General features: G+C 74.9%; 209 protein-coding genes, 1 tRNA gene, 1 pseudogene and 1 riboswitch (2 of these 212 running past the window's edge). Of the genes and pseudogenes, 103 read left to right on the top strand and 108 right to left on the bottom strand.

Features of this window, described 5'->3' with window-relative positions; all coding sequences use genetic code 11:
- Both D7294_RS15455 and D7294_RS15450 read right to left on the bottom strand, forming a co-directional pair.
- Positions 1–863 carry the 5' portion of a PQQ-dependent sugar dehydrogenase gene (locus D7294_RS15455; RefSeq protein ID WP_120679886.1) on the bottom strand. Its footprint begins 343 nt before the window's first position, so 863 of the gene's 1,206 nt are visible here — the first part of the coding sequence; its start codon is at positions 861–863; the stop codon falls past the left edge of the window.
- A gap of 25 nt (positions 864–888) precedes the next feature.
- Positions 889–1,191 carry a hypothetical protein gene (locus D7294_RS15450; protein ID WP_120680023.1) on the bottom strand — a complete coding sequence of 101 codons (303 nt, stop codon included), beginning with the start codon at positions 1,189–1,191 and terminating at the stop codon, positions 889–891.
- 846 nt (positions 1,192–2,037) lie between these two features.
- On the opposite strand from D7294_RS15450, the gene D7294_RS31940 reads away from it, so the two are divergent.
- From D7294_RS31940 to D7294_RS15435, 3 genes are all read left to right on the top strand, one after another.
- A complete protein-coding gene (locus tag D7294_RS31940; protein ID WP_158674632.1) occupies positions 2,038–2,460 on the top strand; it encodes an ATP-binding protein in 423 nt (140 codons plus the stop codon).
- A 243-nt stretch (positions 2,461–2,703) separates the two neighbouring features.
- Positions 2,704–3,690, top strand: coding sequence for a C40 family peptidase (locus D7294_RS15440; protein WP_120679881.1), 987 nt, complete (start codon positions 2,704–2,706; stop codon positions 3,688–3,690).
- 218 nt (positions 3,691–3,908) lie between these two features.
- Positions 3,909–4,640 (top strand): phosphatase PAP2 family protein, encoded by a 732-nt coding sequence (locus tag D7294_RS15435; protein ID WP_120679879.1) that lies wholly within the window; start codon positions 3,909–3,911, stop codon positions 4,638–4,640.
- Between the two features lie 166 nt (positions 4,641–4,806).
- Here D7294_RS15435 and D7294_RS15430 read toward each other — a convergent pair whose 3' ends face one another.
- A complete protein-coding gene (locus D7294_RS15430) occupies positions 4,807–4,989 on the bottom strand; it encodes a hypothetical protein (RefSeq protein ID WP_120679877.1) in 183 nt (60 codons plus the stop codon).
- Between the two features lie 81 nt (positions 4,990–5,070).
- On the opposite strand from D7294_RS15430, the gene D7294_RS15425 reads away from it, so the two are divergent.
- Positions 5,071–5,862, top strand: coding sequence for a hypothetical protein (locus D7294_RS15425; protein ID WP_120679875.1), 792 nt, complete (start codon positions 5,071–5,073; stop codon positions 5,860–5,862).
- Positions 5,863–5,917: 55 nt separating this feature from the next.
- Here the strand turns inward: D7294_RS15425 and D7294_RS15420 are convergent, their stop codons facing one another.
- Complete coding sequence (locus D7294_RS15420) at positions 5,918–6,292, bottom strand: metal-sensitive transcriptional regulator (RefSeq protein WP_241562376.1); 375 nt, start codon at positions 6,290–6,292, stop codon at positions 5,918–5,920.
- Between the two features lie 186 nt (positions 6,293–6,478).
- On the opposite strand from D7294_RS15420, the gene pstS (D7294_RS15415) reads away from it, so the two are divergent.
- From pstS (D7294_RS15415) to pstB (D7294_RS15400), 4 genes are all read left to right on the top strand, one after another.
- Positions 6,479–7,594, top strand: coding sequence for a phosphate ABC transporter substrate-binding protein PstS (gene pstS, locus D7294_RS15415; RefSeq protein ID WP_120679873.1), 1,116 nt, complete (start codon positions 6,479–6,481; stop codon positions 7,592–7,594).
- A gap of 20 nt (positions 7,595–7,614) precedes the next feature.
- Positions 7,615–8,583, top strand: a complete 969-nt coding sequence (gene pstC / locus D7294_RS15410; protein WP_120679871.1) for a phosphate ABC transporter permease subunit PstC — start codon at positions 7,615–7,617, stop codon at positions 8,581–8,583.
- A complete protein-coding gene (pstA, locus tag D7294_RS15405) occupies positions 8,580–9,785 on the top strand; it encodes a phosphate ABC transporter permease PstA (RefSeq protein ID WP_241562375.1) in 1,206 nt (401 codons plus the stop codon). Before pstC (D7294_RS15410) ends, pstA (D7294_RS15405) begins: the two co-directional genes overlap by 4 nt.
- Positions 9,786–9,904: 119 nt before the next feature.
- On the top strand, positions 9,905–10,684 hold the full coding sequence (gene pstB / locus D7294_RS15400) for a phosphate ABC transporter ATP-binding protein PstB (RefSeq protein WP_120679869.1): 780 nt from the start codon (positions 9,905–9,907) through the stop codon (positions 10,682–10,684).
- A gap of 89 nt (positions 10,685–10,773) precedes the next feature.
- On the opposite strand, the gene D7294_RS15395 is transcribed toward pstB (D7294_RS15400), so the two are convergent.
- From D7294_RS15395 to D7294_RS15365, 7 genes are all read right to left on the bottom strand, one after another.
- A complete protein-coding gene (locus D7294_RS15395) occupies positions 10,774–14,046 on the bottom strand; it encodes a S8 family peptidase (protein WP_120679867.1) in 3,273 nt (1,090 codons plus the stop codon).
- Between the two features lie 311 nt (positions 14,047–14,357).
- Complete coding sequence (locus D7294_RS15390; protein ID WP_120679865.1) at positions 14,358–15,356, bottom strand: inorganic phosphate transporter; 999 nt, start codon at positions 15,354–15,356, stop codon at positions 14,358–14,360.
- Positions 15,357–15,363: 7 nt separating this feature from the next.
- A complete protein-coding gene (locus D7294_RS15385) occupies positions 15,364–15,984 on the bottom strand; it encodes a DUF47 domain-containing protein (RefSeq protein WP_120679863.1) in 621 nt (206 codons plus the stop codon).
- Positions 15,985–16,162: 178 nt separating this feature from the next.
- Positions 16,163–16,498 (bottom strand): DUF2516 family protein, encoded by a 336-nt coding sequence (locus D7294_RS15380; protein ID WP_120679861.1) that lies wholly within the window; start codon positions 16,496–16,498, stop codon positions 16,163–16,165.
- Between the two features lie 189 nt (positions 16,499–16,687).
- Positions 16,688–17,224, bottom strand: a complete 537-nt coding sequence (locus D7294_RS15375) for a hypothetical protein (protein WP_120679859.1) — start codon at positions 17,222–17,224, stop codon at positions 16,688–16,690.
- The gene (locus D7294_RS15370; protein WP_120679857.1) at positions 17,224–17,586 is read right to left on the bottom strand and encodes a helix-turn-helix domain-containing protein; all 363 of its coding nucleotides are present in this window, start codon (positions 17,584–17,586) and stop codon (positions 17,224–17,226) included. The genes D7294_RS15375 and D7294_RS15370 overlap by 1 nt, the downstream gene beginning before the upstream one ends.
- Positions 17,587–17,852: 266 nt before the next feature.
- Positions 17,853–18,203 carry a winged helix-turn-helix transcriptional regulator gene (locus tag D7294_RS15365; RefSeq protein ID WP_120679855.1) on the bottom strand — a complete coding sequence of 117 codons (351 nt, stop codon included), beginning with the start codon at positions 18,201–18,203 and terminating at the stop codon, positions 17,853–17,855.
- 136 nt (positions 18,204–18,339) lie between these two features.
- Between D7294_RS15365 and D7294_RS15360 the strand changes: the two genes are divergently transcribed.
- The 4 genes from D7294_RS15360 to D7294_RS15345 all read left to right on the top strand — a co-directional run bounded on the left by D7294_RS15360 (position 18,340) and on the right by D7294_RS15345 (position 22,222).
- On the top strand, positions 18,340–19,227 hold the full coding sequence (locus D7294_RS15360) for an NAD(P)-dependent oxidoreductase (protein WP_120679853.1): 888 nt from the start codon (positions 18,340–18,342) through the stop codon (positions 19,225–19,227).
- Positions 19,228–19,356: 129 nt separating this feature from the next.
- Positions 19,357–19,845, top strand: a complete 489-nt coding sequence (locus tag D7294_RS15355) for a MarR family winged helix-turn-helix transcriptional regulator (protein WP_120679851.1) — start codon at positions 19,357–19,359, stop codon at positions 19,843–19,845.
- 108 nt (positions 19,846–19,953) lie between these two features.
- A complete protein-coding gene (locus D7294_RS15350) occupies positions 19,954–21,504 on the top strand; it encodes an MFS transporter (protein WP_120679849.1) in 1,551 nt (516 codons plus the stop codon).
- A 157-nt stretch (positions 21,505–21,661) separates the two neighbouring features.
- Entirely contained in the window at positions 21,662–22,222 is a 561-nt protein-coding gene (locus D7294_RS15345) for a pyridoxamine 5'-phosphate oxidase family protein (RefSeq protein ID WP_120679847.1), read from the top strand.
- Here the strand turns inward: D7294_RS15345 and D7294_RS15340 are convergent.
- The gene (locus D7294_RS15340; protein ID WP_120679845.1) at positions 22,189–22,905 is read right to left on the bottom strand and encodes a TetR/AcrR family transcriptional regulator; all 717 of its coding nucleotides are present in this window, start codon (positions 22,903–22,905) and stop codon (positions 22,189–22,191) included. The genes D7294_RS15345 and D7294_RS15340 overlap by 34 nt on opposite strands.
- Before the next feature lie 108 nt (positions 22,906–23,013).
- Between D7294_RS15340 and D7294_RS15335 the strand changes: the two genes are divergently transcribed.
- A complete protein-coding gene (locus D7294_RS15335) occupies positions 23,014–24,573 on the top strand; it encodes an MFS transporter (protein ID WP_120679843.1) in 1,560 nt (519 codons plus the stop codon).
- A gap of 47 nt (positions 24,574–24,620) precedes the next feature.
- Here the strand turns inward: D7294_RS15335 and D7294_RS15330 are convergent, their stop codons facing one another.
- Together D7294_RS15330 and D7294_RS15325 are read right to left on the bottom strand one after the other, a co-directional pair.
- The gene (locus tag D7294_RS15330) at positions 24,621–25,481 is read right to left on the bottom strand and encodes an aldo/keto reductase (protein ID WP_120680016.1); all 861 of its coding nucleotides are present in this window, start codon (positions 25,479–25,481) and stop codon (positions 24,621–24,623) included.
- Positions 25,482–25,724: 243 nt separating this feature from the next.
- Positions 25,725–26,321: a TetR/AcrR family transcriptional regulator gene (locus D7294_RS15325; protein WP_120679841.1), complete on the bottom strand. Its 597-nt coding sequence runs from the start codon at positions 26,319–26,321 to the stop codon at positions 25,725–25,727.
- 112 nt (positions 26,322–26,433) lie between these two features.
- Between D7294_RS15325 and D7294_RS15320 the strand changes: the two genes are divergently transcribed.
- The 5 genes from D7294_RS15320 to D7294_RS15300 all read left to right on the top strand — a co-directional run bounded on the left by D7294_RS15320 (position 26,434) and on the right by D7294_RS15300 (position 32,308).
- The gene (locus D7294_RS15320) at positions 26,434–28,020 is read left to right on the top strand and encodes an MDR family MFS transporter (RefSeq protein WP_120679839.1); all 1,587 of its coding nucleotides are present in this window, start codon (positions 26,434–26,436) and stop codon (positions 28,018–28,020) included.
- A 477-nt stretch (positions 28,021–28,497) separates the two neighbouring features.
- The gene (locus D7294_RS15315) at positions 28,498–29,451 is read left to right on the top strand and encodes an NADP-dependent oxidoreductase (protein WP_120680014.1); all 954 of its coding nucleotides are present in this window, start codon (positions 28,498–28,500) and stop codon (positions 29,449–29,451) included.
- Between the two features lie 143 nt (positions 29,452–29,594).
- Positions 29,595–30,275, top strand: coding sequence for a PadR family transcriptional regulator (locus D7294_RS15310; RefSeq protein WP_120679837.1), 681 nt, complete (start codon positions 29,595–29,597; stop codon positions 30,273–30,275).
- A 234-nt stretch (positions 30,276–30,509) separates the two neighbouring features.
- Positions 30,510–31,532, top strand: coding sequence for an ABC transporter ATP-binding protein (locus tag D7294_RS15305; RefSeq protein WP_206619510.1), 1,023 nt, complete (start codon positions 30,510–30,512; stop codon positions 31,530–31,532).
- Entirely contained in the window at positions 31,529–32,308 is a 780-nt protein-coding gene (locus D7294_RS15300; protein ID WP_120679835.1) for an ABC transporter permease, read from the top strand. Before D7294_RS15305 ends, D7294_RS15300 begins: the two co-directional genes overlap by 4 nt.
- Before the next feature lie 72 nt (positions 32,309–32,380).
- On the opposite strand, the gene D7294_RS15295 is transcribed toward D7294_RS15300, so the two are convergent.
- The 6 genes from D7294_RS15295 to D7294_RS15270 form a co-directional block, all read right to left on the bottom strand.
- A complete protein-coding gene (locus D7294_RS15295) occupies positions 32,381–32,809 on the bottom strand; it encodes a hypothetical protein (RefSeq protein WP_120679833.1) in 429 nt (142 codons plus the stop codon).
- Positions 32,806–33,075 carry a hypothetical protein gene (locus tag D7294_RS15290; protein WP_120679831.1) on the bottom strand — a complete coding sequence of 90 codons (270 nt, stop codon included), beginning with the start codon at positions 33,073–33,075 and terminating at the stop codon, positions 32,806–32,808. The genes D7294_RS15295 and D7294_RS15290 overlap by 4 nt, the downstream gene beginning before the upstream one ends.
- 103 nt (positions 33,076–33,178) lie before the next feature.
- Positions 33,179–33,598 (bottom strand): ankyrin repeat domain-containing protein, encoded by a 420-nt coding sequence (locus D7294_RS15285; protein ID WP_120679829.1) that lies wholly within the window; start codon positions 33,596–33,598, stop codon positions 33,179–33,181.
- 150 nt (positions 33,599–33,748) lie between these two features.
- Positions 33,749–34,828, bottom strand: coding sequence for an aminoglycoside phosphotransferase family protein (locus D7294_RS15280; protein ID WP_241562393.1), 1,080 nt, complete (start codon positions 34,826–34,828; stop codon positions 33,749–33,751).
- Between the two features lie 144 nt (positions 34,829–34,972).
- Entirely contained in the window at positions 34,973–35,665 is a 693-nt protein-coding gene (locus D7294_RS15275) for an HAD family hydrolase (protein ID WP_120679825.1), read from the bottom strand.
- Positions 35,666–36,532, bottom strand: coding sequence for a GntR family transcriptional regulator (locus D7294_RS15270; protein WP_120679823.1), 867 nt, complete (start codon positions 36,530–36,532; stop codon positions 35,666–35,668). It abuts the gene before it with no gap.
- A 155-nt stretch (positions 36,533–36,687) separates the two neighbouring features.
- Here D7294_RS15270 and D7294_RS15265 point away from each other — a divergent pair, with 155 nt between their 5' ends.
- Positions 36,688–36,873: a hypothetical protein gene (locus D7294_RS15265; RefSeq protein WP_120679821.1), complete on the top strand. Its 186-nt coding sequence runs from the start codon at positions 36,688–36,690 to the stop codon at positions 36,871–36,873.
- Between the two features lie 17 nt (positions 36,874–36,890).
- On the opposite strand, the gene D7294_RS15260 is transcribed toward D7294_RS15265, so the two are convergent.
- The 3 genes from D7294_RS15260 to D7294_RS15250 form a co-directional block, all read right to left on the bottom strand.
- Positions 36,891–38,135 carry a GNAT family N-acetyltransferase gene (locus D7294_RS15260; protein ID WP_120679819.1) on the bottom strand — a complete coding sequence of 415 codons (1,245 nt, stop codon included), beginning with the start codon at positions 38,133–38,135 and terminating at the stop codon, positions 36,891–36,893.
- A 75-nt stretch (positions 38,136–38,210) separates the two neighbouring features.
- Positions 38,211–39,143: an asparaginase gene (locus D7294_RS15255; protein WP_120679817.1), complete on the bottom strand. Its 933-nt coding sequence runs from the start codon at positions 39,141–39,143 to the stop codon at positions 38,211–38,213.
- A 60-nt stretch (positions 39,144–39,203) separates the two neighbouring features.
- On the bottom strand, positions 39,204–39,728 hold the full coding sequence (locus D7294_RS15250; protein WP_120679815.1) for an RsiG family protein: 525 nt from the start codon (positions 39,726–39,728) through the stop codon (positions 39,204–39,206).
- A 154-nt stretch (positions 39,729–39,882) separates the two neighbouring features.
- Between D7294_RS15250 and dtd the strand changes: the two genes are divergently transcribed.
- Positions 39,883–40,308, top strand: coding sequence for a D-aminoacyl-tRNA deacylase (gene dtd / locus D7294_RS15245; RefSeq protein ID WP_120680010.1), 426 nt, complete (start codon positions 39,883–39,885; stop codon positions 40,306–40,308).
- Between the two features lie 135 nt (positions 40,309–40,443).
- On the opposite strand, the gene ygfZ is transcribed toward dtd, so the two are convergent.
- Together ygfZ and D7294_RS15235 are read right to left on the bottom strand one after the other, a co-directional pair.
- Positions 40,444–41,430, bottom strand: coding sequence for a CAF17-like 4Fe-4S cluster assembly/insertion protein YgfZ (ygfZ, locus tag D7294_RS15240; RefSeq protein WP_120679813.1), 987 nt, complete (start codon positions 41,428–41,430; stop codon positions 40,444–40,446).
- An 81-nt stretch (positions 41,431–41,511) separates the two neighbouring features.
- On the bottom strand, positions 41,512–42,024 hold the full coding sequence (locus D7294_RS15235) for a Fur family transcriptional regulator (protein ID WP_120679811.1): 513 nt from the start codon (positions 42,022–42,024) through the stop codon (positions 41,512–41,514).
- Positions 42,025–42,570: 546 nt separating this feature from the next.
- On the opposite strand from D7294_RS15235, the gene D7294_RS15230 reads away from it, so the two are divergent.
- A complete protein-coding gene (locus D7294_RS15230) occupies positions 42,571–43,329 on the top strand; it encodes an SDR family oxidoreductase (protein WP_120679809.1) in 759 nt (252 codons plus the stop codon).
- Positions 43,330–43,387: 58 nt separating this feature from the next.
- Here D7294_RS15230 and D7294_RS15225 read toward each other — a convergent pair whose 3' ends face one another.
- Positions 43,388–43,960: a heme-binding beta-barrel domain-containing protein gene (locus D7294_RS15225; RefSeq protein WP_120679807.1), complete on the bottom strand. Its 573-nt coding sequence runs from the start codon at positions 43,958–43,960 to the stop codon at positions 43,388–43,390.
- 405 nt (positions 43,961–44,365) lie between these two features.
- Between D7294_RS15225 and D7294_RS15220 the strand changes: the two genes are divergently transcribed.
- Positions 44,366–44,728, top strand: a complete 363-nt coding sequence (locus D7294_RS15220) for a DsrE family protein (protein WP_120679805.1) — start codon at positions 44,366–44,368, stop codon at positions 44,726–44,728.
- A gap of 147 nt (positions 44,729–44,875) precedes the next feature.
- On the opposite strand, the gene D7294_RS15215 is transcribed toward D7294_RS15220, so the two are convergent.
- The 6 genes from D7294_RS15215 to D7294_RS15195 all read right to left on the bottom strand — a co-directional run bounded on the left by D7294_RS15215 (position 44,876) and on the right by D7294_RS15195 (position 48,448).
- Positions 44,876–45,160 carry a DUF1416 domain-containing protein gene (locus D7294_RS15215; RefSeq protein ID WP_120679803.1) on the bottom strand — a complete coding sequence of 95 codons (285 nt, stop codon included), beginning with the start codon at positions 45,158–45,160 and terminating at the stop codon, positions 44,876–44,878.
- Between the two features lie 119 nt (positions 45,161–45,279).
- Positions 45,280–46,119 (bottom strand): sulfurtransferase, encoded by an 840-nt coding sequence (locus tag D7294_RS15210; RefSeq protein ID WP_120679801.1) that lies wholly within the window; start codon positions 46,117–46,119, stop codon positions 45,280–45,282.
- A 118-nt stretch (positions 46,120–46,237) separates the two neighbouring features.
- Complete coding sequence (locus D7294_RS33955; RefSeq protein WP_422070703.1) at positions 46,238–46,339, bottom strand: putative leader peptide; 102 nt, start codon at positions 46,337–46,339, stop codon at positions 46,238–46,240.
- A gap of 137 nt (positions 46,340–46,476) precedes the next feature.
- Complete coding sequence (locus D7294_RS15205; RefSeq protein ID WP_120679800.1) at positions 46,477–47,196, bottom strand: LmeA family phospholipid-binding protein; 720 nt, start codon at positions 47,194–47,196, stop codon at positions 46,477–46,479.
- A 188-nt stretch (positions 47,197–47,384) separates the two neighbouring features.
- A complete protein-coding gene (locus D7294_RS15200; RefSeq protein WP_120679798.1) occupies positions 47,385–48,185 on the bottom strand; it encodes a hypothetical protein in 801 nt (266 codons plus the stop codon).
- A complete protein-coding gene (locus tag D7294_RS15195; protein ID WP_120679796.1) occupies positions 48,182–48,448 on the bottom strand; it encodes a MoaD/ThiS family protein in 267 nt (88 codons plus the stop codon). Before D7294_RS15195 ends, D7294_RS15200 begins: the two co-directional genes overlap by 4 nt.
- 416 nt (positions 48,449–48,864) lie before the next feature.
- Here D7294_RS15195 and D7294_RS15190 point away from each other — a divergent pair, with 416 nt between their 5' ends.
- From D7294_RS15190 to D7294_RS15170, 5 genes are all read left to right on the top strand, one after another.
- On the top strand, positions 48,865–49,626 hold the full coding sequence (locus D7294_RS15190; protein WP_120679794.1) for a response regulator transcription factor: 762 nt from the start codon (positions 48,865–48,867) through the stop codon (positions 49,624–49,626).
- A 95-nt stretch (positions 49,627–49,721) separates the two neighbouring features.
- Entirely contained in the window at positions 49,722–50,738 is a 1,017-nt protein-coding gene (locus tag D7294_RS15185) for a LacI family DNA-binding transcriptional regulator (RefSeq protein ID WP_120679792.1), read from the top strand.
- Positions 50,739–50,813: 75 nt separating this feature from the next.
- Entirely contained in the window at positions 50,814–51,950 is a 1,137-nt protein-coding gene (locus D7294_RS15180; RefSeq protein ID WP_120679790.1) for a S1C family serine protease, read from the top strand.
- A gap of 39 nt (positions 51,951–51,989) precedes the next feature.
- On the top strand, positions 51,990–52,691 hold the full coding sequence (locus D7294_RS15175; protein ID WP_120679788.1) for a response regulator transcription factor: 702 nt from the start codon (positions 51,990–51,992) through the stop codon (positions 52,689–52,691).
- Positions 52,692–52,780: 89 nt separating this feature from the next.
- Complete coding sequence (locus D7294_RS15170) at positions 52,781–54,175, top strand: HAMP domain-containing sensor histidine kinase (RefSeq protein WP_241562391.1); 1,395 nt, start codon at positions 52,781–52,783, stop codon at positions 54,173–54,175.
- A gap of 21 nt (positions 54,176–54,196) precedes the next feature.
- Here the strand turns inward: D7294_RS15170 and D7294_RS15165 are convergent, their stop codons facing one another.
- Entirely contained in the window at positions 54,197–54,796 is a 600-nt protein-coding gene (locus D7294_RS15165) for a TetR/AcrR family transcriptional regulator (RefSeq protein ID WP_120679785.1), read from the bottom strand.
- Between the two features lie 84 nt (positions 54,797–54,880).
- Here D7294_RS15165 and D7294_RS15160 point away from each other — a divergent pair, with 84 nt between their 5' ends.
- The gene (locus D7294_RS15160) at positions 54,881–55,162 is read left to right on the top strand and encodes a hypothetical protein (RefSeq protein ID WP_147450835.1); all 282 of its coding nucleotides are present in this window, start codon (positions 54,881–54,883) and stop codon (positions 55,160–55,162) included.
- Between the two features lie 26 nt (positions 55,163–55,188).
- Here the strand turns inward: D7294_RS15160 and soxR are convergent, their stop codons facing one another.
- Complete coding sequence (soxR, locus tag D7294_RS15155; RefSeq protein WP_120679781.1) at positions 55,189–55,806, bottom strand: redox-sensitive transcriptional activator SoxR; 618 nt, start codon at positions 55,804–55,806, stop codon at positions 55,189–55,191.
- A gap of 83 nt (positions 55,807–55,889) precedes the next feature.
- On the opposite strand from soxR, the gene D7294_RS15150 reads away from it, so the two are divergent.
- Entirely contained in the window at positions 55,890–56,732 is an 843-nt protein-coding gene (locus tag D7294_RS15150; protein WP_120679779.1) for a metallophosphoesterase family protein, read from the top strand.
- Positions 56,729–57,448 (top strand): 4'-phosphopantetheinyl transferase family protein, encoded by a 720-nt coding sequence (locus tag D7294_RS15145; RefSeq protein WP_120679777.1) that lies wholly within the window; start codon positions 56,729–56,731, stop codon positions 57,446–57,448. The genes D7294_RS15150 and D7294_RS15145 overlap by 4 nt, the downstream gene beginning before the upstream one ends.
- A 99-nt stretch (positions 57,449–57,547) precedes the next feature.
- On the opposite strand, the gene D7294_RS15140 is transcribed toward D7294_RS15145, so the two are convergent.
- A complete protein-coding gene (locus D7294_RS15140) occupies positions 57,548–59,386 on the bottom strand; it encodes a bifunctional metallophosphatase/5'-nucleotidase (protein ID WP_241562374.1) in 1,839 nt (612 codons plus the stop codon).
- A gap of 173 nt (positions 59,387–59,559) precedes the next feature.
- On the opposite strand from D7294_RS15140, the gene mshD reads away from it, so the two are divergent.
- From mshD to D7294_RS15120, 3 genes are all read left to right on the top strand, one after another.
- Positions 59,560–60,468 (top strand): mycothiol synthase, encoded by a 909-nt coding sequence (gene mshD / locus D7294_RS15135; protein ID WP_120679774.1) that lies wholly within the window; start codon positions 59,560–59,562, stop codon positions 60,466–60,468.
- A 100-nt stretch (positions 60,469–60,568) separates the two neighbouring features.
- Positions 60,569–63,124, top strand: coding sequence for an RNA degradosome polyphosphate kinase (locus D7294_RS15125; protein WP_422070702.1), 2,556 nt, complete (start codon positions 60,569–60,571; stop codon positions 63,122–63,124).
- Positions 63,108–63,551 carry an NUDIX hydrolase gene (locus D7294_RS15120; protein ID WP_120679772.1) on the top strand — a complete coding sequence of 148 codons (444 nt, stop codon included), beginning with the start codon at positions 63,108–63,110 and terminating at the stop codon, positions 63,549–63,551. Before D7294_RS15125 ends, D7294_RS15120 begins: the two co-directional genes overlap by 17 nt.
- A 118-nt stretch (positions 63,552–63,669) precedes the next feature.
- Here D7294_RS15120 and D7294_RS15115 read toward each other — a convergent pair whose 3' ends face one another.
- Positions 63,670–64,476 (bottom strand): class I SAM-dependent methyltransferase, encoded by an 807-nt coding sequence (locus D7294_RS15115; protein WP_120679771.1) that lies wholly within the window; start codon positions 64,474–64,476, stop codon positions 63,670–63,672.
- Between the two features lie 114 nt (positions 64,477–64,590).
- On the opposite strand from D7294_RS15115, the gene mshA reads away from it, so the two are divergent.
- The 3 genes from mshA to D7294_RS15100 all read left to right on the top strand — a co-directional run bounded on the left by mshA (position 64,591) and on the right by D7294_RS15100 (position 67,357).
- Entirely contained in the window at positions 64,591–65,844 is a 1,254-nt protein-coding gene (mshA, locus tag D7294_RS15110; RefSeq protein WP_120679769.1) for a D-inositol-3-phosphate glycosyltransferase, read from the top strand.
- A gap of 32 nt (positions 65,845–65,876) precedes the next feature.
- On the top strand, positions 65,877–66,506 hold the full coding sequence (locus D7294_RS15105; RefSeq protein ID WP_120680003.1) for a type III secretion system chaperone family protein: 630 nt from the start codon (positions 65,877–65,879) through the stop codon (positions 66,504–66,506).
- Between the two features lie 92 nt (positions 66,507–66,598).
- The gene (locus tag D7294_RS15100) at positions 66,599–67,357 is read left to right on the top strand and encodes a phosphoglyceromutase (protein ID WP_120679767.1); all 759 of its coding nucleotides are present in this window, start codon (positions 66,599–66,601) and stop codon (positions 67,355–67,357) included.
- Between the two features lie 210 nt (positions 67,358–67,567).
- On the opposite strand, the gene D7294_RS15095 is transcribed toward D7294_RS15100, so the two are convergent.
- Both D7294_RS15095 and D7294_RS15090 read right to left on the bottom strand, forming a co-directional pair.
- Positions 67,568–68,200: a DUF4276 family protein gene (locus tag D7294_RS15095; protein ID WP_120679765.1), complete on the bottom strand. Its 633-nt coding sequence runs from the start codon at positions 68,198–68,200 to the stop codon at positions 67,568–67,570.
- Entirely contained in the window at positions 68,197–69,621 is a 1,425-nt protein-coding gene (locus D7294_RS15090; RefSeq protein WP_120679763.1) for an AAA family ATPase, read from the bottom strand. The genes D7294_RS15095 and D7294_RS15090 overlap by 4 nt, the downstream gene beginning before the upstream one ends.
- Positions 69,622–69,761: 140 nt before the next feature.
- Between D7294_RS15090 and D7294_RS15085 the strand changes: the two genes are divergently transcribed.
- On the top strand, positions 69,762–71,201 hold the full coding sequence (locus D7294_RS15085) for a sensor histidine kinase (RefSeq protein WP_120679761.1): 1,440 nt from the start codon (positions 69,762–69,764) through the stop codon (positions 71,199–71,201).
- Between the two features lie 105 nt (positions 71,202–71,306).
- On the opposite strand, the gene D7294_RS31935 is transcribed toward D7294_RS15085, so the two are convergent.
- Together D7294_RS31935 and phoU are read right to left on the bottom strand one after the other, a co-directional pair.
- The gene (locus D7294_RS31935) at positions 71,307–71,462 is read right to left on the bottom strand and encodes a hypothetical protein (protein ID WP_158674630.1); all 156 of its coding nucleotides are present in this window, start codon (positions 71,460–71,462) and stop codon (positions 71,307–71,309) included.
- Positions 71,463–71,737: 275 nt separating this feature from the next.
- Positions 71,738–72,412: a phosphate signaling complex protein PhoU gene (gene phoU, locus D7294_RS15080; protein ID WP_120679759.1), complete on the bottom strand. Its 675-nt coding sequence runs from the start codon at positions 72,410–72,412 to the stop codon at positions 71,738–71,740.
- 188 nt (positions 72,413–72,600) lie between these two features.
- On the opposite strand from phoU, the gene phoR reads away from it, so the two are divergent.
- Both phoR and phoP read left to right on the top strand, forming a co-directional pair.
- Positions 72,601–73,908: a two-component system sensor histidine kinase PhoR gene (gene phoR / locus D7294_RS15075; protein ID WP_120679757.1), complete on the top strand. Its 1,308-nt coding sequence runs from the start codon at positions 72,601–72,603 to the stop codon at positions 73,906–73,908.
- 5 nt (positions 73,909–73,913) lie between these two features.
- Positions 73,914–74,585, top strand: coding sequence for a two-component system response regulator PhoP (gene phoP, locus D7294_RS15070; protein WP_479681729.1), 672 nt, complete (start codon positions 73,914–73,916; stop codon positions 74,583–74,585).
- Positions 74,586–74,736: 151 nt separating this feature from the next.
- Here phoP and D7294_RS15065 read toward each other — a convergent pair whose 3' ends face one another.
- The gene (locus D7294_RS15065; protein WP_194117751.1) at positions 74,737–75,594 is read right to left on the bottom strand and encodes a DUF461 domain-containing protein; all 858 of its coding nucleotides are present in this window, start codon (positions 75,592–75,594) and stop codon (positions 74,737–74,739) included.
- Between the two features lie 656 nt (positions 75,595–76,250).
- On the opposite strand from D7294_RS15065, the gene D7294_RS15055 reads away from it, so the two are divergent.
- The 9 genes from D7294_RS15055 to D7294_RS15015 all read left to right on the top strand — a co-directional run bounded on the left by D7294_RS15055 (position 76,251) and on the right by D7294_RS15015 (position 85,531).
- The gene (locus D7294_RS15055; RefSeq protein WP_120679753.1) at positions 76,251–76,733 is read left to right on the top strand and encodes a CarD family transcriptional regulator; all 483 of its coding nucleotides are present in this window, start codon (positions 76,251–76,253) and stop codon (positions 76,731–76,733) included.
- Between the two features lie 551 nt (positions 76,734–77,284).
- Positions 77,285–78,040 (top strand): 2-C-methyl-D-erythritol 4-phosphate cytidylyltransferase, encoded by a 756-nt coding sequence (gene ispD / locus D7294_RS15050; RefSeq protein WP_174248354.1) that lies wholly within the window; start codon positions 77,285–77,287, stop codon positions 78,038–78,040.
- Positions 78,030–78,572 carry a 2-C-methyl-D-erythritol 2,4-cyclodiphosphate synthase gene (gene ispF / locus D7294_RS15045; protein WP_120679751.1) on the top strand — a complete coding sequence of 181 codons (543 nt, stop codon included), beginning with the start codon at positions 78,030–78,032 and terminating at the stop codon, positions 78,570–78,572. Before ispD ends, ispF begins: the two co-directional genes overlap by 11 nt.
- 63 nt (positions 78,573–78,635) lie before the next feature.
- Positions 78,636–80,030 (top strand): cysteine--tRNA ligase, encoded by a 1,395-nt coding sequence (gene cysS / locus D7294_RS15040; RefSeq protein ID WP_120679749.1) that lies wholly within the window; start codon positions 78,636–78,638, stop codon positions 80,028–80,030.
- 62 nt (positions 80,031–80,092) lie between these two features.
- Entirely contained in the window at positions 80,093–81,040 is a 948-nt protein-coding gene (gene rlmB, locus D7294_RS15035; RefSeq protein WP_120679747.1) for a 23S rRNA (guanosine(2251)-2'-O)-methyltransferase RlmB, read from the top strand.
- 98 nt (positions 81,041–81,138) lie between these two features.
- Complete coding sequence (locus tag D7294_RS15030; protein ID WP_120679745.1) at positions 81,139–82,728, top strand: DoxX family membrane protein; 1,590 nt, start codon at positions 81,139–81,141, stop codon at positions 82,726–82,728.
- Between the two features lie 277 nt (positions 82,729–83,005).
- Entirely contained in the window at positions 83,006–83,653 is a 648-nt protein-coding gene (locus tag D7294_RS15025) for a dihydrofolate reductase family protein (RefSeq protein ID WP_120679743.1), read from the top strand.
- Positions 83,654–83,762: 109 nt separating this feature from the next.
- Entirely contained in the window at positions 83,763–84,377 is a 615-nt protein-coding gene (locus D7294_RS15020; RefSeq protein ID WP_120679741.1) for an RNA polymerase sigma factor, read from the top strand.
- A complete protein-coding gene (locus tag D7294_RS15015) occupies positions 84,374–85,531 on the top strand; it encodes a CU044_5270 family protein (protein WP_120679739.1) in 1,158 nt (385 codons plus the stop codon). Before D7294_RS15020 ends, D7294_RS15015 begins: the two co-directional genes overlap by 4 nt.
- A 70-nt stretch (positions 85,532–85,601) precedes the next feature.
- Here the strand turns inward: D7294_RS15015 and D7294_RS15010 are convergent, their stop codons facing one another.
- The 3 genes from D7294_RS15010 to D7294_RS15000 all read right to left on the bottom strand — a co-directional run bounded on the left by D7294_RS15010 (position 85,602) and on the right by D7294_RS15000 (position 88,269).
- Positions 85,602–86,330, bottom strand: a complete 729-nt coding sequence (locus tag D7294_RS15010) for a nucleotidyltransferase family protein (RefSeq protein WP_120679737.1) — start codon at positions 86,328–86,330, stop codon at positions 85,602–85,604.
- Positions 86,331–86,415: 85 nt separating this feature from the next.
- On the bottom strand, positions 86,416–86,820 hold the full coding sequence (locus D7294_RS15005) for a hypothetical protein (RefSeq protein WP_120679735.1): 405 nt from the start codon (positions 86,818–86,820) through the stop codon (positions 86,416–86,418).
- Between the two features lie 315 nt (positions 86,821–87,135).
- Positions 87,136–88,269, bottom strand: a complete 1,134-nt coding sequence (locus D7294_RS15000; RefSeq protein ID WP_120679733.1) for an ABC transporter ATP-binding protein — start codon at positions 88,267–88,269, stop codon at positions 87,136–87,138.
- Positions 88,270–88,673: 404 nt separating this feature from the next.
- Between D7294_RS15000 and D7294_RS14995 the strand changes: the two genes are divergently transcribed.
- Positions 88,674–88,745: transfer RNA gene (locus tag D7294_RS14995), tRNA-Thr, on the top strand.
- Between the two features lie 144 nt (positions 88,746–88,889).
- Positions 88,890–91,052: an alpha-galactosidase gene (locus D7294_RS14990; RefSeq protein ID WP_120679731.1), complete on the top strand. Its 2,163-nt coding sequence runs from the start codon at positions 88,890–88,892 to the stop codon at positions 91,050–91,052.
- Positions 91,053–91,145: 93 nt separating this feature from the next.
- Here the strand turns inward: D7294_RS14990 and D7294_RS14985 are convergent, their stop codons facing one another.
- Both D7294_RS14985 and D7294_RS14980 read right to left on the bottom strand, forming a co-directional pair.
- A complete protein-coding gene (locus D7294_RS14985) occupies positions 91,146–91,709 on the bottom strand; it encodes a DUF1275 family protein (protein ID WP_158674629.1) in 564 nt (187 codons plus the stop codon).
- A gap of 81 nt (positions 91,710–91,790) precedes the next feature.
- Positions 91,791–92,801: a zinc-binding dehydrogenase gene (locus tag D7294_RS14980; RefSeq protein ID WP_120679727.1), complete on the bottom strand. Its 1,011-nt coding sequence runs from the start codon at positions 92,799–92,801 to the stop codon at positions 91,791–91,793.
- A gap of 208 nt (positions 92,802–93,009) precedes the next feature.
- Here D7294_RS14980 and D7294_RS14975 point away from each other — a divergent pair, with 208 nt between their 5' ends.
- The gene (locus tag D7294_RS14975; RefSeq protein ID WP_120679999.1) at positions 93,010–93,699 is read left to right on the top strand and encodes a pentapeptide repeat-containing protein; all 690 of its coding nucleotides are present in this window, start codon (positions 93,010–93,012) and stop codon (positions 93,697–93,699) included.
- 37 nt (positions 93,700–93,736) lie between these two features.
- Here D7294_RS14975 and D7294_RS14970 read toward each other — a convergent pair whose 3' ends face one another.
- The 4 genes from D7294_RS14970 to D7294_RS14955 form a co-directional block, all read right to left on the bottom strand.
- On the bottom strand, positions 93,737–94,561 hold the full coding sequence (locus tag D7294_RS14970) for an SDR family NAD(P)-dependent oxidoreductase (RefSeq protein WP_120679725.1): 825 nt from the start codon (positions 94,559–94,561) through the stop codon (positions 93,737–93,739).
- Between the two features lie 83 nt (positions 94,562–94,644).
- Positions 94,645–95,472: a trehalose-phosphatase gene (gene otsB / locus D7294_RS14965; RefSeq protein WP_120679997.1), complete on the bottom strand. Its 828-nt coding sequence runs from the start codon at positions 95,470–95,472 to the stop codon at positions 94,645–94,647.
- Between the two features lie 10 nt (positions 95,473–95,482).
- A complete protein-coding gene (locus tag D7294_RS14960) occupies positions 95,483–95,773 on the bottom strand; it encodes a DUF3263 domain-containing protein (RefSeq protein WP_120679723.1) in 291 nt (96 codons plus the stop codon).
- Positions 95,774–95,818: 45 nt separating this feature from the next.
- The gene (locus D7294_RS14955; protein WP_120679721.1) at positions 95,819–97,108 is read right to left on the bottom strand and encodes an ABC transporter substrate-binding protein; all 1,290 of its coding nucleotides are present in this window, start codon (positions 97,106–97,108) and stop codon (positions 95,819–95,821) included.
- A 155-nt stretch (positions 97,109–97,263) separates the two neighbouring features.
- On the opposite strand from D7294_RS14955, the gene D7294_RS14950 reads away from it, so the two are divergent.
- The 4 genes from D7294_RS14950 to D7294_RS14935 are packed head-to-tail and all read left to right on the top strand — an operon-like array spanning position 97,264 to position 101,431.
- Entirely contained in the window at positions 97,264–98,214 is a 951-nt protein-coding gene (locus D7294_RS14950; protein WP_120679719.1) for an SIS domain-containing protein, read from the top strand.
- 42 nt (positions 98,215–98,256) lie between these two features.
- Complete coding sequence (locus D7294_RS14945; RefSeq protein ID WP_338325653.1) at positions 98,257–99,390, top strand: ROK family protein; 1,134 nt, start codon at positions 98,257–98,259, stop codon at positions 99,388–99,390.
- On the top strand, positions 99,387–100,595 hold the full coding sequence (gene nagA, locus D7294_RS14940) for an N-acetylglucosamine-6-phosphate deacetylase (RefSeq protein ID WP_120679717.1): 1,209 nt from the start codon (positions 99,387–99,389) through the stop codon (positions 100,593–100,595). The genes D7294_RS14945 and nagA overlap by 4 nt, the downstream gene beginning before the upstream one ends.
- Complete coding sequence (locus D7294_RS14935; RefSeq protein WP_120679716.1) at positions 100,592–101,431, top strand: class II fructose-bisphosphate aldolase; 840 nt, start codon at positions 100,592–100,594, stop codon at positions 101,429–101,431. Before nagA ends, D7294_RS14935 begins: the two co-directional genes overlap by 4 nt.
- Before the next feature lie 75 nt (positions 101,432–101,506).
- On the opposite strand, the gene D7294_RS31930 is transcribed toward D7294_RS14935, so the two are convergent.
- Both D7294_RS31930 and cdgB read right to left on the bottom strand, forming a co-directional pair.
- Positions 101,507–102,481, bottom strand: a complete 975-nt coding sequence (locus D7294_RS31930; RefSeq protein ID WP_158674628.1) for a carbohydrate-binding protein — start codon at positions 102,479–102,481, stop codon at positions 101,507–101,509.
- Positions 102,482–102,593: 112 nt separating this feature from the next.
- Positions 102,594–104,201: a diguanylate cyclase CdgB gene (cdgB, locus tag D7294_RS14925; protein ID WP_120679714.1), complete on the bottom strand. Its 1,608-nt coding sequence runs from the start codon at positions 104,199–104,201 to the stop codon at positions 102,594–102,596.
- A 309-nt stretch (positions 104,202–104,510) separates the two neighbouring features.
- Between cdgB and D7294_RS14920 the strand changes: the two genes are divergently transcribed.
- Entirely contained in the window at positions 104,511–105,011 is a 501-nt protein-coding gene (locus D7294_RS14920; RefSeq protein ID WP_120679712.1) for a flavin reductase family protein, read from the top strand.
- Positions 105,012–105,153: 142 nt separating this feature from the next.
- Here the strand turns inward: D7294_RS14920 and arfB are convergent, their stop codons facing one another.
- On the bottom strand, positions 105,154–105,642 hold the full coding sequence (gene arfB / locus D7294_RS14915; protein ID WP_422070701.1) for an alternative ribosome rescue aminoacyl-tRNA hydrolase ArfB: 489 nt from the start codon (positions 105,640–105,642) through the stop codon (positions 105,154–105,156).
- A gap of 213 nt (positions 105,643–105,855) precedes the next feature.
- Here arfB and D7294_RS14910 point away from each other — a divergent pair, with 213 nt between their 5' ends.
- Complete coding sequence (locus D7294_RS14910; protein ID WP_120679710.1) at positions 105,856–106,431, top strand: TerD family protein; 576 nt, start codon at positions 105,856–105,858, stop codon at positions 106,429–106,431.
- Positions 106,432–106,511: 80 nt separating this feature from the next.
- On the opposite strand, the gene D7294_RS14905 is transcribed toward D7294_RS14910, so the two are convergent.
- Positions 106,512–107,972, bottom strand: a complete 1,461-nt coding sequence (locus D7294_RS14905) for an alpha,alpha-trehalose-phosphate synthase (UDP-forming) (RefSeq protein ID WP_120679708.1) — start codon at positions 107,970–107,972, stop codon at positions 106,512–106,514.
- A gap of 76 nt (positions 107,973–108,048) precedes the next feature.
- Positions 108,049–109,023, bottom strand: a complete 975-nt coding sequence (locus D7294_RS14900; protein WP_120679706.1) for a glucosyl-3-phosphoglycerate synthase — start codon at positions 109,021–109,023, stop codon at positions 108,049–108,051.
- A 460-nt stretch (positions 109,024–109,483) separates the two neighbouring features.
- Positions 109,484–109,622, top strand: a riboswitch (SAM riboswitch).
- 15 nt (positions 109,623–109,637) lie between these two features.
- On the opposite strand from D7294_RS14900, the gene thrC reads away from it, so the two are divergent.
- The 5 genes from thrC to D7294_RS14870 all read left to right on the top strand — a co-directional run bounded on the left by thrC (position 109,638) and on the right by D7294_RS14870 (position 114,565).
- Positions 109,638–110,924: a threonine synthase gene (thrC, locus tag D7294_RS14895; protein WP_120679705.1), complete on the top strand. Its 1,287-nt coding sequence runs from the start codon at positions 109,638–109,640 to the stop codon at positions 110,922–110,924.
- Positions 110,921–111,196, top strand: coding sequence for a MoaD/ThiS family protein (locus D7294_RS14890; RefSeq protein WP_120679703.1), 276 nt, complete (start codon positions 110,921–110,923; stop codon positions 111,194–111,196). Before thrC ends, D7294_RS14890 begins: the two co-directional genes overlap by 4 nt.
- A 520-nt stretch (positions 111,197–111,716) precedes the next feature.
- On the top strand, positions 111,717–111,920 hold the full coding sequence (locus tag D7294_RS14885; protein ID WP_004986573.1) for a cold-shock protein: 204 nt from the start codon (positions 111,717–111,719) through the stop codon (positions 111,918–111,920).
- Positions 111,921–112,221: 301 nt separating this feature from the next.
- Positions 112,222–113,850 (top strand): chaperonin GroEL, encoded by a 1,629-nt coding sequence (gene groL / locus D7294_RS14875; protein WP_120679699.1) that lies wholly within the window; start codon positions 112,222–112,224, stop codon positions 113,848–113,850.
- Between the two features lie 262 nt (positions 113,851–114,112).
- Positions 114,113–114,565 (top strand): hypothetical protein, encoded by a 453-nt coding sequence (locus D7294_RS14870; RefSeq protein WP_120679697.1) that lies wholly within the window; start codon positions 114,113–114,115, stop codon positions 114,563–114,565.
- Positions 114,566–114,646: 81 nt separating this feature from the next.
- Here the strand turns inward: D7294_RS14870 and murQ are convergent, their stop codons facing one another.
- Together murQ and D7294_RS14860 are read right to left on the bottom strand one after the other, a co-directional pair.
- Positions 114,647–115,555 carry an N-acetylmuramic acid 6-phosphate etherase gene (gene murQ / locus D7294_RS14865; protein WP_120679695.1) on the bottom strand — a complete coding sequence of 303 codons (909 nt, stop codon included), beginning with the start codon at positions 115,553–115,555 and terminating at the stop codon, positions 114,647–114,649.
- A 141-nt stretch (positions 115,556–115,696) separates the two neighbouring features.
- Complete coding sequence (locus D7294_RS14860; RefSeq protein ID WP_241562388.1) at positions 115,697–116,641, bottom strand: MurR/RpiR family transcriptional regulator; 945 nt, start codon at positions 116,639–116,641, stop codon at positions 115,697–115,699.
- Positions 116,642–116,914: 273 nt separating this feature from the next.
- On the opposite strand from D7294_RS14860, the gene D7294_RS14855 reads away from it, so the two are divergent.
- The 3 genes from D7294_RS14855 (at position 116,915) to lipB (ending at position 118,471) form a co-directional block, all read left to right on the top strand.
- Positions 116,915–117,280: a hypothetical protein gene (locus D7294_RS14855; protein WP_120679693.1), complete on the top strand. Its 366-nt coding sequence runs from the start codon at positions 116,915–116,917 to the stop codon at positions 117,278–117,280.
- Complete coding sequence (locus D7294_RS14850) at positions 117,277–117,549, top strand: DUF4031 domain-containing protein (protein WP_120679691.1); 273 nt, start codon at positions 117,277–117,279, stop codon at positions 117,547–117,549. The genes D7294_RS14855 and D7294_RS14850 overlap by 4 nt, the downstream gene beginning before the upstream one ends.
- A gap of 262 nt (positions 117,550–117,811) precedes the next feature.
- The gene (gene lipB / locus D7294_RS14845) at positions 117,812–118,471 is read left to right on the top strand and encodes a lipoyl(octanoyl) transferase LipB (RefSeq protein ID WP_241562372.1); all 660 of its coding nucleotides are present in this window, start codon (positions 117,812–117,814) and stop codon (positions 118,469–118,471) included.
- Positions 118,472–118,492: 21 nt separating this feature from the next.
- Here lipB and D7294_RS33180 read toward each other — a convergent pair whose 3' ends face one another.
- Both D7294_RS33180 and D7294_RS14835 read right to left on the bottom strand, forming a co-directional pair.
- On the bottom strand, positions 118,493–118,645 hold the full coding sequence (locus D7294_RS33180) for a hypothetical protein (RefSeq protein WP_241562371.1): 153 nt from the start codon (positions 118,643–118,645) through the stop codon (positions 118,493–118,495).
- A gap of 64 nt (positions 118,646–118,709) precedes the next feature.
- Positions 118,710–120,104 (bottom strand): AAA family ATPase, encoded by a 1,395-nt coding sequence (locus D7294_RS14835; protein WP_120679987.1) that lies wholly within the window; start codon positions 120,102–120,104, stop codon positions 118,710–118,712.
- 273 nt (positions 120,105–120,377) lie between these two features.
- On the opposite strand from D7294_RS14835, the gene D7294_RS14830 reads away from it, so the two are divergent.
- A complete protein-coding gene (locus D7294_RS14830) occupies positions 120,378–122,066 on the top strand; it encodes a DNA repair helicase XPB (RefSeq protein WP_120679687.1) in 1,689 nt (562 codons plus the stop codon).
- A gap of 59 nt (positions 122,067–122,125) precedes the next feature.
- Here D7294_RS14830 and D7294_RS14825 read toward each other — a convergent pair whose 3' ends face one another.
- The 3 genes from D7294_RS14825 to D7294_RS14815 form a co-directional block, all read right to left on the bottom strand.
- Positions 122,126–122,326: a hypothetical protein gene (locus D7294_RS14825; RefSeq protein WP_120679985.1), complete on the bottom strand. Its 201-nt coding sequence runs from the start codon at positions 122,324–122,326 to the stop codon at positions 122,126–122,128.
- Between the two features lie 230 nt (positions 122,327–122,556).
- Entirely contained in the window at positions 122,557–122,817 is a 261-nt protein-coding gene (locus tag D7294_RS14820; protein WP_120679685.1) for a Txe/YoeB family addiction module toxin, read from the bottom strand.
- A gap of 7 nt (positions 122,818–122,824) precedes the next feature.
- Positions 122,825–123,076, bottom strand: a complete 252-nt coding sequence (locus tag D7294_RS14815; RefSeq protein WP_120679683.1) for a type II toxin-antitoxin system Phd/YefM family antitoxin — start codon at positions 123,074–123,076, stop codon at positions 122,825–122,827.
- Positions 123,077–123,364: 288 nt separating this feature from the next.
- Here D7294_RS14815 and D7294_RS14810 point away from each other — a divergent pair, with 288 nt between their 5' ends.
- Entirely contained in the window at positions 123,365–125,473 is a 2,109-nt protein-coding gene (locus D7294_RS14810; protein ID WP_422070707.1) for a HelD family protein, read from the top strand.
- Between the two features lie 123 nt (positions 125,474–125,596).
- Here the strand turns inward: D7294_RS14810 and D7294_RS14805 are convergent, their stop codons facing one another.
- The 4 genes from D7294_RS14805 to D7294_RS14790 all read right to left on the bottom strand — a co-directional run bounded on the left by D7294_RS14805 (position 125,597) and on the right by D7294_RS14790 (position 130,268).
- On the bottom strand, positions 125,597–126,622 hold the full coding sequence (locus D7294_RS14805; protein ID WP_241562369.1) for a lysylphosphatidylglycerol synthase transmembrane domain-containing protein: 1,026 nt from the start codon (positions 126,620–126,622) through the stop codon (positions 125,597–125,599).
- The gene (gene ftsH, locus D7294_RS14800; protein WP_120679681.1) at positions 126,619–128,589 is read right to left on the bottom strand and encodes an ATP-dependent zinc metalloprotease FtsH; all 1,971 of its coding nucleotides are present in this window, start codon (positions 128,587–128,589) and stop codon (positions 126,619–126,621) included. Before ftsH ends, D7294_RS14805 begins: the two co-directional genes overlap by 4 nt.
- Before the next feature lie 174 nt (positions 128,590–128,763).
- Positions 128,764–129,183, bottom strand: coding sequence for a MerR family transcriptional regulator (locus D7294_RS14795; protein ID WP_120679679.1), 420 nt, complete (start codon positions 129,181–129,183; stop codon positions 128,764–128,766).
- 53 nt (positions 129,184–129,236) lie between these two features.
- Positions 129,237–130,268: an MDR family NADP-dependent oxidoreductase gene (locus D7294_RS14790; protein WP_120679676.1), complete on the bottom strand. Its 1,032-nt coding sequence runs from the start codon at positions 130,266–130,268 to the stop codon at positions 129,237–129,239.
- Between the two features lie 186 nt (positions 130,269–130,454).
- Here D7294_RS14790 and D7294_RS14785 point away from each other — a divergent pair, with 186 nt between their 5' ends.
- Complete coding sequence (locus tag D7294_RS14785) at positions 130,455–131,087, top strand: HD domain-containing protein (protein WP_422070700.1); 633 nt, start codon at positions 130,455–130,457, stop codon at positions 131,085–131,087.
- Here D7294_RS14785 and D7294_RS14780 read toward each other — a convergent pair.
- The 3 genes from D7294_RS14780 to D7294_RS14770 all read right to left on the bottom strand — a co-directional run bounded on the left by D7294_RS14780 (position 131,050) and on the right by D7294_RS14770 (position 136,088).
- A complete protein-coding gene (locus D7294_RS14780; protein WP_241562367.1) occupies positions 131,050–132,210 on the bottom strand; it encodes a Cmx/CmrA family chloramphenicol efflux MFS transporter in 1,161 nt (386 codons plus the stop codon). The two genes, D7294_RS14785 and D7294_RS14780, sit on opposite strands and share 38 nt — an antisense overlap.
- A gap of 287 nt (positions 132,211–132,497) precedes the next feature.
- Complete coding sequence (locus D7294_RS14775) at positions 132,498–133,313, bottom strand: M23 family metallopeptidase (RefSeq protein WP_120679672.1); 816 nt, start codon at positions 133,311–133,313, stop codon at positions 132,498–132,500.
- 219 nt (positions 133,314–133,532) lie between these two features.
- Entirely contained in the window at positions 133,533–136,088 is a 2,556-nt protein-coding gene (locus D7294_RS14770; RefSeq protein ID WP_120679670.1) for a helicase-associated domain-containing protein, read from the bottom strand.
- A gap of 451 nt (positions 136,089–136,539) precedes the next feature.
- Between D7294_RS14770 and D7294_RS14765 the strand changes: the two genes are divergently transcribed.
- The gene (locus tag D7294_RS14765; RefSeq protein ID WP_120679667.1) at positions 136,540–137,394 is read left to right on the top strand and encodes a helix-turn-helix domain-containing protein; all 855 of its coding nucleotides are present in this window, start codon (positions 136,540–136,542) and stop codon (positions 137,392–137,394) included.
- Between the two features lie 91 nt (positions 137,395–137,485).
- Here D7294_RS14765 and pstB (D7294_RS14760) read toward each other — a convergent pair whose 3' ends face one another.
- The 6 genes from pstB (D7294_RS14760) to pstB (D7294_RS14735) all read right to left on the bottom strand — a co-directional run bounded on the left by pstB (D7294_RS14760) (position 137,486) and on the right by pstB (D7294_RS14735) (position 143,513).
- Positions 137,486–138,265, bottom strand: a complete 780-nt coding sequence (gene pstB / locus D7294_RS14760) for a phosphate ABC transporter ATP-binding protein PstB (protein ID WP_120679665.1) — start codon at positions 138,263–138,265, stop codon at positions 137,486–137,488.
- 45 nt (positions 138,266–138,310) lie between these two features.
- On the bottom strand, positions 138,311–139,390 hold the full coding sequence (gene pstA / locus D7294_RS14755) for a phosphate ABC transporter permease PstA (RefSeq protein WP_120679663.1): 1,080 nt from the start codon (positions 139,388–139,390) through the stop codon (positions 138,311–138,313).
- Complete coding sequence (gene pstC, locus D7294_RS14750) at positions 139,390–140,334, bottom strand: phosphate ABC transporter permease subunit PstC (RefSeq protein ID WP_120679661.1); 945 nt, start codon at positions 140,332–140,334, stop codon at positions 139,390–139,392. The genes pstA (D7294_RS14755) and pstC (D7294_RS14750) overlap by 1 nt, the downstream gene beginning before the upstream one ends.
- Before the next feature lie 142 nt (positions 140,335–140,476).
- Complete coding sequence (gene pstS / locus D7294_RS14745) at positions 140,477–141,598, bottom strand: phosphate ABC transporter substrate-binding protein PstS (protein ID WP_120679659.1); 1,122 nt, start codon at positions 141,596–141,598, stop codon at positions 140,477–140,479.
- 252 nt (positions 141,599–141,850) lie between these two features.
- On the bottom strand, positions 141,851–142,615 hold the full coding sequence (locus D7294_RS14740; RefSeq protein WP_241562366.1) for a response regulator transcription factor: 765 nt from the start codon (positions 142,613–142,615) through the stop codon (positions 141,851–141,853).
- A 31-nt stretch (positions 142,616–142,646) separates the two neighbouring features.
- Entirely contained in the window at positions 142,647–143,513 is an 867-nt protein-coding gene (pstB, locus tag D7294_RS14735; RefSeq protein WP_120679657.1) for a phosphate ABC transporter ATP-binding protein PstB, read from the bottom strand.
- Between the two features lie 214 nt (positions 143,514–143,727).
- Between pstB (D7294_RS14735) and D7294_RS31925 the strand changes: the two genes are divergently transcribed.
- The 5 genes from D7294_RS31925 (at position 143,728) to D7294_RS14705 (ending at position 149,765) form a co-directional block, all read left to right on the top strand.
- Positions 143,728–144,912: a hypothetical protein gene (locus tag D7294_RS31925; RefSeq protein WP_158674627.1), complete on the top strand. Its 1,185-nt coding sequence runs from the start codon at positions 143,728–143,730 to the stop codon at positions 144,910–144,912.
- Positions 144,913–145,134: 222 nt separating this feature from the next.
- Positions 145,135–145,680, top strand: coding sequence for a (2Fe-2S)-binding protein (locus D7294_RS14720; RefSeq protein WP_241562364.1), 546 nt, complete (start codon positions 145,135–145,137; stop codon positions 145,678–145,680).
- A gap of 11 nt (positions 145,681–145,691) precedes the next feature.
- The gene (locus D7294_RS14715; RefSeq protein WP_120679649.1) at positions 145,692–146,690 is read left to right on the top strand and encodes an FAD binding domain-containing protein; all 999 of its coding nucleotides are present in this window, start codon (positions 145,692–145,694) and stop codon (positions 146,688–146,690) included.
- Positions 146,687–148,960 carry a xanthine dehydrogenase family protein molybdopterin-binding subunit gene (locus D7294_RS14710; RefSeq protein ID WP_120679648.1) on the top strand — a complete coding sequence of 758 codons (2,274 nt, stop codon included), beginning with the start codon at positions 146,687–146,689 and terminating at the stop codon, positions 148,958–148,960. Before D7294_RS14715 ends, D7294_RS14710 begins: the two co-directional genes overlap by 4 nt.
- Before the next feature lie 115 nt (positions 148,961–149,075).
- Positions 149,076–149,765: an HAD family hydrolase gene (locus tag D7294_RS14705; protein WP_120679646.1), complete on the top strand. Its 690-nt coding sequence runs from the start codon at positions 149,076–149,078 to the stop codon at positions 149,763–149,765.
- Here D7294_RS14705 and D7294_RS14700 read toward each other — a convergent pair.
- On the bottom strand, positions 149,717–149,974 hold the full coding sequence (locus D7294_RS14700) for a hypothetical protein (protein WP_120679644.1): 258 nt from the start codon (positions 149,972–149,974) through the stop codon (positions 149,717–149,719). The two genes, D7294_RS14705 and D7294_RS14700, sit on opposite strands and share 49 nt — an antisense overlap.
- Before the next feature lie 176 nt (positions 149,975–150,150).
- Here D7294_RS14700 and D7294_RS33720 point away from each other — a divergent pair, with 176 nt between their 5' ends.
- Positions 150,151–150,534: a cold-shock protein gene (locus D7294_RS33720; RefSeq protein WP_120679642.1), complete on the top strand. Its 384-nt coding sequence runs from the start codon at positions 150,151–150,153 to the stop codon at positions 150,532–150,534.
- A gap of 92 nt (positions 150,535–150,626) precedes the next feature.
- Here the strand turns inward: D7294_RS33720 and D7294_RS14690 are convergent, their stop codons facing one another.
- From D7294_RS14690 to D7294_RS14675, 4 genes are all read right to left on the bottom strand, one after another.
- Entirely contained in the window at positions 150,627–151,487 is an 861-nt protein-coding gene (locus tag D7294_RS14690) for a 1,4-dihydroxy-6-naphtoate synthase (RefSeq protein WP_120679639.1), read from the bottom strand.
- Positions 151,480–152,223, bottom strand: a complete 744-nt coding sequence (locus tag D7294_RS14685) for a futalosine hydrolase (RefSeq protein ID WP_120679637.1) — start codon at positions 152,221–152,223, stop codon at positions 151,480–151,482. Before D7294_RS14685 ends, D7294_RS14690 begins: the two co-directional genes overlap by 8 nt.
- A 70-nt stretch (positions 152,224–152,293) precedes the next feature.
- Positions 152,294–152,884, bottom strand: coding sequence for a DUF2771 domain-containing protein (locus tag D7294_RS14680; protein WP_120679635.1), 591 nt, complete (start codon positions 152,882–152,884; stop codon positions 152,294–152,296).
- A 28-nt stretch (positions 152,885–152,912) separates the two neighbouring features.
- Positions 152,913–154,316, bottom strand: a complete 1,404-nt coding sequence (locus D7294_RS14675; RefSeq protein WP_422070699.1) for an MFS transporter — start codon at positions 154,314–154,316, stop codon at positions 152,913–152,915.
- 448 nt (positions 154,317–154,764) lie between these two features.
- Here D7294_RS14675 and D7294_RS14670 point away from each other — a divergent pair, with 448 nt between their 5' ends.
- The 3 genes from D7294_RS14670 (at position 154,765) to D7294_RS14660 (ending at position 159,618) form a co-directional block, all read left to right on the top strand.
- Positions 154,765–155,514, top strand: a complete 750-nt coding sequence (locus D7294_RS14670; protein WP_120679633.1) for a DUF3027 domain-containing protein — start codon at positions 154,765–154,767, stop codon at positions 155,512–155,514.
- 94 nt (positions 155,515–155,608) lie between these two features.
- On the top strand, positions 155,609–158,755 hold the full coding sequence (locus D7294_RS14665) for a sacsin N-terminal ATP-binding-like domain-containing protein (RefSeq protein ID WP_241562363.1): 3,147 nt from the start codon (positions 155,609–155,611) through the stop codon (positions 158,753–158,755).
- Positions 158,743–159,618 (top strand): endo alpha-1,4 polygalactosaminidase, encoded by an 876-nt coding sequence (locus D7294_RS14660; RefSeq protein ID WP_120679629.1) that lies wholly within the window; start codon positions 158,743–158,745, stop codon positions 159,616–159,618. Before D7294_RS14665 ends, D7294_RS14660 begins: the two co-directional genes overlap by 13 nt.
- A 60-nt stretch (positions 159,619–159,678) precedes the next feature.
- On the opposite strand, the gene D7294_RS14655 is transcribed toward D7294_RS14660, so the two are convergent.
- Positions 159,679–159,969, bottom strand: a complete 291-nt coding sequence (locus D7294_RS14655; RefSeq protein WP_120679627.1) for a DUF2530 domain-containing protein — start codon at positions 159,967–159,969, stop codon at positions 159,679–159,681.
- A 130-nt stretch (positions 159,970–160,099) separates the two neighbouring features.
- Between D7294_RS14655 and D7294_RS14650 the strand changes: the two genes are divergently transcribed.
- Both D7294_RS14650 and D7294_RS14645 read left to right on the top strand, forming a co-directional pair.
- Positions 160,100–160,543, top strand: coding sequence for a MarR family transcriptional regulator (locus tag D7294_RS14650; RefSeq protein WP_120679624.1), 444 nt, complete (start codon positions 160,100–160,102; stop codon positions 160,541–160,543).
- Positions 160,544–160,738: 195 nt separating this feature from the next.
- Entirely contained in the window at positions 160,739–162,073 is a 1,335-nt protein-coding gene (locus D7294_RS14645) for an MFS transporter (protein ID WP_120679622.1), read from the top strand.
- 31 nt (positions 162,074–162,104) lie between these two features.
- Here D7294_RS14645 and D7294_RS14640 read toward each other — a convergent pair whose 3' ends face one another.
- The 4 genes from D7294_RS14640 to D7294_RS14625 all read right to left on the bottom strand — a co-directional run bounded on the left by D7294_RS14640 (position 162,105) and on the right by D7294_RS14625 (position 165,150).
- Positions 162,105–162,611: a GNAT family N-acetyltransferase gene (locus D7294_RS14640; protein ID WP_241562362.1), complete on the bottom strand. Its 507-nt coding sequence runs from the start codon at positions 162,609–162,611 to the stop codon at positions 162,105–162,107.
- Between the two features lie 259 nt (positions 162,612–162,870).
- Positions 162,871–163,869 (bottom strand): aldo/keto reductase, encoded by a 999-nt coding sequence (locus D7294_RS14635; protein ID WP_120679618.1) that lies wholly within the window; start codon positions 163,867–163,869, stop codon positions 162,871–162,873.
- 114 nt (positions 163,870–163,983) lie between these two features.
- Positions 163,984–164,499, bottom strand: coding sequence for a hypothetical protein (locus D7294_RS14630; protein WP_147450832.1), 516 nt, complete (start codon positions 164,497–164,499; stop codon positions 163,984–163,986).
- Positions 164,500–164,616: 117 nt separating this feature from the next.
- Positions 164,617–165,150, bottom strand: coding sequence for a hypothetical protein (locus D7294_RS14625; protein ID WP_147450831.1), 534 nt, complete (start codon positions 165,148–165,150; stop codon positions 164,617–164,619).
- A gap of 141 nt (positions 165,151–165,291) precedes the next feature.
- Between D7294_RS14625 and D7294_RS14615 the strand changes: the two genes are divergently transcribed.
- A complete protein-coding gene (locus D7294_RS14615; RefSeq protein WP_422070698.1) occupies positions 165,292–166,416 on the top strand; it encodes a hypothetical protein in 1,125 nt (374 codons plus the stop codon).
- 141 nt (positions 166,417–166,557) lie between these two features.
- Here D7294_RS14615 and D7294_RS14610 read toward each other — a convergent pair whose 3' ends face one another.
- Both D7294_RS14610 and D7294_RS14605 read right to left on the bottom strand, forming a co-directional pair.
- Complete coding sequence (locus D7294_RS14610; RefSeq protein WP_120679611.1) at positions 166,558–167,139, bottom strand: hypothetical protein; 582 nt, start codon at positions 167,137–167,139, stop codon at positions 166,558–166,560.
- Positions 167,140–167,312: 173 nt separating this feature from the next.
- Positions 167,313–168,215, bottom strand: coding sequence for a TetR/AcrR family transcriptional regulator (locus tag D7294_RS14605; protein ID WP_206619509.1), 903 nt, complete (start codon positions 168,213–168,215; stop codon positions 167,313–167,315).
- 115 nt (positions 168,216–168,330) lie between these two features.
- Here D7294_RS14605 and D7294_RS14600 point away from each other — a divergent pair, with 115 nt between their 5' ends.
- Both D7294_RS14600 and D7294_RS14595 read left to right on the top strand, forming a co-directional pair.
- Positions 168,331–169,512 (top strand): ATP-binding cassette domain-containing protein, encoded by a 1,182-nt coding sequence (locus tag D7294_RS14600; protein WP_241562361.1) that lies wholly within the window; start codon positions 168,331–168,333, stop codon positions 169,510–169,512.
- Positions 169,509–170,441, top strand: coding sequence for an ABC transporter permease (locus D7294_RS14595; protein WP_120679607.1), 933 nt, complete (start codon positions 169,509–169,511; stop codon positions 170,439–170,441). The genes D7294_RS14600 and D7294_RS14595 overlap by 4 nt, the downstream gene beginning before the upstream one ends.
- Positions 170,442–170,577: 136 nt before the next feature.
- Here D7294_RS14595 and serC read toward each other — a convergent pair whose 3' ends face one another.
- Entirely contained in the window at positions 170,578–171,705 is a 1,128-nt protein-coding gene (serC, locus tag D7294_RS14590) for a phosphoserine transaminase (RefSeq protein WP_120679605.1), read from the bottom strand.
- 443 nt (positions 171,706–172,148) lie between these two features.
- On the opposite strand from serC, the gene D7294_RS14585 reads away from it, so the two are divergent.
- The 3 genes from D7294_RS14585 (at position 172,149) to D7294_RS14575 (ending at position 178,016) form a co-directional block, all read left to right on the top strand.
- A complete protein-coding gene (locus D7294_RS14585) occupies positions 172,149–174,869 on the top strand; it encodes an FAD-binding and (Fe-S)-binding domain-containing protein (RefSeq protein ID WP_241562385.1) in 2,721 nt (906 codons plus the stop codon).
- A 262-nt stretch (positions 174,870–175,131) separates the two neighbouring features.
- Positions 175,132–176,391 (top strand): glucarate dehydratase family protein, encoded by a 1,260-nt coding sequence (locus tag D7294_RS14580; protein WP_120679601.1) that lies wholly within the window; start codon positions 175,132–175,134, stop codon positions 176,389–176,391.
- A 77-nt stretch (positions 176,392–176,468) separates the two neighbouring features.
- Positions 176,469–178,016, top strand: coding sequence for a sodium:solute symporter family protein (locus D7294_RS14575; protein WP_120679599.1), 1,548 nt, complete (start codon positions 176,469–176,471; stop codon positions 178,014–178,016).
- 145 nt (positions 178,017–178,161) lie between these two features.
- Here the strand turns inward: D7294_RS14575 and D7294_RS14570 are convergent, their stop codons facing one another.
- From D7294_RS14570 to D7294_RS14560, 3 genes are all read right to left on the bottom strand, one after another.
- Positions 178,162–178,332, bottom strand: coding sequence for a hydrophobic protein (locus tag D7294_RS14570; RefSeq protein WP_120679597.1), 171 nt, complete (start codon positions 178,330–178,332; stop codon positions 178,162–178,164).
- A 193-nt stretch (positions 178,333–178,525) separates the two neighbouring features.
- Positions 178,526–179,215, bottom strand: coding sequence for a flavin reductase family protein (locus D7294_RS14565; protein ID WP_206619508.1), 690 nt, complete (start codon positions 179,213–179,215; stop codon positions 178,526–178,528).
- Positions 179,216–179,393: 178 nt separating this feature from the next.
- Entirely contained in the window at positions 179,394–180,281 is an 888-nt protein-coding gene (locus tag D7294_RS14560) for a hypothetical protein (protein ID WP_120679594.1), read from the bottom strand.
- 443 nt (positions 180,282–180,724) lie between these two features.
- On the opposite strand from D7294_RS14560, the gene D7294_RS14555 reads away from it, so the two are divergent.
- Positions 180,725–181,603 carry an NAD-dependent epimerase/dehydratase family protein gene (locus D7294_RS14555; protein ID WP_120679971.1) on the top strand — a complete coding sequence of 293 codons (879 nt, stop codon included), beginning with the start codon at positions 180,725–180,727 and terminating at the stop codon, positions 181,601–181,603.
- Between the two features lie 85 nt (positions 181,604–181,688).
- On the opposite strand, the gene D7294_RS14550 is transcribed toward D7294_RS14555, so the two are convergent.
- The gene (locus D7294_RS14550; protein WP_422070697.1) at positions 181,689–183,065 is read right to left on the bottom strand and encodes an MFS transporter; all 1,377 of its coding nucleotides are present in this window, start codon (positions 183,063–183,065) and stop codon (positions 181,689–181,691) included.
- A 16-nt stretch (positions 183,066–183,081) separates the two neighbouring features.
- Positions 183,082–183,732 carry an ArsR/SmtB family transcription factor gene (locus tag D7294_RS14545; protein ID WP_120679592.1) on the bottom strand — a complete coding sequence of 217 codons (651 nt, stop codon included), beginning with the start codon at positions 183,730–183,732 and terminating at the stop codon, positions 183,082–183,084.
- A 345-nt stretch (positions 183,733–184,077) separates the two neighbouring features.
- Between D7294_RS14545 and D7294_RS14540 the strand changes: the two genes are divergently transcribed.
- Positions 184,078–184,836, top strand: a complete 759-nt coding sequence (locus tag D7294_RS14540; protein ID WP_120679590.1) for a putative protein N(5)-glutamine methyltransferase — start codon at positions 184,078–184,080, stop codon at positions 184,834–184,836.
- Between the two features lie 150 nt (positions 184,837–184,986).
- Positions 184,987–185,421, top strand: a complete 435-nt coding sequence (locus D7294_RS14535; protein ID WP_120679589.1) for a DnaJ family domain-containing protein — start codon at positions 184,987–184,989, stop codon at positions 185,419–185,421.
- Between the two features lie 146 nt (positions 185,422–185,567).
- On the opposite strand, the gene D7294_RS14530 is transcribed toward D7294_RS14535, so the two are convergent.
- The gene (locus tag D7294_RS14530) at positions 185,568–186,539 is read right to left on the bottom strand and encodes a PhzF family phenazine biosynthesis protein (protein ID WP_158674626.1); all 972 of its coding nucleotides are present in this window, start codon (positions 186,537–186,539) and stop codon (positions 185,568–185,570) included.
- Between the two features lie 2 nt (positions 186,540–186,541).
- Complete coding sequence (locus D7294_RS14525; RefSeq protein ID WP_120679585.1) at positions 186,542–187,654, bottom strand: citrate synthase 2; 1,113 nt, start codon at positions 187,652–187,654, stop codon at positions 186,542–186,544.
- Positions 187,655–187,999: 345 nt separating this feature from the next.
- Between D7294_RS14525 and pdxH the strand changes: the two genes are divergently transcribed.
- Both pdxH and D7294_RS14515 read left to right on the top strand, forming a co-directional pair.
- The gene (pdxH, locus tag D7294_RS14520; RefSeq protein WP_120679583.1) at positions 188,000–188,623 is read left to right on the top strand and encodes a pyridoxamine 5'-phosphate oxidase; all 624 of its coding nucleotides are present in this window, start codon (positions 188,000–188,002) and stop codon (positions 188,621–188,623) included.
- 558 nt (positions 188,624–189,181) lie between these two features.
- Positions 189,182–190,648 (top strand): PAS domain-containing protein, encoded by a 1,467-nt coding sequence (locus D7294_RS14515; RefSeq protein ID WP_422070696.1) that lies wholly within the window; start codon positions 189,182–189,184, stop codon positions 190,646–190,648.
- Between the two features lie 74 nt (positions 190,649–190,722).
- Here D7294_RS14515 and D7294_RS14510 read toward each other — a convergent pair.
- Positions 190,723–191,481 (bottom strand): annotated as a pseudogene (locus D7294_RS14510) (SIS domain-containing protein); the annotation flags it as partial.
- Between the two features lie 202 nt (positions 191,482–191,683).
- Between D7294_RS14510 and D7294_RS14505 the strand changes: the two are divergent.
- Both D7294_RS14505 and D7294_RS14500 read left to right on the top strand, forming a co-directional pair.
- Positions 191,684–192,376 carry an iron-dependent transcriptional repressor DtxR gene (locus D7294_RS14505; RefSeq protein ID WP_120679579.1) on the top strand — a complete coding sequence of 231 codons (693 nt, stop codon included), beginning with the start codon at positions 191,684–191,686 and terminating at the stop codon, positions 192,374–192,376.
- 937 nt (positions 192,377–193,313) lie between these two features.
- The gene (locus D7294_RS14500; RefSeq protein WP_120679577.1) at positions 193,314–194,186 is read left to right on the top strand and encodes an alpha/beta fold hydrolase; all 873 of its coding nucleotides are present in this window, start codon (positions 193,314–193,316) and stop codon (positions 194,184–194,186) included.
- Between the two features lie 186 nt (positions 194,187–194,372).
- Here the strand turns inward: D7294_RS14500 and D7294_RS14495 are convergent, their stop codons facing one another.
- From D7294_RS14495 to D7294_RS14485, 3 genes are all read right to left on the bottom strand, one after another.
- Positions 194,373–196,070 (bottom strand): transporter, encoded by a 1,698-nt coding sequence (locus D7294_RS14495; protein ID WP_241562360.1) that lies wholly within the window; start codon positions 196,068–196,070, stop codon positions 194,373–194,375.
- The gene (locus tag D7294_RS14490) at positions 196,067–196,876 is read right to left on the bottom strand and encodes an ABC transporter ATP-binding protein (protein WP_120679575.1); all 810 of its coding nucleotides are present in this window, start codon (positions 196,874–196,876) and stop codon (positions 196,067–196,069) included. The genes D7294_RS14495 and D7294_RS14490 overlap by 4 nt, the downstream gene beginning before the upstream one ends.
- Positions 196,877–198,382: 1,506 nt before the next feature.
- Positions 198,383–199,072: a bifunctional DNA primase/polymerase gene (locus D7294_RS14485; protein ID WP_422070706.1), complete on the bottom strand. Its 690-nt coding sequence runs from the start codon at positions 199,070–199,072 to the stop codon at positions 198,383–198,385.
- A 192-nt stretch (positions 199,073–199,264) separates the two neighbouring features.
- On the opposite strand from D7294_RS14485, the gene D7294_RS14480 reads away from it, so the two are divergent.
- From D7294_RS14480 to purU, 4 genes are all read left to right on the top strand, one after another.
- A complete protein-coding gene (locus D7294_RS14480) occupies positions 199,265–200,713 on the top strand; it encodes an NsdA family TPR-like regulatory protein (protein ID WP_120679571.1) in 1,449 nt (482 codons plus the stop codon).
- Between the two features lie 968 nt (positions 200,714–201,681).
- Positions 201,682–202,908 (top strand): hypothetical protein, encoded by a 1,227-nt coding sequence (locus D7294_RS14475; RefSeq protein ID WP_147450830.1) that lies wholly within the window; start codon positions 201,682–201,684, stop codon positions 202,906–202,908.
- A 179-nt stretch (positions 202,909–203,087) separates the two neighbouring features.
- Positions 203,088–203,534, top strand: a complete 447-nt coding sequence (locus tag D7294_RS14470; protein WP_174248353.1) for an SCO4402 family protein — start codon at positions 203,088–203,090, stop codon at positions 203,532–203,534.
- Between the two features lie 171 nt (positions 203,535–203,705).
- Positions 203,706–204,587, top strand: a complete 882-nt coding sequence (gene purU / locus D7294_RS14465) for a formyltetrahydrofolate deformylase (RefSeq protein ID WP_120679565.1) — start codon at positions 203,706–203,708, stop codon at positions 204,585–204,587.
- Positions 204,588–204,727: 140 nt separating this feature from the next.
- Here the strand turns inward: purU and D7294_RS14460 are convergent, their stop codons facing one another.
- On the bottom strand, positions 204,728–205,573 hold the full coding sequence (locus tag D7294_RS14460) for an LLM class flavin-dependent oxidoreductase (RefSeq protein ID WP_120679963.1): 846 nt from the start codon (positions 205,571–205,573) through the stop codon (positions 204,728–204,730).
- A gap of 265 nt (positions 205,574–205,838) precedes the next feature.
- Here D7294_RS14460 and D7294_RS31920 point away from each other — a divergent pair, with 265 nt between their 5' ends.
- A complete protein-coding gene (locus D7294_RS31920) occupies positions 205,839–206,297 on the top strand; it encodes a DinB family protein (RefSeq protein WP_158674625.1) in 459 nt (152 codons plus the stop codon).
- Positions 206,298–206,375: 78 nt separating this feature from the next.
- Here D7294_RS31920 and D7294_RS14450 read toward each other — a convergent pair whose 3' ends face one another.
- Together D7294_RS14450 and D7294_RS14445 are read right to left on the bottom strand one after the other, a co-directional pair.
- The gene (locus tag D7294_RS14450; protein ID WP_241562359.1) at positions 206,376–207,506 is read right to left on the bottom strand and encodes a zf-HC2 domain-containing protein; all 1,131 of its coding nucleotides are present in this window, start codon (positions 207,504–207,506) and stop codon (positions 206,376–206,378) included.
- A 431-nt stretch (positions 207,507–207,937) separates the two neighbouring features.
- On the bottom strand, positions 207,938–208,543 hold the full coding sequence (locus D7294_RS14445) for an RNA polymerase sigma factor (RefSeq protein ID WP_120679559.1): 606 nt from the start codon (positions 208,541–208,543) through the stop codon (positions 207,938–207,940).
- Positions 208,544–209,081: 538 nt separating this feature from the next.
- On the opposite strand from D7294_RS14445, the gene D7294_RS14440 reads away from it, so the two are divergent.
- Positions 209,082–209,447, top strand: coding sequence for an STAS domain-containing protein (locus tag D7294_RS14440; RefSeq protein ID WP_120679557.1), 366 nt, complete (start codon positions 209,082–209,084; stop codon positions 209,445–209,447).
- A 175-nt stretch (positions 209,448–209,622) separates the two neighbouring features.
- Complete coding sequence (locus tag D7294_RS14435) at positions 209,623–210,123, top strand: ATP-binding protein (RefSeq protein ID WP_120679555.1); 501 nt, start codon at positions 209,623–209,625, stop codon at positions 210,121–210,123.
- A gap of 218 nt (positions 210,124–210,341) precedes the next feature.
- On the opposite strand, the gene D7294_RS14425 is transcribed toward D7294_RS14435, so the two are convergent.
- Complete coding sequence (locus D7294_RS14425; protein WP_120679961.1) at positions 210,342–211,532, bottom strand: flavin-containing monooxygenase; 1,191 nt, start codon at positions 211,530–211,532, stop codon at positions 210,342–210,344.
- 266 nt (positions 211,533–211,798) lie between these two features.
- Positions 211,799–212,452, bottom strand: coding sequence for a TetR family transcriptional regulator (locus tag D7294_RS14420; RefSeq protein WP_120679553.1), 654 nt, complete (start codon positions 212,450–212,452; stop codon positions 211,799–211,801).
- A 329-nt stretch (positions 212,453–212,781) separates the two neighbouring features.
- Between D7294_RS14420 and afsK the strand changes: the two genes are divergently transcribed.
- Together afsK and D7294_RS14410 are read left to right on the top strand one after the other, a co-directional pair.
- Positions 212,782–215,187, top strand: coding sequence for a protein serine/threonine kinase AfsK (gene afsK, locus D7294_RS14415; RefSeq protein WP_174248352.1), 2,406 nt, complete (start codon positions 212,782–212,784; stop codon positions 215,185–215,187).
- Positions 215,188–215,288: 101 nt separating this feature from the next.
- On the top strand, positions 215,289–217,091 hold the full coding sequence (locus D7294_RS14410; protein ID WP_147450829.1) for an endonuclease/exonuclease/phosphatase family protein: 1,803 nt from the start codon (positions 215,289–215,291) through the stop codon (positions 217,089–217,091).
- A gap of 220 nt (positions 217,092–217,311) precedes the next feature.
- On the opposite strand, the gene D7294_RS14405 is transcribed toward D7294_RS14410, so the two are convergent.
- Entirely contained in the window at positions 217,312–218,088 is a 777-nt protein-coding gene (locus D7294_RS14405) for an SDR family oxidoreductase (protein ID WP_120679549.1), read from the bottom strand.
- On the opposite strand from D7294_RS14405, the gene D7294_RS14400 reads away from it, so the two are divergent.
- Positions 218,087–218,824, top strand: a complete 738-nt coding sequence (locus tag D7294_RS14400) for a hypothetical protein (protein WP_241562357.1) — start codon at positions 218,087–218,089, stop codon at positions 218,822–218,824. The two genes, D7294_RS14405 and D7294_RS14400, sit on opposite strands and share 2 nt — an antisense overlap.
- Before the next feature lie 535 nt (positions 218,825–219,359).
- Here D7294_RS14400 and D7294_RS31915 read toward each other — a convergent pair.
- The 3 genes from D7294_RS31915 to afsR form a co-directional block, all read right to left on the bottom strand.
- Positions 219,360–219,530, bottom strand: coding sequence for a hypothetical protein (locus D7294_RS31915; protein WP_158674624.1), 171 nt, complete (start codon positions 219,528–219,530; stop codon positions 219,360–219,362).
- A 205-nt stretch (positions 219,531–219,735) separates the two neighbouring features.
- Positions 219,736–220,053 carry a hypothetical protein gene (locus D7294_RS14395; protein WP_241562356.1) on the bottom strand — a complete coding sequence of 106 codons (318 nt, stop codon included), beginning with the start codon at positions 220,051–220,053 and terminating at the stop codon, positions 219,736–219,738.
- 182 nt (positions 220,054–220,235) lie between these two features.
- Positions 220,236–221,798, bottom strand: partial view of an SARP-family global regulator AfsR gene (gene afsR, locus D7294_RS14390; protein ID WP_120679547.1) — the 3' portion only. It continues 1,368 nt past the right edge of the window; the window shows 1,563 of its 2,931 coding nt (coding positions 1,369–2,931); its start codon lies off the right edge, out of view; the stop codon is at positions 220,236–220,238.

Raw genomic sequence — 221,798 nt, 5'->3', positions numbered from 1 at the left:
CCCGCGCGCCCGGCGTCGGCCGCCCAGAGCATGCCCTGCTCGTCCCAGGCGAGGCCGGCCGGCTCGGCGTGGCCGAGCGAGTAGACCGGGGAGCCGGGGAAGGGGTTGCCCGGGGCCTCGTCGCCCTCCGGGGTGATCCGCAGGATCTTGCCCGCCAGGGAGTCCGGGTCCGCGGCGAGCGCGGGCGCTCCCGTGTCGCCGGTGGCCACGTAGAGGTTGCCGTCGGGCCCGAACGCCAGGGCGCCGCCGCCGTGTTCCGGGCCCGTGGGGATGTCGCCGAGCACCGTGCTGCGTGACTCGCCGAGCTGCTCCCCCGCGGGATGGGAGCCGTAGTAGACGTAACGGTCCACGCGCGCGGCCGAGTCGGTGGCGTGGAGGACGTACACCCAGTCGAGGGCAGAGCCCGAGGCGAAGGCCAGGCCGAGCAGCCGGGAGTCGTCTTCCAGCGCGCCGACGGGCGTCACCGTGCCGTCCTGGCCCACGCGGACCAGGGACCCGTCGGCGGCGCCGGCCAGCAGGTCGCCGCCGGGCATGGGGGCCAGGCAGCAGGCCGGGCCGAGGCCCTCGGCGAGGGTCGCGGCGATCTGGGCCGAGCCCTGCGCGGGCGCGGGCTCGGGCGGCGGCTCCGTGGCGGGCCCCGGGGACTCGCCCGGCGAGGCCGAGGCGCCGCCGGAGCCGCCCGCCTCGCCCGTGCCGCCCGCCCCGCCGGCGCCGTCGGGCTCCGAGGTGGCCGCGCCGGTCGGCTGGCCCGCGCCCTCCCGCTCGGCGCGGTGCGCCGCCGGGCCGATGGCGCAGCCGCCGGCCAGGGCCGTCACCGCCGTGAGGGCGAGCACGGCCCGCCATCCGCGGAGCCCTCCTGGCATGCAGCCGTCCCCTCGCGTCCGCCGGCTAGATCGACATGCCGTAGATGATGGTGAACAGCGTGCCGAGGGACCCGATGATGAACACGCCGGTCAGCCCCGCGACGATGAGGCCCTTGCCCTGCTCCGCGCTGAAGGAGTCCCGCATGGCGGTCGATCCGATGCGCTGCTTGGCCGCGCCCCAGATCGCGATGGCCATGCAGATCAGGATCGCCAGGGCCATGATCACCTGAATCATCGTCCGGGCCTGGTCGCCCACGGCGGCGAAGGGGCCCCAGTCGGGGGCGATGCCGCCGATGATGCTGTCGATGTCTTCCTGATCCTCATCCACCGAACTCACCGCCCAACTGGCGCTCGTTCCACTCCTTCTGTGGATTGTGCCACGCCTGACTGACAGAAGCCGAGTCGGAGCGCTACGGAACGGCGAGGTGTGGGCAACGCGACGCCGCGGCCCGGGTTGCCCCGAATCGCCGCCCAACGTCCCGTGGCCGCGCGCCCCTTGGGCGCCGGTACGCCACCCCGGCCGCCCACCGCGCGCCGACGCCCGTCGGCCTCCCGGCCCTCTCGCGCCGTCTCGAACGCCCCGGCTGACGGCGGGTTTCCTGACGTTTCGGCAGGTCGGGGCGGCCTGCGGCTCACGTGCGAGGCGGGTGGGGCGGTGCGGGCTGGCCTGAATCGCGTGCCGCGCCGCCGGGCCGGCGCCCGCGTGCGGCCCCCGGGGTGGACCGCGGCGAGGGGCGCCCTCTACCGTATGTGCAGAACCAAGCACCCTTCGTGGCAGGGAAGGCGGCAAGGGCGCCGTCCGCGTCCCGCGGCGGCCCGCCCGCCCCGACCGCCCCTGCGCCCGTCTCGTCCGCTTCGTCTGTCTCCGCCGTCTGCGCTGGCTCCGCTGTCTGCGCTGTCTGCGCTGTCCCGTCCGTCTCGTCCGTGTACCGCCCGACCCCCGGCCGTTCCCGCCCGGCCGCGTGCGGCCTCGCTCGCTCGCGTGCGGCCCCGGCGCCCGCCCGCTCCGCCGTTCCCGTTCCCCGCACCACGCGTCCCCTCCCCACTCGCCGCGTACCCGCCCGCCCGTTTCCGCTCGTCCGTACCCGCCCGTCCGTTCCTGTCCGCTGGTTTCTGTCCGTCCGTTCCTGTCCGTTCGTCCTCGCCGCACCGACGGAGGCCCGCCTTGGCCGTGATGACGAAGCAAGCCGCCTCCCGTGCCCGGGACTGGGAGGTGAGCGTCAGGCTCGACCCCGACCTGCGCGCCCCGAGGCTGTGCCGGGTGTCGGCCGCGAGTGCGGTCCGGGCGTACGGGCTGCCCTTCCTGGCCGATCAGGCGGGGCTGCTCGCCAGCGAGCTGGTGACGAACGCGGTGCGGCACGGCAGGGGCCCGCTCGGCTTCCGGGTCGCGTGGTACGCCGGGCGCGAGCGGCTGCGGATCACCGTGTGGGACGAGGGGAGCGACCGCGTGCCGGTGAACCCGGTGCTGCCCGCGCCCGACCGCGAGGACGGCCGTGGCCTGCTGATCGTGGCGGCCATCGCCACCGACTGGGGCCAGTACGGCACGCCGGGCGAGGGCAAGGCCCTGTGGGCCGAGCTGGCCCCCGTCCCGGACTGAGGGCTCCCCGCGCGGGGCGGGCGCGCCCGCCCGTGCGGCGTTCGCCACCGGCCCTTTCGCCGCCTCGCCCGGGCGCGAGACTATGGGGGAGCCCTGAGGGGACGTCACGTCCTCGTCCCCGTCGGGGCCCTCGGCGTCCGCAGGGCTTCCCGCACCGGGAGCCCGCGCCGGCCGCCTGGGCGTTCCTGTGGACTGTCGTCGGGGCCGTGCCGCCGACCTGATGCGGAATGAGGGCTGTTGGGGATGCGGAGGGTCGCGCTGGTCGCCGGCCTGGGGTTCCTCGCCCTGTGCGGGTTCATGGCGCTGCTCGTCGTCGGCGTCTACGGGGCGGCGGCCGGGCTCCTCGGCGGCGGCGGCAGGACCGCGGCCGAGGGGCGGCTCGCGCCGAACACGGTGCCCCCCGAGTACGAGCGGCTGGTGCAGGACTGGGGCAACAGCTGCCAGGCGCTCAGCCCGGCCGTGCTGGCGGCCCAGCTCCACCAGGAGAGCGGCTGGCGGCCGGACGCGGTCAGCGCGGCCGACGCCAGGGGCATCGCGCAGTTCATCCCGAGCACCTGGGCCGTGCACGGCTTCGACGCCAACGGCGACGGGGTCGCGGACATCTGGGACCCGGCCGACGCCATCCCCTCCGCCGCGCGCTACGACTGCACCCTGGCCGAGCAGTTGCGCGACGTGCCGGGGGACCCGACCGACAACATGCTCGCGGCCTACAACGCCGGCCCCTACCGCGTCATCCAGGCGGGCGGCGTGCCCGACATCGCGGAGACCAGGAACTACGTGCGCATCATCCGCGAGGCGGCCCGCAGCTTCGCCGCCACCCCCGCGGAGCAGCGCCTGCCGCCGCTGCAACAGGCCGCGGGCGCCATCGCCTTCGCGCAGGGGAAGCTCGGCACCGAGTACCTGTGGGGCGGCGACGGCACGCCGGAGGACGGCGGGCGCTTCGACTGCTCGGGGCTGACCAGGGCCTCCTACGCCTCGGTGGGCATCACGCTGCCCCGGGTCGCCAACGACCAGTGGAACGCGGGCCCGCACCCGGCGCGGGACCAGCTGATGCCCGGTGACCTGGTCTTCTTCGCATATGATCTTCAGGACCCGCGGAGCATCCACCACGTCGGGCTCTACATCGGGGGCGGGTACATGATCGACGCGCCCTACACCGGAGCGAAGATCCGCTTTGACCCGATAGATTCCCCGGACTACTTTGGGGCGACCCGCCCCACGGGAGGGTGACACCCCGTCACGTTCGGTCAGGCCATGGGCAGTAGTCGCGCGTTGAGCTGCGTCAATGCTCGATGACGCGTTGCTGTTCGATAACGCTGTGGTGATCTTTCGATGGACCCCGGCATCAAGGGGGATGTTCTTGGCGTTTCCTGACCGGAACAGGGGCTCCTTAGCCCCGCCGTCCGCGGCGGGGTTTCCCCCACAGCACGAAGGGGCCGCAACGGCACATGGCTGGACTGGACAACACCGACGCCGAACTCGACGTCCTCTACGAGTTCAACGACTTCGCCGGCCGGCTGCCCGGCTGGGCCGCGCGCACCGCCTCCTTCCTCGGCGAGACCGGCCTCCCCCTGGCGCTGGTCCTCCTGATCGTCCTCGCCTGGTTCCTCGTCCGCCGCCGGCCCGACGCCCCCACCGCCGTGGCCGGGGTGCTGTGGGCCGGGCCGGCCGCCGCTGTCACCTGGCTGGTGAACATGCCGATCCGGGACTTCGTCGCCCGGCCCAGGCCGTTCGTCGACCATCCCGACCTCGAACCCCTCGTCGACGGGAAGACCGGCTACTCCTTCGTCAGCGACCACGCGGGCATCGCCATGGCGATCGCGGTCGCGCTCTTCCTCGTGCACCGCACCCTCGGCCTGGTCGCCTTCGCGCTCGCCCTGTGCCAGGGGCTGGCCCGGGTGCTGCTCGCCGTCCACTACCCCACGGACGTGATCGGCGGCTTCGCGCTCGGCACCGCCTCGGCCCTCCTCTTCGCCCCGCCGGCGATGGCCGTGCTGCCCCCGCTGGTGCGGGCGGGGGCCCGCACCCGCTGGCTCGGCTGGATCGCCAGGCCGCAGGCGCCGGCCGGTGCGGCAGGCGAGGCCGGGGCCGCCGGTGCCGCCGGGGAGGACGGGGCCGGGCAGCGTCCCTCGGGCCGCCCCGAGCCGCGGCCCTCCGCCGACCCGGGGCTTGCCGCCTGAGGCGACGCGGACGGAACGACGGGGCCCGGAACGACGGGGCCCGAGGCGACGCGGCCCGGAGCGACCGGGGAGGCGTGACCCAGGAGCGACGGGGCCCGGCGCGACGGGGGACGCGCGGCCCGAGGCCCGCGAACCGCGGCGCCCCCGGGCGGCAGGAGCCGAACGCTCAGGTGGCGGCCGCCACGTGCGCCGCCGCCTCCTGCCGCGCCAGCGGCCGCGATCTGCGGGCCGGGCCGTACCAGCCGCAGGTGCAGCTCGGCGCGAGGAAGGGGCCGCGCTCGCGCAGCGATATCCGGTGCCCGGTCTCCGGGACGGTCTGCGGCGGCTCTGGTTCACCCTGGTCGTCCACCTTTCCACCGTAACGGCCCCCTCCGGGTCTCGTTAGGCGGTACGAATCCGATACGACGGTTCTTGGGGGTGCCGGCCGGTCATGAGGCAGCCGCGGCGCGAACGCCGGAACGCGATGCTCCGCCTGCTGGCGGCCGGGCTGGCGCTTGCGGTCTGCGGCTGTTCGCGCACCGGGGCCGCCGCGCAGCGGCACGACGTCAGGGAGATCATCAGGCAGGCCGCGGACGTGCTCGCCGCCGCCGGCACCTCCCAGGCGGCCACCGCGATGCAGATGGCCTCGGGCGGCACCAGGATCACCCTGCACGGCGAGGGCGGCTTCGACTACGGGCGGCGGCTGGGCGAGCTGCGGATCACCCTGCCCGAGGGCCGGCCGGTCACCGAGCTGTTCGTGCCGGGCGAGCTCTACATGAAGAACCGCGGCGCGGGGGTGCCCCCGGACAAGTGGGTGCAGGTCGACGTCACCACCCTCGCCGACGGGAACCTCGTCACCGGCGGCGCCACCGATCCGATCACCGCGGCCGAGCTGCTGCGCGGGGTGGCGCACGCCGCCGACCTGGGCGAGAGCGAGGTCAACGGCGAGCGGCTGCGCCACTACCGCGGGGTGACGGACATCGCGGCGGCGGCCGAGCTGGCCACGGGGGAGTGGCGCGAGCAACTGGCCGTGGCCGTCGGCGGCTTCACCGAGCGGGACGTGCCCTTCGACGCCTACTTCGACGAGCGCGGCCTGCTGCGGGAGGTCAGGCACCAGTTCAGCTTCGCGCGCGGCGGCGAGGGCGTGGCCGTGGCCTCGACGGTGACGCTGTACGACTTCGGGGCGCCGGTGCGCGTCGTGCTGCCCGAGCCCGCCGAGGTCTACGCGGGGGCCGTCGCCTGAGCCGCCGCGACCGCCACGGCGCCGGCGCGCCCCCGCCGCCGGAGGGCGGCGCGCCTCAGGTGCGCAGCAGGCGGGCGATCGCGGCGGTGGCCTCGGCCACCTTGGCGTCCACCTCGGGCCCGCCCCGCTCGACCGCGTGCGCCACGCAGTGCCGCAGGTGCTCCTCAAGCAATTGCAGGGCGAAGGACTGCAGGGCCTTGGTCGAGGCCGAGACCTGGGTGAGTATGTCGATGCAGTAGACGTCCTCCTCGACCATCCGCTGCAGGCCGCGGATCTGCCCCTCGATCCGGCGCAGCCGCTTCAGGTGGGCGTCCTTGTCCTTGCTGTAGCCGTGCGGCCCCGTCACGCCGGCCCCGGCGCCGGCCTCCGGCGCGTCGGCGGCCTCCGCGGCCCCGGCCCCGGCCCCGTGGACCGTCTCGATCGCACCCATATTCGTCCTCCTGGACTGTTTTGGCCGTATATACCCCTGCTGGGTATAGCGTAACGAAGCGTGGGGGCCGAGTGGGGGGCCGAGGCGACTCCGGGCGGCCGCACCGACGCATTGAGTCACCTGCTCTTCACATATGGCCGCTATTCACTTCACCTGGTCAATCTACATTCAGGTATGAATGGGGTCATGGGAAGGAACAGCGCGACGGTGGGGCGGCGCCTGGGCGCGGCCGTCCTCGTCTCCGGCGCGCTGGCCCTCACGGGCTGCGGCACCGACGACAACTCGGGCCTTCCCGGTGCCCTGGACTTCACCGAGGAGAACCTGCGCTGCGGCCCCGAGGGCGCGCTGCTCGCCTCGGGCTCCAGCGCCCAGGCCAACGCGATGGAGGTCTGGGTGAACACCTACCAGGCCAGCTGCCCGGGCGGCCAGGTCACCTACAAGGCGACCGGCTCAGGCGCCGGGGTGCAGGAGTTCCTCCAGGGCACCACCGCCTTCGCCGGCTCGGACTCGGTGCTGTCCGAGGAGGAGATCGCCGAGTCCCGCTCCGTCTGCGCCGACGGCGGGCGGGCCGTTCACCTGCCGCTGGTCGCCGGGCCGATCGCCGTGGGGTACCACCTGCCGGGCGTCGAGGACCTGATGCTCGACGCGCCCACGATGGCCCGGATCTTCGACTCCGGGATCACGCGCTGGAACGACCCCGCCATCGCCGCGCTCAACCCGCACGCCCGCCTGCCCGACCTGCCGATCACGCCCTTCCATCGCTCGGACGGCTCAGGCACCACCGACAACTTCACCGCCTACCTGCACGCCGCGGCCCCCGAAGCCTGGCGCCACGCCCCCGGCAAGACCTGGCGCGGCCGGGGCGGGCAGTCGGCCGACGGCTCCTCGAACCTGGTCGGCATGGTCAAGCGGTACGAGGGCGCGATCTCCTACTTCGAGCTCTCCTACGCCCACCGCAACGGCATCAGCACCGCCCGCCTCGACACCGGCGCGGGCAGCCCCGTGGCCGCCACCGTCACCGCGGCCTCCCGGGCGCTGTCCGGCGCGCGGCCCGGCGGCGGGGACCTGGCCCTCACCCTCGACTACGCCACGCACGAAGCGGGCCGCTACCCCATCGTCCTGGTGACCTACGAGATCCTCTGCGACCGCGGCAACAGACCGGGCAGCCTGGAGCAGGTCAGGGCCTTCCTCCGCTACGCCGCGGGGGACGCGGGGCAGCGGGCCCTGGCCGGCATCGACTACGCGCCGATCCCGGCCGCCACCATCCAGCAGGTACGCCGGCGCGTCGACGCCCTGGCCTAGAGCGAGCGGGACCCGACCTCATGAACGCGACGACCCAGCGGCACCCCGGAGGGGCGAGCCGGCGCGCCGCGCGCCTGGGGGACCGGATCTTCGCCGGGCTGGCCAAGGGCTCGGGGATCACGCTGCTGCTGACCATGGCCGCGGTCGCCGTCTTCCTCACGGTGCGCGCCACCCTGGCCCTGCGCGAGGACGAGGGCAACTTCCTCACCACCTTCGAGTGGCGCACCGGCGGGGAGGACCCGGAGTTCGGCATCGCCGTGCTGCTCTTCGGCACGGCCGCGAGCTCCCTGATCGCCATGCTGCTCGCGGTGCCGGTGGCCGTCGGCATCGCGCTGTTCCTCACCCACTACGCCCCGCGCCGGCTCGCCGCCCCGATCGCCTGGCTCGTCGACCTGCTCGCCGCGGTGCCCAGCATCGTGTACGGGCTGTGGGGCGCGCTCTACCTGGTGCCGCGCCTGACCGGCTGCTACGAGTGGCTGGACGGCGCGTTCGGCTGGACCGGGGTCCTCTCCTACGCGGGGGCGCCCGCCCGTTCCCTGATGACGGTGGGCATCCTGCTCGCCGTGATGATCCTGCCGATCGTCACCAGCGTCACCCGGGAGGTGTTCCGCCAGACCCCCAGGGCCACCCAGGAGGCGGCCCTGGCGCTGGGGGCGACCCGCTGGGAGGTGGTCAGGATGACGGTGCTGCCCTTCGGCCGCTCCGGCATCGTCAGCGCCTCGATGCTGGGCCTGGGCCGGGCGCTCGGCGAGACGATGGCCGTGGCGACGGTGCTCTCGCCGAGCTTCCTGATCCACGCCAGCCTGCTCGACTCGGGCGGCGGCACGTTCGCGCAGAACATCGCCAGCCAGTTCAAGGAGGCCGACACGGCGGGCAGGGACGCGCTCATCGCCTCCGGCCTGGTGCTGTTCCTGCTGACCCTGCTGGTCAACGGCGCGGCGCGGCTGATCATCGCCCGCCGCCGCGAGTACGCGGGGGCCGCCCTGTGACCGGCCGACTGCGCCCGCCCGAGGACCCGGGGGGCGAGGAGGAACGCCTCCGCGCCGCCATGCCCCCCGGGGAGCCGGGGCCCACCCGGGACCTGCCCGCCGGGGCGCCTGGCGCCCGGCCCCCGGCCGCGCCGTCCCCCGCGCCGCCCGGGGCCGCGCCGCCTCCCGCGCCGCGCCCGGTGCTGCGCCCGCCGCGGCTGCCGCGCTGGTCCCTGGCCGCGCTGCTGACCGGCTCCCTCGCCGTGGGCACGGCCGCCGGCCTGATCTGCCGGCTGAGCAGCCACCTCCAGTGGGGGCTGATCGCCGCCGCCGTCTTCGTGGCCGCCACCTTCGGCCTCACCGCGCGCGTCGAGGGCAGGAGGCGCGCGGCCGACCGGCTGGCGGCGCTGCTGGTGTGGGCCTGCTTCGCCGTGGCCGTGCTGCCGCTCGCGGCCCTGGTCGGGGAGACGGTGGCCCGCGGGGCGCCCGGCGTGGACGGGTACTTCCTCACCCACTCGATGAACGGCGTCCTCAGCTGGCAGCACGGCGGCGGGGTCTACCACGCGCTGCTCGGGACGCTGGAGCAGGTGCTGCTCGCCTCGCTGCTCGCCCTCCCGGTGGGCCTGCTGACCGCCGTCTACCTCGTCGAGTACGGGCGGGGGCGGCTGGCCGCGGTGGTGACCTTCTTCGTGGACGTGATGGCCGGCATTCCCTCGATCGTCGCCGGTCTGTTCGTCCTCAGCCTGTGGATCACGATCCTCGACCTCGGCTACTCGGGCCTGGCCGGTTCCCTCGCCCTGGCCCTCCTGATGACGCCGATCGTCGTGCGCTCCACCGAGGAGATGCTGCGGCTGGTGCCGAACGAGCTGCGGGAGGCCGCGCTCGCGCTCGGCGTGCCGAAGTGGCGCACCACCCTGCGGGTCGTGCTGCCCACCTGCGCGGGCGGCATCGCCACCGGCGTGATGCTGGCGCTGGCCCGCATCGCGGGGGAGACCGCGCCGATCCTGCTGCTGGTCTTCGGCACGAACATGATCAACCGCGACCCCTTCCACGGCGCCCAGTCCTCGCTGCCGCTGTACGTCTACGAGCAGTGGTCCTTCGGCACCGAGCCCGCCTACGAGCGGGCCTGGGCGGCGGCGCTGGTGCTGATCGCGCTCGTCATGCTGCTGAACCTGCTCGCCCGCGCCCTCGCCCGGTGGAAGGGGCCCCGCCCCGGGCCGTGACCCCGCCGCCGCACCCCCGGAAGCCGCCGCACCCCCGGGAGCCGCCGCGCCCACCGGGCCCGCCGGGCGTCACGAGGAACCTGCACGGACACGCAAGGACAGGAGAACGACCACCCGCCATGGCCAAACGCATCGACGTCCACGGACTGACCGCCTACTACGGCGCGCACAAGGCGATCGAGGACATCACCATGCACGTGGAGCCGACCTCGGTGACCGCGTTCATCGGGCCCTCGGGCTGCGGGAAGTCGACCCTGCTGCGCACGCTCAACCGGATGCACGAGGTCACCCCGGGCGGCCGGGTGGAGGGCAAGGTCCTGCTCGACAACGAGGACCTGTACGGGCCCGAGGTGGACCCGGTGGCCGTGCGCAGGACCGTGGGCATGGTCTTCCAGCGCCCCAACCCCTTCCCCACCATGTCGATCTACGACAACGTGGCCGCCGGGCTGCGGCTGAACGGCATCAGGTACCGCAAGTCGGAGCTCGACGACATCGTGGAGCGCAACCTGCGCGGGGCGAACCTGTGGCACGAGGTCAAGGACCGCCTGAACCGGCCGGGTTCCGGGCTCTCCGGCGGACAGCAGCAGCGGCTGTGCATCGCCAGGGCGATCGCGGTGGAGCCCGAGGTGCTGCTGATGGACGAGCCGTGCTCGGCGCTCGACCCGATCTCGACGCTGGCCATCGAGGACCTGATCGACAAGCTGAAGACGCGCTACACGATCGTCATCGTCACCCACAACATGCAGCAGGCCGCCCGGGTCTCGGACCGCACCGCGTTCTTCAACCTCCCGGCCGTCGGGCGCCCGGGGCGGCTGATCGAGGTGGACGCCACCGAGAAGATCTTCTCCAACCCCTCGGTGCCCGACACCGAGGACTACATCTCGGGCCGCTTCGGCTGAGCCGGGCGGCCCGAGATGCTTCGCACGGCGGCCGGTGCCGGTGGCCGGGCACCGGTCGGGCGCCGGTCAGTGCGCCGGTCGCGCGCCGGTCAGGCGGTGCGGTAGGCGTCGAGGATGGTCTGGCTCAGGGTGTCGCCCTGGGCGTCCGCCACCTCGGCGCGGAAGGAGACCGTGCCGCCGGCGGCCGGGTTGTCCACCTGGACCGCGCCGTCCTGCACCGGCACCTCCTCCCAGGTCCGGCCCGAGTCGTAGGAGACGGACACGGCCGGGCCGCCCGCGCCGTCCTGCGCCGCCGAGCCCTGCACGGTGACCGGGACCAGGTACGGCTGCCCGGCGGGCGCGGTGCTGTCCAGGGCCAGTTCCGGGGTGAAGCGCACCGCGGTGGCGGGCAGTTGCACGGTCTCGTTCTCGGCGACGCCGGCGGAGGTGAAGGTGTAGGTGGCGCTCACCTCCGTGCTCACCGTGGCGCCGACCCCGTCCCGGCGGGCGGTGGTGACCAGCCGGTAGTCGCCCTCCTCGGCGGGCAGGTGGAACTGCGCCGCGTCGAGCGAGACCTCGGCCTCGGCCAGGACCTCGCCGTCGCGGTACAGCGTGGTGGTGGCGGAGTCGTAGACGCTGCCACCGCTGTGCCCCGCGCCGTCGCCGAACAGGTTGACGATGGCCCACAGGGTGTCGCCCGTCCGGAAGATGCCCTCGCCGGGGCCGATCTTCGGGCCGAAGACGCCGACGTTGAAGGTGTCCTCGTAGCTCCCGCCGGGCTCCAGGGCGCGGGCGTCGGAGACGTAGCTGACCTCGGTGACCTCGGAGGACTCGTCCTGCCAGAACGTCTGCTGCCACTCGCCCGCGGTGGCCTGCACGTACACGACGCGGGTGGCGGGCAGCGAGGTCGGGCGCGCGGTCTGCCACGGCACCCAGGAGGAGGAGGTGAACAGGTACCCGATGCGGTCGGGCAGGGTCGCGCCCTGCTCGGTGGTGAGCGTGGCCAGCTCCTCCTCGCCGACCTGCACGTGGACGCCGGTGTAGAACTCGCCCTCGAGGCGGTCGGCGAGGTAGACCTCGCGCTCGGCGCTCGCCAGGGTGGCCGCGGCGTAGGCGCCGGCCTGCCAGCCCTCGGCCACCGGGCCGAGCGCGGCGGTGCGGAAGCCGTCGGGGAAGCCGCCGCTGAGCCAGGCGGTGCCGTAGCCGATGGTGCCGTCGGGCGAGGTCATGTCCAGGCCGACGGTGAGGTCGGAGAGGGTGGCGTCCGCGTCCGGGCCGTCGAAGGTGACGGTCTGCGCCTCGGCCGCGTTCGCGTCCACGGTCGTGTCCTCGGCGAGCCGGACGGCGGGCTGGAGCAGCCAGTCGTAGCCGGTGGGCTCCTCGGAGCCCTCGGGGAGCAGCGGGATGGCCACGTCCACCAGGTACTCGCCCTCGGGCAGCCGGACGGTGGTGGTGCCGTCCTCGCCGGCCGGGACGTCCACGAACTCCGCGGTCTCCAGGCTGAACAGGGTCACCGACCAGGCGTCGCTCGGGGCGCCGTCGCGGCCGGTGGCGTTGATGGTGAGGTCGAAGCGCTGCTCCTCGCGGACGACGGCGCCCGCGGTGGTGACGGCCTGGCCGTCACCGTCCGGGGTGGCGGTGACGTACAGCCCGTAGGAGCCGTAGAGTTCGCCGCCCAGGGAGGTGTCCGCGGCGACCTGTACGGTGGCCGTCTCGCCCGCGGGAACGGTCACCCGGTCCGCGCTCAGGGTGAAGAAGCCCTCGGGGGCCTGGGCCCCGTCGGGGCCGGTGCCGGTGGCGGTGAGGTCGAGGGTGACGTCCTGCTCGCCGAGGTTCCGGTAGGTCAGGTCCCTGACGACCGGCTGGTCGTCCTCGTGCGGGTAGGCGACGGAGCCGAAGCTGAGCGGCTCTTCGGCGAGGACGGTCTGGGCGACGGCGCCCGGGGCCCAGATGCGGCCGGCCCCCTGCTGGTAGGGGGTGTAGGCCGCGCCGGGCTGGGCGGAGGCGATGATCGCGGCCTTGATCTCCTCGCCGGTCCAGTCGGGGTGGGCCTGGGCGACGAGGGCGGCGGTGCCGGCGGCGTGCGGGGTGGCCATCGAGGTGCCGGAGATGGCGACGTAGCCGTCCTCGACCGGGGTGCCGTAGTCCCAGATGGCGGCGCCCTCGGCGCCCGCGGCGGCGATGTCGACGCCGGGCGCGGTGACGTCGGGCTTGACCGCGCCGTCCCTGAGGCGCGGGCCGACGGAGGAGAAGGGGGCGAGCCCGTCGGACTTGTCGACGGCGCCGAGGGTGAGGGCGGCGTCGGCGGTGCCCGGCGAGCCGATCGAGGCGGCGCTGGGGCCCGCGTTGCCCGCGGCGACCACGAACAGGGAGTCCGACTCGGCGGAGAGCGTGTTCACGGCCTCTTCGAGCGGGTCGATCGCGGTGCCAGGGGTGCCGCCGAGGCTCATGCTGACGATGTCGGCCTGCTGCGCGACGGCCCACTCCATGCCCTCGATGATGTCCGACTCGTAGCCGTAGCCGGTGTCGTCGAGGACCTTGCCGTTGAGCAGTTCGGCCCCGGGGGCCACGCCCCGGTAGCGGCCGTCGGACATCGCGCCGGTGCCCGCGGCGGTCGAGGCGACGTGGGTGCCGTGCCCGTCGTGGTCCTCGGCGTCCGCGGCCTCGGAGAAGTTCTCCGCGGCGACCACCTGGCCGGCCACGTCGGGGTGGGTGGTGCTGATGCCGGTGTCGAGGACGGCGATCTTCACGCCTTCCCCGTCATATCCGGCGTCCCAGACCTCGGGGGCGCCGATCTGCGGGACGCTCTCGTCGAGCGCCTTCTCGACGATGCCGTCGAGGGAGACGCTCTCGACTCCCGGGGCGGCGGCCAGGGTCCGGCTGTCGCCGGCCGGGCCGGTGAGCGCCTCCCAGACCCCGGCGGCCTCCTCCTCGGTGACGGTGAGTGCCTCGCCGTTGATCGAGGCGAGCTCGGTGCTGTCGGTTCCCGTCTCCTCCGCGAGCAGTTCCGGCTGCCGTTCGTCCGCGTAGGTGACGATGACCGGCAGGCCCCCGGCCCGCCGGTACTCCTCGCGGCCCAGCTCCGAGACGTCGAACAGCCTGCGGTCGAGCGTGCCGTCGCCGATCAGCGGCAGGACGTCGAGCGGCACGACCAGGGTGTCCCCGCCCGCGGTGAAGACCCGCGCGGGGACGTCCTCGCGGCCCTCGGCGTGCAGATAGCCGTTGACCCGGCCGTCGCCGCCGAGCAGAACCCGGTCCCCGGTGAGCAGCGTGAGGGAGCGGCCCTGGCCGGGAGGGGCCGCGCCGGACGGGCCTTCGGCGGCCGTGGCGGGTCCCGTTCCCTGGGCGGCGAGGGCGGCGGCCACGGCGATGCAGGCGATCATCACCGAGCCGCGCGATCGTATCTGTTTCCTTTTTGGCTTCAAGGGAATGCCCTTCGTTCGTTAGTCCTCCCGTTCTTTTTGGTTCCGTAGGGGTGTACGTTTCGAAACGATCCGATGACGCAGGGGAATAGTGAGAGTGTTGTGCCGCTTATGGCCGCGCTCCGCATGTGATGAACGATGCGCGGGTCGGTCCCGATGGGTCCTGAATCGGCCCTCGCCCGGTCGCGTTCTGCCGTCTTCGGCGGTGTTCGGTCCGGGGGCGTTCGCTTTTCGGCCGGGGGCGGTCGCATTCCGCCGCGGGGCCGCCTCGGTCAGCCGACGGCCAGCCGGGTCAGCAGATAGCACAGCGCGGCGACGGCCGCGGCGGCGGGCATCGTCACGAACCAGCCGGTGACGATGTTCTGGGCCACCCCCCAGCGCACGGCGCTGAGCCTGCGGGTCGCGCCGACGCCCATGATCGCGGAGCTGATCACGTGGGTCGTGGAGACCGGGGCGTGGAAGACGTACGAGGCCGAGTACAGGACGGAGGCCGCGGTGGTCTCGGCCGCGAAGCCCCGCGGCGGGTCGAGCTCGATGATCCGGCGCCCCAGCGTGCGCATGATGCGCCAGCCGCCCGCGTAGGTGCCGAGCGAGAGCGTGGCCGCGCAGGCGAGCTTGACCCAGACGGGGATGGCGGAGCTCTCGTCCTCGACGTCGGCGATCACCAGGGCCAGCACCACCACGCCCATCGCCTTCTGGGCGTCCTGCAGGCCGTGCCCCAGCGCCATGGCCGCGGCGGAGACCGTCTGCGCCATGCGGAAGCCGCGCTGAGCGCGCCGCGGATTGGCCCTGCGGAAGATCCACAGCAGCGCGACCATCGCGAGATAGCCGAGGACCAGGCCGATCAGCGGGGACAGGAACATCGGCAGCACGATCTTCAGCGCCACCTCGCGCCAGTGCACGCCCGAGGTGGCCGCCAGGGCCGCGCCGATCATCCCGCCGAAGAGGGCGGTGGAGGAGGAGGACGGCAGGCCGTAGTACCAGGAGACGAGGTTCCAGACGATCGCGCCGAGCAGGGCGGCGAAGAGGATGCTCATCCCCTCGTTCCCGGACGGCGTCTCGATGACGCCCTCGCTGACCGTCTTGGCCACCCCGCTGCCGAGGAAGGCCCCGGCGAGGTTCATGAACGCCGCCATCGCGAGCGCGACCCGCGGGGTCAGCGCCCGGGTCGATATGGAGGTCGCGATGGCGTTGGCCGAGTCGTGGAAGCCGTTCGTGTAGGCGAAGAACAGCGCGGTGACGACAACGACGACCAGGGCGAGGGTGTCCACGGCCGCCTCAGGACTCCTTGACCGCGATCGTCTCCACCGTGTTGGCCACCGCCTCGAAGGCGTCCGCGGCCTCCTCCAGCACGTCCACGATCTGCTTGAGCTTCATCACTTCTATGGCCTCATAGGTGCCGTTGAACAAATGTGCCAGGAGTTTGCGGTGGATGCGGTCCGCCTGGTTCTCCAGGCGGTTCACCTCGATCCAGTACTCGGTGAGGTGGTCCATGGTGCGGAGGTTCGGCATCGCGGCGGCCGTGAGCTCGGCGGCCCGGCCGAGGACCTCGATCTGCCGCTCGACCCCCTTGGGCAGCTCGTCGATCTCGTAGAGGACGACGAGGTCGACGGCCTCCTCCATGAAGTCCATGATGTCGTCGAGGGCGCCGGCGAGGCGGTAGATGTCCTCCCGGTCGAACGGGGTGATGAACGACGAGTTCAGCTGGTGGAAGATCGCGTGCGTGACGTCGTCGCCCGCGTGCTCCGCGGCCCGCATCCGGTCGGCGATTTCCACGCGCGTAGCGGGCTCGGCCCCGAGAAGCTCCATCAGCAGCTGAGAGCCACGCAAAATGTTGTCGGCCGCGGAGGCGAACAGCTCGTAAAAGCTTGTCTCCCGGGGCGTCAGGCGAAAGCGCACGGCAGTTCCTCTGGCGTTCATCAGCGGCTGTCCTGGTTGATGCTAAGGGCAGAATTCAGCCAGGGCTAACCCTTCGCCAGTGGGCTTGTGCACAGTCCTGTCGCGCTGAGTCGTCCTCCGTTGCCGATGCGTTGCTCTTGGATCGCTTCCGGTTTGCCCCGGGAGAGAAGGGGGATGCTCAACGGTTCCCGTTGTACGGGCCGTAGGGCCCGTCGCTGCTGCTCCACCCGCTGCCCCGGCCGCGGCCCGAGACGGCGTGCAGCGCGGGGCGCACGTCCACCAGGTAGACGATGGTGGCGATCGTGCCGGCCAGCACCAGCAGCAGCACCGGGATGACCAGCTGGACCGCGACCGTCAGGCCGAGGATGAGCAGCCAGAACGGCTTGGTCTGCTTGTCGGCGGCGCGGAACGCGTCCTCGCGCTGGAGGGCGGCGTGCACCAGGGCGTAGATCCCCAGGAGCAGCAGTCCGAGGAAAACGAAGCCCATGAGCGAGCTGAAGCCTTCTAGAAGCATGCTTGTCCACCACCGTGTCCATGTTGATCACCGTCGGCCAGTACGGTGACCACCTCGTCACCGGCCGGTCGCCGGATCTGTCGGCCGCCGGTCACCCACGCCGGGTGCGCCGGCGTCGGCCTCCCACGCTACCGGCCGGGACGCCCGGGCGTAATGCCCGAACTCCCGGCCGCTCGCGCGCTGCGGCGCTCAGCCCTCGGCTTCGGGCTTCCTTTCCGCGCCGCTCTTCTCCTGCCCCGCCTGCCGCGCGGCACTCGGCCCGTCCGCCTTGGGCGCGGACTTGCGGGTGCCGGCCCGCCGCGCCTTCGGCTTCGCCTCCGCGGCGCCCGGCTCGGTGACCGGCTCCCGCACGGGCTCGGTCCCGGGCTCGGTCACCGGCTCCGTGACCGGCACCTGCTCGGCGCGCTCCACGGTGACGGTGGTCTCCTCCCGCGGCCCGGACTCGGCGCGCCTGCGCTCCACCACGGTCTTGCCGCGCTTGGCGAGGTCGTCGTAGGTCTCCCGGGCCTTCACGGCGTACTCGAGCGCGAGGCCCACGCCCTGCAGGGCCACCTGCTGGGCCTGGGCGCGCAGCTTCGGCAGCCGCTCGGGGGCCTCGGCGCGCAGCCGCTCGAAGGTCGCCGGCAGGTCGCGCAGCTTCTGCGCGGCGAGGTCGGCCGTGCCGGCGGCGACATAGAGGGGGGTCGCGTTGGTCAGGGTCTTGCGTAGGTCGTCGGTGAGAGCCATCAGGGATTCTCCTTGCGGAACGATTCGTAGATCTGGAGGAGCGCCTGCTTCTGCGGCTCGCTGAGCCCCGGGTCGGCGAGGACCGCCTCCCTGACCCCGGCCGGCCGGTGCTCCTCCGCGGCCTCCTGGACCCGCTCGTCGAGGATTCCGGCGCGCACGTACAGCGTCTCGGCGGAGATCTGCAGGCCCTTGGCGATCTGCTGGAGGATCTCCGCACTCGGCTTGCGCAGCCCGCGCTCGATCTGGCTGAGGTACGGGTTCGACACCCCGGCGGCCTCGGCGAGCTGCCGCAGCGACAGCCGCGCCTGCCGGCGCTGCTCCCGCAGGAACTCGCCCAGTCCGCCGACACCGAGTGAAGCCATGCCTCCAGCGTGCCTCGCTCTGCTAACAAACGCAAGCGCCTGCTTGCTGTGGCAGGCGGAATGGGTGACGGGCGGGGCGGGCGGCGGGCGGCCGGGGAGCGGAGTGGCCACTTTTTTGTGGGTACTTGCCCGCGGCCGGCGCCGGGGCGAGTCTGGTGCGCGGTGGCCGAGGGGCCGCCCGGCCGCCCCGGCCGCGCGGCAGGGAACGCGGCGGGAAGAGCGGGAAGAGCGGGAAGAGTGAAAGGAAAGGGGGAGAGGGGGCGTGGTCAGGGGGTGGGCCCGGCCTGGGCGAGCTTCTCCAGGCGGCGGTGGCCCCAGTCGGAGAGGGGGGCCAGTGCCGCCGCGAGGTCGAGGCCGAACGGCGTGAGGGAGTACACCGTCTTCAGCGGCAGCACGTCGTGCACCTCGCGGTGCACCAGGCCGTCCGCCTCCATCTCGCGCAGCGCCTGAGTCAGCACCTTCTCGCTGAGGCCGGGCAGCCGCCGGCGCAGCTCGCCGGGGCGGTGCGGGCCGGATTCCAGCATCCAGAGCAGCACGGTCTTCCACTTGCCGTCGATCACGGCGATCGCGGCGGTCACTCCGCAGACATTCGGGTCCTGGGCGCGGCTGCGGGTCATCGTCGTCCTTTACCAGCGTATGCGCGGTCTGCTGCGCGTGTGCGGCGCGTGATGCGCCGTGCCCCGCGCGTGCGCAGCGCTTCTTCTCGGTCCTTTTTTGCGCGTCTGATCACTGTATGCACACGGGAGTTGAGTCATGTCCTCGCACGTCGAACAGTCTGCCGTCACCGTGCTCGGCCTGGGGCCGATGGGCCGGGCCCTGGCCGGGGCCTTCCTGGCGGCCGGCCTGCGCACCACGGTCTGGAACCGGACCCCGGGCAGGGAGCGCGAGCTGGCCGAGCGGGGGGCGCTCAGCGCCGGCTCGCCGCAGGAGGCGGTCGCGGCCGGTCCGCTGAGCGTCGTCTGCGTGGTGAACTACGACGCGGCGGAGGCCATCCTGCGCCGTCCCGAGGTGGCCGGGGCGCTCGCGGGGCGCACGGTGGTGAACCTGAGCGCGGACACTCCCGCGCGGGCGCGGGAGCTGGCGGACTGGGCGGCCGGGCGGGGCATTCGCTACCTGGACGGCGCGATCATGACGCCGGTCGCCACCATCGGCACGCCCGCCGCGGTGTTCCTGCACAGCGGCCCCGAGCCGCTCTACCGCGAGCACCGGCCGGTGCTGGACGCGCTGGGCGGGACGCACACCCACCTCGGCGAGGAGATCGGGCGGGCCGCGGCGTACGACATCGCGCTGCTCGACGTCTTCTGGACGGCGATGGCGGGGTACGCGCACGCCCTGGCGGTCGCGAAGGCGGAGGGGATCGGCGCGCGCGAGCTGGCTCCCTTCGCCCAGGGCATCGGCGCCATCCTGCCGCCGCTCTTCGAGCAGTTCGCGGCGAGCGCGGAGGAGGGCGGCTACTCGGGCGAGGGCAACCCGATCACCTCGGCGGCCTCGTCGATGGCCCACATCGTCCAGGCGTCCGAGGCCCACGGCATCGACGCCGGGGTCATGCGCGCGGCCGAGGGCCTGGCCCGCCGTGTCATCGGCCTCGGCCACGGCGCGGACGGGTTCGTCCGCGTCGCCGAGGTGCTCGGCCGCCGCTGAGCCGGGCGCCCCGGGCCCGCCCGCGGCCGGCGGTGCGTGCGGGCCCCCGCCCGCGGCGGCCTCGTCCGCGCGGCCGGGAAGGGACCGATCGGGATAATCCGGTACGGGAGGAATTGCTACGCTGGCGGCATGACCGCCATGGCGCCCACCAGTACCGCAGAGGACCTGTCGTACCTGCTCGACCACACGAGCCACGTGCTGCGCAGCCGGATGGCCGCCGCGCTCGGCGAGATCGGGCTCACCTCGCGCATGCACTGCGTGCTCGTCCACGCCCTGGAGGAGGAGCGCACCCAGGCGCAGCTCGCCGAGCTCGGGGACATGGACAAGACCACGATGGTCGTCACCGTGGACGCCCTGGAGCGGGCCGGGCTCGCCGAGCGGCGGCCCTCAAGCCGGGACCGCAGGGCGCGCGTCATCGCGGTGACCGAGAAGGGTGCCCGCCTGGCCGAGCAGAGCCGGCGCATCGTCGACGGGGTGCACGAGCAGGCCCTGGCCTCGCTGCCCGCGGGGGACCGGGAGGGCCTGCTTCGGGCGCTGCACGCGCTGGCCGAGGGGCACCTGGCCGTCCCCGTCGAGGCGCCGCGGCCGGCCAGGAGGGCGCGCCAGCGGGAGAAGTAGCGCGGCGGGCCCCGGTTGGGTCCGTAAGAAATGGTCTGTAACAAAACCATCTGCTAGTGTCTCATCCTGTCGTGCCCACCGGGCACCCGCCCGACAGGAGGGACAGCCATGTCCGCCCGCCCCCCGCAGCCGCCCGCCGCCCCCGAACGCGCCCCCGGCGCATCCCCGGGCGCGTCCTCAGGGGCCCCGCCCCGCCCCGTGCCCGCCCCCCTCTCCGACCGCTCCCGCGCGCTGGCCCTCGCGGTCATCGCCACCGGAACGCTGATGGTCATCCTCGACGGCAGCATCGTGACCGTGGCGATGCCCGCCATCCAGGAGGACCTGCACTTCTCGCCGGCCGGCCTGAGCTGGGTCGTCAACGCCTACCTGCTGGCCTTCGGCAGCCTGCTGCTGCTCGCCGGGCGGCTCGGCGACCTGATCGGGCGCAAACGGGTCTTCCTGGCCGGGACCGCCCTCTTCACCGCCGCCTCGCTGCTTGCCGGGGTGGCCGGCTCCCCGGCGATGCTGCTCGCCGCCCGCTTCCTGCAGGGCGTCGGCAGCGCGCTGGCCTCCGCGGTCAGCCTCGGCATCCTGGTCACGCTGTTCCCCGAACCCGCCAAACGCGCCCGGGCGATCGCCGTCTTCAGCTTCACCGGCTCGGCGGGCGCCACGCTCGGCCAGGTGCTCGGCGGCGTCCTCACCGACGTGCTCGACTGGCACTGGATCTTCTTCATCAACCTGCCGATCGGCCTGGTCTCCCTGGTCCTGGCCCATCCGGTGCTGCCCGCCGACCGCGGCCTCGGCCTGCGCGCGGGGGCCGACGTCACCGGGGCCGCGCTGGTCACGGCCGGGCTGACGCTGGGCACCTACGTGCTGGTGAAGGCGCAGGACAACGGCTGGACCTCGGGCGCCACCCTGGGCCTCGGCGCCCTCGCGCTGCTGCTGCTCGCGGCGTTCCTGCTGCGCCAGGCGAGCGCGCGCACCCCCCTGATGCCGTTGCGGATATTCGCCTCGCGCGGGGTCGTGGGCGCCAACCTGGTGCAGGTGCTCATGGTCGCCGCGATGTTCGCCTTCCAGATCATCCTGGCCCTCTACCTCCAGAACGTCCGCGGCTACGGCGCCCTGGACACCGGACTCGCGATGCTGCCCGCCGCGTTCGCCATCGGGCTGCTCTCCCTCGGCGTCGCCACCCGGCTCACCGCCCGCTTCGGGGAGCGCGCGGTGCTGCTCGCCGGGCTGGCGCTGCTGACCGGGCTGCTCGCGCTGCTCGCCAGGGTGCGCGTGGACTCCGGCTACGCCGGCTACCTGCTCCCGGTGCTGCTGCTCGCCGGGGGGTTCGGGCTCGCGCTCCCGGCGCTCACCGGGCTCGGCATGTCCCAGGCGCGCGGCGACACCGCGGGGCTGGCCTCGGGGCTGTTCAACACCAGCAGGCAGATCGGCATGGCCGTGGGCCTCGCGGTCCTCTCCACGCTGGCCGCCTCGCGCACCGACTCCGCCCTCGCCGGCGGCGCGCCCCGGGCCGAGGCGCTGACCGAGGGCTACCGCCTGGCCTTCGCGGTCGGGGCCTGGCTGATGGCCGCCGCCATCCTGGCCGCGCTCCTGGTGCTGCGCCGGAGCGAGCGCCCCGGGGACGCCGCGCCGCAGGCCGGCCCCGGAGGCGCGGCAGCCCCCGCGCCCTGAGCCCGGCGCCTTTCGGCAACCCGCGCGCGTCAGCCCGCGCACCCGCCCGCGTGCGGCGCCCGGCCCGCGCCCCCCGCCGCACCTCCGATCTCCCCGGGGCACCCCTCGGGCCGTGCCCCGGCCCCGCCCGCCCCCTCTCCGGGAAGGAACGACACCCATGACCCCCCAACCCGCCCCGCGGCCCCCCGCGTTCACCCCCTCGCCCGAGGCGCCGCCGGCCGGCCGGGAGCCGGCCCCGGAGCCGGCGCGGGCCGAGCCGTCCGGCGACCGGCCACGGCCGAGGGTGCTGACCGAGGAGGAGGCGTCCGACCTGCTCGGCGGGCAGCTCTTCGGCGTGCTGTCGCTGGTCAGGGCGAGTGGCCGCCCGCACCTGTCGACCGTCCTGTTCCGGTGGGACCCGGCCACGCGCCTGCTGCGCATCCCGTCCGTGGCCGACCGGTTCAAGGTGCGCAGGCTGCGCCGCGCCCCGCTGGCCGCCCTGCACGCCGCGCCCGGGCCGCTGTCCTACGCCGTCGCCGAGGGCGAGGCCGAGATCTCCGAGGTGACGCGCACGCCGGGGGACGCGGTCGGGCGCGAGCTGCTCGCGATCAGCGCGGCCCACGAGGCGATCGAGGACGAGGCCGCCTTCCTCGCCGAGCTGGTGGCCGAGCGCCGGGTGGTGATCAGGCTGCGGGTCTCCCGGCTCTACGGGACCTCGCTCGAGGGCACCGCCGGCTGAGCCCCGGCCGCCCCGGCCGCCCTCGCCCCGGGAGTCCCGCCGCCGGCTCCCGGGCGCAGCCCGTCCAGCACGATGGCCAGGGCCTCGTGGAACTCCGACTCGGCGGTGCTCTCCCGCGCCGCCTCGGCCATCTCGATCAGCCGCGGGTAGCGCTCGCGGGGCAGGGCGCGCACCCGCTCGATCACGTCCCCGGGCTGCTCGTCGGGCGCGAGGGACAGCGGGCCGGCCAGCTCGGCCTGGGCGAAGCCCATGACGAAGGCGGACACCGCCCGCATGGCGACCAGCAGCGGCCGCCCCGCGTACCCGCCCCTGGCCAGGGCCCCGAGCATCTCCTCGCCGCCTGCGAGGGTGGCGGGGTCGAGGCTGCGCCGGGTGAGGATCAGCGGGATGACGTCGGGGTGGGCGCGCACCGCCCGCCAGTGCGCCTCGGCGAGCGCCCGCACATCCGCGCGCCAGTCCGCCGAGGGCACCCCAGGCACCCGCCGCACCTCGCTCATCACCGCCTCCACCAGGAGCGCCTCCAGGCCCTCGCGCCCGTCCACGTAGGTGTAGAGGGTCATGGCGCCCGTCCCGAGCGCGGCGGCGAGGTTCCGCATGGTCAGCGCGGGCAGACCCCGCTCGTCGACCAGGCTCAGCGCGGCGGCGCGCAGGCGCTCCTCGGTGAACTTCCGTGGCGCAGGCATCTCGGCCCTCCTTGATTCCCGTACATCGTACGTGTTCTACTGGGCGGCGCGTTTACGTACGTCGTACGTAAACGCTGCCCACGGCCCTGCCACCGAGGAGGAATCGCCATGTCCAGCCCCGTTCCCCGCGCCGGGAGGGCCGGCGCGCCGCCCCCGCCGGTCTCCCGATGGCTGCTGCCCGTCGTGCTGACCGTGCAGTTCACGGTCTCCCTCGACACCTCGGTGGTGAACGTCGCGCTCCCCGCCGTCCGCGCCGGGCTCGGCTTCGACGAGGACGGCCTGACCTGGGTCGTCAACGCCTACGCCCTGACGTTCGGCGGCCTCATGATGCTGGGGGGCCGGCTCGGGGACCTGTTCGGCCGCCGCCGGGTCCTGCTGGCCGGGCTGGCGCTCTTCGGCGCGGCGAGCCTGGCGGGCGGCCTCATGCGCACCCCCGGCCTGCTCATCGCGGCCAGGGCCGTGCAGGGCGTGGGTGCCGCGGCGCTCACGCCGGTGGCACTCGCCCTGCTCACCACCGCCTTCGCGCCGGGGCGCGCGCTGGCCAGGGCGCTCGGGCTGTGGGGTGCGACGGCGGCGGCCGGGGGCGCGGCCGGGGTCCTGGCGGGCGGGGTCCTCACGGAGTGGCTGAGCTGGCGCGCGGTCATGCTGATCAACGTGCCGATCGTGGCCTTCGCGCTGGCGGCGGCCCGCCGGCTGCCCGCGGACCGGCGGGCGGGCCAGGCGCCGCCGCGGCTCGACGCCGCCGGCGCCCTGCTGGTGACGGCCGGGGCCACCGCCCTGGTCCTCGGCGTCGTCCGCAGCGAGGCGGTCGGCTGGGGCTCGGCCGCCACCCTGCTCACCCTCGGCGCCGCGGCGGCGCTGCTCGCGCTGTTCGCCCTCGTCGAGTCGCGCACCCGCGACCCGCTGCTGCGGATGGGGCTGCCGGCCCGGCGCCCGGTGCTGGGCGCGAACCTCTTCATGATGCTGCTCTTCTCCTGCCAGTTCGCCGCCTTCTACTTCTGCTCCCTCCACCTGCACCACGTGCTCGGCTACGGGGCGGCGCGGGCGGGCCTGGCGTTCCTGCCTTTCTGCCTGGGGGTGGTGGCCGGCTCCGCGCTCGCGGCCAGGGCCGTGGCCTCCCTCGGCCTGCGGCGGCTGCTGGTGCTCGGCGGGCTGCTCGCGGCCTGCGGCGTGGGCTGGCTCGGCGCGGGAATGGCGGCGGGCGGCGGCTACCTCCTCGCGATGTCGGGGCCGATGCTCCTGATCAGCGTCGGCATCGGGATGTGCTTCGTGCCGCTGGGCACCGCGGGCACCGCCGGCGTGCCGCCCGAGGCCGCGGGAATGGCCTCGGGACTGCTCAACACCTCGCGGCAGGTGGGCGGTTCGGTCGGCCTGGCGGCGCTGGGCACCCTGGCCACCTCGGTGAGCGGCGGTCAGGAGGGCGCCTCGCGCGAGGCGCTCGCCGAGGGCTACGGCGCGGCGGTGGGCGCCTCGGCCGCCCTGCTCCTCCTCGCGGTCCTGGCCGCGCTGCTGCTGATCCGGGACCCGGCCGGGGCCGGGTCCGGCCGGGCCGGGGGCGGCCGGGGCGGGACCGGCCGGGCCCCGGGCCGCCGCGCACCGGCCGGTCGGGCCCGAAGCCTCCCTGCCGCGGCCGGGGGCGGCGAGGGCGGCGAGCGGCCCGGTGGATGAGGCGTGCGGGGGAACGCGCGGGGCGGAAAGGGAGCGGGGCGAGGGGCTCAGACGGCGTCGATGCTCGCGAACTCCTCGGCGGTGAGGGTGAGTTCCGCGGCCTCGGCGGAGTCGGCGATGGTCTCGGGGCGGCTCGAACCCGGGATCGGGATCACCACGGGCGCCTTGGCGAGCATCCAGGCCAGGCACACCCGCTGCGGGCTCACGCCGTGCGCGGCGGCGATCTCGCCCAGCGCGGCGAACCGCGAGCCGAGCGCGCCCGCCCTGCCGATGCCGCCGAGCGGGCTGTAGGGCAGGAACGCGATCCCGAGCCGGGCGCAGGTCTCCAGCTCGGGCTCGCTGGAGCGGAAGGCGGGCGAGAACCGGTTCTGCACGCTGACCAGCCGCCCGCCGAGCAGGTCGTACGCCTCCTGGATCTGGTCCGGGTCGGTGTTCGAGACGCCGGCCAGCCGGATCTTGCCCTCGTCGAGCAGCTCCGCCAGTGCGCCGATCGAGTCGGCGAAGGGAACGGCCGGGTCGGGGCGGTGGAACTGGTAGAGCCCGATGGCCTCCACGCCGAGCCGCGCCAGCGAGTCCTCGCAGGCCCGCCGCAGGTGCTCGGGGCGCCCGTCGACGTCCCAGGTGCCGTCCCCCGGGCGGGTCAGGCCGCCCTTCGTGGCGACCAGGACGCGCGAGGTGTCGCCCGCGTACGCGGCCAGCGCCCTGGCCACCAGCGCCTCGCCGTGCCCGGTCTCGTGCGCGTCGCGGTGGTAGGCGTCCGCGGTGTCGATCAGGGTGACGCCGGCGTCGAGGGCGGCGTGGATCGTCGCGAGGGCGCGCCGTTCGTCCGGCCTGCCCTCGATGGACAGCGGCATCTCGCCGAGACCGATCGCAGAGACCTCGACGTCGCCGATGGTGCGGGTCCGCACGGGCATCTCCTCCGTCCGCGCCTGTGCCGCCGGCGCTTCGCCGGCCACGAGCGCAGTCTGCTGCGCGCCGGGCGCGGCGGCCAGCCGGACCCGCGCGCCCCGCGGCGCACGGGTGAGGCGTGGGGCCGGGCGCCGCTTGGCCCACGATCAGCCGAAGGGGTGAACGGCCCGCGCCGTGGTCGTTGCCGTTGTCATTGCCGTTGTCATTGCCGCCGTCAGGGGCCGCCGTTGCCGTCGCCGCCGTCAGGGGGCCGCGGCCCGGTGGGCCGTGGCCACCAGCTCGATGGCCACGTCGAGCGCGGCCTGCCGGCGTTCCTCGGCGCCGACCTCGTTGCCGCGCAGGCCGAAGACGCCGATGTGCATGCTGGCGTGCATCGCGAGGATCGCGCTCACGCACCGCATGTCGTCGCTCAGGCTGCCCTCGGGGTTGCGGACCAGGGCGAGCACCTGCAGCAGCCGTTCGCGGAAGTCCATGCCGATGCTCAGCTCGCGCACCGCGGCCTGGTTCTCCTGCATGAAGCGGATGAACGGCGCCGCCCGGGTCAGCAGGAGGCTGTAGCGGTGCAGGATCTCCGCCTTCGTCTCCAGGCTGGGCGGCTGCTCGCCGGCCCAGGCGATCAGCTCGTCCATCGGGGAGGTCAGGTCCCGGAAGATGCCGATGAGGATGTCTTCCTTGGTCTTGAAGTGGTAGTAGAGGGCCGCCTTCGTGACGTCGAGGCGCTCGGCGATCTCCCGCAGCGAGGTCTTCTCATAGCCCTGTTCCGAGAACAGCTCCAGGGCAACGTCCTGAATGCGCTGTCGCGTGTCGGTCCGGCGCTGCTGAGGCGCTGTGCTGCTCATCACGTGGGCTCCCCGAGGTCCTTACTTGACGACCGGCTAGTGACCGGTTTAGCTTCAACTGTAACCACTAGCCGGGCGGCAAGTAAGCCGGGAGGGCGAGGGAACGGGGAATATGACGCAGAACACCGAGGACGTGGCACCCGCGGGGGAGGGGCAGGCGCGCAGCGTGCGCGTCGTGCTGATGGCGCTCCTCATCGCGATCATGCTCGCGATGCTCGACAACATGATCATCGGCACGGCGATGCCCACCATCGTCGGTGACCTGGGCGGCGTGGAGCACCTGTCCTGGGTGGTCACCGCCTACACGCTCGCCACCGCCGCCTCGACTCCCATCTGGGGCAAGCTCGGCGACATGTACGGGAGGAAGGGCTCCTTCCTCAGCTCCATCGTGATCTTCCTGGTGGGTTCGGCGCTCTCCGGCGTGGCCCAGGACATGGGCCAGCTGATCGCCTTCCGGGCCGTCCAGGGCCTGGGCGCCGGCGGCCTGATGGTCGGCGTGATGGCGATCATCGGCGACCTGATCCCGCCGCGGGAACGCGGCAGGTACCAGGGCATGATGGCCGGCGTCATGGCGCTGGCCATGATCGGCGGGCCCTCCCTCGGCGGCTTCATCACCGACAACTGGGGCTGGCGCTGGACCTTTTACATCAACCTCCCGCTGGGCGCGATAGCCCTCGCCATGGTGACGGCGGTGCTGCACCTGCCGAAGAAGCGGGTCCCGGGCCGGATCGACTACCTGGGCGCGACCCTGCTCACCGTGGGCATCACCTCCATCGTGCTCGTCACCACCTGGGGCGGCTCCGAGTACGCCTGGGGCTCCGCGCAGATCATCGGCCTCAGCGTGCTGGGCGCGGTCTCCCTCGCCGCGTTCCTGTTCGCCGAGACCAAGGCGGCCGTGCCGGTCGTCCCGCTGCACATCTTCCGCAGCAGGAACTTCACGCTGATGGCGCTGATCGGCTTCATCGCGGGCTTCGTCATGTTCGGCGGCACGCTCTACCTGCCGCTGTTCCAGCAGGCGGTGCAGGGCGCCTCGGCCACCAACTCCGGCCTGCAACTGCTCCCGATGCTGCTGTCGATGATGGCCGTCTCGATGATCGCCGGGCGGATCACCACCAACACCGGCAAGTACAAGGCACTGCCGATCATCGGCGCCGCGCTGATGACCGTCGGCCTGTTCCTGCTCGCCCAGATGGACGTCGGCACCTCGCGCGTGACCTCCGGCCTGTACATGGCGGTGCTCGGCGCGGGCATGGGCTTCCTCATGCAGGTCACCATGCTGGTCGCGCAGAACAGCGTGGAGATGAAGGACATGGGCGTGGCCTCCTCCACCTCGACGCTCTTCCGCACGCTCGGCAGCTCCTTCGGGGTGGCCGTGATGGGCGCCCTGTTCACCAACACGGTGCAGGACGAGATGACCGAACGCGGCGGGGCGGCGGCCGGGGCCGCGACCGCGGAGTCCGCGCAGCTGACCGCCGACGGCATCGCCGCGCTGCCCGCCGACCTCCGCGACGCCTACCAGCACGCGGTGGCCGCGGGAACGCACTCCGCCTTCCTGCTCGCGGCGGTCACCGCCATCGCCGCCTTCGTCCTGGCGCTGTTCGTCAGGGAGGTGGCGCTGCGCGGGGCCGGCCCCAAGCCGGAGGCCGCGGCCCCCGAGGGCGGGCGCCCGCAGACCGAGGCCCTCGCCGAGCCGGTCTGACGAACGGCGCGCGCACCCGCGCCATGCGAAAGGGCCGGGCCCGGAGTCACTCCGGGCCCGGCCCTTTCTGCCGTGCGGGCACGGCCCGGGCCCGGCCGCGCCCCCGCCGGCGCGGCCGGGGGCGCGTTCCTCGCCGGGCGCTCCGGGGTGCGTTCCTCCCCGTGTGCTCCAGGGCGTGTTCCTCGCCGGGGCGCCGGCGCGCGCCCCGGCGGAGGTACGCCACGCCCGCTGCCGTACGCCGGGCCGCACGCCGGTGGAGCGCCCAGTATGGGGCGCATGACCGACAGGACGGCCGGCAACGGCGAGCAGCAGGGACACGGCGGGGGCGGCGCGGGCGAGGCGCACCGCGGGGCGGGCGGCGGCGCGGGCCCGGGCCGCGCGGGCGGCGGGGGCCGCGGGCAGGGGGCAGGCGGCGGGCAGGCCGGGGGCGGGACGGCGGGCGGGACGGGGCGTGGCACCGGGGCGCGGCCCGCGCGCATGCCGGTCGTCACCCAGGACCGATTCGGCGGGCCCGAGGTACTGCGCCTGACCGAGGCCGAGCGGCCCCGGCCGCTGCCCACCGAGGTGCTGGTGCGCGTCGAGGCGGCCGGGGTCAACCCGGTGGACGCGAAGACCAGGGCGGGCCAGGGCATGGCCGCCGTGCTCGGCGAACCCCCCTTCACCGTGGGCTGGGACGTGTCGGGCGTCGTCGAGGAGGTCGGCCACGGCGTCACCACGCTCGCCCCGGGCGACGAGGTCCTCGGCATGCCGCGCTTCCCGCACGAGGCGGGCGCCTACGCCGGGTACGTCACCGGGCCCTCGCGGCACTTCGTGCGCAAGCCCCCGGAAATCGGGCACGTGGCCGCGGCCGCCTTGCCCCTCGCGGCGCTGACGGCCTGGCAGATCCTCGTGGACACGGCCGGCGTGGAGGCGGGCCGGCGGGTGCTGGTGCACGCCGCGGCCGGCGGGGTGGGGCACCTGGCCGTCCAGATCGCCAAGGCCCGCGGGGCGCACGTGACGGGGACGGCCCGGGCGGGCAAGCACGCGTTCCTGCGCCGCTGCGGCGTGGACGAGGCCGTCGACTACACGGCGGGGCCCTTCGAGGAGGCCGTGGGCGACCTGGATCTCGTGGTCGACCTGGTGGGCAGCCCCGGCAATCAGCGGCGCTCCCTCGACGTGCTGCGCCCCGGCGGCCTGCTGGTCGCCGTGCCGGGCGGGCTCGACCCGGAGGCCGCCGCCCTGGCGGCCGAGCGCGGGCTGCGCGCCACCGGCTTCCTCGTGGAGCCGGACCGGGCCGGGCTGGCCGCGCTCGGCCGCCTCGTGTCCGAGGGGCGGCTTTCGGTCGAGGTGGCCGCCACGCTGCCGCTCGCCGAGGCCGCCGAGGCCCACCGGATGATCGAGACGGGGCGGACCACGGGGAAGGTCGTGCTGCTGCCGGGCGCGGCCGCGTGAGGACCCGCGGGCCGGTTTCCGGTGCGGGGCGCGGGCGCCGCGGTGCCCGGCCGATTCACTCTTGACAGGGCATCCTGGGCTGAATACTCTGTTCAAAGTATCCGAGGTCGAGCGAAGGGCGCCCTGGGCGTGAGGAGGTGGAGATGCCAAGTCGTTCCGTGAGCAACCCGCTGGCGCTGGCCGTCCTGGTCTGCCTGTGGGAGCGGCCGATGTATCCCTACGAGATCACGACCACGCTCAAGGAGCGCGGCAAGGAGGACAGCATCCGGCTCAACTTCGGATCGCTCTACGCGGTCATCAAGTCCCTGGAGAAGCACGGCTTCATCGAGGCCGCCCGCACCGAGCGCGCGGGGAACCGCCCGGAGCGCGTCGTGTACGAGATCACCGGCAGCGGCCGCGCGGAGGCGCGGGACTGGATGCGGGAGCTCATCGGCAGGCCCGCGAAGGAGTATCCGGCCTTCGAGGCCGGGCTCTCCATGATCGGCATACTGCCGCCGGGCGAGGTCGCCTCGCTGCTGCGCGAGCGGATCGCGGCGCTCGACTCCGAGCTCGGCGAGCGGAGCCGGATGGAGGAGGAGGCCGCCGGCCTCGGCCTGCCCGAGCTGTTCGTGATCGAGAGCGAGTACCGGACGGCCATGACCCGGGCCGAGCGCGCCTTCGTCGCCCGCCTGCTGGACCGGGTGGAGACGGGACGGCTCGGCGGCATCCAGGGCTGGACCCACATGCACGAGCTGATCCGGGCGGGCGTCCCGGTGGTCGAGGCGCAGCTCCAGCTGCACCAGCCCCCGGAGCGGGCCGCGGAGCCGGAGGCGGAGCGCCGCTGACCGGGCGCCCCGGAAGAGGAGACGAGAAGGGACACCGCGCAGGAAGCACAGCACGCGACCCGGGGGGCAAGGCCCCTCGGCACCGAGAAAACGGTGGCCCGGACGCGGCAACGTCCGAGCCACCACGCAACCGAGTCGTCCTCGTGAACGAGTCCACTCCTGTCTCAGCGCGTACGGCCAGCTTAACGGGCCACGCCCGCACGAAGGACGGCTCCAGCCCGTGAGGAGCCGTAGTTGAGCACGCCACGATCCGGGCCCGCCCTGGCGGCCCGGGACCTCGTCAAGACCTATCCCCAGGGCCGCGGCAAGCCGCCGCTCACCGCCCTGGACGGCCTCAGCTTCGAGGCCGCGCCCGGCACCGTGTTCGGCCTGCTCGGGCCGAACGGCGCCGGCAAGTCCACCACCGTCAAGATCCTCTCCACCCTGGCCCGCGCCGACTCCGGAAGGGCCTTCGTCGCCGGCATCGACGTGGGCGCCGACCCGGCGGGCGTCCGGCGGGCCATCGGCTTCGTCGCCCAGAAGCAGGTGTCGGACCCGATGGACACCGGCCTGGAGAACCTGCTGCTCGCCGGCCGCCTGCACGGCATGGGGGCGCGCCGGGCGCGCGAGCGCGCCGAGGAGCTGCTGGACCGCTTCGGCCTCGCCGGGGCCGCGCGCCGCCAGGTGAAGACCTACTCCGGCGGCATGATCCGCAAGCTGGACGTCGCCGTGGGCCTCATGCACCGGCCCCGGGTGCTGTTCCTCGACGAGCCCACCACCGGCCTCGACCCGGAGGCCAGGGCCGAGATGTGGGCGGAGATCGAGCGGATGGCCGCCGGGGAGCGGATGACCGTCCTGCTCACCACCCACTACCTGGAGGAGGCCGACCGCCTCGCCGCCCGGCTGGCCATCGTGGACGGGGGCCGGGTCGTCGCCGAGGGCAGCCCGGAGCAGCTCAAGAGCGAGCTGCGGGGCGACGCCGTCCTGGTGCAGCCGCGGGACCGCGCCCGGCTGCCCGAGGCGCGCGCCGCCGTCGGCGGGGTCTCCGTCTTCCGGGAGGTCGGCATCGTGGGGCGGGCGGTGCACGCCCGCGCGGACGACGGCGGCGCGGCGCTGCCCCAGGCGCTCGCCGCGCTGGAGGCGGCCGGGGTCCCGGTTGCGTCCGCCACCGTCTCGCGGCCCAGCCTCGACGACGTCTACCTGGCGCACACCGGCCGCAGCTTCGCCGCCGCCGAGGAGCGCCACGCCCGCGCGGAGGCCGAGGGGGTGGCGGCGTGACCGTCCTCGCGCACACCGGCGCGCTGACCCTCCGTCAGCTGCGCGCCGCCTGGCGGGTCCCGGCGTTCGTCGTGATGAACGTGGTGCAGCCGCTCACCTGGCTGCTGCTGTTCGGGCAGCTGTTCACGTCCGTGGTGGACATCCCGGGCTTCGAGGGCGGCTCCTCCTACCTGGAGTTCCTCACCCCGGGGATCGTCATGATGATGGCGCTCTTCGGCAGCGCCTGGGCCGGCACCAGCTACGTCCAGGACATGGAGCGCGGCGTGATGGACCGCTTCCTCACCTCGCCGGCCAGCCGCGGGGCGCTCATGGTGTCCACGCTGGTCTACCAGGCGGTGCTCACGGTGGTGCAGACGCTCATCGTGCTGGCCGTCGCCCTGCTCGGCGGGGCGCGGTTCGGGGGTGGGGCGCCGGGGGTGCTCGTGCTGCTCCTGGCGGCGATGCTGCTGACCGCCTCCTTCTCCGCCCTGTCGAACGCGGCGGCGCTGCTGGCCCGCAGCCAGAACGCGCTGATCGGCCTCTCGCAGCTCGTGACCATCCCGCTGATGTTCCTCAGCTCGGCCCTGATGGACACCCGCCTCTCGGCGGGGTGGCTGGACCGCGTGGCCGCGTTCAATCCCTTCGAGTGGGCGGTGGTGGCCTCCCGGGAGGCACTCGGCGGCCAGGGCCGGGACTGGCCCTCCATAGCCGGGCACCTGGGCCTGCTCGCGGCCTTCACCGCGGTCCTGGCCTGGGTGGCGACCCGCGCCTTCCGCACCTACCAGCGCTCCGCCTAGCCGGCGGCCGGCCCGCGGCGCCGGGACCCGCCGGGAGGCGGGCCCCGGGGAGGCGGGTCCCCGGGCGGCTCCTCAGGGCAGGGTCTCGACCACGATGTTCGGGTAGAGGGTCCGTAGCGGCCCGGGCGCCGAGGTGATGACCGGCCACTGCCTGGCCGCGGCCAGGTAGGCCACCTGCCCCGTGGTGGTGCCGGCGGGGGCGTGGGCAGAGCGGAGAATGCCGGAGCCCACGGCCTGGGTCTCGGTCAGCTCGGCGAGGGTGACCAGCGGGAAGCGCAGTATCGCCGTCAGCGCGTCCCGGCCGAAGGGATGCAGGTCGGCGGCGGCGTCGGCCACGCAGGTGGCGGGGGCGAGCAGCGGGATGATGTGCCGGTGGGCCAGGCTGAGCAGGGCCTGCATGTGGAGGTTGCCCCGGGCGGCGGCGGTCAGGGCGCTGGTGTCGAGGATGCGGCCCCCTATGGCCTCGGCCTCCGCGGCCGGGGGCGCGTCGCCGGAGCTCACGCGGCCGCGCCGGCCCCGGCGTCGTCCTCCTCCTCGATGCGCAGGGCTCGCCTGGCCCAGGCGGTGTGCTCGGCGCCCGGGCGCTCCTGGCCGAAGAGGCGGCGCAGGGTCTCCTCGATGTCGGCGGCCTCGCGCTCCTGCTGGATCAGCTGCTGGATGTGCCCGGAGACGCTGCCCCGGCCGGCCTCCTCGGCCGCCTTGAGGTACTCCAGCTGGTCGGGCGGCAGGCTGATCGCGATCTTGGCGGATCGCTTCTGTGGGGTCATACCGCAGTTATACCACCGTGCCCGGGAGGCGCGTCGGCGGGGGTGGGTGCCGAGGAGGCGTGGCGGCGCACGGGGGCCTGCGAGTCGTGCGCCCGCGCACGACTCAGCTCTTCTCGCCGAAGAGCTCCAGAAGCTCGACGCGGCCGAACATGCGGGCGGTGTCGATTGCCGAGGGCTGGCCCGCGGCCGGATCGGCCCCGGCGTCCAGCAGGGTCCGCACCACGTCCCCCGCGCCCTTGAACACGGCCCCGGCGATCGGGGTCTGCCCGCGGTCGTTGCCCCGGCCGGGGTCGGCGCCGCGGGCGAGCAGCACCCGGACGGTCTCGGCGTGGCCGTGGTAGGCCGCCAGCATCAGCAGCGTGTCGCCCTTGTCGTTGCTCAGGTTCGGCGGGACGCCGGCGTCGACGTAGGCCGCGACCGTGTCGGTGTCGCCCTGCCTGGCCAGGTCGAAGATCTTCGCGGCGAGCTGGAGCACCTCGGGATCGTGGGCTGGCTCGTTGCTCTCCGGTTCCGGGCCGGTCATGGGGACGTCCTCCTCGATCGAAGCGCAGACGGGAGCGGTGCCGGCTGCGTGCCCATCAAGCCTACGTACTTCCGGCGGACATGCTCGCCGCATTCCCCCGGTGTGCCCGCCGGGCCCCGGTGTTCCCGCCCGGGGCCGAGGGGCGGCGGCTCAGCTCGCGGCCCGCCGGCGGCGCCGGGCGGCCGGCGAGAAGGCGAGCGCGGGTAAGGGGGCCCGCGCGGCGGGCGTGGGGGGCCGCGCCGGCACGGCCGGGTCGCGGTACCAGGCGGCGTAGGCGTCCTCGACGCTCCGGTGGCTGGGCACCCGGCTCAGGCCGAGGACGCGCGCGGCCCGGCGCAGCGCGGAGCTGACCATCTCGGCCGTCCGCGGCAGCTGCTCGTCGAGTTCGGCGGGCTGCGTGGCCCGGACGACGAGGGCCTGCCTGATGACGTCGGTGAAGACCGACTGGACGCGCTTGTAGGCGAGGTAGTGCGGCAGGTCGCGGACGAGTCCCGCGGCGGCGCCGGGAAGGTTGGCCTCCACGATGCGCGCCCAGCGGGTGAGCAGTTCGTTCTCCTGGGCGGCCGGGTAGCGCATCAGGTGCAGGTGGGTGGCCAGGTCGTAGAGGGGGTCGCCGATCAGGGCCAGTTCCCAGTCGATGGTCCACAGCAGGCCGTCGGCCTCGGCCACGATGAGGTTGTCCCGGTGCAGGTCGCCGTGCAGCAGGGCGAAGGGCCGCTCGGTGAGCCGGTCGGCGGCGCGCGCGAGCGGCCCGTCCGCGGCGAGCACCTCGGGCCGCACGCCGAGCGCGGCGAACAGCTCGCCCGTCGTGCGGCGGTGGACGGCGTACACTCGCCGCCTGGTGAACCGCACCAGGCCGTGGAGAAACTCCCCCGTGGTGTGCGGCCGCAGCACCACGGGGCAGCGGTGGACCGGCGCGAAGGCCGCCGGCGGCACGGCCGCGAGCCGGCCGAACAGCTCGACCAGCTGGGCGAGTTCGTGACCGCTGAGGGCCGTGCCCGGCGGGCGGAGCGCGGAGAGCGGCTCGCCCTCGATATAGCCGTGCACCTGGATGGCGTCCGGCCCGCCGAGCCGGTACACCGGGGCGATCCGCGCCATGCCGAGCAGGGCGAGCCGGCTGAGGACGTCCTCCTCGTTGTCGAAGCAGCGCGGGTCGAAGCGGTGCACCCCCGGCCGTGGCCGGGGGGCTTTCAGCCGACCCAGGGCGGCGAGTTCCCCCTCCGCCTCCATCACCTGCCAGATGCGGTGGTTACCCCGGAGGGTAGGACGAGGCAACTGGTGGCTCATGAGCGGTTCCCCCCGACAATGGCGCCTGCAAGTAGCAGCACGGTACGCCCCGTTTGCGCCACTGCCGATGGCTCAAAAGGGTGCATCTCACCCGAGACTGGGGGCGATGAGCGCCGTGAGCACATGCTCAAGCGAGCTCACCACGTGCTCCGCTCTGGCCGCGGCGAACGCCTCGGCCAGGGGCGGGGTGGGCGCGTAGCCCAGGAACGGCACCCGGGCGGCACGCGCCGCCACCAGGTCCGAGACGCTGTCGCCGATCATGAGGGCCTGCCGGGCGGGGGCGCCCGTGGAGGCCAGGGCGCGCAGCACGGAGTCCGGGTGCGGCTTCAGCAGCGCCATGTCGCGCGATCTGCCGTGCACCCGGCCGCCGACGTAGCCGGAGAGCTTGTGCCGGCTGAGGTAGTGCTCGGCCGCGCGGGGTGAGTTGTTCGTGGCGATGGCGACCTGCCGGCCGCGGGTGGAGAGGGCGGCGATGAGCGCCGCCGCGTAGGGGGTGGGGTGGGCCGTCGCCGCCGCCGCGACCTCCTCGTCCGCCAAGGCCCCCTCCAGGCGCCCGACCACCGCGGCCCCGGGACGCCGCCCGGCGATGGCGCGCAGCACCTGGTGCGGATCGTCCGAGGCCCGCAACTCGGGCGTCAGCAGGGGGGAAAGCGACATCTCGACGGCCAGTTCGCGCAGCCGGCGGGCCACGGAAGCCGCCGAGCGGACCGCGAAGAGGCGGCAGACCGGTCCGTCGAAGTCGAAGAGAACACAGCGGGCGTTACTGATGAGTTCCCTCATCTAACCGAGTGTGAGCGGTTGGGCTAGCGTTGACCAGAGGGACTCGAACCACTGCTGTGACTCTTCAACATATGCGGTGTCCGAAGACGATCGGAAGACTTTCGAACTCAAGCCGAGCACGTCGTAGATCTCGAGTTGCTGGTCCTGGTACTCCACGACCCTCGGGATCACGCGGTAGAAGGCGCTGAGGACCTCGGTGCCGTTGAGGAGGTACAGCTTCTGCACCGGGGTGATCGGCACCCCGCGAATCTCGACGTTGACCTTGGGCACCAGCTGCATCTCGGCGAGCGAGGTCATCTGGTGGCGCAGCGAGGTGGAGAAGGTCCTGGTGAGTTCGCGCAGCCGGTGGAGCGGGCGCCGGTCCCGGGGGTCGGACACCAGCCTGGGGTAGGCGAGGGGCGCCTCGGGGTCGGGCAGCAGCACCCGGATGGAGATGGAGTTCGGGGTCAACTCCCCTGCCGAGATGGCGATCAGGGGCGCCGCCAGGGCCGAGTTGAGGGTCTCGGTGGTGAGGCAGAAGGCGTCGATGGAGATGTCGTCGGCGTGGAAGGCCACCGCGATCCGGTCGGCCACCTCCGCACTGGCCGGCCGCGGCCCCTCCTTCCCCGGCACGGAGACCACGGCGGGCGCGCCGCGGCCCCGTGCGCTGAGGTAGCCCTCGCGTTCCAGGATGGCGAGGGCCTGGCGAACGGTGGTGCGGTTGGTGCCGAACTCCTCCACGAGAGCCCGCTGGGTGGGCAGCCGGGCGTGCTCCGGCAGCTCCCCCTTGCGTATGCGCTCACGCAGCACCCCCGCGAGGTGGTCGGGAGAGAGCGGGTCACCGGGAGGTTGCGCGGCATCGCTGTCCGGGGCGATCTCCTGACTCACGGCTCAACACCATACAACTTTCGGCCAGATCCGGAAGGTTGATAAGAGGACGTTTCCGATTGGCCGCCAACTGGGGAAAACAAGCGTATAGTTGGTTGCCAACTTAGCCAACTTCCCAAGACTTAAGCATAGTTGACGTGATGTGAGGAGGGATCATGCTCGTTTCCACGATCGCCGTGGCGGCCCTCGGCATCGCGGTGGAGCGGGCAGTCGACATCCAATGGGGTCTGCCGGGCCTGATCGGCCTGCTGATCCTGCGGACCGGGCTGAACAAGCGCAACTTCACCTGCGCATGCGTGGGCACGACGGTACTCATGACGCTGGCGGTGGTCTCCGTCTAGCGAGGCGGCGGGGACGCTCAGAAACCGTCGGGACACCAGGGGCGTCGGCCGGTGCGGAACAGCAGATCCGCCCGGTCCGACGCCCTCGCCGTGTCCTCGTCGAGCTCGCCGAGCGCCGCCAGCTTCGCCGCCGTGACCTCGCCCAGGTACAGCTTGGCGAACGTGCCGGCGCCGAGGGTCAGGTCGGCGGGCCGCGAGGTCGGCGCGCAACTCGCCCCCTCCGGCCCCGCGTCGAGCAGGAAACGCCCGCCGGACAGTCCCAGTGGGTCACGGATGTCCAGCACCAGGCTGCCCTCGGCCGCATAGCCGCGGGCCTCGAGCAGCCGCGGCACGTCCAGCGGGCGCAGCCACAGGAAGTCGGCCTGCTCCTTCAGCAGCGCCGCCCGCGGGTCGGGAAGGAGCCCCGGCAGCAGCGAGTCGGGGTCGCACATGCCCGTGTCGAGGGTGGCCAGCCAGTCGATCGACAGCAGGAAGCGCCACAGCGCGCGCTCGGCGGCCGGCGTCGCGGCCAGCAGGCCCATGACCGTCGCCCGGGTGTTCGGCGCCCCGTTCACCGAACGTTCCTCGACCCGGAACGCGGCCAGGCCCTGCGGCACGCCCTCGGCGTCCCGGTGCAGCACCCAGAACCGCTCCTTCCACGGCTCCGGGTCGAAGCGCACCGCCCCGGTGTTGCGCTCCCACCACAGCGGCGGCCGGTGCACCGCCCCCGCCCGGCCGCGCCGGAACCGCTCGTGCAGCTCGGGCCCCAGCTTGCGCACCTCCTCGGCGTCCGCGAACGCCAGGCTCCCCTCGGCCCCGGGCAGCGTCCAGCGCGGGTCGAGACCGGCCCGGTGCACGTCCACCTCCCAGCGCGCGGCCGAGGCGGCGGGGCCGAAGCCGAAGCGCCCGTAGATCCGGTACTCGGCCGCGATCAGCGTGGCCGCCGCGGCGCCCCGCTCCCTGGCCGCGGCCAGGTCCTCGGTCATCAGCCCGCTGAGCAGGCCGCGCCGCCGGTGGGTGGCCGCGACGGTCACCGCGGACACGGCGTTCGAGGTGACGATCGCGCCGCCCGGCACCGTCAGCTCCTGGTCGAAGCTGCGGAACGTCGCCACGCACCGGTCCCCGTCGAAGACCCCGCGCGCCCGCGAGAAGTCCTGCTTGGCGCGGCGCTCCTCCATGTGGGTGATCAGCTCGGGTGGGGTGAAGAAGCCGGTGTAGACCGCGCGCACCCAGGCGTCGATGTCGGAGGGGGATTCGGAGATGAAACGCGTGTTCAGTGCCATGCGGCCGAGGCTACGGCGGTGCCATGGCCCCCGCCACGAGGTTTCCGCCCGCCCCGCGGCCCCCCGGGGCCACCGTCACGGGGCCGTCCCGACCTGCCCGGCCGCCCTGATCTCGCCCACCTCCCGGCCGCCGCCGAGCACCGGCTCCCGCGGGATCGAGGCGGCGTCCACGCCGAGCCCGGCGAGCGCCGCGGCCAGCACCGGGCCGCGGGCCCTGGCGGCGCCGTCCTCGATCTTGAACGCCAGCGCCCGGCCGTCCGGGAGCGCCACCGCCTGCACGCCCTCCGCGCCGCCCTTGGCCAGCACCCCGGGCACGGCCCGCATCAGCAGCGTGTCGAGCCGGCCGGTGCCGCCGACGTACTCCGGGTGCGCCCGCATCGCGTCGGCCACCCGGCGCTCCCGGCTGCCCGGGGCGGCCAGGACGAACGCCCGGAAGGCGCGGGCGAGTCCGGTCAGCGAGAAGGCGAACAGCGGCGCCCCGCAGCCGTCCACGCCCACGTGCGCCACCGGCTCGCCCGTGAACTCCTCGATCGTCTCGCGGACCAGCAGCTGCAGCGGGTGCCCCGGCTCGGTGTAGCTCTCCACCGGCCAGCCGCGGGCGACGCAGGCCGCCAGCATCGAGGCGTGCTTGCCCGAGCAGTTCATCGCCAGCCGGCGCCGCTGCGGCCCGTCCTCGGGGCAGCGCAACGCGTCCTCGTCCAGGCCGTGCTCGGCCAGCATCGCGGCCGCCAGCCGCTGGTGGAAGTCCTCCCCCGAGTGGCTGGCCGCGGCGAGCGCCAGCCGCTCCCCGGAGAGTTCGAGGCCGGCCCGCAGCACCGCGGTGGCCTGCATCGGCTTGTTGCTCGACCGCGGGAAGACGGGGGAGTCCACGTCCCCGAGGGCCCGATCCACCGAGCCGTCGGGGGCGAGGACCACGAGCGAGCCCCGGTGCCTCCCCTCCACGAATCCGGAGCGAACGACCTCGGCGAGGACGGGGGCCGGGGAGGCCCCGGGGGCGTTGGCGGTCATGAGCGGGCCTTTCGGGCGGTGCCAGGGTGGTGCGCGGCGGCCGGGCACCGCGGCCCGGCCTCAGGACAGCAGGTCGTCCACCTGCGCCTCGCCCTCACGGTACCTGCGGGCGATTTCGGCCCCGCACTCGTCCGCCGTCCGGTGCAGGGCCTGCCGCCGCCGCGAGACGTCCTTCTCGTACCTGGCCAGGCGCATCAGCGCCGCGCGCAACTCCTCGTCGTCCAGCGAGGCGAGGTCGGAGAGCCCGACCTCGTCCAGCATCCGGGCGGTGAACTCCCGGTACTCCTCGCCTGAGGGCATGCCCAGCGTCACGTGCCGCGCGGAGGAACGCTGCCGGGCCGGCGCGTCGGCCAGAATCCGCGGCAACTGGTCGAGCAGCACGGCCTCCTGGCCCACCCGGCGGCGCCGCTCGGCCTCCAGGATGTCGATGCGGCCCTGCAACAGCCGCCGCACGAAGCTGAGATCGGCCTCCTCGCGCTGCGCCGAGCGCCGCAGCCCGCGCAGCTCCGCCATGCGCAGCGCACGCAGGTCGCGTGCCTCGGGTGGGGCGGCACGCCGTCGCAGTCCTGAACCCGGTGTGATCATGCGGATTTTTCCCCTCGTCCCCGTTCGGTGCGGTGCCGCGCGGTACGTACCCCGTGACACGCATCGTGTCACTGTGTACCCGGCGTTTGCAGCGGGTCCGCACCCATCCGGCGCACGCGCGGCCGAGACGGAACGTTCCGGCATGATGGCCTGCATGCGAGCGGTGGTACAGCGAGTGGACGGCGCGGCCGTCCGGGTGGACGGCGAGACTGTCGGTGAGATCTCCGGCCAGGGCCTGTGTGTGCTGGTCGGCGCCACGCACGGGGACACGCCGCAGACGGCGGCGAAACTGGCGCGCAAGCTGTGGACGCTGCGCGTGCTTGACGGGGAGAAGTCCTGCTCCGACACGGGCGCCCCGCTGCTCGTCGTCTCGCAGTTCACCCTCTACGGTGACGCCCGCAAGGGGCGCCGGCCCACCTGGCAGGCCGCCGCGCCGGGCGAGGTGGCCGAGCCGCTGGTCGAGGCGGTGTGCGCCGAACTGCGTGCCCTGGGCGCCGAGGTGGCCACCGGGCGCTTCGGCGCGCAGATGCGGGTGACGCTGACGAACGACGGCCCGTTCACCGTCCTGCTCGAAATCTGAGCCACCGGCGGCCCCGCACGGCAGGCGCCGGGCGGGGGCACGGGCCACGGACGGGGGACACGGGCCACGGACGGGGGCACAGGGTGCGCCCCGGGAGCGGCCGGGCGCCCCCAACGCCCCCCGCGCGCGGGCCCGTTACGGCTCGACGACGACCTCCTGGGCCGCCGGGGTCTCGCCGGCGAGCAGTTCCGCGTCCACCGGCACGTTCCGCTTCAGCAGGGCGAGGGCGATCGGGCCGAGCTCGTGGTGCCTGGCCGAGGTGGTGACGAAGCCGAGCTGCCGCCCCTCGGGCCCCTCCGCGGCCAGCCGCACCGGGTCCCCCGGCTCGGGCAGCCGCACCTCGCTGCCGTCGAGGTGCAGGAACGTGAGCCGCCGCGGGGGCCGGCCCAGGTTGTGCACCCTGGCCACCGTCTCCTGGCCGCGGTAGCAGCCCTTGTCCAGGTGGACCGCGGTGTCCAGCCAGCCGAGCTCGTGCGGGATGGTGCGGTGGTCGGTCTCCCGGCCGAGCCGCGGGCGGTGCGCCTCCACCCGCAGCGCCTCGTAGGCGAGCATCCCGGCCGGCGGGGCGTGCCCGTCCGCGAACGCCGCCAGCTCGCCGCGCGGCAGGAAGACGTCCCGGCCGTGGGCCGTCTCCCGCACGACGGTGCCCGCCGGGACCTCGGCGATCGACCCCGCGGGCAGGTGGACCACCGCGAACTCCGCCGTGCGGTCGGCGATTTCCACCCGGTAGAAGAACTTCATGCTCTCCAGGTAGGCGAGCAGCGCCCCGGCCGCGCCCGGCTCGGTGTGCGCCCAGGTCGTCTCGCCGTCGTCGACCAGGTAGAGCACGTGCTCGATGTGTCCCTTGGGGGAGAGGATCAGCGCCTCCGTCGCGTGCCCTGGCGGCAGGTCCGCGACGTGCTGGGTGAGCAGCAGGTGCAGCCAGCTCAGCCGGTCGGGTCCGGCGACGGTGACGACCTCGCGGTGCGAGAGGTCGACCATGCCCTCGCCCGCGGCCAGCGCGCGCTGCTCGCGGAACAGGTCGCCGTAGTGGGCGGCCACCCCCGCGTCGAGCCCCTCGGCGGGCACGGCTCGGGGCAGGGAGAGCAGGGGACTGGCGTAGGGCAGCACGGAGGACGGCATACGGTCAAGCGTACGGCGTGCCGGTCCCTTCCCGGTGGGGGTCGTGGGACCGCTTGGGCCCTCCCGGCGCCCGCGGCCCTCCTAGGAGGCGGGGCCGTCCTGGGGCGCGCGGTTCCTTCCGGCCTCCTCCGGGGTCCTGCCGGACTCCCGGCCCTCCGGCTCCCCTGGCCCGTGGCCGGTGGCGGCGCAGTCCCGGCACCGGCCGAAGATCGCGAAGTGCCGCAGGTCGGTGTCGAAGCCGAAGCGGTCCCGCAGCCGCTCGGCGAAGGGCTCGGCCAGGTCGAGGCCCGCCTCGATCACCGTGCCGCAGTCCCGGCACATCAGGTGCAGGTGCTGGTGGCGCTCGGCGAGGTGGTAGGTCGGGGCGCCGTGCCCGAGGTGGGCGTGCGAGACGAGCCCGAGCTCCTCGAGCAGCTCCAGCGTCCGGTACACCGTCGAGATGTTGACGCCCCCCGCGGTGCGGCGGACCTCGGCGAGGATGTCCTCGGGCGTGGAGTGCTCCAGCCTGTCGACAGCTTCGAGCACCAGCTGCCGCTGCGGCGTCAGCCGGTAACCGCGGCTGCGCAGATCTTCCTGCCAGTCGGTGCTCACCACGCCACCAGTGTAGGAGGCAGCCGCGGGTGGGGACGCCGCCGCGACGGAGCGCGCGGAGCCGCGACGGGGCGCGGGGGCGGGAAGCGCGGGCCCCGCGAGGGCGGGCGCGGCGAGCGCGCACCGCCGCACCCGGGGCGGAGACCAGGGCGGTGACCAGGGCCTGAGCCCGGGGCGGCGGCCGGGCTCCGGCCCCTGCCGCGGCAGGGGCCGGAGAAGGGCACGGACCCCGCCCGAGGGGATTCGGCGGGGTCCGTGCGAGGAGGCGTTACCCATCATGCGGCGCGCGGTGTCAAGCCGCCGTAAGGACCGCCCCCGTCCGGGAGGGCCGCACGGCGCGCACCGCGGGAGGAAACTCCGCGGGCGCCCCGAGGACGGCCGTGGCCCCCGGGCCGCCCGCCGGTCGCCCGGGCGAACGACCGTGGGCCGCCACTGCACCGCAGCGTAGCCGCCGGCGCCGCGCGGCGCGTCCCGCGCCCCGCGTCGAGCCGGCCGGGGGCGGGCTGGGAACATGGGCGCCCCGGCGGGTGAAGGGAAGGGAGCGGGTCGGTGGATCTCGGTCTGGCAGGGCGGGTGTACCTCGTCACCGGCGGCAGCAGGGGCCTGGGCCACGCCACCGCGGCGCAGCTCGTGGCCGAGGGCGCGCGGGTGGTGGTGGGCGCCAGGGACGAAGCGGGTGCCCGGCAGGCCGCGGCCCGGCTCGGCGGCCGGGAAAGCGCCCTGGGCCTCGGCGCCGACCTGGCCGACCCGCAGGCGGCGCAACGCCTGGTGACCGCGGCCGGGGAGGGCTTCGGCCGGGTGGACGGTGCCCTGGTCTCGGTGGGCGGGCCGCCGCCCGGCACGGCCGCGGGGGCCACCGACGAGCAGTGGCGGGCCGCCTTCGAGAGCGTCTTCCTCGGGGCCGTCCGGGTCGCCCGCACGGTGGCGGAAAGCCTGCCGCCGGAGGGCGGCGCGATCGGCCTCGTGCTGTCCTCCTCGGCGCGTTCCCCGATCGGCGGCCTCGGCATCTCCAACGGGCTGCGCCCCGGGCTCGCGATGGTGGCCAAGGACATGGCGGACGAGTTCGGGCCGCGCGGGGTACGGGTCTTCGGGCTGCTGCCCGGGCGCATCGCCACCGACAGGACCCGGCAGCTGGACGCGGCGGCCGATCCGGCGGCCAGGGCCAGGATCACCGAGTCGATCCCGCTGCGGCGCTACGGACAGCCGGAGGAGTTCGGCCGGGTGGCGGCCTTCCTGCTCTCCCCGGCCGCCGGGTACGTCACCGGTTCCCTGATCGCGGTCGACGGCGGCCAGCTGCGCGCCCTGTGACCCGACCCGGCGCGCGGGCCCCGGCACGCCCCGGCGCGCGGGCCCGGCGCGCGCGGGCTCAGCGGAAGAACGCGATGCCGTCGTCGGGCAGGCCGGCGATGTCCGCCACCCACTCGCGGGGGTCGACGGCCTTCTTCAGGTGGGCCGACATGTACGGGCGCAGCGGCGCCTCGGGGCCCGTCTTCTTCTCGCCCACCCACATCAGGTCGCCGTTCACGTAGCCGTACAGGCGCTTGCCGCCCGAGTACGGCGGGGCCGCGGCGGTGCGGGCGACGGCGTCCGTGGCGAGGTCGATCTGCGGCTTGCCCTCGGCGAGTTCGCCGTACCAGACCTCGACCACGCCCTCGTCGCGGACCATCACGGCCTCAAGGCTGCGGTCGGCGATCCGCCAGTACCCGTGCTCGGAGTCCAGCGGGCCGACGCGCTTGCCCTCGCCGTCCAGCCGCCAGGTGCGCGAGGAGTACTCAAGAAAGTCCCGGCCGTCGTGCGAAAAGGTCACCTGCTGGCCGAAGTTGAACGCGCCCTCGCCGCCGGGGCCGGCGGCCTCGGCGACTCCCGCGCCCTGCCAGGTGCCCAGCAGGAAGGCGAGCGGCACGAGTCCCGGGTCGAGGTCGGAAGGAATCTCGATCATCGGCTCAGCGCTGCCCCTGGAAGAGCTTGGCCACCACGAGCCCGGCGAAGGCGAGGGTGCCCACGCACACCAGGGCGATCAGGGTGATCAGGAAGGCCTCCACGGGTGCTCCTCGCGACGCGGTCAATCACTTTTCGATCCGCGGCCGAGTCTAGTGCGTCCCGTCCGGGGGAAGCTCACTGAGGGTAGGCCGCCCGGGCTGGATGCTTGCGTGCGGTCTTGACCGTTTTGTGATCACTGAGGCTGAACGCGTTTGACCTCTCGCGCGTCTAAGGGCTTGGAAAGGATGTGATCATGAATTGTCCGAACTGTGGCGGAACCATGCATCAGGGCCCGAGCGGCGACTGGGTTTGCGCCACCTGCGGCACGACTCGTTAGTCCCGTAGCCGCGGCTACGGTGGCGACATGGCTCAGAAACTGGTGATCAAGGTGACGGCGGGGGCGGACGCCCCCGAACGGTGCTCGCAGGCTTTCACGGTGGCGGCGGTCGCCGCCGCCAGCGGCGTGGAGGTTTCGCTCTGGCTGACCGGCGAGGCCGCGTGGTTCGCCCTGCCCGGCCGGGCCGCGGAGTTCGAACTTCCGCATGCGGCGCCGCTGCCGGACCTGATCGACAGTATTCAGGCTGGGGGGCGGGTCACCCTGTGCACTCAGTGTGCCGCCCGGAGGGGGATCGAAGAGGAGGATGTCCTGGACGGAGTGCGCATCGCCGGCTCGCAGGTCTTCGTGAGCGAGATCATGCCCGACGGCGTGCAGGCGCTCGTCTACTGATGACCGCATTCGAGTGAGGCTTCTGAGACCGACGGACAGTTACCGGTAGTGATCCATCGGGGGACAACGGGGAAAGGCGAAGGCCGCGTCCACGGGGACGCGGCCTTCACTCGTCGGTGCCGCGGGGCGCCGGGCCCCGCGCCGCCCTCACACGGCGATCTCGACCTCCACGAGGCCGCCCTGCCGCGCGAACACCTTGCGGTCCGCCGTGGTGCCCGGCACCAGTGCCCGGACCGTCCAGGTGCCCTCCGCCGCGAAGAAGCGGAACTGCCCGGTCGCCGAGGTGGGCACCTCGGCGGTGAACTCGCCCGTCGCGTCCAGCAGCCGGACGTACCCGGTCACGGGCTGGCCGTCGCGCGTGACCGAGCCCTGGATGGTGGTCTCGCCCGACGTGGTGGCGGCGTCTGGCCCGCCGGCCTTGGCTCCGCACATGGCGTGCCTCCTCTTGCGGTGTGCTGTGGTCCGGGAAGCCCCGGGGGGTGGTGCCGCCGGCCCGCCGGGGCCCTGCCGGGCCCTTCGGGACGCGGCCGGGGCCGGGGCCGGCGAAGGGCCTACTTGGCGGGGCCGGTCTCGACGGGCACGCCCACCAGGGAGCCGTACTCGGTCCAGGAGCCGTCGTAGTTCTTGACGTTCGGCACGCCGAGCAGCTCGTGCAGCACGAACCAGGTGTGCGCGGAGCGCTCGCCGATGCGGCAGTAGGCGATGGTGTCCTTGCCCAGGTCCACGCCCTCCTCCTGGTACAGCTCCGTCAGCTCCTCGTCGGACCTGAAGGTGCCGTCGTCGTTGGCCGACTTGGACCAGGGAATGTTGCGCGCCGACGGGATGTGGCCGCCGACCTGCGACTGCTCCTGCGGCAGGTGGGCGGGGGCGAGCAGCTTGCCGGAGAACTCGTCGGGCGAGCGGACGTCCACCAGGTTCTTGTTGCCGATGGCCGCCACGACCTCGTCGCGGAACGCGCGGATCGAGGTGTCCTGCGCCTGGGCCCGGTACGTGGTGGCCGCCCTGGTGGGCACCTCGGAGACCAGCTCGCGGGCGTCGAGCTCCCACTTCTTGCGGCCGCCGTCCAGCAGGCGGACGTCGCCGTGGCCGTAGAGCTTGAAGTACCAGTAGGCGTAGGCGGCGAACCAGTTGTTGTTGCCGCCGTACAGGACGACCGTGTCGTCGTTCGCGATGCCCTTGGCGGACAGCAGCCGCTCGAAGCCCTCCTGGTCCACGAAGTCCCGCCGCACCGGGTCCTGGAGCTCCTTCTTCCAGTCGAGGCGGAGGGCGTTCCTGATGTGGTTCTTCTCGTAGGCGGAGGTGTCCTCGTCGACCTCCACGATCACGACCTTCGGGTCGTCGATGTGGTCCTGGACCCAGTCGGCGTCCACGAGGACGTCACTGCGGCTCATGCTGTTCTCCTTCGGCGATGTGACAGGGAGGGGGCGTATGCCGGGCACGGGCAGACGCGGCGGAGAGCGCGCGCGGCGGCAGCGGTGAACCGCGGCACGCGGAGATGAGGCGTGGTCGTCAGCCGACGCGGCGACAGAGCATGGCCGCGACGCGGCACAGATCGACCGCGCGTCGCTTCGTCAGTCCCCCGGCAGGGGTGCCCGATGCCTGTCGCGTCATGCGGCCGATCGTATGGAGGTCACGCCTCTTGTGTCACCGTTGTACCGAATACTGAGACATTGCCGCCTGACATGTGGACGGCAGCCCTCCGCCGTCCCGCGCCGCCCCGCCGTCCCGCCGTCCCGGGAACGGCCGGGTCAGCCGATCTCCACGTCGCTGCCCGCCACGGTGATCCGCACCCCGTCCTCCTCCGGCGTCGCCGAGTCCAGGGCGAGCCCCACCGGAAGGCCGCTGACCGCGTGCTCCTCGTTGAGGCGCTCGTTGATCGTCTGCTGGATCTGCGGGTTGCCGGTGTCGGGGATGTCCTCCTCGTCGACGTGCAGGCTGACCGAGTCGTGCTCGACGACGAGGTCGGCCTCCACATCGCCCACGTCCATGCTCTGGCCCAGGACGCTCGCCTGCACGGTGAGCAGCAGCCGGCCGTCGTCCGCGGGCGAGAACTCGACGGTCAGGCCGTTGTCGCTCGACCCCAGGAGCTCGCCGTACACCCGGGACAGCTCGGGGTAGTCGATCAGGCCCTCGCCGGTGGCGGTCTCGGCCACCGCCCCGCTGAAGCCGCCGGTGATCGTCACGTCCCGCAGGTCGGCGTCGAGCTCGTGGATGGTCAGCGACGTGCCGTCCACGTCGGCCTGGTAGTCGTCGAGGCCGAGGGTCACGTGGCCCAGGTGCCGGTCGAGGACCTGGGTGAGGAAGGGGAAGCCCTTGATCGAGACGTCGGGCTCCTCGGTGAGGCCGAGCGTCGTCCTGGCCCGCGAGGCCACCTCGCCCTGGGCGATGTAGAGCGCCACCCGGTCCGCGGCGATGGCCAGCACGAGCAGCACACCGACGACGATCAGGCTTATTCGCAAGGCGCGCATGGACGAGGCTCCCCCGGGATCACCGATGCAAAAGTGCCGTGAGCCTAACCCGCCCGCCCGGCGGCGCGAAGGTCAGGCCCGCGCTTGCAGCAGGTCCGTTACACGCGCGGCCCCGCCGTCCGCCGGCCGCGCCCCGCCGCCCGGGCCGTGGCAGGAGGGCCTGGCCCGGGCGGCGGGGCGGGGGCCGGCTAGGCGAGCAGCGCCCTGGCCAGCGGATAGACGAAGGGGGCTGCGGCCGTCAGCGGCAGGGCGACGCCCGCGGTGAAGTGGACGAAGCGCGAGGGGAAGTCGTAGCCGGCCACCCGCAGCCCGAGCACCGCCGCGAGGCCGCCCGCGGCGCCGAACGCGAGGGCGTCCGTGCCGAGGCCGGTCAGCTCCTCGCCCGCCGCCCCTGCCCCCACCCCGGCCGCCAGCGCGAGGACGAGGGAGAGGTAGGGCACGGGCAGCGCGCGCAGCAGCGCCGCGGCCCCGGCCCCGGCGGCGGTCACCGCCACGGCGGGCCCGGAGATCCCGGCGGCGGCCAGGTGGGCGGCGGCCAGCACGGTCAGCAGCGTGGCGGCGGCCGTGGCCGTCAGCGAGTCGAGCCGCTCCTCGGCCGAGCCGCGGTGACGCAGCTGGAGCACGAGCACCAGCAGGAACCACACCCCCAGCGTGCCCAGCAGCCCCTCCGGCTCCCGGTCGCGGGACACCAGCAGCAGGGTGACGTCGGCCGCGAGGCCGCCCGCGAAGGCCAGCGCGATGCCCTGGCGCGCCGGCCACATCCCGTTCAGCCGGAACCAGCCCGCCGCCGTCACCGCCTGGAGCAGGACCACGGCCGGGGCCAGCGCGCCGGGCCCGAAGGGGGCGGTGGCCGCGATCACGGCGGCGAGCGCGGCGGTCAGCGCGGCGGGCGCGGGGCCCGGCGGGATGAGGGGCGACCTGGCGCGGTGCCGTGCGCCCGGCGCCGGGGCCGGCGCCTCTGCTCCGGTGGGTCCGGTGTGGACGCTCACTCGGCCCCTCCCGCGAACGGCGGAAGCACCTCGACCGTGCCGCCCTCGGACAGCGGCACCGCCTCGTGCGGCCTGCTGCCGACCTGCCCGCCGTCCACCAGGAAGGAGCAGCGCGCAAGGACGCGTCCGAACTCGGGCCGCCCGGCGTGCCGGGCGCGGGCCGCCTCCAGGGCGCCGGCGAGGGTGTCGGCCTCGTACGCCTCCTCCCCCGTGCCCGCGGCCGCCTTCGCCGCGGCCCAGTAACGGATAGTGCCGCTCGCCATCGGGCCTCCGTGTCTCGCCGTTCTCGGTCGTCTCTGCGTGGTCTCCGCGCCGTCGCGCCGGAGCGCGCCGGGGCGCGCCGGGTGGTGCGGGGTGGTGCCGGCCGCCCGCCCGGGCGGGCCGGGGGGCCGCCGGGTGCGTCCCTCGCGCGGTGGTGCGTGCCGCACCATGATGGCCTCCCGTGGCTGCCGGAATGCGCCGGGTCCACCGGGAAGGTGAGCTGCGGATGTGATCCGCACCCCTGCGCCAGGTGAACGCCTTCGGTTATGCTGCCGGAGAAGTGACGGACCCGGGCGATGACGCCATCCCGGGTCCTTTCCTGCTTTTAGCCCGGCCGTACGGGCCACTGTCAGGGCAGAGCCGCTCGAGACGTCCCCGCTCGTCCCCGCGTAAGGACCGAGGAAGGATCGCCCCGCATATGAGTTCGCTGCTACTCCTCACCAACGCCCTTCAACCCTCCTCTCAGGTCCTGCCCGCCCTCGAACTGCTGCTGCACCACGTGCGCGTGGCGCCCGCCGAGGGCCCCGCCCTGGTGGACGCCCCCAGCTCCGACGTGATCCTCGTGGACGGGCGCAAGGACCTGCCGCACGTGCGTTCGCTGTGTCAGCTGCTGCGTTCCACCGGCCCCGGCTGCCCGCTCCTGCTGATCGTCACGGAGGGCGGCCTGGCGGCGGTGACCGCGGACTGGGGCGTGGACGACGTCGTCCTGGACAGCGCGGGCCCGGCCGAGGTCGAGGCCAGGCTGCGGCTGGCGATCGGCCGCCAGCAGCTGTCGGCCGACGACAGCCCGATGGAGATCCGCAACGGCGACCTCTCGGTGGACGAGGCGACCTACAGCGCGAAGCTGAAGGGCCGGGTCCTCGACCTCACCTTCAAGGAGTTCGAGCTGCTGAAGTACCTGGCGCAGCACCCCGGCCGGGTCTTCACCCGCGCCCAGCTGCTCCAGGAGGTGTGGGGCTACGACTACTTCGGCGGCACCCGCACGGTGGACGTGCACGTCAGGCGGCTGCGGGCGAAGCTCGGCCCGGAGCACGAGTCGCTGATCGGCACCGTGCGCAACGTCGGCTACCGCTTCGTGACGCCGGAGAAGGACAAGGAGAAGTCCAAGGAGGACTCCGACGCCCGCGCGGTCACCCGCGAGGCGGAGCAGGTCGTCAAGGAGGCGGCCCGCCGCCGCTGAGCCGTGCGGGGGCGGGCGCCCGCGGCCGGCCGGGCCCGCGGGCGGGCGCCGGCCGCCCCGTACCCGGATGGCGGCTTCGCGCGTAGACTGCCCCGGTGGCCAAGGTGACGCGGGACGACGTGGCGCGGCTGGCGGGGACCTCGACCGCCGTCGTGAGCTATGTCATCAACAACGGGCCGCGTCCGGTGGCCGCGAGCACGCGGGAGCGGGTGCTGGCCGCGATCAAGGAGCTGGGGTACCGCCCCGACCGGGTCGCGCAGGCGATGGCCTCGCAGCGCACCGACCTGATAGGGCTGATCGTCCCCGACGCGCGGCAGCCGTTCTTCGCGGAGATGGCGCACGCGGTGGAGCAGGCCGCGGCCGAGCGCGGAAAGATGGTGCTGGTCGGGAACTCCGACTACCGCGACGAGCGTGAGGTGCACTACCTGCGGGCGTTCCTCGGGATGCGGGTGTCCGGGCTGATCCTGATCAGCCAGGGCCCCAGCAGGAGCGCGGCGGCCGAGATCGACGCCTGGGACGCGCGGGTGGTGCTGCTGCACGAGCGGCCGGACGCGATCGACGACGTGGCGGTCGTGCTGGACGACATCGGCGGCGCCGAGCAGCTGACGCGGCACCTCCTGGTGCGGCACGGCCTGCCCTACGTCGCCTGCCTGGGCGGCCTCGACTCCACGCCGGAGTCGGGCGACCCGGTCACCGACCACGTGACGGGCTGGCGCCGGGCCATGGCGGCGGCCGGGCTGAGCTGCGAGGGCCGGCTGTTCCAGGCCCCGTACAACCGCTACGACGCCTACCGCATCGCCCTCGACCTGCTGTCGGGGCCCTCGCGTCCGCCCGCGCTGATGTGCACGACCGACGACCAGGCGATCGGCGTGCTGCGCGCGGCGCGCGAGCTGCGGATCGACGTGCCAGGGGAGCTGGCCGTGGCCGGGTTCGACGACGTGAAGGAGGCGGCGCTGACCGATCCGCCGCTGACCACGGTGGGCTCGGACCGGGAGGCGATGGCCCGCGCCGCGGTCGACCTGGCGATCGGCGACCCGGGGGAGGGGCCGGGACAGCGGCTGCGGCAGTTCCCGGTGGAGCTCAAGATCCGCCGCTCCTGCGGCTGCCCCTGAGGCGCCGCGGTTTCCGTAGGGCTTTTTGAGCGGCGGCTCAGAGAACTCTCATCTTCGCGGCGCAGCCTCGGTGGCATGAACGAGAACCAGGCCCACGCAGCGCAACAGCCACGCCGGGCGGCTTGGGCTTCCTGGACCCAGCCGCAGCCCACCGGCCCCCACGCGGGCGGCCCCGACCCGGCGGGCTCCCCCGCCGACCGCACGCGCCCGGGCGAATCCGGGCGGACGGAGTCCGCGCCCGGCGCGTTCGGCCCGCCGCCCGCCCCGCCGTACGCCCTGGACCCGCCGCAGGACCCGCAGGCCGCGGGGAGCGGGACGGGGGAGTGGCCCCCGCCGCCCGCCCGGCCGCCCGCGCGGCGGCGCGTGCCCCGCTGGGCGCGGGGCCCGGTCGCCCTCTTCGCCGCGGGCGCCATCGTGGCGGGCGCGGTGGGCGGCGGCACCGCAGCCCTGCTCGACGACGGGCCGGGCCGGGGCGGCTCCGCCTCCTCCTCGGCCCTCGGCACCGCCGTGTCCACGGACGGCACCCAGGGCAGCGTGGCGGCGGTCGCCCGGGCGGTCGGCCCGGCCGTCGTGGAGATCTCCACCGGCTCGGCCACCGGCTCCGGCGTGGTCGTCACCTCCGACGGCTCGATCGTCACCAACAACCACGTGGTGACGGGCGCGGACAGCGTGCAGGTGACCTTCAGCGACGGCAGCACGGCCACGGCGAGCGTCACCGCCACCGACCCGGAGCGCGACCTGGCGCTGATCAAGGCGAGCGGCGCCGAGGACCTGACCCCGGTCACGCTCGGCGACTCCGACGGGGTCGCGGTCGGCGACGAGGTGGTGGCCATCGGCTCGCCTGAGGGCCTGACCGGCACCGTGACCAGCGGCATCGTCTCCGCCCTCGACCGCGAGGTGACGGTCCCGGCGGACGACGGCAGCGCGCAGCAGGACGGGCAGTGGCCGTTCGAGTTCGGCGGGGGGCGGTACAACGGCGACGTCGGCGAGTCGACCACGACCTACAAGGCGATCCAGACCGACGCCTCGCTGAACCCGGGCAACTCGGGCGGCGCCCTGGTCAACCTCGGCGGGGAGCTGATCGGCCTGAACTCCGCGATGTACAGCACCTCCTCCGACGCCGGGAGCGCGGGCCTCGGCTTCGCCATCCCGGTCGACACGGTGCGTGACTTCCTGCAGGAGCAGGGGGTCCTGACGGGAGGCACCGCGTGACCGCGGGGCCGTCGCGGACCGGGTGCGAGACTGGCGGGCATGAGTGAGGGTTTCCGGGTGCTGATCGTGGACGACGAACCCGCCGTCCGTGAGGCGCTGCGGCGCAGCCTCGACTTCGAGGGCTACGCCACCGAGACGGCCGTCGACGGCGTCGACGCGCTCGCCAAGCGGCAGGCCTACGGTCCCGACGCCATCCTCCTGGACGTGCTGATGCCCAGGATGGACGGGCTGACCGCGGCCCGGCGGCTGCGGGCCGCGGGGGACCGGGTGCCGATCCTCATGCTGACCGCGCGCGACACCGTCGGCGACCGGGTCAGCGGCCTGGACGCGGGGGCGGACGACTACCTCGTCAAGCCCTTCGAGCTCGACGAGCTGCTGGCCAGGCTGCGGGCCCTGCTGCGGCGCAGTTCCTACGCGCCGGCGGAGGGGGCCGGGCCGCAGCCGCCGCACCTGGCGTTCGCCGACCTGCGGATGGACCCGGCGACCCGTGAGGTGTACCGGGGGCGGCGGCGGATGGAGCTGACCCGCACCGAGTTCACGCTGCTCGAACTCTTCCTGACCCATCCGCGTCAGGTCCTCACCAGGGAGCAGATCCTGCGCAGCGTCTGGGGCTTCGACTTCGAGCCCTCGTCGAACTCCCTGGACGTCTACATCATGTATCTGCGCCGCAAGACCGAGGCGGGCGGCGAGCCGCGCCTCCTGCACACCGTCCGGGGCGTCGGCTACGTCCTGCGCGAGTGAGCGCCGCCCAGGCCGCGCCCGCCGGCGGCGGCCGGGCGGGCGGGCGGCGCCCCCGCGGCCCGCGGGCCCTTGCGCACCGGTTCGCGCGGCTGCCGCTGCGTTCGCGCCTCGCGCTGCTCACCGCGCTCGCCGTGGCGATCGCGGTGGCGGTCTGCGCCGCGGCCTGCTGGTTCGTGGTGCGCGGCCAGCTGACGGCCTCGCTCGACGGCACCCTGCGCGACAACCGCGTCAGCGGCCCGCTGGTGCTGTCCGCGCTGCGCGAGGGCCAGTGCCCCGACGACCCGGGCAGCCGCGGGGACGGGATGCCGCCGCCGCCGTTCAACGACGTGGTGCAGGTGGTGTTCGACGACGGCAGCCACTGCGTGCTCCAGGGCCGGGCCTCGCTCGAGGTCTCCGACGCGGACGTCGCGGTGGCCGGGCACCGGGCCGTCGAGTCCCTGCACAACGCGGAGGGCTCGGACGGGCGCACCTACCGGGTGCTGACCAGGCAGGTCGCCGACTCCGACTCCGCGGTCACGGTGGCCCGCCCGCTGGCGGAGGTGACGGACCCGCTGGGTTCGCTCGCCCTGGTGCTGGTGCTGGTCTCCGCGGCGGGCGCGGTCGGCGCCGCGGGCGTGGGGGTCGCGCTCGCCAGGGCGGGCCTGCGCCCGGTGGACCGGCTGACCGAGGCGGCCGAGCACATCGCCCGCACCGAGGACCTGAACGTCCGCATCCCGGTGGCGGGCGACGACGAGATCGCCCGGCTGTCCCGCTCGTTCAACTCGATGACGGCGGCCCTCGCCTCCTCCCGCGAGCTCCAGCAGCAGCTGATCGCGGACGCGGGCCACGAGCTGCGCACCCCGCTCACCTCGCTGCGCACCAACATCGAGCTGCTGGCGCGCAGCGAGGAGACCGGCCGGCCGCTGCCCGAGGCCGACCGGCGGCAGCTGCTGGCCTCGGTGACCGCGCAGCTGACCGAGCTCGGGGCGCTGATCGGCGACCTGCAGGAGCTCTCGCGGCCCGAGACGGCCTTCGGCCTGGGGCGGCACGAGGTGGTGGGGCTGCACGAGGTGGCGGGCCGCGCGGTGTCGCGGGCCCGGCTGCGGGCCCGGGGCATGCAGATCGAGGCGGCCCTCGATCCGTGGTACGTGCGCGCGGAGCCGGCCGCGCTGGAGCGCGCGGTGGTCAACCTGCTGGACAACGCGCTGAAGTTCGGCGCCCAGGGCGGCGCGGAGCGGGGCGTGCAGGTGGCGTTGCGCGGGGGGGAGCTGAGCATCCGCGATCACGGCCCCGGCATCCCGGCGGCGGACCTGCCGCACGTCTTCGAGCGGTTCTGGCGCTCGCCGCACGCGCGTGGCCTGCCGGGCTCCGGCCTCGGCCTCTCCATAGTGGCCAGGACCGTCCGGGAGGCGGGCGGCGACATCGCGCTGCGGGCGGCCCCCGGCGGGGGGACGGAGGCGGTGCTGCGGCTGCCGGGCGCGCCGGCGCCGCCGCCCGGGACCTGAGGGCGGCCGCGGGGCGCCTGGTCACCGCGCCGGCAGGGCGGCGGTGACCAGGGACCGCGCGGCCGAGCGGGCGGCGCCTGCGGCCGCGCTCTCCTCCGCGATGGCGCTGCTGACCACGGCGCCCTCGTGCAGGCTCAGCAATTGCACGGCGAGGTCGTCGGGCCGGGTGGCCCCCGCCTCGACCAGCAGCTCGTAGAACAGCGAGCGCAGCCACTTCTTCTCGGCGACGATCACCTGGCGGCCCGGGTGGTCCGGCTCGGGCAGCTCGGCGAAGGCGTTGATGAAGCTGCATCCGCGGTCGGACTCGGACAGCCACTCGGGCAGCACGTCGAAGGGCACGAGCACCCGGCGGACCGGGTCCTCGCGCTCGGCCTCCAGGCGGGAGGCGATGCGCGCGCGCCAGCGCCGGTCCCTGGTCTCCAGGTACGCCACCAGGAGGCCGTCCTTGGAGCCGAAGCGGTCGTACAGGGTCCGCTTGGTCACGCCGGACTCGGCCGCGATGGTGTCAACGCCGACGGCGTGGATACCCCGTCGGTAGAACAGTTCGGATGCCACTTCGAGGATGCGCCGGGCGCCGGGGGTGAGGCGCCGGTCGCCTGCCCCGGTTGTCGGAGCGGTCATGAAGGCAGTACCCCCTTGCATTTACAGACCTGTGTACCTATGGTCGGAAGCTGAACTTCACAGACCAGTGTAGTGGAGGCGGTCATGAAGCGCGTTTTCCTGTCCCTCGTCCCGCTCGCCAGGTTCGCGCGCGAGTTCGGGTACGGGGTGCACGCGGCCCACGCCCTGCGGCACGGCGGGGCGCTCGACGCCGCCACCGCTGAGGTGGTCGCGGGCCGCGGGGCGGGCGGCACCGGGCGGGGCGGTGCCCAGGCGCCGGAAGGTCCCGGCGGCCCCGGCCGGGCGCCGGGCGGCGGCGTGTGGGAGGGGCCCGTGGTGCTCCCGCACGCGGACCCGAGGGGCCTCTTCGACGGTCCGAGGCCATAGCCCGCAGGGCCGCCGCCCCCAGCCGCTCAGGCGGGCGCCTCGCACCCCGGCGGCGCGCAGGCGCGGGCCGCGGCGGTGAGCGCGGCCCCCGCCGCGGGGCCGGGGCCCGGCACCGGCTCGCAGGCCGGGCCGCACGCCGGGTCGCCGGCGGTGCCGCAGTCCCCTCCCCCGGCCTGGGCGTCGTCGGCGAGCAGGCGGCGGGGGCCGCAGCCCTCCCTGCCGCAGACGTCGTCGGGGTTGGCGAGCAGGCAGCTCTCCAGCGAGAGGCAGCCGCAGCCGATGCAGTCCGTCAGGTTGTCCCGCAGCCTGCTGAGCTGCCTGATCCTGGCGTCCAGGTCGGCCCGCCAGTACTCGGAGACGACCGCCCAGTCGTCCCGGTTGGGCGTGCGGCCCTCCGGGAGCCTGGCCAGGGCGGCGCGGATCGCACTCAGCGGCATCCCGACGTTCTGCGAGACCCGGATGAACGCCACCCGCCGCAGCATGTCCCGCGGGTACCTGCGCTGGTTGCCCGAGGTCCTGCGGCTGGTGATCAGGCCCTGCTCCTCGTAGAAGCGCAGCGCCGAGGTGGCCACGCCGCTGCGCTGGGCGAGCTGGCCGATGGTGAGTTCCTTCGCGATGACCGGCGCGGTCGCAGGCTGTGCCATGCCACCGATCCTAGTAGGTACTTCAAGTTTCCTTGAGATTAATGGGGTAGCGTGAAGGCTCCTGGCGAGAAGGGGAGTTGCGCATGGGGAATCTGGTGGCCATCAGCGATCTGCATGTGCGGTACGAGGAGAACCGGGACATCGTGCGGCGGCTGCGCCCCGCCGCCGAGGACGACTGGCTGCTGGTCGCGGGCGACGTCGGGGAGATGAGCGAGGACATCGAGTGGGCCCTCACCCTGCTCGCCGAGCGGTTCGCCAAGGTGATCTGGGTCCCCGGCAACCACGAGCTGTGGACCCCGCCCGACGACCCGGTGCGGCTGACCGGAGAGGCGCGCTACGAGTACCTCGTCGGGCTGTGCCGCCGGCTGGGGATCGTCACCCCAGAGGACCCCTACGAGGTCTGGGAGGGCGCGGGCGGCCCGGTCGTCCTCGTGCCCCTCTTCCTGCTGTACGACTACAGCTTCCGGCCGCCCGGCACCCACACCAAACGGCAGGCCCTGGACGTCGCCGAGGAGGCCGGGGTGATCTGCACCGACGAGTTCCTGCTGAAGCACGATCCCCATCCGAGCCGCGAGGCGTGGTGCCGGGCCAGGCTGGCGGCCACCGAGAAGCGGCTGGCCGCCGAGCTGCCCGCGGGCCTGCCCACCGTGCTGATCAACCACTTCCCGCTGGTCCGCGAGCCCACCCGGGTGCTGCGCTACCCGGAGTTCGCGCTGTGGTGCGGCACCGAGGCCACCGACGACTGGCCGCGCAGGTTCCGGGCCACCACCGTCGTCTACGGCCACCTGCACATCCCCCGCACCCTCCACGTGGACGGCATTCCGCACCAGGAGGTCTCCCTCGGCTACCCGCGCGAGTGGCAGCGGCGTTCCGCCGAGCCGGGGCGCCTGGTGCGCGTCCTGCCCGGGGCGGTGGTGGAGCGATGATCGAGGAGCTGGTGGGGCCGCCCGCCGCGGTGGCCGAGGCCTTCGCCGACCCGGAGCACCCGCCCACGCTCTTCCCCGAGGAGGAGGAGCTGATCCGGCGCGCGGTGCCCGAGCGGCGCCGCGAGTTCGGCACCGTGCGGGAGTGCGCCAGGACCGCGCTGGCCCGCCTCGGCGGGCCGCGGGTGCCGCTGCTGCCCGGCCAGCGCGGGGCGCCGCGCTGGCCGCAGGGCTTCCTCGGCAGCATGACGCACTGCCGCGGGTACCGGGCAGCGGCCGTCGCCAGGGCCGGGGAGCTGACCAGCGTCGGCATCGACGCCGAGCCGAACGAGGCGCTGCGCGACCCCGGGGTCACCGAGCTGATCGCGCTGCCCGAGGAGCGGGCGATGCTGCGGCGGCTGGCCGCGCTCGGCCGCGCGGTGTGGTGGGAGCGGCTGCTGTTCAGCGCCAAGGAGAGCGTCTACAAGACGTGGTTCCCGCTCACCGGGCTCTGGCTCGACTTCGAGGAGGCCCGCATCGACATCGACCCCGACCGCGGCACCTTCCACGCCCGGCTGCTGGTGCCTGGCCCGGTCGTGGCGGGCCGGCGCCTGCCCGGGTTCGACGGCAGGTGGCTGGCCCGCGACGGGCTGCTGATCACCGCGATCACCGTGCCCGCCGCGCCCCGTTCCCTGCCCGGCCAGAACCGGGGCGCCGGGGCGGCCACGGTCGCCGACTGAACCCGCGCACGCGCCGTGCGCCCCCACGGCGACCGCCCCCACGGCGACCGCCCCCCACCCGGCGGGTGAGGGGCGGCGTGGCCTGCCCTGGCGCCGCGGTCAGCGCAGGACGGTGATGCGGTCGGCCGCCGGCGGGGCGAGCGGGGAGCCGGCGGAGGACTGGGCGGTCAGGTAGGCGGCGAGGGCGGCCATGTCGTCGTTGCCCACCACCGGGTTGGTGCCCTCGGCGAGCGAGGCGAAGCCGTCGCCGCCGCCCGCGAGGAAGGAGTTGACCGCGACCCGGTAGGTGGCCGCCGGGTCCAGCGGCTCGCCGTCGATCCGCACCGAGTCGGCGACGATCCGGTCCGCGCCCGACCGGCTCAGGTCGAGCGTGTAGGTGAGGCCCGCGGAGGGCTGGAGGATCTTCGGCGAGGACTCGTTGGCGCCGCTCACCTGCTCCCGGAGGGCGGAAAGCAGCTGCTCCCCGGTGAGGTCGAGCAGGTTCACCGTGTTGGAGAACGGCTGCACCGTGAAGCCCTCGCCGTAGGTCACCACCCCGTCGCCCTCCTCGCCCGAGGCGGCGTACACGAGGTCGGCGCGCACCCCGCCCGGGTTCATCAGGGCGAGGTCGGCGGACTCGTCGAGCTCCCTGGCGTGCGCGAGCTGCGCGTCGGCGATCAGGTCGCCCAGCGGGGACTCGGGGCTGTCGCCGCCCGAGCGCGGGATGTCGGCCGAGATCCAGCCGATGGGCGCCCCGGCCACCGGGGCGGCCAGCTCGTTCCAGTAGCCGATCAGCTGCTGGAGGTCGGCGGCCGGCTCCCGCTCCCGGTCCACCACCCGGTTGGTGCCCGCGACCGAGGTGCGGACGATGTCGTGGGTGCGGGGGCTGTACTCCATGGTCAGCTCGGTGAAAAGACGCCCGTTGGAGGCCGCCGAGGTGACCAGCCGGTCGTGACCCTCGGGGTCGGGGATGGCGCACACGTAGGGCTGGTGGGTGTGGCCGGTGATCAGCGCGTCCACCCGCGCGTCCGTGTGCTCGGCGATGTCCACGATCGGACCCGAGAGGCCGCTTCCGCCCTCGCCGCAGTCGTTGTTGTACGCCGGGTCCACGGGATAGCCGCCCTCGTGGATCAGCGCGATGATCGAGTGGACGCCCTGCCGTTCGAGCTCCGCGGTGTACCGGTTGATCGTCTCCACCTCGTCGAGGAAGGCAAGGCCCTGGATGCCCTCCTGGGTGACGATGTTCGCGGTGCCCTCCAGGGTCACGCCGATGAAGCCCACCTTGACGCCGTTCACGTTCTGCACGCTGTACGGCGCCAGGATCGGCTCGCCCGTGTTCTCGTCCACCACGTTGGCCGCGAGGTAGGGGAAGTCGGAGCCGGCGAACTCCCGGCCCGCCACGTAGCAGCCGTCCACCGGGTGGCAGCCGCCGTCCTGAAGCCGCTGCAACTCCCGGTAGCCCTCGTCGAATTCGTGGTTGCCGACGCCGGCGACGTCCATGCCGAGCCCGTTGAGCGCCTCGATGGTCGGCTCGTCGTGGAACAGCCCCGACAACAGCGGGGAGGCGCCCACCAGGTCGCCCGCGGCCACCGTCACCGAGCGCCGCTCGCCCTCGCGGGCCTCGCGCAGCGCGGAGGCCAGGTAGGCCACGCCGCCCGCCTCGATCGTCGAGGTGGTGCCGTCCGCGTTGTCCTGGACGACCTGCCCGTTCGAGCCGGTGGGGGGCTCCAGGGCGCCGTGCAGGTCGTTGATCGCCAGCACCTGGAGGGGCAGCGTCGCCTCGCCCTGCCCGTGGCCGTTGCCGTGTCCGGTGCCCGTGCCGTTGCCGTGTCCCTGCTGCTGTTGCCGGTCCCCGCCGGAGTGCGCGGCCGCCATGGCGGCGGGCGGGGCGACGGCGAGCGCCCCGACGGCCGCCAACATGGCCGCGCCCGCGGTCAGTCGGTACGTCCTTGCATGCATGTGCGGTCAGATCCGTTTCGCTGGTACGGGAGATGAGGCCGATCGATGCCCAGGTCGCCAGCACCCTAAGGGTTACGCGCGTAGGTGGGCAGGGGGCGCGTGTGACAAGCAGGTGAAAGGAGCGGAACGGGAAGGGGCCCCGCCGCGGGCCCGGAGTCTCTAGAGTCACCCTCATGACTGAGGTCGTGGTGCGGGACGAGGTGACCGGCGGCGAGCTGGCGGAGGTCAGGGCGCTCATCGACGCCGCGGCCGCCGTGGACGGGCGCGGCGCCGTGTCGGAACAGGGGCGGCTGCTGCTCGCCGGCGGGGCCAGGGAGGGCGTGCGCCACGTGCTGCTGCGCGAGGGGGACGCCCTCCTCGGCTACGGCCTGCTCGACGGCACCGACCCGGTGGAGGCGCCGTCCGCCGAGCTCGTGGTGGACCCGGCGCACCGCGGGCGGCGGCTCGGGTACCAGCTCGGCGAGGCGCTGCTCGGCGCCTCCGGGCACCGGCTGCGCATCTGGGCACACGGCGGGCTGCCCGCCGCCCGGCACCTGGCGCGGATGCTCGGCCTCTCCCTGTTCCGCGAACTCCGCCAGCTGCGGCGCCCGTTGGCCGACCTCAGGCTGCCTGACCCGCGGCCGGCCGAGGGCGTGCGGGTGCGGACCTTCGTGCCCGGCAGGGACGAGGAGGCCTGGCTCGCGGTGAACGCCGCCGCCTTCGCCCACCACCCGGAACAGGGCTCCCTCACCCGGCGGGACCTGGAGGCGCGCAAGGCCGAGCCGTGGTTCGACCCGGCGGGCTTCTTCCTCGCGGTGCGGGGGGAGGGGGAGGAGGAGCGCCTCCTCGGCTTCCACTGGACGAAGGTGCACGCCGCCGAGCAACTCGGCGAGGTGTACGTCCTCGGCATCGCCCCCGAGGCGCAGGGCCTCGGCCTGGGCCGGGCCCTGACCACCATCGGCCTCAGGCACCTCGCCGGCGAGCGTGGGCTGCCCACCGCGATGCTCTACGTGGACGCCGACAACACCGCGGCGGTGCGGCTCTACGAGGGCCTCGGCTTCGCGACCTACGAGACGGACCTGATGTACCGCACGGAGACCTGAGCGGCGGTTCCCGGCCGGCCGGGCACGGGGCCGGGAACGCGGCCGGGGCGGGCCCGGCGCGCGCCCCTTCCGTTAACTTTCGGCCTGTAACGTCCCTGACATGCCCGAGCGCACAGGACCCCTCCCGGAGGCGACCCGGCTCCGCCTCGCCCGCAGCGTCGTCGAGGACGGCTGGTCGCTCCGCCGCGCCGCGGACCGGTTCGAGGTCTCGGCCGCGACCGTGAAGAAGTGGGCCGACCGGTACCGGGCCGAGGGCGCCGCCGCCCTCGCCGGCCGGACGGCCGCCCCCGCGCCCGCCCCTGCCACCGAGCCGGCCACCGACCCTGCCCCTGCCCGGGCCGCCGCCGGGGTGCCCGCTCCGGCCGCCGCCGAGGTGCCGGTACCGGCCCGGCGGCGGGACAATGGGGGCATGAGCCAGGAAGCCGGGGCGAGCCGTGAGGCCTTCGCCGTGCCCTCGCCCGGCGTGACCGGCGGCGCCGAGCTCGCCCGGCACCACGAACTCACCGAGCGCGGAGGCGTGGAGTCCTCGGGCCTGGACGTGGAGCCCGCCGGCCCGGGCGCCGGGCCCCGGGACCCCGAGCCGCTCCCTGAGCTGCCGGCCGACCGGTTCCTGGACCGCGAACGCAGCTGGCTCGCGTTCAACGAGCGGGTCCTCGAACTGGCCGAGGACCCCGAGACCCCGCTGCTCGAACGGGCCAACTTCCTCAGCATCTTCGCCAGCAACCTGGACGAGTTCTTCATGGTCCGCGTCGCCGGGCTCAAGCGGCGCATCGCCACCGACGTGGCCACCCGCACCGTCACCGGGCAGGTGCCGCAGCAGGTGCTCGCGCAGATCTGGACGATGGCCAGGGAGCAGATGACGCGGCACGCCGCCGCGTACCAGAAGACCGTCGCCCCGCAGCTGGCCGAGGAGGGCATCCACCTGCTGCGCTGGCCCGACCTCACCGAGGACGAGCAGACCCGGCTCTTCTCGCTCTTCCGCAAGAAGATCTTCCCGGTGCTCACCCCGCTGGCCGTGGACCCCGCGCACCCCTTCCCGTACATATCCGGCCTCTCGCTCAACCTGGCCGTCGTGGTGCGCAACCCGGCCACCGGCCACAAGCACTTCGCGCGGGTCAAGGTGCCCCCGCTGCTCTCCCGCTTCCTTGAGGCATCGCCGCAGCGGTACGTCCCGGTCGAGGACGTCATCGCCGCCCACCTGGAGGAGCTGTTCCGCGGGATGGAGGTGCTCGCGCAGCACGTCTTCCGGGTCACCCGCAACGAGGACCTGGAGGTCGAGGAGGACGACACGGAGAACCTCCTGAAGGCGCTGGAGAAGGAGCTGCTGCGCCGCAGGTTCGGGCCGCCGGTGCGCCTGGAGGTGGAGGAGTCCATCGACCCGGAGGTGCTCGACCTGCTGGTGCGGGAGCTGAAGATCAGGCGGGAGGAGGTCTTCGCGGTGCCGGGGCCGCTCGACCTGACCGGCCTGCGGTCCATCGCCGCCCTCGACCGGCCCGAGCTGAAGTACCCCAAGTTCGTCGCCGGCACCCACCGGGACCTCGCCGAGGTCGAGTCCGCCTCGGCGCCCGACATCTTCGCCGCGCTGCGGGAGCGGGACGTGCTGCTGCACCACCCGTACGACTCGTTCTCCACCTCCGTCCAGGCCTTCCTCGAACAGGCGGCGGCCGACCCGGACGTGCTGGCCATCAAGCAGACGCTGTACCGCACCTCGGGCGACTCGCCGATCGTGGACGCGCTCATCGACGCGGCCGACTCGGGCAAGCAGGTGCTGGTGCTGGTGGAGATCAAGGCGCGCTTCGACGAGCACGCCAACATCAAGTGGGCCAGGAAGCTGGAGGAGGCGGGCTGCCACGTCGTCTACGGCCTGGTCGGGCTGAAGACGCACTGCAAGCTGTCCCTCGTCGTCCGCCAGGAGGGCGAGGAACTGCGCCGCTACTCCCACGTCGGCACGGGCAACTACCACCCCAAGACCGCCCGCTTCTACGAGGACCTCGGCCTGCTGACCGCGGACGCCGAGGTGGGCGCCGACCTGTCCGACCTGTTCAACCGGCTGTCGGGCTACTCGCGGCGGGACAACTACCGGCGGCTGCTCGTCGCCCCGAGGTCCCTGCGCGAGGGGCTGCTCACCCGGATCGGCCGGGAGGTGGAGCACCACCGGGCCGGGCGGCCCGCCTGGATCAGGATCAAGGTCAACTCGATCGTGGACGAGGCCGTGATCGACGCCCTGTACCGCGCCTCCCAGGCGGGCGTGCCGGTGGACATCTGGGTGCGGGGCATCTGCGCGCTGCGGCCGGGCGTGCCCGGGCTCTCGGACCACATCAGGGTGCGCAGCGTCCTCGGCCGCTTCCTGGAGCACTCCCGGGTGTACGCCTTCGGCGGCGGCGGGGAGAGCGAGGTCTGGCTGGGCAGCGCCGACCTCATGCACCGCAACCTGGACCGGCGGATGGAGGCCCTGGTCCGGGTCACCGACCCGGCCCACCGCTCGGCGCTGGTGCGGCTGCTCACCTCGGGGACCGCCGACACCTCGGCCTCCTGGCACCTGGGCCAGGACGGCACGTGGACCAGGCACGCGGCCGACGCGGAGGGGCGGCCGCTGCCGAACGTGCAGGAGCTGCTGATCGAGGCACGGAGGAAGCGGCGTGGCACCGGAGACTGAGCCCCGCGGGCCCGAGGCTCCCGAGGGCCCCGTCCTGGCGGCGGGCTGCGTGCTCTGGCGGGGCACGGCGGCGGGCGGCGTGGAGGTGGCGCTGGTGCACCGGCCCCGCTACGACGACTGGTCGCACCCGAAGGGCAAGCTGCACCCGGGGGAGCCGCCGCAGAGCGCGGCGGTGCGCGAGGTCCGCGAGGAGACCGGGATGGTGTGCGTGCTCGGCCAGCCGCTGCGCACCGTCCGCTACCTGGCCATGGGCCGGCCCAAGGAGGTCAGGTACTGGGCCGCCGAGGCGGTCGGCGGCGGCTTCGTGCCCAACGAGGAGGTGGACCGCGTGGTCTGGCTCGCCCCGGCCGAGGCCCGGGTGCAGCTCACCAGCCCGCAGGACCGCGAGGTGCTCGACGAGGCCCTCGGCTCGCTGAACCCCCTGTGACGCCCCGCACCCCGGCGGCGCCCCGCACCCGCGTGACGGCCGCATCCGCGTGACGGCCCTACCCGCGTGACGCGCCGGCCGCCGTGCGGCGCCGAACTCCCGTTCCGCGGCGCGCCGTTCACCAGCCGCGCGGGGCGAGGGCGGACCAGGCCAGCGTGACCTCGCCCTGCCGCCAGCGCCCCGGGCCGCCGGTCAGCGGCCAGTCGCAGGACAGGGCACGGACCGCGTGCACCCAGCGCTGCCTGGCCCCGAAGGCGGCGTACGGCGCGGCGGCGGCCCAGGCCCGGTCGAAGTCGCGCAGGAAGGCGTGCACGGCCTCGCCCGGCACGTTCCGGTGGATCAGCGCCTTGGGCAGCCGCTCCGCCAGCTCGGACGGGGCGAGGAGGCCGGCGAGGCGGGCCGCGAAGGTCACCGTGCGCGGGCCCTCGGGCCCCAGCGCCACCCACACGTGCCGCCGCCCGATCTCGTCGCAGGTGCCCTCCACGAGGAGACCCCCGGGGGCCAGCCGCCCGCACAGCCGCGCCCAGGCGGCCGGCACCGCCTCCTCGGGGTACTGCCGCAGCACGTTCGCGGCCCGGATCAGCAGCGGCCGTTCCCCGCCCGGCAGCGGAAGCTCGAAGCCGCCCCGCAGGAAGGACAGCCCGGGGCGGGCCCAGGGCAGCGCCGCCTCGACCCTGGCCTGCTCGATCTCCACGCCGGTCACCCGGGCGTCCGGCCGCACCCGCCGCAGCCTGGCCAGCAGCTCCACGGCCGTCCAGGGCGCGGCCCCGAAGCCGAGGTCCACCGCCAGCGGCCCGCGGGGGGCGCGGGGAGCGCGGCGGAGCGCGGGGGCGTGCGCGACGGCGATCCACCGGTCCATCCGGCGCAGCCGGTTCGGATGGGTGGTGCCCCGCGTCGCGCTCCCCTCGGGGCGAGCCGGTGACATGCGTGCGAGCGTAACGACTCCGCAGAATGGGAACAGGTGCGGCCGGGGCGGGGTTGCACCCCGAGGACCCCGACGCCAAGGAGCCTTTCCGTGCCACACGCCCGCCGGATCGCGATGCTCAGCGTCCACACCTCGCCGCTCGACCAGCCGGGCACCGGCGACGCGGGCGGGATGAACGTCTACGTCGTCGAGCTCTCCAGGCAACTGGCCGCGCTGGGCACCGAGGTGGAGATCTTCACCCGGGCCACCGCCGGGCACCTGGCCCCCGCGGTGGAGCTGGCGCCCGGAGTCCTGGTGCGGCACGTGGACGCCGGGCCCTACCAGGGGCTCAGCAAGGAGGAGCTGCCCGCGCAGCTGTGCGCCTTCACCCACGGCGTCATGCAGATCTGGGCCGGCGAGCACCCCGGCTACTTCGATCTGGTGCACTCGCACTACTGGCTCTCCGGGCAGGTCGCCTGGCTGGCCGCGCAGCGCTGGGGGGTCCCGCTGGTGCACCAGATGCACACCATGGCGAAGGTGAAGAACGCCTCCCTGGCCACCGGTGACACCCCGGAGCCGGCCGCCCGCATCATCGGCGAGACGCAGGTGGTGCGGGCGGCGGACCGGCTGATCGCCAACACCGCCGAGGAGGCGGACGAGCTGGTGCGGCACTACGCCGCGGACCCGGGGCGCACCGCCGTGGTCCACCCCGGCGTGAACCTCGCCACCTTCCGGCCGGCCGGGGACCGGGCGGCGGCCAGGGCCAGGCTCGGACTGCCGCGGGACGCGCTCGTGCCCCTGTTCGTGGGCCGCATCCAGCCGCTGAAGGCGCCCGACATCCTGCTGCACGCCGTGCGCGAACTCCTCGACGCCGAGCCCTCGTTGCGCGGGCGCCTGGTCGTGCCCGTGGTCGGCGGGCCCTCGGGCAGCGGGCTGGCGAGGCCGGAGCGGATGCAGCGGCTCGCCGCCCGTCTCGGGATCGCCGACCTGGTCGAGTTCAGGCCGCCGGTCTCCCAGCCCGAGCTGGCCGACTGGTACCGGGCGGCGACGGTGCTGGTGATGCCGTCCTACAGCGAGTCCTTCGGCCTGGCCGCCGCCGAGGCACAGGCCTGCGGCACCCCGGTGATCGCCGCGGCCGTCGGCGGGCTGCCCGTCGTGGTGCGCGACCGGGAGACCGGCTACCTGGTGCGGGGGCACGACCCGGCCGACTACGCCCGCGTCCTGCGCCGCTTCGCCGACGACCCCGGGCTCTGCGACCGGCTGGGGGCGGCCGCGGCGCGGCACGCCAGGCGCTTCGGCTGGAAGGCCACCGCCGGCGGCACCCTGGCCGTGTACGCGGACGCCATCGCCGAGCGCCGCTTCCGCCGTCCGCACCTCGCCGGAGCCTGACGCGCCGCCCCGCTGCGCCTACGATGCGGCCCATGGCTGATCCCGCCCCGCGCAAGGACCCCACGGCACGGCCCGCGGCCGGGCCCGCGCGAGAGCCCGCGGCCGGGGCCGAGCCCGCCGCCGCGGCCGGGCCCGCCGCCGAACGGGCGCTGGCCGCCGCGCTGCGCGACAGCGGCGCCGAGTGGGAGCGCACGGGACCCGGCCGTTACGTGGTCACCCTCCCCGGCAGCAGGAAGCTGAGCACGGCCTGCTCGCTGGTGCTCGGGCGGCACTCGCTCTCGGTCAACGCCTTCGTGATCAGGCGCCCGGACGAGAACCACGCCGAGGTGCACCGCTGGCTGCTGGAGCGCAACACCCGCATGTACGGGGTGGCCTGGGCGATCGACCGGCTCGGCGACATCTACCTGGCCGGCCGGCTGCCGCTGGCCGTGGTCACCCCGCAGGAGGTCGACCGGCTCCTGGGCACCGTCCTCGAACAGGCCGACGGCGCCTTCAACACCCTCCTCGAACTCGGCTTCGCCACGGCCATCAGGAAGGAGTACGCCTGGCGGGTCTCCCGCGGCGAGTCCACGCGCAACCTCGACGCCTTCGCCCACCTCACCCGGCCCGCGGAGCCGCGGCCGGGGGAGCCGCGGCCGGGGGAGCGGCGGCCCGGCGCGTAGGCGAGCAGGCCCCGGCCCGCGGGCGGCCGCGCGAGGGGGGATCGCCGGGGCCGAACCGCCGCCCCGGCACCCCGCCGTCTAGGCTCGAAGCCATGGCCGACTCACCGTACAAGCTGATCCTGCTCCGCCATGGCGAGAGCGAGTGGAACGCGAAGAACCTGTTCACCGGCTGGGTGGATGTCAACCTGACGGAGAAGGGCGAGAAGGAGGCGGTCCGCGGCGGTGAGCTGCTCAGGGACGCCGGCCTGCTCCCCGACGTGCTGCACACCTCGGTCCTGAAGCGGGCGATCCGCACCGCCAACCTGGCGCTCGACGCCGCCGACCGGGCCTGGGTCCCGGTCCGCCGCTCCTGGCGGCTCAACGAGCGGCACTACGGCGCGCTCCAGGGCAAGGACAAGGCCGCCACGCTCGCCGAGTTCGGCGAGGAGCAGTTCATGAAGTGGCGCCGCTCCTACGACACCCCGCCGCCTGAGCTCGCCGACGGCGCCGAGTGGTCGCAGAGCGAGGACCCGCGCTACGAGATGATCCCCTCCGAGCTGCGGCCGCGCACCGAGTGCCTCAAGGACGTCGTCGCCCGGATGCTGCCCTACTGGTACGACGGCATCGTCCCCGACCTGCTCACGGGCCGCACCGTCCTGGTCGCCGCCCACGGCAACAGCCTGCGCGCCCTGGTCAAGCACCTGGACGGCATCTCCGACGAGGACATCGTCGGCCTGAACATCCCGACGGGCATCCCCTGCGTCTACGAGCTGGACGCCGACTTCCACCCGCTCACCCCCGGCGGCAGGTACCTCGACCCCGCAGCCGCCGCGGCGGCCATCGAGGCCGTGAAGAACCAGGGCAGGAAGTAACCGGAACCGATCGAGGCGGCTCCCTTCCGTTCACGGCGTACGGCCCGGCCTCCTGACCGGGCCGTACGCCGCGGTTCGCGTCTTGCCTCGATCCGTTCGGTGCCTGTGCCCCGCAGGCAGCACCGCGCGCCGACGCGTGCTGGGTCGTGATCGCGCACGCCACGGTGGTCCGCAACGCGTACATTCGACCGGCGTGCTGGTGCCCCGACGTCAGCGCAGGCACGCTCTGAGAGCTGCGGTCAGCTCTGAGACGAATACCTTCCACGAGGTCACCTCGCTGACAGGGCCCTCCACGTCGAGCAATTCGAGAAGCCGATGTCGGTTCCGAGGGAAACGCTTGTTGAGCTCTTCGAGTCGGCGGCCTCTCAGCTCGCTCGCCTTGGCGATCGTTTCCTTCAAGAATTTCTTCGGATCTGGAAGCTTTTCCACCGAAGAAGCCTTGGGTAGTTGCAGATTGACGCGACCTCTCGGATTTCCGGCTACTTGGCGAATGGCTGCTTCGTCCAGCAAGAGCCAGGCCTCCAGCATGCGCACCGGGATTACGGGCACGTAGGCCAGGCCCGGCCAGGCGGCAGCAGCCGATGTCGATATCTCGTCGCGTCTGGCTTCGGTGGAAAACTTATCCGCGTCGCGATGCGGCAGGGCGAGATCGTAATCATCGCTCAGACGCCGTACCGCTTGGAGCTTGTCCGATACCTCGCGCCCTACCGGCTGGCGAAGCCACGAAAGATCGGGGGCGCTGACAATGACGGGCGCCTCTACTTGGGCGGCGATCTTTTCGATGTGGGGAACGAGCCCCCCATCGCTGCTGCCCTCGCTGAGAAAGAGAACCCGCAGCGTCATGCGGCACCTCTGCCGATCGTGAGCTGAGCCCCCGGCGGAGTTTCCAGGTAGGGGAGGATGTCGGTCTTCGTGACATAATTCCGCGTTCCCGAAGCGCGCCAGGTTCCCTCAAGCGGACGCAGACGGAGTCGTCTTGTCACGTCGCCTGATGCGGCCTTGTAAGCCTCGGTGTCGGCAAACAGCAGGTCCCCGCGGTCGACCAGTTGAACGACTCCCGGGGAGTGGGTATTGATGAGGACCTGGCGAAGCGGATTATCGTCGCCCGGGGTCCCCGTGGGGTCAACGGCGAGATCCCGGACCAGCCCAACCATTGCGGGGAGGTTTCCCGGATGGATACCGTTTTCCGGTTCCTCCATGCACACGAGACCACGCACCTCGGGATCTTCGAGCAGCACACACAACGCAAGAAATCGGAGAGTTCCCTCCGACAGGCTTCGCGCGGGCAGGACCATCCCGCTGATCTCATGCAGCCGGATGGTCAACAGTTGCCGCACGTCGTCTTCCTGAACGTCGAGCGTGCGTACCTGGAGTCCGGACAGGTCCGAAAGGCGGCCGGCGACTCGTGCGTAGACGCGCGAGGGGTCGTCGCCGGAATCTGTGTCCTGCAATGCAATGCGGAAGAGAGCACCGGGTAGGTGAAGCCCATTTGGCCCTATCGAGCGTGGGTCCACGTATTGGTCCGAACTGCGCAGCGCCGAAGGCTCCAAGGCAAGGCGACGCCACGATTGCATCTCCCGGCGAGCCGCGAGGATGGTCGGGTCGTCGCTTGAGGTCACGGTGGAGACCACCGTGGCCCGGGCCCGCGATGCAGCCGCCGGACGCGGCTGCCCGCGACTGCCTCCGTCCTGATGAATACGGATCACGGGATCGCCCTCCTCGACGGAGGTTGAGATGAAGGAGGTGCCGTAGCGTTTGCTCCTGATCATCCTGTCGCGAAAGCGTTGCTTGCTGTGGGGGAATCGCAATCGTGTGAGCGCGTCCCCCTTGCGGATATAACCGAGGCTTTCGTGGAGGAGGGTCAGCCTACCGATTTTTTCCGCGCCGGTGGGTGGTTGATATCCCAATTCGAGCTCATAGCGCAGGAATGAAGATGTCGGTGGCTCAGAAATTCTTCCGAAGTCATCCTCGACCGGCTCCGGGGGGACGATCATTTCTGCGGCAAAACGCATCCGATGTTCACCGGGTTCGTATCCGTTCCAAAATAGGTCCCGGGCGTCGCCGTGCCGCTCGCTGTGCGTTCCTCGGACCTCTTGGGCGGCCTCCATCAGGGGACGGTCGGCGAGGAGGCTCAGGAGCTGGATGGCGTCAAAGACGTTCGACTTTCCGGTTCCGTTCTCGCCTGCGATGCACGTGAAGGGGCCCAGCTCAACGGTCAGGTCGAGCAGATTTTTGAACCCGCTCACCTCAAGGCGTGTCAGCACCTGTCCTCCCGGCTGGTTCCCTGGACCCCATGAGCAAGCAACAGGAAGAGGATATGTTCTCCCCTGCTGCGGGGGCGCCGCCTTGACCGCCCCGCCCGGGCCGGGGGGCGGTGAGGGCGCGGGCACGTACGCTCGGATGCATGAGCGAATCGGTGGCGGCCGGCGACCGGTGGGAGCACCGCCTGCTCCTGCCGGGCGAGCTGCTGACCGACGGCGCGGCCTCCGCCAGGCGCCGCGCCGCCCGCACGGGCCGCGACTGGCTCGTCGACGTCCTGTTCTTCGCGGCGGCCCTCGGCGTCTGGGCCCTGTTCACCCTCACCAGCCAGGACCGCGAGCAGCTGCCCGGGTGGCTGCTCGCGGTCGATCCCCCGCTGGGCGCGCTGGCCTGCCTGGCCCTGTGGTGGCGCCGCCGCTTCCCGCTGCTGCTCGCCCTCGCCGCGGTTCCGGTGGGCGCGGTGTCCGACAGCTGCTTCGGCGCGCTGAGCATCCTGCTGCTCAACCTCGGCCTGCGGGTGCCCTGGCGTCCCGCGCTGGCGGCCCTCGGCCTGCACCTGGCCGCCTGCGCGCCGTATGCGCTGCTCTACCTCGTCCCCGAGGACGGCGGCTGGGCGCCGGTGGCCTTCGTCCTCGCCTACTACCTGCTCCTCTTCGCCTGGGGCACGGGCGTGCGGGTGCGGCGGGAGCTGGTGCTGCGGCTGCGGGAGGACGCCAGGCGGGAGCGCGCCGAGCACGCCAGGCGGCTGGCCGAGGCCCGCCGCGCCGAACGGGTCGCGATCGCCAGGGAAATGCACGACGTGCTCGCGCACCGCATTTCCCTGCTCTCCGTGCACGCCGGTGCCCTCGCCTACCGCACCGGCCGGACGGCCGCCGAGGGCACGAGGCCGCTGACCGAGGCCGAGATCAGCGAGAGCGCGCAGACCATCAGGGACACCGCGCACCAGGCCCTGGAGGAGCTGCGCGAGGTGCTGACCCTGTTGCGGGGCCGCCCGCCGGGGGACGGCGGAAGGGAGCCGGCGGCGCCCGGCATCTCCGCCCTGCCCGACCTGCTCGCCGAGGCCGAGTCCGCCGGGCAGCGGGTCACCCTCACCGAGTCCTGCGCCGGCGATCCGGGCGCCGCCCTGCGCGGCCCGGCGCAGCGCACCGTCTACCGCGTCGTCCAGGAGGGGCTGACCAACGCCCGCAAGCACGCACCGGGACTCCCCGTCGCGGTCCGGCTCGACGGCGGGCCCGGCGAGGGCCTGACCGTCCGGCTGCGCAACGCGCTGGCCGCCGGGCCGGCCCGCGCGGAGATCCCCGGCGCCGGGGCGGGCCTGGCCGGCCTTGAGGAACGCGTGGCCCTCGACGGCGGCAGCCTGAGCCACGGCCCGACGGCCGACGGCTGCTTCGAGCTGACCGCCACCCTTCCCTGGCCGGCGGCGGGCCCGGCCGCGGAGCGGACACCCGACGCGACGGGCGCGGCGGACACGACGGGCGCGGCGGACCTGCTCTCTTCCGCGGCGGAGCCGCCGTTGCCCGAGCCGCCACTGCCGGAACCGCCACTGCCGCAGCCGCCACTGCCGGAACCGCGCGGGCCGCGCTGAACGGCCGCCGCGCGAGAGCCGCACCGCGCCGCCCGCGGGAGAGGGGCGCCGGGCCCGGCAGGGCGCGCGGGCAGGGCGCGGGCGTGGCCCGCGCCGCGCCACGGCTCAGCCGCAGTTGCCCCCGCACTGGCAGGCGCGGCCCGACTGGCAGCCACAGGAGCAGCCCGAGGGGCATCCGCAGCCCCCGAGCAGCGGCAGCGGGCGGCGTTCCCTGGGCGGGGTCGTCGCGGGGCGGGGTATCGGGGCAGGCGCGGCGCTCATGGTCCCTCCTCGGCAGCGATGGGTCGCGGACCCCACGGGATGGGTCGCGGACTCCATGGGAACGCGCCGGACCGCGGGGACAAAACCGCGCACGACGGGCGCGCGGAAGCAGACCGCGCGCGCCACGGCGCGCTCACCACCCCCCGCCTCCCCGCGAGACCCCGGCCGCGCCCCCATGAGGCCGCCGCTGCCCGGGCCGCCCCCCACAACAAGGCCACCGCCGCGCGGGCCCTTGCCGCCGGCCGCCGCGCGGGCCGTCGCCTCGGGCCCTCGCCTCAGGCCGTCGCCTCGGGCTCCGGCACGAACTCGTCCGCGTGCTCGCCCGTCACCAGGTACACCACCCGGCGGGCGATCGACACCGCGTGGTCGGCGAAGCGCTCGTAATAGCGGCCGAGCAGCGTCACGTCGACGGCCGTCTCGATCCCGTGGTGCCAGCGGTCGTCGAGCAGGTGGCTGAAGAGCGTCCGGTGCAGCGAGTCCATCTCGTCGTCGTCCTGCTCCAGCTGCATGGCCAGCTCCACGTCCTTGGTGATCAGGACCTCGGTGGCCTTCGCCATCAGCCGCTGCGCCAGCTGCCCCATCTCCAGGATGGTCGCCGTCAGATCGCGCGGCACCGCCGAGTCGGGGAACCTGAGCCTGGCCACCTTCGCCACGTGCTGCGCCAGGTCGCCGCACCGCTCCAGGTCGGCGCTCATCCGCAGCGAGGTCACGACGATGCGCAGGTCGGTGGCCACCGGCTGCTGCCTGGCCAGCAGCGCGATCGCGGAGTTCTCCAGGTCGCGCTGCATCTCGTCGACCTTCTCGTCCCCGGCGATGACGCTCTCCGCCAGCTTCAGGTCCGCGTCCAGCATGGCGGTGGTGGCCCGGCCCATCGCCGAGCCGACGAACCGCGCCATCTCGACCAGGTTGTCGCTGATCGCGTCCAGTTCCTCGTGATATGCGTCACGCATGACTCACTGTCCTTCCTCACCCGCCAAGCCACCAAGCGTCTCAGGGCCAAAGCTCCGTCCGCAAAGCAGCCGCAGCCGCGCCCGCAAGTGAAGCATCGCTGTCGGCAAGGTGAACTCTCGCGGGCGTTCCGAAGAGCATCTCCAGTCACGCCTGTGGACCACCGGGGCGGCCCGCATAACCTGAGGATATGGACGTCAACGCGGCGGTCGCCGCAGTGGCCGCGATAGCCGGGCTGTGCACCGGCGTCGTCGCCATGCTGGCATTCCGGCTCAGCGAGCGTGAGCGTACGCGTCCGCACCGCGCCGTCCAGCCCCCCGTGGCCGTGCTGCCCCCCGGCGTGGACACCGTGCTGTCCGTGCTGCGCTCCTCGGCCGTGGTGCTCGACGAGAGCGACGGCGTGGTCAAGGCGAGCTCCGCGGCCTACGCCCTCGGGCTGGTGCGCGGCGGCAGGCTCGCCGTCGAGCCGATGCTGAAGATGGCCAGGGACACCAGGCGCGACGGGGAGATACGCCAGCTGGAGTTCGACCTCCCGCGCCGCGGGAAGGTGGGGCGGGCCGACGTGCTCGCCCTCTCGGCGCGCTCCGCGCCGCTGGGCGCCCGCCTGGTGCTGCTGCTCGTCGAGGACCTCACCGAGGCCCGCCGCATCGAGGCGGTCAGGCGCGACTTCGTGGCCAACGTCAGCCACGAGCTGAAGACCCCGGCCGGGGCGCTCTCGCTGCTCTCCGAGGCGGTGCTCGACGCCGCGGACGACCCGGAGGCAGTGACCCGCTTCGCCGGCCGGATGCAGAACGAGGCGACCCGCCTCACCAACCTCATCCAGGAGCTGATCGACCTCTCCCGGGTGCAGGACAACGACATGCTGACCCACGCCGAGCTGGTGCCGGTCGAGGAGCTGGTCACCGAGGCGATCGACCGCTGCCGCCAGCAGGCGGGCAGCAAGCACATCACCATCGCCACCGGCGGCACCGCGGGCCTCACCGTCTGGGGCAACCGCGGACAGCTCGCCGCCGCGCTCGGCAACCTGGTGGAGAACGCGGTGAACTACAGCCCGCCGCACACCAGGGTGGCCATCGCCGGCAGCAAGGTGCAGGCCCCGGGCGGCGACCTCGTCGAGATCGCCGTCACCGACCAGGGCATCGGCATCAGCGAGGCCGACCGGGAGCGCATCTTCGAGCGCTTCTACCGGGTCGACCCGGCGCGGTCCCGCGCCACCGGCGGCACGGGCCTCGGCCTGGCCATCGTCAAACACGTGGCCGCCTCGCACGGCGGGGAGGTCCAGGTATGGAGCGCCGAGGGACAGGGCTCCACCTTCACCCTGCGGCTGCCGGAACCGACCAGCGCGCAGGAACGCCACCTCGCCGCCCGCCGCAAGCGGGACGGCTTCGGTGGCACTCTTCATGAACCGGCCGAGTTTCCAGAGGGCGCCGACGCGGACGTCGCTCCGGAGCCGCACTCCACCCGCACCGACAATCCTGCCCGGGAGGTCCTCCCGTGACCCGAGTGCTCGTCGTCGAGGACGAGGAGTCGTTCAGCGACGCTCTTTCGTACATGCTCCGCAAGGAAGGCTTCGAGGTCGCCATCGCGGCCACGGGCCCGGAAGGACTGGACGAGTTCGAACGCAACGGCGCCGATCTGGTGCTGCTCGACCTGATGCTGCCCGGCCTGCCGGGCACCGAGGTCTGCCGCCAGCTGCGGGGCCGTTCCAACGTGCCGGTCATCATGGTGACCGCCAAGGACAGCGAGATCGACAAGGTGGTCGGCCTCGAGATAGGGGCCGACGACTACGTGACCAAGCCCTTCTCCTCCCGCGAGCTGGTGGCGCGCATCCGCGCGGTGCTGCGCCGCAGGGGCGAGTCGGAGGAGGAGAGCCCGGCCGCCCTGGAGGCGGGGCCGGTCCGGATGGACGTGGACCGGCACGTGGTCACCGTCTCCGGCCGGAAGGTCGACCTGCCCCTGAAGGAGTTCGACCTGCTGGCGATGCTGCTGCGCAACGCCGGGCGGGTGCTCACCAGGATGCAGCTGATCGACCGCGTCTGGGGCGCCGACTACGTGGGCGACACCAAGACGCTCGACGTCCACGTGAAGCGGCTGCGCGCCAAGATCGAGCCCGACCCGGGCGCCCCCCGCTTCCTGGTCACCGTCCGCGGCCTCGGCTACAAGTTCGAGCCCTGACCGGCGGGCGTGGCCGGGCGCGCCCCGGCCGAACGCCCCCGCACGCCGAACGCCCCACGCTCCGGCGCCCCGCCACCTGGCGGGACGCGGGGGAGTGGGGCGTCCTGACGACGTGCGGCCGGCGGGCGGGCCCGGCCGGCGGGCGGTGGACTCAGCCGTCCAGCGAGGCGCCCTCGCCCTCGGTGCCCTCGGCACCCTCGGTGTTCGCCGTGCCCTCGGTGCCCTGGGCGCTCTCCGTGCCCTCGGTGCTCCCGGCGCCCTCCGTGGCCTCCTCGCCCGAGGCGCCCTCGGCCTGCCCGGAACCCTCCGTGCCTTCCGGGCCCTCGGTGCCCTCGGTGCCGGCCGTGCCTTCGGTCCCTTCGGCGCCCGCGGTGCCTTCGGTGCCCTCGCCCTCCGTCGCGCCGCCCGCGCCCTCGGCCGTCGCCTCGCCGGTGCCCTCGGCCGAGCCCTGCGGCTCCCCGGCCGGGGCCTCCTCGTCCGTCGAGGGGGTGGGGGTCGCGCCCCATTCGGAGAAGTCGGCCAGCAGGTCGGAGTCGTCCACGACCTGCGCCCGCAGCTCGATGTCCCCGGTCTCGCTGAGCACGAAGACCACCCGCTGGGCGTTCCCCAGCGCGATGTCGCCGGACTGCGGGTCGGCGATGACCGCGGAGGCGTTGCCCTCGCCGCCGAGCGCGAGGGAGCCGTGCGCGGGCACCACGAGGTCGCTCTCGCCCTCGGCCGGGCCGAGCTCGACGCGGGAGCCGGAGCCGGGGAGCTGGACGGCCTCCAGGGTCTGGTCCCGGTCGCTGCCGTTGAAGACGCGGCCGACGACCGCGCCCGGGTCCTCGGACGAGCCCTGCGGCAGGACGATGCTGACGTTCTGCACCTTGATGTCGTCCACCTGGGCGGACGCCACGTCCGGCTTGATCTCGCTGGTCGCGGCGTCGGTACCGGCACCGCAGGCCGTCAGCCCGGCGATCGAGAACGCGAAGAAGGCGGCGGCCACGCCGCGTCGAAGGCTGCTGCTCACGGCGGCGGCATCTCCTCGGACGGTCAGGATGATCTATCGGGGCACAGGGTACCGACCGCCCCAGTCCCGGCCGCACCCGGCCCTGCCTTGCGTGGCCCCGCGGGACCGGACGGGCGGCCCCCGCACCCTCGCCGCACCCACCCGGCGACCCCGGTCGCCCGAGCGTGTCCGGCCGGGAGCACAATGTGAGTGCGGCCTCTCGGGGCGGCGGCCGGCGCGGGCAATGCGCCGGTGGCGAGGGCGCCGGGCGCGGGAAATGCGGTTATCGCGCGCGGCCCTTGCGATGTTCCTGTGGGTTCCTGGGGAGTTCCGTGGCGACTTCCGGGCGGAGAAGTCAGCCGGGTCTTGTTGATCAATTCTTCGAGACGGGCACTGGTGGCTGAACCCATTCCGTCAACTGCGACAAATCGGACAGCTTTCCCCGCTTCGGGAAACTTCTTTGTGGCCTTCCGCGTCGAGTTCTGCCGAGATCTCCGGTCCTTCGGGGAGCGCCGAAACCCGGCTCTCACCTGCGGTTACCTGTCGCCCGGGGGCCCGCGCAGCACGCCACGGGCGTCCTTGTCAACCCCCGAGATATGGTCTGACCTGCGAAAACGTCATTCAAAGGGGCGTCTTCCCGTGTTAGGATGGAGAGCCACGGAAGGGGTACCTGTCACATGACGTTCAAGGTTGGCGACACCGTGGTCTATCCCCATCACGGGGCTGCGACGATCGAGGCCATCGAAACCCGCCCGATCAAGGGCGTGGACATGACTTACTTGGTGCTGAAGGTCGCCCAGGGTGACCTGGAAGTACGCGTGCCTGCGGAGAACGCCGAGCTGGTCGGCGTCCGCGACGTGGTCGGCCAGGACGGTCTCGACCGGGTCTTCGAGGTGCTGCGCGCGCCGTACGCCGAAGAGCCGACGAACTGGTCCCGCCGCTACAAGGCAAACCTGGAGAAGCTGGCGTCCGGCGACGTCATCAAGGTGGCCGAGGTCGTCCGTGACCTGTGGCGCCGTGAGCGCGAGCGGGGGCTGTCCGCGGGCGAGAAGCGCATGCTCGCCAAGGCGCGGCAGATCCTCGTGAGCGAGCTGGCGCTGGCCGAGGCCACCAACGAGGACAAGGCGGAGTCGCTGCTCGACGAGGTGCTCGCCTCCTGACGCGGCCGGCCGTGCCCCGTGGGGCGCGCCACCGCGAGGGCGGGCCGGCGGATGCGCGACCGGCATGCCGGGTCCGCACCGCACCGCATGACGGATATCCGGATTGCATATCCGGACCGCGTGCCGCCGGAATGTGAGAAACACAACCGGTTCACGCGTTCCGGCCTGATCGTGATCGAGTCACCGGAGATACCCCGGTTAATCGATCAGGTGAATACTCGTTTGCACGACGGTCACTTCACGGATCACTTCGCGCTCGGCCCGGCCGAAACCCGGGCAACCGCCGAGCCGATACCGGCCGATCGAAAACCGCACCCCGGCTCGTCCGGAGTGCCCTGGACTGCCGCAGCGCCCGAAAGGCATTCCCCCGTGCCACAACGGGCGCTGTGGCATGTACGGATCGTTCCCGCGGGTCTCCCTCAAGGGAGACGCGTGCCGGGCTGGTAAGGCTGGCTCGACCGGCGTGTCACGGAAGGGGCCGATCGCGTCGTGCCCGGCACGCTCAGGCCATACCCAACCCCGCCCCGTAAACAAACCTGCACCCGCCCTCCATGACAGACATCACACAGCCCCAGGACAGGCCCGCCCGTACCGCGGCCGTCATCCCCGCGGCGGGCCGCGGCGTCCGGCTCGGCCCCGGCCTTCCCAAGGCGATGCGGCAGCTCGGCGGGACGCCGATGCTCGTGCACGCCGTCCGCGCCATGTCGCGCGCCCACGCCGTCTCCCTCGTGGTGGTGGTCGCCCCGCCCGCGGAGGTGGCCACCGTGCGCGGGCTGCTCGACGAGTACCCGCCGCCCCGCGACGTCGAGCTGTGCGTGGTGCCGGGCGGCGCCACCCGGCAGGAGTCGGTGCGCCTCGGCCTCGCCGCGCTGCCCGAGGACGTCGAGGTGGTCCTGGTGCACGACGCCGCCCGCCCGCTGGTCCCGGCCGACACGGTGGACGCCGTCGCCGCCGCGGTCAGGGCCGGGGCCCCGGCCGTGGTGCCCGCGCTGCCGGTCACCGACACCGTGAAGCAGATCGCCGCCCCCGCCGGCAAGGGCGAGCCCGAGCCCGTGGTGGGCACGCCGGACCGGTCGCTGCTGCGGGCCGTCCAGACCCCGCAGGGCTTCGACCGGGCCACGCTCGCCGCCGCCCACGCGCGGCACGCCGAGGGCGACGCGACCGACGACGCGGGGCTCGTGGAACGGATGGGCGCCCCGGTGGTGCTGGTGCCAGGGCACGAGGAGGCGTTCAAGGTGACCCGCCCGCTCGACCTCGTGCTCGCCGAGGCCGTCCTCGCCCGCCGGAGGCTCAACGATGGTTTCTGAACAGGCAGTTGCCCAGGACGCGGGAGCGGGGCCCGGCTTCCCCCGCGTCCCCAGGGTGGGCGTCGGCACCGACGTCCACGCCTTCGAACGCGGCCGGCCGCTGTGGTGCGCGGGACTGCTGTGGCCCGAGGCGGAGTTCGGGCTCGCCGGGCACTCCGACGGGGACGTGGCCGCGCACGCCGCCTGCGACGCGCTGTTCTCCGCCGCGGGCATCGGCGACCTCGGCGCGCACTTCGGCACCGGCCGCCCCGAGTGGGCGGGGGCCGCGGGCACCGCCCTGCTGGCCGAGGCCGCGCGCCTGGTGCGGGCGGCCGGGTTCGAGATCGGGAACGTGGCCGTCCAGGTCGTCGGCGTCAGGCCCAAGATCGGCACGCGCCGGGCGGAGGCGCAGCGCGTCCTGTCCGAGGCGGCCGGCGCGCCCGTCGCCGTCTCGGGCACCACCTCCGACGGCCTCGGCCTGACCGGGCGCGGCGAGGGCCTCGCGGCCCTGGCCACCGCCCTGGTGCTGCCCGGGCCTCCGGGCGGGAAGTGAGCGCCCGGCAGCCCCGGTGCCGCACCGGCGCGGGGGAGGGCCCCCGCCGACTACTCTTGACGCGTGACCCTTCGCCTGTATGACACCAGTGCCAGGAAGATCCGTGACTTCACCCCGCTCGTGCCGGGCTGCGTCTCGATCTACCTGTGTGGCGCCACCGTGCAGGCACCCCCGCACATCGGGCACGTCAGGTCCGGGGTCAGCTTCGACATCATGAACCGCTGGTTCACCCACCGCGGCTACCGGGTGACGTTCGTGCGGAACGTCACGGACGTGGACGACAAGATCATCGCCAAGAGCGCCGAGCAGGGCCGCCCCTGGTGGGCCATCGCCTACGAGAACGAGCGGGCCTTCGGCGACGCCTACGCCGCCCTCGGCTGCCTGCCGCCCGGCTACGAGCCGCGCGCCACCGGGCACGTGCCCGAGATGATCGAGATGATGCGCGCGCTCGTCGAACGGGGCCACGCCTACGCGGCGGACGGCAACGTGTACTTCGACGTGCGCAGCTTCCCCGGCTACCTGCGGCTGTCCAACCAGGACCTCGACCACCTGCTGCAGCCGGAGGGCGAGGGCGAGACCGGCAAGCGCGACCCGCGGGACTTCGCCATGTGGAAGGCGGCCAAGCCGGGCGAGCCGAGCTGGGAGACCCCCTGGGGCCGCGGCCGGCCCGGCTGGCACCTGGAGTGCTCGGCGATGGCCCACAAGTACCTCGGCGGCGGCTTCGACATCCACGGCGGCGGCATCGACCTCGTCTTCCCGCACCACGAGAACGAGATCGCCCAGTCCAGGGCGTACGGCGACGAGTTCGCCCGGTACTGGGTCCACAACGCCTGGGTGACCATGGCCGGCGAGAAGATGAGCAAGTCGCTCGGGAACTCGGTCCTGGTCTCCGAGATGGTCAAGCGCTGGCGGCCCATCGTGCTGCGGTACTACCTGGGCACCCCGCACTACCGCTCCACCATCGAGTACAGCGAGGAGGCGCTGGCCGAGGCCGAGGCCGCCTTCGGCCGGATCGAGGGCTTCCTGCACCGTGCGGTCGAGCGCACGGGCGAGGTCGAGCCCTCGCCCACGGTGCCCGCCGACTTCGCCGACGCCATGGACGAGGACTTCGGGGTGCCGCAGGCGCTCGCCGCCGTGCACACCACCGTCAGGCAGGGCAACGCCGCCCTCGCCGAGGGCGACAAGGAGTCGGCCGCCGCGCTCGTCGGGCAGGTCAGGGGCATGCTCGGGGTGCTCGGTCTCGACCCCCTCGACCCGCAGTGGGCGGGCGGGGGCCGGGGCCGGGACGAGCGGCTGACCGGCGTGGTGGACACGCTGGTCGGGCTGGTCCTCGCCCAGCGGCAGGCCGCCCGCGAGCGCAAGGACTACGGCACCGCGGACGCGATCCGCGACGAACTCCAGGCCGCGGGGCTGGTCATCGAGGACACCCCCGACGGCCCCCGCTGGGAGCTGGGCTAGCACCCGCACGCGCCCGGGCGCGCCGCCCCGGACTTCCGACCGCACCGCCGAACGAGGAACAGATGCCAGGCAACAGCCAGCGCCGCAACCGGCGCACGAGCCAGAAGAAGGGCCCCCAGATCGGCAGCGGCGGCCAGCGGCGCAAGGGGCTCGAGGGCAAGGGCCCCACGCCGCCCGCCGAGTTGCGCCCCGGACACGCCAAGAAGCGTGCCGCGGACGCCAGGGCACGCCGTCAGCACGCCGCGCAGGCCGCCAGGCGCGGCAGGACGCCGAGTGAACTCGTCGTGGGGCGCAACGCGGTGCTCGAGGCGCTGCGGGCCGAGGTGCCGGCGAGCACGCTGTACGTGCAGCAGTTCCTCGACGCCGACGACCGGGTCACCGAGTCCGTCAAGCTGGCCGTGGACCGCGGCACGGTGCGCCTGGCCGAGGCGCCGCGCGCGGAGCTCGACCGGATCACCGGCGGGCTCAACCACCAGGGCCTCGTGCTGCAGGTGCCGCCCTACGCGTACGCGCACCCGGACGACCTGACCCGGGCCGCGTTCGAGGCGGGAGAGCAGCCGCTGATCGTGGCCCTGGACGGCGTCACCGACCCGCGCAACCTCGGCGCCGTCGTGCGCTCGGCGGCCGCCTTCGGCGGCCACGGCGTCGTGGTGCCCGAGCGGCGCGCGGCGGGGATGACCGCGGGGGCGTGGAAGACCTCGGCCGGAACGGCGGCCCGCACCCCCGTGGCCCGGGCCACCAACCTCACCAGGGCGCTGCAGTCCTACCGGAAGGCGGGGCTCACCGTGGTGGGCCTGGCCGCGGACGGCGAGGCGGAGCTGGCCGACGTGCCGGGACTGGCCGGCCCCCTCGTCGTCGTGGTGGGCAGCGAGGGCAAGGGGCTGTCCCGGCTGGTCGGCGAGACCTGCGACCTGCGGGTGCGCATCCCGATGCCGGGCGGCACCGAGTCGCTCAACGCGGGCGTCGCCGCCGGCATCGTGCTCTACGAGGCGGCCAGGCACCGGCGCTGAGCCGCGCCGGGGCGCGGGGGCGGCGGCCGGGCGTTTGACGGGTCGCGGACATGGTTTGTGGGGTCAAGGCAGTGTCTTAAGTCCTGTCACTCAGTTAGATGAGTGTGGACACCAGAACACCTCGCGGCCACTCGATGCACGAGCCGGAGCTGAGCATGGTCAAGGTGCCGTGCGACCCCGCCCAAGTCATCGTGAACCACGCCAGTTTCCGGGTTCAGCTCGCCACCCCGCCCCCGGTGAGCCTCGCGGTCGCCCAGCCCCCCCGGCTGTCCCGGGTGCCGGCGACGGCGCGCCGGCGGCCACTCGTGTGGACCGGGCGCAGCGCGCCGGGCGACCCGGGCGCGAGCACCCTGGTGCAGGCGGTCCGCAACGCGGGGCGGGTCGACATTCCCACCCAGGTGCTCCCACGCGTCACCCCCGTCGTCGCCGCGCCCCGCGCCCCGCAGGACGACCGGGCGACGCGGCTGCTGCCCTCGGTCGGCGGCCCGCGCGGCGCGGCCGAGGCCGCCGGCCCCGGGGCCGGCGGCGCGGCGGCGCCCGCCGGGCCGAAGACCGCGCAGGCCGCGGGCCACGGCGCCCCCGCCGAGCCGGAGCGGCGCAGGACGCGGCAGGCCGACGGCCGCCAGGCGTACTACCCCGGGCGGCGCGCCAGCCGCCTCAGCCTGGGCGTGGTGCTGCTGCCGCTGCGGGTGCTGCTCGGCTTCATCGCCCTCTACGCCGGCATGGGCAAGCTCACCGACCCCGTCTACTTCGACGGCGGGGACCGCGGCTCCCTCTACGCCTGGCTCGCCTCGCTGGAACCGTGGAGCGTCGCCACCCCCCTGCACGACTGGGCGCTCGCGCACCCGGTGGGGGCCGGGCTGACCGTCGCGTTCACCCAGATCCTCGTGGGCGTGCTGACGGTGTTCGGGCTGTGGCAGCGGCCGGCCGCCTCGCTCGGGGCGCTGCTCTCGCTCGCGCTGCTCGCCACCGTCAGCTGGCAGCAGGGCCCCGCCTACGACACCCCCGACATCATCCTGCTCGCGGCCTGGAGCCCGCTGGTGATCGCCGGGGCGCCGGTCTACTCGCTCGACGCCAGGCTGGCCGGCGAGGCCTGGCGCACCCTCGGGCCCAAGGCCACCCTCGGCGAGCTGCGCCGCCGGGTGCTGCGCCGCGGCGGCCTGCTGGCGGCGCTGCTCGGCGGCCTCGCCCTGCTGGTCGGGGCGATGCTCGGCGGGGCGGTGCGCTCCGCCCAGTTCCCCGAGGTGCCGGGCCCGGGCGAGCCGCCGCGCAACCACCTGCCGGGCGAGCGGCTGCCGGGCGAGGAGGAGCCGGGGGAAGGCGAGGCGGAGGCCACCCGGGGGCCGGGGGAGCAGGAGCGCCGGGAGGCCGGGGGCGAGAGCGCGGGCCGCGAGGAGGCGTCGGGGAAGGAAGGGACGGCCCCGGCCGGCCCGGAGGAGGGCGGCGCGGCGGGCGAGACGGCGGGGCCCGAGACGGCGCCGAGCGTGGAGCAGACCGTCCCGGCCCCGCCGCGTTCCGAGGCGCCGGCGCGGCAGCCGGCCCCGGAGGAGGCGCCGCCCGCCTCGGACTCGGGGGGCGCGGGCGCGAGCGAGCCGGGCCCGGGCTCCGAGGACGCCGAGGACGACGCCCCGTCGGACGACGGGGGTGAGCAGAGCAGCCCTGGCCCCATCGGCGGGCTGCTCGGTTAGGTGGGGTTCTCGGCTGAGGCGGCCGACGCCTGGCTCTTCCCCGCACGGCCGCGCGGCCGCACGGCCGCACGGTTTCCTGCACGTGGCAGCGGCTGCCCCGCGGCACGGGCGCGCCGGCCGGCGGCGGCCCGCAGGTTCCCGGGAGGTGACGTCGCCGCCCGGGCCGCCCCCTGAGGTGACGGGGCGGCCCGGGCGGCGGCGGGGGCGGCGATGAGTTTCCGGAACCGGGAGAGTCTCCTTGTCGTTGCCGGCACCCACGGAGAAAGGCAGGGAACACGTGGCTCAGCTGCTGAGAGTCCAGAACTTCACCGTCTCGAGCGACGGGATCGGCGCGGACGAGGGCCAGAGCCTGGAACGGCCCTTCGGCCGCGCCGTCGACCCGGCAAGGCTGTTCGCCTGGGCCGGAGCCACGGCGAGCTGGCCCGGCCGCACCGATCCCGGGGGCAGCCGGGGCCTCGACGACTACTTCACCCGGGACTTCACCCACCACATCGGTGCCGAGATCATGGGCCGCAACAAGTTCGGGCCCCAGCGGGGGCCCTGGCGGGACCACGAGTGGCGCGGCTGGTGGGGGGACGAACCCCCGTTCCACACCCCGGTGTTCGTCATGACGCACCACAAGCGTCCCTCGTTCCGCCTCTCCGACACCACCTTCCACTTCGTCGAGGGCGACCCGGCCACGGTCCTGGCGCAGGCGCGGGAGGCGGCGCAGGGCAAGGACGTGCGGCTCGGCGGCGGGGTCACCACCGTCCGGGAGTTCCTGGCGGCCGACCTCGTCGACACTTTGCACGTGGCGGTCCACCCGGCGACGTTCGGGTCGGGGCTGCGGCTGTGGGAGTCGCCCGACGAGCTGCTCGACCGGTTCCACCTGGAGGTCGTGCCCAGCCCGAGTGGCGTGCGGCACCACCTGTTCTGGCGGAAGTGACCGGGGCCCTCCGCCCGGCCCGGCAGGTTCCTCTCCCCGCCGCCCTCCTGTGACGCAGGTCACGAGAACGGCCGTCCCGCGACGGACATGACAGGGGGTGAAACATTCGATGCACGCCCGGATACGCGCCGGGGACCCGGAGGCATTCCGGGAGTTGTTTCGCGCCCATGCCCCCCTCGTCTACGGACATGCGCTGCGGGCGACCGGCGATCCGGCGCTGGCCGAGGACGTCGTCTCGCTCACCTTCCTGGAGGCGTGGCGGCTGCGCGGGCGCCTTCGTGAGGAGGGCGACTCGCCGCGGCCCTGGCTGATGGCGATCGCGGTGAACGTGCTGCGGAACGCGAGCCGGGCCAGGCGCCGCCACGAACGGGCGCTGGCCAGGCTGCCGCGTGGCGACAGCCTGCCCGACTTCGCCGAGGAGGTGGCCGGCCGCCTCGCCGACGCGGAGCGGCTGGCCGCGGCCCGCCGCGCGCTGGAGCGGCTGCGCCCCGCCGACCGCGAGGTCGTCGCGCTGTGCGTCTGGTCGGGGCTCGGCTACGCCGAGGCCGCCGCGGTGCTCGGCGTCCGCGAGGGCACGGTGCGCTCGCGGCTGTCCCGGGCCAGGAAGCGGCTGCGCGCCTGGACGGAGCGGGAGCTGGGCGGAGAAGCCAAGGCCCCCGGGGGGCGAGCCGGAGCCGACCGCCGGGTCCCGGCGGTCCGGCCGAGTCTGGAGAGGAACCGATGAACACGGAAGAATCCACCGTCCGCGAGGATCTGGCCCGGCTGCTGCCGCCGCCGGGCGATCCGGCGCTGCCGCCCGGCCGGCTCGGCGCCATCGAGGAGTTCCTGATGGGCGAGTTCACCGCGCGCGCCGCCGGGGCGCCCGAGCCGGGCGAGGCCGCAGGAACGGCAGGAGCCGCGGGTGGGGGGCCGGCGCCCGGCGGGCGCGGGATCCCGCGCCGCCTGCCCCGCCGGCTCGGCTGGGTCGCCGTCCCGGTGGCGGCCGCCCTGGCCGGCGGCGCGCTCGTCGTCCTCCCGCAGACGGGCGGCGGGTCTTCCGGCGGCGAGAGCGCCGCCACGGGCGACGTCACGGTGGGCGAGGCCGTCGACCGGATCGTCTACGCGGCCCTGCACGAGGAGGTCGCCGCGCCCGGGCCCGGCCAGTACGTGTACGTCCACACCCGGGTGGAGACCGAGACCTTTCCCCTGGCCTCGGTGGAGGAGCCCGACGTCTACCACCGCAACGAGGAGGGGCCGTACGAGCGGGAGTTGTGGCTCTCGCCCGACGGCACCGACGGCTGGGTCGAGGACCCGCACTTCCTCGGCGGGCACCGGACCGTGTACGCGCCCGAAGGGGTGGAGCAGGAGCTGTACGGGCCCGGGATGTTCACCGACGGCCAGTTCTGGCCCGACGACGCGGAGTACGAGCCGGCCAAGGCCCTGACGCCGACCTACGAGTTCCTGGCGAGCCTGCCCACCGACCCGCAGGAACTGCTCGACCTGGTCTACGCCGCCCCCGGCGTCGCGGACCGGGAGGACGGCGAGGGCAGGGACTACGCGGCGCTGCTGACCATCGGCTCCCTGATCGAGGAGGCGCTGCTGCCCCCGGAGCTCGCCGCGGCGATCTACCAGGCGGCGGCGGAGATACCCGGCGTGGAGCTGGAGACGGGCGTCGCCGACGCCGCCGGTCGTGCGGGGATCGCGCTGGCCTGGGACGACGGCGAGTTCCGCACGGAGTGGATCTTCGACGGGGACACGTACACCTACCTCGGGCAGCGGATCACCCAGCTCACCGCGGGCCGGGGTGTCGAGGCGGGGACCGTCCTGCGCGATTCCGCGGTGCTCGACCGGGCGGTCGTGGACCGGCCGCAGGAGCGGCCGGGGGAGGGGGCGGCCTGAGGGCCCCGGCCCCCGCGGGCGTCCCCCGGCGCGTGGGCGCCGGGGACGCCCCGGCGCTGCCCTGGTGCCTTCAGGGGCGGGCGAGTTCCCTGGCCGCCTCCGTGAGGTCCTTCGCGGTGTCGATCGCCCGCCAGTAGGCGCCCTGGGGGAGGGGGAAGCCGGCGAGCAGCCGTTCGCGGGCCAGGCGCGGGAAGGTGGTGCGCTCGTGGTCGCCGCGGTCGGGGAGCAGCTTGGTGAAGTGGGCGGCGAACACGTACACGCCCGCGTTGATCAGGTAGGGGGAGGGCGGGGCCTCGATGAAGTCCAGAACGTGCCCGAACTCGTCGGTCTCCACCGCGCCCCAGGGGATGCGGGGCCTGGCCAGGGCCAGCGTCGCGGTGGCGTCCCGTTCGGCGTGGAAGGCGGCCATCTCGCGCAGCGAGAAACGGGTCCAGATGTCCCCGTTGGTGGCGAACCAGGGCTCGTCGGGGCGGGGCAGCGCGGCGGCGGCGTACTTGAGGCCGCCGCCCCTGCCCAGCGGCTCCGGCTCCCTGACCGTGGTGACGCGGAGCGGCAACTCGGCCGCGTCGAGCCACTCCTGGAGGACCTCGGCGAGATGCCCGCAGGAGATCACCGCGTCCGTGACGCCCTCGGCGGCCAGCCAGGTCAACTGGTGGCCGATGATCGGGATTCCGGTGCCCGGGATCTCGACCATCGGCTTGGGCCGGTCGTCCGTGTAGGGGCGCAGGCGTGAGCCCTGACCACCGGCCAGGACAACGGCCTGCGTGGGCGGGGGTGCGTCGTGCGAGGCGTCGGTCATGCCCCGCAGCCTACGGTCCCGCCGTCGCGGGCCGCGGCCCGGTGGGCGGGGCCCGCGACGGCCCGCGACGGCCGCGGGGGGCGCGTCAGTTGCCGGAACCGGCGGCGACGCCCGCGGCGTAGGAGGTGTCGCAGACGGGCCTGGCGTGCCGCTGGGCGCGCCTGGCGCTGCCGTACTTCTCGACGGCCGCCTCGCCCAGCGCCCTGGCGATCTCCGCGCAGTGCGGGGCCAGCGAGGGTTCGCGGTCCACGGCCTCCTGCAGCCCGGTCAGCGCGGCGCTCGGGTCCTGTCGGCGCAGCGTGGTCAGCAGCCGGTCGAGCAGCACGTCCTCGGGCGCCTGGGCCCGGTTCGCGGTGGAGGCGGTGAGCACCCGGTCCTCCTGGGAGCCCACCCAGGGCACCCGGGTGACGGCGAGCGTGCCGGAGAGGACGAGGACAACGGGAAGGGCGACGGCGAGAGTTCTGCCGACGCGGCGGAGTGCCTGATTCACGGTGATCTTCCTCGCGAGTACGACATGGACGACAGAAGCGCGGCACACGTGGGACACGTGGCACGCGCCGACTGCGGCGAACGGGACGGCGGGACGAGGCGCGCGGCGTGAGGCCGCGCCGCGCTCCGGGCCCGTCGATCGTAGCGAGGAGTAGTGATTTGGTGACATTTCGCCACCCTGACGAGTGAAGGACTCCGGGGAATTGCTGCCGGGGCGTTGACGCGCGAAAGGCCGTGTTTCCGCTGTGTGTGCGGAAACACGGCCTCGTGGCGCGTGGCGACGGGCCGGCCGCCGGGGGCTCGGCCCGTCGGTTGCTCAGTCGCTCAGGCGCTCGCCGGAGCCGGCGGCGAAGACGTGGGTCTCGCCGGGGCGCGGCACGACGTTCAGCTTGGCGCCCTTCTCGGGGACGTCGCGGCTGTCGACGCGGATGACCAGGTCCTTGGTCTCGCCGCCGATCTCGGCCGTGCCGTAGATGTAGGCGTCGGCGCCGGTCTCCTCGACGACGTTCACGATGACCGCGAGGCCGGCCGCCTCGTTCTCGTTCGCCTTCTCCAGGCTGGCGCCCTCGCCGTCGCCGGTGACCACCGCGAAGTGCTCGGGGCGGCAGCCGACCACCACGTGGGTGTCGCCCTTGCTCTGCGCCTCGGTCAGGGCGGTGCGCTCGACGGGCACCACGCTGTTGCCGAACTTCACGCCGCCGTCGGTGATCGGGACCTCGATCAGGTTCATCGCCGGGGAGCCGATGAAGCCCGCGACGAAGAGGTTGGCCGGCTTGTCGTACATGTTGCGGGGGCTGTCGATCTGCTGGAGCACGCCGTCCTTGAGCACCGCCACCCGGTCGCCCATGGTCATGGCCTCGACCTGGTCGTGGGTCACGTAGACGGTGGTGACGCCCAGGCGGCGCTGGAGGCCGGCGATCTGGGTGCGGGTCTGGACGCGGAGCTTGGCGTCGAGGTTCGACAGCGGCTCGTCCATGAGGAACACCTGCGGCTCGCGGACGATCGCGCGGCCCATGGCGACACGCTGCCGCTGACCGCCGGAGAGCGCCTTCGGCTTGCGGTCCAGGTACTCGGTGAGGTCGAGGATCTTGGCGGCCTCCTCGACCTTGGTCCTGATGTCCGTCTTGTTCACGCCGGCGATCTTCAGCGCGAAGCCCATGTTCTGGGCGACGGTCATGTGCGGGTACAGCGCGTAGTTCTGGAACACCATCGCGATGTCCCGGTCCTTCGGCGGCAGGTGGGTGACGTCACGGTCACCGATGTGGATGGAGCCGCCGTTCACGTCCTCCAGGCCCGCGAGCATCCGCAGGGAGGTGGACTTTCCACAGCCGGAGGGGCCGACCAGGACGAGGAACTCGCCGTCCGCGATGTCGATGTCGAGCTGGTCGACGGCGGGCTTTTCGCCGCCGGGGTAGATCCGGGTGGCCTTGTTGTAGGTGACCGTTGCCATCGCTTCTTGTCTCCTTCTACCGGCAGGAACGTGCCGGACGATCCGAGTAGGAAGGTGTTACGCGCGTATGTCACGAGCGCTACCGAAACCTAACTCGAAACAACGCGATCTGTCAGTACCCCAAGACAAAAGAGAATCGCGTGTAAAGATCAATCTTCCGATCGGCGCGCGGCCCTGTGACCCATCGGAACACGACTGGCACTCCCCGGAGGCGCGGGGGCGGGCGGCGGGGGAACGCGGCCGTTGACAGGCCCGTTGACTATCGGGGGAGACTATCGGGGGAGAAGGGGTGGGGGAGGCCGGGGAGAAGGGGGAGTTGGGCCGGGCGCGGTCAAGTCGGCGTTGTGTAGGCTGGAGCGGCCTTTGCGGGCCTTCCCGGCCGTGGCCGGGCCGCAGACGCGACTGCCGCCTTAGCTCAGTGGTAGAGCCATGCTCTTGTAAAGCATAGGTCGTCGGTTCGAATCCGACAGGCGGCTCTGACCTGGGAGAACGCGCGGGCCTCCGGCGGCGGCCCGCGGTGGGCCGCCACGCCGCCCGCGGGGTGGGACCCGTTGACTGGCCGGGCGGGCGAACGTAGAAATATCGCGCACATCCGAACAGGGTCAATCAGAGGATCACATATGCGCGAGGGAAGCTTCCTCCCCTTCCTCCACTTCAGGTCCGCGGGGATCAGCCTGGTGCTGGACTGTACGGGGCCGGGGCTGCCCCGGATCGCGCACTGGGGCCGGGACCTGGGAGAGCTGTCGGAGGCCGACCTGGCCGCGCTGGTGCGGGCCGGGGTGCCGCAGATAGCGAGCAACAACGTCGACGTGGTGGTGCCGCTCGCGGTGCTGCCCGAGCACTCCGCGGGCTGGCTCGGCACCCCGGGGCTGACCGGGCACCGCGCCGGGGCCGACTTCTCCACCGCCTTCGCGGTCACCGCGGTGGAGCGTGAGGGCCAGGCGGTCGAGGTGACGGCGGAGGACGTGCGGGCCGGCCTCGAACTGCGGCTGGAGATCGAGCTGACCGGCTCCGGGCTGGTCAGGCAGCGCGCCACGGTGACCAACCAGGCGGACGGGCGGGACGAGCCAGACGCGGCGCCGTTCGCCCTCTCGGGGGTGCTGCTGGCCTTCCCGGTGCCGGAGCGAGCCACGGAACTGCTCGACATGACCGGCCGCCACCTGCGCGAACGCAGCCCGCAGCGGCACGAGTTCACCCTGGGCACGCACCTGCGCGAGAACCGCAGGGGCCGCACCGGCACCGACGCGGCCACCGTCCACGTCGCGGGCGAGAAGGGCTTCGGCTTCCGCTCCGGGGAGGTGTGGGGCCTGCACGTGGCCTGGAGCGGCAACCACCGCTCGCTCGCCGAGCGCACCCCCTCCGGCGTCTCCCTGCTCGGCGGGGGCGAGCTGCTGCTGGCGGGCGAGGTGATCCTGGGCCCGGAGGAGTCCTACACCACGCCCTGGGTGTACGGCAGTTACGGCCGGCACGGGCTCGACGAGCTGTCCGGCCGCTTCCACGCCCACCTGCGGGCGCGCGAGCGGCACCCGAGCGGGCCCCGGCCGGTCACGCTCAACGTGTGGGAGGCCGTCTACTTCGACCACGACCTGGCCAAGCTGCGGCACCTGGCCGACCTGGCCGCCGAGGTGGGCGCGGAGCGCTTCGTGCTCGACGACGGCTGGTTCCGCGGGCGGCGCGACGACCACGCGGGCCTGGGCGACTGGTACGTGGACGAGACGGTGTGGCCGCAGGGGCTGCACCCGCTGGCCGACTACGTGCGCGAGCGCGGCCTCGAATTCGGCCTGTGGGTCGAGCCCGAGATGGTCAACCCGAACTCCGACCTCGCCCGCAGCCACCCCGAGTGGATCATGGCCACCGGCGACCGGCTCCCGCCCGAGTCGCGCCATCAGCAGGTGCTCGACCTCGGCCACCCGGGCGCGTACGACTACCTGCTCCAGCGGCTCGACGCGCTGATCGGGGAGTACGCGCTGACGTACCTCAAGTGGGACCACAACCGCGACCTGGTGGAGGCCGGGCACAGCCCGCGCGGGCAGGCCGGGGTGCACGTCCAGACCGAGGCCGTCTACCGGCTGCTCGACGAGCTGCGGGCGCGGCACCCGAAGCTGGAGATCGAGTCCTGCTCCTCCGGCGGCGGCCGGATCGACCTGGGCATCCTGGAGCGCACCGACCGGGTGTGGACCAGCGACTGCATCGACGCCCTCGAACGGCAGCGCATCCAGCGCTGGACCGGGCTGCTGCTCCCGCCCGAGTTGCTCGGCTCGCACGTCGGCGCGCCCGAGGCGCACACCACGGGGCGCACGCACACCCTCGGCTTCCGGGCCGGGACCGCGCTGTTCTGCCACTTCGGGATCGAGTGGGACCTGACCCGGGCGAGCGCGGAGGACCGCGCGGCGCTCGCGGAGTGGATCGCGCTGTACAAGGAGCTGCGGCCCCTGCTGCACGGCGGGACCGTGGTGCGCGGCGATCACCAGGACCCGGCGCTGTGGGTGCACGGGGTGGTGGCGCAGGACCGGTCGCGCGCCGTGTACGCGCTGGCCCAGGTGGCCACGAGCGTCCAGTCGCCGCCGGGACGGGTGGCCCTGCCGGGGCTCGACCCCGAGGCCAGGTACCGGGTCACGCCGCTGCCGCCCGGCGACCGGCTGCGGGGCGCCGCCTCCGACACCCTGGCCTGGTGGGGCGAGGGCGTCACGCTGCCCGGCGTGGTGCTGGGCGACCTCGGCGTCCGGGCGCCGATCCAGCACCCGGAGCGGCTGGTCCTGGTGCAGGCGGAGCGCGTCGGGTGACCCCCGCCCGGTCCCGCCCCCGCGCCGGGGGCGGGACCGGGCGCGGTGGGGCGCCCGGCGGCGCGGGCGCGGTGGGACGGCGCGCGGCGGGGGTCAGAGCGCCGGGAGCACGGCCGAGGTCCCGGCGAGGACGCCCGCCAGGTAGGCGAGCCAGACCGCCAGGAGGAGGGCCACCGCCTCCCGGTCGCGGCCCGCTCCCGCGCCGGGGACGAGCAGCCGCAGGAACAGCGTGGCCAGGGTGCTGGTGACGACGGTGGTGGTGACGCCCTTGATGCCGACGCGGGTGGCGAAGACCGTCTGCGCGCCCATGGCCGCGGCCAGCGCCGCCGCGCACCACGGGGCCGGCGCCCAGGCCAGGGCGCCGGCCAGGCCGAGCAGCGCCGCCTCCAGCCAGAGCAGGGCGCGCAGCGGGGCGCGGCGGCTCAGCCCGGCGGCGGCGAGGCCGCCGGCGCAGAAGCCGGCCAGGGAGGCGAGGGGGCCGGTCAGCCCCACCCCGGCGTCGCCGGGGAGGAAGCGGGAGGCGGCGCCCAGGCCGAGCAGCACGCCGTTGCCCGTCTGGTTGGCGACGAAGACGTGGTCGAGCGTGAGGAATGCGACGGCGTCCACCCCGCCCGCGAGGAGGGACAGCGCCACCATGAGCCGAGCGGGCACTCCCATGTGCCCATCTTCCGCGCGTTCCGGGCACATCGGGGGTTGTGCGCGACCGCGCGTTCCCGCCGGCCACGCCCCCGGGGCGCCTCAGGGCACCAGGACCACCTTGCCCGTCGTGGCGCGGCTCTCCAGGGCGCGGTGGGCGCGGGCCGCCTCGGCCAGCGGGAAGGTCTCGACGAGCGGGACGAGGGTGCCCGCGGCGGCCAGGGCGAGCGCCTCCTCCTCCAGCAGCCGCAGGTTCTCCCGGCCGCCGATCTTCTCGAACAGCGCGGGACCGAGCACCGAGGTGGAGCTGATGCCGCGCGCGGCCAGCTCCTCGGGGGAGGGGGCGACCGCGCCGCGGGGCGAGGCGCCGGTGGACGCGTAGCCGTAGGAGAGGTGGCGGCCGCCCGGGGCCAGCAGGCCGAGGGCGGTGCGGCCGAACTCGCCGCCGACCCCCTCGCACAGCAGGCTGAACGGCCGCTCGCCGTACGCCTCGCGGAGGGTGTCGGCCCAGTCGGGCCGGTTGTAGTCGACGGCGAGGTCGGCCCCGAGCCGGGCCACGGCGGCGGCCTTGGCGGGCCCGCCGGCGGCCCCGGCGACCCGCGCGCCGCGGTGCCTGGCGTACTGGACGAGCAGCGCGCCGATGCCGCCGGCGGCGGCGAGCACGAGGACGGTGTCCTCCGCGGTGAGCTCGGCGAACCGGAGGATGCCCATGGTCATGCGGCCGGTGCCGAGCATGGCGACCGCCGTTTCGGCCGTCATGCCCTCGGGCAGCCGGTGCAGATTGCCAATGGCGGTGACCGCGCGTTCGGCGTAGCCGCCGGGCACCATGCCGAGGTGGGCCGAGACGCGCCGGCCGAGCCAGGCGGGGTCCACGCCCTCGCCCACCTCGTCCACCGTGCCGGCGACCTCGCGGCCCGGCACGGTCGGCAGCTCGGGCACGGGGAAGGCGCCGCCCGCGGCGTCCGGCCCGGCCCGCAGGACGGTGTCGACCAGGTGGACCCCGGCCGCCGCCACGGCGATGGCGACCTCGCCCGGGGCGGGGTGGGGGTCCGCGACCTCCTCGTAGACCAGGTTCTCGGCCGGGCCGAAGGCGTGCAGGCGGACGGCGTGCATGGGGGCTCCTCTGTTCTCGGGAGCACCACGCTGCAACGTCAAGCCCACTTGAAGTCAAGGCAGGCCCTGCGGCGCCCGGCGGCGAGGCCCGGAGCCGGATTGTCGGTGGCCTGGGGCAGGATGGGCGACATGGCGGAGAACGGGTGAGCGGCGGCGGCTGGGCAGCATGGCGGGCGGCAGGGGGAGCGGCGATGCGGGCGAGGGGCGCATGACGGGGAAGGGCGGCGCGCGGGCGGGAGCGGAAGAGCGGGTGCCGCCGCCGAAGGCGCCGGTGTTCTCGCTGCCCCGGCTGACCCCCTTCGCGGGGCGGAGCCTCGACGCGGAGGAGGACTACGACGGGCTCGAATTCGCCGGCCTCGACCTGACGGGGGCCCACGCCCCCGGGGCGCGCTTCCTGGACTGCGCGCTGCGCCGCTGCGTCCTCGACGAGGCGCGGCTGCCCCGGGCGCGCCTGCTCGACAGCCTGCTGGAAGAGGTGCGCGGCGTGGGCACGGCCCTGGGCGAGGCGCAGCTGCGGGACGTGGAGATACGCGACGCCAGGCTGGGCGGGACGCAGCTGAGCGGCGCGACGCTGACCCGGGTGCTGGTGCGCGGCGGCAAGCTGGACTACCTGAACCTGCGGCAGTCCCGGCTGGTCGACGTGGCCTTCGCCGGCTGCGTGCTCGTGGAGCCCGACTTCGGCGGGGCGCGGCTGGAGCGGGTCTCCTTCGAGGGCTGCGAGCTGCGCGGGGCCGACTTCTCGGCGGCCACGCTGCGGGACGTGGACCTGCGCGGCGCGGCCAGGTTCGAGCCGGCCAGGGGCCTGGACCGGCTGGCCGGGGCGGTGATCGCCCCCGGCCAGCTGCTCGACCTCGCGCCGCATCTCGCGGCGCAGCTCGGGATCAGGGTCCTGCCGTAGCGCGTCGGGCGGGCGCCGGGGGGCCTGCCGCAGCGGGTCAGGCCAGCGCCCGCGCGACCAGCTCCTCGGAGAGCACGCGCAGCCGGTTCCTGGCCTCGGGGTCGTACGCCTGCTCGTCGGCGCGCGCGGGCACCTCGCTGTCGAAGTACCTGCCGGTGCCGACGTGCGCGTCGTTGATCAGGTGCAGCAGGGCGCGGCCCCCGGTGTCCACCGAGGTCCACGGCGGGACGCCCAGCTCCCGGCACATGGTGGTGTCCATGAAGCTGGCCGGGTGCAGGGCGTTGACCGTGACGTCCTCGCCGGAGGCGCGCAGGTCCTCGGCGAGGTCGAAGGCGTGCAGGATCTGGGCCAGCTTGCTCTGCGAGTAGCTGCGCACGGGCGAGAAGTTGCGCTCGATCATCGGGTCGTCGAAGTCGATGGGCTCCTGCCCGACGGAGGCGACGTTGACGATGCGGGCGGGCGCCGACTTCTTCAGCAGCGGCAGCAGGCGGTTGGTCAGGTGGAACCCGGCGAGGTAGTTGACGGCGAAGCGCTCCTCGTAGCCGTCCGGGGTCACCGCGCGCGGCGAGTCCCAGGTCCCCGCGCGCCCGGCGTTGTTGACCAGGACGTCGAGGCGGTCGTAGCGCCTGAGGACCTCGTCGGCGAGCGCGTCCACGTTCTTCAGCACTGAGAGGTCGGCGAGGAGCACGTCGGCACGGTCCTCGCCGGCCGCCCTGCGTATCTCCTCGCGCACCTCCTCGGCGCGTTCCGCGCTGCGCCCGTGCACGATGACCCGCGCCGGATCGGTGGCGTCGGTGGCAAGCCGCAGTGCCACCCACCGGCCGAGGCCGTCGGTCGAGCCGGTGATGAGTATTGTCCGCATGGGTTTCACCCTATTCGAGACGATGCGTCTTGCATAGGCGGGCCCCGGGGACCCCTCGTGCAGTCCCGGCGGGCCCCGCCCCCCTACAGCCGGGCGGCGAGCGCGGTGAGGAAGGCGGCCACCCCGGCCGGGCCCTCCACCGTCAGGTCGGTCGCCTCGGCGAGCCGGGGGACCTCCGGGCTGCCGCTGCACAGCCGCAGCCCGGCCACGCCGGACTCGCGCAGCCTGGCCACCGCGTCGAAGGCGGCCAGGTCCCCCAGGTCGTCGCCCCCGTAGAGCACGCTCGCGGCGCCCGTCTCCCGGACCAGCGCGGTCAGCGCCGTCCCCTTGTCCATCCCCGGCGGGCGCAGTTCGAGGACCAGCCGCCCCGGCTCCAGCGCGAGCCCGTGCCTGGCGGCCAGCTCGGCCAGCGGGGCGCGCAGCTGCTCGAAGGCCTCCTGGGGATGGGGCGCGCGCCTGGTGTGCACGGCCAGCGCGTTGCCCTTGTCCTCGACGGCGGCGCCGGTCGGCGCGACCAGCTCGGGAAGCTCCCCCCGGGCGGCGGCGACCCCGGCGTGCGGCGGGGGCGTCTCCAGGCGCCCGGTGGCCGCGTCCCAGCGCTCGGCGCCGTAGGCGCCCAGCACGACGAGGCCGGCCAGCTCCGGGTGGCCGGCGAAGCCGCCGAGCCGGACCGCGGCCCTGGCCGGGCGGCCGGTGACGACCGCAACGGCCGCCACCCGGGTGGCCACCGCCGCCAGCGCCGGGACGGCGGCCGGGTGGGCGCGCGCCTGCTCGGGATCGAGCACGATCGGCGCCAGCGTGCCGTCGAAGTCCAAGGCGATCAGGGCGCGCTCCGGCCTGTCGAGCAGGGCCGCGAGCCCGGCGCGGCCCTCCTCGGTGGCGGGCGCGGGAAGAGCGGGGTGGGTGCCCATGTACATGACTTTACCGGCGGTGGCGGCGCTCCTCGCGCAGGCGGCGCAGCCGGTTGACCGTCACCGGGTCGTGGGCGAGGGCACGCGGATCGTCGAGCAGCGCGTTCAGCAGCTGGTAGTACCGGGTGGGGGAGATGCCGAGCCGCTCCCTGATGGTGCGCTCCTTGGCCCCCGCCCGCGGCCAGGAGCGGCGCTCGACGGCCAGCACCGCCAGCTCCCGCTCCGACAGCCCGGCCCGGGGCGCGGCGGGCGGCGGCCCGGGCGCGGCGGCTTCCGGCTCGGCCGGCTGGTCGGCGTTCATACCGGCATTTTATGGGCGCGGTCGGACAGTCCCGTGGCCGCCGGCTCAGCGCAGTTCCTCGGCCGACTCGGCCTCCCGCTGCAACTCGTCGAGCACCTGCTGGACGTCGGTGCGCGGCTGCATCACGCGCCGGATGCCGCGCGCGAGCGAGCCGGCCACGATCGACCAGGACGCCTTGCCGACGGGGAAGAAGGTGGCGGTGGGCAGGCCGGTGAGGAAGGGGCGCAGCGCCCGCTCCTGCTGCGAGCGGCCCTGGAGCGTCGCCTCGACCTCGGGGCTGCTGGCCGGGAGCAGGCCGTGCCGGCCGGCGAAGGAGGCCACGCCCGAGGGCGGCCGGAAGACGAAGTCGAGGAAGGCGGCGATCTCCTCGCGGTGCCCCGCCTGGTTGAAGCCGAGCAGCCAGGTGGCGTCGGCGACGGCGGAGCGGGTGGGCCCGGAGCGGCCGGGCATGGCCGCGGTGCCGTAGGCGAGCCCGGCCGCCTCGGCCCGCCACACCAGGGTGGAGTCGCCGCTGAGCATGCCCACGCTGCCCTCGGTGAAGCCGGACAGCACCTCCTCCCGGGTGGTCTCCGCGGGGCTGGCCCGGCCCGTGCGGCCCGCCGCGCTCAGCTCGTCGCGCAGCCAGCGGAAGGTGGCCACGTTCTCGTCGGAGTTGATCACGTACCCGCCGGTGACGTCCGTGAGGGCGCCGCCCCCGCCGAGCATCCACACCAGGGCCTCGTCCTGCGCGTCGTCGTGGCCGAGCGGCAGCCCGAAGGGCACCGGGGTTCCCGCGTCCCGCAGCGCGCTCGCCGCGTCGAGCAGCGCCTCCCAGTCCGTGGGCGGCTCGTCCGGGTCGAGGCCGGCCTCCTCGAAGAGGGAGCGGTTGTAGAAGAGGCGGCCGACGCGGGCCGCGACCGGCATCCCGTACTGGATGTGCCGCACCTTGCCCGCCGAGGCGATGTTCGGCACGAGGCCGGAGAGCACGGGGACGTTCAGCAGCTCGGTGGCCGGGTACAGGGCGCCCCTGGCGGCGAAGTCGGCGATGGTGCCGACCTGGGCGATGTCGGGGGCCTGGCCGCGGTTCACCAGCTCGACGACCGCGGTGCTCGCCTCCTGGCGCGGGGCCGAGCTCACCACGACCGAGATGTCCGGGCGTTCCTCGCGGAACCTGGTCGCCAGCCCGCGCCAGTACTGCTCCGTGCTGCCCTGGCCCAGGACGTCCCCCAGTTCCGCGGTGAACAGCCTGAGCACGGTGGGCTCCCCGTCCCCGCCCAGCACGCCGCAGCCGGATGCCGCGAGTCCCGAGCCGAGTGCCGCGCCCACCGCGGTCGTGAGGAACTCTCTGCGCCGCACGGAATACCCCCCTCATCCGCCTGCCGCCGGATCCACACCAGCCTCCTGCAGTGCACTCGCATTTACAACACTGCCCTGTTACAAGGGGAGTTGACTCTCGTTTCCGGGCGAGAAACCAGGAGAACAACCAAAAAGAACGGCGAGGTGCAGGCCGCATGACCGAACTTTCCCTCACCGCGCGGGAGATCGGCACCCAACCCGCGTGCTGGCGCAGGGCCGCACGGGACGCGCGGGGCGCGGGTTCCGCGGGTTCCCGCGGGCTCAGCCATTTCGCGGAGAATTCCCTGCCCAGGGCGGGCGAACGCGTGGCCGTGACCGGCTGCGGCACGTCCTGGTTCATGGCACAGGCATATGCCGCACTGCGCGAGGGGACCGGGCAGGGCGAGACGGACGCATTCCCGGCCTCGGAATTCCCGCTCGGCCGCCGTTACGACCGGGTGCTCGCGCTGACCCGCTCGGGCACCACCACGGAGGTGCTCGGCCTGCTCGCCGAGCTGGCCGCGCGCCACCGGGACACCCCGCTCGTGGTGCTGACCGCCGACCCGGCCTCCCCGGTGCTGCGCGCCTCGCGGCACGTGGCCGTCTTCGACTACGCCGACGAGGAGTCGGTGGTGCAGACGCGGTTCGCCACCACCGCGCTGGCCTTCCTGCGCGCCGCCCTGGGGGAGGCGCCGGGCGGGGCGGAGGCGCTGGAGGCGGCGGCCGCCGAGGCCGAGGAGGCGCTGCGCGAGCCGCTCGACGCGCGGCTGCTCGCCGCCGGGCAGTGGACGTTCCTCGGCGGGGGCTGGGCCTACGGGCTGGCCCTGGAGGCGGCGCTGAAGCTGCGGGAGGCGTCCGGGGCCTGGACCGAGGCGTACCCGGCGATGGAGTACCGGCACGGTCCTGTGGCGGTGGCCGCGCCGGGACGCGTGGTGTGGGTGCTCGGTCCCGCGCCCGCGGGGCTGGCCGCCGAGGTGGCCGCGACCGGGGCCCTGCTGGTCGCCACGGACCGCGATCCGCAGGCCGAACTCCTGCGCGCCCAGCGGCTCGCGGTGGCGCTCGCCGAGGCCGCGGGGCTCGACCCCGACCGGCCCCGGCACCTCACCCGCTCGGTCGTCCTGCCGTAGTGGACTAGACCTCTTCGCCTCCCACAGGCGAGACTTGCGGGTGTGAGTCCGCGAGAGACGGCCCCCGAACGCCCGCCGGCAGGCGGCCGGAACGGCAGGCAGAGCTATGTGATCGCCCTGGACGTGGGCGGCACCGTGATGAAGGCCGCCCTGGTCGGCCGGGACAACACGCCCCTGTACCGGGCGCGCCGGCCGACCGCGGCCGGCGGCGGCGAGGCGGCGGCGGCCGGAATCCTCGACTTCGCAGGGGAGTTGCTGGAGACCGGGCTGGCCGAATTCGGCGCGCCGCCGCACGCCGCGGGGGCCGCGCTGCCCGGGGTGGTGGACGAGGCCGCGGGGGTGGCGGTCTACTCCGCCAACCTCGGCTGGCGCGACCTGCCGCTGCGGCGGCTGCTGAGCGAGCGGCTCGGCGGACTGCCGGTCGGCATCGGGCACGACGTGCGCACCGGCGGCCTGGCCGAGGGCAGGCTGGGCGCGGGGGCGGGCGTGGACCGCTTCCTCTTCGTGGCCCTGGGCACCGGCATCGCCGGGGCCATCGGCCTCGACGGCCGGATGGAGCCGGGCGCGCACGGCGGCGCGGGCGAGATCGGGCACGTCGTGGTGCGGCCCGGAGGCGCGCCCTGCGCCTGCGGGCAACGCGGCTGCCTGGAGACGGTGGCCTCGGCCGCGGCCGTGGCCCGCGCCTGGGGCGGCAGCGCCGCCGAGGCGGCGCGTGCGGTGGCGGCGGGCGACCCGCGGGCGCGGGCCGTCTGGGCCGAGGCCGTGGACGCGCTCGCCGACGGGCTGCTCCTCGCGATCGGGCTGCTCGACCCGCGCACCGTGATCGTGGGCGGCGGGCTCGCCGAGTCGGGGGAGACGCTGCTGGCGCCGCTGCGGGAGGCGGTGGCGGCCAAGGTCACCTTCCAGCGGGTGCCCGAGATCGTTCCCGCCGCGCTCGGGGACGGCGCCGGCTGCCTCGGCGCCGGCCTGCTCGCCTGGGCCACCGCGCAGGCCGCACCGGCCGCGGCCCCGGCGGCCCCGGCGGACGAAGCGGCCCCGGCGGACGAAGCGGGCCCGGCGGGCGAGGAGGGTGCGCCCGGCGGGGCCGGCGCGGTGGGGCAGGCGGGGGCGCGACAGGTGGCGGAGGGCCGGACCGCGGTGCCTTCGACGGCGGGAACAGCGGAGGTTGGGCAATGACCAGTGTGCGCACCGTGCTCGGCAACGCCAGGGTGGTCGGCCCCCGGGGCGTCCTGGAGGGCGGCCGGGTGACGATCGAGGGCGGCCGGATCGTGGCCGTCTCCGCGCCGCCGGCCGGCGGGGAGCCGCTGAGGCCGGGGCCGGACGAGGCCGGGCCCGGCCGGGCCTCCGGGGAGGCCGGGGCGGTGGACGTGGACCTCGGCGGGCGGTGGCTGGTGCCCGGGTTCGTCGACCTGCACGTCCACGGCGGCGGCGGCGCCTCGTTCTCGGCCGGGACCGCGCAGGAGGCCCTGCGCGCCGTCGCCACCCACCGCGCCCACGGCACCACCACGATGATGGCCTCCACCGTGACCGGCGCCCTCGACGACCTCGTCGCCCAGGCCGGGGTGCTGTCCGAGCTGGTGGAGCAGGGCGAGCTGGCCGGCATCCACTTCGAGGGCCCGTTCATCTCCCCCGGCAGATGCGGCGCGCACGACCCGGCGCTGCTGCGCGACCCCGAGCCCGCGGACGTCGCCGTGCTGCTGAAGGCCGCGCGCGGGACCGCCAGGATGCTGACCCTGGCGCCGGAGGGGCCGGGCGGCATCGACTCGGTGCGGCTGCTGTGCGAGCAGGGGGTGATCGCCGCGGTCGGCCACACCGACGCCACCTACGAGAAGACCCGGGAGGCCCTGCGGGCGGGGGCGAGCGTGGCCACCCACCTGTTCAACGCCATGCCGCCGCTCGCCCACCGCGCCCCCGGGCCGATCGCGGCGCTGCTTGAGGACGAGCGGGTCGTGGTCGAGCTGGTCAACGACGGCATCCACCTGCATCCCTCCGTGCTGCGGCTGGCCTTCCGCACCGCGGGCCCGGAGCGGGTGGCGTTCATCACCGACGCCATGGGCGCGGCCGGCATGGGCGACGGCGAGTACCCGCTCGGCCCGCTGCGGGTCGAGGTCAAAGGCGGGGTGGCGCGGCTGGCCGAGGGCGGCGCCATCGCGGGCTCGACGCTGACCCTGGACCGGGCCCTGCGGCGGGCGGTCACCGTGGACGGGCTGCCGCTGCCGCAGGCGGTCGAGGCCGTGTCCGGCACGCCCGCGCGGCTGCTCGGCATCGCGGACCGGGTCGGCTCCGTCGAGCCGGGCAAGGACGCCGATCTGGTGGTGCTCGACGCCGGGTTCGAGGTGGCCGGGGTGATGCGCAAGGGGGAGTGGGTGGTGCGGCCGTGAGCCTGGCGCCGGCCGCCACGCTGCTGGCGGAGGCCGCCGCGGCGGGCCGCGCCCTTGCCGCCTTCAACGTCATCACGCTGGAACACGCCCAGGCGGTGACGGCCGGCGCCGCCGCCGTCGGTGCCCCCGTGGTGCTCCAGGTCTCGCAGAACGCGGTCGCCCACCACGGCGGCGCGCCGGCGCCGCTGGCCGCCGCGCTCACCGCGCTCGCCGAGGCGGCGCCCACCCCCGTCGCGTTACACCTCGACCATGTCACCGAGGACGCGCTGCTGCGGCAGGCGCCGGCGGCCGGCTTCGGCTCGGTGATGTTCGACGCCTCCCGGCTGCCCTACGCGGCCAACCTCGCGGCGACCGCGGAGGCCGTCCGCTTCGGCCACGCGCACGGCCTGCTGGTGGAGGCGGAGCTGGGGCGGGTCGGCGGGAAGCCGGCCGACGCCCACACGCCCGGCGTGCGCACCGACCCCGATCAGGCCGCGGCGTTCGTGCGGGACACCGGCGTGGACGCGCTGGCCGTCGCGGTCGGCAGCAGGCACGCGATGCGGGAGCGGACGGCCCGGCTCGACCACGCCCTGATCGGCCGCCTGCGGGCGGCCGCCGGGGTGCCGCTGGTGCTGCACGGCTCCTCCGGCGTGCCGGACGCGGAGCTGCGCCGCGCGGTCGCCGCCGGCATGACCAAGATCAACGTGGGCACGGCGCTGAACCGGGCGATGACCGGCGCCGTGCGCGCCCACCTGCTCGCGCACCCGGAGCAGACGGACCCGCGCCCCTGCCTGCGGGCGGGCCGCGAGGCGATGACGGCGGAGGTGACCCGCCTGCTCACCGTCCTCGGCGCCTGAGGCGCCGGCGTCCGCGCCGGGGAGCCCGGGCCGGCACCCTGGCGCCGGGGCGCCCGCGCGCGGCCCGGCGCGGGCTCACTCCCAGGGCGCGACGGCGTGGTCGGTGTCCTCGGTGATCCAGAAGGCGTCGATGTTGACGTCGCAGGAGGAGGTGCAGGTGAGCTCGATGGTGTTCTCGCCCTCCTGCAGGTCGACGAGGTTGTACGTCTTGACCCAGCTGGTGTCCATCTCGTCGCTGCCGGTCGCGTAGTCCTTCATGTCGACCGGGTCCTCGCGCGGCTCGCCGTTCACCGAGAAGCTCATGCCCTGGCCGTCGGTGGTGGTGGCGTAGCCCGTGTAGAAGCGGTACGAGCCCGCCTCCGGCATCTCGAAGGTCCAGCTGATGCTCGCGTGCGGCCTGCCCTGCACGGCGATGTACGAGCCGTCGGCGGAACGGGCCCCGCCGATCGAGGTCTCCACGGCCGCGCCGTTGCCCAGCGTCAGGTCGTGCAGGTCCTCGGTGGCCGGCGGGCCGTCGTCCTCCTCGTCCTCGCTGGGCGAGGAGGAGGGCGAGGAGCCGTCCCCGCCGTCGCCCCCCGCGTCCCCGGTGGGGGTGGGCGTGGTGTCGCCCCCCGCCTCGTCCTCCGAGCCGCCGTTGCTGAAGACGATGGCCGCGCCCACCCCGAGCGCCACGGCGAGCACGACGGCGATCGCCCCGATCAGCAGCCCGTTGCGGCGGGGCTCGGGGTCGGGGCGGCGGCGGTCGGGCGGGCCGAAGGGCGGCGCGCCGCCCGGCCGGCTCTCCGGGGCGGCGTAGTGCGCGTCGGGCTGGCGGTAGCCCTGCTGGGGCGGGTACCCGTAGCCGCCGCCCTGTTGCGGCGGGTAGCCGTAGCCGCCCTGCTGGCCGCCGAACGTCCGCTCGCCGACCGGGCGCACCTGGTGGTACGAGGGCTGCCGTGGGCCCTGCTGGGGCGGGCCCTGCGGCGCCTGACCGCCCTCGGGGCGGTAGAGGTAGGCGAACGGGTCGTCACCCTCGTCGGGCGCTCCCGTGCCGGTGTTCCCCGCGCTCATCGACTACCGCTCCTTACCGCTTACCAATGCGCCCCACCCGTGGTACGTACGGTCGGGAGCCTACCGCGTTCGGGTGACACCGCCATGCCCCGCGCGGCGGGCGTGCCGCCGCTCAGCCCGCCCGCCTGCGGCCCTGGGAGCGCGAGCGCTTCTCGATGTACATGCGCTGGTCCGCGGACTCGAGGATCTCCGCGGTGCTCATCCCGCAGGAGGCCCAGCCGATGCCGAAGCTGGCCCCCACCCGGACCGCCCTGCCCTCGACGCGGATGGGCGGGATGATGCCGTTGCGCAGCCTGACGGCCAGGTCGGAGGCCTCGGCCGGGCCGAGGCCCTCGGCCAGCACCACGAACTCGTCGCCGCCGAGCCTGGCCACCGTGTCGTTGTCGCGCACGCCCTGCTCCAGGCGGCGGGCGACCTCCACCAGCACCGCGTCCCCGCAGACGTGGCCGAAGCGGTCGTTGATCGACTTGAAGCCGTCCAGGTCGCAGAACAGGACGGCCAGCCCCTTGCCGTCGCCGCCGCGGGCCTCGGGCGGATAGACGTGCTCGTGGTGGTCGAAGGGGCGCGCGCCCGGCGTGCCCAGGCCCCGGAAGGCGTCGGTGGCCTGATCGGCGCCGTGCGGCGCGGCGCGGCCGTAGGGGTCGGGCGGGACGTCGCAGATGCGGGCGCCGAGCCGGGCGCGCAGCTCGGCGCTGTTGGGCAGGCCGGTCAGCGAGTCGTGGCTGGCGCGGTGGGCGAGCGCGAGTTCGTGCCGCTTGCGCTCCTCGATGTCCTCGACGTGGGTGAGCAGCACCTGCGGGCCGTCCGCCGCGTCCGCGACCACCGAGTTGCGCAGGCTGACCCACACGTAGGAGCCGTCGCGGCGGGCCAGGCGCAGCTCGGCGCGCCCGCCCTCGGCCGAGGTGCGCAGCAGCACGCCGGTGTCCTCGGGGTGGACCAGGTCGGAGAAGCTGTAGCGGCGCAGCATCGCGACGGGGCGGCCCAGCAGGCGGCACAGGGCGTCGTTGACGCGGATCAGCCGGCCGTGGTTGTCGCCGCCGACCTCGGCGATGGCCATGCCGCTCGGCGCGTACTCGAAGGCCTGCCGGAAGCTCTCCTCGCTGGCGCGCAGGGCCTGCTGCTCGCGCTCCAGGCGCACCAGGGCGCGCTGCATGTTGCCCCGCAGCCTGGCGTTGCTGATGGCTATCGCGGCCTGGGAGGCGTAGAGCTGCAGCGCCTCGCAGCCCCAGGAGCCGGGGCGGCGGCCGTTGCGCGGCTTGTCCACCTCGAGGACCGCGAGCAGCTCGCCGTCCGAGGCGAACATCGGGGCGTAGAGGCGGTCCATCGGGTGCCACTCGTCCGGATGGCGGGGGGCGGGCCCGGTGGTGTGCCACTGCGGCACGTCGTCGTCGAGGGCCCAGCCCTCGGTGTACGGGATGAAACGGAGTTCGCCCCAGCGTTCGGCCATCTCCAGCCGGCGTTCCCAGGACTCCCGGGAGCCGGTGCGGCCGGCGAGCGCGGCCTCTGCGCTGTCGTTCCCCGCGACAGCGGCTACGAGCAGGTCCCCGTCCGGTCTGACGAGGTTGACGGCGGCCAGCTCGAAACCGAGTGCCTTGACCGTGCCGTCGGCGATGGTCTGGAGGGTGTCTGCCATGCTTCGTGCGGTGTTCAGCTGGGCGACGACCTGGTGCAGCTCCCGCAGTGAGGCGAGGCGCACATACGGCTCCGTCTCCGTTTCCATCACTCCCCCGGGTGCGCGGAATGCACGTGCAGATACAGAGGCCACTGAATCACAGCGAGCTGCCCATTAGGTACACAGGGTCAGCAAATAGTTGCCTTCTGTGATTCATGTCACAGACCGAGAATGCTCGGTCGCGCGACGTAGGACCTTCCCGTCAGGGCTGGTTCCCGGGTCCGATGCGGTGATGCCGGGCGGCGGGCTAGCGTTTTCAGCGTGTCACTCCCACCACGGCTGCCCCGGTCCCAGCAGGCACACGCGTTCCCCGGCGGGGACGAGTCACCCGCGCCGGAGGCGGCCCGCGCGGAGGGGGTGACCGCGGAGGAGTTCCGCGGCGCCCTCGCGCGCCTGGCCGCCGGCGTGGTGCTGGTGACCGCGCACGACGAGGAGGAGGGGCCGCGCGGGGCGCCGGCCGGCATGACCGCGACCGCCTTCCTCTCCGTCTCGCTCGACCCGCCATTGGTGCTGGTCAGCGTGCGGATCGGGTCCAGGATGGACGAGATCCTCGAACGCCAGCCGCTGTGGGCGGCCTCGATGCTCGGCGCGGACCAGCGGGTGCACGCGGGCCGGTTCGCGATGTCGGGACGGCTCAGCGACCGGCTGCTCTTCACGGAGGTGCCGCACGTGCTCGGCGAGGCGACCGGTGCGCCGCTGGTGAAGGGGGCCCTCGCCACCGTCGAATGCCGCACCGAGCAGCGGGTCGTGGCGGGCGATCACCGGCTGCTCGTCGGCCGGGTCCTCACCGCCTCGCTGCCCGCGGCCGAGGGCGGCCCGCTGCTGTACTACCGGGGTGCCTACCGCACGCTCGGTTGACGAACGGCCGGCGGCGGCCCGTTGACGGAATCGGGCGGCCTGTTGACAAAGCGTCCCGCGGCGTTGACGGCGGGCCCCCGGCGGCGGCGCCGGTCCGCGCGGCGCGCCGGGCGCCCGGGCCGCGTGGGGGCGTTCGCGCGGCTCAGTCCCAGCCCCCGCCTCCCCGGCCGCGCCCGCGCTTGAGCTCGGCCCGGTGCCGCTTCTCGCGCAGCCGCCGCTCCACCACCGCGCGCGGCACCTTCCGCTCCCTGCGCGCCTTCGGCGGCGGGGCCGAGGCCTCCGCGAGCAGCCCGGCCATCCGGCGCAGCGCCTCCTCGCGGTTGCGCCACTGCGAGCGGTGCCCGGAGGACCTGACGATCAGCACGCCCTCCTCGGTCAGCCGGCCCGCGAGCCGGCCCAGGGCCCGCTCCTTCCAGGCGGCGGGCAGCGCGGAGGTGGCGGCCAGGTCGAAGCGCAGCTCCACCTGCGTGTCCGAGGTGTTGACGTGCTGCCCGCCCGGGCCCGAGGAGCGCGAGAAGCGCCAGCGCAGCTCCGACTCGGGCAACTCGACCGCGCCGCGGATGGCGTACGGCGAGTGGCCCCGGCGGCCGGGGGCCGCGGGGCGCGCGGGTCGGTGCGCGGGAGTGGACACGCGTTCCATGGTCGCCCGGCCGGCCGCGACGCGCACCCCGGTTTTTCCGCCGATGCCCGGTGGAACCCGCGTACCCGGTGACATCGTTGGGGGCAGTGAGAGTAACGTCATCGCAAAGGCGACCCGGAGCAATCTGCGCGAAGCACGCAAGACCAGAGCGAGCCTGGCGAACCTGAGCGAAAACCTAAGAGGAATGGAATAAGGGGAATCCACATGGGTGTGAGCCTGTCCAAGGGCGGCAACGTCTCGCTGAGCAAGGAGGCTCCCGGACTGACCGCGGTGACGGTCGGCCTCGGCTGGGACGTCCGTACCACCACCGGTGCCGACTTCGACCTGGACGCGAGCGCCCTCGGGGTGAACTCCAGCGGGAAGATCGTCTCGGACCAGCACTTCGTCTTCTACAACAACCTGACCTCCCCCGACGGCGCCATCCAGCACACCGGGGACAACCTGACGGGTCAGGGCGAGGGCGACGACGAGCAGATCAACGTGAACCTGGCCGGGCTCCCGGCCGAGGTGGACAAGATCGTCTTCCCGGTGTCGATCCACGACGCCGACAACCGCGGGCAGAACTTCGGCCAGGTCCGCAACGCGTTCATCCGCGTGGTGAACCAGAACGGCGGCACGGAGATCGCCCGTTACGACCTGACCGAGGACGCCTCCACCGAGACCGCCATGGTCTTCGGCGAGATCTACCGCAACGGCGCGGAGTGGAAGTTCCGCGCGGTGGGCCAGGGTTACGCCTCCGGCCTGGCGGGCATCGCCCAGGACTTCGGCGTCAACGTCTGAGGCCGCCTTCGGCCTTCGCCGCGACAGCCCCCCGGCCGCCCCGGGCCCCGGGGGGCTGTTCCGTGCCCGGCCGCGGGCGCTCAGCCCTTGCGGTCCAGCGCGTCGAGGGCCGCCACCTGGTCGAGGAACCAGGACTGCGGCGGCAGCGCGGTGGCCGCGGCCGCCAGGCGCTCGCTGCGCGCCGCGCGCTCCTCGTCGGGCATCGACAGGGCGCGGTGCAGGGCCTCGGCGGTGCCGGCGAGGTCGTAGGGATTCACCAGCAGGGCGTCGGCGCCCAGCTCTTCGGCGGCCCCCGCCTCCCGGGAGAGGACCAGCGCCACCCCGCGCTCGGAGACCACCGGGATCTCCTTGGCGACCAGGTTCATGCCGTCCCTGATCGGGTTGACCAGGGCGACGTCCGCCATCCGGTAGGCCGCGAGCGAGCGGGCGAAGTCGTCCTTGACGTGCAGCACCACGGGCGTCCAGTCCGCGGTGCCGAACTCCTCGTTGATCTCGCCGGCCAGCCGGGAGACCTCGGCCGTGTACGCGCGGTAGACCGCCAGGTCCTGGCGCGAGGGGTAGGCGAAGGCCACGTGCACCACCCGGCCGCGCCACTGCGCGTGCCCGGCCAGCAGCCGCCGGTAGGCGAGCAGCCCGCGGACGATGTTCTTGGACAGCTCGGTGCGGTCCACCCGGACGATCGTCCGGCGCGCGCCGATCTGCTCGCGCAGCGCGGCCAGCCGCTCGTCGACGTCGGGCTCGAAGGCCCGCTTGCGCAGGAACTCCGCGTCCGAGCCGAGGCCGTGCACGCCCAGCAGCGTCCTGCGCCCCCCGAACGTCACCGACCGCGCCCCGGCCGGGCCCGCCGCGGTGGCGGAGCCCCAGTCCACCTCGGCGCCGAGCGTGGCCGCGCAGCAGGCGGCGAAGGCGTCGGCCCAGCGCCGGGTGAGGAACGCGGCGCGGTCGGCCCCGAGGATGCCGCGCAGCACCTCGCCCGCCACGGCGTCGGGCAGCACGCCGAAGAGGTCGGGCGGCGCCCAGGGGGTGTGCGAGAAGTGCCCGATCCGCAGGTCGGGCCGCCGCTCGCGCAGCAGCGAGGGCACCAGCGAGAGGTGGTAGTCCTGCACCAGCACCGCGGCCCCCGGCTCGGCCTCGGTGGCCAGCGCGTCCGCGAAGGCCGCGTTGTACGCGGCGTAGGCGGACCACTGCGCCTCGAAGGCGGTGTCGAAGACCGGTTCCAGCGGGGTCTGATACAGCAGGTGGTGCACGAACCACAGGACGGAGTTGGCGATGCCGTTGTAGGCGCCCTCGAAGGTCCCGGGCGGGATGTCCAGCATCCGCACGGCCTGCCCGCCGGTGTCGGCGGCCGGGAGCCGGGGGCCGGAGCGGGCCACGGCCGCCCGGTCGCCTTCGCCGAGCGCCGCGCACACCCAGGTCCCGGCCCCCTGGCCCAGGGCGCTGAGCCCGGACACGAGGCCGCCGCCGCCGCGCCTGGCGGTCAGCGAGCCGTCCTCGCCCAGCGTGTAACTCACCGGGCCGCGGTTCGACGCAACGAGCACCATGCGCGGAGCCTAGCCAACGCCCGGGCTGACCAAACGTGTGTCCGGTCACTCCCGGCGCGTCGGCGTATCCGCTGTGTTACGCGGCCTGTCTCGCCGCGTACTCGGGCACCGTGCACATCGGCGGCCGCTCGTCCGCGTGGATCGGGTGCGTCTGCGGCAGGAAGCCGCCGTCCCGGGCCCGCTCGAACTGGGTCAGCCCGATCGTGATCGGCATGACCGTGCCCGGCAGCCTGCTCTGCGCGGTCCGCATGATCGCGGCGGCCATCCGCCCGAGGGCCTGGCCGTCCTGGTGGCGGTGTCTGCGCACCCCGACGTCGACCTGGGCGAGGGCGTCCAGCCCCGCCAGGTTGAGCGTGTCGATCAGCAGGCCGAGCTCCACGCCGTAGCCGACGGGGAACGGCAGCTGCTCCAGCAGCGAGCGGCGCGCGGCGTACTCGCCGCCGAGCGGCTGCACCACGCCGGCCAGCTGCGGCCAGTGCAGGTTCAGCAGCGGGCGCGCCACCAGCTCGGTGACCCGGCCGCCCTGCGGGGCGCCGCCGTCCACCCGCGACTGGTCGCCGAGCGGGCGGTCGTACATCGCCTTGACCAGCTGCACGTCGGGCTCGGTGAGCAGCGGGCCGACGATCCCGGAGACGAACCGGGAGTCGAACTCCCGCAGATCGGCGTCGACGAAACAGATGATCTCCCCGCTCGCCGCGAGCAGCGACCGCCACAGCACCTCGCCCTTGCCGGGGACGCTCGGCACCCGCGGCAGGATCTCGTCGCGGTGCACCACCTTCGCGCCCGCCGCGGCGGCTGCCTCGGACGTGCGGTCGGTGGAGCCGGAATCCACCACAAGCAGTTCATCGATCAACGGGGTGCGCTCCATCAGGTCGCGCCGGAGCGCTTCCACGATGGCGCCGACGGTCGCCTCCTCGTTCAGCGCGGGGAGGACCACGCTGATGCTTCCCGCGGCTCCTGCTGCGCGCTTCGCGCTCAGCAGCTGCGGCAGCGGGCGGTCAGTGGCGGACCAGGACCGGCGGCTCAGCCACTCCTCAGCCTCTTCCAGCACGAAATGTCGCTCCTGTTCGCGTTCGGCCACATTTACTCCGTATGGCCGTATCTGCCCCTTCCTGGTGCGCCCGAATCCGCTGGGACCGTCTTTTTTGGTCGTTTTAACGTTTTTGGTGTTTTTTAGATATTTGCGGACCTTGATGACCCGGTGATGGCCCGTACATGGTCCGCAACGTTCTGCTGCGTGTCGTTGTGCTTGTTTCCGTCACGCCTGTTGGCGTTCGCCGGTATTTCTGGCGTTCATTGAGGATCACTGACGATCGGTGACGTTCGCTGACTGTGCTGACGCTTCTTCCCTGTCGTTCGGGTCCCTGAGGTCCCCGTGGGCGCCGCTGGCGTGCGGCGGGTTCCTGTCTCGCGGATCGGACGGCCCGGGCCATTGTGCTGGCCGTCCGTTACAGTCTCGGACAGTGCAGGTGTCCTCCGCATATCGGGGTCCCCTGCCGACAACCGCATACCGCTCATCCAGAGGGGCAGAGGGAACGGCCCGTTGAAGCCCCGGCAACCCTTCCGCCGGCACTCGCGCCACGCGAGGCTCCCGGTGGGGAAGGTGCCAATTCCGGCCCGCGGCGAAAGCCGCCGTGGGGAAGATGAGGAGAAGGCCTCGCACCCATGTCTGTGCTGACCGCATCCGAGCAGTCACCCGCCGCCGTCGATCTCGGTCCCGCCGCCGCGCTGTCCTGTCGCGAGTGCGGAGAGCGCTTCCCGCTCGGCCCCGTCTTCGCATGTGCGTCCTGTTTCGGCCCGCTCGAAGTCGCCTACGACCTGCCCTCGGGCGACCCCGAGGGCCTGCGCCGCGCCATCGAGGCGGGGCCGAAGAACATCTGGCGCTACGCCCCGCTGCTCCCCGTGCCCGCCGACGTGGCGGACAAGCCCAACATCAACCCCGGCTTCACGCCGCTGGTGCGCGCCGACCGGCTCGCCGCCGAACTCGGCATCACCGGCGAGCTGTACGTGAAGGACGACTCGGGCAACCCGACGCACTCCTTCAAGGACCGCGTGGTGGCCCAGGCCGTGGAGGCCGCCCGCGCCTTCGGCTTCACCACCCTCTCCTGCTCCTCCACCGGCAACCTGGCGGGCGCCGTCGGCGCCGCCGCGGCCAGGGCCGGGCTGCGCTCCTGCACCTTCATCCCGCACGACCTGGAGCAGGGCAAGGTCGTGATGGCCGCGATCTACGGCGGCGACGTGGTGGCCATCGAGGGCACCTACGACGACGTCAACCGGTTCTGCAGCGAGCTCATCGGCGACCCGCTCGGCGAGGGCTGGGGCTTCGTGAACGTGAACCTGAGGCCCTACTACGCGGAGGGCTCCAAGACCCTCGCCTTCGAGATCTGCGAACAGCTCGGCTGGCGCCTGCCCGACCAGCTCGTCATCCCCGTCGCCTCCGGCTCCCAGCTCACCAAGATCGACAAGGGGCTCCGGGAGCTGATCGCGCTCGGCCTGGTCGAGGACCGGCCCTACCGCATCTTCGGCGCCCAGGCCGAGGGCTGCGCGCCGGTCTCACGCGCCTTCAAGGAGGGGCACGAGGTGGTCAGGCCGGTGCGCCCCGACACCATCGCCAAGTCCCTCGCGATAGGGAACCCGGCCGACGGGCCCTACGTGCTCGACATCGCCCGGCGCACCGGCGGCGCGGTGGAGGACGTCACGGACGAGGAGATCGTGGCCGCCATCCACCTGCTGGCCAGGACCGAGGGCATCTTCACCGAGACGGCCGGTGGGGTGACCCTGGGCGTGGCGCGCAAGCTGATCGGGGCGGGCGCCCTCGACCCCTCGCTGACCACGGTCGTCGTGAACACGGGAGACGGCCTGAAGACCCTGGACGCGGTGGCGAAGACCGCAGGTCCCACCGCGACCATCCGTCCCCACCTGGACTCCTTCCGAGAGGCTGGCCTGGCATGAGCGTCACCGTCCGTATTCCGACCATTCTGCGCCCGTACACCGGGGGGCAGGCCGAGGTCACCGCCGAGGGGGCCACCCTCGCCGAGGTGCTCGCCGACCTCGACCGAAACCACCAGGGCATCGCCGGCCGGGTGCTCGACGACGAGGGCAGACTGCGCCGATTCGTGAACGTCTACGTGAACGACGACGACGTCCGCTTCGCCGACGGGCTCGGCACGCCGACGCCGGACGGCGCGGGCGTCTCGATCATCCCGGCGGTGGCCGGCGGCTGAGCCGTGCCGCGGGAGGGCGCCCGCGCCCTCCCGCCGCCGCGCGCGCCGGCGCGCTCCGGGCGCTCCCCGCCGCGCCGGCACCCCCGCGGCCGCGCCCGCCGCGACCCCGCGCACGGCGTTCGCGACCGCCCCCGGGGACCGCGGTCCGCGGGGCGGTTGCGGCCCGGTGGGACGCTAGAGTTGGGCTTGGTTCCCGGCGGCTGCCGCCACTCGCATATGAATTCGCGACACATCGCGCAAATCTTGTGCCGAAAATCGCTGTACCAATTGTCTGGTTGGCACTTTTGGGTACCCGCGAATCATTCAACTATCGTGTGTTATGCGGTATTTGCCCGTTCTGGCGTGGCAAGAATTCCCTCCCGAATGACCTGTTGCACTGGGCGTCCGTCCAGATACATTCAGCGGCGGTCGACGCGTTCCGGCGCACACCCCCAACCGCCCGGGGGTGGAGTCTGAGAGGTCTGACCCGGGTCCGCGAAGCGCGGTCTCGTGAAAGGGCCGGCAAAATGGGGAGTTAGGAATGGCTCAGGGCACCGTCAAGTGGTTCAACGCGGAGAAGGGCTACGGCTTCATCGCGGTAGACGGTGGTGCGGACGTGTTCGTCCACTACAGCGCGATTCAGATGGACGGCTACCGCACTCTGGAAGAGGGACAGCGGGTCGAGTTCGAGATCTCGCAGGGACAGAAGGGTCCCCAGGCCGACATGGTGCGGGTGACCGCCTGAACCGCCGACCGAACCGCGGCTTGGCACAGGGCCCGCTCCGGCAGCACGCCGGGGCGGGCCCTGGCGCGTCCGGGGGCGCGGGGGGTTTGCACTCGCCTGGGGAGAGTGCTAATCATGAGTGTTAGCACTCTCCGGGCGAGAGTGACAGCAAGGACCGGTTCGGTGAGGTCCACAGGCCAGGCGGGGCTGGGAACCGCAGGGCCGGTGGGCCGTCCGTCGCGGGCGCCAGCGCGGTCCGGAGCAATCCAACCGCCCCCAGACCCGTTCCGGGGGTGCCCCCAATCCGGGAGGACCACTTCACATGGCCAAGATCATCGCGTTCAACGAGGAGGCGCGGCGCGGCCTTGAGCGCGGGATGAACCAGCTCGCCGACGCCGTCAAGGTCACGCTCGGCCCCAAGGGCCGCAACGTCGTGCTGGAGAAGAAGTGGGGCGCCCCCACGATCACCAACGACGGTGTGTCGATCGCCAAGGAGATCGAGCTCGAGGACTCCTACGAGAAGATCGGCGCCGAGCTGGTCAAGGAGGTCGCCAAGAAGACCGACGACGTGGCCGGTGACGGCACCACCACCGCGACCGTGCTCGCCCAGGCGCTGGTCCGCGAGGGCCTGCGCAACGTCGCGGCCGGCGCCAACCCGATGGCGCTGAAGCGCGGCATCGAGGCGGCCGTCGAGAAGGTCTCCGAGGCCCTCCTCGGCCAGGCCAAGGAGGTGGAGACCAAGGAGCAGATCGCCTCCACCGCCTCCATCTCGGCCGGCGACTCGCAGATCGGCGAGCTGATCGCCGAGGCGATGGACAAGGTCGGCAAGGAAGGCGTCATCACCGTCGAGGAGTCGCAGACCTTCGGGCTGGAGCTGGAGCTCACCGAGGGCATGCGCTTCGACAAGGGCTACATCTCCGCCTACTTCGCCACCGACATGGAGCGGATGGAGGCCGAGCTCGAGGACCCGTACATCCTCATCGTCAACTCCAAGGTCAGCAGCGTGAAGGACCTCCTGCCGCTGCTGGAGAAGGTCATGCAGTCCGGCAAGCCGCTGCTGATCATCGCCGAGGACGTCGAGGGCGAGGCCCTGTCCACGCTGGTCGTCAACAAGATCCGCGGCACCTTCAAGTCCGTCGCGGTCAAGGCCCCCGGCTTCGGCGACCGCCGCAAGGCCATGCTCGGCGACATCGCGATCCTCACCGGCGGCCAGGTCATCTCCGAGGAGGTCGGCCTCAAGCTGGAGAACGCCACGCTCGACCTGCTCGGCCGGGCCCGCAAGGTCGTCATCACCAAGGACGAGACCACGATCGTGGACGGCGCCGGCGACAGCGACGCGGTCCAGGGCCGGGTCAACCAGATCCGCGCCGAGATCGAGAGCTCGGACTCGGACTACGACCGGGAGAAGCTGCAGGAGCGGCTCGCGAAGCTGGCCGGCGGCGTGGCCGTCATCAAGGCCGGCGCGGCGACCGAGGTCGAGCTGAAGGAGCGCAAGCACCGCATCGAGGACGCCGTTCGCAACGCGAAGGCAGCCGTCGAGGAGGGCATCGTCGCCGGCGGTGGCGTCGCCCTGCTGCAGACCACCTCGGTCTTCGACAAGCTGGACCTGGAGGGCGACGAGGCCACCGGTGCCGCCGCCGTCCGCCTGGCGCTGGAGGCCCCGCTGAAGCAGATCGCGGTCAACGCCGGCCTTGAGGGCGGCGTCGTGGTCGAGAAGGTGCGCGGCCTGACCCCGGGCCACGGCCTGAACGCCGCCACGGGCGAGTACGTCGACCTGCTGGCCGAGGGCATCATCGACCCGGCCAAGGTCACGCGTTCCGCGCTGCAGAACGCGGCGTCCATCGCGGCGCTGTTCCTGACCACCGAGGCCGTCATCGCCGACAAGCCGGAGAAGGCCGCCGCCGCGGCCGGCGCCGGTGACGGCGGCATGGGCGGTGGCATGGACTTCTGAGTCCGGCCGGCCCCAGGGCCACTCGGGCGGCACCCCGGCGCGGGGTGCCGCCCTTCGCCGTTCGCGGGTTCCCCGGGCGCGGGGCCGTGTGGCGGCGCGCGCGCCGGGTACCCGGGCGCGGACCGGGCTCCGGCCGGTTCGCGAGCGCCATGTGCCCCTTGCGTGTGCGGGTGGCCGACGCCCGGTCCCCGGGCCGGTGCGGGGCCTGACCGCGGCCTGGCAGCGGGCCGGGGAGCAGCCGCGAGAAGCCGAGGAGGAGCCGATGCACCCACTCGCCAAGGGCCTGCTGGCGGGAGCCGCGGGCACCGCCGCCCTGAACGTCACCACCTACGGCGACATGCTGGTGCGCGGGCGCCCGTCAAGCGACCTGCCCGCGCAGGTCGCCGACAAGGCCGCGCGGGCGGTCGGCGTCTCGCCCGGGGACTCGGCGGGCGCCGCCCACCGCGAGCAGGCGGCAGGCGCGCTGCTCGGCTACGTCACGGGCCTCGGCGTGGGTGCGCTGTACGGGCTGGCCAGGGGGCGGCGTGGCGGCCCCTCCGCCTGGCTGGCCGCGCCCCTGCTCGGCCTGGCGGCGATGGCCGGCAGCGACGGGCCGGCGACCGCGTTCGGCGTGACCGACCCGCGCACGTGGAGCGCGGGCTCCTGGATCTCCGACCTCGCGCCGCACCTGGCGTACGGCGCCGCGACCGCCGCGGTCTACGAGGCCGCCCGCTGAAGCCGCCGCCGGGAGCAGCCCCCGGCCGCCGCCCCGGGGCGCGGCCCGGCCGCGCGCCGGGGCTCAGCAGTGCGCCGGGGCTCAGCCGTGTGCCGCGGCCAGGGCCGCCCGCAGGTGGCCGCCCGACTCGGTGAGCAGCCGGCCCGCGGTGGGGGCGTCGACGTTCCCCAGGATGGTGAGGATCGCGTTCTTCACCTCGCCGCCGGTCTCGGTCAGGGCGGCCTCGATCACCTCGTCCGGGGCGCCGGTGGCCAGGTGCACGATGCGCCGGGAACGGGCCCGCAGCTTCTCGTTGGAGGCCCTGACGTCCACCATCAGGTTCCCGTAGGTCTTGCCCAGCTTGATCATCGTGATGGTCGAGATCATGTTGAGCACCAGCTTCTGCGCGGTGCCCGCCTTCAGCCGGGTGGAGCCGGCGATCAGCTCGGGCCCGACGACCACCTCGATGCCGTGCTCGGCGGCGGCGGCCAGCGGGGAGTCGGCGTTGCAGGACACGCCGATGGTCAGGGCGCCCAGCGCGCGGGCGTATTCGACGGCGCCCACCGCATAGGGCGTGCGCCCCGAGGCGGAGACGCCCAGCACCACGTCACCGGCCGTGAGGCCCTGCGCGTCCAGGTCCGCCTTGGCCAGCAGGGCGCTGTCCTCGGCCCCCTCCACGGCCGTCACGAAGGCCCCGGGCCCGCCCGCGATGAGCCCCACCACCTGGCCGGGGTCGGTGTTGAAGGTGGGCGGGCACTCGCTGGCGTCCAGCACGCCGAGGCGCCCGGCCGTGCCCGCGCCCAGGTAGAACAGCCGCCCGCCGCGGGACATGCGCGCGGCCGCCGCGTCGATGGCGGCGGCGATCCGCGGCAGTTCCGCGCCCACGGCGGCGGGCACGAGGGCGTCCTCTGCGTTCATGGCGCGTGCGATGTCGAGCGTGGAACGCCGGTCGATTTCGGCCAGTTCCGGGCGGTACGCCTCTGTGGTCAGCGCGTCGAAGTCGGTGGACATACGGGAGCGGCTCTCTCCGGTCGGGGGCCCGCCCCCGCCGGTGCCGGGGCCGGCGAGACGTCGTCCGCGGGCCCCGGGAATGGCGGGGGAGACATCGGGCGGTCGGGCGGGAAAAACGGGGGCGGCGCGCGGGTCGCGCGCTCAGCGCAGGCGCGGCGAGTGCCGGTGGGCGAGCGCCTCGTAGCTGGCGTGCAGCGCGGGGGCGGCCGACTCGTAGGTGCGCTGGGCGACGCCGATGAACAGGCAGTCGATGACGAGCAGCTGACTGGTCCTGCTCGACATCGCGGCGGGCCGCAGCTCGCTCTCCCTGGCGGTCGAGGTGGTCAGCACGTGGTCGGCGTACTGGGTCACCTCCCCGTCGGGACGCCCGGTGATCGCCACGGTGGTCGCGCCGTGGTCGAACGCGGCCTGAAGTGGCTCGATCACGTCCACCGTACGGCCGGAGTGGGTGATCGCCACGGCGACGTCGCCGGTGCGCAGCTGGACCGCGTTCGTGACGGCCAGGTGCGGGTCGGAGTGCGCGTGGGCGACCAGGCCGATCCGCAGCAGCTTCTGCGCCAGGTCCTGCGCGACGAGGGAGGAGGCGCCGATGCCGTACACGTCGATGCGCCGGGCCGAGGCCAGCGCGCTGACCGTCGCCTCCAGCTGGGCGAGGTCGAGGGCGCCCGCGGTGTCGGTGAGGGTCTGGCGCTCGTCCTGCGCCAGCTTGCTCACCACCTCGCTGAGCGGGTCGTCCACGGAGATGTCGGCGGTGACGGCGGGCGCCGCACCCGAGGCCTGCTGGGCGGCGAGCCCGGCCAGCGCGAGCCGCAGGTCCCGGTACCCGGGGTAGCCGAGCAGCCGGGCGGTGCGGACGACGGTGGCCTCGCTGGTGCCGGTGCGCTCGGCGAGGCCGGTGACGGTGAGGGCGGCGCAGCCCGCCGGGTCGGCGGCGACCGTCTCGGCCACCCGCTGCATGGAACGCGTCATGGAGGGGGCCATGGTCCGCACCTTCGCGGCGAGCGCCCCCGGCTCCGGCGGCGCCGGCCGGGGCGCGACGGCGACGGGACGTGGTCGGAGGGGCCGCCGGACGAAATTTTCCTTCATCGCATTCCTCACAGGCGAAACGTATTTTCGATCACGTGCTCCGTCAACCCCCCTCTACCCGTGTGCGGACTGGGTCAATGCGGGTAGACGACGCGAGTAGACGAGACGGGCGGACGGGGCGGGCGGGAACCGGCGGGTGGACGGCCCCCGAGGGACGCCGGTGGACGGGCGGGGAGGCGGTACGGGGGCCTCGCGGGTGCGGGCGGTGGGGAGGCGCCCTGTGGGTTTCCGGCGAGCTGCCGGAACGCGGGGTGCTCTGGTGCAATGGTCTGTATGGAGCAGGCACCTTCGGAAGAGGCCATCCACCGGGGCCGCGCCCTGGTCCTGGCCGACCTGACCGCGGACGGGCTGGCGGGTCCCGCGGAGGTCTCGTTGCTGGAGCAGGCGGTCTCCCATCGCCGCTGGTGGTCGGAGCAGTGGCCGGCGGGCGCCTGCTTCGTCCCCGGCCTGCTGGCGCAGGACATGCAGGACGCCCTGCTCGGGCACCACGGGCGCTGGCCGCTGTGCCCGCTGTGCGCCGGCGCGCAACCGCACGCCCTGGATGTGGAGCCGGAACTCGGCGAGGACCCGCAGTGGGTGTGCGGGCGCTCGGGCGCCGCGGTCGCCCCGCTGGGCTCGCTGGCGAGGGCCCGCCGGTGACCGTGTACATCGACCCGCCGACCTGGCCCGGGCGCGGCCGCATGTGGTCGCACCTGATCAGCGACGAATCCCTCGCCGAGCTGCACGCCTTCGCGGCGCGGCTGGGCACGCCGCGGCGCGCCTTCGAACGCGACCACTACGACCTGCCCGCGGAACGCTATGCCGACGCGGTGGCCGCGGGCGCGGTGGAGGCCGACAGCCGGGAACTGGTACGGCGGCTGCACGCGGCGGGACTGCGGCGGCGCAAGCGCCGGCGGGGCGCGGCCTGATCGCCCACGGCCGCGGTCTGATCGCCCACGGGCGCGGTCTGATCGTCCACGGGCGTGGCCTATCGTCCACGGGCGCGGTCTGATCGCCCACGGGCGCCGCGGGCAGGTCCATCCGCCTCCGCCACCTGCCCGGACTCCCGGGGCCTGCCCGCGCTCCCGGGGCCTGCCCGGATACCGGGGCCTGAGCCGACTCCCGGGGCCTGCCCGGATACCGGGGACCTGCCGGAACACCCCGGCGGGAGGCGGGACTAGCCTTGCCGGAGTGAACGAACGCGCCCCCTCCGCACTGGAACGAGTCGACCTCGGCGAGATCCCGTACCCGGAGGCGACGGCGCGCATGGGGGAGTGGGTGGAGCAGCGCCGGGCCGGGCTGATACCCGACCGGCTGGTCTTCCTCGGCCACCCCCCGGTCATCACCTACGGCGCGCGCACCCCGGCGCACGAGCTGCCCGCTGACCCCACCGTCCCGCTGGTGCCCGTGGACCGCGGCGGCCAGGCCACGTACCACGGCCCGGGGCAGCTCGTCGGCTACCTCGTGCTGAACCTGCGCGAGACGCGGCGCTTCCGGCCGGGCGACCTGGTCCGCTGGGTGGAGAACGGCCTGATCGAGGCCCTCGGCTCGCTCGGCTACCCCGCCGTGCGGCGCGACACCCCACGCAAGGAGCAGAGCCTCGTCGGCGTGTGGACCCCGGAACACCGCAAGCTGGCCTCGATCGGCATGCGGGTCCGCGGCAGCATCACCAGCCACGGCTTCGCGCTGAACATCGCGCCCGACCTCGCGGCGTTCGGGACCTTCACGCCCTGCGGCCTCCCCGAGGTCCCCATGACCTCCCTGGCCGAACTCGCCGCCTCCCGCGGCCTTTCCACCCCCACCGACGCGGAGGTCCGCGACGCCGTGGCCAAGGCACTGGGCGCGGCCTGAGCCGCCGGCAGACCGCTCCGCTCACGCCCGCGCCTGCCGCCGTTGCGCCAGCAATCCTTCGACGAGCACGTCCACGTCCGTCCACGGGTTGGCCTGGTGCCCGAGACGGCCGGGTGCCGCGGCGGCGCGCAGCGCTCCGGCCCGCTCGACGGCGGCCGAATGGGGCCCGACCACCACCTGGACAGGAAGGCCCCGAAGGTCGCTTCTCAAGCCGCGGAAGTACTGGTCCTCGGTGCGCTCACCCTCGCAGTAGACGAGGACCCTGCGCAGCTCCGGCCGCTTTGGGCCGCCCCGCTTCAACGGCTTGCCCCGCCCCACTGACTCCTCCACTCGCGATGTCGTCGGCCATCCGCCGCAACAGTTCGTCGTCGAGGAACGGCAGCGCGCCGTACCGCCCCGACAGGTAGCGTTTCTCCAGATTGTCCTTTGCGTCCGGGGAGTCCCGGACGTGGAAGTCGGTGATCGGGAAGAGCCGTGTGCCCAGCGTGTCCGGGTCCTTTTCCGTGAACCAGACCTGGTCGCGGAAGAGCTGGGTGCGTGCGTTGTTGCCGAGCAACGAGGCCTCGTGCGTGGTGAAGAGCAGCTGTGCGCCCTTCCTGTTGACGTCGGGCGACTGGAACATGCCCACCAGGGCATCGGCGAGGTACGGGTGCAGCCGGGCGTCCAGTTCGTCGACGACGAGGGCGCCGCCCGATCCCAGGGCGAGGAGCACAGGACCGAGCATTCCGATCCAGGTGCGGGTGCCGCTGGACTCCTCGTCGAGTTCCAGGGTGAAGGTGCCGCCCTCGGTGCGATGCCGGACCCGTACGTCATGCTCGGGGGCGTCGAGGCGGAAGGGCACCCCCGCGTCGTTCAGGGCCGCCTGGATGCGCTTGGTCTCGTCGAGCAGCCTCTCGTCCGGCTCGTGGAATTCCAGCCTCGTCACGCCCAGGTCGGAGAAGCGCAGCAGGTTGACCAGGGCGTCCCGGCTGCGTTCGTCCCCGCTGCGCAGCAGGCCCACCGTGTAGGTGAGGCGGGCCCGGTAGTCCTGGTCGCTGGCGGTGCGCAGGTCGTCGCGGAACCAGCGGTGGAGGCGCCCGAGGAGCTCGTGGTTCTGCGCCGCCGCGACCGACAGGTAGAGCGAGTTGGAGCGCAGCAGTTCCGAGATGGTCTTGCGCCGACCGGCCAGGGACCGCCCGAACGTGAGCGAGTCAGGCCCCGGTCCGGTCCGCGTGTACAGCTTGCGCCGTTTGCCCTCGGGAAAGCACGCGAGCCACTCCTCGCGGATGCCCGCGTCGTCCACGGTGAAGCCGAACTCGTACCTGACGCCGTCGACGGCGAAGTCCAGTTCGTACGTGCTGGGGTGGGCGCCCGGGTCCTGGCGCAGCCGGAACGGCCTGCGCGGTACACCGCCTGCGGGGTCCCAGTGGCGGAAGGAGTCGAGGACCGCGCGGCGCATCCAGGCCAGGGCGGACACGACGTTGGACTTGCCGGAGGCATTCGCCCCGTACACGGCCGCGACCGGCACCGCCGCCAGCCGGGTGCCGGGTACCGGCCGCTGTGCCCGCTGAGGCCGGTCGTCTCCGGCGACGAACGTGATCTCCTGCTCGTCCCGGATGGAGGCGTGATTGGCGACCTGGAAACGCAACAGCACGGCGACCTCCCTCACGGTGCGGCCATTGATCTCGCCTCATGGCTTATTTCGTCGTCTCACGACAATAACGGCCCCGTAACCGCACGTGCCAGTGCATCAGCCGATCGTGCGGGCGATTGAGGGCGGGGCTCGCACGACGACGGCTGCGCAGGGCGGCGGCGGAGGCGGCCCGGCGGCGGGCCGGGAGCGAGCCGGGGCGGGCCGGCGTCAAGTGCCACACTGGAGGCTTGGCCGCGATCCGACGCCGCGATGCCGCAACCCGGAGGAGGGTACATGGAGGCGACTGGGCCGCTCATCGTGCAGAGCGACAAGACGCTGCTGCTTGAAGTCGACCACGAGCGGGCGGAGGACTGCCGCCGGGCCATCGCGCCGTTCGCGGAGCTGGAGCGCGCGCCGGAGCACATCCACACCTACCGGGTGACGCCGCTCGGCCTGTGGAACGCGCGGGCCGCCGGGCACGACGCCGAGCAGGTGGTGGACGCGCTGGTGACCTACTCGCGCTATCCGGTCCCGCAGGCGCTGCTCGTGGACGTGGCCGAGACGATGGCCCGCTACGGGCGGCTGAGCCTGGTCAAGCACCCCGCGCACGGCCTCGTGCTCCAGACGACCGACCGGCCGGTGCTGGAGGAGGTGCTGCGCAGCAAGCGGATCAAGCCGCTGGTGGGCGCGCGCGTCGACGAGGACACCGTTCTGGTGCACCCCTCGGAGCGCGGGCAGATCAAGCAGGCGCTACTGCGTCTCGGCTGGCCGGCCGAGGACCTGGCCGGGTACGTGGACGGCGAGGCGCACCCCATCGAGCTGCGCGAGGACGGCTGGCAGCTGCGCCCTTACCAGCGGCAGGCCGTGGACGGCTTCTGGCACGGGGGCTCCGGCGTCGTGGTGCTGCCCTGCGGGGCGGGCAAGACGCTGGTGGGCGCCGGGGCCATGGCCACCGCCAAGGCCACCACGCTGATCCTGGTGACCAACACCGTCTCCGCCCGGCAGTGGAAGGCGGAGCTGGTGCGCAGGACCTCGCTGACCGAGGACGAGATCGGCGAGTACAGCGGGGCCCGCAAGGAGATCCGCCCGGTCACCATCGCCACGTACCAGGTGCTGACCACCAAGCGGAAGGGCGTCTACCCGCACCTGGAGCTGTTCGACTCCCGCGACTGGGGCCTGATCGTCTACGACGAGGTGCACCTGCTGCCGGCGCCGGTCTTCAAGTTCACCGCCGACCTCCAGGCCCGCCGCCGCCTGGGCCTGACCGCGACCCTGGTCCGCGAGGACGGCCGGGAGTCGGACGTGTTCTCGCTGATCGGGCCCAAGCGCTTCGACGCGCCGTGGAAGGAGATCGAGGCGCAGGGGTACATCGCGCCCGCCGACTGCGTCGAGGTCAGGGTGGACCTCACCGAGTCGGAGCGGCTGGCGTACGCCATGGCCGAGCCGGAGGAGCGCTACCGCTTCTGCGCCACGACGGACTCCAAGCGCCGCGTCACCGAGGCGCTGGTCCGCCGGCACGCCGGGCAGCAGACGCTGGTGATCGGGCAGTACATCGACCAGCTCGACGAGCTCGGCGAGCAGCTGGGCGCGCCGGTGATCAAGGGCGAGACGTCGAACGCGCAGCGCGAGAAGCTGTTCAACGCCTTCCGGGCCGGGGAACTGGGCGTGCTCGTGGTGTCGAAGGTGGCGAACTTCTCGGTGGACCTGCCGGAGGCGACCGTCGCCATCCAGGTCTCGGGGACCTTCGGCTCCCGGCAGGAGGAGGCCCAGCGCCTCGGCCGGGTGCTGCGGCCCAAGGCGGACGGGCACGAGGCCCGGTTCTACTCGGTGGTGGCCAGGGACACGGTGGACCAGGACTTCGCCGCGCACCGGCAGCGCTTCCTGGCGGAGCAGGGCTACGCCTACCGGATCGTCGACGCGGGGGACCTGCTCGCCGCCGGGGAGCCGGGAGAGGCCGCGGGCGAGGAGCGGTACGGGGTCTGAGCCGGGGAGCCCCGGGCGGTCCGGGACCGGAACGGGACCTGCAAGGGACCCGTCCGCGCTCAGGCGCCGCGGCGCCGGACGAGCCCCGGCTCGTCGACCCGGCCGAGCAGGACTATCTCGAACGCGGCGCCCGCCATCACGCGGACGGCGCGCAGGGCGCCGCCGAGGGCGCTGGCACCCGGCCGCGCGCCGCCCTGGGTGGCGCTCGCGGGCCGGCCGGTGGAGGAGAGGGCGGTGGGGGGAAGCGTTGCGGTACTCATGGCTTCAAGACTGCCGTCGGGACCCGCGCGCGTCATCGCCCCGAGGAGGGACACGGCTCCCTGACCTTGGTCCCCTGCGCGGGGGATGACCCCCTAGGTGAACGGGGGACACGACCCTGAGACCCGGCGCACGCCCCGGGACGGCAGGGACGGACGGGGCGGCAGGGACGGACGGGACGGACGCGGCGGAGTGGCGCCCGCCCGGCCGCGGGCGGACGGGCGGCCGCCGCTCAGCGGCCGTAGTGGTACCGGCAGGCGGCGATGCGGATCTCGTCCGCGGCGACCTTGTAGACCAGCCGGTGCTCCTCGGTGACCCGGCGCGACCAGTAGCCCTGGAAACCGTGCTTCAGCGGCTCCGGCTTGCCCAGTCCCTCGTTGCCGTTCCGGCAGACGTCCCGCAGCAGCGCGTTGATGCGCCTGAGCACCTTGCGGTCCTCCGTCTGCCACCAGACGTAGTCCGCCCAGGCGCTCTCGTCCCAGACCAGCTTCACGCGGCGCTCACTCGGCGAGGTCGCGCACCGTGCCCGCGCCGTGCTCGAGCCGGTCGATCGAGGCGAGCAGGCGGCGGGCGTTCTCCGGGCTGCGCAGCAGGTAGGCGGTCTCCTTCAGCGACTCGTAGTCGTCGAGCGCGACCATCACCACGGGCTCGTGACCTGCCCGGGTGATCACCACCTCCTCGCGGTCGTCGACGACCGCGTTGAGCGTCTCGGCGTAGTGGGCCCTCGACTCCGAGTAGGACATCGTCCGCATGGCCGCCTCCCTTGTCGTCCTCGTCCTGCCGGTGCGGCCGTGACGTACGGAAAACTGTACGTGGCGCCCGCGGGGGCGGCAAGCGGCCGGGGGGCCGGGGAAATCGGTTTGCGCCCGGGGGCCGGTCCGCCTAGGCTCCCCTGCCTTGCCTCCTCCGGGTCGGCACGCAAACCGCCGCGTGCCTCGCCGGCCAGGAGCCGGCCGGTCGGCAACCGGCCGGCATCGCCCCTTCCCGCAACCGCTGCCGCAGTGTGTCCCGCACTGCCCGCGCGCCCGTCGACCGGAGGCATCGCCGTGTCCGCCGCACGCCCCACCCAGGAACCACTCGAAGCAGAACGCGCGCACCTGGCCGCCTCGCGCGCCGCCCTGCGCGCCATGCGCGCCGACGCCGAGCAGCTCGACATCGCCGACGTCACCGCGAACTGGGTGAACGCCGAGGTGCTGCGCGGCGACATCGAGCTGCGGATCAAGGCGCTCGCCGATCTCGCGGACACCCCGCTGTTCTTCGGCCGCCTCGACTACCTGCACAGCCTCGACGAGGAGGGCGAGAGCGGCCACCGCTTCTACATCGGCCGCCGCCACGTGCACGACGCCGACGGCGACCCGATGGTGATCGACTGGCGGGCGCCGGTCTCCCAGCCGTTCTACCGGGCCACCAAGCAGGACCCGCAGGACGTCGGGCTGCGGCGCCGCTTCGGATACGACGGCGGCGAGCTGACCGCGTACGAGGACGAGCACCTCTCCGACCCGGCCGAGGCCGAGCGCTCCAGCGCCCTGCTGCAGCGGGAGATCGAACGGCCGCGCGTCGGGCCGATGCGGGACATCGTCGCCACCATCCAGCCCGAGCAGGACGAGATCGTGCGCGCGCCCCTGGCCGGCTCGCTGTGCGTGCAGGGCGCGCCGGGCACCGGGAAGACCGCGGTCGGCCTGCACCGCGTGGCGTACCTGCTGTACGCCTACCGGGAGCGGCTGGCCCGCAGCGGCACCCTGGTGATCGGGCCGAACCGGTCCTTCCTGCGCTACATCGAGCAGGTCCTGCCGGCGCTGGGCGAGCTTGAGGTGCGGCAGACCACGGTGGACGAGCTGGTGACCGCGGGGCTGCGGGACGTCCAGGTCCGCGGCGCGGACAGCCCGGCGGCGGCGCTGGTCAAGGGCGATGCGCGGATGGCGGAGGTGCTGCGGCGGGCGATCCGCTCCCACGTGCGGGTGCCCGACGAGGGGGGCGAGTCGCTCGTGGTGGTCCGCGGCTCGCGGCGCTGGCGCGTTCCCGCGTACGAACTGGCGCAGCTCGTCCGGGAGTTGCTGGCCCGGGACATGCGGTACGGGGCGGCGCGCGAGGCGCTGCCGCAGCGGATCGCGCACGCGGTGCTGGTGCGGATGGAGCGGGCGGGCGAGGCGCCGGACGACCGGGTGCAGAACGCGGTGGCCCGCAACGCCGCGGTCAAGGCCGCCGTGAAGGAGATCTGGCCGCAGGTCGACCCGGTGAAGCTCGTGCTCAGGCTGCTGTCCGACGCGGACTTCCTGGCCGGGCAGGCGGCCGGCCTGCTCGGCGAGGAGGAGCAGAAGGCGATCCTGTGGGACCGCCCGGCCCGCGGCGTGAAGTCGGCGGTGTGGTCGCCGGCCGACGCGGTGCTGATCGACGAGGCGCGCGATCTGGTGGAGCGCACCGGCTCCCTCGGGCACGTGGTGCTCGACGAGGCGCAGGACCTCTCGCCGATGCAGTACCGGGCGGTGGGCCGCCGGTGCAGCACGGGCTCGGTGACCATACTCGGCGACATCGCCCAGGGCACCACCCCCTGGGCGACGCCGAGCTGGGCCGTGGCGCTCGGGCACCTGGGAAAGCCGGAGGCCGTCGTGGAGGAGCTGACGCAGGGCTTCCGCGTGCCGCGCACGGTGATCGCGTACGCCTCGCGGCTGCTGCCCGCCATCGCCCCCGGCCTCGCGGAGGCCACCTCGATCCGGGACTCGCCCGGCGCGTTCGAGGTGCGGCGGGCGGCGCCGGGTGCGCGGGCCGAGGCGGCCGTGGCGGCCTGCCGGGAGGCCCTCGCCCACGAGGGCTCGACGGGGCTGATCGCGGCGGACGCGGACCTGCCCGCGCTCGGCGAGGCCCTGACCGCGGCGGGGCTGGCGCACCTGGCCCCAGGCGAGGAGACCAGCGCCGGGGCCCGGCTGACCCTGGTGCCGGCCTCGCTGGCGAAGGGCCTGGAGTACGACTACGTGGTGCTGGTGGAGCCCGCCGCGGTGGTCGCGGGCGAGCCGGACCGGCGCACCGGGCTGCGGCGGCTCTACGTGGCGCTCACCCGTGCGGTGTCCGGGCTGACGGTCGTGCACGCCGAGGACCTGCCGGCCGAGCTGACCGGGTGCGCGCCGCGGGCCGGGGAGCGGCCCGCGGGCTGAGGCGGCGGGAACGTTCCCGCCCCCGGCCCGGCGGTTCGCCGCGGGCGGCCCCGGGCCGGCGGCCCCGCGGGCGGCGCCTCCGGCTGCGCGGCGCGCCTCCGGCTGTGCGGCGGCGCCTCCCGCTCAGCGGCTCCCGCGGCGGCCGTGCAGGGTGAGGGCCAGCCAGCAGGCCCAGCCGAGGGGCTGGAGCAGCCAGTAGCTCACGATCCGGTACAGCAGCGTGGCGGCGATCGCCTCGTCGGAGTGGATGCCGTAGAAGACGAGCAGCGCGGCCAGGCTGGTCTCGGTGACGCCGAGGCCGCCTGGCGTGATCCTGGTGCTTGCCGGGATCTGGCCGAGCCCCGACACCAGCAGCAGGCCCCGCCAGGGAACGGCGATGTCGAGGGCCCACAGGCAGGCCGCGAGGCTGGCGGCGTCCAGCAGCCAGTTCAGCTGCGCCAGCAGGTAGGGCCACAGCCAGGGCTTGATGCCCGGTTCCACGCTGCGGGCCTGGTGCACCACCCGGGCCAGGGCCGCGCTCGCCCGCCCGATCCGCCGGTGCCGATCCCGCAGCCGCCGCCAGCGGCGCACCACCCCGCGCCTGACCCGGGTGGAGCGGAAGATCAGCAGGGTGACCAGGAGGGTGGCGGCCAGCCCGACGAGCACGCGGCGCAGCGGCTGGCCAGGGCCGCCCGCCCCGGCGAGCAGCGCCCCGACGGCCAGCTCCACCACGAGGGTGACCGCCGAGAGCGCGCCCGACACCACGAGGACGGCCGCGACCAGCGCCTGCTCCCCGCCGCGGCGCCGCAGCTCCCGGTACATCCAGGCCGCGGAGAAGGCGGCGCCGCCCGGCAGCGCCCCGGCCACCGCGTTCGAGGCGAGGTTCAGGGAATTGATGGTGCCGCGGCCGACCCGCAGGCCGCCGGCGAGCAGCAGCCAGCGCTGCACGGCGGCCAGGCACAGCAGCGACCATGCCTCGCAGAGCAGCGCGACGGCGAGCTTGGGCCAGTGCACCCTGGCCAGCTGGTGGAAGGCGTCGAACAGCTCGTCCCGTCTGCTCAGCCCGATCAGCACCGCCCCGCCGACCAGCAGGACCGCGAGCAGCCAGGCCCACCGGCCGGGTCGCCCCGGGGTGCGGCTCTCGGCGGCGGGCGGGCCGGAGTCCCTCACTGCTCGGTGCTGACCGCCCCGGCGGCCCCGCCGCCGTTCTGCTCCAGGATCTCCCGCACCATCGAGCCGTCCACGGTCTCGCGGGCCACGAGCAGTTCGGCCAGCCGGTCCAGGGCCTGCCTGTGGTCCTGGAGCAGTCCCACGGCGCGCCGCTCCGCCTGCTGGATGAGGCGGGTGACCTCCTCGTCGACGACCCGCTGGGTCTGCTCCGAGTACGGCCGGCGCAGCTGCTCCTCCACGGACTCGCCCCCGCCGCCGAGGAACTGCTGGGCCCCCGAGGAGTAGCCCACCGGGCCCAGCTCGGTGGAGAGGCCGAACTCGCGGACCATGCGGGTGGCGATCTGGGTGGCGCCCGCCAGGTCGTCGGCCGCCCCGGTCGAGCCCTCCCCGAAGACGACGAGCTCCGCGGCCCGGCCGCCGAGCCGCACGGCGAGCAGGTCGTTGAGGTAGCTCTCGCTGAACAGGTGCCGTTCGGCCTCGGGCAGCTGCTCGGTGATGCCCAGGGCGGGACCCGAGGGGAGGATCGTCACCTTGGCCACCGGGTCGGCGTGCTCGCTGAGCGCCGCGACCAGCGCGTGGCCGGACTCGTGGACGGCGACGGAGCGGCGTTCCTCGGGCAGCAGGGCGTTGGAGGACTCCCGGCGGCCGAGGAGGACGCGGTCGCGGGCGGTGTCCAGGTCCCGCGGCTCGATGGTGGAGCGGTCGGCGCGCACGGCGTTGATGGCGGCCTCGTTGACCAGGTTCGCCAGGTCGGCGCCGGAGAAGCCGGGGGTGGCCCTGGCCACCGCCTCCCAGTTCACCTCGGGGGAGATGTTCTTGCCGCGGGCGTGGACGGCGAGGATCGCGGCCCGCTCGTTCGCGTTGGGCAGCGGCACCGTCACCCGGCGGTCGAAGCGGCCGGGGCGCAGCAGTGCCGGGTCCAGGGCGTCGGGCCTGTTGGTGGCCGCGAGCACCACGATGCCGCTGCGCGGGTCGAAGCCGTCCATCTCGGCGAGCAGCTGGTTGAGGGTCTGCTCGCGCTCGTCGTTGCCGCCGACCCTGGGGCCGGAACGGCGGCTGCCGACCGCGTCGATCTCGTCGATGAAGATGATCGAGGGCGCCCGCTTGGCCGCCTCCTCGAACAGGTCGCGGACCCGGGAGGCGCCGACGCCGACGAACATCTCGACGAAGGCAGAGCCGGTCACGGAGAGGAAGGGAACGTGGGCCTCGCCCGCCACGGCCCTGGCGAGCAGCGTCTTGCCGGCGCCAGGCGGGCCGATCATGATGACGCCGCGCGGGCCCTTGGCGCCGGCGGCGGCGTACCTGTCGGGCCGCTTGAGGAAGTCGACGATCTCGCTGACCTCCTGCTTGACGCCCTCGTACCCGGCGACGTCGCTGAACCTGGTGGTCGGCCGCTCGGCCTCGATGATCTTGGCGCGGGACCTGCCGATGCCGCTGATGCCGCCGCCGAGGGTGCGGGAGGCCTGGCGTCCGGCCCAGGCGAAGAAGCCGAGGAGCAGCAGCAGGGGGAGGAAGAGGAGGATGAGGCTGACCACGATGTTGCTGCCGGAGGTGCCCGTCCTGGTGCCGGTCACCTTGACGTCGTGGGCCCTGAGGCGGCCGGCGAGCGCGTCGGTGTCCAGGGCGCTGGGAATCTGGGTGGTGAAGTCGTCGCCGTCCTTCATGGTGCCGTGCAGGAAGCCGTCGTCGTTGATGCTCACCGACTTCACCCGGTCGCCCTCCACGCGGTCGACGAAGGTGCTGTAGGCCAGCGAGCCGCCGCCGTTGCCCGGCGAGGCGGCCCACCACAGGACCAGCCCGACGAGGACGACGAGCAGCAGCGGCCACATCCAGCGCCGCCACAGCGACTGCTGGTCGGGCGGCGTCGGACCCTTGGGCCGGCCGGAAGGGCCGGGCCTGGCCGACTTGCTGAGGTGCGGATACGGCAGACGGATGCGTGCGATCACCGGGCGCTCCAGGTGGCTCATGCCCGTTTTGACCGTATCAGCGGCCGGTGTCGCTTTCTCCCGGAGAGCCCGCCGGGGAGGGCCGAACCGGTGACGCCCCGGGTGCGAACGCAAGGGGCCGCGAACGGCCCCGGCGGCCCGGCGGCCCGGCGGCCCGGCGCGCGCTGGGGCGTGCGGGGTGCGCGGGGGGAGGGCTCAGGGCGTGCGGGGCGAGGGCTCCCGGGCGCCGCGGGCCCGCGCCAGGGCCCGCAACGGCTCGCTCACCCGGCGGGCCAGCCCGTCCCGCAGCCGGGTCAGGCGCTCGATGCGGGCGTCGAGTTCGGCCAGGCGCCGGCCGACCACCAGGGCGGGCAACGCGCAGGGCGTCTCCGGGTCGCCGGGGGGCCGCGCGCCGGGCGGCACCGACTCCAGCGCGGCCACCAGGTCGCGCACGTCGGCGATCGTCAGCCCGGTGCTCAGCAGCTCGCGCAGGGCGCGCAGCCGCCGCACGTCCAGCTCGTCGTACTCGCGGTGCCCGGCCGGGGAACGGCGGGCCGCGATCAGGCCGCGCTCCTCGTAGTACCGCACCGCCCGCGTGGTCAGCCCGGCCGCCGCTGCCGCCTCGCCGATCCGCATGCCCTCCCGCCCTCCCCGTCCGGGCCGCCGCCCCCGCCGGCCCGGGAGCCGGCTCAGAGCTCGACGAGCACCTGACCGATGTGCCGCCCTTCGAGTAGCTCTCTCAACGCGGCAGGGGCCTGCGCGATTCCCCGCAACCTCGCCTGCGGCAGGCGCAGTTTGCCCGCCCGGGCCGCCCGGCCCACCTCACGTTCCGCCTCCGGCGCGAAGGAGAGCCAGTGGACGCCGCCCAGGGCCCGCAGGGTGATGCTGCGCCCGATGAGGGAGAAGGGCTCGATCTCCACCTTCGCCCCCGCCCCGCCCGGCACCTGGCCGGCGAGCGCGCCGATGAGCGCCACCCTGGCCAGGGGCCTGGCCACCGCGAGGGCGGCCCGCAGCTGCTCGCCGCCGACGTTGTCGAACACCGCGTCCAGGCCCTCGGGGGCGGCCGCGCGCAGCTGCTCCTCGATGGGCGGCTCGCCCTCGCCCCGGTGGACGACCGCGTCGTAGCCGAGCTCCCGGCGCAGGTACTCGCCCTTGCGCCGGGAACCGGTGCTGCCGATGACGCGGGCGGCGCCGCGCAGCCTGGCGAGCTGGCCGGCGAGGCTGCCCACCGCTCCCGCCGCGCCGCTGACGAACACGGTGTCCCCCTCCCGCACCTCCGCGCCCTTGACGACGCCGAGCCAGGCCGTGACCGCGGAGGACAGGTACCAGGCCGGGTCGGGCAGGACCTCGGGGTCGACGCGCCTGGCCGCGTCCGCCGCCACCACCGCGTACTCCCGCCAGCTCGCCCGGTGCGCCACCAGGTCCCCGACGGCGAAGGGGCCGTCCGCAGGGGCGCGCACCACCTCGCCGACGACCGGGCCCCACGGCGGCTCGCCGAGCGAGAAGGCGGGCATGGGCAGGTTCGCGTGCTCGTCCATCAGCGAGTGCATGACGGTCACCAGGGACATCAGCCGGTTGCGGACCAGCACCTCCCCGGGGCCGGGCCGCGGCACGGCGGTCTCGGCGAGCTCGAAGTGCTCGGGGCCGGGCAGCCCCTTCGGCCTGGCGGCCAGCCGCAGCTCGCGGTGGGTGTCCGGGATGGGGGGCGGTGCCTGCGTCATCGGGCCTCTCCTCGGGTCGTTCGCCGGGCGGTCTCTCGGGGGGGGCGGCGTCCCGAGGCGGCGGGGCCGCTCCCGGCCCGCGCCGCCCGGGCACGCCGGGGCGTTGCTCCCGACGGGCCCCCAGAACCTACGACCTGACGCGTGCGTCAAGTGCAAGCCCGCGCCCCGGGTGGGTACGGGGCCACAATGACCCGCATGCCCCCGCCTTCCCACGAGCGGCTGCTCGCCCGCTTCCACGCCCTGCCAGGGCAGACCGGACCCGCCGGGCTGCGGCTCGGCCAGGAGCTTCTCGCCCGCTGGTCCGAGCCGCACCGGCACTACCACACCGTCGCCCACCTGGCCGACGTGCTCGCCCGCCTCGACGAGCTGGCCGGGTACGCGGCCGAGCCGGTGGCGGTCGAACTCGCCGCCTGGTTCCACGACGCCGTCTACGACCCCTACTCCCCGGACAACGAGGAACGCAGCGCCCGGCTGGCCGAGGAGCGGCTCGGCACCGGGCCGCGCGCCCGCGAGGTGGCCAGGCTGGTCCGCCTGACGGCGGGCCACGACCCCGAGCCGGGGGACGTCAACGGGGCCGCGCTCTGCGACGCGGACCTCGCCGTCCTGGCCGGCTCGCCCGAGGAGTACGCGGGCTACGCGGCCGCGGTGCGGCGGGAGTACGGCTTCGTCCCCGACGGGGACTTCCGCGCGGGGCGGGCCGAGGTGCTGCGGCAGCTGCTTGCCCTGCCCGAGCTGTTCCGCACGCCATACGGCGCGGAACACTGGGCGCCGACCGCGAGGTTCAACCTGCGGGGGGAGCTGCGGCTGCTGACCGGCTGACGGCCGTCCCGCCGACGGCCACGACGATCTCCCTGCCCTTCGTGCGCGACTGGAGCCAGGCGCCGCCGGCCGCGGCGAGCATGAACAGGGCGCCGAGCCAGGCCGTCCAGGCGTAGCCGAGCCCGGCGTCGATCGCCAGGCCGCCCGCCCAGGGGCCCACGGTGTTGCCCGCGTTGAACGCGGAGGTCGCGGTGGCGCCGGCCAGCGTCGGCGCCGTGCCGCCCGCCACGTCGAAGACCCGGGTGTTGAGCCCGGGCGCGCACAGGAAGGCGCACAGGCCGAGCAGCCCGCACAGCGGCACCAGGAGCCAGGGGGAGTGCAGGCTGAGCGCGGCCAGCCCCAGCACGGCGGCGGCGGCGCCCAGGCCGGTGTAGAGGGTGCCGAACATGTGGGCGTCGGTGAGCCGCCCGCCGAGGGCGGTCCCGCCGAGCGCGCCGAGGCCGTAGAGCACCAGCACCGCGGGGACCCAGCCCTCGCCGAGCCCGGTGACGTCGGTGAGGATCGGCGCGAGGTAGGAGAAGAAGCAGAGGGAGCCCGCGGAGAAGAGCGCGATCGTGGCCACGGTCAGCCAGACCCGGCCCTCGCGGTAGGCCCGCAGCTCCCGGCCCAGCCCGGCGGCCGACCCCTGCATCCGCGGCAGCGTCCTGGGCACGAAGACCAGCACGCCGGCCAGGGCGAGCGCCGCGAGCAGCGCCACGGCCCAGAACGCCGCCCGCCAGCCGAGGTGCTGGCCGAGCACCGCGCCGCCCGGCACGCCGGTGATGTTGGCGATGCTGAGCCCGCCGAGCATCACGGCCATCGCGCGCGCCCGCGCGTTGGGCGGCGCGAGGGAGACGGCCACCACGGCGCCCACCGCCCAGAAGCCGGCGCAGGCCAGTGCGCTCACCACCCGGCATACGAAAAGCACTCCGTAGCCGGGGGCGAGCGCCCCCACGACGTGACCGAGCGCGAAGACGGCGAGCATCCCCACCAGGGCGAGGCGCTGCGGCATCCGCCGGGTGGCCGCGGCGAGCACGGGCGCGCCGACGACCATGCCGATGGCAAAGGCGGAGATGAGCAGGCCGGCGGTCGGTATGGAGACGTCGAGATCGTCGGCCACCTCGGGCAGCAGGCCGGAGAGCATGAACTCGCTTGTCCCGAGGGCGAAGACGGCAGCGCCGAGAACGTGAACGGCGACGGGTAGTCGCGGAGAGTGATGTGACACGCTGCGGGAACGTCCGGCGGGCCGGGGGAATTCCGGTGCCGGACGTGCCCACGATCACGCGTGCGCCGGCGCTCGCCGACCGCCGTGCGCGCCCCCCTGCAAGACCCCGCGCGCCCCCCGTGACGGCGGGGACGCGCGCGGCCCGGCGGCCGGGAAGGCGCCGCCCCGCCCCCGGGGAAGGGGACGGGAGGCGGGGCGGCGCGGGGTCAGCAGTCGGGGATGACCGTGCCGTTGTTGTCCCTGGCCTCGTCGTTGCCCCAGCGGCTGAGGTAGTAGGCGGGCACATAGGCGCCGCGGCCGTTGCCGCCGGGGTAGGTCTCGTCGAGGTCGGTGCGCAGCCACCAGTGGTTCCAGCCGTAGGCGCCCTCGTAACGCTCCCCGGCCACCTTGCAGTAGACGTAGCTGGTGCCCTGGTACAGCAGGCCCTGCGGGGAGGCGGTGGAGGGGCCCGCGTAGCCCTCGGTGTCGGCGAAGGTGTCGACCCAGTACCGGCCGGAATCGCCGCCGCCGCAGTTGTCGCTCGTCAGGTAACTCTGGTAGTAGGAGCCCGGATACGGCAGGGCCTGGCCGTTGATCACGATGTTCTGCCCCACGCCGTTGAGCAGTTGCTCGTAGTGGAGGTGCGGGCCCGTGGTGTTGCCGGTGGAGCCGGTGACGCCGATCTGCTCACCCTGCGCGACCCGGGCGCCGCTCGGCACCGAGTAGCTCGCGAGGTGGAAGTAGTACGTCGTCCAGCCGCCGCCGTGGTCGATCACGATGTACTGGCCCGCGCCGCCCGGCTCGTTGTGGCGGGTCGCGGTGCCCGCGGCCGAGGCGAGGACCGGGGTGCCCGCGGTGCTGCCCCCGTCGGACCTGACGAAGTCGAGGGCGCGCCTGACCTCGGCCGAGTGGTGGCTGTAGGTCCACTGCTGACCGCAGGGGAAGGGGGCCTTGAACAGCGGGGCCGCCTGGGCGGACGGGGCGGTGAGCAGGGCGGCGAGCAGGGCGCCGAGGGCGAGTAGCGCGACGCGGAGCGAGCGCATGCGGGGTCCTCCGGGCTCGTGCGGGGCTGCGGGGCGTTTGGCATGTGCAGGATGTCTACCCGCGTTGCGGCGGCTTGTACCGGCGCGGCGCGCCCCGGCGCGGGCGCGGGCGCGTTCCGCGGGCGGCCCGGGCCCGGGGCCGTGGGAGGCGCCCAAGTGGCGTGCCGGGCAAAGGAGTCGAGGGACCCCTTGCGGCAACTCCCGGGCCGGGCCCGCGGCTCAGCCGAGGACCGTGGCGCCGGTGATGCGGTGCAGCGGGTAGGTGCGCAGCTCCTCCGCCGTGTGGTCGAAGGCGGTGACGAAGCCGCCCTCGACGCGCACCGGGGCCAGCACCCGCCGGCCCGCCACGCCGTCGGCGCCGACGTGCCCGATCCACACCAGCTCGCCGCCCCGCGCCGCCGCCTGGAGGGTGGCGAGCGTCTCGGCCGCCGAGGTGCGCGGCGGGGCGCCGGTGGCCGCCTGCTCCAGGGCGGCGCCGACCCGCCCGCCCGCCGGGCGCGGCGCGGCGCCCGCGGCGTGGTCCCCCGCCCTGATGGCCCGCACCGCGGCGGTGAGCAGCGCCTCGTCCGCGGGCGGCGGCCCGTCGGGGGCGGGCTCGGGCGCGGAGCGCGGCGGGGTCCTGCGCGGCTCGGCCCGCAGCGCCACGACCGCGCCCTCCGCGGTCTCGGCCGCCGGGGCGAAGCCGAGTTCGCGCAGCCGGTCGAGCAGCGTGTCCGGGGGCGCCTGGGAGATCAGCACGGTGGGCACGAGACGGCGCAGCCGCAGCCCGGCGCAGCGCCGGTCGGCGAGCAGCTGGGTGAGCAGCGCGTCGTCCTCGCACCGCAGGTACGAGCCGGCCGCGCCCACCCGCAGCTGCCCGTGCCGCCTGGCCACGTCGTCCACGAGGTAGCCGAGCGGCTGCGGCACCGGGGTGCGGGAGTGCTCGGCGAGGAAGGCGTGGAGCCTGGCGGGCGACCAGCCCGAGTCGAGGGCGCGGCGCACCGAGTCCGGCGTGAAGCGGTAGACGGTGGCGCCGCCCTTGGACTCCACGTCGGCCGCCGCGGCCATCGCCTGCCGGAGTTCCCGGGTGAGCGGCCCGGGGGCGACGGCGGTCAGGTCGGCCTGGAGCAGGAAGTGGTCGAGGGGCTCGGGCAGCAGCGGGGCGAGCAGCGCGGCGGCGGCCTCCTCCCGCTCCCTCGCCCCGGCCGCGCCCGCGGCGGCCCCGGTGCCCGCGGCCTCCTCGGTGCCCGCGGCGGCCTCGATGCCTTCGGCGTCCCCGGCCAGCAGCGGGCGGGCGAACGAGGCCAGGGCGCCGCGGCCGGTGACGCCGAGCCGCTCCGCCTCGGCGAGGGCGGCCTCGCTCAACTCGGCCCTGGTCTCCTCCGGCATGCGGCGCGGCAGTTCCCAGTGCATCCGCGCGACGACCCCGCCCGGCTCGGGCGCGGCGCCCGGCGGCAGCGCGGCCAGCAGGGACAGCACCCGGTGGCGCAGCGCAGGGGCCGGGCCGCGGTCGAGCCCGGGGCCGAGCGCGGCCAGCACCCGGCCCTTGGCGTCCCTGGCGCCGGCCAGCCCCGGCACCCGGGTGGCGGCGAGCCAGGCGCGGACCAGCGTGAGCCAGCGCCGCTCGGCGCCGGCGGCGAGCCACTCGTCGTAGGCGGGGGTGGGCGCGTACCGCTCGTCGGCCTCGCCGTCGGAGGCCAGCAGCCCGGCGGCGTAGGCGAGTTCGATCCAGAAGGCGGCCTCCGGCTCGGAGAGCGAGAGCTGCGCCGCCGTCCGCTTCAGCTCCCGGGCGCCGAGGCCCCCGGCCCGCAGGACGGCGGGCCGGTCGGCCTCCCAGGCGGTCAGCAGCTCCTCGACCACGTTCAGCGCGATGTGCGCCGCGGCGGCAGCGGCGGCATCCACCGCCTCGGGGGCGTGCTCGGCGCGCAGCGGGGGGCTCGGGGGCTCGGGGCGGGGCTCGCGGTGGGCGCGCCCGCCGCGCAGCGTGAGCGCGACCTCCCGCGGCAGCACGACGGTGCCCGGGCTCGTGGGCATCAGCAGGCCGCGGTCGAGCAGCCAGCGCAGGTGGGGTCCCGGGTGCGGGGAGACGGTGCCGCCGCCCGCGGTCACCGTGCCGTAGGGCGGGCCCCACACCAGCCGGTCCAGGACCGAGCGGGCGGGCTCGGGGGCCTGGGCGAGCAGGGCGTCGAGACGCGCGCCGTCGGAGAAGAGGGCGCCGAGTGCGGCGAGCGCGGACACCGGGTCGTGGGTGGCGGGCAGCCCCGCGGCGGCGAGCAGCTCCTGCACCCGGCTCGGCGACATCCCGGCGGCGGCCTCGGCGAGGGTGGGGCCGAGCCCGGTGGCGCTCGGCCGGGAGGCGGTGGGGGCAAGGAGCTCCTGGGCGGTGCGCACCAGGCGCAGCCGGTCGGGTTCGCCCCACAGCAGGGCGCGGGAACGCAGCCTGCCGACCGCGGCGGGGAGCCGTTCCGCACAGCCGGGCAGCAGGGCGGCGAGGGTGTCGTAGGGGCAGGGCTGGGGGGCGATGGCCAGCGCCTCTGCGGTCTGCAGGGTGAAGGTGTCGAGGCGTTCGAGGGCGCGGAGCACCGAGGCCCGGCTGCCCGCCCTGGTGGCCAGCTGGGAGAGGTCGCCCGGCAGCGGGGAGAGCAGGTCGGCCCTGGCCCGCAGCAGCCCGGCGAGCTCGGCGTCGGACCGCGCCCGGAGCTCGTCGGCGAGCGTCCGCGCAACGTCGGGCCGGCGCGCACGCGCGTCGCGCTGGGGGTGCCGCCCGCCCGCTGGGGCGTGTCGCTCACGGGTCATTCCACCCAACGTACCGGCACCCGGGCCCCGGTGGTCAGGGGCCGGTCGCCGAAGCCGCCTCCTTCCCCGGCCCGCGGCCCGGTCCGCGCCGGTCCGCCGCCGTTCCGTGGCCGGTCAGGTGCCGCCCGCTCCCGGGGCCGCGGGGCGGTGGTGGTGCTCGCCCATGCCGCGGTCCAGGGCGCGCCGGCGGGGGCGGGTCCCGGCTCGTGCGGGCGGCACAAGACGGGCACGCCCGAGGAGGGGCATACATATTCCGTGGCGCTCTTGCCGTTCCGCGTCCGGGGCCGGGACACACCAGGGCGCAACCGGGGCAATCCGTCGTGTATCCCCCGGGGCGTGCGCGGGGCGGCGCCGGCGCGCGGTGGGGATTTTCGGCCATCTGTAGGCGAGTGGACTCAAGGGGTGAGGGGGCGGCAAACTCGGGGCCAGCCGACGGAAGGACTGGGAACCGATGCCGCCGAGGGAGAATCCGACCGCCCGACAGGCGCGGTTGGGTGCGGAGTTGCGACGACTGCGGGAGCGCGCCGGGAAGACGGCCCGGGAGGCCGCCGGGATGCTCGGAACCGACCAGGGCAAGATCAGCCACATAGAGTCGGGGCGCATCGGGGTGAGCGAGGACCGCATCCGGAAGCTCGCCACGTTCTACGAATGCTCCGACCAGGCCCTGCTCGACGCCCTGTGCGCCATCGCCAGGGAGCACCGGGGGCAGTTCTGGTGGGACGAGTACCGGGGCATCCTTGCCCCCAGCTGGCTCGACACCTCGGAGCTGGAGCACCACGCCGTTTCCATGCAGATCCTGCAAACGGTGTCGGTGCCCGGCCTGCTGCAGACCGAGGACTATGCGCGGACGCTCTTCCACGGTGGGGTGGTCGAACTGCCGCGCGAGGAGATCGAGGCCCGCACGGAGCACCGGATGCGGCGCAAGGTTGTCCTGGAGCGGGACAACCCGCCGCCCTTCGACGTCTTCCTGCACGAGGCCGCGCTGCGGATGCGCTTCGGCGGCAGGAAGGTGGCCAGGGCGCAGCTGGAGCAGCTGATGCTCGACTCGGAGCGCCCCCACATCACGGTGCGGGTCATCCCCTTCACCAACGAGGAGTACTTCGAGGCCACCCAGCCGGTGCTCTACGCCTACGGCGTGGTGCCGCAGCTGGACACGGTGCAGGTGGACGCGCCCATCGGCGGCTTCTTCCTGGACGCGGAGGCCACGCTCGCCAGGTACCGGCTCTTCTTCGGCCGGGCCCTGAAGGTCTCGCTCGACCCGGACGAGTCGCGCAACCTGATCCACCACATCGCCAGGGAGCTGTGAGGGGCGGGCAACGTCCCGGCCGGGGCCGGCCGCTCCTCCGGCGGCGGGGGAGCGGCCACCCGGCGGCCGGGCCGGACGTGCCCGCCCGTCCTCAGCCGAAGCGGCCCGAGATGTAGTCCTCGGTGGCCCTGTTGCTCGGCGTGGAGAAGATCGTCTCGGTGTCGTCGATCTCCACCAGGCCGCCTGGCTCGCCGACCGCCTTCAGGTTGAAGAAGCCGGTGACGTCGCTGACGCGCGCCGCCTGCTGCATGTTGTGGGTGACGATCACGATCGTGTACTGGGACTTGAGGTCCAGCATCAGGTCCTCGATCGCCTGGGTGGAGATCGGGTCGAGGGCCGAGCAGGGCTCGTCCATCAGCAGCACGTCGGGCTGCACCGCGATGGCGCGGGCGATGCACAGGCGCTGCTGCTGCCCGCCGGACAGCCCGGAACCCGGCTTGCCGAGCCGGTCCTTGACCTCCTCCCAGAGGTTCGCGGACTTCAGCGAGCGCTCGACCAGGTCGTCGAGGTCCGCGCGCTTCATCCGCTTGCTGTTGAGCTTCACGCCCGCCGCGACGTTGTCGTAGATCGACATGGTCGGGAAGGGGTTGGGCCGCTGGAAGACCATGCCTATGTGCCGGCGGACGCTGACCGGGTCGACGTTCGCCCCGTACAGGTCCTGGTCGTCCATGAGGACCTTGCCCTCGACCCGCGCCTTGGGGACGAGCTCGTGCATCCGGTTGAGCGTGCGCAGGAACGTGGACTTGCCGCAGCCTGACGGCCCGATGAGCGCCGTCACGGCCTTCGGCCTGATCGTCATCGACACGCCCTGCACGGCGAGGAACTTGTCGTAGTAGATGTCGAGACCCTTGACCTCGATGCGCTTGGCCACAGTGCTTCGCTTCCTTAACGTCGTTCCGGTGGGTCGGTGGTGGCGCTAGGCGCGGGTCTTGGGCGCGAAGAGCCGGGAGATGAGCCGGGCGACGAGGTTGAGCAGCATCACGATGAGGATCAGCGTGAGGGCCGCGGCCCAGGCCCGGTCGAAGGACGGCTCGGGCGGGACACCGGGGGAGCGGTACTCGTTGTACGAGAACACCGACAGTGTCGCCATGCGGCCGTCGAAGGGGTTGAAGTTGTCGCTCGCGGTGACGCCCGCGGTGACCAGCAGCGGGGCCGTCTCGCCGATGACCCGGGCGATGGCCAGGGTGATGCCGGTGGCGATGCCGGCGACGGCGGTCGGCAGCACGACCCGCAGGATGGTGCGCCACTTCGGCACCGCGAGGGCGTACGACGCCTCCCGCAGCTCGTTGGGCACCAGCTTCAGCATCTCCTCGGTGGAGCGGACCACGATCGGGATCATCAGCACCGAGAGGGCGACCGAGCCCATGATGCCCATGCGGACGCCGGCCTCGTAGAACAGCTCGAACAGGGCGTAGGCGAACAGGCCGGCCACGATGGAGGGGACGCCGGTCATCACGTCCACGAAGAAGGTGATGTACCTGGCGAGGCGGCCGCGGCCGTACTCGACGAGGTAGATGGCGGTCAGCATCCCGACGGGCACCGAGATCAGCGCCGCGATGCCGGTGACGATCAGGGTGCCGATGATCGCGTGGTGGGCGCCGCCGCCCTCGCCGACGATGCCGCGCATCGAGTAGCTGAAGAACTCGGAGTCGAAGCGGCCGCTGCCGCGGTCGACCACGGTCCACAGCACGGACACCAGCGGCAGCAGCGCGAGCAGGAAGGCCGAGGTGACGATCGCGGTGACCATCCGGTCGAAGGCCTTCCGCGTGCCCTCGACCGCGCGGGACCAGGAATAGATCGCCACCGTGTAGCCGACCGCGGCCAGGATCGCGCTCCAGGCCAGGGCGAGCCCGGCGAGCCGCAGCCCGAGGCCGGCCAGCAGGGCCACGAGCAGCACGGCCGGGGCGGCCCGGCGCGGCAGCGAGCGGTGCGTGAGCGGGGTCTGGAGCTGCGGCTCGGCCTCGGCCGGGGCGGAGGCGGTGTGTGCTGACGTCATCAGTTGGCCCCCGAGAAGTCGCGGCGCCGGTTGATCACCGCACGCGCCGCCATGTTGACCAGCAGCGTGACGATGAAGAGGACAAGGCCCGAGGCGATCAGGACGTTGATCTCGGTCCCGGAGGACTCGGGGAAGGAGAGCGCGACGTTCGCGGCGATCGTGGAGGGGTTGGCCTGGCTGATGAGGTCGAAGGTGACGTCGCCCGAGACGGAGAGCACCATCGCGACGGCCATGGTCTCGCCGAGCGCGCGGCCGAGGCCGAGCATCGCGCCGCCGACGATGGCCGACCTGCCGAAGGGCAGCACCGACATCCGGATCATCTCCCAGCGGGTCGCGCCGAGGGCGAGCGAGGCCTCCTCGTGCAGCCGCGGGGTCTGCAGGAACGCCTCGCGCACGACGGCGGTGCAGATCGGCAGGATCATCACCGCGAGCACGAGGGTCACCGTGAGCATCGTGCGGCCGGTGGCCGAGGCCGGGCCGTCGAACAGCGGGATGAAGCCGAGGTTGTCCTCCAGCCACTGCGTCGGATCGACGGTCTGCGGCGCGAGCACCTGCGCGCCCCACAGGCCGTAGATGATGCTGGGCACCGCGGCCAGCAGGTCGATGACGTAGCCGAGGATCGTGGCGACGCTGCGCGGCGCGTAGTGCGAGATGAACAGGGCGATCGCCACCGCGAGCGGAGTGGCGATCACCAGGGCGAGGAACGCGGAGAGCAGCGTGCCGAAGAGCAGGGGCCAGATGTAGAGGACGATGTTGTCCTCGCCTGGTATCTCCTCCGAGGGCGCGGTCACCGCGGGCCAGGCCTCGCTGACCAGGAAGGCCGCGACCCCGGCGAGGATCACCAGGATCAGGACACCCGCCCCGGTGGAGGCGCCGGCGAAGACCCGGTCACCCAGGCGGAGCGGCGCTCCCCTGGTGCCTGTCTTCTCGGTGGTGGGGGGCACTTCTTATCCCTTTCTCGTGCTGGCGTCCGAAGCTCCGGAAGTCGCGGATCTCGCCGCGCCCCGGCGGGGAGGTCCGGGAAGCCCTCAGGTCCGGGCGGCCCCCCGAGGGGTGGCCGCCCGGACCGTGAAGGACCGGGGCGGTTCAGCTCGCGGCGCCGATGGCGTCCACCGCGGGCTGCAGCTGCTGGCGCAGCGCGTCGGAGATCGGGGCGGAGCCGGCGGCCTCGGCGGCGGCCTGCTGGCCCTCCTCGCTGATGAGGTAGCCGAAGTAGCTCTTCACCAGCTCGGTGGTGGCCGGGTCGTCGTACTGGGTGCAGCCGATCACGTAGGAGACCAGGACGATCGGGTAGGTGCCCGACTCGGTGGTGTCGCGGGCCAGGTCGTAGCCGAAGTCGTACTCGCCGCGGCCCTCGGCCTTCTGCGAGACCTCCAGAACGGCGGCGGCGGCCTCGGCGGAGTACGCGGCGTACTCGTCGCCGACCTTGATGCGCGCGGTGCCCAGGTCGCCGGCCTGGCTGGCGTCGGCGTAGCCGATGGCGCCCTCGCCGTTGGTCACGGCCTGGATGACGCCGGAGGTGCCGTCCGCGCCCTCGCCGCCGGACACCGGCCAGTCGCCGCTGACCTCGTGCTGCCAGTCCTCGGGCGCGGTCTGGGCCAGGTAGTCCGTGAAGTTCTCGGTGGTGCCGGACTTGTCGGAGCGGTTCACCGGGGTGATCGCCGTGTCGGGCAGCTCGACGCCCGGGTTGTCGGCCGCGATGGCCTCGTCGTTCCAGTTGGTGATCTTCTGGTCGAAGATCTGGGCCAGGGTGGAGGGGCTGAGGTTCAGCTCGTCGACGCCCGGCAGGTTGTAGACGATCGCGATGGGCGAGACGTAGACCGGCAGCTCGACGACCTCGCCGTCGGCGCAGCGGGCGGTGGCGTCGGTGATCTCGGTGTCGTCGAGGTAGGCGTCGGAGCCGGCGAAGGCCACGTCGCCGCCCGCGATGAACTGCTCACGCCCGGCGCCGGAGCCGGCCGGGTCGTAGTTGATGGTCACATCCGGGTTGTCCGCGAGGAAGGCGGCCTGCCAGGCCTGCTGGGCGGCCTGCTGGGCGCTGGAGCCCACGCCGGAGATGGTGCCCGAGAGGTCGGAGGCGCCCGAGCTGCTGCTCGAGCTGCCGTCGTTGGTGGGCTCGTCGTCCTCGTTGCTGCTGCTGCAGGCCGTGACCAGGGCCAGAGCGGACACCGTGGCTATCGCGGCGGTCGTGGCGCGCCAGTTGCGCATGGCCGATTGCTCCTCGTTCGTCCCAGCCAACCGGCCGGGTGGGGTAAATGACTCGACGTTGTCGAGGAGAACGTAGGAGCGGCCAGCGAAGGGGTGAGGGCCAGAAGGTGAACAGAAAGATAGGTTCGTCGGAACCGGCAGTTTCACAAAAAGAGTTGGAATCGTTAAGGAAGTCGTCTCGTCTCCGTGATGCGAGACGGGGTGCGGCCCGGCTCCCGCGGCGCGGGGAGCCAGGCCCTTGCCCTTGTGGGCTCAGCTTTCCGGGGGCACGAGGCGGTAGCCGACGCCGCGGACGGTCTGGATGATCTCGGGGTGGTGCGGGTCGTCGCCGAGCCGCTCGCGCAGGCGGCGAATGTGAACGGTGATGGTGTTCGAACGCCGGGCGCCCTCGCCCCACAGCTCCGCCCTGATCCGGTCCCTGGTGATGACCTTCTCGGCGTGCAGCATCAGCAGGTGGAGCAGCTGGAACTCGCGCAGCGGCAGCCGGGCCGTGGAGATCCCGTGCATCCGCACCTCGTAGGTGGAGGGGTCCAGGGTCAGCGGCCCGCACACCAGGGGCTGGTCCCAGCCACGCCCGCCCCGGTCGGCGAGGCTGAGCAGCTGCGCCACCTCCCTGGGCCGGTAGGGGCGGGCCACGCAGGCGCTCGCCCCCGCGGCCAGGGCCGGGCCCACCTCGGCGGTGTCCTCGGGGCCCACCCCGAGCACGACGGGGATGGAGAGCCGCCGGCGCACCAGGCGCAGCACGGTGGCGCCGTCGATCACCGGCAGCTCGGCCGAGACCAGCAGCACGTCGGGCTTGCGCAGCCCGGCCTCCAGCAGCGCGGCCGCGCCGTCGGCGCAGTGCACGACGGACACCTGGTACTTCGCCAGCTGGGCCGTCAGGCCCTGCCTGATGCGCTCGTCGGCGTCCGCGAGCAGCACCACCGGGTTCGAGCCGAGCGGGATGGCGGGCGCGCCCGCGCCCGGCGCGGGGGCGGGGGAATGCCCGGGGGAACGGCCGGCGGGATGGGTCAGCATGGCGTCCCCGGACGCCTCCTGCGCGGGAGGCTCATCCGAAGCGACCGGAAATATAGTCCTCCGTGCGCCGGTCGGCGGGGCGGTTGAAGATCTTCTCGGTTGCGTCGTACTCAACCAGGCGCCCATGGCGCTCTCCCTCGCTGTCGGTGTCGGCAGTGAAGAACGCGGTGCGGTCCGAGACCCGGGCGGCCTGATGCATGTGGTGCGTGACGATCACGATGGTCATCTCGTGCCGCAGCCTCAGCATCAGGTCTTCGATCTTGGCGGTGGCGACGGGGTCGAGGGCGGAGCAGGGCTCGTCCATCAACATCACGTCGGGCCGCACGGCGATGGCGCGGGCGATGCACAGGCGCTGCTGCTGGCCGCCGGAGAGGGCGAGCCCGCTGCTCTTCAGCTTGTCCTTGACCTCGTCCCACAGGGCCGCGCCGGTCAGCGCCTCCTCCACCCGGTCGTCCAGCTCGGCCTTGCGCAGCCGGCCGCGGCGGCCGGCCGCGGCCCGCGGCCCGTAGGCCACGTTGTCGTAGATCGACTTGGCGAACGGGGTGGGCCGCTGGAACACCATGCCGATCCGCCGCCTGACCTCGATGGGGTCGACGCCGGGGCCGTACAGGTCGTGACCGCGGTAGGTCACCCGCCCCGACACGCGCGCGCCGGGGACGAGGTCGTTCATCCGGTTCAGCGAGCGCAGGACCGTCGACTTGCCGCAGCCCGAGGGGCCTATCAGGGCGGTGATCTCGCGCTCGTGCACCGTCATGGTGACGTCGCGCACGGCGCGGTGACGCCCGTAGGAGACCTGGAGCCTGGCCAGCCCGAAGACCACCGGGGCGAGATCCGGCAGTGTCCGGGTCCGCCTCGGGCGGCGTCGGGCCGTGACGTGAGTCGAAAGGCCAGTTGCCATCAGAAGGCTCCCGGGGGCGTGGTGACGGTGTCCCCGCAGGGACGTTCACCATGTAACGAGCCCTGGGTAGCGGGTTGTACGGCGTTCGGTGAACCCCCGATGAACAACGGCGTTCCCTCAGGTTCTCCCGGCGGCGGCCCGGCCACGAGTAGCATCGGGCCAGTTGCCGTCGGGTGCGGGCCGACCTCGTCCGGCCCTGGCAAGGGAGCTGGGTGTGGGAATCGAAGGCGAGCAACTGGTATTCGACTATCTGAGCCGGGTCGGCGACCTGGCGCACGGCACCAGCATGTCGGCCGCGGAACGCGCCTCGCTGGTGAACAGGCTGCGCACCGAGATCGGCCGCGCCAGGTCCGCGGCGGGGGGCGCGGAGGGCCAGGCCGCCGTGCGCCGCATCCTGGACCGCCTCGGCAGCCCCGAGGAGGTGGTCGCGGCGGCCGCCGCGGGACCCGGCGCACAGGCGCCCGCCCCCGAGCGGCCCGCGGCCGGGCGGCCGGCTTCCGGGCGGCCCGTGACGGAACGTCAGGTGCCCGCCCCGCGGCGGGTCGAGGTGGAGGGCGCGGCGCGCGCGCTGTGGGGACTGTGGTCGTCGCGGGGCGCGCGGCCGGCCGGGCAGCCGCGCGAGACGCCGGGGGAGGCCCGCGAGACGCCGGGCGAGGCGCGCGGCGAGGTGCCGGAGGCGCCGGAGGCGCCGGGAGCGCGGGCGCCTGGCGCGGCGCGGCCGGAGGGCGCGGCCGGGCCGGGGGCGGCGCGGCGCGGGATGCCGCGCACCTACTGGCCCGACGGCGACATCGGCCGCTTCACCGGGGGCATCGAGATCCCCGAGATGCTGCACCCGCCCTTCGACGCGCCCCTTGAGACGGCGTACGACGGGGAGCAGGGCCCGCCGGGCGCGCCCCCGGCGGGCGAGGGGCGCGAGGCGGGCGGCGAACCAGGGGACGGCGCGGGCGGGTTGGCGCAGGAGGACCCCTCGGCCGCCGGGGCGGCCAGGGGCTCCGGCCCGCGCGGCACGGCCGGGCGCCTGGCCAGGGCGGCGCTGCTGGGCAAGCGCGCCGGCGGGCCGGTGGAACTGCTCGGCGTGCTGCTGCTGGTGGCCGGGACCGTCGTCGGCTCGATCGTGGTCCTCGGCCTGGGCTGGCTGACGGCCTACTGGTCCCCGCGGCTCAGCCGCCGCGTCGCCCAGTGGGCGACCTTCGGCATGCCCGCGCTGGTCTTCGGCGGTTACGGCCTGTGGCTGCTCGCCAGGTCGGGCGGCTGGGGCGGCGCGCCGCTCGAAGAGGGCGAGGCGGGGGCCGCGTTCGACGACCACTGGCCGTGGCTGCTGCGCACCGCGGCGCTGGCCAGCGCCGCCTTCCTGCTGTGGCGGGCCAGGCGGCGGGCGCCGGAGAAGGCGGCCGGCTGAGGGGCCGCCCCGGCTCCCGGCCGCCCGCCGGGCGCCGTGCGGGCCGCGCCGGGCCGCGGCAACACGCCTGACCGCCGCGGCGGGGCGGGGCAGGACGCGCGTGGTACATCTGAACCCCTCAGCGCCGGTATGCACCTTTTGTTGGGGTTGGTGGGTTTACTGCCCCGGGTGCCGCGCCGGCGCCGCTCCCGAACCCCCTTACGAGCGCGCAGAGGTGTGACCGTGACCACGCACAAACCGGCCGCCCGCGGCCAGGCGGCGACCGCTCCCCCGGAGCGCGGCCCAGGGCCGGTGCCCGTCCCGCTGATCGTCAACGACGTCCCCTACACCCTGGACATCGAGCCACGGGTCAGCCTGCTGTCCGCGCTGCGCGACGGGTGCGGCCTCACCGGCGCCAAGCGCGGCTGCGACCAGGGCACCTGCGGGGCCTGCACGGTGTGGGTGGAGGAACGGCGGGTGCTCTCCTGCCTCACCCTGGCCATCGCCTGCGAGGGCCGCCGCGTCACCACCGTGGAAGGGCTCGCCCAGGGCGGCGAACTGCACCCGATGCAGGAGGAGTTCATCGCCCACGACGCCTTCCAGTGCGGCTACTGCACCCCCGGCCAGCTGATGTCCGCCGTCGCCCTGGTGCGCGAGGGGCACGCCGGGGCGCCGGGGGAGGAGGCCGACCCCGCGGAGATCAGCGAGTGGATGAGCGGCAACCTCTGCCGCTGCGCCGCCTATCCGCACCTCACCGCCGCCATCGCGGCGGCCGCGAAACGGATGTGAGGAGCCGGCCCATGCGACCCGTCAGCTACGCCCGCGCCACCGCCCCCGCCGAGGCCGTGGCGGCCGTCGCCGCCGACCCGGGCGGCGCCTACCTGGCCGGCGGCACCACCGCCGTCGACCTGCTGCGGCAGAACGTCCTGCGCCACGACCGCCTCGTCGACATCGGCGACCTCCCGCTCGCCGGCATCGAGGAGACCCCCGCCGGGGGCCTGCGGATCGGGGCGCTGACCCGGATGAGCGACGCCGCCGCCCACCCGCTGGTCCGCGAGCGCTTCCCGCTGATCGCCGAGGCACTGGAACTCGGCGCCTCCCCCCAGCTCCGCGCCATGGCCACCATGGGCGGCAACCTCCTGCAACGCGTCCGCTGCGCCTACTACCGCGACGCCGTCTCGCCCTGCAACAAGCGGGAGCCCGGCACCGGCTGCTCCGCGCTCGGCGGCATCAACCGCGGCCACGCCATCCTCGGCACCAGCGAGCACTGCATCGCCACCCACCCCTCCGACCTCGCCGTCGCCCTCACCGCGCTCGACGCCCGCGTGCACACGCTGCGCGGCGCCGGCGAACGCTCGTTCCACATCGACGACTTCCTGCTACCGCCCGGCGACACCCCGCACATCGAAAATCCCCTGGAACACGGCGAGTTGATCACCGCCATCGAGGTGCCCGACACCCCGACGGCCCGCACCTCCCGCTACCTGAAGATCCGCGACCGGGCCAGTTACGAGTTCGCCCTCACGGCGGTCGCCGCCACCCTGCGCCTGGAGAACGGCCGGATCAGCGGCGTCCGGCTCGCCCTCGGCGGCGTCGCCACCACGCCCTGGCGGGCCCGGCACGCCGAACGCCTGCTGCTGGGCGCCGCCGCCGAGCCCGGCGTCTTCGACGAGGCCGCCCGCGCCGAACTCGCCGAGGCGAGGACCACCCCGATGAACGCCTTCAAGGCCGAACTCGCCAGGCGCGCCGTCGTCCGCGTCCTGCGCACGCTCGCCGCCACCCCGGAGGGACAGGCATGACCGCGACCGCGCCCCCCGCCCAGAGCCCGCCCGCGGGCGAGGCACTCGGCCGCCCGCTGCGCCGCGCCGACGGCCGGGAGAAGACCACGGGCACCGCCCGCTACTCCGGCGACCACGCCCCCGCGGGCCTCACCCACGCCGCCCTGCTCGGCGCGCACATCGCCGCCGGGCGCATCCGCGCCCTCGACACCACCGGGGCCCTGGCCGCCGAGGGCGTGCGCGCCGTGTTCACCCACGAGAACCTGCCGCGCATCGCCGCCCAGCCCCCGCTGCTGCCCTCCCTCGCGGGCGGCCCCGCCCCCGGCCAGACCTTCTTCCCCCTCCAGGACCCCGAGATCCACTACGCCGGCCAGCCGGTGGCCATGGTGGTCGCCGACACCTGGGAACGCGCCCTGCACGCCACCAGGCTGATCCGCGTCGACTACGAGGAGGCCCCCTCCGCCACCGTCCTCGACCAGATCAGGCACACGGCCTTCGAGCCGGAGAAGATCTTCGGCGGCCTGCTGCCCGGCCGCGCCACCCGGGGCGACCTGGCGGCCGGCCTGGAGCGGGCCGAGGTGACCGTCGACCTCACCTTCACCTACGCCGCCAACCACCAGAACCCGCTGGAGACCTGCACCACCACCGCCTCCTGGGAGGGCGGGCGCCTGTTCCTGTACGACTCCGCCCAGGGCCCGGCCGCCACCCAGCACACCCTCGCGGTGCTGCTCGGCCTGCCGCACGCCGACATCCGGGTCGACAGCCACCTCGTCGGGGGCAGCTTCGGCTGCAAGGCCATGACCTGGGCCCACCCGGCCCTGGCCGCCCTGGCGGCGCGCGAGACCGGGAGCCCGGTCCGGCTCGCCCTCACCAGGGAGCAGATGTTCACCTCCTGCGGCCACCGCGAGGAGCAGGAGCAGCGCGTCACCCTCGGCGCCCTGCGCGACGGGCGGCTGGTGGCGCTGCGGCACCACAAGCTCTCCCCCACCTCGCACTTCGACGACTGGGCCGAGCCCTCCCTGGAGGCGGCCTCCCAGCTGTACGCCTGCGAGAACTACGAGGGCCGCTACCTGCTGGCCCGCGCCCACACCATGACGCCCACCTTCATGCGCTGCCCCGGCGAGGCCACCGGCCTGTTCGCCCTGGAGAGCGCGATGGACGAACTGGCCCAGCGCACCGGCCTCGACCCGCTGGAACTCAGGCGCCGCAACCACGCCGAACGCGACCCGGTCACCGGCAAGCCCTGGTCGAGCAAGGGCCTTCAGGAGTGCTACGCCCGCGGCGCCGCGCTCATCGGCTGGGAGCGCAGGGCCGCGCCCCCGGCCAGGGAGGGCGACTGGCTGATCGGCCTCGGCATGGCCACCGCGGCCTACCCGATCGTGCCGCCGGTCAACCCGCAGCGCGCCAAGGCCAGGGTCTTCGCCGACGGCAGCGCGCTGGTGCAGGCCGGGGTCGCCGAGTTCGGCACCGGCGCGACCACGGCGATGGCGCAGGTCGCGGCGGACGCGCTCGGCCTGCCGGTGGACGCCTGCCGCTTCGAGGGCGGCAGCACCGACCTGCCCAACGTCTCCGCCGCGGTCGGCTCCATGGGCGCCTCCTACACCGGCGCCGCCGTGCACGCCGCCGCCACCGCCCTGCGCGCGCAGCTGATCGCCCAGGCCATCGCCGACCCGGAGTCCCCGCTGCACGGGGCGCGGGCCGCGGACGTCACCCTGGCCGGCGGGCGGATGGTGCTGCGCGACCGGCCCGAGACCGGCGAGTCCTACGCCCAGCTGCTGCGCCGGCATATGCAGCCGGACGCCGAGGCCACCGGCTCCTGGGGCCCGGCCGACCTGACCGCGAGCGGCTCCTCGCACGCGATGCTCACCTTCGGCGCCCAGTTCGCCGAGGTGGCCGTCGACGCCGACCTCGGGGTGATCCGGGTCAGGCGCCTGGTCGGCGCGTTCGCCCCCGGCCGGGTCCTCAACGCGCGGATGGCCGCCAACCAGCTGATGGGCGGCATGCTGTGGGGCCTCGGCCAGGCCCTGCTCGAACGGACCTTCATGGACCCGGCCCTCGGCCGCTGGAACAACACGAGCCTCGGCGACTACCTGGTGCCGGTGAATGCCGACGTGCCCGAGGTCACCGTGGAACTGGTCGAGGTCCACGACGAGGCGGTCAACCCGCTGGGCGTCAAGGGCGTGGGCGAGATCGGCCAGGCCGGCACGGCGGCCGCCCTCGCGAACGCCGTCCACCACGCCACGGGCCGCCGCCTCACCCGCCTCCCGATGTCCCTGGAGGACCTGCTCTGACGGCGCCCCCGGGACCGCCCCGGCCCCCCGCGGCCCGAGCGGTCCCGGGCCGGGCGCGGGCCGGACCCGGGCTCCCCGGTGCGGGGCGCGGAGGGACGGCAGGCAGACTGGCGGTATGTGCCCACTGCCCGAATCCCCCCGTTCCGCCGAGCCGGCCGGCCCCGCCGCGTTCACCGTCGGGTTCGACCTCGACATGACGCTCATCGACTCCAGGCCGGGGATCAGGGCCGCCTACGTGGCGCTGGCCGCGGAGACCGGTTCCGACCTGGACCCCGACGTGCCGATCAGCAGGCTCGGGCCCCCGGTGGAGGAGGAGCTCGCGCACTGGTTCCCCGCCGAGCGGGTGCCCGAGCTGGCCGCCAGGTACCGGGAGCTCTACCCGGCGCACGCGATCACCGGGACCCTCGCGCTGCCGGGTGCGCGCGAGGCCATCGCGGCCGTGCACCGCGCGGGCGGGCGGGTGGTCGTGGTGACCGCCAAGCACGAGCCGAACGCGCTGCTGCACATGCGCCACCTCGGTCTCGCGCCCGACGTCGTCGTCGGCTCGCTGTGGGCCGAGGCCAAGGCCGCGGCGCTGCGCGCGCACGGCGCGCTCGTCTACGTCGGCGACCACGTCGGGGACGTGCGCGGCGCCGCCGCGGCGGGGGCGCTGTCCGTGGCGGTCACCACCGGGCCGTGCGGCGAGGGGGAGTTGAGGGAGGCGGGCGCCGACGTGGTGCTGCCCGCGCTCACCGCCTTCCCGGCCTGGCTGGAGGGCTATCTCGCCGGGGGCGGCGCGGGGCTCGCCTCCGCCGCGGCGGACTGACGGCGTTCGCTCCTGACGGCGCGCAGCAGCCCCGCGGCGGCCAGCAGGAAGCCGACGCCCATGAGCATCGACAGCAGATAGGCCGCGGTCGGCAGCGGGTCGGCGCCGAGGAACAGCGGGGTGACGGTGACGAGCGTGGCGAGCGCGCCGATGCCGAAGACGAGCGCACCCGCCCGCACCAGCACGTCCCCTGGGTTTCTTCCACTCACCTCCCCAGGGTCGCAGAGGCGAGAATACTTGCGAGGCGGCGGGGGCAGTGATCCCCGGTGATCCTCCGAAACGGCCCGGCGGCATCTTGTCACCGGGCCAGGGGCGGTTAGCCTGGAGATCGAGGCGGGTCGAGCGGCCCGCCGCATTGTTGTGACGAGTGCGAGGACGAGGACACGTGCCTACCGGCAAGGTCAAGTGGTTCAACAGCGAGAAGGGCTTCGGCTTCCTCTCCCGGGACGACGGCGGCGATGTCTTCGTGCACTCCTCTGCCTTGCCGGCCGGAGTGGACGGCCTCAAGCCCGGGCAGCGGGTCGAGTTCGGCGTGGTGGCCGGCCAACGCGGCGACCAGGCCCTCTCGGTGACCCTGCTCGACCCGGTCCCCTCGGTGGCCGCCGCGCAGCGCCGCAAGCCCGACGAACTCGCCTCCATCGTGCAGGACCTGACCACCCTCCTCGACGGCGTCTCCCAGCAGCTCGAACGCGGCAGGTACCCGGACCGGCAGAGCGGCCGGAAGATCGCCGGCATGCTGCGGGCGGTCGCCGACCAGCTCGACGTCTGAGCCGGGACGAGTCGGGACGGATCAGGACGGATCGGGGCAGGACGAGGCAGGTCGGGGCAGGACAGGACGGCTCGGGGCCGGTCGGGGCGAGGTCAGTCCAGGCGCCCCACCTTCGGCACGAGCCCCTGCGCGGCGGCCCGGTCCAGCAGTTCCCCGGCCGCCGCGTACCCGGCCTCGCCCAGGTCGGCGGTGAACTCGTTGACGTACAGGCCGATGTGGGCGTCGGCGACGGCGGGCTCCATCTCCTGGGCGTGCGCCAGGACGTACTCCCTGCTCGCCGCCGGGTCCGCCCAGGCGTACCGGACGGAGGCCCGGATCGCCTCGGTGATCCGGGCCAGGCGCTCCTCGCCGAGCGAGCGCCTGGCGATGATGGCGCCCAGCGGGATCGGGTGCCCGGTGGTGCCCTCCCAGAACTCCCCCATGTCGGCGAGCCGGTGCAGCCCGAAGCGCTGGTAGGTGAACCTGGCCTCGTGGATGACCAGGCCCGCGTCCACCCGGCCGTCCCGGACCGCGGGCATGATCTCGTGGAACGGCAGCACCCGCACCTCGCCGACCCCGCCGGGCACCATGGCCTCGGCCCAGAACCGGAACAGCAGGTAGGCGGTCGACCGCTCGCTCGGCACGGCGATGGTCCGCCCGGCCAGCTCGGCGGGCTCGCCCGGCTCCCGGGTGAGCACCAGCGGGCCGCAGCCGCGGCCGAGGGCGCCCCCGCACGGCAGCAGCGCGTACTCGCCGAGCACCCACGGCAGGACCGCGTAGGACACCTTCAGCACGTCGCCCTCGCCGCGCTCGGCCAGGCCGTTGGTGACGTCGATGTCCGCGAAGGTGACGTCCACGGCGGGGGCGCCCGGCAGCAGGCCGTGGGCCCAGGCGTGGAAGACGAAGGTGTCGTTGGGGCAGGGCGAGTAGGCGAGGGCGAGCGGCGGTTCGGCCGGGCCGGTGGGTTCAGGCATCGTTGCTCCCTGTGCGCGGTGCCCCTGCCGCCGGGGCCAGCGTCCCGGCGAGAGCGGCGGTGAATCCCGTGGCGAAGGCTTCGGTGAGGGCGTCGAGGGCGGCCGGGATGCGCCAGGCGGCCCGGTCGCGGGGGCCGACCAGGTTGGAGACGGCCCGGACCTCGGCCACCGGCACGCCGTGCAGCGCGGCGGCGCAGGCGACGCCGAAGCCCTCCATGGCCTCGGCGGCGGCGCCCGGGTGGCGGGCGGCGAGCTCGGCGGCCCTGGCCGCGGTGCCGGTGACGGTCGAGACGGTGAGCACGGTGCCCGCCACCGCGCCGGTGGCGGCGGCCAGCGCGGCGGCCAGGGCGGCCGGCGGGCGGTGCTCCACCACGCCGTAACCGAGCGCGGCCGCGTCGGCGAAGCCCTCCGGGGTCTGGCTCCCCAGGTCGGCGGCGCGGATCGCGTCCGCGACCACGAGGGAGCCGACCGCGGCGGCCGGGGCGAAGCCGCCGCCGATGCCCGCCGAGACGGCCAGGTCGTAGCGCCCGCGGGCGAGGGCGGTGGCGGCCGCGGCGGCGGCCGCGGCGGGCCCGGCGCCCGCGGCCAGCACGTCGAGGAGGGGGCCGCCCCCGGGCCGGGAGACGCGGTGCAGTGCGAGGCCGCCCGGCAGCGGCAGCCGCCGCGCGGCGGCGCCGAGCCCGCGGGTCACGGCATCGCGCTCGGGCGCGACCGCGGTGACCACCAGGGCGTGCATCGGGGCCTCCCAGACTCCTCGTGAACTCCTTCGCGCGGGCCGGGCCGGGCGGGGCCCGGCCGGGCGGGGCTCAGTCGTCCTTCGGCTCCAGCCGGACGTTCCACACGCCCTCGATCGAGCTGATCAGCGCCTGCTGCCGGTCCTCCTGGCTCTGCGCCTGCCCGACGCGGTCGGCGTCGTAGTCGTCGGAGACCTCGACCACGTTCAGCAGCAGGGCCCGGTCCTCGGCGGCCTGGCCCGGCGCGCCCGACTGCGCCTGGGCCTGCGTCGCCCGGTACAGGTCGTCGCTGGAGAAGCTGTGGTAGGTGGTGGTGAAGGGCTCCGGGTCGTAGAGCAGGCCGTTGACGAACAGCAGCCAGCCGTTGTCCGCGACCTTCGGGTCCACGCCGACGCGGAAGGTGTCGCCCTGGGTGGTGCCGAAGCTCGGGATGCCCTCGTCGTCGTCGGCGCAGTCGAGCGCCTGGTCGGCGCTGAGGGCCTCGCCGTGGCCGTAGCAGTCGTCGGACGCCGCGCGCGAGGTGGTGTTCGAGTGGAGCGTGAAGTGCGCGCTGGGGCTGGGCTTCTCGCAGCCGGTGAGCGCGGCCAATCCCGCGGAAACGGCGCCGAGGGCAATCGTGGTGCGGATGGCCCGGCGGCCCCGGCTCCTGGAGATCGCAGTCATGCGGGCAGGTTACCCGCGGTGCCGCCGCTCACCGGACGCGGGGGTGCGCGCCGCCGCGGCGCGAGGCGGACAGCAGCGCACGGCCCGAGCCGACGACCCCGAGCAGCACCAGCAGGCAGGCCATGCCCATGCCGAGGGAGCCGTGCAGCGGCAGCCCGATGCCGATGGCGCCGCCCGCGACCCAGGACATCTGGACCGCGGTCTCGGAGCGGGCGAACGCGGAGGTGCGCACCACCTCCGGGACGTCCCGCTGGATCAGGGCGTCCAGCGAGAGCTTCGCGAGGGCCTGGCAGATCCCGGCGGAGGCGCTGACGCCGACGACCGTGAAGGCGTTGTAGGCGAGCGCGGCCGAGGCCGAGGCGATCAGCGCGAGCGTGAGGGTGCCGAGCAGGATCAGCTCGGGGGAGCGCTCGCGCAGCAGGTTCCCCAGCAGGTTGCCCAGGGCGTTGCCGGTGCCGGCGGCCACGCCGACCAGGCCGAGCGAGAACGCGGCCGTCAGACCCGGCAGGGCGTCGCCGCGCAGCAGGAACGCGAGGAAGAACAGCAGGAAGCCGGACAGGGCGCGCAGCGAGGCGTTGGCCACCAGCGCCTTGAACACCGGGGAGCCTTCGGCGCGCAGGACGCCGCCGCGCCCGCCGTCGTCCTTCTCCCGCGCCATGGCCTCCCTGGTCTCGGCGAGCTCGGCGAGGTGCAGGGTCCGCTCGCCGCGGGCCAGGTCCACCTTGCCCGGCAGCCGGAAGGAGAGGACGGCGCCGGCGAAGGTGATCAGGCAGGCGGCGTACAGCGGCAGGCGCTCGCCGATCACGTTGAGGCCCGCGCCCACCGGGGCGGCGGCGCCCGCCGAGATCAGGCCGGTGAGCGTGATCCTGGCGTTGGCCTTGACCAGGGAGATGGTGCGCGGCAGCAGCCGGGGCACGACGGCGGCGCGCACGATGTTGTACGCCTTCGAGCAGACCATGACGCCCAGGGCCGCGGGGTAGAGCTCCAGGGTGCCGCCGCCGGCCACCGCGCTCGCCAGGACCAGCGCGAGCACCCCGCGCAGCAGCAGCGCGCCGGCCATCGCCGCCCGCCGCCCGTGCGGCACCCGGTCGAGCAGCGGTCCGATCACCGGGGCGAGCAGGATGAAGGGGGCCATCGTCACGCCGAGATAGAGGGCCACCCGGCCGCGCGCCTCGTCGGTGGGCACGGAGAAGAAGATGGTGGAGGCGAGGGCGATGGTGATCAGCATGTCGCCCGCCGAGTTGACCGCGTGCAGCTCGATCAGCTTGGCGAGTCCCGACTCGCCCGCGCCGTGCGCGTGGGTGGCCCGGCGGATGCGCCTGCCGACGGTCCGCAGCAGGGAGTGCACGGCGTGCGCCGCCGACCGGGCCACCCGGGCGAAGACCCCGGACCTGGCCCTGGTGCGGGTATCGGACGAGCTGCCACCGGCCACGCCTGCAAGCGTACGGGCTCGGGGCCGTACCGCTCCTGCTGTGACGTCCGACTCGGTGGTGCCCGAGGGGCCGCGGGCCGCCTGCGGCCACGGCCCGCGGCCGGCCCGGGCAAGGCGGCGGCGGGCGGGGCCGTCCGGGCGGCGGGGGCCGTGACCGGCGGGCGGCGGCGGACGGCCGGGGGGCGGTGACCGGGGGGTGGGGGCCGGGTGACGCGGGGGTGACGCCCGGGCCCGCGCCGGAGCCCGCGCCCGCGCCGGGAGGGCCGGGCCCGCGGCCTCGGGCCGCCGCGTCGGGTGGTCCGCGGCTTGCGGTAGCGTGGGCCGACGGTGCGCCTTGCCTCGTACAGCACGACGTCGCAGCGGTCCAGCCTCCGCTCCGTCGGCTCCGTTCGCCCTCAGGCGCCCGCACCGGCACGACGGCGTAGGAGAGAGTTCTGTGAAAGCTGGGATGCGAAGCCGTACGCCCGACCGGCTCTGCGCCGAGGCGGTGGAGCTCGCCCGCGACGCCGCGGCGCAGGCGGCGCACCCGCAGCCGCTGGGCCGGTACCTGGGAGCCGTCGCCGAGGGGGACCGGCTGGTCACCCACCTGTTCGCGAGCGAGGACCCGGGCTACCCGGGCTGGCGCTGGGGGGTGACGGTGGCCCGCGCGGCGCGGGCCCGTTACGTCACGGTGGACGAGGTGGCGCTGACGCCGGGGCCGGACGCGCTGCTCGCCCCCGAGTGGGTGCCGTGGAGCGAGCGGCTGCGCCCCGGCGACCTCGGGCCGGGCGACCTGCTGCCCGCCGAGGAGGACGACGCCCGGCTGGTGCCCGGCTTCCTGGCCGAGGCCCCCGAGGCGGAGAGCGCGCAGCGCGGCTCCCTCACGGACGTGGCCGCCGAGGTGGGTCTCGGCAGGCAGCGGGTGCTGTCCCCGCTGGGCGTGGAGGAGGCGGCCGACCGCTGGGAGGAGCAGTTCGGCCCGGCCACGCCCATGGCACAGGCGGCCCCGGCCGGCTGCGTGAGCTGCGGCTTCCTGCTGCCGATGGCCGGCAGGCTGCGGCAGGCCTTCGGCATCTGCGGCAACGCGTACTCGCCCGCGGACGGGCGCGTGGTCTCGCTCGCCTACGGCTGCGGGGCCCACTCGGAGGCGGCCCAGATGCCGAAGGCGCAGCGCCCGGCCCCGCCGGTCGTGGACCACCTGGGGGCCGACCCGCTGTAGGCGGGCGCCCGGCGGGAGGGCGCGCCCCCGCTTCCCGGCCGCTCGCCTCGGCACCGCCGTACGGGTGTCGGGCGTAACCGGTACTGTCGCACTCGTGACCACCGACCACCACGACGGGGACCGCTTCGGCACCGAGCGGCTGCGGCGGGGCGTCCTGGCCGCCTGGACGGACTCGGCCGCGCGGTTCCGCGAGGACGCGAACGCGGAGGAAGAGCTGGCCAGGGGCGGCTACCGGGACCGGCTCGTGATCGAGCTCGCGCAGAACGCCGCGGACGCGGCGGCGCGCGGCGGCAAGCCGGGGCGGCTGCGGCTCGGCCTGCGCGACGGCGTGCTCGTCGTCGCCAACTCGGGAGAGCCGCTCGACGCGGCGGGCGTCGAGTCGCTCTCGACGCTGCGGGCCTCGGCCAAACGCGACTCCTCGGCCACCGTCGGCCGCTTCGGCGTGGGCTTCGCCGCGGTGCTGACGGTCAGCGACGCGCCGGCCGTCGTCAGCGTGACCGGCGGGGTGCGCTGGTCCCTCGGCGAGGCCACCGAGCTGGCGCGGGCGGCGGGGGAGTCCTCTCCCGCGCTGCTCGCCGAGCTGGACCGCAGGGCGGGGCAGCGGCACGCGGTCCCGCTGCTGCGGCTGCCCTTCCCGCTGAGCCCCGAGGCGGACGCCGCCACCCTGGCCGCGCTGCCCGAGGGCCTGGACACCGCCGTCGTGCTGCCGCTGCGGGACGCCGCCGCCGAGGACCTGGCCACCCGGCTGCTCGACGCCGTGGACGACACGCTGCTGCTGACCCTGCCCGGCCTCGCCGAGGTCACGGTGGAGACGCCGCGCGGCGTGCGGACGCTCGCCAGGCGGCAGTTCGGCTCGTACACGCAGATCACCGAGGAGCCGGGCCCGGCGGGCAGCGCCGTGCGCAGCACCCGCTGGCGGGTGGCCACCGCCGAGGGCGAGGCGGCGCCCGAGCTGCTCGCCGACCGGCCGATCGAGGAGCGCGAGCGGCGGCACTGGTCGGTGACCTGGGCGGTCCCGGTGGACGCCGAGGGCGCGCCGACCGCGCCGGCGAGCCCGCCCGTGGTGCACGCGCCGACCCCGACCGACGACCCGCTCGGGCTGCCCGCGCTGCTCATCGCGAGCTTCCCGCTCGAGCCCACGCGCCGGCACGTCGCGCCGGGGCCCCTGACCGACTTCCTGCTCGGCCGCGCCGCCGAGACCTACGTCTCGCTGCTCGCCGACTGGCGGCCGGTCACCAGCGGCACCCTCGGCCTGGTGCCGGGGCCGCTGGGGCGCGGGGAGCTGGACGGGGCGCTGCGGACGCTGCTGCTCGACCGGCTGCCGGACACCCCCTTCCTGCCGAGCGCGGCGGCGGCGCCCGGGCTCGACGAGGCGGGCGAGGAGGTGCCGGTGGCGCTGCGGCCACGGGACGCCGAGCTGGTCGAGCGGGCCGGGGCCGACACGGTCGCGGTGCTCGCCGAGCTGTTCCCGGTGCTGCTGCCGGCCGGCCTGGAGCGGCGGGCCGAGCTGCGGGTCCTGGAGGTGACCCGGGTCTCGCTCGGCGAGATCATCGACCGGCTGGCCGGCGTCGAGCGCCCGCCCGGCTGGTGGTGGCGGCTGTACGAGTCGCTGGCCGGGGTGGACCCCGAGCTGCTGACCGGGCTGCCGGTGCCGCTCGCCGACGGCAGGACGACGGTGGGGCCGCGCCGGGTGCTGCTGCCGGTGCCCGGCACCGAGCCGGCGGAGCTGGGGCGGCTCGGCCTGAAGATCGCCCACCCGGAGGCGGCGCACCCGCTGCTGGAGAAGCTGGGCGCGAGCGCGGCCACGCCGGCCGCGGTGCTCGCCACCCCGCAGGTGCGGGCCGCCGTGGCCGCCTCCTCCGACCCCGACGTGTGGGAGGAGGACGCCCCGACGGCGGCCGAGCTGGCCGAGGTGATCCTCGGCCTGGTCCGCGACGCCGGCCTTGGGCCGGGCGAGGCGCCCTGGCTCGCGGCCCTCGCGCTGCCGGACGAGGAGGGCGAGTTGACCCCCGCGGGGGAGCTGGTCTATCCGGGCAGCGTCTTCCAGCAGGTCATCAGGGAGGGCGAGCTGGCGGCCTGCGATCCGGACCTGGCGGCCCGCTGGGGCGAGCAGCCGCTGACCGCGGTCGGCGTGCAGGCGGACTTCGTGCTGATACGGGCGGCGGACGTGGTGCTCGACCCGGACGAGCTCGACCCGCGCGAGGGCCCGTACGCCGAGCCGGACGACGTGGGCCTGCTGGACGCGGTGGACGTGTGGTGCGAGGACCTGCTGGACGCCCTGCCCGAGGCCGCGCTGCCGCCGGTGGCCGCCGAGGTGGTGGCGGTGCGGGACCTGGAGCTGGTCGAGGACGCCGCCTGGCCGCGGGTGCTGGCGCTGCTGTCCCGGAGCCCGTTCCGCGAGGCGCTGACCTCGTCGGTCTCCGTGCGGATGCCGGACGGCACCTTCGAGCGGGCGCGTTCCTACACCGCCTGGTGGCTGCGTGGCGCCCCGGTGCTCGGCGGCCGGCGCCCGGCCGGGCTGCGTTCGGCGACGGGGGACCCGCTGCTCGCGGGCCTGTACGAGGACGCGGACACGGCGGACGCGGACGCCGAGGTGCTGCACGCGCTGGGCGTGCGCACCACGGCCAGGGCGCTGCTCGCCGAGCCAGGGGGCGCGGCGGACCTGCTCTCCCGGCTCGCCGACCCGGAGGTCGAGGTGAGCCCGGCGCAGCTGCACGGCCTGTACGCCCTGCTCGCCGAGCTGGACCCGGAGGAGGTCACCCTGCCGGACGAGCTGCGCGCCGTGGTGGACGGGGTGCCGCGGGTGGTGGACGCGGCCTCGGCGCTGGTCGCGGACGCCCCCGACCTGCTGCCGCTGGCCGCGGGGCGGGCGTTGCTCCCGGTGCCGCCCGCGCTGGCCGCGGGGCTGTCCGCGGTGCTGGACGTGCGGCCGCTCAGCGCGGCGCTGCCCGCCGAGCCGCCGGAGGGCGGCGCCCGGCGGGAGGTGCCGGCGGCGGCCGCGGAGCTGCTCGGCCCCGGCACCCCGGCCACGTACGTGGAGCACGAGGAGCTGCTGATCGACGGCGTGGAGCTGGCCTGGCGGCTGACCGGGGACGGCACGCTGCACGCGGCCACCTTCGAGGGGCTTGCGGCGGGTCTCGCCTGGTCCACCGGGCAGTGGCCGCGGCGGTTCGAGCTGGCGACGCTGCTGGAGGACCCCGCGCGGGCCGAGGAGCTGGAGACCGCGCGATGGTTCGACTGAGGGCGGGGCACGCGGTCCTCCCCGTGGTCCTGCTGGCCCTGCTGTCCCTGCCGTCCTGCGCGGGCGGCGGGGGCCGGTCCGTGGACGCCGGGGACGGCGGCGAGGGGGACGCGGGGACCGGGGACGGCGGGGACGGTGCGGAGGGGGACGGGGGCGCGGCGGAGGGGCCGTGGCGCCCCGAGCCGGGCACCGACTGGCAGTGGCAGCTCAGCGGGACGCTCGACCTGGACGTGGACGTGCCGGTGTACGACGTCGACGGCTTCGAGACCGAGGCCGCGGACGTCGCCGCCCTGCACGCGCGCGGGGTGCGGGTGATCTGCTACGTCAACGTGGGCGCGTGGGAGGACTTCCGGCCGGACGCGGGGGACTTCCCCCGGGAGCTGCTCGGCGGCGGCAACGGCTGGGAGGGCGAGCGCTGGCTCGACATCCGCGCCCGCGAGGCGCTGCGGCCGTTGCTCGAGCGGCGCTTCGACATGTGCGCCGACAAGGGCTTCGACGCGATCGAGCCCGACCTGACCGACGGCTACCTCAACGAGACGGGCTTTCCGCTGACCGCGGAGGACCAGCTGGCCTACAACCGGATGGTCGCCGAACTGGCCCACGAGCGCGGCCTGTCGGTGGGCCTGAAGAACGACCTGGAGCAGATCCCGGAGCTGGTCGGCGACTTCGACTTCGCGGTGAACGAGGAGTGCGCCGAGCTGGGCGAGTGCCAGCGGCTGACCCCGTTCGTCGAGGCGGGCAAGGCGGTGCTGCACGTCGAATACGCCCTGGCGGCCGAGGAGTTCTGCGCGCAGACCACGGAGCTCGGGCTGAGTTCGATGGTCAAGCACCTTTCGCTGGACGCCTGGCGCGAGCCCTGCTGAGGACCGGCCCGCGCTCCCGTTGCCACCGCGGCCCGGCCGGCGGCGGCCCGGAGCGGCCGGTCAGTCCCCCTGGTGCTCCGGGGTGGCCTCGGCCCGGGCGGCCGCGGCGGCCCTGAGGGCGGCGTCCCGGCGGCGGACGTAGGCGAGGCCGGGGGCGCCGAGCCCGGCGCCCGCCGCGCAGGTCCACAGCCACCACAGGTGGCCGTGGTCGTCGAACCAGCCGTAGAAGGGCACCTGGGCCACGAAGAGGGCCGCCCAGACGAGGGTGCCGACGAGGATGGTGAGCACCACGTTGCCCTCGAGGGGCTCGGGAGCCTCCCGCTTGCCCTCGGTCAAGTCTCCCCAGCGCATGGCGGCCAGCCTACCGGGGAGTCAGGCGCGGCACTGTGCGTCTCGTCACTCGTAGGGGTGCGCCGGAATGCCAGAGAGCCTATTATCGTCATATATTTTGTTAGTCAAGCTAATGAGTAGGCGGTGATGCATGCCTCACGCGAGGCTGGAAGGCGAGGACGATGCCGCGGCGGTCAACACCCTGCGGATCGCGGTGCTCAGGCTCTCCCGGCGGCTGCGGCACCTCAACGTCGACCAGACGCTGAGCCTTACCGAGTTGTCCGCGCTCGGCACGCTCGCCCGCTTCGGGGCGATGACCCCGGGGGAGCTGGCCCGCAAGGAGCATGTGCAGCCGCCCTCGATGACCCGCATCATCGCCCTGCTCCAGGAGCGCGGCCTCGTCGGCCTCGCACCGCACCCGGAGGACCGGCGGCAGAAGCTCGTCGCCGTCACCGACCAGGCCGAGGCGGTGCTCAAGGCGAGCCGGGCCAAGCGCAACGCCTGGCTCACCACGCTCGCGGAGGAACTCGACGAGGAGGAGTGGGCGGTGCTGCGCGAGGCGGCGCCCGTCCTGCACCGGCTCGCCCACCTCTAGCCCCGGCCGGGCCCGGGCGCACGCGCCCCGCCCGGCCGTCACCACCAACCCCACCCGGCACACCCACGACCCCTCGCCCACGAGACCCCGGCAGCGTGGCACGGCCCCGGGCCGGCCGCGAGGCAACGGCGGAAGGACAACCCCCAAGACCCACGGCAGACACGGAAGCACGAGCCGCACGAAGGAGTGTTCCCCTTGAGTCCGGGACCCGGAGCAGACTCCGCACCCGCACCCCTGACGACCCACGAGAAGATATCCACCTTCAGTTCCTTCAGAATCCGCAACTACCGGATTCACTTCCTGGGCTCCTCCGTCTCGAACATCGGGACCTGGATGCAGCGCATCGCCCAGGACTGGCTGGTGCACGAGCTCACCGGCTCGGCCGCGGCCGTCGGCATCACCTCGGCGCTCCAGTTCCTGCCGATGCTGCTCTTCGGCCTCTACGGAGGCGTCCTGGCCGACCGCCTCAACAAGCGCAGGCTGCTGCTCGGCACCCAGGCCGCGATGGGCCTGTGCGGCCTCACCCTCGCCGCCCTGACGTTCACCGGAGTGGTGAACGTGTGGCACGTGTACGCCGTGGCCTTCGTCGTCGGCCTCGTCACCGTGGTCGACAACCCCGCCCGCCAGACCTTCGTCTCCGACATGGTCGGGCCCGGCCTGCTGCGCAACGCGGTCTCCCTGAACTCCGCGAACTTCCAGTCCGCCCGGCTGATCGGGCCCGCCGTCGCGGGCGTGCTGATCAGCGCCGTGGGCGGCGGCTGGGCCTTCCTCTACAACGGCCTGTCGTTCATCGCCCCGATCACGGGCCTGCTGATGATGCGCACCGCCGAGCTCTACCCGGCCGCGCGCGCCGCCCGGGGCAAGGGGCAGCTGCGCGAGGGGCTGCGGTACGTCGGCGGCCGGCCCGACCTGCTGTGGCTGATCGTGCTCGTCGGCTTCGTCGGCATGTTCGGGTACAACTTCCCGATCTGGCTGGTGGCCTTCACCGACACCGTCTTCCACGCCGACGCCGGCACCTTCGGATTGCTGAACTCCCTGATGGCGGCCGGCTCGGTGGCGGGCGCGCTGCTCGCCGCGCGGCGGGGCAGCAGGCGGACCAGGTTCACGGTGGGCGCCGCCGCGGTCTTCGGCCTGGCGCTGATGATCGTCTCCTTCGCCCCGGCCTTCTGGCTCTTCGCGGCGCTGCTCCCGGCGATCGGCCTGATCACCATGACCTTCCAGGTCACCGCCAACTCCACCATCCAGATCGGCAGCGACCCGGCCATGCGCGGCCGGGTGGTGAGCCTCTACATGATGGTCTTCGTCGGCGGCACCCCGATCGGCGGCCCGCTCATGGGCTGGCTGACCGACGCGGTGGGCCCGCGGCTCGGCATGGCGGCGGGCGGCGCGATCTGCCTGATCGCCGCCGTGTCCCTGGCGCTGGTGCTGGCCAGGATCGGCGGCCTGCGCCTGGAGATCCGGCTGCGCCGCGGGCAGCGCGGGGTCTTCCTCGTGCCGCGCGACCGGAAGGAGCTCACCGCCACGGCGTGACCGCTACGGCGTGACCGCCACGGCGTGACCGCTACGGCGTGACCCGCCGCGCCAGCACCTGCCCGGGCCACTCGCCGACGGTGAAGGTCTCCGTCGGCGTGAAGCCCTGGCCGCGGTAGTAGGCGACCAGCCGCTGGTCGTCGCCGGCGTAGCAGTCGACGCGCAGCAGGCCGACGCCCTGCCGCCTGGTCTCGGCGACGGCGTGCGCCAGGAGGGCGCCGCCGACGCCGAGGCCCTTGAACCTGCGGTCGGTGACCAGCAGGTGGACGTACCGCTCCGGCTCGTCCGCCGGGGCCACGTAGGGGGCCGGGTGCGGGGTGAGGGTGAGCGAACCCGCCGCCTCGCCGTCCACCTCGGCCACCCAGGGGGTGCCCGAGGCGACGATCTCCCGCACCCGCCGCACCGCCTGGGGCCGCGCCGACCAGGGCTCGGTGCCCCACTGCCCGGTCCTGCCGAGACCCACGAGCCACGCCACGGCGCCGTCCAGCATGTCCAATATCAACGGGACGTCCTCGACGCCGCCTCGCCTGATCTCCATGGCCCGGAGGCTAACCCGGCCGTGCCGGCGCGGTTCGGGCGGGGCGTAACGTGGGACGGGTGAGGGCCCATGAACGCCAAGACTAGGTCCAGGATCGTCACCGCCGTCCTGGTGCTGCTGCTCGCCGTGGTGGCCGTGGCGGCGATCTTCAGTTGAGCGCCGCCGGGCGCGCCCGCCCCGGCCGCGCGCGCCGGCGCCCGCGCGCCTCGCCGCGCCCGGGCCGTGCGCCGGCCCGGTGCGGCAAGGCGCCCGCGGGCGGCTACCAGGCGAAGGCCTCGGGGGAGGGGCCGGGGCCCGGGAAGATCTCGTCGAGTTCCCGCAGCAGTTCCCCGCCGAGTTCGAGGTCGACCGCGCGCACCGCCGAGTCCAGCTGCTCCTGCACCCGGGGGCCGACGATCGGGCCGGTGACGGCCGGGCGGGTCAGCAGCCAGGCCAGCGCCACCTCGCCAGGGGCGAGCCCGTGCTTGTCCGCCAGGTCCTCGAACGCCTGCACCTGCGCGCGCACGGAGGTGTCGGCGAGCGCGCCGCCCGACCGGCCGGAGCCGCTGCGCGCGCCGCCGCCCTCCCGCTCCTTGCGGATCGCGCCGCCGAGCAGCCCGCCGTGCAGCGGGGACCAGGGGATGACGCCGAGCCCGTAGCCCTCGGCGGCCGGCAGCACCTCCATCTCGGCGCGGCGCTCGACCAGGTTGTACAGGCACTGCTCGCTGACCAGGCCCAGCGAACTGCGCCGCGCGGCGGCCTCGTTGGCCTGGGCGATGTGCCAGCCGGCGAAGTTGGAGGAGCCGGCGTAGAGGATCTTGCCCTGCTGGACCAGGACGTCGATCGCCTGCCAGATCTCCTCCCAGGGCGTGTTCCGGTCGACGTGGTGGAACTGGTACAGGTCGATGTGGTCGGTTCGAAGCCGCCGCAGGCTGGCCTCCACGGCCCGGCGGATGTTGACCGCGGAGAGCCGGTCGTGGTTGGGCCAGGAGGGCTCCTGGCCGCCTGCCATGCCGCCGTAGACCTTGGTGGCGAGCACCACCTTGTCCCGCCGCTCGCCGCCGCCCGCGAACCACGAGCCGAGGATTTCCTCCGTGCGTCCCCGGTTCTCGGGGCCGCCGTAGACGTTGGCCGTGTCAAAGAAGTTGACGCCCGCGTCGAGCGCGGCGTCCATGATCGCGTGGCTGTCGGCCTCGTCGGTGTGCGGCCCGAAGTTCATGGTCCCCAGGACCAGCCGGCTGACCTTGAGGCCCGTGCGTCCGAGCTGTGTGTACTTCATGGCAGCCAAGCCAACGCCCTGGAGTGCGCTCCAGGCAAGAGAGGGCCGGGCACCCCGCGGTGCCCGGCCCTCTCTTGCTCTTGCCTGTGTGCTGCCCCCGGTGACTCCCGCGCGTCACGCCCTGCGGGCGCGCACCGCGAGGAAGGCCCCGGCGCCGAGCGCCACCAGGGCGCCGAGCAGGGTGACGTAGACGCCCACCCCGGCGCTCACGTCGAACGCGTCGAGGAGCTCGTCGATGCTGGCGCTGTCCGCGCCCTGGTCCTCCAGGTCGGCGCGGGCCGCCCGGTCGGGGCTGGCGAAGTTGAGCACCGCGACGATCAGCAGCACCGCGCTCGGCACCAGGGAGACCAGCACGTACAGGTGCTTCCTGGTGAGGTAGGCGGCGCCGAAGAGGCCGGCGGCGACGATCGCCGCGATCAGCGTCCACAGCCCGTCGCCCTTCATGCCGGAGGAGGACTCCGAGCCCAGCTCACCCCCGTCGATCGTCGACCAGGCGAGGAAGGAGCCGATGAGGGCGATGACCGCGCCCACGACCCCGGCGATCACCGGGCCCTGCGGGAGGCCGCCCTGGGCCGGGCCCGCCGCGGGCGCCGCCGGGTCGGCGTGCATGTTTTGACCGTATCCACTCATGGGCAGACCGTAGGGAAGGCCCTCTCGCGGCTGCAACGCGGCTGTCCGTTTCGCCGGTGAGGCCCCGAATCTCTTCGCGTGGGACCTCCGCTTCTCCGCTTTCCCGCCGCACTCTCCTCACCCGTTGCGCGAACGGAGCCGTGCCTTCCGGTAGGCGAACAGGCCCGCGGTCAGCGCGGCGGCCAGCGCAAGGAGGAAACCGGCCACGACCAGCCAGACCCCGGCGGCGGCCGAATACCCTTTGAGGGTGGCGAGCAGGGCGTCCACCTCGTCGCCCGACCTGCCGAGTTCGTCCTCCACGTAGATCCTGGCCAGGCCCTCGGTGTCGGTGGCGCTCCGCACCGCGATCACGGCGCCCACCAGGGCGGGCGCCGCCGCCACGGAGGCCAGCGCGTCCCGCTTCGCCAGCACGCCGAGCACGAGGAGCGCGGCGGTGGCCAGCGCCGCCACCAGGGTGAGCGCGCCGTCCGCGTCCATCCCGGAGATGTGCTTGGTTCCCCAGGCCGCGGACTCGACCGAGCCCCAGGGGAGTAAGGAGCCGGACAGGGCGCCGAGGGAGCCCACGAGCCCCACTCCGCCCACGATCACCAGCGGCCGCGACGACCTCGCCGCCCCCGGCCTCGTGTGGCTCAGTTGACCATATGCGCTCATGGCGCTGAACAGTAGAGAGTGCAAACCGTGGCCACAAGATCGCTGTCTGTTGTGACGTTGTAGTCGAAGAATTTCCGCCGATTCGACGGCCGCCCCCCGCACCTCGTCCGCAATGTGAATGGGCCTGGCAGGCTTGGGCGCATGCCGAAGGGGAAACGGGCCGCCGGCCCGCCGCTCGTGTTCGCCGGGCCCGCCGCGCGCGAAGTGCGCGCCGCAGGGCCCGTCTTGGGCCGCGCCGCGCGGCTCCTCGCCGCGCCGCTGCTCGCCCTGGCCGCGCTCGCCTGCCTGCCCGCGGGGGCCGCGGCCGACGAGGAGCCGGAGGCGTTCACCATGGCGGACCCGCGCATCGTGGAGTCCAGCGGGCTGGCGGCCAGCCTCCGGCACCCCGGCGTCTACTGGACGCACAACGACAGCGACGACGCCGCCCGCCTCTTCGCCGTCGACGGCGCCACCGGCGAGACCGTCGCCACCGTCACCCTGAGCGGCGTGCAGGCCAGGGACGTGGAGGCGGTCTCGCTCGGGCCCGACGGCGACCTCTACGTGGGCGACATCGGGGACAACTACGACGGCGCCTGGTCCGAGGTGTGGATCTACCGGCTGCCGGAGCCCGCGGAGCTGGCCGACGCGACCGTCACGCCCACCGTCTACACCGTCCAGTACGCCGACGGGCCCAGGGACGCCGAGGCGCTGATGGTCCACCCGGTCACCGGCCGCGTCTACCTCGTCAGCAAGAAGCAGGACGGCGGGGCCAAGCTGTACGCGGGGCCGGAACGGCTCTCCGAGTCGGGCGTGAACACCTTCGAACCGGTCGCCGACATCGGCCTGTGGGTGACGGACGGCGCCTTCTCGCCCGACGGCACCAGGCTGCTGCTGCGCGGCTACTTCACCGCGCAGATGTACCGCTGGGAGGACGGGACGCCGCAGGAGCTCAGCCGGCGGGTGATCCCGCCGCTCCAGGCCCAGGGCGAGTCGGTGACCTTCACGGCCGACGGCCGCACCCTCATGTTCGGCAGCGAGGGCGAGGCGAGCGCCGTGGAGCCGGTGCCGCTCGCGGGAGAGCTGCTGCCGGACAGCGTGGCCCGGCAGGACGCGGCCGAGGACGGCGGAGGGGCCGGGCCGGACGCCGGCTCGGAGGCCGGGGACGCGGCGGACGGCGACCGGGACGGGGCCCGGATCTCGACCAGGACGGCCCTGACCCTCGTGCTGGCCGCGGTCGTCGTGCTCGGCCTGCGCCGCCTCTTCTCGCGCCGCGGGCAGGGCGGTTGAGGGGCCCGCAGGCGGTCCGGGCCGCCGCCTGGCCGCGGCCAGGCGGCCCGGCGCCGGTCGGCCCCCGGCGGGCTCGCGGTGGGCCACCGGTGGGTTCCGGTGGGCAACAGGTGGGCGCCGCCGGGCCGTTCGCGGCCGGTCTCAGCGCGCGCCGAGCCACGGGCCGAGGATCTCGGCGATCGCGTCCAGGGGCGGTGTGAGGCTGGCGGAGTCCGCCTCGACGCGCCGCCCCGCGGTGGCGAAGGTGTAGTGGAACGCGTCGGGCGCGGGCCTGGTGTAGGTCCGCCCCGGCAGGGCGGCGAAGCGCTCGCCGGTCACCAGCGCGCGCAGCCGGGCGAGTTCGGCCGCGGGCAGCCGGTCCGGCGGCTCCCCCTCCCCGGCGCCGCGGACCGTGCCGTCCTCGTCCACCCGCACCTCGGCGGGCGGCAGCCCGGCGAACCCGCCGGACACCTCGACGCTCAGCCACCACCCCGGCCCGCCGCCGTCCCCGGTGCCGCCGCTGCCGCCGCTGCCGTCCGTGCTGCCGCTGCCATCCGTGCTGCCGCTGCCGTTCGTGCCGCCGTCGTGGCCGTCCCGGTCCTTCCCGCCGTCGCGGCCGCCGGCGCCGTTCCTGGTGGGCCTGGCCGCTTCGCGCGGGGCGCCGCCGCAGCCGGCCAGCGGGGCGAGCGCCGCCGCGGCCAGCAGCGCCCCGGCGGCCCGGCGCCCGAGCGGCCGGCCGGGCACGAGCCGCCCCGCCGCCTCTCCTCCCGCGCCGTCCGGCGCGCCTCGCCACGCACCGCCCCGGCCACCGCGGCGCCCTCCCGCCCCGGCCGGGCCCCGGTCCGCGGCCGCCCGGGCCCCCTCCCCGGCGTCCCGGGCGCAAGGGGCGTCCGCTCCGGCGTCTCCGGCCTCCCGGGTCATGCGCCGTCCACCCCGGCCGCGCCCCGTCGTTCCCCGCCCGGCCTCGGGCCGTCCTCGCGGGGGCCTGCCGCGGCGCTCGCGCCTCCCTCCCCGCTCCCGCCCCCCGGGACGCGGTCCGCCCCGGGCGGGGCGCCCGAACTCCCGTGGCGCCGCGCGGCGATGAGCGCCTCCACGCCGTCCAGGATGCGGTGCAGGCCGAAGCGCAGCGCCTCCTCGTTGCCCAGCTCGAAGGCGTCCGCCGGCAGCCCGAACAGGTGCGGGTAGCGGCCGCTCTCCCGGGCCAGCTCCATCACCGGGCCCTGGGCCGCCCAGAAGTCCTCGTCGCTCACCCCGGACTCCTCGGTGGCCTGCCGCAGCAGGACGTGGTAGCGGGCCAGGCCGGTCACGAAGGAGTCGAGGGTCATGATCAGCGCGATCTTCTCCTGCCCGCGCAGCCCGAGTCCCTCCAGGCTCGCGAGCGCGAACTCGAAGCCCCGCAGGGCGCTCGGCCCGAGCAGCGGGCGGGCCTGGTTCACCTGGAGCAGCCAGGGGTGTTCGCGGTGCAGGCGGTAGGCCCCCTCGCCGATCAGCTGCAACGCGGCGCGCCAGCCGGCCCCTTCGAGCCGTTCGGCGCCGTCGTCCAGCGCGTGCACGTGGTCGAGCATCAGCTGGAGCAACTCCGCCTTGCCCGGCACGTACCGGTAGAGCGTCATCGTGCCCACGCCGAGCTCCGCGGCCACCTTGCGCATCGACAGCGCGTCGATCCCCTCGCGGTCGGCCAGCCCCACCGCGGCCCGCACGATGCCCTCCAGGGTCAGCCCCGGCTTGGGCCCGCGGCTCGGCCGCTCCCTGCCCTGCCACAGCAGGGCGAGGCTGCGCCCGATGTCCCCGCCGCCACGCCCCGGCGTCCCCGCTGCCATCGTGCCGCCCCGTTCTAGGACTTCTGCTAACCGGGTACGCCATACGTTGTCGCGAGTACGCCGTACCCAGTTTCTTCTTTCACCCGAGTATGTACCAGGAGCCGCAGGAGGAAACGTGGCAACTGCTTCTTCGGAGTACTCCGTCCTGGCCGAGGGGCTGCGCAAGCGGTACGGCGACAAGCAGGCGGTGGACGGCCTCGACCTGGCGGTCAGGCGAGGCACCGTGTGCGGCCTGCTCGGCCCGAACGGGGCGGGCAAGACCACCTCGGTGCGCATCCTGTCCACGCTGGTGCGCGCGGACGGCGGGCAGGCGCGGGTCGGCGGGTTCGACGTGCGCAGCGAGCCGGAGAAGGTCCGCCGCAGGATCGGCCTCACCGGGCAGCGGGCGGCCGTGGACGAGGTGCTGACGGCCCGGCAGAACCTGCGGATGTTCGGCCGCCTCTTCCACCTCGGCCGGGGCACGGCCAGGCGCCGGGCGGAGGAGCTGCTGGAGCAGTTCAGCCTCCAGGAGGCCGCGGACAAGCAGGTGAAGGGCTTCAGCGGCGGCATGCGGCGGCGCCTCGACCTGGCGGCGAGCATGATCCTCGCGCCGGAGGTCCTCTTCCTCGACGAGCCGACGACCGGCCTCGACCCGCGCGGGCGCAGCGAGGTCTGGGACGCGGTCAGGGCGCTCGCGACGCAGGGCACGACCGTGCTGCTGACCACCCACTACCTCGACGAGGCCGACCGGCTCTCGGACCGGATCGCGGTCATCGACCGGGGCCGCACCGTCACCGAGGACACGCCGGCCGGGCTCAAGCGGGCCGTGGGCGGGGACCGGATCGAGGTGGTGGTCGCCGACCACGCCGACCTGCCCCTCGCCCGGGAGGCCGTGGCCCGCGTGGCGGGCGGCGTCGCGCCGGAGACGGACGAGGAGGACTGCCGGGTGCACGCCCCGGTGCGCGAGGGGGTGGCGGCGCTGACCGAGGTGGCGCGGGCCCTCCAGGAGGCGGGCGCCTCGGTCCTCGACCTCGGCCTGCGGCGGCCCACGCTGGACGAGGTGTTCCTGCGGCTGACCGGGCAGGGCGCGCAGGGGCCGGAGGGGGCGGCCGCCCCGGCCCCCGGCCGCGCCCGAGGAGCCGCGGGGGACGGCGCGGAAAGCACCGCGGGACACGCCGTGGGACACACCGCAGGAAACGCCGCAGGAAACACCGCAGGAAACACCGCGGGAAGGGCACGGGCGGGCAGCGCGGGGGACACCGCCGGGGACGGCACCGGGAACACCGTCGAGGACAGCGTCGAGGTGAGCGGGAAATGAGCAGCGGCATCGGCAGCGGCGCGGACGGCCACCCGGGCAGCGCCACGGGCACCCCCACGAGGGCCGCGGACCCCCGCGCGACGGGGGCGGGCCCGCGGCCGGCAGACGCGCCGGCCTTCCCCGCGGAGGAGGGCGGGCAGCGGCGCCTGTACTGGGCGGTGGCCGACTGCCTGACCATCGTCGGCCGGGACCTGACGCACCTGCTTCGGCAGCCCTCGCTGATCCTGTGGCAGCTGGGCTTCCCGATCGTCTCGGTGCTGCTGTACGTCTACGTCTTCGGCAGCGCGATGAACGTCGGCGGCGGCGCCGACTACAAGGACTACGTCATGCCGGGCATGTTCGCCATGACGATGGCCTTCGGCTTCATGAACACGGCGATGTCGGTGGTGGTGGAGAAGGACCGGGGCGTCACCGACAGGTTCCGCTCGATGCCGATGGCGCGCTCCGCGGTGGTCACCGGGCGCGGCGTGTCCGACGTGCTGCACGCGGCCATCGACCTCGCCGTCATGGCGGTGATCGCCCTCATCGTCGGCTGGCGCTCCGACGGCGGGGTGGGCGCGACCCTGTACGCCTTCGCGCTGCTGCTCCTGCTGCGTTTCTCGCTGATCTGGATCGGCGTCTGGCTCGGCCTGCTCGTGCCCAACCAGGAGGCCGCGGGCAACCTCTTCGCCATCGCCTTCCCCTTCGGCACCATCTCCAGCGTCTTCACGCCGCCCTCCCTGATGCCCGACTGGCTGGGCACCATCGCCACGTGGAACCCGGTCTCGGCCACGGCGAACGAGATCCGCGACCTCTACGGCAATCCGGTGCCCTCGGGCGGCAGCTGGATCGAGGACCACGCGGCGACCATGGCCGTGGTCTGGCCGCTGCTGATCACCGCGGTGTTCCTGCCGCTCGCCGTCCGCCGCTACCAGGCGCTCAACCGCTGAGGCCGCGGGGCGCGCCGGCCCGCGGGGCCGCCCCCGCGGGCCGGCACCGGAGGGAAAAGGGCGCCGCGCCCGGTGGGCCGGGGGGCCCGCCGGGCGCGGCGTGGGTTCCTGCGTGCGGCGGGGGCGCCGCGCCGCCTCAGAGCCGCTCGATCACGTAGTCCACGCAGCGGGTCAGGGCCTCGACGTCCGCGGGGTCGATCGAGGGGAACATCGCGATCCGCAGCTGGTTGCGGCCCAGCTTGCGGTACGGCTCGGTGTCCACGATGCCGTTGGCGCGCAGGACCTTGGCCACGGCCGCCGCGTCCACGCCCTCCGCGAAGTCGATCGTGCCGACCACCTGCGAGCGCTGCGCCGGGTCGGTGACGAAGGGGGTGGCGAACTCCGACTTCTCGGCCCAGGTGTACAGCCGGGAGGCCGAGTCCGCGGTGCGCTCCACCGCCCAGGACAGGCCGCCCTGCCCGTTGATCCACTCCAGCTGCTCGGCCAGCAGGAAGAGGGTGGCCACGGCGGGGGTGTTGTACGTCTGGTTCTTGCGCGAGTTGTCGATCGCGGTGGGCAGCGAGAAGAACTCGGGGATGTGGCGCCCGGAGGCGGCGATCCGCTCGGCCCTGGCGAGCGCGGCCGGGGAGAAGACGCCGATCCACAGGCCGCCGTCCGAGGCGAAGGACTTCTGCGGGGCGAAGTAGTAGACGTCGGTCTGGGTGATGTCCACCGGCAGGCCGCCGGCGCCCGAGGTGGCGTCCACCAGCACGAGGGAGCCCTCGTCGGCGCCCTGGACCCGCTGCACCGGCGCCGCCACGCCGGTGGAGGTCTCGTTGTGGGTGAGCGCGTAGGCGTCCGCGCCGCGCTCGGCGCGCGGCTGCGGGTGGCTGCCGGGCGTGGCGGAGACGATGGTCGGCTCGTCCAGCCACGGGGCCTTGCTCGCGGCCTTGGCGAACTTGGAGGAGAACTCGCCGAACGACAGGTGCTGCGACTTGGCCTCGATCAGGCCGTGCGTCGCGACGTCCCAGAACGCGGTCGTCCCGCCGTTGCCCAGGACCACCTCGTAGTCCTCGGCGTCCCCGGTGAGCGAGAACAGCGCGCGGATGCCCTCCCTGACCCGGCCGACGGTGTTCTTGACCGGGGCCTGGCGGTGGGAGGTGCCGAGCAGGGAGCTTCCGGTCGCCGCCAGGGCGCTGAGCGCCTCGGTGCGCACCTTGGAGGGGCCCGATCCGAACCGGCCGTCGGCGGGCTTGATGTCAGCGGGAATCTGGATATCGGCCACGTGCCGGAGCGTAGCCCCTCCGGTGCCCCTCCCGCACATCAGGACCGGGGAGCGGAACGGGCCCGCCGGGCGCCCCGGCCGGGGGCGGGGGCGGGGGTGCGGCGGGCCGGGTGGACCCTCGTTCCGCGCGGGAGGGCCGAGGGCCGCCGGGCCGGCGGGGATCGCCCGCGCCGGGCCGGGGAGCCGCCGCCCGCCGGGCCCCGCGCAGGGTGCACGCTGAGGAGATGGAACGGCATTCGGGTGCGAAGGACGTGACGAACGGCGGGAAAGGCAGGGCGGCTGTGGGTGGGAAAGATGCGGCGGCTGTGGGTGGGAAAGGCACAGCGGGCGGGAAAGGTGCGGCGGGCGGGGAGGGCGAGGCGCGGGCGGCGCTCGCCGCGGCGCTGCGCAAGGAGGTGCGCGGCGAGGTCGACTTCTCCCCGACGGCGCGGGCGCTGGTCACCATGGACGCCTCCAACTACCGCCGGGTGCCGCTGGGCGTGGTGGCCCCCCGCGACGCGGAGGACGTGGCGGCCGTCCTGGCCGTCTGCCGCGCCCACGGCACCGAGGTGGTGCCGCGCGGCGGCGGCACCAGCATCGCGGGCCAGGCCACGGGCCGGGGGGTGGTCCTCGACTTCACCCGGCACATGAACCGGGTGCTCGCGGTCGATCCCGAGGCGGGCACGGCCGTGGTGCAGCCGGGGGTGGTGTGTGACGCGCTGCGGGCCGCCGCCGCGCCCCACGGCCTGACCTTCGGCCCCGACCCCTCGACGCACAGCCGCTGCACGCTGGGCGGCATGATCGGCAACAACTCCTGCGGCTCCCACTCGGTGGCCTGGGGCACCACCGCGGACAGCGTGCGGTCCCTGGACGTCCTCACCTACCGCGGGGAGGCGGCGGTGCTCGGCCGCGGCGGCGGGGGCGTGCCGCGGGCGCTGCGCCGGGCGGCGGCCGGCCTGGTGGACGCGCACCTCGCCCTGCTGCGCACCGGCTACCCCGACCTGCCGCGCCGCATCTCCGGCTACGCCCTGGACGAGTTGCTGCCCGAGCGGGGGCGGGACTGGGCGCGGGCCTTCACCGGCAGCGAGGGCACGCTCGGGGTGCTGACCGAGGCCACCGTCTCGCTGGTGGCGGCGCCCGGGGCCCGCGTGCTGGCCGTGCTCGGCTACCCGGACGAGGCGGCGGCGGCCGACGCGGCGGCCGGGCTGCTGGTGCACGGGCCGCTCACCGTGGAGGGGATGGCGGCCGACCTGGTGGGCGAGGCGGCGCGGGCGGCCCTGCCCGCGGGCGCGGCCTGGCTGTTCGTCGAGGTCGGCGGCGCCGACGCGGCCGAGGCCGCGGCGCGGGCCGCGGAGCTGTGCCGCGCGGCGGCCGCGGAGACCAGCGGCGCCGAGGTGGTGACCGACCCGGCGGGGCAACGCCTCCTGTGGCGGCTGCGCGAGGACGCCTCGGGCACCGCCACCAGGCTGCCGGGCGGCGGCGAGGCGTGGCCAGGCTGGGAGGACTGCGCGGTGCCGCCGGCCCGTCTCGGCGCCTATCTGCGGGAGTTCCGGGGGCTGTTGCGCGACCACGGGCTGCGTGGCGCCCCGTACGGGCACTTCGGGGACGGCTGCATTCACGTGCGGGTGGACTTCGACCTGCTGACGCCCGGGGGCATCGCGCGCTTCCGGGAGTTCGGCGAGGAGCTGGCCACGCTGGTGGTGGCGCACGGCGGTTCGCTCTCCGGTGAGCACGGGGACGGGATGGCCAGGGCGGAGCTGCTGCCGCGCATGTACGGGGAGGAACTCGTCGGCCTGTTCGCGCGGTTCAAGCGGCTGTGGGACCCGGACCTGCGGCTGAACCCGGGCGTGCTGGCCGAGCCGGCGCGGCTGGACGAACAGCTGCGGTTCACCGGGCTGCCGCCCGCGGGGGCGGTGCCGGTCGCCTTCTCCTACCCGCAGGACGGCGGGGAGTTCCCGGCGGCCGTGCGGCGCTGCGTCGGGGTGGCCAAGTGCCGGGAGACGGCGGCGGGCGGCCTGGTGATGTGCCCCTCGTTCCGGGCGACGGGCGAGGAGCGGCACTCGACCAGGGGCCGGGCCAGGCTGCTGCACGAGATGCTGCTGGGCGAGGTGGTGACCGGGGGCTGGCGCTCGCCCGAGGTGCGCGAGGCCCTGGACCTGTGCCTGTCCTGCAAGGGGTGCCGCAGCGACTGCCCGGTGGGGGTGGACATGGCCACCTACAAGGCCGAGTTCCTGCACCACCACTACGCCGGGCGCCGCCGCCCGGCCGCGCACTACTCGATGGGCAGGCTGCCGCGGTGGCTGCGGGCCGCCGCCGCGCTGCGGGCCGCTCCGCTGGCCAACGCCGCGGCCCGGGTGCCGCCGCTGGCGGCCCTGGCCAAGCGGCTGGGCGGCATCGACCCGCGGCGCGCCATCCCGCCGCTGGCCCGGGAGCCGTTCACCCGCGGCTTTCGCCCCGCGCCGGGCCCCGGGCGCCCGGTGCTGCTCTTTCCCGACACCTTCACCAACCACCTCTCGCCGCGGGCCGGGCACGCCGCCGCGGCGGTGCTCGCGGCGGCGGGGCTGCGGCCGCGGCTGCCGGAGGGGCCGGTGTGCTGCGGGCTGACCTACCTCAGCACCGGGCAACTCGACCTGGCCAGGGCGCAGCTGCGCCGCACGCTGCGCCGGCTGGCGCCCGCCCTGGCGGCGGGGCTGCCGGTCACGGTGCTCGAACCGCCCTGCGCCGCGGCGCTGCGCGCCGACCTGCCCGCCCTGCTGCCCGGGGCGGAGGGCGCGGCCGAACTCGCGGGCGCGGTACGGACGTTCGCCGAGACGCTGGAGGAGTACGCCCCGGGGTGGGCGCCGCCGCGCCTCGGGCGTCCGGTGGCCGGGCAGACCCACTGCCATCAGCACGCGGTGCTGGGGGACGCCGCCGACCGGCGGCTGCGCGAGCGGGCGGGCCTGACCGGGGAGCTGGCCGCCGGCTGCTGCGGCCTCGCGGGCGACTTCGGCTTCGAGCGGGGCCACTGGGAGGTGTCGGTGGCCTGCGCGGAGGATGCCCTGCTGCCGGCGGTGCGCTCGGCGCCCGAGGGGGCGTTGCTGCTGGCCGACGGCTACTCCTGCCGCACCCAGCTCGCGCAGCTCGGCGGCTACGAGGCGTACCACCTGGCGGAGGCCCTGGCCGCCGCGCTCCCGCCCGCCGGGTAACCCTCCGGGACAGCCGCCGGGACTCGTGCCGGACAGCCGCCGGGACAGCCGCCGGCGGACCGTTCGGGAGAGGGTCCTGAAGCCCGCCGGGGCGCGTGTCCCGGCGGGCTTGGGCGTGGCCGCCGCGGCGAGCGGCGTTCAGCCAGCTGAACGAACATCGGCGCGGTGAGGACCCTTGACGGCCCTATGACGCGCTCCTACAGTTGCGAGGTCTGTTCATGAGAATGTCCGCTGTTCAAGAATATGAATGGCTAGGCCGCCCATGCGCATAACCGAGATCCGCGTCACCCCCGTCGCCTTCCCGGACCCGCCCCTGCTCAACGCCATGGGCGTACACGAACCCTGGGCCCTGCGGTCCGTCGTCGAGGTCGTCACCGACGAGGGGCTGACCGGCCTCGGCGAGTCCTACGGGGACCTCTCCCACCTGGAGCGGCTGCGCGGCGCGGCCCAGCGCCTGATCGGCCTCGAACCACACGCCCACCACGTCCTGTACGCCGCCGTCGCCGCGAGCATCGGCTCCGACGTCTTCGTCGACCAGCACGGCCTCACCGGCGCGGGCAGCAACCAGAAGACGGTGGACGCCGTCTTCTCGCCCTTCGAGGTGGCCTGCCTGGACATCCGCGGCAAGGCCGCGGGACTGCGGGTGGCCGACCTCCTCGGCGGCCCGGTCCGCGACGCCGTCCCCTACAGCGCCTACCTCTTCTACAAGTGGGCGGGCCACCCCGGCGCCCCCGAGGACCGGTTCGGCGCCGCCCTCGACCCGGAGGGCATCGTCGCGCAGGCCAGGTGGATGACCGAGACCTACGGCTTCGGCTCCCTCAAGCTGAAGGGCGGCGTCCTGCCGCCCGACCAGGAGATCGAGGCCGTGCACGCGCTGCGCGACGCCTTCCCCGGCCTCCCGCTGCGCATCGACCCCAACGCCGCCTGGACCACCGCGACCTCCGTCCGCGTCGGCAAGGCCCTCGACGGCGTCCTGGAGTACCTGGAGGACCCCACCCCCGACATCGGGCCCATGGCCGAGGTCGCCGCCGCCGTGCCCATGCCGCTGGCCACCAACATGTGCGTCGTCACCCACGCACACCTGCCGCCCGCGCTGGCCCGGCGCGCCATCGGGGTCCTGCTCATCGACCACCACTACTGGGGCGGCCTGCTGCGCTCCTCCCAGGTGGCGGCGCTGTGCGACACCTTCGGGCTGCCGCTTTCCATGCACTCCAACAGCCACCTCGGCATCAGCCTGGCCGCGATGACCCACCTCGCCGCGGCCACGCCCAACCTCACCCACGCCTGCGACACGCACACCCCCTGGCAGGACGGCCAGGACGTGATCGCCCCCGGCGCGCTCCGCTTCGTCGACGGCGCGGTGCCGGTTCCCGAGGGGCCCGGGCTCGGCGTCGAACTCGACCCGGACGCCCTCGCCCGCATGCACGAGCAGTACCTGGCCTGCGGCCTCACCCGCCGCGACGACACCGCCTACATGCGCCGCCACCACCCCGACTTCACGCCCAAACGAGCCCACTGGTGATCCCGCTGTTCTCCCAGGTTCCTCCCATGTACCCGCCCTGATCGGCCGACTCTTCCCCAACTCCATAAGGAGCCGCGATGTCCGCGCCCGACTGGATCGTGGTCGTTGGCTACTTCCTCGTGGTGGTAGCCATCGGCTGGTGGTCGAAGAACCGTATCCACAGCATTGCCGACTTCTTCACGGCCCGAGGCCAGATCCCCTGGTGGCTCTCGGGGGTCTCCCACCACATGTCCGGCTACAGCGCGGTGATGTTCGTCGCGTTCGCCGCTGTCGCCTACAACGACGGCATCACCATCTACTTCTGGTGGCCGCTGACCATCGGCCTCGGCGTCGGCGCCGGCGCGTTCCTCTTCGCCGCCCGCTGGAACCGGCTGCGCGCCAAGCACGACGTCAAGTCCCCGCTCGAATACCTGACCAGGCGCTACAACCTCCCCACCCAGCAGGTCCTCGCCTACAGCGGGGCCGCGCTCAAGGTCGTCGACATCGCGGCCAAGTGGGTCGCCATCTCGGTCCTGCTCCAGGGCTTCGCCGACATCCCCCTTGAGGTCGGCATCATCTTCACCGGCGTCGCCACCATGGCGTACATGACGGTGGGCGGCCTGTGGGCCGACGTCCTCACCGACATGGGGCAGTTCGTCATCCAGGCGGTGGCCGGCGTGGCGATGCTCATCGCGGTGTCCGCGGAACTCGGCGTCGACTTCCCCTTCACCATGTGGGGCGACCTGCCCGACGGCCACGGCGACCCGGTCAACGGCTCGGTCACCACCTGGCTGATCCTCGCGTTCCTGCTGGTGAAGACGTTCGAGTACAACGGCGGCATGTGGAACCTGGCGCAGCGCTACATGGCCTCGCCCTCCGGCTCCGACGCCCGCCGCGCGGCGCTGCTCTCCAGCGTCCTGTGGCTGGTGTGGCCGCTGATCCTGTTCCTGCCGATGGTCGCGGCCCCGCTGATCGTCCCCGGGCTCACCGACGGCGAGCAGTCCTACATCGAGCTGGCCAGGGAACTGCTCCCCACCGGCCTGATCGGGCTGATGCTCGCCGGGTTCTTCTCGCACACGATGGCGATGGTGGCCTCCGACTCCAACGTCATCACCGCGGTCATCACCCGCGACATCGCCCCCGTGCTGGTGCCGCGGGTGCGGCGGCTGACCGACGCCGGGCAGCTGGTGTTCGCCCGCGTCACCACGGTGCTGTTCGTGGCCGTCAGCATGACCATCGCGATCACCACGGGCGGCAAGGGCTTCGTCCTCGACACCGTCGTGGAACTCGTCGCCGCCACCATGGGGCCGATCTCCATCCCGCTGATGCTGGGCCTGCTGCCCTGGTTCAGGCGCATGGGACCGACCGCGGCGATCACCTCCTGGGCGGGCGGCCTCGCGGTCTGGTACGTGGTCCGCTACGTCGTGGAGGACGCCACCCAGGCCCAGATCGTCGGCCTCCCGCTGCTCACCTCGCTGCTGCTCTACCTGCTGGTCGGCCTGCTCAGGCCCGAGGAGAGCGAGGACAAGAACGCCCTCATCGACTCCCTGGAGACCGACCCGGAGCCGGGGGCTGGCGGCGCTGCCGCCGGGTCCACGCCGCCGCCCGTCGGGGCCGGCCAGGACGCGGAGTTGGCCTCTCCCTGAGCGGCCCCGGGAACCCCCGGGCGAGCGTCCCCCCTTCGCCGCCCCCGGCGCATGCCTCCCCTTGCGCCGGGGGCGGCCTCGGCGCGGTGCGCCACGGCGCCCCGCGTCCGCCCGTCACCGCGGACGCGGGGCGCCGTGGGACGCCTCACCAGCGATACCAGCGCGACCTGCGGCCCGAGGCGGACGTGGTCCTGGCCAGGAAGCCGATCAGCCAGACGATCAGCACCGCCAGCGCGAACCACCACAGGACCTTCAGGGCGAAGCCCACGCCGAACAGCACGACGGCCAGGAGCAGTACGAGAAGCAGCGCGGCCACGGCCGGCACCTCCAACGGAGAGAACGAAGGAACAGCGTGCGCGACCGGGTAACCCCCCGGCGGCGGGCGGAAACCCCCCGCCGCCCCGGCGCCTCCGCCTGACGGCCCCTCAGCCGCCCCGAACCCGCCCCGTCCCCGCTCCCCTCCCGCCTCTCCGCTCCCGTCCCGCCGCCGTCCCCGCTCCCGTCCCCGGCTACGCCTCCGCCACCGCGCCGGGGCGCGCCTCGGGGGATTGCGGGGCGCCGCGGTACAGGTGCTCGGGAATCCGGGCGAGGGTGGAGGGGTGCACGCGTGGGCCGAGCCCGTAGAACTGCTGGAAGCTCATGATGAGGGGGCGCCAGGCGTCCGGGTCGATGCGGTCACGCGTGCCCGCGAGCCGGATCGACTCGTGCACGTGGATGCGGCGCACCCGCACCTCGTGGGCCAGCACGCCCCCGTCGCCCATGGGGTACGAGGCGGTCAGGGTGGCCTCCAGGTTCACCGGGCACTCGGCCACCCGCGGCGCCGCCACGGTCTGCGCGGGGAGCGGGGTGAGCCCGGAGATGCCGAACTTGTCCCGCTCGTGCCGGTAGCCACGCCTGAGCAGGACGGGCGGCACCGGGGAGGAGCCGGTGGTCAGGGCGAGGCGGTCGACGGCGGGGGCGAGCGCGTCCGAGGGCAGGTTGAGCACGCACTCCCGGGTGGCCAGCAGATTGCGCGTGGTCTGCGCGCGGGAGCCGAGGCCGAGCATGGCGTCGTGGCCCAGCCAGAAGACGGAGGACATGGGCGCGAGATTGGGCGAGCCGTCCTCGTTGAGCGTCGAGACCAGCACCACGGGGGTGCCGAAGTAGAGGATCGCCGGGTCGATGACGGTGTGCGTGTGCGGGGCTTCTGTGGTCGTCACCCCGCCGAGTCTGGGCCGGGCCGCCCCCACCCGCTGGCGCCTTTCGGACACCTCGTTCCCCACCGGCCCCTCCCGCCCCACGGGCGCGGGGCGGGCCGGGGGTGTGGCGCTTCCGCTGGTGCCGCCGTTGGTGCCGCCGTGCCGGGGCGCGGCCGGTCCGTGGCGGTCGCGCCGGTCCTCAGCGATGGCCTCCGCGATGGCCGTTCCCGTCGTGGCGGCCGTGCCGCCCGCCTCCGTCGTGGCCGCCTCGGCCGCCTCGGCCGTCGCGCCCGCCTCGTCCGTCACGGCCGTCACGTCTGCCGCGGCCCCCGCGATCGCCGCGGTCGGGCTCCCCTTCCCCGGGCTCGGCGGGGGCGGGGGCCGCGCCGCCCGCGGGTGGCGTCGCCGGCGGGGTGGCGGGGACCGTCCGCGGGACCAGGTGCCAGTCGTAGTGGATGCCGTAGTGGGCGCCGTGCTCACGCACGTCGACCACCTTCTCGGTGTCCGCCTGCGCCTGCTGGGCGAGCTGCGCGGGGTCGGTGATGTCGAGGGTGAGGGGAACGGGCGTGAAAATGGTGTCCTTGAAAAGCTCGTCGATCGCCTTGACGATTCCGTCGTAGGCGGCGCCCGCGAGCGCCCCGGCGGCGGCGCCGACCGCCGTGCCGATTCCGGGAATCGCGGACCCCACGGCGGCCCCGGCGGCGGCTCCCGCGGCCGTGTCGGCGGCGGTCACCACGGCGCCCTTGAGCTTGCCGCCCACCTCCGCGTGCAGTTTCTCGAAATCCTCGGCGAGCTGGCCGTCGTCCTGTTCGACGATGAGCAGCGTGGTGGTGAACGTCCGTGGCCAGGGGGCGAATTCCTGCAGGTCGTACTCCAGGAGCACGAAGGGGTTCTGCCGCCACGGCCCGCGGACCTCGTCCGCGGTGACGTCGCCGATCTGCGGCGCCCTGATCATGTCGACGACCGGCTTCTTGTCGGCGCCGAGCCGCACGGCGGCGGAATCCACGCCGATTGCGGACAGGTACACCTCGTCATTGGCGCCGCCGAACACGTCGTCCACGGATTCGTGCTCGAGAACGGTCAGCAAACGAAATTGAAGCGCCTTTGCGGGCGCCGCAGCCAGGATGTCGGGCACGCTCTTCCCCTGTCGCTCGTACGTGATGTCGAAGGTAAGTCCGAAAAGTCCGCCGCGCGATTCGGGGAGGGTTGTGCAAGGCGGGGGAATGCGCATTCCGGCCGGCGGCCCGCGCCGTACGCGGGAGACCGGCCGCCCGCCGGGCCCGGGCCAGGGTGCGCGGCGGCCCTCGCCCGAATGGCCCAACGGAAGGGGGCGGAAGTGGACCAGGCGGGTGGGCCGGTGGCGGGTTAGGGTGCCTGAGAGCCGTGATCATCGGCGCGAACGGCATGAATGGCACGCATGCCCGCCGTTCGCCGCGGAACGACCGGGGCCGGGCAGGGCCGGCGCGGGCCGGCCCGCGCAGTCGCCGGTCGGCCGTTGACCGGCCATCGACATGGAATGGGGTGTTTTTCGTGCGGGTCTTTCTGGCCGGGGGCACGGGCGCGGTGGGACGGGCGCTCGTGCCGCTGCTGGTCGGGGCCGGGCATGACGTCGTCGGGACCTCGCGGACGCCGAACGGCGTCGAGCGCCTGCGCGCCCAGGGGGCCACCGGCGTCAGGGTGGATGTGCTGGACGCCGACGACCTGCGGCGGGCCGTCGCCGCCGCGGCGCCCGACGTCATCGTGCACCAGCTCACCGACCTGGCCGCCGCCGACGGGCGGGCCAACGGCGTCCTGCGCCGCGAGGGCACCCGCAACCTGGTGGAGGCGGCGAAGCCCGCCGGCGTCGAGCGGATCGTCGTGCAGTCCATCAGCTGGGCGTACGCGCCGGGCGAGGGCCCGGCCGACGAGTCGGAGCGGCTGGACACCCAGGCGCCCGAGCCGCGGGCCCACATGGTGGGCGGCGTGCGCGCCATGGAGGAGGCCGCCGCCGAGCTGCCGCAGGCCGTGGTGCTGCGCTACGGCATCCTGTACGGCCCCGGCACCTGGTACGCGCCGGGCGGGCCGGTCGCGGCGGCGCTCGCCGGGGACAAGGAGGCGCGTTTCCTCGGCAGCGTCGAGGCCGACTCCTCGGTCAGCTCCTTCCTGCACGTCGCGGACGCGGCGAGCGCCGCCCTGGCCGCCCTGGACTGGCCGGCGGGCCCGGTGAACATCGTGGACGACGAGCCGGCCCCCGCCCACGAATGGCTGCCCGAGCTGGCGCGGGCGCTGTGTGTGCCCTGCCCCGAGCCCGACCTCTCGGCCGAACGCCCGGGCTGGGCCCGCGGCGCCAGCAACGCGCTGGCCCGTTCCCGCGGCTGGGAACCCGCACGCCCCAGCTGGCGCACGGGGTTCGGCAGCCAGGTCGTCTGAGGGCGCCCGCCCGCCTGCCCGCGCCCCCGGTTTCGCCCGCCCGCCGCTGCGCCCGCCCGGCGCGCCGCCCGCCCGGCCGCCGGCCTCAGGCGGCGGCCGGGGTGCGGGGCGGCTCGGGGGCGGGCCGCCCGGCGGGGCGCGCCCACAGCAGCGTGCCGCCCAGCAGGAGGAGGCCGCCCGGCAGCCACGGCAGCGGGCCGGCGGGCAGCGCGCCCGCGGCCATGCCCGCCACCGCGCCGACGCCCTGCAGGGCGAGGGACTGCACGGACAGCGCGGTGGCCCGGCCCGCGGAATCCACGCGCCGGTGCAGCAACTCGCTCCGGTTCGGGCCCGCCGCGCCGAGACCCAGGTAGACGAGTCCGTAGCCCGTGCCCGCCAGGGCGAGCGCCACGGGGCCCTGGGCGGCGGCGGTCGCGCCGAGCAGCAGGAGCCCTGCCGTGCCGACCGCCAGGCTGAGGCACACCGCCCGCTCCCCGCCGCCGGCCAGCCGCGCCGTCCACGGCGCCCCGTGGCTGCCGAGCGCCGTGCAGAGGTAGCCCCCGCAGGCCAGCGCGGCGAACAGCAGCGCGGCCGATTCCGGCGCGCCGGTCAGGTCCTCCGCGCGCCCCGGCGTGAGCAGTTCCACGGTGATCAGCGCCGCGCCCACCGAGCCGCTGCTCAGCAGCACGCGCCGCAGCAGCGCGTCGCGCGCCCCCAGGCGCAGCCCCCCGAGCACGGCCGCGGGCACGCCGCGCAGCACCCGGCGCACGGTCGTCCTCGGCCGCGGCGGCTCGGGCAGCGCGACCAGCACGTAGGCCACGAAGGCCAGCGCCACCGCCGCGGCGAGCAGCACCGGGACCGACAGGGGAAGCACCAGGCCCCCGGTGGCCGCACGCAGCCACGCCCCCGGGTCCCGGCCGCGGCCGAGCAGCCAGGGCAGCCCGCCGCCGAGCAGCGTGCCGAGGGCGAGCGCGAGGGAGGAGGCGGTGGCCCCGCCGGCCAGCCCGCGCCGCAGCTCGGCCTCGGTCCCGCCGGCCGCCCGCGCCGCGTCGACGTACCAGGCCTCGGCCGGCCCGCTGGACAGCGCCCTGGCGGCGCCCATCAGCACCATGGCCACGGCCAGCTCCCAGGGCGCGGTGCCGAGGGCGAACAGCAGCAGGGAGGCGGCGCCGACCAGCCCGGAGGCGGCGAGCACGGTCCTGCGGGCGAGCACGTCGGACAGGCCACCGGTGGGCAGTTCGAGCCCCGCGACGGTGAGGGAGTACACCGCGATCAGGCCCGAGATCACGGCCACGCTCAGCCCGCGCTCGGTCATCAGCAGCACCTCGCAGGCCAGGCACAGGCCGGGCTGCAGCCAGAAGAGGAAGCTGACCGCGGCGAACCGCCCGGCCGCGGCCCCCGGGCCGATCCCCGCGCGCGCCGGGTTCGCCGCGCTCCCGGCCTTCGCCGCGGGCGCCGGGTGCCCGGAGTTCACCGGGTTCACCGGGCGTTCACCTTGTTCACTCGCCCTCTCCTGCGGCGCAGGCCCCGGCCCCGCCCGCCCCCGTCTCCTCCTGCGCCTCCTCGCCCCGCGGGGTCAGGGGGAGCGCGGCGCGGAGGACGACGACCGTCCTGGCCCGCGGATCGTCCGCGTCCCGCGCGGCCAGCTCCCTGCGCTTGTCGTGGAACGTCCGCCACAGCTCGGCGAGCGACTCCGGGGTCAGGCGCAGGAACAGGTCGCTGATGCCCGAGACCTCAAGCCACTCCGGTGCCAGCCGCCCCGCCGCGACGTCCTCCTCGTACCGGGCCTGGAGGCGGGCGAGTTCGTCGAGTTGCTGCCGGCGCGTCGCGCTGAGGAAGGCGCGGCTGTCCGGCGTGGCGGACATCGCGGCGTTGTTCCAGGAGGTGACGTCGTGCACCGAACGCCAGCGCCGCTCCCGCCCGTCCCGGTGCGCGGCCTCGGCCACGAACCCGTACCGCGCCAGCACCCGCAGGTGGTAGCTGGTCGCGGCCGAGGACTGGCCGGTGCGCCGCGCCAACTCGGTCGCGGTGGCCGGCCCTTCGAGCCGCAGCAGGCCCAGCAGCCGGTTGCGCAGGGGGTGGGTGAGCGCCTTCAGGGCCGCGGCGTCCCGCTCCGGGTCGAGCACGCGCACCCGTTCCTCGTTCGCCATGCCGCGAGGATAGGGCGAGGCCAGGGCTTTCCCAAAGAGTTTTTGCAAACTTTCTTTGGGGAACGGCCGGAGCGCCGGTGGGCTAGGGTGAGGCGGGCCGTATCGGCCCCCAGCCGAGTCTCAGCCGAGTCCCAGCCGAGGAGGTGAGCCCCCATTCCCGCAGTCGCAGGCCGGGTGCCCACCCCGTACGGCCGCGCGGCCCGCCCGGTGTGACCGGCGGCGGGGCGCGGACCCGCGGGCGCCCGTACGTGTCGCCGTAAAGGACCCGAGTTGTCTTCTTCTTCCCCCGCTTCCCCTTCTTCGCCCTCCTCCTCTTCGGCCTGGCCCCCGCCGAGCCTCGCCGAGGTGACCGCCGAACTGCGCGCCGCGGGCTGCGTCTTCGCCGAGGAGGAGGCACGGCTGCTGCTCGACGCGGCGGCGCCCGGCGAACTGGCCGCCCTGGTCCGGCGCAGGGCCCTCGGCGAGCCGCTCGAACAGGTCGTCGGCTGGGCCGAGTTCTGCGGACTGCGCATCGCCGTGGAGCCGGGCGTGTTCGTGCCGCGGCGCCGCACCGAGTTCCTGGTCCACCGGGCGGCGGCCCTCGCCGCGCCGGGGGCGGTCGTGGCCGACCTGTGCTGCGGCACGGGGGCCCTGGGGCTGGCCCTGCACACGCTCCTGCGGCGGGCGGGGCGGCCGGCCGCCGCGCTGCACGCCGCCGACATCGACCCGGCCGCGGTGCGCTGCGCGCGGCGCAACCTGGCGCCGGCCGGGGGCGAGGTGCACCAGGGAGACCTGTACGCCGCGCTGCCCGGCGCCCTGCGCGGGCGGATCGGCGTGCTGCTCGCCAACGTCCCCTACGTGCCCACGTCCCAGATCGCGTTGCTGCCCCCGGAGGCGCGGGAGCACGAGCCCCACGCCGCGCTCGACGGCGGGGAGGACGGCCTGGACGTGCTGCGCCGGGTGGCCGCCGGTGCCGCGGAATGGCTGGCGCCCGGCGGGCACCTGCTCGTCGAGACGACAAAACGCCAGCTCCCGGCGGCCGAGGCGGCCCTGGCCGCGGCCGGCCTCCGCCCCCACCACACGACCTCGGACGAGGCCACCGCCCTGACCGCCACCACCCCCTGACCCCGGCCCACCCCGGCCCCGGCACCCCGCCGCGCCAGGGACGGCCTCTCCCCGGGTGGGGTGCGGGGCATGGGCCGCAAAAAGCCCGGCACAACGGAAAGCATCGAGCACCGGCCCCGCCCGGCCAGGGCTTCCGTACCATGGCGAACCATGACCGAACGCAAGCCTCCGGGCATCGGCTTCGAATCGTGGATCGACAAGCAGATCCGTGAGGCGGAGGAACGCGGCGAGTTCCGCGACCTACCCGGCGCGGGCAAGCCCCTGGAGGGCGGGGGCGAGCCCTACGACGAGCTGTGGTGGGTCAAGCGCAAGCTGCACCAGGAGGGCGTGTCCTTCCTGCCGCCGACGCTCGCGCTGCGCAAGGAGGCCGAGGACGTGCTGGCCGCCGCGGCGGTGGCCCGTTCCGAGGCCGAGGTGCGCCGGATGGTCGCCGAGATCAACGAGAAGATCCGCGCCGCCCTCCGGCGGCCACCCGAGGGGCCGCCGCTCAACCTCGTGCCCTTCGACCCCGAGCGCGTGGTCGCCGACTGGCGCGCGGGCCGGGAGCCGCGCGAGGGCAGCGCGTCCCCGGACACCGCCCGCTAGCCGCGGCACCCCGCCGTACCAGCACTCCCGCGGCACCCCGCCGCGCCAGGGACGGCCTCTCCCCGGGTGGGGTGCGGGGGCGCGGGCCGCGAAGAGCCCGGCGCAACGCAAAGCATCGAGCACCGGGCCCGCCCGGCCAGGGCCCCTCAGGGCACGGGCACCTCGATCGTGCCGCCGCCCGCGAGGACCGTCGCGCCGCCGATCGAGACCGACTCCAGGCGGCCCCCGCGGGTGCGGGCGGTGGCCTCGATGAGGCTGGGGCGGCCCATCAGGACGCCCTGCTCCACGCGCAGGGCGTGCGTGACCTCGCCCTCGCCGGGGGCCGAGGTGGCCAGCGAGGCCACGAGACCCGCGCAGGCGGAGCCGGTGGCCGGGTCCTCGCCGGCGTCGAGTGAGGGCACGAAGGAGCGGGCGTACAGGTGGCCGCCGGCGCGGAAATCGCCGGCGAAGACGTACAGGCCGGGCGCCCGGCCGGTGCTCGCCCCCGCCCAGGCGGCCCGGTCCAGGACGGCGCGGTCCACGGTCGCCCGGTCGCTCAGCCGCACGTAGCAGAAGTGCACGCCGATCCCGGCGTACCAGCAGGCGACGAGGTCCTCGGGGGCGAGGGAGAGCGCCGCCGCCACGGCCCCCGGCTCCGGGGCGGGCTCGGCGCGCTCCAGCGGCGCGGTCACCGTGAAGCGGCTGAACACCCGCCGCGCCGCGTCCCCCTCCCCGCCGGTCCGGTCCCGGAGGCTCACCTCGACCTCGATTGGCCCGATGCCCTCCTCGAACACCAGCCGTCCGGTGCCCGCGTCGGCGCCGCGGGCCGCGAGCACGGCGGCCGTGCCGACGGTGGGGTGGCCGGCGAAGGGAAGCTCCCCGGCCGGGGTGAAGATGCGCAGCCGGCAGGTGTGCGCGGGGTCCTCCGGCGGCAGGACGAAGGTGGTCTCCGAGAAGTTGAACTCCCGCGTGAGTTCCTGCATCGCCGCCTCGGACAGGCCGCGCGCGTCGGGGAAGACCGCGAGCTGGTTGCCGCCGAAGAGGCGGTCGGTGAAGACGTCGGCGAGCACGAACTCGCGGGGCGAGTGGGCGGGCCGCGGCTCGGGGAAGCCCGCGCCCGGGAGGTGGGGTCCGGTCATGGTCATCGGCTCCCCGCGTCCTCGCCGACCGGGTAGCCCGTCACCTCGGCTGGGTCGCGCGCCGGGGGGCCCACGTAGGCCGCGCTCGGGCGGATGAGGCGGCCGGTGCGCTTCTGCTCCAGGATGTGCGCCGACCAGCCTGCGGTGCGGGCGCAGGTGAACATGGCGGTGAACATGGGCGCGGGCACCTCGGCGAAGTCGAGGACGATCGCGGCCCAGAACTCGACGTTGGTGGCGAGCACCCGGTCGGGGCGGCGTTCGGCCAGCTCGGCGAGTGCCGCGCGCTCCAGTGCGGCGGCCACCTCGTAGCGTGGCGCGTTCAGCTCGCGGGCCGTGCGCCGCAGCACGCGGGCCCGCGGGTCCTCGGCCCGGTAGACCCGGTGCCCGAAGCCCATCAGCCGCTCGCCCGCGTCGAGTTTGTGCCGGACGTACCGCGCGGCGTCCCCGGTGCGCTCGACCTCCTCGACCATGCCGAGCACCCGGGCCGGCGCGCCGCCGTGCAGCGGGCCCGACATGGCGCCGACCGCGCCGGAGAGGGCGGCGGCGACGTCGGCGCCGGTGGAGGCGATGACCCTGGCGGTGAAGGTGGAGGCGTTCATGCCGTGCTCGGCCGCGGTGATCCAGTAGGCGTCGAGCGCGGCCACGTGCCGCGGGTCGGGCTCGCCGCGCCAGCGGCGCAGGAAGCGCTCGGTGACGCTGTGCGCCTTGTCGATCTCCCGCTGCGGCACCATGGGTTTGCCCGCGCCGCGGGCGGACTGGGCGACGAAGCTGAGGGCGAGCACGGCGGCCCGGGCGAGGTCGTCCCTGGCCTGGTCCGCGTCGATGTCGAGCAGCGGTTTGAGGCCCCACACGGGCGCCAGCATGGCGAGCGCGGCCTGCACGTCCACCCGGACGTCGCCGCTCCTGACCGGGATGGGGAAGGGCTCGGCCGGCGGCAGCCCCGGCCGGAACGCGCCGTCGACGAGCAGGCCCCACACGTCGCCGAAGGAGACGTGCCCGGCCAGGTCCTCGATGTCGAGCCCCCGGTATCTGAGCGCGCTCCCCTCCCGGTCGGGCTCGGCGATCTCCGTGTGGAAGGCGACGACTCCTTCGAGTCCCGGGACGAACTCGGACATCGGGCGGCTCCTCGGTACGTGCGGGGCGGTGGGCGGACGGCGCGCGGGGCGGCGCGAGGCGGCCGGCGGACAACGCCCCTGTTCAGGCGGTGAGTCTGGCGGTCACCTTAACTCCGGGTGTCGGGCGGCCACAGAGCGCGGGACAAAACCGCGCCCGGACCGCCGGTGTCGGCGGAGTGTTGCAAGATATGGCGCGTGTCCCACGCCGACAGCGATGCACGCGCCTTCGACAGTCCCCGCGGCAGTTCCCCCGACGCGCCTTCCGACGCAGGGTCCAGCGGTTCTTCCGGCCGTTCCTGCGGTTCTTCCGGCGGCCCACCCGGCGGCACCCTCGACCCGGCCCCGATGCGTGCGCGGTACCGCGCGGACGGGCTGGACGAGAAGCAGCTCGCGGCCGACCCCTTCGAGCAGTTCTCGCGCTGGTTCGCGCAGGTGGCGGAGAGCGGCCTGCACGAGCCGAACGCCATGGTCCTGTCCACGGCGGACGGCGCGGGCCGCCCCAGCTCGCGGACCGTCCTGATGAAGCAGTTCGACCGGCGCGGCTTCGTCTTCTTCACCAACTACGGCTCGCGCAAGGGACGGGAGATCGAGGCCAACCCGCGGGTCGCGCTGCTCTTCCCCTGGCACGGCATCGCCCGCCAGGTGATCGTGACCGGCACCGCGGAGCGCACCGGCAGGGACGAGTCGGTGGCGTACTTCAGGACGAGGCCGCACGGCTCGCAGCTGGGCGCCTGGGCGAGCGAGCAGTCCTCCAAGGTCGCCTCACGGGACGAGCTCGACCGCATGTACGCGGCGCTCGCCGAGCGCTATCCGGAGGGCGTGGACGTTCCGGCGCCGCCGCAGTGGGGCGGGTACCGGGTGGTGCCGGAGACGGTCGAGTTCTGGCAGGGCCGGGAGAACCGGCTGCACGACCGGCTGCGGTACGTGCGGGAGGGGGCGGGCTGGGCGGTCGAGCGGCTCTGTCCCTGAGCGGCTCCGCCCCCGCCCGGGGCGGCTCGGTCCGGCCGGGCCGGCCCGCTCGTCCCCGGCGGCCCGGCCCCGCGTCCCACCGGCACCCTCGGGGCGGTTTCCGGAACGGTCGCCGAAAAGAACTGAAAGAAAACCGGGAAGATCCGAAAGTATCTCGGAAAAACTTTCGGTGCCCGGGGAAAAGCTCCGGGAAAAGCAGCGATCCGCGGGCCTTGGTCCCCTGGGGCGCGGGCTGCGCCCCGGGGGAGCCGGCCGGACGACACCGGCGGCCCGCGGATCGGGTGACTGCTTGGGATTGGCCGGCGGCGCCGGCTCCACGTGTCGTGGGACCTTGGCCGCTAGGCCGCAGCCACCTCACGCGTCCGGTTGTCATACATCTGCCGAACCACCTCCCTTCTCGTGTGCCTCGTACGTTAGGCGCTCCCGGGAGGCCGCCACAACTTAATTTCAGTCGGGCAACGAGATTCCGCGAAACCCTATGTGACGGACGTCACCGTGGAGTTGAATGGTCCGGCGCACTCGACCGGTGCGCTTTTTCTCCTGTGCTGGGGGTATCAGGTGAACGCTCATTCCAAGGTCTCCGAGGTTTCCGGCGTCCCCGAGGCCGCGGGCCTCGCCCATGAAGCGGAGAACGACCCGCGCCCGCGCGAGGTCCACGCCGCCGACGGCCGGCTGCTTGCCGCCCTGCTCGACGGGATGGACGCCGCGCTGTTCGCCGTGGACGTCACGGGAAGGATCACGCACTGGAACGGCCAGGCGGAGCGCCTGCTCGGCTGGCCGCGCGAACAGGTCGTCGGCCGGCAGGGCCTCGGCGGCTGGGCCGTCCGCGAGGCGGACGCGCCCGAGGTGCTCGACCGCCTGCTGTCGGTGCTCAGGCCGTTGCAGGGACTGTCGGCGCACATGCCGGCGATCGAGGGGGCCGTTCGCCAGGCACAGGAGTTCCCGCTGCTGCGCCAGGACGGCGGCCGGGTGCTGGTGCGCGCCCAGACCACCGCCATCCGCGGCGCGGACGGCCGCCCCACCGGCGTCTACTGCGCCTTCAGCGAGGTGCACGCCCAGCTCGACCTGGAGCGGAACCTCGCGCTGAGCGAGGCGCTGCTGAAGGACTCCTCCTGGGCCGTGGTCGTCGTCGACGCCGACCAGCGCGCCGTCGCGGTGAACGACCGGGCCGCGGACGCGCTGGCCGTCTCCCCGGTGGACATGCTCGGCGAGCCGCTCGGCGAGTTCTTCGGGCCCGGCCTGGAGGAGCTGGAGAGCGCCGTCGAGCACGCCCTGATCGGCCGGGCGCCCGAGGAGCCCGTCGAGCTGTGGGTGACCCTCCAGGACGACGGGGCCAGGGAGGAGCCGATCGGCATCGGCCGCTCCAGACCCGCGGCGGCGCGCCGCTGCCTGCTCAGCGGCTTCCTCCAACTGGGATCGCCGCTGGCCTCGGACGCCGCCCCGCTCGGCGTGGCCTGGATCTTCCAGGACGTCACCCGCGCCAGGCAGCAGGCCCAGGAGGCGGCGAGGCAGCGCTTCCGCGACAGTCAGCTCAGCCGGGCGGCCCGGGCGGCGGCCGACTGCGAGGACCCGTTCGACGCCGCCGTGCTGCACCTGCACTACGCGCTCGCCGGCTTCGCCGACCACGCGCTCCTCGACGTCACCGCGGGCGCCAGGCTGGTCAGGATCGCCGAGACCCCGGCGGGCTTCGGCGCCGCGACCCCGACGCGCGGGGTGCCCGTGCGCTACCGGCCGGGACACCCGGCCCCGCAGGCCCTGGAGAGGGGGGTACCGGTGCGGGCGACCGGGGGCGTGTCCCGGTCCGGGTGGGCGGTGGAGCACCGGTGGCCCAAGGAGGCGGAGCACGCGCTGTGCGTGGTGCTGCGCAGCCGCGGCTGCAACCTCGGGGTGCTCACCTTCCTGCGCGGCGCGAGCCGCCGCGCCTTCGACCGGGCGGACGCGGCCTACGGTCAGGACGTGGCGCTGCGGGTGGCGTCGGCGCTCGACCTCGCCGGGCTCGGCGACCCTTGCGGCCCGCACGCCTGACCCGCGCCGCCGGCCGGCCCCTCGGCCGCGGCGGCGAGGGGAGCGGCGGCGGGAGCGGCGGACCCGGGGGCGGCACGCCGCCACAGGATGCGGTCGGCGTGCTCGGCGAACACCCGCTCGTTCCACTCCGCGCCGCCGTCCACGTTCGCGGAGCGCAGCAGCGGCGGCTCGGTGCCCCCGGCCGCCAGCCGGCCGGCGGCCTCGGCGACGACGGCCTGGAGCAGGGCGCAGGTCACCACGGTGGACGCCGGGGCGAAGGGCGCGCCCACCCCCTCGGCGTGCAGGGTGGTGTCGCCGATCGGGACGCCGCTGTCCAGCACGAGATCGCAGTGGTCCTTCAGGAAGGTGCCGGAAGGATGCCGGGAGGCGGTCGCCTCGGCGTACCGCACCGAGGTGACGCCGATCACCCGCAGGCCGCGCGACCTGGCCTGGCTCGCCATCTCCACCGGCAGCGCGTTGCGCCCCGAGAGGGAGACGACGATCAACAGGTCGCCCGGCCGCGCCGGGCTGCTGTCCAGGACGGCGGGGGCCAGCCCCGCGACGTGCTCCAGGGCGCTGCCCAGGGTGGCGGGCGAGACGTCCACGCCGGTGGTGCCGGGGACGGAGAGCAGATTGACCAGGGCCAGGCCGCCCGCGCGGTACACCAGGTCCTGGGCCGGGAGCGCGGAGTGGCCGGCGCCGTAGGCGAAGAGGGTGCCGCCCGCGGCCACGGTGCCGGCGATCAGCCCGGCGGCCTCCGCGATGCGGTCCGCCTCCCGCTCGCGGGTCTCGGCGAGCAGGCCGATGGCGGCGTCGAAGAACTGACTGGCGAGCGTCTCGCTCCGGTCGTTCATGGCTGGCGCGTCCCTTCCGGCTCGTGCGGCCCACGCGGACCGCGCGGCCCCGCGGTCGCACGCCGGGCCCGGCACACCGTAGTGGTCTGGACCACTCCGGTGTCAATATGCGCGGGGGCGAAAACGCAGAAGGGGATCGGTTGTCAGTGGCGTGCGTCAGTATGGAGGGCAGGGCCACCGCACGAGATATCGAGGGGCACTCATGTCCGGACTTATCGATACCACCGAGATGTACCTCCGCACCATCCTGGAGCTGGAGGAGGAGGGGGTGGTGCCGATGCGGGCCCGAATCGCCGAGCGACTGGAGCAGAGCGGGCCGACGGTGAGCCAGACGGTCGCCAGGATGGAGCGGGACGGCCTGCTGACCATCGCGGGGGACCGGCACCTGGAGCTGACCGCGGAGGGCCGCAGGCTGGCGCAGCGGGTGATGCGCAAGCACAGGCTCGCCGAGTGCCTGCTGGTCGACGTGATCGGGCTGGAGTGGGAGCAGGTGCACGCGGAGGCCTGCCGCTGGGAGCACGTGATGAGCGAGGCCGTGGAGCGCCGCGTCCTGGAGCTGCTGAACCACCCGACCCAGTCGCCTTACGGCAATCCGATCCCGGGGCTGGAGGAGCTCGGCGAGACCGGCCCGGTCGATCCGTTCCTGGAGGAGGGCATGGTGGCGCTCTCCGACCTGGACGCGGACGGCGGGAAGACGGTGATCGTGCGGCGCATCGGGGAGCCGATCCAGACGGACGCGCAGGTGATGCACACGCTGCGGCGGGCCGGGGTGCACCCGGGGGCCTCGGTCAGCGTCACCTCGGGCGCCGGGGGCGGCATCCAGGTCGGCAGCGGCGGCGAGGCGGCGGAGCTGGACCCGCGGGTCGCGATGCACGTCTTCGTGGCGAAGGGCTGAGCCGCGCCCGCGGGCTCGGCCGGCCCGCGTCGCGCAGGAGTGCCGCCCCGGGGCGGGGCGGCCGTGGGGCCGGGCCGCCGCGCGGCGGCCCGGGGGCGCACCGGCCGCGGTCGTCCGGGCCCGGTGCGGGCGGCGGACGGGCCGGGGCGGGGCCGTGGCGCGGCGGCCGTCCCCCGGGAGAGGCGCCCTGGCGCCCAGGCGCCGCCGCGGCGGAGAGCGGCGCGGGTGGGCGAGGGGGCGAGGGCCGCGAACCGCGGCGGCCGTGATGCGGCGCAGCAGGCGGTGCGCGGGCGGCCGGCGCCGCCGGTGCGTGCGGTCCGCCGGGCGAGGGGCGTGGGAGCCGCGCGGGCCGGGTGAGCTGCGGGCCGGACGAGCCGTGCGGGGCGTACGGCCGGATGGGCCGCTGCGGGTGGTGCGGGGCGTGCGGGTGGTGCGGGGCGTGTGGGCTCGTTTGGGTCGGTGGGTCGTGCGGAGCCGTGGGGCCGTCGGTGCCTCGGCGCGCGCGGGCGCCCGGCGCGTTCGGGGCTCCCGCGAGGTCATGGCCTCCGGTCGCCCGGTGCGGACCCGTTGATCTCCCAACGGCGCGCCCGCTGCGGGTGCTTCGAGGCGGTTCCGGTGAGTGGAGTGGGGCGTTTTTTCTTGCGGTATCGGACGGTGTCGGCCCTTTCCCGGGCCGCCGATGCCTGGTGGGCGGAGGTGCGCGGCGCGTGGGAGTGCCACCGGGGCGTTTCCCGTTTCCCGGCCGCGGGTCCCGGCGCGGGCCGGAACGGGAAGCGCTCGCTCGAACAGGTGAAGGGAGGGCGCAGGACATGGTGTTCGAAAATCTATTCGATACCGTAGGGGTGGATCGGCAGGCGGCGGGCGATCGTTGAGCGGGACGGGAGGAAGGACGGGTGGAAGGGCGGGAGGAAGGACGGGTGGAAGGGGGAGTCGGCGGATGGCCGAGCGCGTGGACCGACTGGACGTGACGGGCAGCGGCGGAGTACGGCTGGTGGCCTGGGAGTTCGCCGAGTCGCCCGGGAAGAGGCGAGCGGCCGCCGGGCGGCCGGGGGTGCTCCTGCTGCACGGACTGATGGGGCGTGCGGCGCACTGGGCGGAGGTCGCCAGCCGGCTCGCGGGCAGGTACCGGATGGTGGGCCTCGACCAGCGCGGGCACGGCGACAGCGCCAAGCCCGCCGAAGGGCCCTTCGGACCCGAGACCTTCGTGGCGGACGCCGAGGCCGCGGTCGAGCAGCTCGGGCTGGGCCCCGTCACCCTGATCGGGCATGCGATGGGCGCGCTGACGGCCTGGCAGCTGGCGGCCATCCGCCCCGATTTGGTGCGCGCGGTGGTCATCTGCGACATGCGGGCGGCGGCCCTCGGCGCGGGTTCCCAGCGGCAGTGGCGGCAGTGGCTCGCCTCCTGGCCGCTGCCCTTCCGGGGCCTCGCCGAGGTCAGGCGCTGGTTCGCCGAGGAGGACCCGGCGCTCGACCGGCCGCGCCCGGCCCGCGGCGAGTTCTTCGCCCGGGTGATGGCGGAGCGCCCCGACGGCTGGCGGCCGGTCTTCTCGCGGCGGCAGATCCTGCTCGCCCGCGAGGGCTGGGCGCACGACGCCCACTGGGAGGAGCTGGCCCAGGTGCGCTGCCCGGCCCTGGTGCTGCGCGGCCTCGACGGGGAGCTCGGCCGGGCGGAGGCGCAGGAGATGGTGCGGGTGCTGCCGCGGGGCAGCTACGCCGACATCCCCGACGCGGGCCACCTGGCGCACCTGGAGCGGCCGGAGGAGTGGCGGGAGCGGGTGGAGAAGTTCCTGGCGGAGGCCGAGGCGGTGTAGCGCGGCCGGGCGGCGGAGGCGGTCGGCGTGCGGCGGAGGCGGCCGGGCGGCGGCCGGGCGGGCGGTGGCCTGCCGCCCCGGGCCGGGGGCCCGCCGCGGACCGTGCCTGCGAACGGCCCGGACCCGGCGGGCCGTTCGGCGCCGGCCTGGCCGCCGGGCCCGTTCAGCCGCGCCGCCGGGGCCCGTTCAGCCGCGGCTGACGGCGGTCAGGATCTCCGGCAGGCGGCGGGCCGTCGCCGGGGCGGCGACGCGCAGCCCCGCCCAGGCCGCCAGCAGGCCGTAGCCGAGCCCCACCGGGAGCACCGGCCAGGCCGCGGCGTCCGAGACGTTCAGCCAGATCGTCAGCGCGATCACCGGCGAGGCGACCACCGCGGCCGAGCAGGCGCCGCCGACGATCGTGAACCAGGCCGTCGCGCCCTGCCCCGGCGCCACGTTCTTCATCGGGCTGTCCTGCGGGATGGAGTAGGGGAACCGGGCGCTGGTCACCGCCCCGACGCCGAACATCGCGCCCTGGAGCGCGAGCGCGAGGCCGAGCGCGTCCGGCAGCTGCCCGAAGGCGCCGGAGAGCGCGCAGAAGAGCGACACCACCACGACCGTGCAGGGCACCGACACCACGGCGATCGCCAGCGCCCGGCCGCGCAGCTCGGCCAGCGCGTCCCGCGGCGTGCAGATGGTCTGCGACACCAGCCAGAAGCCGCTGTAGTCCTGGCCGAACTGGTTGTACATCAGCAGCCCGAACAGCCCTGACACCCAGCAGGAGTTGTAGACGCTCCCGGAGTCCTGCGCCGCGAAGACCACCGGCAGCAGCAGCCCCATCCCCAGGGAGGTGACCCAGCCCATCTTCGCCTTCGGGTCCCGCCAGGAGTAGCGCAGCGAACGCAGCATCACGATGCCGGTGCGCCCCGGCGGCAGCAGGGCGGCGAGCGCGCTCCCCCGCGCCCCGGCGCGCCGTTCCGCGCCCTCGGGCGCGGCCTGGAGCGTCGAGGAGTCGGGGGCGGTCAGCAGCCGGGTCAGCGTCCGCCGCCACCAGGCGAAGAGCAGCCCCCAGGCCAGCAGGGTCCAGGCCAGTGCCGCCGCGCAGAGGCCGGGCCGGCCCTCGCCCGCCGCCCGCACCGCCTCGATCACCGTGGCCGGCGGCAGCCAGCGCAGCACGTCCGCGATCGGCTCCACCGGCGCCAGGCTCTCGTCCGCGGACAGGCTGGACAGGCCCAGGTTGACGCCCTGTATGCCGAAGGCCACCACCACGCCGCTGAACACCGCGAGGTCCCGGCCCCGGCGGCTGGTGAGCAGCCGGGCGTTGGCCGTCGCCAGGGCGCGGGAGAGCGTGACGCAGACCAGCAGCACCAGCGGCACCGCCAGCACCGCGAGGGCCGTCCCGGCCGGGCCGTGCGCGGCCGTCGCCGCCGCCCCGCTCACCAGCAGCACCGTGAACAGCGCCCCGGTGCCCACCGCGGAGGCCACGAGTTCGGCGCCGAGCAGGGTCCGCGGCGGCAGCGGCAGCATCGCCAGCCGCCCCGGGTCGAGGGTCTCGTCGCCCCCGCCCACGAACATCGGCATGAACGTCCAGCCGAGCGCCACGACCGCCACCAGGGCGATGCCGACGTCCTCGGCGTACGCGTGCCCGCGCAGCGCCACCAGCCCCAGCAGCCCCAGCCCGCCGAACAGCAGGGCGACGAGCACCGAGCCGAGGAACGCCGCCGACCTGCCGGTCGACTGCCGCAGGCCGTTGCGCAGCAGCGAAAGCTTCAGCCGCACGAAGGTCGCGGTCACCGCCCCGGCCGAGGCCCGGCCGTCCCCCGCCGCGCCGGCGCCGTACGGCGCCCCGGCGGGAAGGGCCGGGTCGGCGGGCGGTCCGCTCGCCTGGCGTGCGCCGGGGGCGCTCATCGCGGGCCGCCCAGCCAGTCCAGGCTCTGCCCGGCCGGATTGCCCTGCGCGCCGACCAGTTCGAGGAAGGCGCTCTGCAGGCTGGGCGCCGCCCCGCGCACCTCGGCCAGCGGCCCGTGCGCCCTGATCCGGCCCGAGGCCAGCACGGCCACCCAGTCGCACAGCGACTCCACCAGCTCCATCACGTGACTGGAGAAGACCACCGTGGCGCCCGAGGAGGTGTACCGCTCCAGCACGCCGCGGATGGTCTGCGCCGACACCGGGTCCACGCCCTCGAAGGGCTCGTCCAGGAACAGGACCTCCGGGTTGTGCAGCAGCGCGGCGGCGAGGCCGGTCTTCTTGCGCATGCCCGTGGAGTAGTCCACCACCAGCTTGTGCTGGGCGGCGGAGAGGTCGAGCACGTCGAGCAGCTGGTCGCAGCGGCGCTCCACCTCGGCCGCGGGCAGGCCGCGCAGGCGGCCCATGTAGGTCAGCAGCTCCCGGCCGGTGAGCCGTTCGAAGAGCCGCAGCCCCTCGGGCAGCACCCCGATCCGGGACTTGACGCCCACCGGGTCCCGCCACACGTCGCGCCCGCCGATCTCGACCAGCCCCGAGTCGGGGCGCAGCAGCCCGGTGATCATCGAGAGCGTCGTCGTCTTGCCCGCGCCGTTCGGCCCCACCAGGCCGATGAAGCGTCCGGCGGGCAGGTCGAGGTCGATCCCCGCCACGGCCGTCTGCTCGCCGAACTGCTTCCACAGGCCGCGCACCCGCACCGCGGCCGTCTCCGGCCGGCCGTCCCCGCCCGCTGTCCGTTCCCCGTCGTCCATGCGTTTCACTCTAGATGCGCCTTACCGCCCGATCTCCTGCCGGTCGAACACCCGGCCGCACCACCGGCGCCTGGCCGCCCGCCGCGGCCCCTTCCCCGGCCCCTCGCGCGGGCCGCCGGCCGCGGTGGTCCGAGCGGGCGGGGGCACGCGCCGGGGCGAGCGGCCATGCGAGGGCGCTCCGCGCGAGGGTGCTCCGCGCGATGGCGGGCCGCGCGGGCGCGCCGTGCGAGGGCGCTCCGCGCGGGAACGCGCCCGGCCGGGCGCGCCCCTGCGGAACGTGGCCGCGGAATGCCCCTCCGGAGCGTCCGGTGCGGTGCGATGCGGTGCGATGCGTTGTGGTGCGTTGTGGTGCGTTGTGGTGCGGAACGCCCCCTGGGGGGCGGGCGCCGTTCCGGCGCGCGTGCGGCGGGCCAGCCGGGGCGCGCCGAGCGGCCGGGACCGGCCGGCGGTCTCGGTCCGCCGGGCGGCCCGGCCCCCGGCCTGCGGCGTCCCACCGTGCCCGGTGCCCGCGGCCTGCGGTGCCCGCGGCCTGCGGCGCCCTGCCGCGTACGGTGTCCGTCGCGCCCGGTCCCCTCGGCCTGCGACGTCCCCGGCCCGCGCTGCCGCCGGGTCCCGGCGCCCCGCCGTGCCCGGTGCCCGCGGTACCCCGTCGCGCTCGGTACCCGCGCGCCCGGCGTCCCCGGCCGGCGGTGTCCCTGGGGCCCGGCGCCCCGGCGTTCGCGGCGTCCGGTGTCCCCGGGTCCCGGCGGCCCGCCGTGCCCGGTGCCCGTCATGCCCGGTGGTCGCAGCGTCCCGTCGTGCGCTGTGTCCTGCCCCGCGCGCCCGGGCGGCGGCGCCCCAGCGCGCCCGATGGCCCCCGGACGCTGCGGCACCCCGGCGTGCCCGCTGTCCGGCACGTCGGGTGTCTGCGGCCTGCGGCGTTCCGTCGTGCCCGGCGTCCCCGGCCCGCGGTGTCCCGGGTCCCGGTGACGGGACGTGCCCGGTGTCCGGCACCCCGTCGTGCCCGGAACTCGGCCCCCCCGGCCCCTGTTATGCCCCATGCCCACAGCTCCCGGCGCCCCGCGTGCACGGCTCCCCGGCGTGCCCGGTGCCCTCCGGCCTGCGGCGCCCCGTTGCGCAGGCGCCCGTCCCGCGCGGTGCCCCCGGTCCGCGGCGCCCCGGCGCGCGGCACGCCCGGCGCCCCCGGCGCGCGGTGCCTCGTCGTGCCCGGTGTCCGGCACGCCGGGGGTCCGCGGCCTGCGGCGTTCCCGTCTGTCCGGCCCGCGGTGTCCGCGGCTCCCTGTCGTGCCGGTGCCCGGCGTCCCCGGTGCCCCCCGGCCTGGGGCGCCTCGTCGCGCACGGCACCCGGCACGCCCGGTGCCCCCGGCGCGTGGCGCCCCATCGCGCTGCGCACCATCGCGCGCTGCGCCCCGGCGCGCGCTGCGCCCCGGCGCGCACGGCGCCCGGCGCGCACGGCGCCCGGCGCGGGCGGTGCCCCGGCGCGCGCGGTGGCCGGAGGGCGTCCGGTCAGCCGGCTTCCTGGCGGCAGGCGTAGGCGAGGGGCGCGATGACCTCCTCCACGCCGGGCAGCCAGCGGTTGGCCTCTGTGGGCCGCCGCACCCACTGCACCCGGCCGCGGTCCCCGACCCGGGTGGGCGGCGCGGCCACCCAGCCGCCCTCGCCCGCGACCCGCAGACCGAGCCCCGCGGACGGCCAGCCCAGCTGCCGCAGCAGCCCGGGCACCCGGGCGGCGCCGCCGGGCAGCACGAAGAACTGCATGCTGCCCTGGGGGTGTGCGGACACCGGGCCGAGCGCGACCCCGGTCCGCTCCATCCTGGCGAGCGCGAGGCAGCCGGCCGTCTCCGGCACGTCGAGCACGTCGAAGGACCGGCCCGTCGGCAGCAGCACCGCGGCCCGCGGCTGCCGCGCCCAGGCCCGCCTGACCGCGGAGGCGCTGCCCGTCGCCAGGCCGCGGAAGTCGGCGTGCGCCGGGTGCGCGCCCGGCGCATCGCAGCCGGCAAAGGCGCACGAACAGCGCACGTCCGGTCCCGCGGACACCAGCCATGCGCCGGGCAGCACGTCCCAGTGCCGGTCCTCCACGTACCGGACGGCCTGCTCGACCAGGGATTCCGTGGGCCGCGGCGGCTGCCCGCCCGCGGTGCCGGGGGAGGGGAGTCGGGGGCTTCGTTCCAGGGGGATGTCCAGGTTGATTTCCACGTTGATCACAACTCGATTGCTCCGCATGGGTTACGGGCTCGCGCGAGTGTGCGTGAGGGGAGCCGTCACGCACGCGGGGCGCATCGGTGCATTGACCGGGGCATACGGGATGGATTGGGCATGCGGCGGGCAGTGATGAGCGCGGATCTTCCCGGGGAGCCGGTCAGCAAGGGATCAGCAAGGGAGCCGCCCATGACAGCAAGACCTCTCATCTCCCGCCAGCCCAACGAGCGCCTTCTGTCGCTGGTCCGCGAGGCCGCCTGCTCGAACGCCGGCCTCGCCCGCCGGGTCAACATGTGCGCCGCGGAGCGCGGCCTCGACTATCGGTACGACAAGACGTCCGTGGCCCGGTGGATTCGCGGCCAGCAGCCGCGCGGCCGGGCGCCGGAGATAATCGCCGACGCCATCGGCCGCAAGCTCGGCCGGCAGGTGACCGTCGAGGAGATCGGGATGGGCAGCGCCCGCCAGCTCACCTCGGCGGTGGGGCTGCGCTTCGCGGCCGGGCTGGCCGATGCCGTGGAGCAGGCCGCCGAGTTGTGGCGCTCCGACGTGGCCAGGCGCGAGGCGGGGGAGGCGGCCCAGGGGCGCGGACCCTACGGCCCCGGCGGCTCGCACGTGGCGCCGGCCGCGCTCGTGGAGCCCAGCCGGGACTGGCTGATCAGCCCGTCCGACCAGGCGGTGGCCCGTTCCTCCGGGCCCCGGGTGGGCCAGGCCGACGTCGCCGCCCTGCGCGCCACCACCGCCGCGCTGGTCGAACTCGATCGCCGCTGGGGGGCGGGTCACGTCAGGCCGGTCGTCGTCCACTACCTCAACAGCGTGGTGTCCCAGCTGCTCACCGGCTCCTACCGGGAGTCCGTGGGGCGCGACCTGTTCGGCGCCGCCGCCAGGCTGACCGAACTCGCCGGCTACATGGCGGTGGACAGCGGCCTGCCGGGGCTCGCCCAGCGCTACTACATCCAGGCCCTGCGGCTGGCCCAGGCCGCGGGCGACCGCGGCTTCGGCGGCTACGTCCTCGCCGCGGGCATGAGCCACCTCGCCGCCGAACTCGGCAACCCGCGCGAGGTCGTCCAACTCGCCCGGGCCGCCCAGGAGGGCACCAAGGGCCAGGTGCCGCCGCGCGCCGAGGCGCTGTTCCTCGCGGCGGAGGCGCGCGGCTTCGCCCAGTCCCAGGACCGCGAGGGCTGCCGCAGGGCGGCCGGCGCCGCGCTGGCCGCGCTCGAACGCGCCGGGGCCCCCGAAAGCGCGGGAAGCGCGGGGAGCGCCGCGGGCGCCCCAGAAGGCGAGGACCCGGACTGGATCGCCCACTTCGACGCGGCCTACCTGGCGGACGAACTGGCCCACTGCCACCGGGACCTGGGCCAGGGCCGGGCCACGCAGCAGCGGGCCGCCGAGGCCCTCGCCGGCCACCCGCCGAGCCGCGCCAGGCGGCGCGCGCTCGGGCTGCTGCTCATGGCCCAGGGGCAGTTGCAGGAGGGTGACCTCGACCACGCCTGCCACACGGCGGACGAGGCGGGCACGCTGCTGCACGGCCTGCGTTCCGGCCGCGGCACGCAGTACTTCGAGGACTTCAAGGCCAGGCTCGAACCCCACCGCAAGGAGCCGCGGGTGCGGGAGTTCGCCGCCCGCTGGTCCGGCAGGTAGGCGCAGGTCCGCGGGGCCTTCCCGGCGGCGGGCCCGGCCCGGCGGCCGCCGCGGGAAGGCGGCGCGCGGCCGGGCGCCGCGCCCGCTCCCGGCACTCCGCGCGCCGTGCCGGGGATCTCGCCCGGCCGCCGCGGCGCGCCGATTCCCGCGCAGATTCCGGCCGCGGGCGCCCGACTTGACCCCGGGACGCGGGAACGCGAGGCTCCCGTGGAGCCGGTAGCGTGAGCCGGTACACGGCGTGAAGCGAACGAGGAGCCCGGGTGACGACCCACAGCGGACCCGACGACGAGCCCCGCGAGGGCGTGATACTGCCGTCGAGCGGCGGGGGATCGTGGGACTCGCGGCCTCAGGGGGCGGCCGCCCCCTCGACCGGACAGCCGTGGGGCCAGCCCTGGGGCCCGGGCGTGGCCGCCGCCGACTCCCCGCAGGGCCAGGGCGGGGCCGCCCCGCAGCCGCCGGGCCCGCCGCCCGCGCAGCCCTACGGCCCGCCGCCCGGCCAACTCCCCGGCGCCCCGCAGCCTGGCCAGGCCCCCGGAGCCGCGCCCCCCGCCATACCACCGGCCATGCCACCGGCCGCGCCCCCCGCGGCGCCGCCCGCCATGCCGCCCGCGCCGCCCGCCCCGAGCGCGCCGTTCCCGGCCGGGCCGCCGCCCGCGGCACCGGCGCAGGGCGCAAGCCCGCACGACCAGCCGACGATGCTCGCCCCCGCGGTGCCGGCCCCGGGCGCGCCGTCCCAGGGGCGCCACGCGCAGGTTCCGCCCGCCCCCGGCGCGCCGGGCGGCCCGGCCGGCGCGAACCCGCCGCAGGCCGCGCACGCACACCACGCACCACCTGCCCACCCGGGGAACGCCTCCGCGCCGGCGGGCGGCCCCCAGGGCGCGCCCCCGGCGGGCGCCGGGCGCCACGCGTCCGGCCCGGGCGCGCACCGGGCCCCGGCCGGGGAACTGCCCCGGCAGGCCACCCCCGCGATGCCCAGCGTCCCGCCCCCGCCCCCGGCGCCCGAGGAGGCGGCCACGCAGTTCCTCCCGCCGGTGGGCGGCGCGCCCGACGAGGCCGCGACCCAGCTGATCCCGCCGGTGGGCGGCGCCCCCGACGAGGCCGCCACGCAGCTGATCCCGCCGGTGGACGACGGCGGCCCGCTGGAGGCGACGGCCCAGATCAGGGCGCTTCCCCTGCAGGCCACCCCGGAACGCCCGGACCGGGCGCCGGGGAACCGGGCGCCGGGCGCGGACCCGGAGGGGGCGACGCAGCTGATCCCGCCGGTCGCGGCGGACCCCGAGGCCACGACCCAGCTGCGGGCGGTCGCCCCCGGCCGGGCCTCCGGCGGCCGCGGGAGGGGCCCGCGGCCCTGCGGCGCGCAGCCCGTGCCCCCGGGACCCGGCCGGCCGGCCGCCGGGGGGCCCGCCGGCGGCGACTTCGAGAACCTCTTCAGGTCCGCCGCGGAACCGGCCGGCGGCCGGCCCGGCGGGCCGGGTCTGCCCCCGCCGCCCTACGGCGGCGACGGCCCCGCGCGGCGCCGTTCCCCCCTGCTGATCGTGGCCGCGGTCGTCCTCGGCTGCGCGGTGATCGGCCTGGGCGCGGGCGCGCTGCTCGGCGGCGGCGATGGGGGCGGCTCGGACACCGAGACCTCGCAGAGCGCGGCGGCCGGCGACTCGGAGCAGCCAGGCGACGGGGAGACCGGGGCGGACGGCGGGGAAACGCCCCAGGACGAGGGGCAGGACGAGGCCGGGGACGAGGAGGCGCGGGCCCAGGCCGAGGCCCTGTCGGCGCTGCTCGACCAGAGCAACGACAGCCGCGACGCGGTGGTCGGCGCGGTGGCGGACGTCCGCTCCTGCAAGCACCTCGGCCGGGCGGCCCAGGACCTGCGCGCCGCCCGCGACCAGCGCAACGGCCTGGTCACGCAGCTCAACTCCCTGGAACTCGACGCCCTCCCCGACGGCGAGGCGCTCGGCCAGGCCCTCGTCGAGGCCTGGCAGTCCTCGGCCCAGGCGGACGAGAACTACGCGGCCTGGGCGGAGGAGGCGGCGAACAACCGCGACCTCTGCCACGGCGGCCAGCTGCGGCGCACCGACCGCGCCGACCAGGGGGACGCCGCCAGCCAGCAGGCCACCGAGGCCAAGCAGCACGCGGCGGAGCTGTGGAACCCGGTGGCCAGGCAGTACGGGCTGCCCGAGCGTGACCCGGGACAGCTGTGAGCGAGGGCACCGGGACAGCAGGGGAAGGCGAGGCGGCAGCGGAGGGCGAGGCGCGTCGGGCGGGCCGTGGTGGCGAGGGCGGGGCAGGCGGGGGCCGGCGTGGCCGCGGGGTGCCCGTACGATCGGGTTCCGTGCAGGCTTCGGAAAGGTCTTCCCGTCACGCCAGGCGTTCCTCCACCATGGCAGGCATGCCGCTCAACGACATGCCGTGGTGGCGCTGGCGCGCCAACGTGCGCTCGGCGCTGCACATGCTGTCCGACCCGCACTTCCACGAGAACTACTGGGTGCCCAGGGTCCCGGGGTACGGCGACGTGACCGACGCCGTCTACCGCCTGGTCGAGGACACCTGGCTGGACAACTGGTCGGCCGAGAAGTACGTCGGCACCGTCTTCCGGGACAGCCAGGAGGCGGCGCTGGTGGACGCGGCGGTGCTGCGCGTGCTGCGGATCATGCACCAGGTCGGGGCCGACGCCCCGGTCTCCGACTACCTCGGGCACCACGGCTGGCCGGAGGCCGTCAGGGCCGCGCGCGAGGCGCACATACGGCTCGCGGCGAACGACGGCGAGGACCCGGACACCCCGCCGCGCTCCCTCGACGAACTGCACGCGGCCCTGCACTCCGTGTGAGCCCCCCGTCGGCGCACGGTGAACTCGCCGCGGGCTCGCCGCGGGATCACCATGGGCTCGCCGCGGGCTCCCGGGGCGTTCCCGCCGCGCCGCGGGCGGGGGCCGATCCGGCTGCCGCTCGGGTGCCGGACGCGCGCCACGCCCGGCCCCGCGCTGTGCCAGGCTAGGCCCATGAGCCCCTCGACCAGCGAATCGCCCGACCGTTCCGCGCAGTACGTCCTGATCCTCTCCTGCCCGGACAAGCCCGGCATCGTGCACGCCGTCTCCAGCTTCCTGTTCATGACCGGCTGCAACATCGAGGCCAGCCAGCAGTTCGGCGACCGGGACACCGGACTGTTCTTCATGCGCGTGCACTTCTCCGCGGTCGAGCCGGTCACGCTGGAGAAGCTGCGGGCCAGCTTCGCCGCCGTGGGCGACACCTTCCAGATGGACTGGCAACTGCACGCCGCCGCGGAGAAGATGCGGGTGCTGCTGATGGTGAGCAAGTTCGGGCACTGCCTCAACGACCTGCTGTTCCGGGCGAGGAGCGGCGCCCTGCCCGTCGAGATCGCCGCCGTGGTCTCCAACCACACCGACTTCGCCGAGCTGACCGCGTCCTACGGCATCCCGTTCCACCACATTCCGGTCACGGCGGAGACCAAGCCGGATGCCGAGGAGCGGCTGCTGCGGCTGGTCGAGGACGAGCGCGTCGAACTCGTCGTGCTCGCCCGGTACATGCAGGTGATCTCCGACGACCTGTGCAAGCGGCTGCCCGGGCGGATCATCAACATCCACCACTCCTTCCTCCCCAGCTTCAAGGGCGCGCGCCCGTACCACCAGGCGCACGCCCGGGGCGTGAAGCTGATCGGTGCGACGGCGCACTACGTGACGGCCGAGCTGGACGAGGGCCCGATCATCGAGCAGGAGGTGGAGCGCGTGGGCCACGAACTCACCCCGCAGCAGCTGGTCGCGGTCGGCCGCGACGTGGAGTGCCAGGTCCTGGCCCGCGCGGTGAAGTGGCACAGCGAGCGCCGGGTCCTGCTGAACGGGCGCCGCACCGTCGTCTTCGCCTGAGCGCGCGCCCCCGGCCCGAGACGCGCGCGCCCGCCCCCGGAGCGGGGGCGGGCGCGCGGCCGTCGGGAACGCCACCGGACGCCGGCGAGGCCGTGCGAGGTCAGGGGCCGCCGCGGAACGTCAGGGGGCGCCGGCGGGCGTCACAGGGCGTCGGCGAGGCGGTCCACCTGGTCCGGGTCGGGACCGTGGCAGTAGCACATGACCTCGTCGGCGCCGAGGTCGCCGAAGGCGGCGATGGCCGCCCTGACCTCGGCCTCCGTGGTGAGCAGGCCGGCGGTCATCCGCTCCGGCGCGCCGGTGAAGGCGTAGTAGGCGTGCATGGCGCTCCTCGCCTCCTCCACCACCCGCGGCGGGCCGAGCGCGACGTTGACCTGGGCGACCAGGCGGGGCTCGCCCGCGCGGCCGTGCGAGCGCCACTGGCTGCGGACCGTGTCGAACAGGCCGCCCGCCCAGGAGGGCGGCGCGGCGGCGAGGAAGCCGTCGCCCCACCGCGCGACGCGCTCCAGCGCGGCGGGCTTGAAGCCGCCGAAGAGCAGGGTGGGCCCGCCCGCCCTGGCGGGCGCGGGCCCGATCGGCCCGGCGCCCTCCCCGTAGGGTTCGCCCGCCCACAGCCGGCGCATCACCGCCAGCTGGGCGTCCAGGCGGCGGCCCCTGGTGCGCAGGTCGACGCCCGCGACCAGGTGGTCGTCCTCCCGGCCGCCGACCCCGAGGCCGAGGACCAGGCGGCCGCCGCTCATCCGGTCCAGGGTGGCGGCCTGCTTGGCGAGCAGGGCCGGGTCGCGCAGCGGGGCGAGCAGCACCTCGGTCTGCACCCGCAGGCGCGAGGTGGCGCCGGCCAGCACGGCGAGCGCGACCAGGGGTTCCGGGTTGTCGTAGACGAGCCGGTCGAGCAGGCCGAGCGTGGTGAACGGCCCGGCCTCCGCACGCCGCGCCCAGTCGGACAGGGCGGCCGGGTCGCCGACGGGCAGTCCTAGCCCTATGTCCATGGAAAACCTCCGAAGGAAGAGACGCCGAAGCAACGGCGAAACAGCAGAAAGGCGCCGCCCCTCCGGCGCCTCGGCGAGACGGGAAGCGCCCGCTCTGCGGCGTACTTCTTCGGGCGCGTCTCCTCGGAGTGGGGCACAGTCTACGAGCCCGCCCGGGAGGGGCGGCCCGGCGGGGGCCGGGGCCGCCGAGGACCCGGGCGGGGCCGGAAGGCGCGCCGCCCGGCTCCCGCGCGCGCCCGGCGGCGGGGTGCGGCAGGGTGGGCCCATGAGCACGCTGACCGAGGACCTCACGGACCTCTTCGACCACGTCTGGGGGCGCTTCAGGGCGCGGATGGCCGGGCTCGGCGACGCGGAGTGGGACTGGCGGCCGACCCGGGACGCGCACCTCGGCCTGCGCCGGCGGATCGCCCACCTCACCGGCACCCTTCGCGAAGACCGCAATCCCGTCTGGCTCGGGCTCCCGCCCGTGTCCCCGCCGGCCGAGCCGGAGCCGGAACCGGAGTCGGCGCGGGCCGCGCTGGCCGCCGCCGAGCTGGCGTACGCCCGCTGGCGCGGCTGGCTCGCCGAGGTGCCGCAGGAGGCGCTGGCCGAGCCGATCGGGGCCGTGGCCGGGCCCTACGGGGAGGCCACCAGGCTCTCCTTCGTCCTGCACCTCGCCGACGAACTGGTGCACCACACGGCCGAGGCGGCGCTGCTGCGCGACCTGTACGCCGGCACCCACTGAGCCCCCGCGCGCCGGGCCCTTCCCCCGGGGCCTCCCCGGCGCCTTCCGGGCGCCTCCGCACAGAGGCAGCGGCGTTCCCTACAGCCGGGAGAGCGCGGCCACCGCGAACAGCACGTCGTGTATCACCGCGGGATCGCCCTCGCCGCCTGAGGCGACCTCCTCCGGGGTGAGCCTTCCCGCGGCCAGCTGGCAGAACGCGACGTCCTCAAGCGCCAGGTGCGCCACGGCCCGTCGCGCCGCGGTGCGGGAGACCGCGGCGGCCGGCGAGTCGAGCGGCAGGTACCAGTGGCCGCCGCCCGGGCCCTCGATCTCCAGGTGCAGGGTGCGGCCGGGCGCGCCGACCGAGGCCAGCCGGATCGGCGAGGAGGCGAGCCCGGCCCGGCGCCGGTCGGCGATGCTGCCGGGAAGGCGGCGGGCGGCGAGGTCGACCAGCAGCCGCAGGTGCGGGCCCACCGGCGGTCCGTAGGGGTAGGACACCGCCTCGGCGATGTCGGTGGCGTGCACCCAGCAGGCGAACGCCCGGTCCAGGTAGGCGTCGGACAGCGCGATCTCGGGCGCCCCGGGAAACAGCCCCCACTCGCCGAGCAGTTCCCGCGGCACGGTCCGCTCGCCGGTCCTGCCGCCCCGGGCCGCGGCGGCCCGGACCAGCGCCCGCGTCTGCTCCCGCCAGGGCAGCCAGGCGGGCCGTTCCACCCCGGCGCGCCACGCGGCCAGCGTCCTGGCCACCGGGGCGCGCTCCGCGCCCGGGGCCGGGCCGGCCGGGTCGGGCAGCCCCACGGCCCCGGCCAGCAGGCCGTCGACGACGAGCAGGTGGTGCAGGACGCCGGAGACGGTCGTGGTGTGCCCGAGCCAGTGGTCGTCCTCGAACCAGCGCAACGTCACCGGCGTGCGCCACTCGTCCTCCGCCATGTCGTGCAGCAGCGCGTCCAGCCTGGCGGCCTCCGCGTCGAGCGGCTCCGCCCAGGAGGGCACCGGAAGCTTCGCGGGCCGCCGCTCCAGGCAGCCTTCGAGTACCCGGTTGCGCAGGCGCGGGTCCAGGTCGAGGCTGGCCGGCGGCTCCAGCAGCATGGCGGCGTCCCGCAGTTGCAGCCCCTCCTCGGCGCACCGCGTGCAGTCCTCCAGATGCGCCTCGACGCGCCACGCCTCCTCCGGGGCGCACGCGCCGAGGGCCCAGGCGCCGAGCAGGGCGGCGATGTCCTCGTGCGTCACGCGGGCCCCGGACGCCCCGTCTGCCCCGGATGGCCCGTCTGCCCCGGGCGCCTGGGATGGCCCGCCCGCCTCGTGGACCCCGCCCGTCCCGTCCGTCCCGCCCGTCCCGTCCGTCCCGCCGGTCTCCGCGGTCGCGTCCTGGCCGGCGGCGCCGGACGGGCTCCCGGACGTGTTGCCTGAAGGGCCCCCGGACGTGCCGGCGGACGGGGCACACGGCGGGCTGCCGGCCGGGCTGCCGGGCCGGGCGGAGTGGCCGCCGCCGGGCGTCTGCCCGCCCGGCGGGCCCTCCTCGCCACCACCGGCCTCCGGCGGGTCGAACTGGGACATCGGCTCGCTCGCCTCCCGTTGCCGAGGGGTGACCGTCCGGGGACCGTCCGCGCCCGCCGCCGGGGGCGCGGGCAGGCCCGGCGCTTCCGCTTCGTGCGGCGGCGTCACGGGCCCTCCTCCCGCCCCGGCTCCCCGGGCGCCGCGCCGCCGCGGAGGGGGGCGTCGGCCGTTCCCGGGCGGTAACGGGCCGCGGAGGAGAGGAGTTGCAGGCCGAGGCGCAGGCGCCGGCGGGCCTCGTCCTGGGTGATGCCGAGCCGCTCCGCCATCTGCCGGTAGTCCTGCCGCTGGAAGCGGGTGAGGTGGAGGGCGTCGCGCAGCGGCGCGGGCATGGCGGTGACGATGTAGTCGGCTCGGGCCGCGGTGGAGGCGGCCTGCACCTGGGCCTCGAGCGCCCCGCCGGCCGCGGGGGCGCCGCCCTCCCGGCCGTTCGGCCGCCGCAGCCGGTCCACCGCGATGCGGTGCGTCTCGCCGGCGATCCAGGAGCGCAGCGTCCCGTCCTCGGGGTCGAAGTCCTCCGGGGCCTCCCAGATGCGGGCGAAGACCTCGCGGGTCACCTGGGCCGTGGCCTCCTCGTCGTCCAGCACCCGCTGGGCGATGCGGTACGTCAGCGTGGCGAAGCGGTCGTACAGCTCGGCGAGTGCCGCGGCCTCGCCGCGCCGGAGCCGCTCGCGCATGCTGCGGTCCCAGTGCGGCGGCGTCTCGTGCGCCATCCGGTCCCCCAACTCCCGTCCGTCCGACGGACATCCCAGGTCCCGTGCGTACGTCAAATGTAGTGCGCACCGCCGTCGGCGCGCGCCCCGTGAGGCCCGGTCCGCGCCTCGGCCGGCCGCGAGGCACGGGTTCCGGCCAACGCCCGGCGCCGCCGCCTGGCCGGAACGCCCCAGGCGGCGGCCGCCGCGGGCCGGTGGGGGACCGCTCCGGTGACCGGCGGGCGCCGGGGGGAGTGACGCGGCCGAAACTGGGCAGGGCGCACTACAGGTGGTGGTGCCGGCGGGCGGTCCCGCGGACCGCGCCGGCGCACGCGCCCGGCCGCGCACGTGCCGGGCGAACGACCCGGGCTCGCGGGCGCCTCGCACCGTGGCCCCCGGCCGGCCGGGGTCAGGCTCGGGTCCGGCTCGGCCGGTCCGGGTCCCGGGGCTCGCCGGACGGGCCACGGCAGACAACCACAGAAGCCGTTGAAGGTGACGGAGACATCGGCCCGTTGCGGCGCCGCGGCGGCGCCGGGCCCGGCACGAAGGGCGGCGCGGAGTGACCTTGCAGGTGCTCGTCATGCAACGGGGGGAGTGGACCGTGCTGTCCGTCGTCGGCGAACTCGACCTCGCGACCTCGCCGGCCGTGCGGCAGCACGTGCACGAGGCGGTGGCCGAGGGGCGCAAACGGCTGGTGCTCGACCTCGCCCAGGTGCGGTTCTGCGATTCCACGGGGGTCGGGGTGCTGATCGCCGCGCGGCGGCTGATGCGTTCGTGCGCGGGCGAGTTGCGGCTGATCCTGCCCGCCCGCGGCGCGGAGGAGGGCTCTCACGTCAACCGGGTGCTCGCGGCCCTCGGCGTGCGGCGGCTCTTCGACTGCTACCCGGACCTGGAGGCGGCGGCGGGGGAAAGCGTGACCGCCTGAGCGGTGTTCGAGCACTCCTCGCGCATCTCGCACATTATGCCGGGCGCTTACTCCTTTGCGCCGGAATATTCCTGAAGCGCTTGTTGTCCGACTCGCCCGTCAATCATGCTGTCCGCTACCGAGGTTGTGCCCTCGGTGTGAGGCGAAGAGTCCGCCGGTTCGGATGGTGTGAACGGTGCAGGAGCTGGAGAAGCAGTTGGAGGTCGCCCCCGAGCCCTCGGAGGTGGCCCGCGCCCGCAGGTGGGTGCGGGCACAGCTGGGCCGGGGGCATCCCTGTCCGGCCTGCCCCGACGAGTCGCAGACCGACACGCTGGTGCTGCTGGTGTCCGAGTTGGTGACCAACGCCGTGGTGCACACGGGCCGGCCGGCCGTGCTCAGACTCGCGGTCAGGGAGCCCGACTCGGTGCGGCTCGAAGTGGTGGACGACAGCGCGCGCCCGCCGCGCCCGCGCCGGGCGGAGGGCGAGGACACCGGGGGCCGCGGCCTTGAGCTGGTGGGCGTTCTGGCCGACCGCTGGGGCTGGCAGCGGGAGGGCGGCGGCAAAAGGGTGTGGTGCGAACTCGACTGCCCGCCCCCGGGGGAATCCGGACGACTATTGACGGCCCGTGGTGGCTTGATCACCCTAAGGAAAGGTTCCGCCAGGTCCGTGGAGGCCGGCTCTGGCGGGGCCGGGTGATGCGCGGCGAGGGGACGTCGAGGTCGGGCCTGGCCCGGCGCGCCCGCGGCCGCCTGGACCTCGGCGAGTGCGGATCACCCGGGACGGGCCCCCTCCCCGGCGGGGAGGGGCGCCCGCTCTGGCCGGCGGCCCGGCACGCCGGGCGCCCGGCGGCCCGAGTCCTGCGGGGCGCGCGGGGCGCACGGGCGGCCCAGGACGCCCGGGGCGCGCGGGCGGGGTCACAGCCGGCGGGCGAGGGCGGAGGCGATCCTCGGGGCCTCCCTGGCGATCTCCCGCAGCATGCCGCTGAGCGGGTTGCGGTAGCCGGTGAAGTAGAGCCCGGGGGCGGCCGGATGGGTCCTGCGGCCGTGCACGAGCGGGCGGCCCTGGGCGTCGAGCACCCCGAGGTGGCCGACGAGCGCGTCGAGCCCGCGGCGGTAGCCGGTGGCGGCGATGACGGCGTCCGGGGTGATCTCGGTCCCGTCGGCGAGCGCGACCTTGTCCCCCTCGAAGGAGACCACCGCGGCGACCGGCTCGACGAGCCGCCGCCGCACCGCCCGGATCAGCCCGGTCCTGCCGGTGTCCTGCACCGGGATGGCGCCCTGCCGCGCGCGGCTGTAGAGCCCGGTGGCCGGGCGCGGCAGGCCGTACGGGGTCAGGTCGGGCAGCAGGCGCTCCACGGGCCTCGCGAGCCGGTCGACCAGGGGCACCGGCAGGCGGCGGCACAGGATCGCCCCCGCCTGCGCGGGCCAGCCGAGGGTCGAGCGGCGCACCAGGTGCGGCGGCGTGCGCACCGCGAGCCTGACCCGCCCCGCCCCGCCGAAGCCGAGGTCGGCGGCTATCTCGGCGCCGGTGTTGCCCACGCCGACGACCAGCACGTCGCGGCCGGCGAACGGCTCCGGGTTGCGGTAGGCGGCGGCGTGCAGCAGCTCGCCGGTGTAGGTGTCCAGGCCCGGCCAGTCGGGCAGCCGCGGGGTGTGGTTGTAGCCGGTGGCGACCACCACGGCGGCGGCGCGCAGCCGGCGCCCGCCGTTCGCCGTGAGCTCCCAGCCGCCGGCCGGGTCGCCGGCCCGGTCGATCCTGGCGACCTCCACGCCGGTGGCCAGGTCGAGGCGGTGGTGGCGGGCGTACCCCTCCAGGTAGCGGACGAAGTCCTCGCGGGCCACCCAGCGGCCGGCCGCGCGGGGTATGGGGAGCCCGGGCAGCGAGGACCAGCGGCGGGTGGTGTGCAGCCGCAGCCGGTCGTAGTGCCGGCGCCAGGCGGCTCCCACCTCGCCGGACTTCTCCAGGACGACGGCCCTGATGCCGTGGCCGGCGAGCGCGGCCGCGGCGGAGAGCCCGGCGGGACCCGCGCCGATCACGTACACGGGCGCGGGCGGGCGTTCCGGTTCGGAGGGCGACGAAACGGAAGGGGCGGACGACTTCGGCATGTTCATGAGCATACGCAGGCCGTAGGCGCCGACAACCGCGCGTGTCCGCGGGCGCTGCCTTCCGGAGGGAAGCGCGGGGCGGCGACGCGGGGCGACAAGCCGGGAGACGAGCGGGGGAGGCAAACGGAGACAGGGAAAGCCGGGAAAGCCGGGAAAGCCGGGGAGGCGGGGAAGACAGGGGAGGCCGGAGAAGGGGAGGAGGCGAGCGGGCACAGGCGGCAAGGAGGCTCCGCGTGGGGGCGCCGCCGCGCGGTGCGGCGCGGGCGCTACTTGGCGGCGGGCTTGCGGCCGGTGACGCCCAGGTGCACGAGGAGGGCGAGGGCGGGCCTGAGGTCGCCCTGTTTGGCGCCGAGCGCCTGGAGGCTCTTCGGCTGGGCGGAGGCGGCGGCCAGCATGGTGACGAGGGAGGCGGCCAGCGCGGTGGGCGTCGCCTCGGGGGCCGTGGCGCGCCCGCGCCCGCGCTCCGCCTCGATCGTCTCGGCCAGCGGCTTGACCACCGCGCCCTGCACGCGGGTCCTGAGGCGGACGAAGCGCCGGTCGCCCTCGGCGGCGCCCAGGTCGATCACCCGGAGGATGGCGTCGTGTTTGCGCCAGAACGTGAGGACGCCCTCCACCAGCTCCTCGGCGGCCGCTCCGCCCGCGCGGCCGGCCCAGGAGCGCCCGGTGAGCAGCTCGGAGAGCTCGGCGCTCTCCCGCACCACGCCGTCGGCCAGCTCCAGGACCGCGGCCTCGACATCCGGGAAGTATTGGTAGAAAGTGGCCGGTGACGTGCCCGCTTTGCGTGCTACGTCGATGACTTTGACGTCGCGGTACGGGGACGACCCCAGCATCTTGCCGAGGCAGTCGAGCAGTTTCTGCCGCGTTGCCTGACCACGCCGACCGGCGACCCGGCCGTCAACGGTCGTTACCTGTCCTGTCATGCCAGTCAGCTTATCTACGCGCGATCAAGGCGCGATTTGATCGCATCCGAACGGGGTGAGGCCACACGCGAACGCGTCCATTCCCCATTTTCCTGGCTCTTCGCGGGGCTTCGATCGCGTTGGCGGTTTTTTGTGGATCTTCACGATCCTTTGCGGCTCTATGCGACCTTGTGGGGCGCTACCACCCCTTGTGCGCCCCCGCACCCCGGGTTCGCCCTTGTCGGTGCCTGAGGGAAGAATCGTCTTGGAGGTCCGCACGGTCCGAGCGGCAATGAGATGCTGCAAGGGGCGGTGAAGCAGCGCCCTAACGGGGAGGAGGTGTCAGGCACGTGGTGGAGCAGCTGACGCAGCACGATCCGCGGCGGATCGGGCCGTTCGAGGTGCTCGGCCGGCTCGGCGCCGGCGGCATGGGCCTGGTCTACTTGGCGCGGTCGGCGTCCGGGCGGCGAGTGGCGATCAAGACGGTGCGCAGCGAGCTCGCCGAGGACCAGCTGTTCCGGGTGCGCTTCACGCGCGAGGTCGAGGCGGCCAGGGCGGTCAGCGGCTTCTACACCGCGGCCGTGGTCGACGCCGACCCGCGGGCCGCCGTGCCCTGGCTGGCGACCGCCTACGTGCCCGCCCCCTCCCTGGAGGAGATCGTCACCGAGTGCGGGCCGCTGCCCCCGCAGGCCGTCCGCTGGCTCGCCGCGGGCATCGCCGAGGCCCTCCAGTCGATCCACGGCGCCGGGCTGGTGCACCGGGACATGAAGCCCTCCAACGTGCTCGTGGTCGAGGACGGCCCGCGCGTCATCGACTTCGGCATCGCCTCCGGCGTCTCCAACACCCGCCTGACCATGACCAACGTCGCGGTCGGCACCCCCGCCTACATGTCCCCGGAGCAGGCCAGGGACTCCCGCAGCGTCACCGGGGCGAGCGACGTCTTCTCCCTCGCCTCCACCCTCGTCTTCGCCGCCACCGGCCATCCGCCCTACCACGGGGCGAACCCGGTGGAGACCGTCTTCATGCTGCTGCGGGAGCGGCCCGACCTGTCCGGGCTGCCGGACGAGCTGCGGCCCCTGATCGAGTCCCTGATGGAGCACAAGCCCGAGGACCGGCCCACCCCGGCCGACCTGCAGGCCCAGCTCGCCCCCCACCTCTTCGCGGGGGGTGACGACGGCGGCAGCGCCTCCGCCTGGCTGCCGCCGGGCGCGGTCGCGCTCATCGAGCGCCGCCGCGGCCGTTCGCCCAGCTCGCCGCCCGCGGCGCCCTCGCCCCCCTCCGTTCCCTCGGCACCCTCAGGGCCCCCCTCTGCGCCCTCGGCATCTTCGGCGTCTTCACCTTCCGCGGCCTCGGGCAGGACCGCGCCGCCTCCCATGCCCACCGCCCCGCCGCCGATGCCGAGCGCCCCGCCGCCCTCGGTGCCCGCGGTGCCGCCCGCGGAGGACCCGGTGCGGCTGCCCGGGGCGCAGATGCCGATCGGCCCGGGGCCGCAGCGCGGCGCCCCCGCCGCCCCCGGCGACCACCTCGTGCCGCACTCCCCTGACTGGGCCAGGCCGCCGACGGCCGCCCCCGCGGCGGCCGTGCCGAGCCCGATCACCGCGCACCCGGGGCAGCCGGGGCAGCAGACCGCGGCGCCGGCCCGCTGGCGGCCCTGGCGCTTCCGGATGAACAACGACCTGTGGGGCTCGCCCGTCGTCCGCGGCGGCCTGCTCTACGTCACCTCGGTCGAGGTGCACGCGCTCGACGTGGCAAGCGGGCGGCGGCAGTTCAAGACCCGGGACGTGGCCTGGTCGATGGCCGTCACCGGCGGCCGGGTCCTCGCCTCCGACGGGCCGAGCCTGTACGCCCTCGACGCCACCGACGGCTCCGACCGCTGGCGCATCGCGACCGAGGGCTGGATCTACGCCCTGCGAGCCGAGCGCGGCACCGTCGTCACCGCGATGCGGGGCGGCGGCGTGCAGGCCTGGGAGTCGGCCAACGGCGAGCGGCTGTGGGAGCTCTCCGGCGCCCAGACCGACTTCGAGACCCCCGACACGGCGCCCGTGGTGCACGGCGGCGTCGTCTACGCCTGGGGCGAGGGCCAGTTGTACGCCCTGGAGGCGCGCACCGGCGCCGAGCTGTGGCGTTACCCGGTGGGCGACGTCTCGGTGACCGGCGGGGTGCCGGTGCGGGTGGCACCCACCGACGACGGGGCGGTGTACGTGTGCGCCGGCTCGCGCGTCCTCGCCCTGGACTCCGCGACGGGCGCCGAGCGCTGGCGCTTCGACGCCCCGGCCGCGATCCTGTGCCCGCCCACCTACGCCTCCGCCGCGACCCGCGAGGCCGGCGTGTACTTCGCCGACTACCTCGGCACGGTCTACGCGCTCGACGTGGCCACCGGGGACGACAGGTGGCGCATCGCCACCGAGGCCAGGCAGTCCACCGAGCCGGTGGTGGTGTCCGACGGCCTCGTGCACCTGGGCAGCGGCACCGCGATGTACACGCTGGACGCGGTCAGCGGGACGCCGCGGTGGCGTTTCGCCGCGGGGGAGCCGATCGTCGGCTCGGCCGTGGTCAGGGACGGCCGCCTGCACTTCGGCTCGGCGGACCACTGCCTGTACACGCTGGACGCGGTCAGCGGGCGGCTCAGCTGGAAGCTGGAGACCGGCGGCGAGATCACCGGGACGCCCGCGGCGGCCGACGGCATGGTCTTCGCCTGCAGCAAGGACCACTGCGTGTACGCCCTGGACGCGGCCCGCGGCACCCGGCAGGCGTAGCGCCGCCCCGCGCGCAGCCGCCCGCCTGCGCCCGCCCGCCCCGGGCGGGGGCAACTCCGGCCCCGGCCACGCCCGTTCCCCCGGGCGGCTAGCCTCTGGGCATGAGCGTTGCCGCACCCGTCCGCCTGACCCGGGCACTCGTGGGACTGACCAGGTCACGGCCCGGGACGCTGCCGTCCGCCGCGGCCACCGCCCCCTGGCTGACCGGCGTCGCCGCGCTGGTCGCCCTGGAGTTGCTGCGGCTGTCGGGGGTCGCGGCCCGCGGCCCGGTCGCCCCCGTCCTGGTCTGCCTGTGCGCGGCGGCGGGCGGGCCGCTGGTGTGGTGGCTGGGCTCGCGGCGCGCGCTGCCGGCGGCCGTCGGCGGGCTCGCGCTGGCCAGGCTGCTCGTGCAACTCCCCTTCGCGCGCGTGCTTCCCGTCGTCGCGTTCGCCCTCGGGCTCGCCTTCGCCGTGCTGGTGCTCGCGGTGCGCGCCTGCGCGGACACCGGGCGCGCGGCCAGGGCGCTGGCCCTGGCCGCCGGCGCCGACGCGGCGCTGCGGCTGTGCGGCGACCTGCTCGACCCGGTGTGGCACCGCGGCGCGGCCGGGTGGCTGCCCGCCCTGCTGCTCGCCCTCGCCCTGGCGGGCCTGGCCTGGTGCCTGTACCAGGAGCCCGCCGCCCGGCCCGCGGGCGGGGTGCCGCTCGCGCTGCTCGGCGCGCCCCTGGCCTGGTACGGACTGCTGGCCGGCTCGCCCTCCTACCTGTCCGCCGAGGCGGAGGTCTCCGCGAGCGCGGCCGGCTTGTGGGTGGCGGCGGGCGCGCTCGCCGGGGTCTGGGCGATGGGGGAGCGGTGGCCCGCGCCCGCGGTACTCGCACCGGCCCTCGCCGCTTTCGTCCTGCTGCCCGGCTGGGCCGCCTGCCCGGCCGCGGCGCTGGCGCTCGCCGCGCTGCCCGCGGTGCTGCGGCGGGCCCTGGCGCTGCGCCCGCCCGCCTGGGCCGCCCTCGCGCCGCCCTACGACCTGGCGCTCGCCGGGGCCGCCGGCGCGCTGGGCTGCCTGCTGGTCGCGCTCCCCCTGCAACACGGCGTCGCGCCGGGCGCGTTCGTGCTGATCACGGCGTTCGGCACGGCCCTGGCCGCCCTCGGGGCGCCGGGCGGGCCGCCGCTGCCGAGGCCCTTCGCGCCGGTGCTGCTGGCCGTCGCGCTGCTCGCGGCGCCGCCGCTGACCGGGGCGCTGCGCCCGGCTCCCGCGCCGCTGCCCACGGACACGGCGGGCGGGATATACCGCCTGCTGACCTGGAACGTCTCCGCCGCCGTCGACCGGGGAGGGGAACTCGACCCGGGGGCGGTCCTGGACGCCGTCGAGGAGGCGGGGGCCGACATCGTGGTCCTGCAGGAGGTGCCGCGGGGCCTGGCGGGCGCCGGGGGTCTCGACCTGCGGGCCTGGCTGGCCCGGCAGCTCGGCGCCACCGCGGTGTGGGCCCCGGCCGGGGAGCCGCAGCGGGGCACCCTGGTCCTCACCGGGCTGCCGGTGGTCGGGGCCGAGACCTCGGGGCTGCCGGGGGACGGGTCCCTGGCCGCGGTGGAGGTGCGGCTGGCGAACGGCGCCACCGCCCGCCTGGTCACCGCACGCGCCGAGCCGGGGGAGGCGACGAGCCGGGCGCTGCTTGCGGCCGTGGGCGAGGACCCGCACGCCGTGCTGGCGGGCGACCTGGGCGCGGGGCCGGGCTCGCCCGAGGCCCGGGCGGCCCTGGGGGCCGGCCTGCACGGCGCCGAGGAGGCCGCGGGCGCCGGGAGCACCACGGACGCCGCGGCGGAGGGGGACCGGGTGCTGGGCGCCAGGGACGTGGCCTTCGGCGACTTCGGCCGCCTGGCCGCGCGGGGCTTCGCACACGCGCCCCTGGCCGTGACCGTCTACCTCGACTGAGCCCGGCCGCGCCGGCCGCCCGCGCGTGCACCGTGCGGCGGCGGGCGCGCGCACCGTGCGGCCCGCGCGCGCACCGGAGGCCGGGCGCGCGCACCGGGGGCCGGGGCGCTCCCTCGCGCGGGTGGCGCCGGATCACCCGAAGGCGTGGAATCTCCGGCGGCCCCGCGTGCCGCCTCGACGGGCGGGCGGCCTGGCCCCACGAAGATCCGGACGACGCGGCCTAGCCGAAGCCCCCGGTGGCGTGCAGGTTCTGCCCGGTGAGCCAGCGCCCGTCGGGACCGGCCAGGAAGGCGACCACGTCGGCGATGTCGGCGGGCTCGCCCAGACGGCCGAGCGGGGTGAGCCGCTCCACCTGGGCCACCGCCTCCGGGGGGTTGTGGGTGCGGAAGAGCTCGGTGTCGGTGGCGCCGGGGGAGACGACGTTGGCGGTGATGCCGCGCGGGCCGAGTTCCACGGCGGCCACGGCCGTCAGCTGTTCCAGCGCGCCCTTGCCCGCCACGTAGAGGCCGAGGCCGGGGCCTGGGCGGCTGGTGTTGAGGGTGGAGATGTTCACGATCCGGCCGTTGTCCCGCATGTGCCTGGCCGCATAGCGGAGGGTCACGAACACGGAGGTCGCGTTCGCGGCCATCGTCTCCTCCCACAGCTCGTCCGGGGTGTCGGCGAGCGGGGTGAGGGAGATGTCGCGCACCGCGTTGTTGACCAGCACGTCGAGCCCGCCGAGGAGTTCGGCGGCGCGCTCCATCAGGGCCTCCGCCTGGGCGGGCTCGGTGAAGTCGGCCCGGACGCCCCGGGCGGTGCCGCCCCCGGCCGCCGCGACCGCGGCCTCCACCTCGGCGGCCCGGGCCTGGTTTTTCGCGTAGCTGAAGACGACCTGTGCGCCGTCGCGCGCCAGTCGCTCCACGATGGCACGCCCGATGCCCCGGGAGCCGCCGGTGACAACGGCCGCTTTACCGTTCAGAGGTTGAGCCACGCCGCAAGCATGCCAGCATGTCCGCATGGCACAACATGCGTTCGCCGAGGGCGAGACGGGCCCGCCGTGGCGGCTGGCGGCCGAGGTGCGGGTGGCGCTGGTGCTCGGCTGCTCCGGCTCGACGGCCGCGCTGCGTGGCTCCCTCGCGTCCGGCGCCGCGGACGCGTTCAGCGACATCGACGTCGAATGGATCGTCCCCGACGCCAGATTCGCCTCGTGCCTGTCGCGGGCGCCCGAGGTGCTGGCGGCGGTGCGGCCGGTGGCCTCGGTGCGGGTGGACCCCGAGTTCGCCCACTCGGACCGGCGGCGCCTGCTCTACGTGCGCTTCGCCGAGGTGCCGCTGTTCTGGCGGCTCGACCTGTCGGTGCGCGCGGCCTCGGTGGCGTCCGACCCCGACTACGACGTGGGCAATCCGGCGGCGCGGGCCGCGGAGGGCGAGTGGTCGCGGCCGGCCAGCGCCCTGGCCAACGCGGTCGGGGTGGTGAAGGCGGTGGCGCGGGGGCGTCCGGAGGAGGCGCGTGCGCTGCTCGACCGCGGTCTGGCGCGGATCGGGGAGCCGGGGACCGCGGGCGGCGCCTGGCCGGCCGAGATCGCCCGCCTCGCCCGCGCGGCGGTCCGCAGGGAGCCGGGGCTCGCCTCCTTCGCCGCGGAGGTCGAGTCGCTGGCCTTCCGGCTGCTCGGCTCGGGAACGCCCGTCACACCGCCCCTCCCGGCCGGCTCAGCGCCCCTTCCGCCGCCCGCCGCCCCGCCCGCGGGCCCCTGAGGGCCGGGGAAGACGCCGGAAGGACCGGAAACCGCAGCAGGACCGGGAAGGCCACGGAAGGAACCGCAGAGAGGCCACAGCAGGACCGGGAAGGGCACAGAGGGAACCGGGAAGGGCCCGGGGCGGCGAAGAGGCGGGAGGCGACGCCGTTCGGCCCGAACGGCTCCCCTCCATGCCGTCCGGGCCGACGCCTGCGTGTCCCGCCCGGAGCCGCAGCCGCCGCCGCGGCCCGGACGGAACCCCCACCCCACGGCACGCACGCGGGTTCCCCTCCGCGTGCGCGCTGTGCCTCAGCCGGCCGTGTCGCGGCCCCCAGGAGGCCCGGGCGGCGCCCCCTCCACGCCACCCGAGCCGGTCGGGACCGGACCCGCCCGGCGGCTCCCCCGTCGCCGCCGAACAGATCATCGGCTGCGCCCGGTCACGCACCCCTGTGCGACCGGACTTTATGAGCATGACAGTGAGTCATAAACAGGCGATAAACGCCGGTGGGCGGGCCCGACGGAGGGTCCCGCCCACGGGGTGGCACCCCGGAGTCTCACTCCGGCGAGCCGGTGACCTGGTGGTCGTAGGGCTCCGCCTGAGGGGAGTCCGTGACGGCGGCGGCCCGGCCGTCCTGGCCCGGCGCGGCCAGTGCCTGCGCGGCACCGCCCGCCAAGACGGCGGCGGCGATGGCGCCGACCGCGGCGATCCTCAATGTGTGGCGCATAGGTACTCCTTGCGGGATAACGCGGAGACATGCTTGCGAGGGCACTCAATTCTTTTTCCAGCCGGAGGCGGTCTTTCAAACACGCGATGGCGTCACGAAAGGCCGTGCCAGGCACAGCAATAACTGGCTGGGTGGCGACAAGCGGGCCGCCCAGCCAGCTGTTTTCGCTGTGGGGTGGTCGGAAATCCGGGGTGCCGGCGGGTATTCAGTCGGCCTCGGCCGCGGGTGCGGACTTCGCCGCCTTGCCCGCCGGCTCGCCCGTGATCTGGTGATCGTCCGGCTTGACAAGGGGCTCGCCGGTGATCTGGTGGTCGGTGGGCTTGACGACCGGCTCGCTGGTGATCTGATGGTCGTCGGGCTCGGGCTCGCCATCGGGCTCGCGAGTTATCTGGTGATCGGCGGGTTTCACCAGGGGCTCGCTGGTGATCTGGTGGTCCGCGGGCGCGGCCTTGGTGTCGAACTCCCCCTCCGCCAGGTCGAGTTCATCGATGTTCCTGGCGTCCTGCGTCGTGATGTCACTCAACGGTCTCTACTCCCGGTGCCTGTAGCTGTGGACAGGCGGGGAAAGCCGTCCCGCGCGAGTCCCCCGCGGCACACGGACGGCCCCCGGCCTGCTGACCCGCCGCCCCGGGGCAGCGGGTCGACGCGCCGAGGGTGACAGGTGGCGATAAACGATTCGTGAACCCGGCAGCCGGATTCGAAGGCTCAGACGGTCGTGGCGGCCAGGAGGTTGCGGACTTCGGTCGCGCGTTGGCTGCCGAGCTTCTCGAAGGCGTCCAGGGCCTGCTCCCAGCAGGCGCGGGCGCGGACCGTCTGCCCGGTGCCCTCAAGGGCCCGGCCGAGCGCGGTGAGGACGTTGGCGCGCCGCCAGGGCCCGCCGATGTCGCGCAGCTCCGCGAGGGCCCGCTCGGCCAGGCCCGCCGCCTCGGCCGGCTCCCCCGTGTCCAGGTACGTCTCCGCCAGGCGGAAGAGGGTCATGCCCACCCACAGCCGCTGCCGGTTCTCCTCGAAGAAGGCCAGCGCCCGGGTGAACTGGCCGAGGGCCTCGCCGTGGCGGTCCGAGCGGGCGAGCGCAAGGCCGAGCGCGTAGTCGGCGTTGGCCAGGCGCAGGGTCGAGCCCACCTCGCGGTGGATGGCGTGCGCCTCCTCGGCCAGCGAGACCGCGGACCGCAGGCGCCCGGTGTCCAGGTGCACCCGGGACAGGTTGCTGAGGAGGCTCGCCTCCGAGGGCCGGTTGCCGTCCTCCCTGAAGGCGGTCAGCGCCTCGGTGAGGAACCGCTCGGCGTCCGCGTACCGCTCCTGGTAGAAGGCGATGATGCCGCGGTCGTTCAGCGCGTGGCAGCGGGTCACGATGTCGCCCGCCGCGTCGCCGAGCAGGAGCGCGCGCTCCGCCTCGCTGTCGGCCTCCTCGAACCGGCCGGCCACGCTGTGCCCGTGCGAGAGCAGCATCCTGGCCCGGCCCTCGACCAGCCGGTCGCCCGCGGCCTGGGCCGCTTCGAGCACCTTGCGCGTGGCCTGCTCGTACTGGCGGGAGAACGCCCCGGACTCGGCGAGGTCCTGGGTGGCCACCAGCAGGTCCACCGCGTGCCGCTGCGACCCGCGCTCCGCGGCCCGCCGGACGCAGGAGAGCAGGCAGTCCGCCTCGGCGAACAGCCAGTCGAAGGCGGCCGTGTGCCGGTCGAAACGCAGCCCCGGGTGGGTGGTGGGGGCGAAGTGCGCCACGGTGCGCTCGGCCGGCCGCTCCCAGGAGTACACCCCGGAGGCCGTGGCCAGGTAGAAGTCGAGGAGGCGGCCGAGGGCGGCCTCGCGCTCGGCCGGGGGCTGTTCGTCGCGCTCCGCGCAGGCCCGGGCGAAGAGGCGGACCAGGTCGTGGAAGCGGTAGCGGCCGGGCGCCGCGGACTCCAGCAGCGAGGTGTCGACCAGGGACTCCAGCAGCGACTCTGCCGTCTCCGGGTCGCGGTCGAGGAGGGCCGCGGCGGCGTGCACCGAGATGTCGGGGCCGTCCGCGAGACCCAGCAGGCGGAAGGCCCTGGCCTGCTCGCCCTCCAGCTGCCCGTAGCCGAGCTCGAAGGTCGCCTTGACGGCCTGGTCGCCGGCCTGCAACTCGTCGAGGCGGCGGCGTTCGTCGCTCAGCTTGCGGGCCAGGACGGACACCGTCCAGGTGCGGCGGGCGGCCAGCCGGGAGGCGGCGATCCTGATGGCGAGCGGCAGGAAGCCGCAGGCCGCCACGACGTCCATCGCGGCCTGCCGCTCGGCGCCCACCCGTTC

Origin of the sequence: Streptomyces hoynatensis (assembly GCF_003626535.1) — a bacterium.
GTDB lineage: Bacteria > Actinomycetota > Actinomycetes > Streptomycetales > Streptomycetaceae > Streptomyces > Streptomyces hoynatensis.
The sequence above is the reverse complement of the archived record's forward strand: the minus strand, read 5'-3'. Positions and strand labels throughout refer to the sequence as shown.

Bases quoted from the DNA above. Each gene is read 5' to 3' on its own strand.
- D7294_RS31940 (WP_158674632.1), top strand. From the start codon at position 2,038: ATGACGAAGCAAGCCGCCTCCCGTGCCCGGGACTGGGAGGTGAGCGTC.
- D7294_RS15440 (WP_120679881.1), top strand. From the start codon at position 2,704: ATGCGGAGGGTCGCGCTGGTCGCCGGCCTGGGGTTCCTCGCCCTGTGC.
- D7294_RS15435 (WP_120679879.1), top strand. From the start codon at position 3,909: ATGGCTGGACTGGACAACACCGACGCCGAACTCGACGTCCTCTACGAG.
- D7294_RS15425 (WP_120679875.1), top strand. From the start codon at position 5,071: ATGAGGCAGCCGCGGCGCGAACGCCGGAACGCGATGCTCCGCCTGCTG.
- D7294_RS15420 (WP_241562376.1), bottom strand. From the start codon at position 6,292: ATGGGTGCGATCGAGACGGTCCACGGGGCCGGGGCCGGGGCCGCGGAG.
- pstS (WP_120679873.1), top strand. From the start codon at position 6,479: ATGGGAAGGAACAGCGCGACGGTGGGGCGGCGCCTGGGCGCGGCCGTC.
- pstC (WP_120679871.1), top strand. From the start codon at position 7,615: ATGAACGCGACGACCCAGCGGCACCCCGGAGGGGCGAGCCGGCGCGCC.
- pstB (WP_120679869.1), top strand. From the start codon at position 9,905: ATGGCCAAACGCATCGACGTCCACGGACTGACCGCCTACTACGGCGCG.
- D7294_RS15395 (WP_120679867.1), bottom strand. From the start codon at position 14,046: ATGATCGCCTGCATCGCCGTGGCCGCCGCCCTCGCCGCCCAGGGAACG.
- D7294_RS15380 (WP_120679861.1), bottom strand. From the start codon at position 16,498: ATGCTTCTAGAAGGCTTCAGCTCGCTCATGGGCTTCGTTTTCCTCGGA.
- D7294_RS15375 (WP_120679859.1), bottom strand. From the start codon at position 17,224: ATGGCTCTCACCGACGACCTACGCAAGACCCTGACCAACGCGACCCCC.
- D7294_RS15370 (WP_120679857.1), bottom strand. From the start codon at position 17,586: ATGGCTTCACTCGGTGTCGGCGGACTGGGCGAGTTCCTGCGGGAGCAG.
- D7294_RS15365 (WP_120679855.1), bottom strand. From the start codon at position 18,203: ATGACCCGCAGCCGCGCCCAGGACCCGAATGTCTGCGGAGTGACCGCC.
- D7294_RS15360 (WP_120679853.1), top strand. From the start codon at position 18,340: ATGTCCTCGCACGTCGAACAGTCTGCCGTCACCGTGCTCGGCCTGGGG.
- D7294_RS15355 (WP_120679851.1), top strand. From the start codon at position 19,357: ATGACCGCCATGGCGCCCACCAGTACCGCAGAGGACCTGTCGTACCTG.
- D7294_RS15350 (WP_120679849.1), top strand. From the start codon at position 19,954: ATGTCCGCCCGCCCCCCGCAGCCGCCCGCCGCCCCCGAACGCGCCCCC.
- D7294_RS15345 (WP_120679847.1), top strand. From the start codon at position 21,662: ATGACCCCCCAACCCGCCCCGCGGCCCCCCGCGTTCACCCCCTCGCCC.
- D7294_RS15340 (WP_120679845.1), bottom strand. From the start codon at position 22,905: ATGCCTGCGCCACGGAAGTTCACCGAGGAGCGCCTGCGCGCCGCCGCG.
- D7294_RS15335 (WP_120679843.1), top strand. From the start codon at position 23,014: ATGTCCAGCCCCGTTCCCCGCGCCGGGAGGGCCGGCGCGCCGCCCCCG.
- D7294_RS15325 (WP_120679841.1), bottom strand. From the start codon at position 26,321: ATGAGCAGCACAGCGCCTCAGCAGCGCCGGACCGACACGCGACAGCGC.
- D7294_RS15320 (WP_120679839.1), top strand. From the start codon at position 26,434: ATGACGCAGAACACCGAGGACGTGGCACCCGCGGGGGAGGGGCAGGCG.
- D7294_RS15315 (WP_120680014.1), top strand. From the start codon at position 28,498: ATGCCGGTCGTCACCCAGGACCGATTCGGCGGGCCCGAGGTACTGCGC.
- D7294_RS15310 (WP_120679837.1), top strand. From the start codon at position 29,595: ATGCCAAGTCGTTCCGTGAGCAACCCGCTGGCGCTGGCCGTCCTGGTC.
- D7294_RS15290 (WP_120679831.1), bottom strand. From the start codon at position 33,075: ATGACCCCACAGAAGCGATCCGCCAAGATCGCGATCAGCCTGCCGCCC.
- D7294_RS15285 (WP_120679829.1), bottom strand. From the start codon at position 33,598: ATGACCGGCCCGGAACCGGAGAGCAACGAGCCAGCCCACGATCCCGAG.
- D7294_RS15280 (WP_241562393.1), bottom strand. From the start codon at position 34,828: ATGGAGGCGGAGGGGGAACTCGCCGCCCTGGGTCGGCTGAAAGCCCCC.
- D7294_RS15275 (WP_120679825.1), bottom strand. From the start codon at position 35,665: ATGAGGGAACTCATCAGTAACGCCCGCTGTGTTCTCTTCGACTTCGAC.
- D7294_RS15265 (WP_120679821.1), top strand. From the start codon at position 36,688: ATGCTCGTTTCCACGATCGCCGTGGCGGCCCTCGGCATCGCGGTGGAG.
- D7294_RS15260 (WP_120679819.1), bottom strand. From the start codon at position 38,135: ATGGCACTGAACACGCGTTTCATCTCCGAATCCCCCTCCGACATCGAC.
- D7294_RS15255 (WP_120679817.1), bottom strand. From the start codon at position 39,143: ATGACCGCCAACGCCCCCGGGGCCTCCCCGGCCCCCGTCCTCGCCGAG.
- D7294_RS15250 (WP_120679815.1), bottom strand. From the start codon at position 39,728: ATGATCACACCGGGTTCAGGACTGCGACGGCGTGCCGCCCCACCCGAG.
- dtd (WP_120680010.1), top strand. From the start codon at position 39,883: ATGCGAGCGGTGGTACAGCGAGTGGACGGCGCGGCCGTCCGGGTGGAC.
- ygfZ (WP_120679813.1), bottom strand. From the start codon at position 41,430: ATGCCGTCCTCCGTGCTGCCCTACGCCAGTCCCCTGCTCTCCCTGCCC.
- D7294_RS15225 (WP_120679807.1), bottom strand. From the start codon at position 43,960: ATGATCGAGATTCCTTCCGACCTCGACCCGGGACTCGTGCCGCTCGCC.
- D7294_RS15220 (WP_120679805.1), top strand. From the start codon at position 44,366: ATGGCTCAGAAACTGGTGATCAAGGTGACGGCGGGGGCGGACGCCCCC.
- D7294_RS15215 (WP_120679803.1), bottom strand. From the start codon at position 45,160: ATGTGCGGAGCCAAGGCCGGCGGGCCAGACGCCGCCACCACGTCGGGC.
- D7294_RS15210 (WP_120679801.1), bottom strand. From the start codon at position 46,119: ATGAGCCGCAGTGACGTCCTCGTGGACGCCGACTGGGTCCAGGACCAC.
- D7294_RS33955 (WP_422070703.1), bottom strand. From the start codon at position 46,339: ATGACGCGACAGGCATCGGGCACCCCTGCCGGGGGACTGACGAAGCGA.
- D7294_RS15205 (WP_120679800.1), bottom strand. From the start codon at position 47,196: ATGCGCGCCTTGCGAATAAGCCTGATCGTCGTCGGTGTGCTGCTCGTG.
- D7294_RS15195 (WP_120679796.1), bottom strand. From the start codon at position 48,448: ATGGCGAGCGGCACTATCCGTTACTGGGCCGCGGCGAAGGCGGCCGCG.
- D7294_RS15190 (WP_120679794.1), top strand. From the start codon at position 48,865: ATGAGTTCGCTGCTACTCCTCACCAACGCCCTTCAACCCTCCTCTCAG.
- D7294_RS15180 (WP_120679790.1), top strand. From the start codon at position 50,814: ATGAACGAGAACCAGGCCCACGCAGCGCAACAGCCACGCCGGGCGGCT.
- D7294_RS15175 (WP_120679788.1), top strand. From the start codon at position 51,990: ATGAGTGAGGGTTTCCGGGTGCTGATCGTGGACGACGAACCCGCCGTC.
- D7294_RS15165 (WP_120679785.1), bottom strand. From the start codon at position 54,796: ATGACCGCTCCGACAACCGGGGCAGGCGACCGGCGCCTCACCCCCGGC.
- D7294_RS15160 (WP_147450835.1), top strand. From the start codon at position 54,881: ATGAAGCGCGTTTTCCTGTCCCTCGTCCCGCTCGCCAGGTTCGCGCGC.
- soxR (WP_120679781.1), bottom strand. From the start codon at position 55,806: ATGGCACAGCCTGCGACCGCGCCGGTCATCGCGAAGGAACTCACCATC.
- D7294_RS15150 (WP_120679779.1), top strand. From the start codon at position 55,890: ATGGGGAATCTGGTGGCCATCAGCGATCTGCATGTGCGGTACGAGGAG.
- D7294_RS15145 (WP_120679777.1), top strand. From the start codon at position 56,729: ATGATCGAGGAGCTGGTGGGGCCGCCCGCCGCGGTGGCCGAGGCCTTC.
- D7294_RS15140 (WP_241562374.1), bottom strand. From the start codon at position 59,386: ATGCATGCAAGGACGTACCGACTGACCGCGGGCGCGGCCATGTTGGCG.
- mshD (WP_120679774.1), top strand. From the start codon at position 59,560: ATGACTGAGGTCGTGGTGCGGGACGAGGTGACCGGCGGCGAGCTGGCG.
- D7294_RS15125 (WP_422070702.1), top strand. From the start codon at position 60,569: ATGCCCGAGCGCACAGGACCCCTCCCGGAGGCGACCCGGCTCCGCCTC.
- D7294_RS15115 (WP_120679771.1), bottom strand. From the start codon at position 64,476: ATGTCACCGGCTCGCCCCGAGGGGAGCGCGACGCGGGGCACCACCCAT.
- mshA (WP_120679769.1), top strand. From the start codon at position 64,591: ATGCTCAGCGTCCACACCTCGCCGCTCGACCAGCCGGGCACCGGCGAC.
- D7294_RS15105 (WP_120680003.1), top strand. From the start codon at position 65,877: ATGGCTGATCCCGCCCCGCGCAAGGACCCCACGGCACGGCCCGCGGCC.
- D7294_RS15100 (WP_120679767.1), top strand. From the start codon at position 66,599: ATGGCCGACTCACCGTACAAGCTGATCCTGCTCCGCCATGGCGAGAGC.
- D7294_RS15095 (WP_120679765.1), bottom strand. From the start codon at position 68,200: ATGACGCTGCGGGTTCTCTTTCTCAGCGAGGGCAGCAGCGATGGGGGG.
- D7294_RS15085 (WP_120679761.1), top strand. From the start codon at position 69,762: ATGAGCGAATCGGTGGCGGCCGGCGACCGGTGGGAGCACCGCCTGCTC.
- D7294_RS31935 (WP_158674630.1), bottom strand. From the start codon at position 71,462: ATGAGCGCCGCGCCTGCCCCGATACCCCGCCCCGCGACGACCCCGCCC.
- phoU (WP_120679759.1), bottom strand. From the start codon at position 72,412: ATGCGTGACGCATATCACGAGGAACTGGACGCGATCAGCGACAACCTG.
- phoR (WP_120679757.1), top strand. From the start codon at position 72,601: ATGGACGTCAACGCGGCGGTCGCCGCAGTGGCCGCGATAGCCGGGCTG.
- D7294_RS15055 (WP_120679753.1), top strand. From the start codon at position 76,251: ATGACGTTCAAGGTTGGCGACACCGTGGTCTATCCCCATCACGGGGCT.
- ispD (WP_174248354.1), top strand. From the start codon at position 77,285: ATGACAGACATCACACAGCCCCAGGACAGGCCCGCCCGTACCGCGGCC.
- ispF (WP_120679751.1), top strand. From the start codon at position 78,030: ATGGTTTCTGAACAGGCAGTTGCCCAGGACGCGGGAGCGGGGCCCGGC.
- rlmB (WP_120679747.1), top strand. From the start codon at position 80,093: ATGCCAGGCAACAGCCAGCGCCGCAACCGGCGCACGAGCCAGAAGAAG.
- D7294_RS15030 (WP_120679745.1), top strand. From the start codon at position 81,139: ATGAGTGTGGACACCAGAACACCTCGCGGCCACTCGATGCACGAGCCG.
- D7294_RS15020 (WP_120679741.1), top strand. From the start codon at position 83,763: ATGCACGCCCGGATACGCGCCGGGGACCCGGAGGCATTCCGGGAGTTG.
- D7294_RS15015 (WP_120679739.1), top strand. From the start codon at position 84,374: ATGAACACGGAAGAATCCACCGTCCGCGAGGATCTGGCCCGGCTGCTG.
- D7294_RS15010 (WP_120679737.1), bottom strand. From the start codon at position 86,330: ATGACCGACGCCTCGCACGACGCACCCCCGCCCACGCAGGCCGTTGTC.
- D7294_RS15000 (WP_120679733.1), bottom strand. From the start codon at position 88,269: ATGGCAACGGTCACCTACAACAAGGCCACCCGGATCTACCCCGGCGGC.
- D7294_RS14990 (WP_120679731.1), top strand. From the start codon at position 88,890: ATGCGCGAGGGAAGCTTCCTCCCCTTCCTCCACTTCAGGTCCGCGGGG.
- D7294_RS14985 (WP_158674629.1), bottom strand. From the start codon at position 91,709: ATGGGAGTGCCCGCTCGGCTCATGGTGGCGCTGTCCCTCCTCGCGGGC.
- D7294_RS14980 (WP_120679727.1), bottom strand. From the start codon at position 92,801: ATGCACGCCGTCCGCCTGCACGCCTTCGGCCCGGCCGAGAACCTGGTC.
- D7294_RS14975 (WP_120679999.1), top strand. From the start codon at position 93,010: ATGACGGGGAAGGGCGGCGCGCGGGCGGGAGCGGAAGAGCGGGTGCCG.
- D7294_RS14970 (WP_120679725.1), bottom strand. From the start codon at position 94,561: ATGCGGACAATACTCATCACCGGCTCGACCGACGGCCTCGGCCGGTGG.
- otsB (WP_120679997.1), bottom strand. From the start codon at position 95,472: ATGGGCACCCACCCCGCTCTTCCCGCGCCCGCCACCGAGGAGGGCCGC.
- D7294_RS14960 (WP_120679723.1), bottom strand. From the start codon at position 95,773: ATGAACGCCGACCAGCCGGCCGAGCCGGAAGCCGCCGCGCCCGGGCCG.
- D7294_RS14950 (WP_120679719.1), top strand. From the start codon at position 97,264: ATGACCGAACTTTCCCTCACCGCGCGGGAGATCGGCACCCAACCCGCG.
- nagA (WP_120679717.1), top strand. From the start codon at position 99,387: ATGACCAGTGTGCGCACCGTGCTCGGCAACGCCAGGGTGGTCGGCCCC.
- D7294_RS31930 (WP_158674628.1), bottom strand. From the start codon at position 102,481: ATGAGCGCGGGGAACACCGGCACGGGAGCGCCCGACGAGGGTGACGAC.
- cdgB (WP_120679714.1), bottom strand. From the start codon at position 104,201: ATGGAAACGGAGACGGAGCCGTATGTGCGCCTCGCCTCACTGCGGGAG.
- D7294_RS14910 (WP_120679710.1), top strand. From the start codon at position 105,856: ATGGGTGTGAGCCTGTCCAAGGGCGGCAACGTCTCGCTGAGCAAGGAG.
- D7294_RS14905 (WP_120679708.1), bottom strand. From the start codon at position 107,972: ATGGTGCTCGTTGCGTCGAACCGCGGCCCGGTGAGTTACACGCTGGGC.
- thrC (WP_120679705.1), top strand. From the start codon at position 109,638: ATGTCTGTGCTGACCGCATCCGAGCAGTCACCCGCCGCCGTCGATCTC.
- D7294_RS14890 (WP_120679703.1), top strand. From the start codon at position 110,921: ATGAGCGTCACCGTCCGTATTCCGACCATTCTGCGCCCGTACACCGGG.
- D7294_RS14885 (WP_004986573.1), top strand. From the start codon at position 111,717: ATGGCTCAGGGCACCGTCAAGTGGTTCAACGCGGAGAAGGGCTACGGC.
- groL (WP_120679699.1), top strand. From the start codon at position 112,222: ATGGCCAAGATCATCGCGTTCAACGAGGAGGCGCGGCGCGGCCTTGAG.
- D7294_RS14870 (WP_120679697.1), top strand. From the start codon at position 114,113: ATGCACCCACTCGCCAAGGGCCTGCTGGCGGGAGCCGCGGGCACCGCC.
- murQ (WP_120679695.1), bottom strand. From the start codon at position 115,555: ATGTCCACCGACTTCGACGCGCTGACCACAGAGGCGTACCGCCCGGAA.
- D7294_RS14860 (WP_241562388.1), bottom strand. From the start codon at position 116,641: ATGAAGGAAAATTTCGTCCGGCGGCCCCTCCGACCACGTCCCGTCGCC.
- D7294_RS14855 (WP_120679693.1), top strand. From the start codon at position 116,915: ATGGAGCAGGCACCTTCGGAAGAGGCCATCCACCGGGGCCGCGCCCTG.
- D7294_RS14830 (WP_120679687.1), top strand. From the start codon at position 120,378: ATGGAGGCGACTGGGCCGCTCATCGTGCAGAGCGACAAGACGCTGCTG.
- D7294_RS14825 (WP_120679985.1), bottom strand. From the start codon at position 122,326: ATGAGTACCGCAACGCTTCCCCCCACCGCCCTCTCCTCCACCGGCCGG.
- D7294_RS14815 (WP_120679683.1), bottom strand. From the start codon at position 123,076: ATGCGGACGATGTCCTACTCGGAGTCGAGGGCCCACTACGCCGAGACG.
- ftsH (WP_120679681.1), bottom strand. From the start codon at position 128,589: ATGAGCCACCTGGAGCGCCCGGTGATCGCACGCATCCGTCTGCCGTAT.
- D7294_RS14795 (WP_120679679.1), bottom strand. From the start codon at position 129,183: ATGCGGATCGGCGAGGCGGCAGCGGCGGCCGGGCTGACCACGCGGGCG.
- D7294_RS14790 (WP_120679676.1), bottom strand. From the start codon at position 130,268: ATGACGCAGGCACCGCCCCCCATCCCGGACACCCACCGCGAGCTGCGG.
- D7294_RS14785 (WP_422070700.1), top strand. From the start codon at position 130,455: ATGACCCGCATGCCCCCGCCTTCCCACGAGCGGCTGCTCGCCCGCTTC.
- D7294_RS14780 (WP_241562367.1), bottom strand. From the start codon at position 132,210: ATGCTCTCCGGCCTGCTGCCCGAGGTGGCCGACGATCTCGACGTCTCC.
- D7294_RS14775 (WP_120679672.1), bottom strand. From the start codon at position 133,313: ATGCGCTCGCTCCGCGTCGCGCTACTCGCCCTCGGCGCCCTGCTCGCC.
- D7294_RS14770 (WP_120679670.1), bottom strand. From the start codon at position 136,088: ATGACCCGTGAGCGACACGCCCCAGCGGGCGGGCGGCACCCCCAGCGC.
- D7294_RS14765 (WP_120679667.1), top strand. From the start codon at position 136,540: ATGCCGCCGAGGGAGAATCCGACCGCCCGACAGGCGCGGTTGGGTGCG.
- pstA (WP_120679663.1), bottom strand. From the start codon at position 139,390: ATGACGTCAGCACACACCGCCTCCGCCCCGGCCGAGGCCGAGCCGCAG.
- pstS (WP_120679659.1), bottom strand. From the start codon at position 141,598: ATGCGCAACTGGCGCGCCACGACCGCCGCGATAGCCACGGTGTCCGCT.
- D7294_RS14740 (WP_241562366.1), bottom strand. From the start codon at position 142,615: ATGCTGACCCATCCCGCCGGCCGTTCCCCCGGGCATTCCCCCGCCCCC.
- pstB (WP_120679657.1), bottom strand. From the start codon at position 143,513: ATGGCAACTGGCCTTTCGACTCACGTCACGGCCCGACGCCGCCCGAGG.
- D7294_RS14715 (WP_120679649.1), top strand. From the start codon at position 145,692: ATGCGACCCGTCAGCTACGCCCGCGCCACCGCCCCCGCCGAGGCCGTG.
- D7294_RS14710 (WP_120679648.1), top strand. From the start codon at position 146,687: ATGACCGCGACCGCGCCCCCCGCCCAGAGCCCGCCCGCGGGCGAGGCA.
- D7294_RS14705 (WP_120679646.1), top strand. From the start codon at position 149,076: ATGTGCCCACTGCCCGAATCCCCCCGTTCCGCCGAGCCGGCCGGCCCC.
- D7294_RS14690 (WP_120679639.1), bottom strand. From the start codon at position 151,487: ATGCCTGAACCCACCGGCCCGGCCGAACCGCCGCTCGCCCTCGCCTAC.
- D7294_RS14685 (WP_120679637.1), bottom strand. From the start codon at position 152,223: ATGCACGCCCTGGTGGTCACCGCGGTCGCGCCCGAGCGCGATGCCGTG.
- D7294_RS14680 (WP_120679635.1), bottom strand. From the start codon at position 152,884: ATGACTGCGATCTCCAGGAGCCGGGGCCGCCGGGCCATCCGCACCACG.
- D7294_RS14670 (WP_120679633.1), top strand. From the start codon at position 154,765: ATGCGAAGCCGTACGCCCGACCGGCTCTGCGCCGAGGCGGTGGAGCTC.
- D7294_RS14660 (WP_120679629.1), top strand. From the start codon at position 158,743: ATGGTTCGACTGAGGGCGGGGCACGCGGTCCTCCCCGTGGTCCTGCTG.
- D7294_RS14655 (WP_120679627.1), bottom strand. From the start codon at position 159,969: ATGCGCTGGGGAGACTTGACCGAGGGCAAGCGGGAGGCTCCCGAGCCC.
- D7294_RS14650 (WP_120679624.1), top strand. From the start codon at position 160,100: ATGCCTCACGCGAGGCTGGAAGGCGAGGACGATGCCGCGGCGGTCAAC.
- D7294_RS14640 (WP_241562362.1), bottom strand. From the start codon at position 162,611: ATGGAGATCAGGCGAGGCGGCGTCGAGGACGTCCCGTTGATATTGGAC.
- D7294_RS14635 (WP_120679618.1), bottom strand. From the start codon at position 163,869: ATGAAGTACACACAGCTCGGACGCACGGGCCTCAAGGTCAGCCGGCTG.
- D7294_RS14630 (WP_147450832.1), bottom strand. From the start codon at position 164,499: ATGAGTGGATACGGTCAAAACATGCACGCCGACCCGGCGGCGCCCGCG.
- D7294_RS14625 (WP_147450831.1), bottom strand. From the start codon at position 165,150: ATGAGCGCATATGGTCAACTGAGCCACACGAGGCCGGGGGCGGCGAGG.
- D7294_RS14615 (WP_422070698.1), top strand. From the start codon at position 165,292: ATGCCGAAGGGGAAACGGGCCGCCGGCCCGCCGCTCGTGTTCGCCGGG.
- D7294_RS14605 (WP_206619509.1), bottom strand. From the start codon at position 168,215: ATGGCAGCGGGGACGCCGGGGCGTGGCGGCGGGGACATCGGGCGCAGC.
- D7294_RS14595 (WP_120679607.1), top strand. From the start codon at position 169,509: ATGAGCAGCGGCATCGGCAGCGGCGCGGACGGCCACCCGGGCAGCGCC.
- D7294_RS14585 (WP_241562385.1), top strand. From the start codon at position 172,149: ATGGACGCCTCCAACTACCGCCGGGTGCCGCTGGGCGTGGTGGCCCCC.
- D7294_RS14580 (WP_120679601.1), top strand. From the start codon at position 175,132: ATGCGCATAACCGAGATCCGCGTCACCCCCGTCGCCTTCCCGGACCCG.
- D7294_RS14575 (WP_120679599.1), top strand. From the start codon at position 176,469: ATGTCCGCGCCCGACTGGATCGTGGTCGTTGGCTACTTCCTCGTGGTG.
- D7294_RS14545 (WP_120679592.1), bottom strand. From the start codon at position 183,732: ATGGCGAACGAGGAACGGGTGCGCGTGCTCGACCCGGAGCGGGACGCC.
- D7294_RS14535 (WP_120679589.1), top strand. From the start codon at position 184,987: ATGACCGAACGCAAGCCTCCGGGCATCGGCTTCGAATCGTGGATCGAC.
- D7294_RS14530 (WP_158674626.1), bottom strand. From the start codon at position 186,539: ATGACCGGACCCCACCTCCCGGGCGCGGGCTTCCCCGAGCCGCGGCCC.
- D7294_RS14525 (WP_120679585.1), bottom strand. From the start codon at position 187,654: ATGTCCGAGTTCGTCCCGGGACTCGAAGGAGTCGTCGCCTTCCACACG.
- pdxH (WP_120679583.1), top strand. From the start codon at position 188,000: ATGCGTGCGCGGTACCGCGCGGACGGGCTGGACGAGAAGCAGCTCGCG.
- D7294_RS14505 (WP_120679579.1), top strand. From the start codon at position 191,684: ATGTCCGGACTTATCGATACCACCGAGATGTACCTCCGCACCATCCTG.
- D7294_RS14500 (WP_120679577.1), top strand. From the start codon at position 193,314: ATGGCCGAGCGCGTGGACCGACTGGACGTGACGGGCAGCGGCGGAGTA.
- D7294_RS14495 (WP_241562360.1), bottom strand. From the start codon at position 196,070: ATGAGCGCCCCCGGCGCACGCCAGGCGAGCGGACCGCCCGCCGACCCG.
- D7294_RS14490 (WP_120679575.1), bottom strand. From the start codon at position 196,876: ATGGACGACGGGGAACGGACAGCGGGCGGGGACGGCCGGCCGGAGACG.
- D7294_RS14480 (WP_120679571.1), top strand. From the start codon at position 199,265: ATGACAGCAAGACCTCTCATCTCCCGCCAGCCCAACGAGCGCCTTCTG.
- D7294_RS14475 (WP_147450830.1), top strand. From the start codon at position 201,682: ATGCCCAGCGTCCCGCCCCCGCCCCCGGCGCCCGAGGAGGCGGCCACG.
- D7294_RS14470 (WP_174248353.1), top strand. From the start codon at position 203,088: ATGGCAGGCATGCCGCTCAACGACATGCCGTGGTGGCGCTGGCGCGCC.
- purU (WP_120679565.1), top strand. From the start codon at position 203,706: ATGAGCCCCTCGACCAGCGAATCGCCCGACCGTTCCGCGCAGTACGTC.
- D7294_RS14460 (WP_120679963.1), bottom strand. From the start codon at position 205,573: ATGGACATAGGGCTAGGACTGCCCGTCGGCGACCCGGCCGCCCTGTCC.
- D7294_RS31920 (WP_158674625.1), top strand. From the start codon at position 205,839: ATGAGCACGCTGACCGAGGACCTCACGGACCTCTTCGACCACGTCTGG.
- D7294_RS14445 (WP_120679559.1), bottom strand. From the start codon at position 208,543: ATGGCGCACGAGACGCCGCCGCACTGGGACCGCAGCATGCGCGAGCGG.
- D7294_RS14425 (WP_120679961.1), bottom strand. From the start codon at position 211,532: ATGCCGAAGTCGTCCGCCCCTTCCGTTTCGTCGCCCTCCGAACCGGAA.
- D7294_RS14420 (WP_120679553.1), bottom strand. From the start codon at position 212,452: ATGACAGGACAGGTAACGACCGTTGACGGCCGGGTCGCCGGTCGGCGT.
- D7294_RS14410 (WP_147450829.1), top strand. From the start codon at position 215,289: ATGAGCGTTGCCGCACCCGTCCGCCTGACCCGGGCACTCGTGGGACTG.
- D7294_RS14400 (WP_241562357.1), top strand. From the start codon at position 218,087: ATGGCACAACATGCGTTCGCCGAGGGCGAGACGGGCCCGCCGTGGCGG.
- D7294_RS14405 (WP_120679549.1), bottom strand. From the start codon at position 218,088: ATGCGGACATGCTGGCATGCTTGCGGCGTGGCTCAACCTCTGAACGGT.
- D7294_RS31915 (WP_158674624.1), bottom strand. From the start codon at position 219,530: ATGCGCCACACATTGAGGATCGCCGCGGTCGGCGCCATCGCCGCCGCC.